Source organism: Polaribacter sp. AHE13PA, from assembly GCF_019278505.1.
Classification (GTDB): Bacteria; Bacteroidota; Bacteroidia; order Flavobacteriales; family Flavobacteriaceae; genus Polaribacter.
Window position 1 is genome coordinate 865070 of sequence record NZ_CP058985.1, and the last position, 230686, is coordinate 1095755.

A 230686-nucleotide genomic window follows, 5' to 3' on the forward strand; every position below is an offset into this window, starting at 1 on the left:
ATGCCTATTGTTGGTGCATCGGTCTACGCGTCATCGGCAATAATAGGAAATGAAACGAATACCAAAGGAGTTATACAAGGTACCATGTTAGGTACTACCACAAATTTTGATGGTGAGTTTTCTTTAAAAGTAGAAGCAGACATTAAATACATTTTGATTTCTTATATCGGCTATGAAACAGAAAAAATAGATATCTCTAAGGTTACTTCAAACCTAACAGTTGTTTTAAAGGAAAGTGCAGAAAGTTTAGATGAAATTATTGTTACGGGATATCAAAAAATTGAAAAACGTAAAATAACATCTGCTTACGCAAAAGTAGAAATGACAGATATTAATCAGGCAGGTGTTTCTAGTGTAGATCAAATGTTGGTTGGTCAATTATCTGGTGTTGCCATTCAACCAATAAGTGGTGCTCCAGGAGCTCCTTCAAAAATATCTATTAGAGGAGCCGCTACTTTAAATGGCTCTTCAGATCCATTATGGGTGTTAGATGGTATTCCGTTAGACGGAAATGATATTCCACAAGATTTTAGAGACAAAGACAATATCGATAATTTACAATCGTATCCAATTGCAGGTTTAAATCCAGAAGATATAGAAAGTATTACTGTTTTAAAAGATGCTTCTGCAACGTCTATTTACGGAGCAAGAGCTGCCAATGGGGTAATTGTTATCACCAGTAAAAATGGTAAAAAGGGTGCAATGCGTATCAATGTAAACGCGAATGTATTTGTAACTCAAAAACCAGATTTTAGTAAGTTGAATTTAATGAACTCTTCTGAAAAAGTAGATTTCGAATTACTATTGGCAAGTAGACCAGATTTAAAATATCAACAAGATAGAGGAGGAGTTGCTAGAATTTTAAATAATTATGGCGAGTATAATAATTTTAGAGATAATGGTTTTGCTAGTATTTCTAGTGCCGCTCAAAATGACATCAATAATTTAAAAAACATCAATACTAATTGGGGAGACGAGCTATATCAAATGGCAGTAAACCAACAATATGGTGTCAGTATTTCTGGAGGAACAGAGAATAATGATTACTATTTTTCTACAGGAATTTTTGATGAAACAGGAGCTACTAAAAGTACCGGTCAGAAACGATTTAATATTACGTTAAAAGATAATTTTAATATAAATGATAAATTAAAAGTAGGTGTGGCGTTGTTTGGTAGTCAAACAATAACATCATCTTATATTACTGGTGCAGATGCGTATACAAATCCGTCTAACTATTCTAGAAATGCCAATCCATATTTAGAAATAAAAGATGCAGATGGAAATTATGTTTATGATCCAGATTTGGTAGAAAGATCAGACTTAAATCTAAATTATAATATTTTAGAAGAACGAGAAAATACCAATTATGAGTTAGTAGCGAGTTCATTAAAAGCCATTTTTGACGCAGGTTATAAAGTAAATGAAGAGATTCATTTTAATACTCAGTTAGGTTTACAATTAGATTTTGATAAGACGGAAAAATATAGTGGTGAAGAAAGTTACTATACTCGTAAATATGAGCAAAGATCTCAATATGCATCATCTACAGGTACTTCGTATTATATGCCTAAAGGCGGAATTATTCAGAATTGGAATGCAGATGTTTTTCAATATAACTGGAAAACGACAGCGAATTACAACACTTCTTTTAACGATGTGCATGAATTAGATGTTATGTTGGGGACAGAATTTAGAAGAAATAAGAGAACCCAAATTCATACCAAAGGTTTTGGCTATAATAGCAATACTTTAACTTCTATTGCTATTACAGATGAACGTTCATTAACAAATTCTTTGTTTGATCCTTATCAAAAAACGTATAGTGAAAATGCGTATGCTTCTTTTTTCGGAACAGCTTCTTACACGTATGATCAAAAATATACCGCTTTTACGAGTTTAAGATATGATGGCTCTAACTTATTTGGAGTAAATCCTAAATATAGATACTTACCTATTTGGTCTTTTGCAGGTTCTTGGAATGTGTATAAAGAAGACTTTATGTATGATTTAGATTTTGTAAGCGATTTAAAACTAAGAGCATCGTACGGAGTACAAGGAAATATAGATAAAACAACATCTCCTTTTGTGGTTGGAGAATATTATACATCTTCTATTTTACCAGGTGTTAGTGAAGAAACTATTAGAGCTTTAAATGCGCCTAATGCAGATTTAAGATGGGAAAAAACAGTCTCCTCTAACATTGGTTTGGATCTTGGATTGTTTAATAATAAAATCTATATATCCGGAGATTATTATGCCAGAAAAAGTACCGATTTAATTGGTTTAAGATCTGTGCCTTTAGAGAGTGGCTATAATTTTATCAATACCAATTGGGCAACTGTAAGTAATAAAGGATTTGAACTTTCTATCAATACCACAAATATTGATACACCTAATTTTAAATGGACAAGTGGATTTAATATTTCTCACAATAAAAGTATTGTTGATAATATAGAAATTAGAGAAGAAGACTTTAAACCTTCCTTAAAAGGATATAGTGTAAATGCCATTTTTGCAATTAAAACAGCAGGTTTAGATAGCAACGGATTGCCTTTGTTTTGGAAAGATGGTAAAAAAGTGTCTGCAGTAGATTTTTATAATTTAGAAGAAGGCACAAATGGAAACCAATTAACAAGAGAAGAACATAGAAACTTATACTCTTATGTAGGCGATGGAACTCCTAAATTTAGCGGAGGATTTAGAAATAGTTTTAAACACAAACAGTTTGATTTACGTGTATTAACTAATTTTAATATTAAGCAAACCGTAAAAGCAGCACCAAGTTACAATCTTGCTTTGGCGCAACCAGGAAATAATTACAATACAGATATTTTAAAAGCAGGTACAGGTAATTATCCTGCGTTAATAGGATTAACATCACCTGGTTTCGATACCGATTTAGTGTACACTTGGTTTAACTCTTCAGATGATGGGCAAACTTATAATGATCTAGATATTTGGGTTAAAGATATTTCTTACATCCGCGTAAGCAGTATTAAACTTAGTTATGCCATACCAACAGAGAAATTAAAAAAGTTAAAAATATCAAGTTTAAATTTCAATCTAGAAGGACGTAATTTATTTGTTTTCGGTACAGATTACAACGGATTCTTTGATCCAGAAACCTATGGAAGTTTGTATGCACAACCGATTCCTAGAATTATTTCAGCAGGATTTAATCTTTCTTTTTAAAAAAGAGTTTATGAAAAAAATAATATACAGCATCTTTATAACCTTAAGTTTTATCTCTTGTGATAAGTACTTAGATATAGAAACAGTAGGACAAGTTATACCTAAATCTGTAGAAGAATATAGAAGTTTTTTAACTTCTGCATATTCAATTACAAAAGAATCTAAAGTATTAACAACGTACAGAACTGATGAATTGGCTTTAAGTGCAGATGCATTGGGTGTAGAACAATATGAGGATCTTTTTATCTGGAATGACGTAAACCCAAGTCCTTTAACAAGTGTTTTTCCGTATGCGAGTTTATACAATACTATTTTTTATACCAATCACATAATAAATAGTGAAGCAACTATTGAAGGAAATCAATCAGATAAAGAGCAATTGTTAGGAGAAGCGTATGCTTTAAGAGCAATGCAATACTTCGAGTTGATCAATTTATATGCGAAACCTTACAATAAATCAACAGCAAATACTGATGCTGGTGTGCCAATTACTTTAGAATATGATGCCGAAAAAGAGTTTTTATTACAAACTGTTGAAGATGTGTATGCCTTAATTTTAAGCGATCTTACCATGGCAGAATCTCTAATTAATATCCAAAAACAAGAGGTCGGTTATAACTATAGATTTTCTATGATCGCTGTAAAAGCTTTTAAATCTAGAGTTTATTTATACCAACAAGATTGGCAGAAAACGATTGATTTGGCAAATGAAGCTTTGGCAATCAATGCAGAAATTCAAAATTTAAATTTAGACACTTCTATAATGCCATCAGAATATAACGCTGTAGAATCTATTTTGGCATTAGAAACAGTTGCTTCTTTTGATCTGGTTAACAATACAACTATTTCTAAGACTTTAATTGATTCTTATAATCAAACAGCAGATGTCCGTTTTTCGCTTTATTTTAAAGAAAATACAGACGGAAGTTTCAGTTCTAATAAAAGTGCAGAAACTAAATTTAAGGTTTCTTATAGAACAGCAGAATTACATTTAACCATTGCAGAATGTTTGGCAGCATTAAATGAAGACCTTTTGGCAAAAGAGAAGTTAATATCATTTGCAGAAAATAGATATACAACCGATGGTTTTACTGCTTATAAAGCAAACGTAAATTCATTAAATAGTAACGACCTAAAAGCAGAAATCTTAGAAGAACGTAGAAGAGAATTTGCAATTGAAGGGCAAAGGTGGAATGATTTAAGAAGAACTACCCAACCTAAATTAACTAAGATTTTTGACGGAGTAATCTACACATTAGAGAATAATGACGACAGATATGTCATTCCTTTTCCTAATGATGCAACTATTAATAACCCTAATTTATAAATAATAAACCGTTGTAACCTGTTGTTATCTTATAGGTTACAATTTCAACAAAAAGATAAAAACAACCCAATTAAATATTTTAAATTATGAAGAAAATTTTTTCTATTCTTAGTGTTTTTTTAGCCTTAGCTATAACTACTGTTTCATGTTCTAGTGATGATGATGCGCCAATTTTATCATCTTTGGCAACCATTACAGATTTTACAATTGCTATTGATGGCGTAAATGCTGATGATATTGTTTACGATTTAGGAACTGATATTATTGTAACTGTCCCTTTCGGAACAAATTTAACAGCAGTTGTACCTACTATTACAGTTTCAGAAAATGCAACGATCTCTCCAAATTCAGATACAGAAATTACTTTTGTAGACGGAGTAGCAAAAACTTTTGTAGTAACTGCAGAAGATGAAGTAACTACTAAAAACTATACTGTAACCGTTAATGTTCGTGGTGAAGTTGGTAGTGGATCTCAATTAGAAACAACAGTTTTTACGGAAGATTATGTTTTTTTTGCAGCAAGCACAACTACTACTTATGAGTATGATGATAATTTTGGATTTGTAAATAAAATCTCTATAGATGAAGGATTCGGAGCTTCTGTTTTTACCTTAGTTTATGATGATAAAAACCAAGTTATTGAAAAAACAAGTGACGCAACAAGTACGGTTTATTCTTATGAAAATGGTCAAATTGTAAAAGGTGAATACAAAGAAGACGATGTGTTAGTTTATACTTATATCTATACCTATAATACATCTGGAAACTTAATTAAAGAAGAAAGAACAAATCATGAAGGTAATGATGCTTTAGTAGATGATATTACTACTTTTGAATATGACGCTAATGGTAATGTTATAAAAACGAACAGAGGAACAGCTCAAACAAATCCTTCTGAAGCAACTTATGACACAAAAAACAATCCTTTTAAAGGAATTTATCCAGCTGCATATGCTGCAATTAATGTTGGTTTTGATGCTGTAAATACAAACAATCCTCTTACTCGTGATACTGCAGATGCTAATGTTTCTTATGTATATAATACAGATGATTATCCTTTAGAATCTTCTTATACTAATAGTGAATTTGGCTTAACGGTACTTAGAACATTTACATATTACGCTAACTAATTAGATCAATTAATTCCCCTTTTTTATTTATTACACAGACACCCTTAATTTTAAGGGTGTTTGTTTTTATAAAACTTATTTTAAAATGAAGAAATCCTTTTTAGTACTCTTTTCTTTTTTGATGTTTGCTTGTAATTCTAATTCTTCAAACGAAGTAATTCTTTCTGATAATGAAGAGATTCCATTAACAAAAGAAGAAGAAATAATTAAAATATATAACGAATCTGTTTTACCTTTATTTAAAGAATATTCAGATACAGAAATACCTACACAGTTTAAGATAGATAAAAACGATTTAGGTATAAATGCAGGAGCAGCTTTTGGTTATGTAGAAGTGAGTCAGGGTTTGGTAAACTTAACCAAAGAAGATATTCAATTATTTGCTTTAACACATGAAGTTGCTCATATTGTAACTATAAAACAAGCAAGGCTTTTTGATTTACAAGGAAGTATCCCTAAAGGTACTGTAACAAATGATTATAAAAAAGCAGAATATTTAGCAGACTTAATAGCTATCCATTTAATTAAAACCAAACAGAATAAAGAGTTTAATTTGTTAACCTCTAATTTTCTTTTTTTGCAAGATTTATTGGGTGCTACTACTTTTACACATCCTTCTGGAAGTGATCGAATTAATTGCATAAATACTTATTTGGAAAACACTTTGGTTACTAGCAATGAGATTGCTTTAAAAAATACGTTTCTAAACATATGGCAAATGGAGTAGTGATACCTTGTTAGAAACCAATTATCAAAACTAATTGAAGGCTCGGTAATGGTTTTATAGTCATTTAAGATTATTGTAATAATTAAGATATTTCTTAAATGTAAATATTATGAACGAAAAATGATGCTTTTAAAATTTTTTTAAAAAATAAGATGTTTATTCTTTAGGATTCTTTAGATCATTTATTTTAAAGCTGTACCATAAGTTTTTTAGGGAATATATTAATCCTTTTACAATGCCGACTGATATACCCAATGATCATTTTCCTTTGAAAAAAAGGAATTTTCATGTATCAGATTTAAAGATCCATTTTCGTAAAAATATGCTTTAAATTCAACCGTATTTTCTGTAGATTCTAAAACATCTAGTTTTACCCATTCTACGGATTTTGTCCAAGTTAATATTTCCTTTTTTTCGAGGTTAGAGGGTCTAGTTGTACTATGGTGACTTTTTTGTAGGTAATCAATATTAGCCATAACAAATGCACTATATCTTGAACGCATTAAAATTTCTGGGGTAGCTACAGTATGTATATTTTGATGCGCTTTTTTACAACAATCAACATATAACTTGGATGGATTACACGGACATTTCATTGTTTATTCTTTGCTAATACAATATTTCCTTTTAAGTAGAAGGATTTAGTGAATTATTTAATGCAAATATAAAGGTATATCATCTTATTAGTATAGCTTAAATTACTATAAATTGATAGGGCAGCAAAACAATATATTTTTTGTAAAAATGAAGTTGTTCGTTTAATTTGATTAACAATTAGACTAACAACTTAATTTTACTAAACAAACCTATTCGTATGTAATAATAAACATTTTAGATACACCCTAAAAGGCACTTCACTATCTTCTTCATCAAAATTACGTTGAGACACTAATTTATTTTCTAATGGCTCATAGATTTCAGATTTCATATTACTACCATTAAATTTAGAGGTCCAGTAAACCAATTTTTGTAGGTTAAGGTTTCTAAATTCTTCGGATACTTTTTTCGAAAAATCACAACCACTAATACTTAATACTTCAAGCTGTGTTAATGACGCTAATTCAACAGGTAAAACAACTTGTTTAAAATTGTTTATTCCTAAAACACGTAGATTTTTCATATGGGCAATCCAGATAGGAATTTTTTCTTCTTTATGATGTGCTCTGATAAAAAGTGTTTCTAAATTTAATTCAGAAATCGATTCAGGGTATATACCTCCATTTTCATTTAAGCCTTCTAACCAAAGATGTTTTAAAGAATTCCAACGCGATATTACTTCAATACTTTCATCACTAATATGATCACATTGTATCAGTTTTACCGCTTCAATAGTTTCAACGTTTAGGTTGTCTATGGTTTTAACAGCCACACTCTGCATTATTAATTTTTTAAGCTGAGGCAATGTTACCGCAGGAAAAGCATCAAAACCTCTGGCTTCAAATACATCTAAAAATTCAAGGTTTGGTGTCTGGGTTAATAAACGTTCTAAAGCTTCAGTAGTTCCGTTATAACTATCTATTTTTAATACTTTTAAATTTTTATGTTGGTGAGCAGTTAATGCATTGTTATGTTCTGGCTTATTTTTTTTAAACGTAATGGTAAGCTCTTTTAAATTTATAAAGTTTTTTAGTAAACTCTCTAACTGACTCACATCACTAGTAAAATGATACGATTCAATTTTCTCTGGATGTCTAAAGGTTTCAAAATTTAAGACATTATTTACATCATTATTTCTATGTCCAAGATTAAATTTAGCAGCACTAATTACCGCATAGAATTCCTGTAAATTAAGAATTGGTGTGGCTTTAACTTCCACATTAAACACATCAAACTCTTCTGTTCCTGCTTTTATGCCTTTAATTTCAGAAATAGTTAAATTGGTTATATGCTTAGGTAAATGGTCAGTGTCTACAACTAAAGCACTAGCATTTTTAATTGTCAAGTTTTCTAACTGCTCTATTTTTGAAAACACATTAGGAAAAATTCTAACAGCTAATTTTATATCTCTAGTATTCGACTCTTGAAACCTGTATAATTCTACATTTTTTAGTTTTGTACATTGCTCAATCCCTTCTAAAAGCCAATCTAGTTTATGCTCTAGTTTGTAATTAAGCGTTGTTAAGTTTTTAAATGCAGCTAACGCTGTTTTATGTGGAATTTCTGGTGCTTCACAATCCACTGTTATCTTCTTTAAATCAGGGAAAAACGACGCGTTATCTAACACAAAATTAAGTAGTTTGGGTGAATCTATTTCTATAGATTCTCGCAGATTTACTTCCGTTATTGGTGTAATATTAGTTTCTTCGCTATATGTAATTTCTGTTACTAATTTAGGTCTAGGTACATCTTCAAAACATCTAGACGCATCGCCAAAAAACAAGGTAGCTGATAAGGAATCTATCTTAGGTGCAATAAGCTCAAAATATTCTAATTTTGGTAAATCCTCAAAACCACTAGGTAAGCTATCTATGCTTTTAGATAAAATCTGAAACTTTTTTAGTTGCTTTAAATGACTAACATCTTTAGGTAATGCTGTTAATTCATGTAAGTAAAACAATTCTATACGTTTTAAGGTTGCCGGAAACACGACCTGAGACAGGTCTTGGACACCTACATAACGTAGTTTGAATACCTTTAATTTCGTAAGATTTGTAAGCCAATTAAAATCGGTTAGATTCATATTAGGAATAATTTTTTCAATCCAATAATCACCTTCTATATGTAATTTTTTTAAGGATGTTAACTGAGACATTGTACTTGGAAACCTTTTTAAACAAGGCGCAATAAGCTTTAGTTTTTTTAATTTTGATAAATTACCAAAATCCTCTGGTAGTTGTTCATAATCACCTTCTAGATCTATTTCTTCTAAAGACGTTAATTTTGATATCTCATTAAGAATACTATCATAGGTATTGCCTTCTCCTTTTAAATGGATTTCTAAACTTTTTACGCCATTAAATCGTCTTAATATATGAGGATGTTCTAGCAAGCGATCTAAGAAGTCTGTTGAAAGATGAAAAGATCTCATTTCTCTATTCTTTCTCGTCATTAGATCAAATAATTTAAGAAGATCTAAGTCTTTAGATAGCAATCCATATTCTAAAAGAGAAATCATTCTATAGTCGTGCCTTCCTGTTTGTGTTATTTTTTTTCGGCTTTTAAAGGCTAGTTGCAAAGCTTCTGGAGCTTGTTTTTTTATGATGTTAGCACACTCTGCTCTATTTTTCTTATCTGTTGTTGCTTTTGCAATCGTAAAAATTTCGTAATAAAAATCTTCTGGAAAGTTTTTAGACTTTTTAATCTCTTCATAATATTCATCCATTTTATAATAGGTGAATTCAGGGATTTCTGTTGGTTTTACCATAGTAATCGTTAATTTTTAAGGTATAAATTTCTTTTGGAAACAGGGTTTTTAGGTTGCGGTTCGCTGTAAATTATTCTTTTTAGCTACACCCTAAAAGGGACTTCACTATCTATATCATCAAAATTACGTTGAGACACCAACTTATTCTCTAATGGCTCATAGATTTCAGACTTCATATTGCTACCATTAAATTTAGACGTCCAATACACCAATTTTTGTAGGTTAAGGGTTCTAAAGTCTTCGGCTACTTTTTCAGAAAAATCACAACCACTAATACTTAATACTTCAAGCTGTGTTAATGTGGCTAATTCAACAGGTAAAACAACTTGTTTAAAATTGTTTAGACCTAAAACACGTAGGTTTTTTATATTGGCAATCCAAGTTGGTATTTTTTCCTCTCTGTTATGTGCGCTGATAAAAAGTGTTTTTAAATTTAACTCAGAAATCGATTCAGGATACGTGTTACCATTTTCATCTAAACCTTCTAACCAAAGGTGTTTTAGAGAACTCCAATGCGATATTGCTTCAATACTTTCATCGTTAATATGATCACAATGTATCAGTTTTACCGCTTCAATAGTTTCAACGTTTAGATTGTCTATGGTTTTAAGCGCGACACTCTGCATTCTTAATTTTTTAAGCTGAGGCAAATTTACAGCTGGAAAAGCATCAAAGCCTTTGGCTTCAAATATCCCTAAGAATTCAAGGTTTGGTGTGTGTGTTAATAACCGCTCTAAGGCTTCGGTAGTTCCGTTATAATCATCAATTCTTAACACTTTTAAATTGGTGTGTTTAAAGGCCGTTAATCCATTATTATGTTCTGAATTGGCCTTCTTAAATGTAATGGTAAGTTCCTTTAAATTTATGAAGTTTTTAAGTAAGCTATCTAACTGATTCACATCACTGGTAAAATCAAACGATTCAATTTTTTCTGGATGTCTAAAGTTTTCAAAATCTAATACATTATTGACATCATCATTTCTATGTCCAAGATTAAATTTAGCCGCACTAATTACTGCATAAAATTCCTGTAAATTAAGAATTGGTGTGGCTTTAATTTCCAGATTAAACAGATCAAAAGGTTCTGTTCCTGCTTTTATTCCTTTAATTTCAGAAATAGTTAAATTGGTAATATGCTTAGGTAAATGGTCAGTGTCTACAACTAAAGCACTCGCATTTTTAATCGTCAGGTTTTCTAACTGTGCTATTTTTGAAAACACATTTGGAAAAATTCTAACAGCTAATTTTATATCTTTAGTATGCCACTCTTGAAATCTGTATAATTCAATATTTTTAAGATTTGTACATTGCTCAATCCCTTCAAAAAGCCAGTCTAGTTTATGTTCTAGTTTGTACTTAAGCGTTGTTAAATTTTTAAATACAGCTAATGATCTTTTGTGTGGGGTTTCAGGCGCTTCACAATCTACAGTTATCGTCCTTAAATTAGGGAAAAATAATGCATTATCTAACACGAAATTAAGTAGTTTGGGCGAATCTATTTCTATAGACTCTCGCAGACTAATTTCCGTCATTGGTGATATATTAGTTTCGCTATATGTAATTTTTGTTTCTAATTTAGGTCTAGGCGTTTCTTCAAAACATCTAGACGCATCTCCAAAAAATAAGGTAGACGATATGGAATCTATCTTAGGCGCATGAAGTTGAAAAAGTTCTAATTTTGGTAAATCTTCAAATCCGCTTGGTAAGTTATCTATGCTTTTAGATAAAACCTCAAACTCTTTTAGTTGCTTTAAATTACTAACATCTTTAGGCAATGCTATTAATTCATCTAAGCCAAAAAATTCTATAATTTTTAAGGATGCTGAAAACTTGACTTGAGATAGATCTTGAACGCCGATAAAACGTAGTTTCAACTCTTTTAATTCAGTAAATTTTGTAATCCAATTAAAATCAGTTAGATTCATATTGGGAGTAGATTTCCCAGTCCAATAAGCGCCTTCAATACGTATTTCTTTTAAGGATGTTAACTGAGACATTGTACTTGGAAACCTTTTTAAACAAGGCGCAACAAGCTTTAGCTTTTTTAAATTTGATAAATTCCCAAAATCCTCTGGTAGTTGCTCAAACTCACCCTCGAGATCTATTTCTTCTAACGACGTTAATTTTGATATCTCTTTAATAATACTATCATACTTATTACCTTGATCTTTTAAATGGATTGTCAATTTTTTAACACCGTTAAATCGGCTTAATATATGAGGATGTTCTAACAAGCGATCTAAAAAATGTACCGAAAACCAAAAAAATCCCAGTTCTCTATTCTTTCTCGTCATTAGATCGTGTAATTTAATAAGTTCTAAGTCTTTAGATAGCAACCCGTATTCTAAAAAGGAAATCATTCTAGCTGCGTTCCTTCCTTTTTGTGTAATTTTTTTTCGGCTTTTAAAGGCTAGTTGCAAAGCTTCTGGGGCTTGTTTTTTTATAATGTTAACACACTCTGCTCTATTTTTTTTATCTGTTGTTGCTTTTGCAATCGTAAAAATTTCATAATAAAAATCTTCTGGAAAGTTTTTACACTTTTTAATATCTTCATAATATTCATCCATTTTATAATAGGTGAATTCAGGGACTTCTGTTGGTTTTGTCATAGTAATCGTTAATTTTTAAAGTATATTTTTTTTTTTGAAAACAGGGATTTGAGTTGCGGTACGTTGTGCTTAAATTTCTTTAGCAGTACAGATCATATTTTTCATATCTGTTATCAAAATCTTCTTTTAAGATTTTATTTTTAGCTAATGCGTGAAATTTAGACGATTTCATATTGTTTCCATTAAATTTTGAATACCTGTAAATTAAATCCTCTAAATTCAAATTCTTAAATTTATCAGACACTTGTACTGTAAAATCACAGCTTCTAATGCTCATTATTTTTAATTGGGTTAATTCGGCTAATTCTTCCGGTAATGGGGAATACTTAAAGTTTTCTGTACCTAAAACTCGTAAGGATTTCATTCTGCCTATCCATTTTGGGATTTGTCTTTTAGTTAAAAATCCATCAATAAAAAAGGTATCTAAATTTAAGTCCGAAATGGTCTCTGGGTAGGTTTCAAGATCTTGACTAATGCTTTCTAACCAAAGAAATTTAAGCGTTTTCCAATGTGATGCCGTAACCATAGCATTGTAACCAAAATTGTCACACGATAAAACTTTAAAAAGTTCTATGTTGGGCACTGTTAAGTTTTCTATAGACTGTATATCATCGCTATAAAATAATTTTAGCGTTTTTAGTTTATTTAAAGTAACCTTAGGAAGATTTACAAGGCCTACACAATCGTAAATTTCTAAAAACTCTAGATGAGGCGTATGTTCTAATAATAATTTAATAACACTAGTGTCACCATTAAAATTTTTAATAGTCAAGTTCTTTAAATTATGGTGTGTATAAGCGGTTAAACCGTTGTTTTGTTTGGCATTATCTTTATTAAAATCAATGGTTAGTGATTGTAAATTACAAAGTGTTTTTAATGCTTTGTCTAAGCCTTTTACATTACTATTAAATATAAAATCTTTAAAGCTTTCAGGGTCTTTAAAATTATCAAAATCCAAAGTCTCATTTTTAACACTGTTTACATCGTCTAACTTAATTTTTTTAGCACGTATTACCGAATAAAATTTTTGCAATGCGGTAATAGGTGTACCTATTACTTTTATATGATTTACCTCAAAATCTTCTACACCTGGCTCAATGACTTTTATATCTGTAATGGTAAGACTGTCTGTCTTTATAGGTAAATAATCTGTATTTAAAACTAGTGCTTTTGCACGGTGTACTTTTAAGGTTTGCAAATGCTCTATCCTAGAAAATGCCTGAGGAAAATTAGTAACATCAGCGTTTGTTATTTCAGCATCAGTCCTATTATATATTCCATAAATAAGAACGTCTTCTAGCTTTTTACATTCGTGAATATCCTCTAAAACCCATTCTAAATGATGCGCTAATCTATACTTAAGGTTTTTAAGTTTTTTAAATGCAGAAAGCGTATGTGCACTTCTTCTTTTTGGTGCATCACAATTAATTTCTATCTCTTTTAAATTAGTAAAAGACAAGGCATTATCTAATACAAAACTAAGAAGCTCTGGATGGGTGAAATCAATTCTTTTTAGCTTAGTTACAGGTGTTTCACCATAAGGTATAAACTCTGTATACAAACCTAGCAAACGTTTAATATTGGGTCCAAAAATAAAAGCAGCAGGAACTTTTTTTAATTTAGATAAATGAATAGCTTCTAAAACCTCTAAGGTTTTAAATTCACTAACAGATGCAGGAAAGTGTTCTAGCTCCCTCATACCACTTAGCCTTAATGTTTTTAGTTTTGGTAAGTGACCAAGTGTTTCGGGTAAAGCGGTTAGATTTTCTAACCTAAAAAGCTCTAATTTTTTTAAACTTGCCGGAAGCTCAACATTAGAGAGATCTTGCACTGTAAAAGAACCTATTCTTAAATGCTTTAAACTTGTAAGTTCTGTAAGCCAAATAAAGTTAACGATGTTAGGGTTAGGATCGTCATCACCATAACGAAAATCTCCTCTAAACTCCAACTTTTTAAGTGCTTTTAACTTGGTTATTCCTACGGGAACCCATACCAAATTAGGTGCTGCTAGTATAAACTCTTTTAAGTTAACTAATCGTTCTAGTTCTTCTGGTATGTATTTATAATCAATGTCAAGCTCAAGTTTCTCTAATGAAGAAAGTTGCGTTATGTTGTTTACAACGCTACTAAAACTTTCTTTCTGTCTAGAGGTGCTAATTGTTAATTCTTTAACACCGTTAAACTGACTTAAAAGACGTGGTGTTTCTATGAAAAGTTCAATAACTTCTTTACTTCTATATTCAAGCGAAAGCGTTAATCGCTTACAAACAAGTGTGTATAGTTTACAAAGGTCTAAGTCTTCTGAAAGTACGCCGTACTCTAATACAGCAATCAGTTTCTTGTTAAAAGATTGAGAATCTTGTATTGTCGTTATTTTTTTTCGACTCTTAAAGGCGAGTTGTAAAGCTTCTGGTGCCTGTTTTTTTATGATATTGGTACACTCAGTTCTAATCTGCTTGTTTTTAGTAGATTTAGCAAGTACAAAAATCTCGTAATAAAAATCTTCTGGGTAATTTTTACAAGCTTTAATTTTTTCAAAAGATGTTTCATCTTCATAAAAATTGAAACCAAGTTCGTGCTTAGCAAGTATCATAAGGTTGTTTTATTTTGGTTTTACAAACCTATTTTAAAAGTAGATGTAATTTATCACTGTATTCTGTGATATTAATAATACACCTTCATTTTAAAAAGTTAAACCTTTACAAAAAAATATCACTAAATACCGTGAGTAAAAAAAGTTGAAGTACTTTTATCTTGCCACTAATTATAACTCCTTTTTTTGATAAGGTTTATAATCAGCATTTATAATTGATTTAAAGAATTAAAAGATATGATTCCAGTAGAAGACGCTAAAAAATATATAGAAAAATATAAAAAACCAGAATTAGATAGGTTTGACTTTCGTCCATTTTCTGAACCTTATAGAGTTTTAGCTAAAATATTAGGAGGTTTTGATAAAGGTGAAAGAAGAAACTATTATAATGTAAGTGATTTTGTTGCTATTTTTGACAATCCAATTACGATAAATCCTTGGAGAACCGAAGAAGGAATGCGTTTAGGAATACAGTTGTATGGTATTGTTCAAACTCCATATTTAGCCGATATGTGGGACTTTATGGATACGTTACCTTATCAAAGAGGATATGACAGAAAAGCTTTTAGATCTGTAAAAACGCAAGATACATTACGTAATAAATTACAGTTTTTTACACAATTTTTACGATTAAGTAGAAGGGGGTTTGGCGGCTTAACATTGCAAGAACAGTTTCAATACAGCACGTATTTTCCAGGTTCAAGTAGTTATTTCTTAGCAACCTTACTGCATAATGGAGATGGGATGTTTGATGAGTTATTAGACGATATTATTCAGTCTGAAGATGAAATTGGTGGTATTAGTATAGATATTATAAAGGCGTTATTACTTTCTGAAAACGAAAAGCATTGGGAAATGGTTGGTAAGTTATTACTCGCAGCCCAACGTCAAGAAGGTTTAAGGCAAACTATTTTAGAATCTTTAGATGAAGCTGGTCTTGGTGCTTTAAAATATATGATTAATATCGTTTTAGAAAACGACCTTACACGTTTTAGTAGTGTTACTAGAGCAGTAAGTACTTGGTTTGGTTTAAATTGGGATACGCCTAAAAAATCGGTAATCAATAGAGTTTTAGAATTGTCACAATCTTTAATTTTAAACTTAAAAGAAGTCGATACACTTCTTAAAAGTAAAGATAATTTAGAGGTTTTAGTCGCTTTATGGTCTATTGCAATTTTAGATGTAGACAAAGCCAATGCCAAAGCGTTAGATCTTGTGTATACATCAGAAGATAGAAATAAAAAGATTTTAGCATTATATTTTATATCTAAAACAGACAGAACAAACGATTCTTTAGTTGCTTATTTTAAAAAAGAAATTGGTAAAGATTATGCTTTAGATCATTGGATGGCAGTAAATTTACCACACAATACTTCATTAGATAATGACACTTTTTCAAAATTATTTGATGTAGCAAAAGCAGCAGAAGAAAAAGGTAAAACTTTCGAAACTAAAATATTCTCTTGGTGGAGTTTTACACCTAACTCTTATTATTTTTATCAGTTTCTTTTAAGTGGATCTACAGAAGAGCAATTAGAATTAATGGCGAACGATTTAGAACTGTTGCCAACAGAATTTAGAGAGAGTTACATTCGTAAAGTTTTCCCTATAGATTACAGTTATTCTTTTTACAATTATCAAAAAGATTCAGAGAAAAAAGAACCTTTAAATTTTGATAAAAATTCTTGGAAAAGAGCTTTAGCAAGAAAAGCAATTTATAACAGAAACGAATTGTTAATGGCTACCGGACTTAATTTGTTTAGTAGAATGCATCTTTATGATGAAGATTTAGAAATTGCAGAAGATTTATTAAGAAGAAAACATAAAGATTTACGCACCTCTTTAATTCAGTTATTGGTAAAATTACCAGCAGATCGTTTAAGAAACAGTGCTACAAATTTGGTAACAGCAAAAAGTATAGATCAACGTTTAGGTGGTTTAGAAATGTTAACGCTTTTACACGACGATAATAGACAGTCTAACTTTGTAGAAGACCAAATACGTATCTATAACGAACGACCTAGAATTTCTAAAAATGAACAGGTTTATTTAGATAAATTTTCTGACAATGCAGAAGAGTTTAATTATAGTAATGGTTTTGGTGCTATAGATTATGATAACTTAACACCGTTATACATACCACAATCTCGTTTCGAAAAAAAGACCAGTTTCTTCGATAAATTAGGCATTACCACTTCCGATTCAGCAGGGTTTAAATTTAAAGAATTTATAGACGCTAATAAGATTGTAAAAGAGGTAAATAAGTTAATAGCAATTGTTACTAAAAACAAACATTTCGAATATCAAGCAGAACTATATAGAGGAGAAATAGCAACCACTTATATAGAAAAAGGGATTCGTAGTATAAAAAAATTAGGTGATGATGCTACTGCAGAAGATCATTTACAGAACCTTCCTTTAGCAAAATTATGGATTGCTTGGTACGAGCAAAGTAAATTGAATGATTTTGAAATGCACGCTGCAATCCGTTATTTAACTCACCATAATAATCCATTTGGAGATTACAAAGAATTAGGCGCTTTTGCAAGACAATATTATCCAGATTTAGGCGGATTAAATTTAGATAAAGAAGATAGTTACAACTCAAAATCTGAAGCTTATAATGAAATTTTACAACGTTTATATAAAGTTTATGTAGAAGAAAAAACAATAGCTAATTTTAAGCTAGATGTTATGGAAGATATGATTGCTAATTTTCCAGACAAGCTTAAGCTAGTACAATATCAAACCTCTAATTACCGCTATAATAAAAAAACGTACAATTGGGCAAACATCATTTTACCACTTGTACCAAGTTTAAGTATTAATAATTTAGAACTTCTTACAGAAGAACAAGTTCAAAAATATTGGAGCTTTTATATGTATTTAGTTGCGCAAGATATTGAACATCCTAATACTACTGCAGATGTAAAAGTAATAACAAAACAATTCAGTAGACCAGGAATTGTACCATTCCCAAGTATTGCAGTAACTTTAAGACTTTATAAAAAAGGATTAATTAACGATGATGATTTATGTTTTCAAGCCTTACATTCTCGTGAATTAATGGTCATTATGGACGGTGGTTTTAATTATAGAATGAATTATAAATGGATAGAAAGAGACAGCGTACCTAAGCACGTATTAGCACCTTTAAAAACCAATTTATTAGAAACAGAATTAGAACGTGGAGATTTAGAAACCACTGCTACAGGTTACATGAGTGGTATTCATCGTGTAGAAGGTGTAGATTATGTATTTAGAATTTTAGAACGTTTAGGTAAAGATAATTTTGAACGTGGTTATAGTTATTATGGAGAGAGTAAAAAAACTATTTTTAGTGCTATGCTTAAAAAATCTCTATTTAAAGATACTGAAAGTTATGCGGATTTTGCTGCACGTGCAGATGCTTCTAAAGTTACTAAAAAACGTTTGATAGAACTTGCCTGTTATGCAACACAATGGACAGGTGTTATTGGCGAATATTTAGGATTAGAAAAATTAGAAGATGCCGTTTGGTGGTTTCAAGCACACGCTTCAGATCGTATGAATAGCGAACAAGAAACCATTATTTCTCGTTATTCTAACATTCCAAAAAGCGATTTTGCACTTGGTGCCATAGATGTAGATTGGTTTAATAGAGTGTATAAAACCATCGGAAAAACCAATTGGAAATTATTACATGACGCAGCCAAATATATTTCTGACGGAAACGGACACCGACAAGTAAAATTATATTCTAGCGTAATGTTAGGCGAAGTAAAAATCACCGAAACATTAAAGAAAATTAAAGACAAACGAGATAAAGATTATGTGCGTGCTTTAGGCTTAATTCCGTTAAGTAAAACCATACCAGAAAAAGATTTACTAAAGCGTTACAACCTATTGCAAGATTTCTTAAAAGAAAGCAAACAATTTGGAGCGCAACGTCAAGAAAGTGAGGCTATTGCTGTAGAAATTGGTTTAGACAATTTATCTCGTAACGCAGGTTATCAAGATCGTGTACGTTTTAGTTGGGCAATGGAAGCAAAGGCTACTCAAAAAATTATGGAGAATTCTAAAATTTCCATAGAAGAAACGGAGGTAGAATTGGTCATTAACAATCTTGGTAAAACAGATATTAAAGTTACAAAAGGAGGGAAGTCATTAAAAAATATTCCTGCCAAATTACGTAAAGACAAACAAGTAATTGCTTTAAAAGAAAGCAAAACATACCTTTCTAGACAATACAGTAGAACTCGTTTATCATTAGAAAATGCAATGGTAAATGAAGATGAATTTACAGCACTAGAAATTCATAATATGATGCAACATCCTATTGTAAAAGTAATGTTGAGTAAATTGGTAATGTATGTTCCAGAAAAAGAAATTTCTGGTTTTTACAATGAAAGTGTTTTAACAGATGCTAGCGGAAAAATGCATCAATTAGAAGAAAACGACCTTTTAGTTATTGCGCACGCCTCTCATTTATACAAAGCTATAGAATGGGATATGTATCAGAAATACTTATTTGCAGAGCGTTTAACACAGCCTTTTAAACAAGTATTTAGAGAGTTGTATTTAGTTACCGATGATGAACGCGAACACAGCAATCGTTCCGAACGTTACCAAGGACATCAAATTCAGCCTAAAAAAACCATAGCACTTTTAAGAAGTCGTGGTTGGACGGTTAGTATGGAAGAAGGTTTGCAAAAAGTATATCACAAAAAAGGTTTTATAGCAACCATGTATGCTATGGCAGATTGGTATTCGCCCTCAGAAGCAGAAGCGCCAACCATAGAAGATATCTGTTTTCATTCTGTAGATACATATCAAAGAATTCCGCTTACCGAGATTCCGTCTGTAATTTTTAGTGAAATTATGCGAGATATAGATCTTGTGGTAAGTGTTGCACATGTTGGTGGTGTAGATCCAGAAGCAAGTCATAGTACTATGCAAATGCGTGCTGCTTTGGCAGAAGAATCGGCAAGATTATTCAAGCTTAAAAACATTACCGTTAAAGAACGTTTTGTGTTTATTAAAGGAACCTTTGGCGAATACAGTATTCATTTAGGAAGTGGTCAAGTAAGTAAAAACGGATTAGCATTGTCTATAATTCCGGTGCATAGTCAGCACAGAGGACGTATGTTTTTACCCTTTGTAGATGACGATCCAAAATCGGCAGAAATTATTTCTAAAATGAAGCTTTTATCCGAAGATAATAAAATTCAAGATCCAACAATTTTAGCACAAATAAATAGCTAATATAAAAATAATAAGGGCGTTACCTCGCTTAGGCGAGGTCGGGCTTTCTGTTGCAAGTCCTCGTGCTAACGCACTGTGGGCTTTCCACGACAATCCCTAACGCAAAAAGCATTTAGCATATTATGGAATTAACGTTACAACTTAAAAGATTAGGCAAAAAGAAAGTAAAAAAAGTACCTTTTACTTTAGAAGAAAATCCTAAAAATTTAGAAGAATTATTAATTGGTTGTGTAAAAAATCAAGTAGAAGCTTTTAATAAAAAACGAACAGAAGTTAATGTAATTGGGTTTTTAAGTCCGGCCGAAATACAAGAAAAAGCAGAAAGTGGTAAAGTAGAATTTGGCGAATTAGCCAATACCGATTTAGCAAACTTGCAAAAAGCAATCGATAATGTTTTACTCGCTTTTAAAGACGGGTTGTTTGTGGTTTTTGTAGATGAAGACGAAATTACAGATTTAAAAGCACCTTTAGACCTAACGTCAGAAAGTGTAATTGCTTTTATAAGAATGACCTTTTTAGTAGGTACGTATTGGTAGTTTTTTTAATCAGCAAGTATGAAAACAGAAAACATACAAACCCAATTAGCTGTACAAATTTCTAACCATAATAAAACCTGGGGAAATTTATTAGCGAATACAAACTTTGGTAACGAAGCTTCTAGTTATTGGACTGTTACATTGCAACCAACTAACATTTCTGTAGATATTACAACTAATTCTTTCACTTTTAAAAAAGCAGAATTTTTATTTGATGTTAATGTAGGTGTTTCTTCGGGTGATGATATTAGGCTTTTTACAAAACAAGTTTCCGGTAAAGGAGTTTATCAATATACAAACAAGAAGATGATTGAACTTACAGTGCTTGAAATTGAGGAATAAAGTTTTAAGAAGCTGTTGAAAATTAATTAGAAAACAAAAAATAAATCTATTAAAAATAATGGAAAAACAATTTAATACTAAAACAGGATTTTGTCATATTTTACCTGATAAGATTATTCTAACAAGAGACGGAATTATTGGAAATGTTGCAAACGTGGCGGTAGGAAAAAGCATAACTCGAGTTTTTATCATTTATGGAGGAATTGCTGCTTTCTTACTTTTTTCAGCATTTGATAGTTTTCAAAAAGGTCAAATTTTGATATCGATATTTTCTTTAATAGTTAGTTTATTTCTTATATATGGAATCTTTAAAAGCATTAATAATTCTGCAACACCAATAATTGAACGAAAAGATATTAAGAGTATCAAATTTAAAAAAGCAATATTCGGAATAACGCGTTCTAGATTTGAAGTCCTTTTTAAAGACGAAAAAGGAAAAATTAAGAAACGTATCATAATGTTACCAGGTTCAATGAAAAATGGCACAAAAGAAACCGAAAAAGCAATAAAAATAATGAAAGAAGAGAATTTATTAAAGCAATAAAAAAATGTGAAACACTAAACTCACATTGCTAATATACTCTTTTATGTAAAAAGTGGTAATATTGAAGGTATCGTATATCTATAAATCTAAACGCTATGTTATAGATTTAGTAACGTTTTCTATTTCTAAGGAAATAATTATAAAAAAAAGGCATTCTTAATATTAAGAATGCCTTTTTTTTATAATTTTATTTAGAAAACGTCCAGAATAGATAAACCGTTAAATTTTGAAATAGCTGAATACAGTGATAAAAAAAATTAGAGACCTCTGTAGTTTTGTAGTAAATAATAAAAACAAAACATTATGAGCGGTTCAGTAAACGGAAATGAAAATTCAAAAGAAGTAGAAAAAATAATTGAACAAACTGAAAATAGTGATAAAAAAATATATCCTATTTTAAAACCAGGAAATTGGGTTGGTTTAAAAGCAGGTGCTTTAAGCAATACTTTAATTCCTTCCGAAAATGGAGCAGAAGTGGTAATTGCATATGGAATGGATACACCAGATAACTTTGTGTTTTTAACTCAAAAACATTTAGAAACTATGGATGGACAGCAAATTACAAGTGAAGCTTTTGAAAACTTAGGAAACTATGAAGCGGAATTAGAATTTGTTGGATCATTAGATAATAAAGCGGTTGCTACTAACGGAAACGACTTTTCTAGTGAAATAATTCTTTCTAAAGCACATATGTTAAAAGCACATGCCATGTTAGATGCAGAAGAGTTATTGGTATCTATTCCAAGAAGAACATGTATGACCATTATTTCTAGAGATGTAGATGAAGAGACAATGAATAAATTTGCGTACTTACATAACTTTACTTGGGAAGATGATAGCTTTGGAAATGCACCTATTACCAATTCTCTTTTTATTGTAAAAGAAGGAACTATTGTAGGACACATTCCATTATAATTCAATTTTAATAATTACAAAAAAGGCATTCTTATTTTTAAGAATGCCTTTTTTTATGGTTCTAATTCTATTTAATTAAACATCATAAATAATTCCTTAAATCTAGAAATGGCTGAATACGGTGATAAAAAACTTTATATGCTTCTCTAATTTTGTAGTAAATAATAAAAACTAAACATTATGAGTGGTACTCTTTACGGAAAAGAAAAATCAGAAAAAGAAATAGAAAAAATAGTTGAAGAGACTAAAAATAGTGATCAGAAAATATACCCTATTTTAAAACCAGGCGATTGGGTTGGTCTTAAAGCTGGGGCATTAAATTCTAACTTAATAAGATCAGAAGCGGGACCAAAAGTAGTTATTGCGTATGGTATAAATACTCCAGATAATTTTGTATTTCTAACACAAAAGCATTTAGAAACTATGGATCAAAAGCAAATTACAAATGAAGCTTTTAGAAACTTAGGGAATTATGAAACAGAATTTACATATTCAGAAGTACTGCAAAATAAGGTTCTAACCTCTAGTGGAAACGATTTTTCTAGTGAACGTATTCTTTCTGAAGCACATATGTTAAAAGCACACACCATGTTAAAAGCCGACGAATTATTTGTTTCTGTACCAAGGCGCTCTTGTATGATGGTAATTTCGAGAAATGTTGAAGAAGAATTACTTGAAGCTTTTTTAGGCTTACACAAAGACGCTTGGGAAGACGATAGTTATGGAAATGCGCCAATAGCAAATATTCTTTTCACCATGAAAGCAGGCCGAATTACGGGACATATCGCCTTAGATAATATAACAATAGAGGAATAAAAATAGCTAAATACTATTTCTTTTATCAATTGAAAATTATAAAATCTATCAGATAAACCACTAAATAAACAAATGGCTGAATACAGTGATGAAAAAACGTATGTGCTTGTTTAATTTTGTAGTAAATGTATAAGATGTAGTATTATAAGTCTAACAAATTACTGCCACTTATATTTCTTTTGTTGGTTGTAAATAGCGAACGATACATATTAAAAATAAACTTTAAAAAATAAAAATTGAAAAATCTAGATTGTAGTATCAACTATAGGGTACAGAACTTAATGGTAGATGTTTTTGAGTCTATAAATGCTTCCGATAAAATAACATTAATGATTAGTGAGCTTTTAGATACAAGAAGCATTTTTGAACTTGTTTTCGAAATTGTTAAAGAATCTGGTTTTTACAGTCAAGATGAAAACTTTAATCTAATAAAAGCTTTAAATATAGATACTGATGAAGCTAATATTAAAGACGCTTTGTACGTGACTTGGGTAACGATGGGCGAAAACTTAAACACAGCAAAAACTCAGGAAGAATTTAATGCTAAGTTTGCTTTGTTTGTACCTATTATTTTAAAACGTATGGAAGCAATTAACCACATTTCTGCATAAATTTTTACATTATTTACGATTCTTAATAATTCCATTTGCCTAATAAATAGCCACGATTTGTATTAAAAAATTTATATTATGACATTAGATCTATCGAACATTCAACGTTATTACAACAATTTAAAAGAAAAAGAAAATTACCCTAAAGCTTATCTCTATGAGCTTTTTGCAGTTGGTAAAACTTCTAGAGATTCAATTATTATTGATGAGGTTTCTAAAACTTTAGAAGCGCACGGTACGCCAGAACTTCTTAGCGCTTTTAACACCCGTAATAAACTGCCTGAAAACGGTGAAAATTCAGCAAATGTTTTAAACGCCTTGCTTAAATACGGACTTAAAGATCCATTGTTTCCTATTGGTAAAATCTACAATGCTTTTCAATTTTCATCACTTTCTATTAGAGAGGAAACGATTGCAGAAACACTAGAAAAGCAACCTGATCTTATTTCGCGTTTAAATGGTATTAGCCACCTAAAAATAGATGATCTGTTTAGTAACGGTTTGCCAAAGGAAATTTGTGATATTACCTCTTTAATGTCTTTAGAAATTAAAGGCAATTACCAAGTATTACCAGTTTCTATAGGGAATTTACAACAGCTAGAAAGTGTTACTTTAAAATTACCAAAACTCGCTTCATTTCCAGAATCGTTTTGGTCTTTAAAAAACATAAAAGAACTAGAATTAAGCGACATAGAAACAGACTTTCAAGAATCGCTTCAGCTAGAAAAACTTATAAAACTAGAAGAATTAGATTTTATTTTAGTCAATTTAAAAGATGCCTCTCAATTACAATTACCAACAAGTTTAAAGGAAATAAGTTTTATTCGTTTAAAACATTTAACTCAACTTCCTGCGCATATTTCTATGCTTAAAAACCTTAAGAAATTCGATTTGTACCTGTGTCCTAATTTGAGTGAAATACCTAACGGATTCAACCAATTAGACAATTTATTTGTACTGAAGTTAGATGCCATTCCTTTAATTAAAACCATTGAAGACCATCAAATATTTACAAAGCGTTGTGAATACATCACTTTAGATGATGGTTTAGAAATTGTAACAGGAAATTCGCTAATTCTAAATACAGAATTATTAATTAATGATGTCGAAATCTTAAATTACGTGTTATCGCATCCGGAACGTTTTACACAATTAGAAAAACTAAAAATTCAATATATCACAGATTTTTCTGATGTAACGCTAGGATTCGGACAATTAACAACACTTAAAGCTATTGATGTTCATCAAGGAAGCCAAATGGAAACCTTGTTTAAAAATATTGAAAACTGCACGCAATTAAGTTATTTAAAATTATACGGTGCCAACATAGAAAGTATTCCTGAAGGTTTAAAAGACTTGCAACACCTAGATTATTTATGCTTTAACAGTTGTAGAAGTTTAGTTTTAGAGGCTAAAAATTTACCCTCTAAAATTAAAGAATTGCATTTATTCGACATTAAGGAATATATTGCTTCAGAAAAATTATTAGAAACAGAACAGGCTTATTTTGGTAATTTAGCGATTGAAGATCCTCTAGTTTTATTTCGAAATTTAATTACAACATCGCTTCATTTTTCTGGTATTAATAAAAGTGAAAACACAGAAGAAGACTTAATACAATATTTGCCAAAACCGGAAGTATTGACCACTCTAAAGGCTTATACTAATACTGGGCATTTTCAAAATATACTTCATTATTGTACCAACTTAATGTATTTACATTTAGATAATAATGAAGCTAGCCTTTTGGCTTTAACACCTAAACCTGCGCCTCAATTAAAATATTTAAAATTAGATTTTTATAAAGCCGAAAACCTAGAGGACATTATTGCCAATATGCCAAATCTAGAAACCTTAGAAATGGCCCATTATGACGTTACACTTAGATTTCCTAAAGTTAAATTGCAACATCTAAAAAAATTAAATGTAAGTTATACGTCTTTTGAAACGCTTGAAACTTTAGAGGCACCTCTTTTAGAATCCTTATATATCGCGTTAAGTTACCAATTTGGAATGGAAGCTTATGCTAAATTAAACCAGTTTAAAGCTTTACAAAAACTAAACCTTATGGGAATTAGTAGCGATGTAAACAGCATTCCTAAAAGTATTACGGAATTAAAGCTTACTGAATTTTTAATAGGTCACAAGTACGACGCTTTACCAGAATACATTCAGCAGATTAAAACTTTAAAAACCTTATCCTTAGGCGGAAATGACTTTGTAGATTTACCAACTTGGATAGCAGATTTACCTCATTTAGAACGCTTAGATATTGATGGTTGCTCATTTGAAAATGCAGTGCCAGAATACTTTACAAAACTAAAGCTGAAAGAACTAAAATATTACCTTTCTGGTTTTCGTGGTTATAACATGAGTCCAGATAAGTATAACAACTTAATAACGCAAGGTTATACCGAATTGAAAAAAGAGTTTAGCAAAGAAGCTATAGCCTAACTTTTGTGGTTATCTGCTATCTAAAACAAAATAGATGACAATAGAAAAATTAACTAATAATCGTTCGCCTTACCACGAAATGTTGTTTGACAGTTTCTTAATCGAAAATATAAAGTCGTACGAAGAACTTATGGAGGTTTACCAAACCTACAAACAAAATCATCCCGACAAGACTATAATCTTAACTCTTGATGATTTAGGTCAAGCCGAATATACTAGTGGTCATGCGTGTGACTATAATTCTTTGCTAGATACTGATGGCTATGATTTAACTGGACTTGATAAAGCCTGTTATGATGAAGATAATGAACATTTGGGTCATCTTTCTACACCATCTGAATATTTCATAATCAGAGAAAACTTTTTAAAACACACAAAAGGGATTGATTTTAAAACGGTTTGTGAAAAAGACTTAAGCAATTCTGAAGACGATGTTTTAGATTTAGAAAACATTAATGAATCTCCATTAGCTTTTTTAGACCAACAAATTATACTGAAAATTCTTCCCGTTGAAAAGCCATACGAAGGACTTACAGGATTTCCGAATGGATATTTTGATGCCGACTTAAGTCCTTTTGAAAATTACGCGCTATCGAAGTACTTATTTGAAACCTATAATTTTGAACTTTTTGGAATTGGCGCTTCCTTTTTAGGATTTATTAAAAATGAATCATTAAAAGACAATAAAGTAAAAGCATTGATAGCTGACTTGGCAAAATTGTATAATACAACAGCATCAGAATTTGAAAAATTAGAAGAGATTATTAAAAATAAAAATCATTTATTTTTAAGATACACCGAATAATTTCAGTCATAAAAAAACTAAAAAGCCCAATTATAAATGTATAATTGGGCTTTTTTTATTTACGATGAATACCTGAAATTTACTCAGAAAATTGTTTAATAATTTCAAACAAGGTTAATTTAGTTCTCTTTATACTACCATCATCGTGACGAAAAAGATGTACTTTAGTATTATCATAGCATCCAAAAAACAATAAATCACCTTCAGAATTAGCACCAATAGCTTTACCTAAAGCTAATTTTTCTAAACTCCACTTGTACCCATCTAAATCTTTAAATGTCGGATTCATAAATTCACTTAATGTTTTAACATATGGTTTTAACGCGTGAATCTTACTGACTTCCATTCCATCTATGTTGGTAAGTTCCATCATTTTTTCAAAATTATATAACTTAAATTCTTCTTCCTCAAATACAACTACCCTTGATTTTTCCGTAATAAACTCCCTGTAATTTTTTCTAAACATTGGTTTTAATTCATCTACAGAGGTTATGATTAAATCTTCATTCATATTTTTAACTTTTTTAAAGTATTAGTTCTTAGTATTTTCTTTTGTTTTAGTATCTACAATTTGTAATAATGTTGGCATTCGGTATTTACCGTGCATTCGTTTTATGGCGTTACAAACCTCATCTTTATCAGTACCAATAACAGTTACATACAATGGCTTTTTACTTTCGCCACGAAACACTTCTTTAAATACAGCTGTTTTAGACACAAACTCAGATTTAGCGATACCAACAACCGGAATTTTAGCTTCTAAAGCTTGGTACAAATAACCACCTAAGCCCAAATGTTTTTCTTCTAAAATAACGTAACCATCAACTATAATTAAGTCTATCTCATCTAAATTAACTTGTTTCAACAAGCTTAAAATACATGGTAATTCTCTTTTGTAAAAAGATCCAGGTTCGTATGGTTCTATACCTTCAATAATATCCGTATAAATTTTTGTTGGTTCGTCGTCTTCCCAATCGTTAAAGCTTACCGCAATTGTTTTAGCTTTTCCGTTGTAATAATAAGTATCAAAAGCGAGTATCATAATTGTTGTGTTTTTTTGTTATTGCATGTATCGTTCTCCTCTAATTTAGGAACGATAAGATCTGCTTCACTAAGTGTGTATTTTATCTTTGGATATGTAAAGTTTAAACTTCTATTTTCTTCACCGCGTTGTTTATAAAATTCTTTTTCTTGCGTTTCATTTGCAAGTTCCATTATTGAATTATCTTCAAAATAAGGAGTATCATTATTGAATTTCACGAAGGTTTTAGAGGTTCTAAAAGTGATGCCCAACCATTTATTGTCTGTTAATTTTAATGCTTCACGGTTTGGGTTCTCTAGTATTATTTTATGAGAATATTTAGCATTCGTTTCCAAAGAAAATAAAACAAGAGAATTATGAGTTAGCGGAATATCAAATTCTTCTTCGGTAGATTTATCTTTAATTCTAAGGATACGAGTGGTTGTATCTGTTAACTTTTCTGGATGCTTATAGCACGAAAACAAACCAATATAAGAGTCCGTTTTTAGATCTAAACTTAAATCTGAATGGTAACCCATTTTTGTGTAATTCTCGTCGTATATCTCAATAAGACCACAATTAAAAGCTGTTTTTGGTTGATTTTCTTGTTCTAAAATCTTATTTATTTGGTTTAAAATATTAAGATGAGGTACAGTAAAATAATGCGACAGAATTGTAAACTTAGTGGTTGTTCTTACTATTGGAATAGCATCCATATACTTAACGATATGATTACCAACGCGTCCTTTTCCTAAAGTTTCAAAGACAATTTCTTTTGATAAAGATTCAAAAAGATTGGTTTCTAAAGGAAGTATCGTTTTATAAAATGGATGGTTATTCATAACGGTTACATTTTCTAATTAATAGATTGGTTTTTTGTAATCTCCAGTATTCATACTAAAATGGACTTTACCATAATCGACACGTTTTACGGTCTTGTTTTCTTCGTAATAAGACGTTCTTAAATTAACAAGATTTTCAGTATCCATAGCTTCTAATTGTACTAATTTATCTTCTTGTTTTATATAGGTTTGGTTATTTTTATAAACTGCTTCTAAGTTAGAACAGCGAATTACATAGCCCATTCTAATGGGAATTAAATCGATGTCTAAAACCGATGGTCTAATTTCGTGCGTGTATAATCTGTTGGTAGACAACGGAATTAAAAACACAGAATTTGGATATAATGTCACCGAAAATTCTTTGACTAAAGTAGCATCTTTTACAGACGATTTTAATTTGAAAAGCAATCTAGATAAGCCGCTAGATTTACCATAAACCCTATCAAATTTATTGGTTTTAGAAGGACTTAATTTATCAAAATTAGTTGTGTTGTAAAACGTACAAAAAGCAATTAAACCTTCTTTTGGCATGTCTTTTGTTTTATCAGAATGCGCTTTTATCTTCGCTTTTACATCTTTTGGATGGTCTTTGTCTTTCTTTTTATTCTCGTAAATTTGAGCTAATACGTGGTTTAATTCGGTTTTTTTTTCAAAATCGAATTGTACGGCTTCGTTAATTGTATTGACAATATGTGTGTCTGTTGCTCTAAAGTTATCTGTTGGTCCGGTTAAATTACTAGAACATCTTAATAGTTTAAAATGAAGTTGCTCTTCGTTTTTAGATGATTTTTTCTTGGTTATTTTACTTAGATAAATTCCTTTTCTTAAAGCTACAGTTTGCTTGGTAGATTCTGTTAAATTTTGAAATTGATGTTCTTTTTCTATTTTTGAAAAGTAATCGTTGTCTTCAAAAAACTGACGATAAAACACACCAGCATTATGGATATTTATAGGAACTTGTCCTTCATCAATAATTTTATATTTATCAGTATGAATGTCATCATAATTAAAAGAAAATTCTTTAATAATTAATACATCTTTAGCATCAGTGTTTAGTAATTTAATATCACCAATAACATATATTCTAGTTCCTTTTTCTGTGTTTTTAATCTCAGAAAAATGATTTACAATACGACCATTAAAATTGGTTTTTAAATAATTTAAAGCTTCAGAAGTATCTGCTGAATTAGTTAAATCAATTAAAATATTTTTAGTTTTTGAGAGTGCATTTTCTATGTTCATTATTTTTCTATTTGATGTTGGTAATAACTCAATGCTTCCGCTCTCACTAAATCGGTATAATTCCTATTCTCAGAAATCGATTTTAATAAATCGATGTATTTTTTACGTTCTTCTTCTTTTAAACCATTAATAAACCGATTCAATAAAAGGGTAGCCATAATGGTTCCGTTTTCTGTATTGAACTTTAATAATTCAGCATTATAAATTTTGTAATTTGGCTTGTCTATATGTTCTATAAAATGGATAAAAGAAAAATCTTCATCTAATTCTGGATCTTGACGTTTTAGAAAATCAAAAAGTGTTTGAATTAATTGTTCTTTTTGCAAATCTGTAAAACCACCTACATCAGTTAATTCATCTCCAATAACATCAAAAAATTCACTTATTTCATAATCTTCCATATCGTCATTGACGTTGAAGTTTTTAATTTTTGTGAAGGCATTATCTAAATTCATCTAATCCGTTTTAACTTTTAATCTAAATATGTTTATTCGTCCTTTTTGTAAAAGCTAAAACTATTCAAATCAATTTCGTAGTTTAAAGCTTTCTCGTCGTTAACAGCCGCTTGTTTAATGCTTACTTTGTTATTTTTATCATTCCATTCAAAATCTGTAATTCGAGCATAAAATTTGATAGGAATAAAGAATAAAGCTTTAGGATTATTCTTCTGTAATTTTGATGGAAATACACCTGCTTCTTTTAAATTTGGATAAACCGCTGTATCGAAAATAAAAACTTTACAATAATCAGCATCATGCATTCTCCCTGACTCCAAGTATATTGCTAAACGACCATCTAAAGATTGAGAAATATGACTTTCTTGCTCTTTATATTTTTCTAGACTTCTGTAATTAATTACAATACCTATTAGTAAAGAAATAAGTATTAGAAGAAGTAAGGCTACTTTTTTATTCATATTTAAAGACTTATTTAACGTAGTGTTTTATCTTAAATAACCTTCTCTTATAAAAGAGAATTCAGTATCAATAAGCATTTGTAAATAGGCTTCAAAACTATCTGCAATCACTTCAAACTCATTTGGGTCGTGAAGAAACCTTACCACTTGACCTATTTTCCCTTTTTCTGAAGGACTGCTCCGTTATCAGTATTTAGAGCACTAAAAATAATATCACCATCTTTAATTTTTTCATTAAAAATTGAATTCGTATTAGCGCTTTTTGGGTTATTAATAAAGAACCAAGAAAGCGTAAGAATGGCTAAAAGACCAATAAAAATATATTTGATTTTTGCTTTCATTTAAAATGATGACTTATTATTTTATTTTAATACAGGTATAAGGTGAGACCAGTTTAAAGCGGTAGCAAAATCTAAAGCTGTTTTACCTGTTTTAGTTTTAGCATTTTTATCTGCACCTAATTCTAATAAAATATCTACCGCAGTTTTGTTTCCTGCAATGGTTTCTGTGTGTAATCTTGTCATTCCATTTTCAGCTACAGCAGCTACCACATCTAAGTTTTCTGTAAAGAAATCTCTAGCAGGTTTTTCCATTACTTTACTCATTGGGTGCTCAATAAGGTTTTCTTCTTTTTCTTCTTGTTGATGAGCGATTAGAATATTATTATAATCCCCAAAGTTTAATCCCCAAGCATTATCATGGTTTTCTCTCGCTTTATCTGTCATATCAGAACGTAGTGCCTGAATGGTATATCCTCCATAAGTTTTACGATCTATAGACAACATCCAATCTGATATTTCTGATATTTTTCTGGTAACGGTATCGCCTTCAGCAACATTTGTCAATTTATTTGGTGCATTTTGTAAAATACCTGTAATAAATTCTCCATCAAAATCAATTTCACTAATCCACATGTGTTCTACCAAAGGTTCTTCTTTTTCTTCAATTTTTTGTTGAAAAGGAATTTTTACTAAAGCTAAATCGTGAGCAGGAACAACTCTTTTAGCTTCCCAATAAATTTCGCGCCAAAAGTAGTTAAAGGTAGACTGCGCTTTAAGATAAGCAGCTTTCATTTTTTCGTTTTGTTCAGTGTAAAATATATTGTTTTCTTGACTCATAATTTCTTTGTTTTTAATTATTTATTTTTTTAAATTTTAATACCAAATCAAAAGATTTGATGACTTTGTAAATAGCAATAATCTTTAGATTAAAAAGAATAGCTTATTTGCTTTATATTGTATTACCAATTTTATTTTTGCCAGTTATAATCTTTAGGTTTTTCTAAAGCATACGTCTTCATTTTAGAATGACTTATTTTATTACTGACCTTAAAGTTTTTTTTATAAAGGTATTGTGTCATTATTGGATAATTATTTTTTTCATTAGCATTGGTAAGTCCCATTTCTGTAAATTCAAAAATGTTAAATGTCCAATAATTGTTATTTTCATAATGATCAAGTTTCATCGTAATCGTTTCAAAGATTCCATCCTTATTAAAATCTCTTTCTTCACGATTTCCATCCATCATATCATCGTAAGAAATTTTTGAAAATCCTTTGTTTTTATTTTGTATCAGATATATTACACGAACATTTAAAGCAGCTATTCCATTACCCATATACGGAATTAAAAGTTTTATGTCTTTTAGATTATCAGCATTAAAATCAGTTATTCTAATTGGTTCAAAAATATTTAACGTACTAAAAAACATATCCTCAGAAAGTTTCTGAATTTGAGTTTTACCTCTAAATATACTTATGGAAGATTCTTGATCTGCATCTCCTGTATAAGATGTTAATTGAATGGTTAAAGCTTCTGTTTCAAAAAAATCATTAATAGTAATTGTATAATCTGCTTGTTGTTTTATTTCTGTTAAATCGTATAATTTCCAATCGTTGAATTCCTCATAAACAGGTTTAGGAAATTCTTCAAAAGGATATTGACAATACCCAGTTAAATAGATTAAATTGAATATAATTAGTAATGATTGTTTCATGTTATTGTAGCTTCTGTATAAAAAACATCTATTAAGTCTTTTAAAAAAATGAATTGTTTTTATCTCTATATGATTTTTTTATACGAACAAAGATGAAACTTTAGTGGTGTTTTTAGGTAACTGTTTTCAGTGATATTAAAATATCAAAAAGTGTTTTGCTATTTTTTGTTTCTGATAGAATTACCATTGCATAATGGATTCTTCTTTCCAAAAAATGAACCTAAATTCTTCATAATGATTTCCATTTCCAATGGTGTGGTTATCTCTAAGACCTTTATCTAATTGTAGTTTATGAAGCATTCCTGATGCAGAACCAATCCATAATGTGTTTTCATCATCAGAAATAGTTATACTAGTAATTGTAGAACCTAAAAAGTATTTCCAAATGCAATTCCCTTTGGTATCAATGGCTTTAATATATCCAAAAGCATCACCTAAAATATAATATTTAGAAGTTGCTACACCACAATAAACTCTCATTCCGTCATCTATAACTGTATAATCTTCGCTTTCTTCATAAGCTGTTATATTGATATTTGTTAAGTTTGTAGCATCTACACCAATAGTTACACCATTATAAAAGTGACAAGAATTTGTAATTAATTGATGGTCATTTTTAGAGAAAAGACAAAAATCTGGATAAGAAGATTGCGGACCAACTTCTCCAATTTCTACGCCATTATTATCTAAAACTCTATGGTCGCTGCATTGGTCGCCAACAACAATGTAATTATTATCATTAGAAATTGTTGCGTTTTCCATGTCCATATCAGATTCCCATTCTTCGTCTTCTAGATCCGGAACTGGGTGAATCATGTTTTCTGCATCTTTAGAAATAATATAAATTCCTTCGGATGTTGTTATTAGAATTTTATGTCCGTCGTTAAAAGGAGTTAATTCTGAAATCCTTAAATCTTTAGCTTTATCTAAATTAAATGCAGCTATAACAGTACCTTCCCAACCTTGTGTTGTTACAATAGTATTGTTTGATGCAATAGCAAAAACATTATTTTGTTTAGATTTTCCTATTGCATTAATAGAGGTTTTAAGTTCTATAATTGTATCGTCTTTAAGAATATATGCTTGTCTTTTTTGATAAGCAGTACCTATTAAAAACACAATTTTCTGCTCATTTATAAAATGTAACTGTTCTACACTTTGTCCTTTATCTTGTATAAATTTGATGAAAGGCGTGTGTGCAGGCGGAAAATCATCTCTAAATTGAGTAATGGTATTATTTTTATTAGCCTCTTTTAAAAGCTGATAAACAGCATCTGCTAAATACTCTCTTTCGTCTTTAGGTTCTTCTCCTTTCCAATTTTCCCATCCGTTCGTTTCACCAAACTGCACCATTTTATTTACGTCAGAAGCATATTTGCTTCCTAATAAATTCCAAGCTTGTTTGATGTTTTTTGTATTCTTGTCTGTGAATTTCATTTGTACTATTTTTTTCTTTTTTGGAGAGAACCTAAAGTTAAAAGAGGTTATTATTTAATTAAAAGCAATAGCTGTTTTGTTATTGATACTAAATTTAGCTGCATCTAAAAGAGTAACACAAACTAATATTTCTATCCAAAAATCACCTTCATCTGCTACAATTTTATTTAATTCGTCAATATTGGTAACATCATTATTTTCATCTAAACCAATACCTAAATGCTTTGTTATACTTTTTAATTCTTTTAAAAGATCGTAAGAAGACCCAATCATTGCGCCAGGTACAGGTGCTTTATCAGTATCGAAAAGAACTTCTGGTAATGCTACAGGAATATAAAAACCTTCAGCGTCTGAATGTGTTAAAAGATGGCTAGACATATAAGAATAATGATCTTCTAAAATGGCATCACCTTCTGGCTCTTCTTCCGGAGAAAAAGGAGTTGGTGTCCAATCCCAATTCTCATTATCTTTATGCTCCCAAACGTGGGCTGCAAAACGTCTTAAATGATGTAAAAAACTATAAGGAAAACCTCCAAATTGTAATGGCTCTATTTCCATTTCATTTGGTTCTTGGTAAGTTTCAACACCATTTTTTATTAATATTGTATTTATATTATCAAAAATGACTTTATAAGCTTCGTAACCTTCTGGTTCATTTTCTTTAAAATCTACTAATATTCCACTAGAAATTGTTAATCCCATAACTATTTTGTTTTTTATATTGTTAGACAAAATTAGAGGGAATGTGCTTTTTGTTTATCACTGAAATTAATGATATTATTAAATCATACATTTCATTATTAAGTAAAAAAAAATAAAGGTTTTATTTTTATAACGATTCTGCGTCAATGCCCATTTTTTCAAACTCATCATAAACACAATCTTTAGCATAACATAAGGTTGCTTTTTTAAGGTTAGGAAATTGTTTGTCATCAACAGCCGTTTCCATATCCCAATCATCTTCACCGCCACCAGAAAAAGGGGAGAGGTTCATATAAATATCGTTTCCTCCATCTTGATAAATGTCTGTAATTTCTGTAGCCAAACGTTTCGGAATTGGTAAATCTTTAAAATATTGCACCACTTCTGCTATGGGTTCATAACCTTCATCATCAATATCTATTTTACGCTCTCTATACCAATCTGCAAATTCATAAATGTCGAATTTAGGTTCTAGTAAGCCTTTCATATACATTAATTCCTCTATAATAGACAGCTTAAAGCCAAAATCTACAAAAGTAATTTCTTCTTCATCTATAGGTTTAATAGTATATTTATCGTCTGGTATACCTTGCCAACGTACATAAGGTTGATAAGCACTTACTTCAATAGCCTTTATAGTTTCTTCTTCATTAACACTAAACCAAGCACAAATAGTATTTAGAACTAAAGCGCCAGAATCATCATCTTTAAAAAGCTGTACACGTTCTTCTTTATTAGTTTTATAATAATTGGTAATCTCTTGATCATTAAAATAAAACGCTCCAGAGAATTTATGCTTAGGACAAAAACTGTAAGTATCAAGTTGTAGTTCTAAAGTTAAAGATTCTATGCATTCACCATTTTTAGAATATGCAAGAAGACCTAAATCATCCCAAGTAAAAATAGTATTGCTTTTTCTTTTAGTTGTTCTGTAATTATCATTTAAACATTCCTTTAAAGTGTTTATAGAAATAGGAAATTGAATAGAAACAGAATTAATTAAAAAACCTGTTAAAGATAAATGTATTGTTGTCATAAGTACGTTTTAAGAATGCCAAAGATAATTACTCGTTTAAAAATGGTACTGCCTGATTTCAGTGATATTTAATTATAAATCTTTTAAATAAAAATATAAATCACCCTTTTCGGGGATAAAAAAATGAAGAGTTACCTATAATTTTGTTGAAAATATATTTTATGGAGGATAAAATTAAAAGTGCTGCTTTTTTAGATTCATTAAAGCGCAACAACGAAAAAATAAGAGACGATCGTGCAAGTGCTATTGCAGAAGACGCACAGTTAATGTATAAACGCGAAACGGAAGATTTAGCGTTATCATTAAAACGATTAAAACGTGAGCAAGAAAACATGTTAGACATGAGTCCGACCGACGCAAATAGTTTGGTTTTAGCGTCAGATTTTGATGCGAAGGATTATGTAGCCAAAGACTTAGAAATGTCTGTAAAGATTAGAAATTTAGAAATTAAATTAGAATTAGCCAAAAAGCGATACACGCATTTATTTGGCGGAATCATAAACGAATTATAATTATGGGAGGAGGAAGATTTAGTAACGACGCTTATAAAAAATTAAGAAAAACAAAAGGCTATAGTAACAAGTCTAGAGAAGAGATATTTACAGCTAGAAGTATAGATACAGAAATGGATCCTGTAAAGGCAATTGTAAGAGAATCTAGAGATTCTGAAGAACATCCAGAAACGGTTTCTATTATTGTAGCATTAGACGTTACCGGAAGTATGGGTTTTGTGCCAGAACATATTGTTAAGGAAGCTTTACCAGATCTTATTGGTTCTTTAATGGAAGCAGGAATTGAAGATCCGCAAGTATTATTTTTAGGGATTGGAGATTTTATTTATGATGCTGCTCCTTTACAAGTTGGTCAGTTCGAGTCTTCTGCAGAATTGTTAGACCGTTGGTTAACGCGCGTTTATTTAGAAAGCGGTGGTGGCGGAAACAACCAAGAAGGGTACAACTTGGCACATTTGTTTGCTGCTCGCCATACTTCGATTGATTGTTGGGAAAAAAGAAAGCAAAAAGGTTTTTTATTCACCATTGGTGATGAACCTGTTTTTCCTACAATTCCAGCAGAAATTATAAAAAGATACACCAGCGCAGAAGAAGCAGAAACAATTACTACGGAAAATATTATTAAGGAAGCTCAAGAAAAATACAATGTATTTCATATGCATTTAGAGCATAATGAATGGTCTAAAAGTGAACATCGAAAAGGAAATTGGAAAGCACTTTTAGGAGATAATTTTTTAGAAATTGCAGATTTTAAAACCGTAGCAAAACGTATTGCAGATGTGGTAATTCAAAATCATAAACCATTTAATGCAACCACAAATACCAATACTTCTTCTGATGATATAGAAGTAGAAAATATGTTATAAATGACAAAATGTAGTATTGTTATAGATTTAGGTTTTGGTGATGCTGGAAAAGGGTTAACTACCGATTATTTAGCATCACAAAACTCTAAAGAAAGTTTAGTAGTTCGGTTTTCTGGAGGACATCAAATAGGGCATACTGTAAGTACAGAAACACTTACGCATACGTTTAGTAATTTTGGTTCTGGTACGTTATTAGGCGTTCCAACGTATTATTCAGAACTTACTACACTTTTTCCGCCTGCTATTTTAGATGAAGGAGAATTCTTACAAAAATACCATCCAAAATTGTATTTTCATCCGCTTGCGATGATTACAACTTTTTATGATATTGCTTTTAATAGATCGGTAGAAAAGCAACAAAATAATGGTTCTTGTGGTTTGGGTTTTGGAACAACTATTGCTAGAAATAAAGAAGAAGTTTATTTGTATGCAAACGATTTACAGTTTCATTGGGTTTTAAAGCAACGTTTAATTAGTATAAAAAACTATTACGAAACAAAGTTAAAAACGGAACCAAAAAGCGTTCAAGAATATTACAAAAACGAATTAAAGGACTATAACGAAGCGTATTTTATAGAAAGTTGTTTTTCTATTCAGAAATTTTATAATTTAAAGGCTCTTTCTGATTTAGCAACCTCTTTTAAAAATTTTATTTTCGAAGGAAGTCAAGGTGTTTTATTAGATACACAACATGGTTTTTATCCGCATACTACGTGGAGTTATACTACTTCTAAAAATGCAATTCAGCTTATTAAAACTCATTTAGGTGAAGAAACAGAAATAGCTATTTTTTACGTTACACGCTGTTATCAAACAAGGCATGGAAACGGACCAATGGCTAACACAGAACCTGTTTCACTTCAAAATAATGAAGATGAAGCAAACGTTACAAACGAGTTTCAAGGTGTATTTAGAACACAAGCTTTAGATACACAATTATTAAATTATGCTTTAAGTGCTGATGCAATTCATCATCAGAATTTAAAACTAAAGAAAAATCTAATGGTAACTTGCATCGATCAATTACCTAGTTTTTCTACTAAAAATCTACTTCAAAATTTAGATGTAAAATTCAATATGGTTTACGAAAGTTACGGACCAAAACGAGAATGTATTACACAAATTTCATCAAAATAATTACTGCATATCTATTGCTAAAAATATTCTGTAGTATTTAAAATCATTAGTTTCAGTGATAAAAAAAATATTGATCCAAAGTATCTTCGCAGTATTAAAATATAAGAGAAAATGAACAATAGTATCAAATATTCAGAAGATTTTAAATTATTAAAATGGGATGATTTTAATTTTGAACCTATCAAAATAGAGACACTTCCAATTCTTGAAGATCCTGAACATTACAAGAATTCTTTTACGTTTAGAGACGCGCTTTTAAAAGCTGTAGAAAAAGCGTCTGGAAAAAATTTATTAAACCTCATATTTATTACACCAGATTATGAAACCATTCATAAATTTTATGGTATTGGGTATTTAGAAGACAAAACGCTTTTTACTGTTGAAATAGAGCATACGCCAATATTTGAAGCATGGTTTACAGTTATTCATGATGAACAACACAAAAGCGCTACAATTTATACCTTTAGTAAGAGTTGTTATAGTTCTCAACCTGCTTCTAATTTAAAGAATATTACTTTTCAAGAAAACACAGGTGCTTTTATTGATGAATTTATTCCGAATCAATTTATAGCCGAAAAATTAGCTAAAGAAAAAACAGATTTTATAAGCCCTTTTATTCAGTTAGAATCTAAAATTAATTTAGAAGAAGTAAAACAATCTTTTAATGCTTTAATTTTAGAAAAAGGATTGACAATACATTCACCAAAAAACAATGAAGACATATATGTTAAGTTTGAAAAAGAAGCGGGTTTTCCTTTTCCAACAATAATTAAAGAGTACTTAACGTTGCATAATGGTATTGATAGATGCGCCATAATGAGTGCCGAAGATATCTATAAAGAGTGGAAACAATGGAAAGATTGTTATGATGATTGGACGCAAGAAGAGTTGTTAGACACATACTCGACAAACAAAGGGAAAGCATTATTAATGTACACTACACCATATTGGATTCCGTTTTTCGATTTACAGAATGGTAATTTTTTAGCCTTCGATTTTGCTCCGAATACAAAAGGTACAGCCGGACAAATTATTCGTTATGGTGCAGATCAAGAAATTGGATATATTGAAGCAGAAGATTTAAATACTTTCTTAAAAAGTTTAATGGGTAACGAAGGAGAAATTGAAGAAAATGAATGGTTTTACATCGAATAAAATCTTCTGAAAAAGAATAAAGTATATTACAATATAATTTGAATAACACTTAGTAAATGTCTGCGATATTTAAAGAGAAAATAGTTCCGAAATTAGAGATGTCATCTTTAGAGGTTTCTGAAATAAAAGCAATCCTTCAAGTTTTTAAGTTGATGGATACTACTGATAACGATGTTTATATAAAGGCAAAAAATAATAGTACTACAGAAGGTGTACATGCAGAATTTACAGAAAAAGTAGCACAACTTATTTACTTTCATCCTACTGTTTTTGCAAACGAAAAAGAAGGATTAGAATTTATTGCATCTTGGTTACCGTTGTTAAAAAACGGATTTTATCCGGATAAAAAAAGTAGTGATAAACTTGTTGAGTTTTTATATTTTAGTCTGAGTTATTTACAAACCGATGCTATTTCTGACGATTTGAAAACGCAAATTTTTAAGGTTTTAAAAATGTTGGTACAAAGTGAATCTAAGGCTTCTCTTTCTGTAGCTCGTTTTTTAGTTCATAGAATTTTTGACATTAGAGATGTATTTAGTTCCGATTTTTTAATTCAGCATTGTATCAAAAATAATATTTTAAATGACACCTATTATGTCGTTAATTCAGACAAAACTATAACTACGTTTCCATTTAAAATAGACAACAACTTTATTCAATATTTTTTTGATAATGATTGGCGAAAATTCATTACAAAATTTCATCAAATACTACCTGTAGGTCGTGTTTATGTTAAAGGAGCATACGATTTAATGTTGCCTTGGTTTAGTACAGAATTAGCTGCGTATTATTACAATAATTTACAAATAATATTTGAAGCGCATAAAGCAATTAAAGAGCGAATTATTTATGGAGAAGCAAATAGTTTAGAATTATTAAACCTAAAAACTACTGAAGGTTTCCACCCGTTAATTGCCGCTTTAGGACCTAAATTATTATGGGATGCAGGCGATGTTTTATTATTCAATAATCGTGATAAAAATATTCCGCAAGAGCAATTAGATGTTTGCTATTTAAGATTTGTAGATTGGTTAAACGCCGATGGCGGAAGCAATTTTTACTCAGAAACTTTTAAAGATTACGGAAAACAAATTTTTACTGAAAATAGGGCAGAAGCACTTCCGTTACAACTTATTCCGTTTTGGTTTGATAAATGTCACCCTAAAACAGGTGTTAAAAATCAGACAGAAACCTTCAATACTATATTTTCAAATTTATTAATTAAAGACAGAAAAGGAAAACTTCCTATAATGCGTTATGATCACAATGATTTTCAAATGACGGGTTCATTTTTAATTCAAAATGTTTATCAGAATAAAGACAACTTAAAAGGTTTTCTTGAAGACTTTAAAAAAGAAGGAATTAAAAATCCTTTAAATCAGTTTTTAATTCGCACTTTTTATGATGCTCGCGAAGAATTATCAACTTTGTATAATGCAGTTCAGCAAGAAATTTTACAATTGTATTTATTAGAAATTGCTTATTCCGCAAGAGATGTTAGCGACGATATCAGAAAAGAAAATTTACCTTTTATTGTAAAAACACTAGCTATTTTATGTGTAGAACCTGGTGATTTTACGCGTGTAAATGAAATTTGGGCGCTAAAAAACATTGATTCTTGCGTTACCGATCTTTGTAACGATTTTGCAAAAGGCCATTACGTTAATGAAGATCGTCCTTTAAACTTACATATTATTCAAGCTTGGTTTAATTATTTAGGTGATTTTTATTACAGTTCTAGACAAGAAGCCGTTTGGATTTCTGATGTTTTAAGTACGCAAGGTATTCGTACAGCAAACTATTTTAATACTATAGAAGAAGATGCGAGTTACTTTTTAGATAGAGCTATTAATAGAATTATCGCTTTTCATAGAAAATGCAAACTCAAAGAAAAAGACAACGGTATGTTAGGCTACATTTCGATGCAAATTGATACGTATTTAACCGATTTTCTAACGACATTAAATAAAAGGAAATTAAATGCAAACACGGTAAAATACCTTACTGATTATAGTAGAAGTGTTATAGCGTGTTTTACATATCAAGAAGAATTATTAGCCGCTATTGATGGTTTTTATCATTTTCACTTTAAAGGAGAACCTCAAACAGAAATGGAAAGTATTGCAGCAGAGTTGCAAACTATTAATGTTGAAATGGAAGTTAAAGAAATTAACCAAAAATATGTTGATGCTGTACTTTATAATCTAGAAAATTATAAGGAAAATGGAAGTTACGATATTAAACTCTTAGAGCCTTTAGATGAAAAAATAGAAGAATTTAAAGTTTGGTTAGCTGATGATAAAACAGGAATTGAAGCTAAACTTATTCAAGCGCTTTATATGACTTTACTTGATACAAATTTAGCACCAAAAGCGGAACAAGAAACCTACGGAACACTTTGTAGAAGTTTATTTGTGCATTTGGTAAAAGGAACTAAAATGGCGCCTTCATACGGAATGGGATTAAAAGCGATGGCAAAATCTGGAGCCTATTCAGAAGATTTAACAACGGCTTTATTAGAACTAGTTGACCATTTAAAAGCTTAGATAATGACACAAGAAATAACACCAAAAATACAAGACCAATTAAATTTATCGGCCTTGATTTTGAAGAAAAATTATAAAAGTGCAGACTTAACAAGTTGGTCTGGTTTCGATTTAGAAAACCAAATGCATGTTAAGCAAGCAAAACGACTTTTAAGTTTATATGGCATAAAATCTGGTTTGCATTTACGTAATAGTTTGCAACGTTACGAAAACGGAGAAATGGTTTCTAATACATTCGAAAAACTTGCAATAGAATTCCGAATGAATACTACAAAAGATTTTGATGCAAAATACAATGCCGAAGAAAACCCAAAAACTAAAGGCATTTATAAAATGGTTTGGAAATATCGTTTTAGTCTAAAAAAGCAAAAATTGATTGGGTATGAAATGGCGTACTATATTTTTCAAATGCGCTTAGGGCACGTATTAGGTTTTATTGATACAAGAGAAATGATTTTACGTTTAGAAGAAGCGAACGACACTATAAAATCTACCTTTTCTAGTTGGAGAGAATTTCACAGAAATGTATGTTTAGGAGATGAATATGTTTTAGGAACAACAGAACAAGATGTTAGTAAATTTCCTGGTATGGAAACACTTTGGGAATGCTACCAACGCTTATATATAGAACATGCCGATTGGTTTAAAACATGGAAAAAATGAGTTTAACAAGACAAGAAGTTATCACACAAATAGCGCGTGCAGAAGAACTTTATAAAGCAAATCTTTATGCTCCTTTGCAACCTATTATGGCCAATATTCAAGAAAATATTGAAATATTAGGAGAGAGTTATCCTGCAGATACTGCCAGATATTATCGTATGTATATGCTTTATATTGGTGTTTTTGAAGAACTAAATATGCCCGTTTTAGAGTCTTATTTACAAGCTTTAATCAATATAAATGAAGTTTTACCTTCAGATTACGAATACGTTTGTAGTTATTATAAACAATGTAAAGATTGGGTGTATGAAACGGCATTAATGGCACATCCGTATAACGAAACTTTACACATCCATTTTGCTTTAAAGCTGCAAGAAGAAAACCGATTTGAAGAAGCAATTGTTACGTTAAAATATATTTTAGAATGTTATCCTGCGTTAACCGAAGCACGACTTTTACTTTGGGAAGTAGAAACTGCTCGTATAGAGCAATTACGTATTTCTACGGAAGTAATAGATTCTTATGAATTATTAAATTTAGCATCAGATACTCATCGTAAAGAAATTTTAAAAGGCTTACAATTTGATGATAATTTAGAGCAAGCAGATCAAAATTTAGCGCGTATTCAAGTGGCCTTATGGGAAAATAAATCTTCCGAAAATAAAAAGCAATGGATTGCAGAATGGAGACATTTAGAATTAACAGATATTACTCGTTTTTTATTAGCAGATTATGCTAAATCTTTTATGATGTATGATATGGTGTCACAAATTTTAGCAGCACCACAAAAACCTATATTTCCAGAAGAAAATTACACCAATTTTCAAGAATATCAAAATTATATGGAAGCCTTAGCAAACTCTGGTTGGCAATTGGCACAACATCAATATTTGTTAATAGGAAATTCATCATACTATTATTCAAAAAACAAAAAAACCATAGAAATTTGTGTAGAACGTGGTTTGGCTATAAACCCCAAAAACCCGTTACTACTAGTTTTAAAAGCGAAGTCTTTTTTCTTTGTAAAAGATTATAACGCTACGGGAGCAGCTTATCATGAGGCCTTTAAAAATGGACTTAGAATGAGTGAATATTTGTTTTATTTACTAGAAGTGAATAGTAGAATAGAAAGTTGGCAAGGTATTTTAGATATTGTAGTACAATTTCACAGAAGAAAAGTACCAACGCTTAAAACCTTATTTTTTCAAGCGCGTGCGCTTATTAAATTAAACAGATTTAATGAAGCTTATAAAGTTATTAATGAAGCACTTTTAGATTTTCCGTTACCACAACATTCGTACGCACCTTGGTTGTATAATTTACGTATGATTATTCATAAAATAAATCATAATTACACCGCCTTTTTTGAAGATATGCAAGAAGAAATTAACTTTTATAAAATTGGTGATGACGATTATTGTAGTACCATGAATATGTGTATTGAAGCACTTATAGAAAAAGGAGATTGTGAAGAAAGTTATAAATACGCGATTTATAATTATGAGCAAGGAAAATTATCGGCAGACTTATATCCTGTATTTCAATGGATCTGTTTTTACACCTTTTTAAAAAAACCAGACGATTTAAAGAAAGTTACGGAAGCCGATTTAGTACAAAACCCAACTACATTTATAGATTACAGAAATAACGGTTTTATCTTTTGGATGTTAAGAAATACTACGGATGGATCTGAATCTTTAAAAAAGGCAGCAGAACTTTCTACGAATAAAGGTGCTTATTTAAAATTAGCATTAGTGTGTTTAACAGAAGGGTTTGATAAGCCATCTGCTATAGCACTTTGTGAAACCATTAAAAAAGAAGCTCCGGAAGCTAGAGATTGGAAACTAGATTTTGAGTATGCTAACTTATTAAAAGAAGATAACCAACATGAAGAAGCTTTATTAGCACATCAAAATTTATTACAACGTTATCCGGAAGAATCGTTTTTTAATTTCCCTAAAGATGAGTATAATGTAATGTTAAGAGTCTTTAAACATTTCTCTAAAGAGTTAAATAATGTAGAGGGATTTACAAAATACAATGCGATGTATCTAAGTAAAGATAATCCGTCTGAAGATGCTTTGTTAGAACAATTAGAAATTGCAACCACAAATTATAAAGAAGATGTATTTTTGCAACATAATTTACTGGAAAACGTTTCTAAATTAAATATTGAATTTAAAAACGGAGAAATTGAAATGTTAAAAGAATTGAAAACAAAAATTAGAAACATTTATTTCGCTTAAAGGTACTATGTTTACAGAACTTAATGAAGCTACTTATAAAACATCATCTTTTAGTAATACTCCTTTTCTTAGGCGTAATTAATCTCACTTTTGCACAGGCGGTAAATAATACGCCTCGTATAGATTCTCTTACTTTAGAATATCAAAAGAACCTTAATTCTAATCCGCAAGTAGCAAAAAAAGCAGCTACAGAATGGCTTAAAGAAAGTAGGAAGTTAAAAATTGATATTCAAGAAGTTAGTGCGCTTTATGCTTTAGGAAACTTAAGTAACATTACTGGAGATTACAAAAACACCATTAAGTATACAAATGAAGCTATTTCTTTACTTCATAAATTAAATATAGAAAAAGGTTTAGCAGCTTGTTATAATATTATGGCATCTGCTTATAAAAACTTAGGAGAATACCCGAAAGCTATTGATAACTTTATGCAATGTTTAAGTTATTCAGAAAAAACAAATAATAAAGCGCAAGAGGCAAATGCTTATCAAAATATTGCAACCCTTTATTTACTTCAAAAAGAATATAAAAAATCTGCAGAAAATTTAGATAGAGCAGCCAATATTTACAGAGAACTAGGTGATGATGATGGTGTTTTAACAACTTTATTTAATTTTGCTAATATTTTAAAAGAAGAGGGGAAGTTTGACCAAGCTCGCAAGCATTATAAAACAATTTTAGACTATAGAGAAAGAGAAGGAAATAAAGCAGTTATTGCTTATGTAAACATTAATCTTTCTCAAATGTTGGTAGAAGAAGAACGTTGTGAAGCTGCTGTAATTGCTTTAAAGAAAACATTAAGGCTTTTAAAAGAGCTAAAATTTCATTCTGATATTGCTATTGTTTTAAACGATTTGGGGTTATGTGAAGCTAAATTAGGTCATAAAAAAGAAGCTATTAATTACTTTAAAGAAGCATTGGCAATTGGAGATGTGCAATCTTTATCCGTTTACAAATCTGATATTTACAAGAATTTAGCACAACTTTATGAAGAAGAAAAAAACTTTGAAAAAGCTTTAGAATTTTATCAAAAAGGAGTTGCTACCGTTGCAGATCAAAATACATTAGATAAAGAAAAATATGTAGCGAAAATTCAAGAAGGGTATGAAACACAATTAAAAGAAGCTAGAATTCAGCTTTTAGAAAAGGAACAAAAAATAAGTGAAGTTGAGTTACAAAAAGTAGAATTAACTGTTAAAAGACAACGTATTGTTAGAAATGCTTTTATAGCTGGTTTTGTACTTGTAGTAATCATTTTAATTATACTTAGATTATCTTACGTTAAACGTTTACGCATTCAGAAAGAATTGAATTTACAACAAGAAGAAAATGCAAAACAAAAAATTACAGATATGATGAAGGATCATAAATTATCTGTAATAGAACGTTATCAAGAAGGGCAAGATGAAGAACGTTCTAGATTAGCACGTGAAATTCATGATGGAATTGGAAGTGATTTGGCGGGTATAAAAATAGCTTTTGAACATTTTACAGAAAATAGTAAAGAGGAGTTACAATCTAAAAGAATTGCAAATGCTATAAATAATGCTTGTGTAGATGTGCGTAGTCTTTCTCATCAATTACATCCGCTTTCTTTTTCTAAAATAGGATTTACTAGCTTTTTAACTGATTTTATTGATCAAATAACAAAGAAATCTAAACTAGATATTCAAACCTATTTCTTCCCGGAAGAAGATATAGATAAATTACCAGCAGCACTTTTAGCAGATGCTTATAGAATTGTACAAGAATTATTAAATAACATTCTAAAACATGCAGAAGCAACAAGTGCAGATGTACAATTAACCAAACATGAAGACCATTTAAATATTGTAATTACAGATAATGGTAAAGGGTTTGTAAAGAATAAAAAACAAGGAATTGGGCTACGTAATATTAAAGAACGTTTACAAAAAATAAATGGATCTTTAGATATAGATAGCAGTTCTAATCATGGAACTTCTATTACAATAGACATTCCAACAACATAAATATTGTGAAAAAAACAAACATTATTATCGCAGACGATCACCTTATGTTTTTAGAAGGCATAAACACCATATTAAGTGATATGGAAGAAATTGGTGAAATACATATAGCAACAGAAGGTAAACAAGTAATTCGATTGTTAAGTCAGTTTGAAGTTGGCTTAATTATTAGTGATATTAGCATGCCAAAAATGGACGGTATTGAGTTACTTACCGAAATAAAGAAAAAGCATAGTAAGGTAAAAATTATTATGTTAAGCATGTTAGATAACCATAGAACGGTACATAAAGTAATACAAAAAGGTGCTGATGGTTTTGTTCCAAAATTTACAAGTAAAGACGAATTGCAAAAAGCGGTACGAACTGTTTTAGGTAACGAACAATATTTTTCTAAATTGATAAAAGAACGTTATATGGAAAGCGTTTTTAAACGTAAAAAATATAAAAATATAGAAATTTCTCCTCGAGAAAAAGAAGTATTAGCGCTTTTATCAGAAGAGTTAACGTCTAAAGAAATTTCTGAAAAATTGTTTATTTCTGTAAATACGGTAGAAACGCATCGAAAAAATATCCTTTTAAAAACAGGCTCTAAAACAACAACCGGAGCTGTAAAATACGCCATAGAATCTGGTTTATTTGATTAATAAAAAAAGAGGCTTTACAATATGTAAAGCCTCTTTTTTTTCTAAAAATTGACGGAAAAATCATTATTTAGTTATAATTCCTTCTTTTTCTACTGTTTCTACAATTTGTCTTAATTCTTTTACATAAGAGCTTTTATCATTTTCTTCTGTTAGTAATTCTCCGCGATAAATAAACTTAGAGTCCAAATCAAAAAAGACAATATAAATTCCTGTTTGTGGATTTTTCCATTTTCCTTTTCCTTCATTTACAATTCTCTTATCCTCTAAATACTGAATCCAAGCTCCTTTAGATAAAGAAGATTTATCCATATAAATTTTGCTATGTTTAGTAATTTTAAAATAAGGATATGGTGTTGCTAATTTAGTTTGTATATTTTTTGTAATCATTGTTTTTAAAATATCAAAATCAGTCACTTTTTTAGATAACACCATTGGTTTTACTTGCCATTTGCTATCATCAATATCTAATGGAATTATCATAAAACCATTTGGATGTTTCGCTGTTTTAACAAGTAAACTAAATTGAAAACCAGTGTTTAACTCATTATAAGATTGATTTAATCGATCCATAAAACGTATTATTACATTTTCTAATTCATTAGGTTTTAGATCTCTCTTAAAATTTAATTCAATGTTTTTTGTAGAAAAAATTATTTCAGGAATTTCATTTTTAAAATCGGCTATAACCGCTTGTCTTGTTTTATATTGTTTTAATGCGTCTTGATATAAATCATCAAAAGTTATTAATTCTGATGTTGGATACATCGGCAAAGTGTCATTTTCTAGGATTTCTTTTACATTGATGTGTGTATAAAACTCAATTTCTGGAATGTCTTTATCATAAATTAAGACACTAAACATATTAGGGTCCATTGTTGCTGCATTAAAAAAACGATTTAGATCACTAAAAACAAGTTTGCCATTATATTCCCTTTGTAAATAGGTTTCTAAATTACTAGAAGCTTTCTTTTTAGAAATTCCGATATAATTAGAACAACCTACAACGATTAGTATTAAAATTATTAAACAAATTATTGACATAATTGTAATTTTCATATACTGTTATTTTATAAAATAAATGTAGACGAATCTATTGGTAAAGCACTCACGGAATTCAGTGAGTTTTTAGTTTCACTTAATGATGGTACAAATTTAAGAATCTCTTCTAATATCTTTGAAATATTACAGAAATGAAAAAAAGGCATCATGAAATTAGAAGAAAAAAAAGCGGCGAAATTAATAGAAGACCAATATTTAGGAGCTTATCAGAAAGAAGTAAATGAGATTGTAGGTAAAGAAATCCCTATTAATATTAATTGGGATACTTTTGAAATATACTTTATTAAATTTGTGCCAAGTATCTGTTTACAACGCCTTACAGATGGTTTAAAAGAAGTTTGTAAAAACGATAAGTTAAGAGAAGTTATTGCAGCAAATATAAACGCAATAGAAATATATTGTGTACCTAATGAAGATGCGGAAACTAAAAAAGAATTAAAATTAGGTGGTGGTGTATTTTCTTTAACAGCATGTTGGGGCGGTCATCAAAGTGGTTATTATACAGACTTAGATATTACCGAATATTTAGAAAGTAATTTATAGATGTGCTAATTATTTTTTTATGTTTTAAATAGGATTTATAAATTGAATAAGAAGGCCTTTTAGATGTAGATCTTAAAGGCCTTTTAGATAATTATACTATAGATTTCTTAATTCATTTTTACATCATTAAAAACAACACCTGATAAAATTCCACTAAAATAAGTACCTTGAGACTGTACGTTATTTTCTGAAAAAGATTGATTGTAATTATGGATGATAGCATCATCAAAAACAAAATTAATTACAGGTTCATCTTGGTTTTGGTGATAAATTTTTAAACTACCAGACCATTCACCTGGTTTACGAGATAACCATTCTAAAAAGAAAGTACAAATATCATTATTCATTGCTCCAGATATATTTACATCTAAACCTCTGTCTTGTTCTTCGTTTGGATAGAAAGTAGAAGATAAATTATAATCACATTGCGATAGCTTAAATAACTTTTCTGTATGTTCGTCTTTTTTAATTCTTAACTCTATACGCTGAATTACATTTAATTCTTTCATATTATAATTGTTTTTTTATTTAATACAAAGTTGAAGGAATTAACTTAAATATTTCTAACTGTTTTCAGTGATATTTATAATCAACAATAAGAAGTGTGAATAGAGTGTTGTGCATATGCTTTTTTACAAAACTTAACTTTTAACTGCTATAAAAGCATCACCTTATTTATTACTAAATCTTCTTACATGTAGTTTTGTTTAATCAAAACAAATAATTGTTAAACATTTTGTATATTTACACAAAAAATAGAGATGTTCGGAATATTTAAAAAGAAAACAGAAGTACAAAAATTACAAAGTAAATATGAAAACCTTATGAAGGAAGCTTATTCTTTGTCTACTTCGGATAGAAAAAAGAGTGATAAAAAGACATGTGAGGCAGAAGAAGTGATGAAACAATTAATAGCTCTTAAGGCATAGATTTTATAAAGATATGAAAGAAGATAAAAAACCAGACAATGTAGTTTTTAATACAGAAACTCAAAAGTATGATGCATCGCTGAAACCATATGCAACTTCTGTTGGTGCTCCGGTAATAACAACTTCTGATAGTATTGCTTGGAAAAATAGAAGTATTAATAAGGTGAATCATAAAATGAAGTCGAAGTATTTAGAGTTAAAAGCTGAATATGAAGATATGATGAAGGAGTATGAGTATAATAAAATGATTTTTGATGCGGAATTTACTTTTGAACCTATTCTTGGAGAAATATATCATTTGTACAAAAGAGATAACGAAGAAACTTTTTTATCAATTGTAGCTCCAAATGAATGTCGTTTTAATTCTTTAGGTAGTTTTTATTTAAGTGCAGATCAAATTTGGAAAAAGGTATAAGATGAAATTAGAAACAAAACAATTTACAGAAAGAGAATTAGATCGTATTATAGAGATGGCTTGGGAAGATAGAACTCCTTTTGAAGCTATTGAATTCCAATTCGGATTACCAGAAAAGCAAGTAATACTTGTAATGAGAGGTAATTTAAAAGAATCAAGTTTTAAACGTTGGCGTAAACGAGTACATAGTGGTGTAAGTCAAAAACACTTAAAAAAACGCAATCCAAGTATTACACGTTTTAAGTGTTCTCGTCAAAAAGCAATTTCGGGTAATAGAATTAGTAAACGTTAATAAGAGGGAGATAACAAGGTTATTACTTTCCATATTTTATAAGGATAAAAATAAAATAATATCTAAAAAAAACTCGTGTTTACATCGAGGTCATTTATTTAAATACCTATTGAAAAAACAACCTATAAATATTGTTTGGTTAAAACGAGATATTCGTTCACAAGATCACGAACCTTTGCATAAAGCGGAGAAATCAGGTGTTCCGTACAAAATAATTTATGTGTTTGAACCTTCAATTATTGAATATCCAGATACCAGTCCAAGACATTTAAAGTTTATTTATAATTCTATTAAAGCTTTAAACAATACCCTTAAACCTTTTAACAGAAATGTAAGTGTTTTTTATGCGGAAGCGATGGAGGTATATCATCATTTGAATGAAGAATTTAATATACAAAATGTTTTTAGTTATCAAGAAAGTGGAATTCAAATAACTTGGCAACGTGATAAAACAGTTAGCTCTTTCTTTAATCAAAATAAAATAGTTTGGCAAGAATTTCAGCGTGACGGTATTTTACGAGGTATTAAAAATAGAGATAATTGGAATAAGCAATGGCATATCACCATGCATACTCCGGTAATTCAAAATAGGTATTCAATTTCTAAAGAAGCAGCGCTGAAACATCCTTTTTTGTTACCTGAAGCATTGGAAAAAGCATGGAAAGAATATCCAAAACAATTTCAACCTGCAGGAGAACGAAATGCTTGGCGTTATTTAAAATCGTTTGCAGCAGAAAGAGGCAAAAATTACCAAAAGCATATTTCAAAACCAACAGAAAGTAGGGTCTCTTGTAGTAGATTATCACCATATCTTGCTTGGGGAAATATTACAATAAAGCAAGCTTTTCAGTTTGTAGGTACGCATCCTAATGGAACAAAAAACGATAAAGCATTTTCTGCAATGTTAACACGTTTGCACTGGCATTGTCATTTTATTCAAAAGTTTGAGGTAGCATGCAGTTATGAAACGGCATGTATAAATAAAGGTTATGAATTATTAGCACATCAAAAGAATGAAACATTTATTAAAGCATGGAAAACAGGAATGACAGGTGTGCCTTTAGTTGATGCTTGTATGCGTGCCGTTGAACAAACAGGATGGATTAATTTTAGAATGCGAGCAATGGTAGTTTCATTTTTAACACTCAATTTAGACCAAGATTGGCGAGATGGAGCCTACCATTTGGCAAGGCAATTTTTAGATTATGACCCAGGGATACATTATCCGCAGTTTCAAATGCAAGCAGGCACTACAGGTATTAATACCGTACGTTTATATAATCCTGTAAAGAATTCTCAAGAACATGACCCTGAGGGAGTCTTTATCAAAAAATGGATTCCAGAATTAACAAATGTTCCAGTAGCATACATTCACGAACCTTGGAAAATGACAATCATGGAGCAAACGTTTTGTGGAGTTATAATTGGTGAAAATTATCCATTACCCATTGTTAATTTGCAAGAAAGTGCGCAATTGGCTCGAGATAAAATATGGGGACATAAAAAGCATCCTGCAGTAGAAAAAGAAAAGAATCGCATTTTAAATATGCACGTAAATAGAAAATAATGATTTACAATAAACAAGATATAGAAGGATTTGACCGTGTTACTAAATTAAAAATCATTAATTCGGTTACAGGTATAAAGCCAGCAAACCTTATAGGTACTATAAATAATAAAGGCCAAAGTAATTTAGCTATTTTTAGTTCTATAGTTCATTTAGGTAGTAGTCCTGCATTGTTAGGTTTTATTACAAGACCACAAACAGCAGAAGTAGGGCATACGTATGCTAATATTAAAGAGAATAAAGTCTATACAATCAATCATATCCATCAAGGTTTTATAAAAAATGCGCATTATACATCAGCAAAGTTTGATACAATCACGTCTGAATTTAAACGCTGTAATCTTACTGAAGAATATATGGAAGATTTTAAGGCGCCATTTGTAAAAGAAAGTAACTTTAAAATAGGAATGCGCTTTGTAGAAGCTATTGATATAAAACATAACGGCACCAAATTAATTATAGGAGAAATAGAACAGTTAATTTTTCCAGATGATGCTATCGTAGATGGTGATATTGATTTAGAAGCTACCGAAAGTATTGGTATTTCTGGCTTAAATAGTTATTATTCCCTAAAAAAGATAGCAAAGCATCCTTATGTAAGAATAGGTGAAGTTCCTGAATTATAAGAATGAAAAAACAACATCTTCCTGAAAAAATATGTATCGTTTGTGAACGACCATTTGCATGGCGTAAAAAATGGGAAAAGAATTGGGAAGCTGTAAAGTATTGTAGTGAACGTTGTAGAAGAAATAAATGAAAACAATCAATTTAATATTTCCGCATCAATTATTTGAAGAATCTCCAATTTTTCAAGTAGATGCACCTGTCTATTTAATAGAAGAATATTTATTTTTTAAGGAGTATTCTTTTCATAAACAGAAAATAGCATTTCATAGAGCTACCATGAAACGGTATGCTGATTTTCTTCAGAAAGAAAAAAATATTGATGTACATTATATTGAAGCAATAACAGATACTTCCGATATTAGAGAATTGATTCCTGCTTTAAAGCAAAAAGGAATTGAACATATTAACTATATAGACCCAACAGATAATTGGCTTCATAAAAGAATAGAGAAAGTGTGCTTAGAACATAATATAACTTCTACAATTTATGATTCTCCTCTGTTTTTAAACTCAAAAGAAGAGTTGCAAGTTTTCTTTAGAAAGGATAAAAAGAAATACCATCAAACAACTTTTTATACCGATCAAAGAAAAAAACGTAATATTCTTTTAGAACCCGATGGAAAACCAACAGGAGGAAAATGGACTTTTGATACCGAAAACCGAAAGAAATATCCAGCTAAAAAAACACCACCGTCAATTCAGTTTCCTAATGTTGATGCATATTTTAAAGAAGCACAGCAGTATGTGAATACTCATTTTTCAAAGAATTTAGGGGATTTAACAAATTACGCTTTATATCCAACTGATTTTAAAACGAGTAAAAATTGGTTACATCAGTTTTTTGAACAGCGCTTTATTGAGTTTGGGGTGTATGAAGATGCTATTGTTGCTGAAAATTCAATATTAAATCATAGCGTGTTAACACCAATGCTTAATGTTAGTTTTATAACGCCTAAATATATAGTTGATGCTTGTTTGTTATTTGCAGAAGAAAATAATATTCCTATTAATTCTACAGAAGGGTTTATAAGGCAAATTATCGGATGGCGAGAATTTATAAGAGGTATTTACGAAGCGAGAGGAAGTGAAGAAAGGACTACCAATTTTTGGAAATTTACGAAGAAGATTCCGAAATCGTTTTACGACGGAACTACAGGTATTCCACCAATTGATCAGACGATTAAAAAAGTATTAAAAACAGGATATTGTAATCATATAGAACGTTTAATGGTATTAGGTAATTTTATGATGTTATGTGAATTTGATCCAGATGAGGTATACAAATGGTTTATGGAATTATTTATAGATGCTTATGATTGGGTAATGGTGACTAATATTTACGGAATGAGTCAGTTTGCAGATGGAGGTTTAATAGCTACGAAGCCTTATATAAGTGGTAGTAATTATCTTATGAAAATGAGTAACTATAAAAAGGGAGAATGGCAAGCAACTTGGGATGGTCTTTTTTGGCGTTTTATGAATACACATCGTGATTTATTTTTGTCGAACCCAAGATTAGGGATGTTAGTGCGTGTGTTTGATAAAATGCCTTTAGAAAAACAAGAATTACATATTAAAAATTCTGAGAGGTATCTTTTAAAACTTTAAAAAAGTCATATAGAGAAAGGAAAAAATATTGCTTATAATAGTAATAGTTATATTGGTATAGGTTTATTTTTTTTATGTTTTTGTTTTTTTAAGGAATGCTAAATAAATATACTCAAAAACTTAATTTTAAAAAAAAAAATATGGAACAATTAGTTATTTTTGATAGTAATACAAATCGTAATGCTGATAATTGGAAAATTATTAATGATGCCGTAATGGGAGGGAAGTCATATGGATTATTTTCTTTAAAAGAAAATGGTAATTGTGTTTTTAGTGGAACTGTGTCTTTAGAAAATAATGGCGGATTTTCTTTGTTGAGGAATCGTTTTGATAAAATAGTACCGAACAAATATTCTAAAGTTATTATCAGAATTAAAGGAGACGGAAAAAGATATCAATTTAGAATAAGAAGTAAAGTAACAGATGATCATGTTTATATTGCTTTTTTTGAAACGTCTAATGAATGGGAAGATATTGAAATATTGTTATCAGATATGTATCCTACCTTTAGAGGTAATAAATTACAAAAACCAAATTATAGTAAAGAGAGTCTAGAAGAATTAGCTTTTTTAATTGGAAATAAAAAGGCTGAAGGTTTTAAGTTAGAAATAGAGGCTGTTATTTTAGAATAATAACAGCCTTATTTTTTATCGTTTTGTTGAGGTTCAATTATATTTTAAACGATACAATACCGCAATCCATTTCAAATATTTGACCAGAAAAAGAAGCTGCATTGTCAGATAATAAGAATTCAGCGGTTGCAGCTACTTCCTTGGGATTTAAAAATCTTTTTAAAGGATGTCTTTCTGTTATTTTTTCAATCATTTTATCATTTCTTAATAATTTAGAAGACAATTCTGTATCTGTTATGGTTGGTGCAATTGCATTAACTCTAATTGTTGGAGCCAATTCAGCACCTAATGATTTTACCAAACCTTCTACCGCAGATTTAGAGGTTGCAATACTTGCGTGAAATGGCATTCCTAACTTAGAGGCAACAGTGCTAAATAATAATATGGATGGATTAATTCCTTTTTTTAATTGTGGTAAATATTTTTGAATCGCTTTTACGGCTCCTAAAACATTAATTTCAAAATCGTCTCTAAAATCACTTAATTTTAATCTAGAGATAGGTTTTAAATTAATACTACCAGGGCAATAAACAAGACTGTCAACATTAGCCAAATCTGGTAATTCGTCAGTAAGTATATCGCAATTAAAATGTGTTAAATTAGGGTGTTCATCTTCGGGTTTTGTTCTACTTATATTTATAACCTTGTTTTTATCCAAAAGTGAATTTACTATTTCGTGGCCAATACCTTTGCTTCCGCCTATTATTAATATATTTTTCATTATTTCTTTTTTTAAATAAATACGTATAAATTATTCTTGTATTACAACAAAAATACATAATTTTGTTTAATACTTTTTATTAAAAGTTAAACAAAATAAAAATATGAAGAAAGAAGATTATAAAATACATATTATTGGTGCGGGTATTAGTGGTTTAATAGCAGCTACTGTACTTGAACAAAATGGGTATTCTCCTACGATCATAGAAGTTACAGATAGTGTTGGAGGAAGGGTGAAAACAGATTTGATAGATGGTTATCAATTAGATCATGGTTTTCAAGTCTTACTTACAGCGTATCCTGCAGCTCAAAAATATCTTGATTTTAAATCTTTAGAATTACAATATTTTTTACCAGGTGCCACTATTTTTAAAAACGGTACGCAAACCACTTTAGGAGATCCTTTTAGAGATATATCGTTACTTTTTTCAACTTTATTTTCTGGTATAGGCAATTTTTCTGATAAAATTAAAATATTAAAACTGAATAAGAAGCTGAAGCAAAAAACGATGTCAGAAATATTTTCTTGCAAAGAGCAATCTACATGGTCATATTTAGAAGAGTTTGGTTTTTCTTTTAGGATGATAAATGATTTCTTTACCCCATTTTTTAGCGGGATTTTTCTTGAAAACAAATTAGAGACATCTAGTAGAATGTTTGAATTTGTCTATAAAATGTTTCAGGAAGGTTATGCTGCTTTACCCAAAAAGGGTATTGGAGAAATTCCTAATCAATTATATAGAAACTTAAAGAGAACTACTTTTAAGTTTGATACTAAAGTAGTTTCAATAAAAGAAAGGAAAATAACTTTGGATAATAATACAATATTAGAAAGTAATTTTATAATATTGGCTACAGAAGCGCATGGTTTAATTCCTAATATGAAACATCAAAAAATGGCATGGAGCTCTTGCGATACATTCTATTTTGAAATCGAAACTCGAACTATTAAAAAACCTTTAATCGGTCTTATTCCTAAAAAAGGCACTTTGATAAATAACATTTTTTATCATACAAGTTTAAAAACAACTAAGCATTCAAATAAAGAATTACTTTCTGTTACTGTGGTTGACAATCAAAATTTATCAAAGAAGGTACTTCTTGAGCGTGTACAAATAGAATTAAAGAAATATTGCAATATTGATGTTGTAAGATTTATAAATCAATATAGTATACCTTTTGCTTTACCAAAATTAAGCAATTTAAAATACGAAATGGCACCATTAGAAACAAGATTAACGCGAGGAGTTTTTTTGGCCGGAGACACATTATTAAACGGTTCGTTAAATGCGGCTATCATTTCCGGAGAAAAAGCTGCACTAGGAGTTATAGAAACGATATCAAACATGCCTTAATATTTATATCTGTGATAATTTTATTAACCACGTTTAATCTTTTAACTACAATATTTAGACTTAAATGTTATCAACTTTATATCTAAATTGAAGTACCCTTGTTTGATAACTTGCTGAATATTAATCTATTATAATCAATCTATCAAGGTTTTTGATGGAGTTCAAAAAAGACTGATTTAAAATATAATAATAATAAAATATAGCAATTACAAAGAAAATTTCTTTTGATTTTATAGTTGATTATTTGGTTTTAACGTTTTCGTTTTTAATAAAATTATGGTCATAAAGCCTAATGGAAGTACAATTAATAGCCAACCAGTTATGCCGCAAATCAATTCAAAAAATAAACGCTTTATGGTATCTAAAAAAGAGACATTAAAAGCTGTTTTAATTTCTTCTACTGTTAATAAAGTATGATTGGTATTCATAATGCTTTCACCAATATGTATAAACGGTAAGAATAACATAAACTGTAATGGAGTTGCTATAAAGTTTACTACAATCATAATTGGTAAATTCAATTTAAATTTAATTGAAACATATGTGAGTATTATAGTTGTTATACCATAAAAAGGAATAATAGTAATAAGAAGACTAATGATAATTGCTTTTAATATCGATTTCCAATGCAACCCTTGTTGAAAAGGTGCTTTAATTTTTTGAAAGATCTTTTTAAAATTTAATTGCATTGTAAAAATTTTAGTATTGTTTTATTATATAGACTTGATTATTTAGATTACTTACACTTTTTAATAAAAAAAAAACCAAGATAAAATACGATACCTTGGTTTTAATTATAATTAATAATACGACCTTCTTAGGAAGTTATTAATAATTTGCTTCAACAGTTACTTCCACAGTTTTAGAAATGTTTGTTGAAGGTTTTCCTTTTTCAAAAGCCACTTCATAATCTGCCAATGTAATATTGAATTTAGAAGTAAGATTAATTTTACCTTCAGCTATTGTAAATTTTACATTTTCAGTTATTGGTTTACTAACACCGTTAATAGTTAAGTTGCCTTTTACTTTGGCAGTATAAGTACCATTTTTACTAAACTTTATAGCTTCAACATTAACTACTTTTCCTATTAATTTTGCTTTAGGATTTGCTTTTGTATTTAAAAATTTTTTACTGTTAAAATGTTTTTGCATTAAAGATTTTTCAAATTCAAAACTTTGCATTGGTACAGAAAATACAATATCACCAGTACTTGGATCTATGGTGCTTACGGCTTTATAATTATTGGCTTCAATATCTTCTGCTGGTGTTGTAGAGAAAAATTTCATGTGGGTATTAGCACTTACTTGTTTTTGAGCAAATGCAGTTAAAGAAATGGCTATTACTGCGACGATTGTTAAAAATGATTTTTTCATGTTATTAGAATTTAATTTTAATTATTATTTGTTTGAATTATTTTGTAGTTACTCTTAATTTATTTTGTGATAACATCACACTTTTCAAGTATCACGTTTTCGTACATATCTAAATCAGCATCAAATGCTGCTCCAGATCGTATTACACCTTTTACGGTGATTTTGTCACCAATTTTAATGTTTAAAGTATGTGAGTTAGTTTCTGCTGTGAATGTGCAGCTTACACCTGCTTTATCTGAGTCAGATTTTAATAGAACAACTTTTTGTTTATTGAAGTCTTCAGAAATTTTAGCAACAATACCTTTAATTTCAAGCACTTTAGAGTTGCCTTCTTCGTCTAAGTATTTATTGTTTGCTTTTTGTGAATCTGTTAGATATTCATTTACAATTTCACTTGCATTATAGCTGAAATCTGTAGTAGTGTTTTGAACATCTCTGTGAGGTTGAAAGAATAGTACTGCAGCTATTATACCTGCAATTACAATTCCTAGACCTAAGGCGATAATTATTTTTTTCTTAATACTCATTTTATATCCTATTTTTTGGGTTACAATAGAATAGACTCTGAGTTTTAATTTACTGACAAAAAAATTTTAAAAATTATTGTTTTTTTATTTTTTCGAGGATTTTAGATTTCCTATCTGCTGAGAGTTGAACTTTGTTATGAGGCTGTTTTTGGTTATATAACTTATCTACAGCTTCGTCTAAAAATTTTGAATGGTCTTCATAAGCTTTGCATGTTTTGCAAATAGATTTGTGCAATTTTAATTTCGTTTTTTCTATTACCGATAATTTAGAAAACGTTTTTTTATCTATTAACTCAACTGTCTTTTTACAAGAGTTGGTTAATTTATTCAATATTTTGGGTATTGTATTCTTCATTTAATTATCTCTTTATCAAGCCCAATTAGTTTCTAAACACTCTTTTAGCAAAAGTTTGGCTCTGTGTATTATCTGCCAATAATTAGACACAGTTACACCCAAATCCTGACAAATTTCATCGGTCTTTTTACCCGTTAAATATTTTGAAGTGATGGCAATATTCCACTTTTTCGGTAAACCACTAATGCAATTTGCAAAAACTCCATTAAAATTTTCATTATCTAATAAATGTTCCTCATTATCCCAAATTGGGTCTACTTTTCTATCTTTCCAACTATTGGTTTCATCAAATAAGTCATCGGATAATTGAAAACCTTCTTTTTCAGAAATTTTAAATTCATGCTTTTTAATTTTAGCATTTTTTCGATAAAAGTCTATAATTTTGTTATTTAAAATAGTAAATAACCATGTTTTAGGTTGGCTATTTCCTTTAAAACTATCTATTTTATGATAAGCAGACATAAAGGTGTCTTGCACTAAATCTTCAGCAATTTCTTTTGCAGAAGTTTTATATAATGCCCAAGAATATAATGTGTCACTATATTCATTAACCCAATTTTCAAAAATAATTTTAGGCTTTTCTGTTTCAACTTCCATTAAAATATTGGTTAGTACTATTTATAAATCAAATATACTATTTTAAATTTATAGGTAAAGGTATCTAATTTTCAGCTAAATAAAATTAGTGTGGTTTACAAAGTAAAATGCTATAAATACATTTACATTTTAAAATTGGTCTAACGGAAAGTAATTTCATTCTGTTAGTTAAGTAATGAAACCATATTTAAGATATATGGCAAACAAAATCCTACTAAAGGAAGCTAAAAGATAACACATCTATTTCCCGATACAAAAGTTCCCAAAAATATGCCCTAAAATATCTTTATCAACATCATATTCACCGGTAATATTACCAAGGTGACGCAAACACTCTCTAATATCGATAGAAAACAAATCAGTAGAAATTTCTAAGTCGATACCTTCTTGCACAGAAGAAATAGCGATTAAAGCATTGTTCAGCGCCTCAAAATGACGCGAATTGGTAACAATCGTTTCATTGTTACTCAAAGCTCCAATATTAACCAAAGAAGTCAATTCATTTTTAAGCTCTTCAATACCTGTTTTATTTTTAGCGGAAAGTAGAATTAAATTATCAATTTCAGACTGTAAAATAGACGAATCAGAACAAGATAATGTATCAACTTTGTTAGCAATCACTAATAAGCGCTTGTTAGGGAAGCGTGTTTTTATAGTTTCTATTTCTTCTAAAAACTCTTCACTAGCATACGCGTATTTATTGGAGTCAATTAAGAAAATAATCAATTGGGCATTCTCTGCTTTCTCGTACGTTTTTTTAATCCCGATACTTTCTACAACATCTTCTGTTTCTCTAATTCCTGCAGTATCAATAAACCTAAAAGCAACACCATCAATAATCATTTCATCTTCAATAGCATCACGTGTTGTACCAGCAATATCAGAAACAATGGCTTTTTCTTCGTTTAAAAGTGTATTTAATAAAGTAGATTTTCCTACGTTTGGTTCCCCAATAATAGCAACCGGAATTCCGTTTTTCATGGCGTTTCCAAAAGAAAAGCTATCAATTAAACGCTTTAGAACAAAAGTGATTTTAGCAACCAATTCTTTAAACTTCGTTCTATCAGCAAATTCTACATCTTCACCAGAAAAATCGAGTTCTAACTCAATTAAAGCAGCAAAATCTAACAACTGAACACGTAAGTCTTTCAATTCATTGGTAATTCCTCCTCGCATTTGTTGAATTGCCATTTGGTGACTAGCAGCGGAGTTAGAAGCAATAACATCGGCAACAGCTTCTGCCTGACTTAAATCTATCTTACCGTTTAAAAAAGCACGCATGGTAAATTCACCATTATCAGCCATTCTACAACCATTCTGTAAAAATAACTGAATAATTTCTTGCTGAATAAAGCTAGAACCATGACAAGAAATTTCAACTACATTCTCTCCTGTATAAGAATTAGGATTCTTAAAAACAGATACTAAAACTTCATCAATAAGGATTTCGTTTTGTACAATATGCCCTAAATGAATGGTATGTGTTTTCTGGTTTTTCAGTGTTTTACCTTTTTTAATCGATCTAAAAAAAGAATCAACAATAGTAATGGCATTTTCGCCAGAAAGTCTAATCACAGAAATTGCACCAACACCAGCAGGAGTTGCCAAAGCAATAATAGTATCGTTTTTAATCATATTGCAAAAATACACAAGATTTTACAGAAAAATAAAAAGCTCAACACAAAATGTGCTAAGCTTTTTAAGTAATTGGGGGAATAAAGTTTATAGGTTTAAGATTGCTCTTTATCAACAATATTCTTGATGTCTAACCTTTGATTTGGTAATATTTCTAATGTTCTCATAGGGAACGGGATACTAATATTTTCTTTATCAAAAGCTTGCTTAATTTTTATAATAGCGTCGCTCTTGGCTTTTAGTTTTTCTAATGCATTTGTAGAATCTATCCAAAATCTACATAAAAAATTAATAGAACTGTCTCCAAATTCAGTGAAGTAAAATTCTACATTTTTACCCAATTCATTCTGACTAAAATTAGAGCCAATCACTTCTTTTGTTAAAGCTTGCACTTTTTCTAAATCCGCACCATATTCTACACCACATTCTATAGAAATTCTCATTTTGGTAGTTAAAGAATAGTTTTTAAAAGGGCTTTCTAAAATAGTTTTATTGGGTATAACTACCATATTATTATCTGCCTCTTTAATAACAAAGTAATTTAAATTAATATCTATTACTTCGCCAGAATAGCCATTGGTCTCTACCCAGTTACCAATATTTAAGTTTTGCCTAAAGGATAAAACAACACCAGAAATGGTATTAGACAATGTACCTTGCAGTGCCAAACCAATTACAATACCAGACACACCAGCAGCAGAAATAATGGCTTTTAGGGTGTCATCAAATTTTAATACGGTCATTGCCAAATATAGACCTACTAAAATAGTTAGGGCAGAGGCAAATCTAGAAACTAAATCTCTAACAGATTTTTGTCTTATTTTTTTTCCTATCGTTTTGTTTACAATAGAATTCATTCCTCTTGAAGCAAAATAGGCTACAAATAGTACAACTACTGCAATAGCAATATTGGGAATATTTTTGATAAAGACATCTTTCCAGATCTCTAGTTTTTCAGTTATTTTATCCATTTTTTAATTAAGTGATGAAATTATTTTGAAGTAATGTAAGCTAATTTTATTATTCTACAAAACTACTGTCCAATACGTCACTCGTGTTTTTAGACCATGCATTCAACATCCAAGAAGATTTTTCTAGCTCTCTAATGTATGCTCCAATTAAATCTGCCGTACCTTCATCTTCGACCTCATTGGCTTTCTTTATTACTTTAGAAAGTTGTGTTAAAATTATATTTTGATCGTTTTTTAAAATGTTTACCATTTCAACATCTGTTAATAGTGGACTAGATTCTTTAACGTTAGAAACTTCTATGTAATCAGACAATTTACTAATTGGGTGGTATTTTAAGGTGACTATTCTTTCTGCAATATCATCAATTTTAAGTTTTGTATCATTATACATGTCTTCAAATTGATTGTGTAATTCAAAAAAGTTTTTACCTAAAACATTCCAATGAAAATTTCTTAATTTCTGATAATAAACTTGGTAATCTGCCAACAGTACATTTAATTCTGATACTACTGGTAATGCTTTGTCTTTGTCAATATTTAAGTAATTCATAATATATGTTTTTAAGTTCCATACAAAATTACAATCAATGCATAGTTTGTCTTTGCTCAAATAGAATACATATTAACTCAAATACTTTTTTATAAAATAACAACTCAAAACATGTAACAAAACAAACTTTTTTAAGTCTAATAAGTACACAACTAAAACTTTATATATAAAAATGAAAGAAGATAAACAGCTATTAGTACTTACCCATTTAAGTCAATTATTAGATTTTGTAACCGGCATTGGAGGCTTTATAGTTCCTTTAATTTTATGGATCACAAAAAAGGATGAAATCTTTGGAATGGATGCACACGGAAAAGCAATTCTTAATTTTAGAATCTCTATGTTTATTTATATCTTAATTTGTATTCCCTTAATTTTTCTTTTCGGATTAGGAATTTTAGGGTTCATTGTAATCGGGATTTTCTATTTAATTTTTCCAATTATAAATGCCATAAAAGTAAGTAATAATGAAGCTCCAAATTATCCTTTGAGCATTACATTTATAAAATAGAAAAAGAAGAAATTTGCTTATTAAAATCGTCCATTTTTAGGACGATTTTTTTTGTTGTAAATATGATTCCTAAGTTGGGCGTTCCCTAAAAAGGTCAGGCTTTACACTATATCTTTTTGTAAAAACAAAAAGGATGCCGTTCCAATCCTTAACGCAAACAAATTATAGACTATAAGAAAAATTGATAGTTATCTTTTTAATAGTTGTTTTTATTTTTATGGTTTTTAAAATCAATAAGTTAGGTGTTATTTGTTTAAGTTTTAATTTAACTTTATTTTTATTAATTTATAGTTGTTTTTTATCACAGTAATTACATTGTGAAAGACAATACTATCGATAAAAAAACCATTTAAATCACAAAATAAGAAGTAATTATTTGAGTAAAAGTTTGAAAATATATAAGATTAAATGTTCTTTATAATGTCTTCATATTCGTAAAAAAAGAGCTCGAATTTAGGCATGGTTTCCATGTAAAATTCAAAACAATCTCTCCAAGAATTTTTATTATAAACGCTAAATTTTCCTTCAAAAGGAACATAAATTCTATGAATTATTTTACCACTTTCTAGCTCAAATTCATCGTTAAAAATAACCTCTGGTAATTCTGTTTCTAGCAACGTTTTTAAAGATAACATTTGGTCGTAATACAGCAGGTTTACCAATTCATCTGGGTGCTCAATGTCTAAACAAACCATAGCTTGTTTTCTTTCGGCAACAAATTTAAAAGAGAAACCTTTAATTTTAGTGTTGTATAATAACCATTTTCTAGGGAAAGATTTCCCAAAACTAGTCCAAAAATCTTTTCGTAAAAGTGCTGATTCTTCTTTAGAGAACATTTGTTATTTTTTATTCGGTGTAAATATGTGGACCTTTTCTGTGCTAAACCCAGTAGAAAACCAGGTTCTATAATATAAAAGATCTGTATTAAAATTAGTAGCAATAAGATTGGCAATTGCTTCTAATTTGGTGTTGTTAAAATCAGAATTCGATTTATCAATGTTTAAAACAATTCCAAAATTATGCTCTTTAGGTACATTATCATCCCATTCGTTTAAGACTCCAACTTTATAGGGTTTGCTTATATGATAATCAATTCCGTTACAATTAACTTCTGCGCTTTCTATTTCATCTTCAGAAATAAAAGTCATTTTTGGTAATGATAAAACCGAACTAAATTGCTTACAAAATTCTTTTAAACTCACATCTATAAAAGCAGAAAAATGTTCAATTTTAGAAATATTATCTATATCCATATCTAGTGTTTATCCGTGTATTTTAGCTGTATTACCACGTTCTTTCATTAATTCTGCTTCAAAAGCTAGTAAAGCATTCCATTTTTCGTTAACAATCTCTTTGTCTTGATATTGACGTGCAAACTGTAAAAAAGTAGTATAATGTCCTGCTTCAGAAATCATTAAGTTATTGTAGAATTTAGACAATTCTTCATCTTCCATGTTTTCAGAAAAGACTTTAAAACGCTCGCAACTTCTTGCTTCAATTAGGGCAGCAACTAACAAACGCTGAATTAAAGCATCGGTTCTGTCTCCAGTCTTTTTAAAGAATTTTTGCAATCGGATAGCATAATCATTCTTTTGCTCACGTCCCAAAACCATTCCGCGTTTTACCATTAATAAATGCACCATTTTAAAGTGTTGCATTTCTTCAATAGCAATATTGCTCATTTCCTTTACCAACTCTGTCTCTTCAGAATAATTAATAATAATAGAAACGGCATTAGAAGCTGCTTTTTGCTCTAAAAATGCATGATCTGTAAGTATTTGCTGTAAATTGTCTTTGGCTATTTCTGCCCAAGAAGTTTCGGTTTCAAATTGTAATCCTAACATACTTTTATATTTTTTTGTAATCTAAAGCTCAAATAAGCTAGAGATTTAATTTTTTAGCATTTACAAAGGTTTTCTATCTACTTTAAAAATAGGGCAAGCATTTGTATTATAATTAGGTAATACGGTTGCTATAATAACCTGTTTTACAAAATAGTGTACCTTCAAAAAAAATTGAACGTCAAAAATAGTGCAATTTTCATTAAAAAGTACCTTACATTTTTTATTTACTTGTGGTGTGCTATGTTTAAAAATATTCGTTTTGTAAATGTATTTCGTTAGAAATCAATAAAAGTTGTCTTCAAACAAAAGAATTATAGAGGAGATAGGTAAAAAGCTGCTTTTAATTTAACTTAATTTGTTATATTTTTTTTCAGTTATTAAACTTACTATAGTCATATCTAACGCTGTAGAGAGTTATTAGATTAATAAATAGGTTTAGGTTGCATTCAACCAGACTTTTTATATGTTTTTAACTAAATGCTATCCAATTAACTACTTAGCTTTAATGCTTTAACTTCAAAATTAATTATTGCATCTATTTTTAAAGGTTTTTAAATCTACATATTCGTTTTTAAAGCCATTAGTTCATATACTTCTATGCTGAATAATAAGTTTAAATTTTTGAGAAAACGTAGCCTTATTTGTAATTTTATAAACTTTATGTAAAAAAGAGATATATAGTTTCATTTATCTGTAGAATAATGTAAAATTTAGATATAATAAAAAACTGCATATTTTATTTTTATGATAGGCAAACATTCTTATTTTTACATTTAATAGAACGATTGATATATGATAGAATTAGCAGGTATAATTATTTTAGGAATATTAGCACAATGGGTAGCATGGAAATTTAAAATCCCAGCAATATTACCTTTAATTTTAATTGGTTTACTAGTAGGACCAATTGCTGCAGAGTTTTTAAGTGAAGATGGAACAAAGTGGATAGAGCCAGTCTGGAATGGGAAAAAAGGTCTTTTTCCTGGAGATAGTTTGTACTACTTTGTGTCTTTAGCTATTAGTATTATCCTTTTTGAAGGTGGCTTAACCTTAAAAAGAAGTGAAATTAAAAATGTAGGACCCGTAATTACAAAACTAATAACAATAGGTTCTACCATTACTTTTTTTGGGGCAGGAATGGTAGCGCATTATGTTTTTGATTTAAGCTGGGAGCTTTCTTTTCTATTTTCGGGTTTAATTATTGTTACAGGACCTACTGTAATCACGCCAATTTTAAGAAACATTCCTCTAAAAAAAGATATTTCTACGGTTTTAAAGTGGGAAGGAATTTTAATAGATCCAATAGGTGCTTTAGTGGCTGTATTGGTTTTTGAGTTTATTAGTGTAGGTGGTGGAAGTGGTTTTACTAAAACTGCCTTATTGGAGTTTGGTAAAATATTACTTTTCGGAACCACTTTTGGGTTTACGTTTGCACATGCTTTAGCGTATGCTATCAATAAAAAAATGATACCGCATTACTTATTAAATGTAGTCTCTTTATCTACCGTTTTACTGGTGTTTATAGAGTCGGAAGTTTTTGCACATGAATCTGGTTTATTGGCAGTTGTGGTGATGGGAATGGTTTTAGGAAACGGAAAATTAAGCAACTTAAAAGAATTGCTTTATTTTAAAGAATCTTTAAGTGTTTTGTTAATTTCCATCCTATTTATTTTATTGGCTGCAAATATTAACATGGAAGATTTGCTGTTGTTATATACCTGGAAAACAGTAACGCTTTTTGCTGCTGTTGTCTTTGTAATAAGGCCTTTAGCTGTTTTTGTAAGTACTAGAAATTCTAAATTAAAATTCAATGAAAAACTATTTATCAGTTGGGTAGGACCTCGTGGAATTGTAGCGGCAGGTATTGCGTCTTTATTTGGGAGTAAGCTATTAAAACAAGGAGTAGAAGGAGCAGAGTATATTACCCCTTTGGTTTTTATGATTGTTTTAGGTACTGTTTTATTTAATGCCACTACAGCAAGGTTGTTTGCCAAAATGGTGGGTGTTTTTCTAAAAAGATCCGATGCTATTTTAATTATTGGAGCCTCTAGTCCTGCAAGGTTAATTGCAAAATATTTAAAAGACAATGACAAAAGGGTTATTTTGATAGACTCTAATAAAAACTTTATTCAAAAATCATTAAAGGCAGGTATAGAAGCTATTGAAATAGATATTTACAACCAAGACTTAACGGATAATATTGAGTTAAATGATGTAGGTTATCTTATTGCTATGACGGGTAGTGAAGCGGTAAACAAATATGCTATAGAAAGTTTTTCTAATAATTTTGGAGAACAAGGTTCGTATCGATTGGCAACTTCCGAAGAAATAAAAAATCCAAATTTAAGTATAGAGCAACAACAAATATTATTCAATCCAAAAGGTGATTATATTAATTTAAGTGAAGCTTTTAGAGAGAATCCTAAAATTTATGAAGTAGAAATTAATACAGAAGAAGAATACAAAACAATGGTTTCTAGGTTGTTTAATGAATTTAAATCGGTGCTTTTATTTATCAGAAAAGATGATAAATTATACCTAATCCCTGAATTTGAAAAAACAGAATTAACCAAAGAGGATTGTACTTTAATTTACTTAGGTAAAAATGTGTAATAATTTAGTGAAAACAATTTGCTTAACTATAAACACTAATTAAATGAAAGCGCACAATTTTTTTCAGAGCTTGTCGAAGGATTTTATTTTAATTCTTAATTCTATAAGTACTAAAGTTTTTGTTTAAGTAGTTGTTTGTAAGTGTTAATATATTAGTATTTTATTGTTTTTTTTAAAATTTAATAAAGATATTTACTTAGCTAAAAATGCTAAACCAATATACTCACGATGTCCTCTTGAGTCTGTCGAAGGGTGCAGTTTAAGACGCTTAAAACCGCCCAGTTTTCACTTATTAGAATACTATTTAATAAAAGACAAAAACTCAAACAAAATAACTAGCTTCAATTTCTTTAGTATCTTTTATTATTTTAGAAGTATATTTTACAACTCTAAAATTTTAAGAGCATTTCTAGTCTTTAGTTTCCTTTCTTTTAATTGATCATCAAAAAACAGGTTGTTATTGTTACATTTATAAGTAATGATAATCGAAGTATTGTTACATGTCTAACTCAAAAGCCTGACGTAGTTTGTCTATAAGAGGGTTTATTTCTTTCATCTTATTATATTTCTCTTGCGGAGTGTAGGCAAACTTCTTTTCTATGGTTTCGTTTAAGCGAACATCAAGACTGATACCATAATTGTTAAGTTTTTTTCTTAAGAAATTTATCAATTCAGATCTTCCTTTCTTAAATTGCTCTTCCATTAACTTATTAGGTACCGAAAAAGATATTTTATAGTTTTTACCTAATTGTGGTGCGTCTGTTCCTACAATAGAAGCCATACTACGCTCTCCTTTTTGAATTAACAGCGCAACATACTCTTTCCATAGAGTCTGTAAAGCTTCTTCTGTAAAAAAGTCTTTTGGATGGTTGTCGAAATTTTCTTCTACAACCGCTTTCTTTTCTACCTTTTTTTCGTGAATACTTTTTAAGGATAACGAAGATGCACGTCTACCAACAGATTTTAATATTGGTTTTATTCTAGGTTTAGGTGGTTCAACCTTTGGAGCTTGTGCAATAACAGGTTTTTCAATTTTTTTCTCAACCAGTTTTGCAGCCTCTTTTACAGCAGGAGAAAGTGCTTGAAAAAATGTAGCGGGAATTATGTAGTTAGCTGGTTTTTTTTTTTCTCCATCAAAAGTGATAGAGGCAATTTGCATAATGGTTAATTCTACCAGCAGTCGCTGATTTTTACTTGCTCTATAATTCAAATCACACTGATTTGCTTTTTCTATAGATTGCATTAAAAACGGAATGCTTGCCTTGGTGGCTTGTTCTAAGTATTTCTTTTTAGCAGCATCACCAACTTCTAACAATTCTAAAGTAGCTTTGTCTTTAGCAACTAGTAAATCTCTAAAATGACTTGCCAATCCGTTTATAAAATGATGTCCTTCAAAACCCTTTGCTAAAATAGTATTAAAAGCATTTAATACTTGTGGTATTTTGTTGGTTAACATTAAATCTGTCATATTAAAATACGTTTCGTAGTCTAATACATTCAGGTTTTCGGTAACAGCTTCACGGGTTAAATTGTTTCCAGAAAAACTAACAACTCTATCAAAAATAGACAAAGCATCACGCATTGCGCCATCCGCTTTTTGAGCGATAATATGCAAAGCATCATCTTCTGCCGTAATATTTTCTTTTTCACAAATTACTTTTAGGTAATTTTTAGCGTCTAAAACACCAATTCTTTTAAAATCGAAAATCTGACAACGAGATAAAATTGTCGGTATAATTTTATGCTTTTCTGTAGTTGCTAAAATAAAAATAGCATGTGCAGGTGGTTCTTCTAACGTCTTTAAAAAAGCATTAAAAGCTGCCTGAGATAACATGTGTACCTCATCTATAATATATACTTTATACTTACCGGTTTGTGGCGGAATACGAACTTGGTCTGTTAAACTTCTAATATCATCAACAGAATTGTTAGAAGCAGCATCCAGCTCAAAAATATTAAAAGCAAAATCTTCATCTGCAGAAACTTCTGCATCTTGTTGATTAATGTTTTTAGCCAATATTCTAGCACAAGAAGTTTTACCAACTCCACGTGGACCTGTAAACAACAAGGCTTGCGCCAAATGATTGTTTTTTATAGCCTTTTCTAACGTGTTTGTAATGGCTTGTTGCCCAACAACATCCGCAAAAACTTGTGGACGATATTTACGCGCAGAAACTATAAAATGCTCCATGTATAATAGATTGTATATTGTTAAAGTCTTTTTAAGTGTTCTTATAAATCAAAAATAAATTTTGATTAAAAAAGGCATTATAAGTTTAAAAAATTAGTAAACTTTCTGCTTCGCTTAACGAGACCGGTTTATTTTGTGACTAAATTATTCAACAAAAATAGGGGTATCAGGTATTTTTTACAAGATATTTTCTTAATAAAAACCTAAAGTTGTAAACAACGTGTAAAATATGTATATTTATAACGACTACTTAGGTAAGTTAAAATTAAATTTGATTCCCAAATAATGGGATTGAATGTTTCTAAGGATATCTTAAAGATATAACCCTTGGGATTTTTTTAATTAAAAGTTCGGAAAATTGTACTAAAGATCAACCAACTGTCTTTTGTGCAATTTTCTTTTTAACCCTAATCCTTAAGTAAAATGAATATTTTAAAGTCTGTTACCTTTTTAAGTTTATCAATATTATTAATTTCTTGTTTCGGTTTTACTGATAAAAAAGAAACTCAAACTGAAACCAAAGCAAGTTATACTGCTAAAGAAAATACCAAAGTCGCGTATTTTGCAAGTGGCTGTTTTTGGTGTGTAGAAGCTATTTTTGAAAGTGTAAGTGGAGTAGAAGAAGCTGTTTCTGGTTATGCTGGCGGACATACGTTAAACCCAACATATAAAAGTATTGGAACTGGTAAAACAGGACATTCAGAAACTGTAGCAGTGTATTACAACCCCGAAAAAGTTTCTTTTGAAACGTTAGTTACCGTGTTTTTTGGTTCTCAAGATCCAACAACAAAAAATGGACAGCATCCAGATTACGGAACTCAATACAGATCTATTGCTTTTTATGAAACTGCAGCAGAAAAGGCAATTATAGAAAAAATGATTGCAAAATTAAATGCAGAAGTGTACAATGGTAAAATAGCAACCGAAGTTACCAAGCTTAAAAAATTCTACAAAGCAGAAGAGTATCACCAAGATTTTGAACGTAGAAATCCGAATCAAGGGTATATAAAAGCGGTTTCTATACCAAGATTAAATAAATTTAAAAAAAGGTTTCCAGCGTTGTTGAAGACAGATAAACATTAAAGAATAGGTTTTATATATTGAAAAAAGCAACTCGTTGAGTTGCTTTTTTTGTTTTTAGTCGTTATACTTTAAATATAATGATTCAAGAACTAAAGTAAATGAGAAGAAAATATTATATAGTTATTTAATTATAATTAATTTCATCTTCAGTTACAATTTAATTTTAGTTCCAAACTTCTTTTAGAAGCTATTAAAACAGGCTTTTGCTATCGCTAAATCGGGATTAACTTATGATAATAATTATAGAAGTGTTTTAGTGAAAAATTAATGAGTTTTTACTTGTTTTCTATCACAGTACTTTGATCGCTGTAGTTTTTTCAATTCAGATTATTAATTAAGATTCAAGTAAAATGAAAAAAAACATATTTTATAAAATTATTGTTATAGAATTAATTTCAACATCAATTGGTCTTTTTCTTTTATTTTGTTTCGCTAAATAAATTTAATATAAACCATAAAAATGTTCTTACAAAAGTCACTATTATAGACATTCTTAAAAACTCTTTTAAACTTAATTTAAATTCATAACCAATATATGTGAGTAATGAAATCCAAAAAAGAACTAATATTCCAACAAAAAAAACAATTCTATCATAAAACAATTCAGAATTATTTTCCTTTCCGGCTATTAAGTAAAAAAATATAAAAACTGATAAAATATTAAGTATGACCCAACAAATTGAAATTGCTAATGAAACTCCGACAGTTATAAAAATTCCCTCTTCAAGAATATTATGTTTAAAAATATATAATTGTAAAAACTTAAAAATAATATTCCTAAAAATATGATTAGTGAGTTTTTTTGTATCGGTTCAATTTCAAATATTTCTTTTATCATAAAGTTAATTCTGAGTATGAGTGAGCAATTGCAGCTAATGGTCTCGGCGATTAGTAGTTGCGTGGTTTAGCACTAAACTTTGCAAGTACACACCAAACTGAAAAACCGTCAGGATTTTCAGAAGTAGGCGAGAACAAGCAATTGCTTATTATAGCCATTGTTGTAGCAAGTTTTTTAATTTTTTAAGTCATCAGAGAAATGTCCCTTATGTTTCCCTTTTGAAAATTTGTCTTTGTTAAATTCATTTGATTTTCCTTTCGGGATAGTCAAACTTTTCCATTCGTTTCCTTTAATCATTTTTCCTATGTAAACAATCTGCCCGATATGATAAGGATAATGAGCAAATTGTCGATTTATAGCTTCCAAAATTGAGTGTTCCTGATTTCTGATATAAACTTTTGTTTCAAAATTATCTTCGTTAACAGAGTCTAACGCATCGAACAGACATTTCCATCCGTCATTCCATTTTTCAAGCAATTCATTTTTAGTTTTTATCACCGATTCAAATTCCAAATCTCTTTTCCGCCATTCTTTTTCTCCGTCAGAGGTCAAAAAATCGTTCCAGCGAGATTTCATATTTCCCCAAAGGTGGTTTACGATTATTGCAATTGAGTTTGAGTCTTCGTTAAACTGCCAAAAAAGGTATTTTTCCTCTAATTGGTCAAATGTTTTTTCTCCGACAGATTTGTAATATTCAAATTGCTTTTTAACACTATTTATATATTCGGTTTTCATTCAGCGTTTCGTTTTTTCAAATTGTCTACGTTGATGTATAAGAATAGTAGCGGATTTTCATTCACTAACTTTCCGGATTAACAAATACCTTTTTTATATTTTCAATACTTTGGTTTTAGCGACTAAATCGCTATTATTTTTATCCATTGTTGGCAATAGTATTTTATAATCAAATGTCAAAGACAATAACAAGAAGGGCAATACCATATTAAAATAACTAATATCAAAACTTGAATCAAATAGAGTTGCCTTAAATCCACTATAATAAATTGATGTAAAGAATGCTATTGATACAGGTAGTAATAGAAAAATAACGATCAAATATATTATTGATTTTATGTTTTTTGCTCGAAAAGAATATATCATTGGCGCTATGATTAAAATAAGACTTAATATGCTAGGTAATTGTCTGTTTTGAAGTTCAAAAGGATTATGTTTATAAAAGTGTTCCAAACTGCTAACTTTGTTAAAACAGATATATGAAAATAATATAACGGTAGCTAAAGATACTGCTATAAAAGTTATCTTTTTTTGTACGGAAAATCTGTAAAAATGCTTGAAAAATAATATTGAAATTGGGATAATAGCAGTAATTCTAGTCATTACCAAGGATGTCAATAAAAATGATTCTAATAGTGGGTTATTTTTTATGTTTCTAAAAATTCTATCTTGCATAACAACAACAACAGCTAAAATTATAATAAAATTAGACATCAAATCACTTTTAACATATATTTCCCAAAGGTATGAAGGTGAACCTATTAAAAGTAATAAACATAATAGCCTTTCCTTATAAGTGTTAAATACTTTCGATATAATATAAATAAATAATAAAAATGCAAAGGATTGTAAAAATCCAATATTACCTAAAAAATAGAATGGAATTCCAATGAAAAGAAGGGTAGGTAAATTTGAAGTTCTTCCATTCAAATGGTCTACTGCAGAATAAGGATACTCTCCATTTAAAAGAGCTTTTACACCAACTTCCATTGCTGACCATCTGTCCACCATAAGCGAATTACCATCTACATTAATGTTTATATAAATTGTAAAAACAAAGAAGAGTATGGAAGTAATATAAAACAAAGGTTTATAATAATTCTTTAAATTTAATCGAATGTGTACAATACTAATTATTGATATCAATAATGTATAAATAAAGGCTACTATGTAGCCATTTAAAACATCTATTCTGCTAGCATATTTAACTACAAAAAGAGTATTTATAAAAATAAAAATTAAATATGTAAATGATAATCTTTGTTTCATATTATTGACAACGTTGTTGTGTATGATTTCGTTGCGTTGGTTTAGCAGTAAAGTTACTAAATAATTACAGACCAAGAAAGTCTGCGAGGATTTTCGTAAGTAGGCGAGAAGCCAGCAATAAATTATATACGGTGTTACAAACAGTTTATATTTGATATTCAATTCCTATATTTATAATTCTTTTGTTTAGAAACTCTTCGTCTTTTTGATTCAAACTATAATTATATCTCAAGTTTAATCCGATATTATTTGAAATATTATATAATCCTCCAATAATTAGTCCAGTTTCAAATTCATTTATATTCCTTGATCTTTCAAAACTCTCAAAATAATTCTCATTTTCAATATTTCCATTTTCTCTTTCTTTAAATATATAAACGAAGTTAAAACCTCCTTCTAAAGACACCTTTTTATTCAATGCTAATCTCACAATTAAAGGGCTTTCAAAAGAATATTCACTAAATATTTTTTTTATATCATAGTCTTGGTCAGTGTATAGGATTCCAATCTTTCTAGAAATTGATATTTCAGTTTGTTTTTTTTGAAAATTAGGTTCTATTTGAACTCTAATTTTGTTATTAAAGTTATAATTAACAAAAATTCCTGCGAAAAAACCAACATTAAATTTACTGTTAATTTCAGTTTTTAAATATTCTTTTGGTTGTTCAATTCTAAAATTAAAAAGATTCATTCCTCCTTTTAAACCAAATTTTATTTTCGATGATTGACTATAAGTTGATAATGATAAAATTAGAAATCCAATAATAAATAGTTTTTCTCTCATTTTTAAATCTTGGATTCAATGTTGTAACGCAACAAACCGTTTTTGTTTATTGATGTTACTAAGCTACAAATTTAAGTTCTAAATCCATCATTTCTTTTGGAGTTTTATATCCTATAATTTTTCTTGGTCTGTTGTTCAATTTTTCTTGAATATTTTGGAGTTTATTTACGTCAATTTCATTGAAGTTTGTTCCTTTTGGAAGATATCTTCTAATGAGTCCATTTGTATTTTCATTTGTTCCTCTTTCCCAGGAAGAATATGGATGTGCAAAGTATATTTTCATACCTGTTTTTTTAGTAATCATTTCGTGTCTCGCCATTTCAATTCCGTTATCATATGTCATTGATTTTTTATAAATAGGATTTAATTTGTTTAATATTCTAGAAAACTCATTAGCTACTTCACCTGCTTTTTTAGACTCTAATTTTACTATTAAAGTAAATCTAGTTTTGCGCTCTACAATAGTTCCAATAGCACTTTTATGATTTTTTCCAATCACTAAATCTCCTTCCCAATGTCCCACTTCATTTCTAAGTTCAATATGTTGTGGTCTGTTGTCAATACTGACTTGGTTAATGATTTTACTTCCACCACCACGTCTTTTTTTAGGAGTTCTACGTCTTGTTTTTTTACGTACTAATAGTTTGATTAACTTTTTATTTAAACGAGCTTGTGGTCTAGTATAAATGTGTCTATAAATAGCTTCGTGTGAAATAGACATTATTAGATTATTAGGATACAACTCTTTTAATCTTCCAGAAATTTGTTCAGGAGTCCAGTTTGATAAAAGTCCTTTGTAAACAAAAAATTTGAGTAAAGAATAAGTGCTTATTTTATCTAAATTTCTCTTGTTTAAATAATCTTCTTTAGCACACCAATGAGCAAGTTCAGCATCATATTTATGTTCTTTTTTTTGCACCCATTTATTCACTTCTCTACCGATAGTTGAACGAGATCTATTGAGTTTAATTGCTATATAAGATTTAGACTTTTCTTCATTTAAAAGAGTCTGAATAATCACTCTTTCTTTCAAAGTTAATCGTCTATGTTTTTTTACTTCCATTTTACAAATCTATAATTTTAGATTTGTTGCGTTAAGTTATTGAATGGAGGAATTTTCGTAATAATTCTTTGTAACGTGTTTATATATGGTTTGTTGCGTGAATTAAGGAACCAATTTAGTAAATAATTACTGACAAAGAAAATCCGCGAGGATTTTCGCAAGTAGGCAGAAAGTTAGCAATAAATTATATATGGTGTTGTAGGTAGTATTTTATCTATATCCAACTTCTTTTTCCTGATGATAAAAGTTCGTTTTAATTCCATTTGTTTTGAGAATAGAACTGATTTTTTCAGATTCATTTCCGCTACAATTAAATCGTAATTTTCCGCCATTAAATTCAATTTTATAGTGAGATGGTGTTCTACTCATATATTCATAATATGTTGCTTTTTCAATTTCAGAGAATAAAAGATTCATTTTTTTATTTCCAATAAGATTCATTGGATATTCAATTCTAAATTCAGCTTTTTTTGAGTCAATTTTCACTCTTTTAACCCACTTTTTATTTTTCAGAATTAGGATTATAAAAAAGATGATAATTGATATTATAGAAAGTATAAATATATTCTCAATATCGAAAAAATATATTGGTAAAATAGAAATCAACAGAGTTAAACTCAAAATTTTACTTATTCCAATTATGTATTCTGGTTCAAATTCCATTTCGTTTGTATTATACTGATATAGGTTGACCTTTTTTTAGGTTAATTTATACCGTTCAAAAGATTTTTTTAGCCGTTTAGAAGGCAAAAAATATTTTGAACTAGTTTTGTTTTCAAATTGTTAGTTCAGTCAAATTTACATTATTTCTTCGATATGATTTGTATTTGATGTTTGGATTTAAATGTACTTCAGCTGGTTTTCTTAATTCTAAGCTAAAATGGGTTCTTAAATTGTTGTAAATATATACTGCTTGTTTTGTTACTTCTTGAGCAATGGCAGTGTTTTTAATGCAATTTCTAAGTCCATATTCATATTTTAAAGTTCTATTAATTCGCTCTGCAATTGCGTTTTCATAAGGATCATATTGTTCTGTCATGCTCATCATTATGCCATTTTCTTCTGCAAATGCTGTGTATTTGGGGTTACAGTATTGAAAACCTCTGTCAGAATGATGTATTAATTTTTTATCAGGGTATTTTCTATTTTTAATAGCCATTTCTAGCGCTTCTGAACAAAGTGATGTCTTCATGTTGTTATCTAATTTATAGCCCATAATTTGCTTAGAATATGCATCTGTAACGATTGCTAGGTAATTGTGTCCATTGTCTGTTTTAATGTATGTTATATCGCTTACCCATAGTTGTTCTGGTCGAGTAGGAACTTGGTCTTTAATTAGGTTTTTATATTTTCTAAATTGATGATTAGAATTTGTTGTTGTTACATAGTTTTTAAGCTTAGGAACAAGTAAATTATGAAGCCTTAACACATCGTACAACTTGTCTCTACCGATTTTAATACCTTGTTTTATAAAGTCTTGTTTAAGTTCATCATATAACTTAATTCCGCCAGTTCTCATACCAACTAATTTTCGATATTCTTGTATCATTGCGATGACTTTTTCATCGTTTAGTCGTTTGTTTTTTTGGGTTTTGAGTCTTTTGTAGAAGGCTTGTTTACTAATCCCAAAACACTCATAGAACCATTTTCTTTTAAACGGTTTTTCTTTTTTAGTTCTATCTCTTTCGCTAATGTTTTGGGCAACGACTTTTTTGACAAATCGACTCCAGTAATGATTTCCATGTCAGCAATAATATCTTGTTGAAATTCCTTTACAAACTCCAATTCTTCAATACGTTCCTTTAGTTTTTTAATCTCATCTAATTTACTCATACCTGTATTTTGTTGGACTAAAGTACTATATTTTTTGATCCAATACCCAATTGTAGTTCTAGGAACATCATATTTTTTGGAAGCAAAGTTTGTGGAAATCTGTCCATTCTGAATTTGGTCAACGACGAATAATTTGAGTTCTAAAGTTGCTTTTTCGTACGTTTTTTTTCGCCAGGGTTGTTTTTGAGCTTTCATAAGTGACTATAATTAAGTGTTTAATTTTTAGTCAACCTATTTCAGGAAAGTACATTTCTCAAATGTGTGGTAACGTGTTTGTGTATGGTTAGTTGCGTGGTTTAGAAACTAAGTTAGCAAACTTTTACGAACCCGTGAATATTCCGCAGGAATTTTCGCAAGTAAGCACTTAAAAAGCAATTAATTATACACGGTGTTACCCAACGTTTTTTATTCAATTATCTTTTCTCTTTATATAATTTTTTACCAAGTCGTTATAACAATCCATTACGGTAAATCTAGTACAACTTATTCCAATGAGTTCAATGTCGTGTTCATCTCTAAGTCGTTCTTCAAATTCCAAATCGGAATCATATTCATCCTGAAAATATTTGAGTTCTCCATTTGTTAAGTCTTCCTCAAATCGCTTTTGAATTTTTTCACAAGAATCAAAATATTGAAAATATTCAGATATTCCTTTATGACATTGAATTCTGTCATAATTAGTTTTTGCTATACGTAGGTTATAAAAGAGAGAGAGGCTAAATGAGATGATTGAAATTATTACAGTAATGGTTAAAGTTTTTTTTGATTTTGCAATTGTTAGATAAATGACAAAACTTAAAGTTCCCAGATAAAATAAAAGCTTTGCGAAATTTAAATAAGGAATTACGCTTAAGGTTTCATCACGATATTCCAAATTTATTATGAGAAGAAGAGCATCTAATAAAAAAAGCGCTAAAGCAATGTGTTTTGTTTTAATCTTCATTGTTAACCAACGTTTTTTATTCCTCGCTTTTCAAGTTCCATTTCTAATTCAATTCTTCTTGATTTGATGCTTCTCCGTGTTTTTTTATATTGAGGACTATTTGCACTTTCTTCCAAATCAATAAGTAAAAATTGAATTTCCTCCTTGGTCAACTCATTAGGTTTTTTAAAATATAAATCTGTACTAAATTCGGCGGGTTCTAATTTTTCATTCTCCAGCTCATTAATCCGCTCAATTGGTTTTTCGGTATCGACTTCAGTCATTTCATATCCAGCTTTGGGTAATTCGTTTTTCCCGATGGTCTCCAAATAATCTTTTAAAATTCGTTTTTCCACATAGATAATTCCTCCGCCAAATTTATGTCGGTCGGACATATCTTTTTTTACTCCCGAAATCCAATATTCGTTTCCGCTTTCCAATTCGAAATAATTTCCACTGATTCCAGTTCCGTCTAGAGTTTGAAATGCTTTTCCGTCAAAGTAAATTGTCTTTCCACTTTTTGAGAACGAAACAAGTCCAATCCAAGCACTTCCATTATCGGAAAAACCGCTTTTCAATTCTAAATATTTGATTTCAGTTCGCATTTTTGTTCAAATGTTGGGTAACGTGATTGTGTATGGTTAGTTGCGTGGTTTAAGCACTAAAGTTAGTAAATAAATCACAGATAGAATATTCCGCAGGAATGTTCGTAAGTAGTCTTAAAACAAGCAATTAATTATACGCGGTGTTAGGCTACGTTATTAATTCCGTTTCTTTTTTTCTTTTCTACCACAATAAATGTAAATCAAATCCTCGACAGCATTATCTCCTAATTCTTTCGCTTTCTTTAAATCTTTACACGCACTTTTTGTTTCTTTTTTGCTCGGTTGCAAATTTCCGTTTCCAGTCAGAAGATTTACTTTGGCAGTTCCACGATTCGCGATAGATTCCACATAATTTGGTTTCAATTCAATTGCTTTTGAATAATCAATTATTGATTGCTCAAAATTCCGCAACATATCATTTGCAGTTCCGCGAATGAAATACAATTCTGGGTCTTTTGGATTTATGGTAAAATATTTATCACAATTCTTAATTACATCTTCAAATTTTCCTTGAGAGTAATTAATTCGCGCGAGCCAATAAAGAGATGCTTCCATCATTCCATTGTTATTGTTCTTTAGGACAACATAATTATAATCCTCTTTTGCTCTTTCTAATTTTCCAGCATGCATTAAAGAAAGTCCTCTGTCAATGAATGAAGCCATATCAGTACTGTCTAGTTTAATTGCTTCTGTAAAGTCAGAAATTGCTAAATCATATTTTTTAATTCGATCGTACGAAAGTCCACGATTTATGAAACAAGTTTTTTGGACACTTTTTTCTTCGACTATTTCTATCAATTCAGTATAATTTGAAATGGCTTCTTGAAAATTTCCCGATTTGAAATTCGAGTTTCCAGAAGTATATAGTTCAGTCGCTTTATTCTGTGAAAAAGCTGTTGTGGAAACTAAAATTCCAATAAGAAGTATTAATGTTTGTTTCATTTTTCTAATGTTGCCTAACGTTGTTGTATAAGCTTTGTTGCGTTGTTTAAGCAAGTAATTTAGTAAATAAAACACGAACGGCGAAATTCCGGAGGAATTTCCCAAGTGAGCTAAAACTAGCAATAAAGTTTATACGGTGTTAGCTTTAGTTTTTTACCTTCCATTCTTTAATTGTTTCTTTCATACTTTCTTTATTCGTTTCAAACTGTTTAGCTCTATGTCCATTTGCACCTGAAGGATGAGGGAATCCATTTAAAATAAAATTCCCATTCAACTTATTTTCAGACTGTATTTTTAAAAGTATTTCACTCACACTTTTTCCTAAAGGAATTATAAGTTTACCTTTAAATTCAGATATTTCGGGAATAAATAATTTTTCAATCTGTTTCCATAATATTTCAGATTTTAGTGGTGAAGGAGCTGAGCCAGTGTAATTTTTTCCATTATTAAATACTGGATATTTAATTATTGAAGTAGAATGTAAAAAGCTATTTTCAATTTCAAACAATTCACTCGTTGATTTGATATTCAACTTTTTGTCTAATTCTAAATCATCTAACATTTTAATTAGATTATTTCTCATACTTCCAGCAAAACTACATTCAGATTTTACCTTTTTCAAAGCTAATGAAAAATCATTATTCTCTTTCAATTCCTTTATTACAGTTTTGAAAGATTTCTCCATTTGTGACCAACCTGGAGTAATTCCAACAATTATTATTGAAGCATTTAAATTTATATAGTCAAAAGGAGCATAGTAAATTTCGATTTTTCCTTCTTTAGAAACTAAATATTTTTCTTTTATTAAGTCTTCTTTTGTATAAGAAACTTTTAAAATTTCATTTCTTATTTCTTTCTCGAATTTCATTATTTTCGTCTAAATTAAAGCTAACTTGTTTATATACTTACTTTAACTCCTCTTATCTTCCTTTATTAGGGAAATATGCTCAATTATTTAAGTTTTTTGTTTGAAATTCTTTCATAGCAAATAAGGGAAGAATTTTTCATGATAAAAGTACAATTTATATGGTGTTTATATAGATTAACTTATTAACAGTAATTTGTTAATTATCAACCTTAAAAAGACTTCATTTTTGTCATTTCGGTTTTAAGAGAAGTCGCATAACAGTATTACCAAAAACCAGAGTAACTCTATGGGACTCCTCTCGAAAAGTGCTCTAATTGTGAGGGTTTGTATCATTAAAACCAAAAAAGATACATGAGAGTATAAACGGTGTAGTGCCCCTTTGTATTTAATCAAAATAGTCCACGAATTAGATGACTTCTATAATTTCGACCTTTTAGAGAAATCACTTATAGGAACATCATTTATAAAATTTAACTAATGAGATTTCACGTAAAGCTATCTTAAGTTTAATAGAGTCATAGAAATATTTATTTCTTTTAACAAAAAAAGCCTCACATTTCTGTGAGGCTTTATAGTAAATATTTTGAGAGAAAAATTTATTTCCCTTCTGCAACAGGAATTGCAATTCCTAAGTTTTTTAAGATTAATTCTGTAATATCAAATTTAGTATCAATGTAAGCAAATTCGTTACCAGTCATGGTTAAAATTTGAGTGTACCCTTCAGCTTTAGCTACAGTAGCAATAGCATTACTTAATTTTTTATATAAAGGTCTCATTAATTCGTCTTGCTTTAATTGCATTAATTGGTTTCCGTTTTGCTGGTATTTTTTAATATCAGCTTCCATTTCTGCTAATTCTTTGTATTCAGCTTGTTTTGCTAATTCTCCAAGCGTTTTTTCATTCTTTCTAAAAGCTTCTATTTTAGCTTTATAAGTTTCTACTTTTATGGTAAAAGAAGAATCTAATTTTGCTCCGTAATTTTGAGATCTTTCTGATACAATTTTTGTTTCGGGCATTAGGTTAATAATATATTCACTATCTACTGTACCGACTTTAGATTGTGCAATAGAAATAGAACTAATTAAAGCAAAGGCAATACATATAATTTTTGATTTCATGTTATTTTGATTTTTTGTGCAACAAAGATATAAAAGCGAATGAATTACAAAAGTTTTTACGGTTTTGATATGTTAATTTTATCAGAAATTTTAGCAATAATAGTGTTTATGTCAGTTTGATAATCAAACCACAAGGTTGTTTTATCTCTTTTAAACCAAGTGCCTTGTCTTTTTGCAAACCTTCGGGTATTTTTCTTAATTTCTGAAATGGCAAATTCTTTGGTAAAATCACCATCAAAATAAGAGAACAATTCTCTATAGCCAACCGTTTGTAATGCGTTTAGACTTTTATGTGGATATAAGTTTTTAGCTTCTTCTAACAAGCCGTTTTCTATCATGATATCTACGCGCATATTAATACGATTATAAATAATTTCTCTGTCTGCGTCTAAACCTATTTTAATGGAAGTAAAATTTCTAGGTGCTTTGGGCTTGTTTTTAAAAGTGGAGTAGGGAATACCAGAACCAATACAAACCTCTAAGGCTCTCATCACCCGTTTAGGGTTTTGTAATTCAATTACATTGTAAGTTTCTGGGTCTAATTCTTTTAATTGTTCTTGCAATACTGCTACACCTTCTTTTTCTAATTTAAGGGTTAAGGTTTCTCTTATTTTAGGATCTACTTCAGGGAAATAATCCAATCCTTTTAAAACGGCATCTACATACAAACCAGAACCACCAACCATAATCTGAATTGGGTTTTCTTTAAAAAGGTCATTTAATTTTACAAGGGCGTCTCTTTCAAAAGAGCCTACATTATAATCTTCAAAAATACTTCTGTTTTGTATAAAATGATGTTCTGCAGCTGCCAATTCATCTGCATCTGGTACTGCTGTACCAATGGTCATTTCTTTATAAAACTGTCTAGAATCGCAAGAAATTATAGCGCTTTTAAAATGATTTGCTAATTGAATGCTTAAGGCTGTTTTACCAATTGCAGTAGGACCAACAATGGTAATTAAAAAATTATTAGAAGTCATTTAGTTTAATTTACTACCACAGTTATAACAAAATTGAGCACCATCTTTATGGTTTTCTTTTGAGCAATTTGGGCAAGCTTGTGTATTTGTATCAACGCTATTATTTGCGCTTTTTGTCATTTCTGCTGTAACAATTCCTGTAGGAATGGCTATAATACCGTATCCTAATATCATAATAATACTTGCAAGAAACTGACCAAAAGGCGTATGTGGAGCAATGTCTCCATAACCTACAGTTGTTAAGGTAACTATTGCCCAATAAACACTTGTGGGGATGCTTGTAAATCCGTTTTCGGGACCTTCTATCATGTACATAATTGTACCTAAAATAACACATAGTATCACTACAAAATATAAGAAGACCGAAATTTTGGTTCTACTCATTTTTAAAGCGATTAATAATCTGTTAGAAGCACCAACATATCTCGCTAGTTTTAATATTCTAAACACTCTTAACAGTCGTAAAGCTCTTAAAGCCGCTAAATGATGAGAGCCCACTAAAAATAATGAAAGGTATTTTGGAATGGTAGAAAGTAGGTCTATAATACCATAGAAACTAAAGATATACTTAAAAGGTTTATTTATGGAGATAATTCTTAATATATATTCAATTGAAAAAAGGATGGTAATAACCCACTCAGCTATGTTTAAAAAAGTGTGATACCTTGTGTCGAAGCTTTCAATACTTTCTAGCATCACTAATAAAATACTAGCAAGAATGGCTATTAATAAGACAACATCAAATAATTTACCAGCTTTTGTGTCGGCTTCATAAATAATTTCATGAATACGGTGTTTCCAAGAAGTGTTTTTATCGTTATTCTTCAAATTTTATATAGATTTCTTTTACAATACTACACTTATTTTAATAATGTAGTATTTTTTCAACTGTTTTCTCTCTGTTTCCAAAGGATTTCAAAAATAATTAAAATAAAACATCTTTTGTTAAAAGCATGACAATCTTTTCGTCCTATATATTTAGAAACTTCTTTGGAGATTTCAAAATTTACAAGCAACATCTATTTAAGGGAGTGGATTTATACCAATTTGGCTGATTATTATAGACATGCAAGTAGCATTTAAGATCCTTAGAATGTCTATTTATATGCACTTGCCTTAAATGAAAATGAATGGATTTTTTTAAGAAGCCAAAAAATTAAAAACTGAATTAATAAGTGCTATATAAGAGTTAGGTCCTTTAACAGAAATTAACATAAAAAATATATAAATTCGCGAAAATTTTAAAAATATGAAGAACAAATTACTACTATTTTTTGTGATAACAGGCTGTTTACATTCTTACGGTCAGCAGTTAAAAGGGATTGTTTTAAATCCGCTAAATGAACCTTTAGAAAACGTTTATATTATCAACCAAGATTCTAATTTACATACACATACAAATGAAGCTGGAAGTTTTATTCTTGAAAAAACAACTGTAAATAATATATTACAGATAAGTATTTTAGGTTTTGGTACAAAGACATTAAAAGTAACTGAACAAGATTTAAAAAACGGAATTACCATAAACCTAGAAACAAAAATTTTTCAATTAGAAGAATTGGTACTGCGTAAAGAAATAAATGCGTTACAAACCTTAACAAATATAGATGTACAAGTAAATCCTGTAAATAATTCTCAAGAAATTTTAAGAAAAGTTCCTGGTTTATTTATAGGTCAGCATGCTGGAGGAGGAAAAGCAGAACAAATATTTTTAAGAGGTTTTGATATAGATCACGGAACAGATATTGCGCTTTCTATAGACGGAATGCCAATAAACATGGTTTCTCATGCACACGGACAAGGATATTCTGATTTACATTTTGTAATACCAGAAACCATACAAAAAATAGATTTTGGAAAAGGACCTTATTATGCAAATCAAGGAGATTTTAATACTGCTGGTTATGTAAATTTTGATACAAAAACAGCTATTGATAAAAGTATGATATCTGTTGGTTATGGAGATTTTAACTCTTTAAGAACCGTTGGTCTGTTTAATTTATTAGAAAACTCTAAAAACAACGATGCGTATGTTGCTGTAGAATATATAGAGTTTGATGGTGCTTATGAATCTCCGCAAAACTTTAATAGATTGAATCTTTTTGCAAAATACAATACGTTTTTAAACGGAAGAGATAAGTTAACACTAACAGCTTCTCACTTTACAAGTTCTTGGGATGCTTCTGGTCAAGTACCCGTTAGAGCTGTAGAAAGCGGCTTGATTAATCGTTTTGGTTCTATTGATGATACAGAAGGTGGTTCTACTTCTAGATCTAATTTAAATGCGCAATTACAAAAGACATTAGATAATGGTGCTATTTTAGAAGCAAACACATTTTATTCTAAATACGATTTTGAACTGTATTCTAACTTTACTTTCTTTTTAGAGGATGCTGTAAACGGAGATCAAATTAAACAATTTGAGGATAGAAGTATCTACGGAATGAATGCCAAGATCATTAGTACTAAAGAGTATGGAAATGTAGAGGCGAAGTTTACAAAAGGGATGGGTTTGCGTTACGATTTAATTTCTGATAACGAATTATCGCATACAAAAAACAGAAGCGAATTGTTAAATAACATTCAATTAGGAGATGTAAAACAAAGCAATTTATATGCGTTTTTTAACTCAGAATTTGAGATTGGAAAATTTAAAATAGCACCTTCTGTTCGTTTAGATTATTTTAAGTTTTTATACAATGATGCTTTAGGTACAACTTATGAAACATTGAGTAAAACAAAAGCAATTGTAAATCCTAAATTGAACTTTTTATACACGCAGAATGATAATTTACAATGGTTTTTAAAATCAGGAATTGGTTTTCATTCTAACGATGCAAGAGTTGTTTTACAAGAAAATGCAGATAAAGTTTTGCCAAGAGCATACGGAGCAGACCTAGGAAATATCTGGAAACCTACTAAAAATTTAGTGGTAAACACGGCAGCTTGGTATTTGTTTTCTGAAGAAGAATTTGTGTATGTTGGTGATGCTGGTATTGTTGAACCATCTGGAGAATCTGAGCGTTTTGGGTTGGATGTAGGAATCCGTTACCAATTAACAGATCATATTTATTTTGATACAGATGCAACAGTTACACATGCAAGAAGTTTAGAAGCAGAAGACGGAGAAGATTACATTCCGTTAGCACCAAGTTTTACAATGGCAGGTGGTTTGTCTTTTACTGATTTAGGGAAGTTTTCTGGTGGATTACGTTACCGTTATTTAGCCGATAGAGCAGCAAATGAGGATAACACTATTACTGCAGAAGGATATGTAGTAAGTGATTTTAATATTAATTATAAAGTGAATCAAGATGTTACTTTTGGTGTTGCTTTAGAAAATATTTTTGATGTTGAGTGGAATGAAACTCAGTTTGCAACAGAAAGCAGGTTACAAAATGAAACAGATGCTGTAGAAGAAATTCATTTTACACCAGGAACACCGTTTTTTGCCAAAGCAACCATAACGTATACGTTTTAATTGAAAGAAATTTATAAAGGTTTTTTCTTGTATTTATAAGAGAAACTAGTACTTCCGCGAAAGCGAAAATTAATAAGTTAATTTTTAGTTTGATGAAATGTCTATTACAGCAATGTGATAGACATTTTTTGTTGTTTATAATAAATACTAATTATGTTGTTTATTTAGTTATTTAACGCCCAGATTAATGCTTTTTCTTTGGTAGCTCTAAAAATGGTATTGTGTTGCTCGTTTGGTTCGTCTGAATATTTCCAAATTAAGTTCTTATCAGATTGTTCTAATTTGTTGTTTAATGTTTTGGTGTGTTTAGAAATATCAACAGCATCAGAACCAGCAAACCATAGTTTTTTTTGGTTATTATAATTGTCTTTAGATAAGTTCTCAAAATTATTCACCAAGTAGCTTTCATTAAACCATAAAGAAGGATCTATTGCTATATAGGTATCAAACATGTTGTTGTCTAAAAGGAAGGTTTCTACCACAAATAATCCTGCTAAAGATTCACCAATAATAGCCTTTTTAGTAGCTGTTCTATATTTTTTATCAATTGCTGTAAATAATTCATTTTTAATAAAATTTCTAAAGTTGTTTGCACCACCAGCATTTGGTATATAACTTAAATCATATTCAATATTTGTGGGGCCACATAAATCTCTTCCACGTTTGGTGTTTTCTATTCCTATTAAAATATAAGGAGGTATTTTGTTTGCTTTAATTAATTTAGCTAATGTATTTGCTACATGCGGAAAATCTTCTTTAATTCCGCCGTCAGGCATATACAAAACAGGTAAGTTATCTAATGTTTGGTTGTAATTTGGTGGCGTCCAAATATTAATGATTCGGTCTTCATTTACAAATTTAGAAGCAATCGTTAAACTATCATGTTTAGGAACTGTATCATTGTAAACAATACCTTTTTTACATCCGATTGTAATCGTTACAAGTAAAAAGTAGAAGATTATATTTCTCATTTATAGGATTTTTTTATGGGTTGAAGGTGTTTTTAGGTGCAAAACGATTCTTTAGCTAATATAGTTTTTTTTTTATAACAAATATTGTAACAGCTATTTATCAGTGTGTTATGATATTAAAAAGTGTCATCATTTCAATAGCACTTACTTCTTAAAAAATAAATTGAGAATTATGCAAGTTTAATTGTTTAAAAAAAACTTAAATATTGCTAAAATCGTTTATTTTATAGGATAATTTTTAATTATTCAATAATAAAGATTTCTTATTTTATTGATATTGTAATTTTATAGATTTTCGTTATTTTTGATTTATTACTAATATTAATTTTTTTTCTTATGAAGTATAACCTATTATTCAGTTTTTTATTCGTTTTTTTATCAAGTATTATGTATTCTCAAAATTCTAATTCAGACATCAAAATAGGAGATGTTTTTGTTGTTGGAGAGGTGAGTAATAATAATTATGAGCATATAGATTTTCCTAGAGCAAACTTTATTATAAAAAAAGGTGGGCTTGCAAATTACAAAAATGTAAAAGGAGAAAAAGTTCAAATTAAATCAATCAAAGAGAAAAAAAATGGAAATCTAGTAGCAACAATTGAGTTAGCTTCTAAAAAGAAATTTTTTAATAGCCATAAATACGTTAAAGTAAATATTAATGAAGCAATTTTACAAAAAGAGCTATTAAGAAATTAATAGTATTCTTTTTTCTTTAGTTTGGGCTTTCTATTTAGGAAGCCTTTTTTTTGTTTAAGATTTAAAAAAAGAAGTCTAGAAGTAGGTAAATACATGCTCTTTATTTAATTCTACTTATTATATTTTTTTAGTGATTAAATTTATTATTGTCAGTTCGAGCTTAGTCGAGAACTATTAGACTATTAAATAGGTATCGACTGAGTTCAACCAGACATATCAGTTATTTTTAAACTAAATTCTATGCAGTTAATTATATTCCTTCTAAAGAATTCATTTAATAGGAGGGATGCTTTAGTTTATACGATATTAGGCTTTCTTTTTTTGATAATATTTTCGCCTCGTTTTTATAACTTTATACCTAAAATCATCAAAGAATAAGCTTGCTAATAAAAACAGTGCAGCTAGAATTAAAGTGTTTAATTTTAAATCTAATTTAGAATAGAAAAACCCACCTATTAATCCGCCTGCAAAAAAGAATAGAATAATGTAAACACGAAGTTTGATATTAGATTTCAGTAATTTTTTTTGTGGTGCCAATTTAGGAAAACATAATAAAGAAAGATCAATTCCTAAGTCTGTAAATAAACCCGTTAAATGTGTCGTTCTTACTACTGCATTAGAAATTTTTGTTACAAACGAGTTTTGTAACCCCATAGCAAAAAGTAACAAACAGGTAATAAGGTTTGCGTATTCTAATTCTATAAAATTACTAACAAGCCCTATAGAAATTAAAACAAGGCATTCAATAACTGTTGGCAATACAAATACATTTAGTTTTTTGTTCTCACTGTATCTTTCTATTAGAAAGCTAGATAAAAAAGAACCAAATAAAAACGAAAAAATATAGAGGAAGTAAATCGTTCCTTTCCAAAAATCAAAATTAGCTACGTCATATATAAACAATGCAAAATGACCTGTAACATTTGTAGTTAATTGTTTGAAAGCTAAAAAACCACTCACATTTACAATACCAGCTACAAAAGAAAGTATGGTTGCAATTCTTAAATTATGTTTTAAAGTTCTGCTTTTACCTTGATGTCTAAACATTTGTTTTCGTTTATTCTGTACTTATAAAAGACCTGTAATATTAATACGTATTCGGATGTATTAAAAATCTATAAAGTTCAGAATTATAAAGTAGTGCGCAAAGTTAGTTTTTTTAGATGATTATACTTTTAAATGCCCTTTAATTTATTGAATAAGGTTATTTAAAAGTAGTAAAATTTATCAAGCTGTATTTCTTTTAGTTTGATAATATTGTTGACTTTCAATAGATTAGATACGGAGTAAAGTTCCGTATGACAAAATTATTTTTAATCAATAAAATTGTAAAAAAAAATGATGATTATAATAAACCTAAGAAGCTACTGCACCTAAAGTATACAGTTGCTCTAAATTAGGAGATGCACTACCACCTGCAGGTTCTAAAGTAATACCAAATGCTTCAGATTCGTTGGCATTTTCTATGGTAAATATTTTATTTGTATCTGCCATAAAAGTGTCTATTGTACCTAAACTTGTAGGCGTTAAAGGACTTAATTTTAAAGACCAAACTTGGTATACCTTTCCTTTTGGAGGTGCTGGTAATCCTTTAGCATCTAAGTAAATACTCTTTGTTTTTTTGTCCCAATATACCTTTGCATAAGATGTTGGAGATACTTTTTGACCCGCTAGAGGCACAGAAACAATGTCTTTATCTCTAAAGATATCAATTAATTTTTCTGCTTCTGCTAAGTTGTTAGAAGCTTTGTCTATTTGTTCTTCTAATTGTTGTTTTTCTGTAGCAACCTGATCTTTAAGTTGCTTGTTCTGTGTAAGTGTCCAGATAAGTACACTTCCTATTAATAAAGAAGCAGCCCAACCACTATATTGTAACCAATTTGTTTTCGGTTTTGTAATAGAGATTACTTTTGTTTCTTCAACTTTTAATTGATTTTTTATTTCTGAAAATGAATATGGAGTATCTTTTTTAGCAGCGGCTGTTAATTTTGCAATTGCTTTTTCTATGGATACAACTTCGGCCAATACTTCTGGATATTCTTTAATTTTAGCATGCACTTCCTCGTTTTCCTTTTCAGAAAGCGAGCCTGCAACATACAGTTCTAAAATTCCAGATGTTATGTATTCTTTTATATTCATTATTTAAACTCCAAGCATGGTGCGTAATTCGCCTATGCAATTTCTATTTCTTGTTTTTATGGTGCCAATTGGCATTTCTAATTCTTCAGAGGCTTCTTTTTGTGTAAACCCTTTAAAATATAATAATTCAATTACTGCTTTACATTTGTCTCCTAATTTGGTAACAAATTCTTTTAAGCCAATTGTATCAGTAGCAGTATCTAAACTATCACTGGTTTCTAATATATCTACGAAAAAATCTGAGTTATGGTTTTGTTTAGACTGTTTAAATTTTTTAGAACGTGTATAATCGATAGCTGCATTTCTTGCTATGTTTAGTATCCACGTAAAAAAACGGCCTTTTTTTGCAGAATAAGAATCTGCTTTATTCCAGGCTTTTATAAAGACATCTTGCGTTATTTCTTGTGCAACATCATCATTTTTAACAATGTTATTTACAACACCAGAAATACTATCACAATACATATTGTATAGTTTTTCATAGGCTTTAACGTCCTTTTTTTGAAATTGTAAAATTAATAGCTCTAAATCCATAAAATGTATCAGCCGCTAATCTATTAAATAAAATTGATATGCAGTCATTTTATGATAGCAATCATAAAAATAATTTGATTGTCTCGATTACTACTCTTAATTTAAAGTATTTTTGAATGTTTATGACAGATATAAAATAAATTAGTTCTTTTCTAAAATTATATAACCACTCTCAGAAATAATAATTTGTTTGTAAAACTCCTTTAAAGTATAATATTCTGCTACAGAAAAGATTTTTTTTGAGATTTGCATTCTTGTTAAAACAGTAATTGTATTTCCTTTTTTTACTGTTTTAAGTATGAATCTACCACCTTTATTAGGTAGTGATATTGCTTTGTCTTTAGGTAAATTTACAATGGTGTAATTTTCTGGAATTGTTAAGCTTAAGTAAAAATTATTCAGTCTAGCATACCCAAAATCTACAGGGTAATTTCTTTCTTTTAATTTAAAAGGATTTTGTTTTATTCTATTAAATAGAAACGGATTTATTCTTATTTTGTTACCTAAGACTTCATCCATTTCTAATCGGATCGTAAATTTTTCTTGTAATTTTTTATCTAAGTTTTCTAAATTGTCTCTTTCATATTCATCAACTTCTAGGTTTGGATATTTAGCTTCAAAATTTTCTAAATAACTATCTTCATTAGTTAACGACATTTTTTTTCTTTGCTCTGTTGCTAAAAGACCGTTTCTTATCATCATTAAAGATCCAGTAAATACGCCTTCTTCATCTAACGTAAGACTAGAGTTTATGTTTAGGGATGATCTGTATTTTGGCTTTAAAGTTACCCAAGAGCTTTCTTCTTTAAAGTTGATTATTCTAGCTTCTCCATTTAATACTCTATACGGAACTTCTCCAAAAGGAATAAATTTGTCTGTTGCGTCTAAAAAATAAGATGTACCATCTATAACAGCTTGAACAATTACATAATTATAGTCATAAATAACTGGAAATATTTTTGTAGGAATTCCGTTTTCTCTTGTAGATAAAACGACTAAATTGGCATCTATATCCGCCGCTTTTAAACTGTTGTATAACGAAATGTTTATTTCACCAACATCACCAGATTTTTGCTGAAAAGCTTCTTTTACTTTTGCATCTTCATTGGTCCAATACTTTTCATTCCAAGTGTAATGATTCTGAATAAAAGTGTAAATTTTTTGCGCCCTATCTAAACTGTTTTCAGTTTCTAAAATAGCTTCAGAAATATTTTTTCTAAAAAAAGTTTTTTTTGAGGTCTGATTATTAAAAAAACGATCTTTTAAGCTTTTATCGGCTTGTTTCCAAGTAGTCGTTAAGTTGTCTACAACACCTCTATAACTAGTAATCGATTTTATATCAAAAGAAATTTTAGAGATGTAATTTTTCTTGCTCAACATATAATCTTCTTCTTTAAAAGCAGGAATATCATTCATCCCATAAGAATATGTTGCACATCCTCCTTCACCTATACCATCAACATAGACACATTTTTTATCCACCGAAGGTTCGTCTTTATCTAATTGTAAATAGCCTGTTTTTTTTATATTATATTGATAATTCCCTAAGATAGATGCATCAAACTCACTTTTAATTTTGGGTATGTCAGATTGAAACTCCCAATCGTTAATGCTTAAATACGGAGATAAAATACTGTAGGTGTATTCTATAACGGAGCCTTCTTTTATATTAGGTAGCGTAAAGTTTTTAACCGTCCAGGTATCTCGTTCTTTAGTAGTAAAGATATCCTTATCATCAAGATATGTGCTGCTCATAGTACCGTTTTCGGTAATATTATAAGTAACTGCACTAATGTCTTTAACTTTCTGTTTTTCGTATAAGTTAATTGTAATATCGGCTAAATTAAAAGAAGCCTTATCTAAAATCTTAATTCGATAGTAGTAATCTGTTCTAGGAATTTCATCATTATCTCTATCTGGATATCTATTTGCGTGTTCGTATAAAACAACAGCGGTCGCCGTAGAGTCTTTATCGTAAATTGTCATTTGTAATTCTTCTAGAGTGGTTTTACCCATTTTAGTAGTTTTACTTTTTTGCGCAATAATTAAAGTGGATGAGAGTAGGAGTAATAGTGTTAAAGATTTCATTTACAGTCTAATAATTTTCTGTACTTTATTTTTGTTGATATAATTTTTGATAATATTTTTTGCTTGAATCTTGTTTTCAATAGGAGTTAAGATCTTTTTTAAAATATCGATCTTACTTTCTTGATTGCTTAAGTTTGTGTAACCACAACCATAAACCTCGTTCTTTTCTATTAAAATTACGGCATTTTCTTCTACTTCTCTCCCTTTTTCAATGATAATAAAATCTTCATTATTAAAATCTTGAGTAATAAATTTCGGATTCTTCTTAAAATTAAATTTAGGAGTTAAAGCGTCTAATTCGATAGCATATTTTAAACGGGTAAAAAGTTCATTTCCTGTTTTATCAAAAGAAATAGATTGTGCTCTTTCCTGAATTTTAACTGCTCTTTTGGTTACTTTTAGAAATAGGTTATTTACTTCCGATTTAATATTCTTGCCTTTTCCAATAAATACAACTCTACCTTCTTTATCATGAATGTAAAAAACTCCTTGTACAGTTGGTATTTCCTCTATTAAACTTCTTAATTTTTGCTTTTGATGTCTTCTGTCAAAATACTTTATAGAACTTTGTATAATACTTTTATTCGTGTCTTTTTCTAATAGTAATTTAAACAATTGCACGGTTGCCAAAGCATCTCCAGAAGCTCTATGTCTGTCTGTAATTGGTATTCCTAAAGATTTGGTAAGTTTCCCTAAGCTGTAAGAAGGTTGGTCTAAAATTAATTTCTGACTTAATTCTACAGTACACAAGGTATTTCTATTAAAGTCGTACCCTAATCTATCAAATTCGGTACTTAAAATTCTGTAATCGAAAGTGGTATTGTGAGCTACTAAAATACAATCTGATGTAATTTCTATAATCCGTTTGGCAACTTCATAGAATTTAGGTGCATTTTTAAGCATTTTATTATTAATGCCCGTAAGTTTTACCACAAATTCTTGAATGGGTTTTTCCGGATTTACTAAGCTAATGAATTGGTCTACTGTTGTGTGGCCGTCAAATTTATATATAGCAATTTCTGTGATGCCTTCTTCATTAAATTTTCCTCCTGTGGTTTCAATATCTAAAATTGCGTACAAAGTCTTTTTCTTTTACGATAAAATTAAGCATTATAATTTCTTTGACCAAATATAGAACTACCAACTCTTACCATATTACTTCCATTTTCTATAGCAAGCATATAATCTCCACTCATTCCCATTGATAAAGTTTTTAGTGATGGGGTTTGAGTTTTAAGTTCGTTAAAAAAGGTGTTTAGTGATGAAAATTCTTCTTCTAACTGTTTCTTATTGTCTGTAAATGTGGCCATTCCCATAAAACCGGTAATTTTTATGTTCTTTAATTCTGCGAATGCTTCTGATGCTAAAATTTCATTTATTTCATCAAAAGACAAACCAAATTTGGTGTCTTCTTTGGCTATTTTTACTTGTAATAAACAGTTGATAACTTTATCATGTTTTTTTGCTTGCTTGTTGATTTCCTTTAAAGTAGAGAATTTATCAACTCCATGAATCAAATCTACAAAATGTGCCATGTACTTTACCTTATTGCTTTGTAAATGACCAATCATATGCCATTGAATGTCTTTTGGTAAAGCATCATATTTATCCACCATTTCCTGAATTTTATTCTCACCAAAAATACGCTGACCAGCAGCATATGCTTCTTGCAAGTCTTCTAAAGGTTTGGTTTTAGAAACAGCAACTAAAGTTACATTTTCTGGAAGTGATTGTTTTATTTCTAATAGATTTTCTTTAATCATGTTTTCTTTTTTTGTTATTCAGACGAAGATTCTAAATATTAGGTATGGATAAAACTTCTCAATCGTTTTAAAAACTCATTTCGAAATGACAGTTGTTGTTATAAACTAACTGTCACTTCGAATGAAATTATTTTTTCAAGAATCTTGTATTGATAATTTTTTCTAATTCTTTAACAAAGCAATAATCTGATTTGCTAATTCAACTCCAATTCTATCTTGTGCTTCTTTGGTTGCAGCGCCAATATGAGGAGTTAAAGAAATTTCTGGATTCATTAATAATTGTACTGCTGGAGTAGGTTCTGTTTCAAAAACATCTAAACCTGCAAATTGTACTTTACCGCTTTCTATAGCTTTTACTAAATCTACTTCGTGTAAAATACCACCTCTAGAGGTATTTATTATACCTACACCGTCTTTCATTTTTTCAAATTCTGATGCCGTAATAATATAATCTTCTTGATCTGGCGTATGTAAAGTAATAAAATCCGACTCTTTTAAAAGTTCTTCTTTATCTACAGTTTCAATAATAAAGGTAGTTTTTTGTCCGTTAAAAAACTCTAAAGTAATTGGTGCACTTGTAACTTCATCATCAGTTGCTAAAACATTCATTCCAACACCAATAGCAATTTTTGCCACTTCTTGACCAATGCGTCCAAAACCGATAATACCAATTGTTTTTCCTCTTAATTCAATTCCCTCAGAGTAGGCTTTTTTCAATTCTTTAAAACGAGAATCTCCTTCTAAAGGCATTTCTCTATTTGAAGAATGTAAAAAACGAGCCATCCCAAAAAGGTGTGCAAAAACTAATTCTGCCACAGATCCAGATGAAGCTTTTGGTGTGTTAATTACATGTAAACCGTTGTCTTCTGCATATTCTACATCTATATTATCTAAGCCAACACCACCACGTCCAATTAATTTTAGACTTGGGCAAGCTTCCATTAATTCTTGTCTTACTTGTGTTGCGCTTCTTACTAAAATTGCATCAACATTGTTTTCATTGATATAATTTTCTAACTGATTTTGTGCTACTTTTATGTCTAGTACTTCAAATCCTCCTTTTTCTAAAGCATCTATTCCGCTTTTAGAAATTCCATCGTTTGCTAATATTTTCATTCTTACTATTGGGGTCATTCTTAATGTTGAAATGTGGCTATCTTAACGTAAGATTCCTTTATTTCAATCGGAATGACGATTTTTATTTTATTTTTGAATTCTTTCTAACTCTTGCATCGCATCAACCAAAACTTGTACGCTATATAAAGGTAAGGCGTTGTACATACTTGCTCTATAACCACCAACACTTCTGTGTCCATTTATTCCGCTAATTCCTGCTTCTTTACACATGGTATCAAATTTCTCCTTTAAAGAATCATCTGTTAAAGTAAAAGTAGCATTCATTGTACTTCTGTCTTCTTTGGCTACAATTCCTTTAAACAACGGGTTTCTATCAATTTCAGAGTATAAAAGGGCTGCTTTTTTATTATTTACTTCTTCAATAAATTCAATTCCGCCTAAATCTTTTAACCATTGTAAGGTTAACATAGAAACATAGATTGCAAATACAGAAGGTGTATTAAACATACTATCTTTATCAATATGAATTTGATAGTTTAACATAGAAGGAATATGTCTTTCTACTTTACCTAAAATTTCTTCTTTAATAATGACTAAAGTTGCACCAGCTGGCCCCATATTTTTCTGAGCACCTGCATAAATAAGATCGAATTTTTCGAAATCTAACTGACGAGAAAAAATGTCTGAACTCATATCACAAACCAAAGGAATATTGGTTTCCGGAAAATCTTTCATCTGCGTACCAGCAACGGTATTGTTACTTGTGCAGTGAAAATAATCTGCATCTTCTGGTATTGTATATCCTTTAGGAATATAGTTGTAACCTTTGTCTTTAGAAGAACCAACTTCTACAACTTCTCCAAAAGCTTTTGCTTCTTTAATTGCTTTATCTGCCCAAGTACCCGTATTTAAATACGCTGCTTTTTTATCTAACAAATTGTAAGCAACCATTAAAAACTCTAAACTTGCACCACCTTGTAAAAACAAAGCTTTGTAACCTTTATTTTCTAATCCTAACAATTCTAAAGCTAAAGAACGTGCTTTTTCTATTACTTCTACAAAAGGTTTACTTCTGTGAGAAATTTCTATTAATGATAAATTATCATCATTAAAATTTAAGATTGCTTCTGAAGCTTTTTGCAATACTTCTTGTGGTAAAATACAAGGACCTGCACTGAAATTATGTTTTTTCATACTCTTAAGTTCAATATTTAATGTTTTAGATTCAAAGTTGTAACACTTTGCGAACTTTGCGAAAAACTGAGCGTCTTCGCGGTTTAATTTAATATCCCTTTGTAAGGGTTATATTGTTGATAAAAATTCTAATGTATTTACACCATCTGCGTAATCTGTTAATTCAGGATGTTGTGTTTGCCCAAAAGCGATTTCATTTTCTATAAAGTCTTTGGCAACAATACATTGAATTTTATCTTTATCTTGATGTAATTTTATTTTTAAATCTGTTTCATTGTCGTAATATTCATAGAAAATAGTAGCAATAGGAGAGGCATAGCTTTCGTCTTCTTTAATCATTAGAAAACCGTTTTCTAATAAATCAAACAAGCTCATTAAATACACCGCTTTGTTATAATCGTAATTATTCGCATATTTTGCGTTTTCAATCATGTCTTTTTTAGCATACATTCCTGTAAAAAAAGCATCAAAATTATAGCCTTTAGGCACATATAATTTAGAAACAGATCTACAACCTAAACCAAAATATTGAAAAACATCATCCGATAATTTAATAAAATCTTCTTCGGTTTCTTTTCCGGTGATTACTGCCACGGAATTTCTACTTTTTCTAATAATATTTGGTTTATTCTTGAAATAATATTCAAAATAACGCGCAGTATTATCGCTTCCGGTAGCGATAACAGCATCAAAATCGGTTAGTTTTTCTTCCGTAAAAGTGATTTTTCCCTTAAAAGTAGGTTCTACATACTCTAAATACTTCGCTAAAAAAGGTAATAAGTGTTTATCACTAGAAGATTGCTTAACCAATACTGAATGCCCAGATATTAATACCGATAAAAAATCATGAAATCCTACCAAAGGTATGTTTCCAGCCATTACAATCGCCACTTTTTTTGATGGTTTAATAGTTGAATCTAAACTTTTGGTAAATGTATTTAAGTTATTTTCTGTTAGTGATTTATGTAGGCTATTTAAGGAGAATAAAACATTATCTTTTGTAAACCAAGAGTTCTTTTCTTGTGCTAGTTTTATTTGATGTAAAAAGCCATCAAAAAAGATTTCATTATGTTCAATATTATCGATTTTTTTTATTTTATCAATAGAAAACTGACCTAAAAAGGCGCCTAATTTTGCGAAAGCAATAATTCTGTTTTGAATACTATCCATTTATTTTGGTTGTCTATTATTTTGGCTTTATTTTTGCAATTGCAAAGGTACAAAAACAGAACAGAAAATTATGGCAATTATAATAACAGATGAATGTATAAATTGTGGGGCATGTGAACCAGAATGTCCTAACACTGCAATTTACGAAGGAGCAGATGATTGGAAATATTCAGACGGAACAGATTTGAAAGGAAATGCAGTTTTACCAAATGGTAAATCGGTAAATGCCGACGATGTTCAAGAACCAGTTTCTGATGAAATCTATTATATCGTTCCAGATAAGTGTACAGAATGTAAAGGTTTTCATGATGAGCCACAATGTGCTGCAGTATGTCCTGTAGATTGTTGTGTACCAGATGACGACGTTGTAGAAACAGAAGAAGAGTTGTTAGCTAAGCAAAGCTTTATGCATAACGACTAATAAAATATTTTTATAATATTATAAAAGCCCCAAATCAATCAGATTTGGGGCTTTTACTTTATAAATACCTTTATAGTAGTTGTTTAGAAAATATCTCTAGAATAGTAAATCTAGATCAAACGAATAAATATTACCTAAATCATCAGAGAAAAAGATAAATTTTGATTTTTTAGAAAAAAAAGGATCTTTACTAGAAGTAACATCACCATTTTTTCCTTTTATTTTTGTTTTTAATCGAATGAGTTCTTTAAAAATATATTTATTTTTCGTTTTTGTAATTTCATTTACAGAAATATAATATCTATTATTTTCTTTGTTTTTTACAGAATGCGCTTCAAATATTTTTCCGGATGTTACATGATTAATAATTGGTCTACTGGGACTTTTTCCTTTCTTAAGAGGCTCATACGGAATGTTTGTCCAATTTCCTTTTTTATCTCTTATTCTTAATACAAATTGAGGTTGATTAATTTTATCAACACTATTTTTAGAAGCAATCATTATTTCTCCATTTTCAAAAACGGTTGCGTTTAAATGATCATCTGCGTTATTGTTTCCTTGTTGAATAATGATTGGTGGAAACCATTTATCTAATTTATTTCCGTCATAATGAATTCGTTCGTAGATGGTTTGTGTATTTTGATTAGACCAAATTACAGATAGTTGGTTTTCTAATTTCGCAATTAAAGAAATGTCATCTTTATTTATATTATCAGCAATCGTAAATGGTGTAGACCAATTTTTTTCGTCTAAAGAATGCCAAACCATTATGGTTTCATTCATATCTGCACAAACCCAAAATTCATTTTAGAATCTTGGGTAATCGTTGCAGTTTCTATAGAATGACAGTTTTTAGGAATAGAAAGCGTCTGTTTCCATTGAATTTTGTATTCCTCTTTTGAATAAGTCATTTTAACAACACTCAAATTACATTCATCCACTAAGACAATATGTACATCATTCTCTTTCTTAAAAACATCAGCTTTACGGGGTAAGTTTGTCAACTGCTTATTAATTACCGTTTGAGGAGACCATCCTGAAATATCTTTTTTTAATAACTTAGGTCCATCTTTATCACCAACAATTAACCATTGTCCATGCTCTGTAGCCCATGATTTAGCAAGTGAAAGAATTACTAGATGCTGGGGTAGATTTTATTTTGACTGATAATTTGGAAGAAATGTTAGAAGCTTTTTCCTTAATAAAAATAAGTATTTAAATATATAGTAACCTTTATAAAAATCATTATAATTTATGAAAAAGTATGTAATCATTTTAGGACCTTTTTTGTTTTTTCTTGTTCTACTAATAAAAAAGAATTTGAGCCTAACAAGACTTCTGTAAAATTGTAGATGAATTTGTGATTAAAAAATAGTTAGATAAAATTATATTTTAAGGCATAAAAGCATACTGTTTTTGTTTAAGTAAATACCCAACGTTCGTTTACGTTGGGTATTTATTTAATAGAGCGTTTTAAAGTAGATTTATACTTAATTATATTGTTCTAAATATTGACGAATTAAAACTTTATTTTTCCAATTAGAAGCGTCATAAGCTTCTTTAGTCATATAAGTAGTTCTTTTTTTATAGGCTTCTTTAATTTCTTCTTTGGTCTTCTTTTTAAAGCTATCAGCATCAAAATCGGTGATATTATTTACAAAGGTTTCTCTGTCTTCACTGACGTTTATTTCTACTTTAATATTAAATTTTACCTTGTTTTTATCTTTGGCATTTTCTATAAATTTTATAGGTCTATCTATGTATGCGTAGTTCGTTTTGGTTTCTTTTATGTAGGAAGTGTATATTTTATCATCTTTATTTTTTTCATAAAAAACAGTTACATGATGTTGGTTTTCAGAAAATTTGATTCCAAATAAAAACTTTAAATTCAAATGTTGTCCACGTTTTCCATCAGCATATTGGTATGCTATTTTTTTGATGAAGAAATCAGTAGGATCAATATACATTTTACCCGAATATTTAGATTTTGATTTGTTAGGAGTAAATGAAACTACATAATACTTTTTAGTGCCTAATATTTCATTTTCTTCTAATTGATGTTCATAATATTTCTGATCAAGAAAATTCTTTTGATTAGAAGCATTAAAAAATACAGTTCTATATTTTATATTTCTAAGTGGATAACTTTGGTTGTAATCACTAAAAGTATTGTCTTTTGATATTGAATCTGTAACTCTAGCTGTTTCCGCCATAGACAATGAGTCTTCTAGTTTAAAAAGTCCAGATTTTACTTTATATGTATTTTTAGAGTTCAAATGTTTTAAAACGACGTTTTGAAGCCTTTCCGTTATGTTTTCTAAGGTTACACCGTTTCCTATATCTATTTTTTTAAACCCTTGAATAGCGGTTACTTCGTAAGAATCTACTTCTTTTTTTCGTTCTTCAGAATAGAATTTTTTATTTAAAATAGTTGCTTTAAACTCCGTACCAAAAGCAGGATTTTTTTCTTGAAGATTATCAGCAAATTGCATTAATTCTTTTTCTGCTAATTTTCTTTTTTTTCTACTTAAAAGTGAACTAGCATTTAACTCGAATTCTAGTTTTTTAAAATCTAAATTTTGATTTTCAATAGCATATACATCTTGTTTTACAGGTGATGAAAGGTAGTTTTCTTTCATGTTTTTAGCTGTTTTTATCAATAAGCTATCTAAAGTAACTTTGGTTAAGTTTAGTTGAAATTCATCGAGTAGATTTACGTCTTCTTGTAAGTTTACTACGTAATGATTATTTATTAGTTGCCTTTTTGTAATGGTTTTTGGTTGATAGCCTAAGCAAGAAATAGTAATAATTTTTACGTTATCTAAGTTTAAAGTATAATTACCTAATTCATCTGAAGTTGAACCAGATTTTTTGTCTGTTAAAAGTGCTGCTTTCTCAATTGGATTTGAAGAATTTAGACTGATGATTTTACCTGAAATTGTTTGAGAGTTCATTACTATAATATTTAAAAATAGTACTGAAAAAGAGAGTAGTTTTTTCGTCATAAAATGTTGATTTTTTTATAAATGTATTGTTATTCTTTATTTATAAATAAAAATCATTTTAAGTTTAACAAAGTATTATATTTGCATTCTTAAAACTTTAAGAGAGTTTATTAATTTTAAGTTAAAAAACTTTCTTTTGAAGCAAAAATTATTTAGATGAAAGCCGGAATTGTAGGATTACCAAACGTAGGAAAATCAACTTTATTTAACTGTTTATCAAATGCAAAAGCGCAAAGTGCAAACTTTCCTTTTTGTACCATAGAACCAAATTTAGGAGTTGTAAACGTGCCAGATACACGTTTAGAGAAATTAGAAGAATTAGTTGTTCCAGAAAGAGTTCAGCCTGCTACTGTAGAGATTGTAGATATTGCTGGTTTGGTAAAAGGAGCAAGTAAAGGAGAAGGTTTAGGAAATCAGTTTTTAGCAAATATTCGTGAAACAGATGCTCTTTTACATGTAATTCGTTGTTTTGATAATGATAATATTATACATGTAGATAATTCTATAGATCCTGTTAGAGACAAAGAAACAATAGATATTGAACTGCAATTAAAAGATTTAGAAGCTGTAGAAAAACGTTTAGAGCGTGTAAAGAGAACAGCTAAAACTGGTAATAAAGAAGCGCAAGCAGAATTAGTAGTTTTACTTAAAATTGAAGAAACTTTATTAAAAGGTGTTTCTGTAAGAACTTTAGATTTTACAGAAAAAGAAATGGAATTTGTACAACCATTACAATTTATCACTTTAAAACCAGTGTTATATGTTTGTAATGTTGATGAAGGTTCTGCCGTTTCTGGAAATGCATATGTAGAAAAAATTAGAGAGGCTGTAAAAGATGAAAATGCAGAAGTTATTGTATTAGCAGTTGGTACAGAAGCAGATATTACAGAATTAGACGATTATGAAGAAAGACAAATGTTTTTAGCAGATATTGGCTTAGAAGAAGCGGGTGTTTCTAGATTGGTTCGTTCTGCATATAAATTATTAAACTTACAGACTTATTTTACTGCAGGTGTAAAGGAAGTTAGAGCTTGGACAATTCCTATTGGTTCTACAGCGCCTCAAGCTGCAGGAGTGATACATACAGATTTTGAAAAAGGGTTTATTAGAGCAGAAACAATTGCTTATGAAGACTTTGCTACTTATGGTTCTGAAGCGAAAGTAAAAGAAGCTGGTAAGATGAAAGTAGAAGGTAAAGAGTACGTTGTTAAAGACGGTGATATTATGCACTTTAGATTCAACGTGTAATAACAAAACGAAATACAGAACTTGGTTCAAAATTTTACATATATAGAAAATCCAATGAAATTTCATTGGATTTTTTTTGTGATAATTTTAAATAGAAACTTTACAATAACTTCTCCTTTTATAAAATCACTTTATTCTATTTCAAATTTTTTATTATTGTTAGATGCGGATAGAATCCACCTGTTTTTTATATCCAGCAATTAGAATCTATAGCTCTATTTTGGGTTTTCAAAGCATAATTAAAGTTTTTAATTCACTAATTATAGGTCTAATTATTGTTGTTTACATATAATTATGATGTAATTAAAACATATAAAGCAACACTTCTTAACAAGGAATCCACTACATTTAAGTATTGCCAATTTTGGCGATATCAACTGTTATTAATAAGATTTAATTATGTGGTTACGTGTTAGTTGTAATTTGGCTTTTGATATAGATATACCCACTCCTTTTATTTTAAGATTACGCCCTCGAAGTGGAGCAGAACAGTGGATTGAGCGTGACGAATTTAAAATAACACCCAATATAAAAATCATTGAATTTACAGACGATTACGGTAATTTGTATCAGCGTTTTGTGGCTCCGGTAGGTAAATTATCTATTTATACGAGTTCAGACGTAAAGACTTCTGAATTTGTAGATGTCAATTTTGATGCACCTTTTATAGAAATAGAGCAACTACCTAATGATGTCCTTTGCTATTTATTACCAAGTAGGTACTGTGAGTCAGATCGTTTTAATGATTTAGCAAATTCTATTACTCTAGATAAACCCGCTGGTTATAAACAAGTATTTGCAATAGAAGAATGGCTGAGAACTAATATAAGTTATATTCCAGGAAGTAGCGATTACCCTATTTCTGCCACAGAAGTGTATCAGAAACGCTCTGGAGTTTGTAGAGATTTAGCCCATTTAGGTATAGCATTATGCAGAAGTTTAAGTATTCCTGCTCGTATGGTCGTTGGTTATTTACACCAATTACAACCTATGGATATGCATGCTTGGTTTGAGGCTTATGTTGGTGGGCGATGGTATACTTTTGATGCTACTCAAATCGGACAAAAAGGAGGGTATGTAACTGTAGGTTATGGTCTTGATGCAGTAGATGTTGCTATTTTTAATCAATTTGGACCTGTTGCTCATTCTTTAGAACAACGTATTAATGTGGTACAAATTAAAAATTAATAAATTTTTATTGTAATATTATTAGGATGTTGTTTCAATTATGTACTCGTATTTACTACTTCAATATTCCTATAAAAATAGCAATATAATACAGCCCCGTCAATATAAAAACCACACCAGCAACAGTACGCATTACTTTTTCTATTTTGGTGATTTTGTTGTAAAACAGACCAACTTTACCGGCTGTAAAAGCTAATAAATATGTAAAAAGAATAACAGGTAAACCTGTGCCAAATGCAAATATTATGGGTAAATACAATCCATCTACAGATGCTATTGTCATTGGAATTAACATTCCAAAAAATAAAGCGCCACTATACGGGCAAAATGCCAATGCAAATACAACACCAATTAAAAAAGAACCTAACAGACCTTTATCTTTAAATTTATCAGATAATTTCTCTTGAAAATTAGATTTTCCTAAAAAATTTAGTTTGATAATATTCAGCATAATCAAACCGATAATGATTAATAAAGGACCTAAATATTTTTCTCCATTCTGATTAAAAAAACGTGCAATATGGAATTTACTTGCTCCAAAGTATAAAATCAATCCAATAACAGTATAACTAAAACTGCGTCCTAAGGAATATAATAATCCGCTTAAAAAAACTTTTCGCTTGCTCGCTATATTTTTAGAAATAAAAGCGGTTGCCGTAATATTGGTAGCCAAAGGACACGGACTAATAGCTGTCATTAATCCGAGTATTAAAGCAGATAAAATTGGGATGTTATAATTATCTATAAGAGATTGTAAAAACTCCATTTATAACATTTTTAGTTGCTTGTCTAATTTTGATTTTAGTTCTTTAGAAAAAGCATCTTGGTCATTTCCGTTCATAAAAGCAAAATCAGTTAAGTTTATTTGTGTTTCTTTTCCGTTTTTTATCACATTTATAATTAATGCAGTTCCGGCAGCTTCAAATTTTTCGGCTACTTTTTCATTTTCTTTTTCATCAACATTAATCACTTGAAAGGTAATTTTATTTTCTTTTAATTCTTTCGAAAAATACGTGTTTAAAGTATATTTAGTATTTTTTTCAATGGCATTACAAGTCATACAACGGTGTGTAGAGTGGAAATCTATAACCTCTATTTTAGAAGTTGATTGATCTAAAGATTGCTCTTTATTTTTCTTTTCTCCGCTGCAAGCGCTTAATATTAAGACGAATGTTAGTACTGATAAAATTTTAATTATTTTCATTTGATATATATTTATAATTTATTCTTTTCTCTAGACTTTTTCATCTGTTGTTTCAAACTCTAGTGTATTATTATGTTTTATTAACTCCTCTTTTATGTCTCTATTTTATTTCTTTAAGTTTTCAGAACAATATGCATACACAAGATTTAACGCAATACCATTAAAAAAAGAGTGGTTAATATCTTTAACACTTAATGAAGCTGAGGTCTGATTATGTATGTGTGACATATAGAATTTTATAGTATTAAATTGAATAGAAATCCTGACAAAATGATTGCAATAGTAACTACACCAAAAAAGATAGCAATTAATTTTAATGACATTACTTTTTTAAGCATTGTAGCTTCAGGAATAGACAAACCTACAGTTGCCATCATAAAAGCAATTGCTGTACCTAATGGAACACCTTTAGCAACAAAAACTTGAATTATTGGTACAATACCAGCAGCATTTGCATACATAGGTACTGCAACGATAACAGCAAGAGGAACTGTCCACCATTGGCCACCACCTAAATAAGTATGAAAAAAGTTTTCTGGTACAAAACCATGCATTGCTGCACCAATAGCAATTCCTATAATTATATAAAGTAGAACACCTTTTACAATATCCCAAGCGGCATTTGTTATTTCTGGTAATCGTTGGTAGAAAGTTTGTTTTTCTTCTTCTTCATATTCAGCATGATTTATTTTATTGTCAAGAATCTTTTTTACCCAATCAGAAAGCAATGGTTCTAGGTTAAATTTACCTAATAACCAGCCACCAATACTCCCTAATAAAATACCTGAAATAACGTAAATTAAGGTAGCTTTTACTCCAAATAATCCTAAAAACATTGCTATAGCCACTTCATTTACCAAAGGTGAAGTAATTAGAAATGCAAAAGTAACTCCTAACGGAATTCCGCCTTGTACAAAACCAATAAATAGCGGAACTGAAGAGCAGGAGCAAAAGGGAGTTATTGCTCCAAAAATAGATGCAAAAAAGTATTCTAAACCATAAAGTTTTTTTCTATGTAGATACTCTTTTAATCGTTCAATAGGAAAATATGCATTTACAATTCCCATTATAAAAACGATAAAAAATAAAAGAATTAGAATTTTAATGGTGTCATACACAAAGAAATTTAAGGCAGTTCCTAAATGCGTATCTGCACCAATATTAAAAATGGAATAAATTAACCAATCTGCAAAATTTTGTATCCAATCAAACATTTTCTAAAGTTTTAATGGTTCCAGAAATAGCACAAGATAATTTTATGGTATTGTAAATAGTACCAAATTTTTCGATGTTCTTTTTTAGTAAATCTACATTTAGTTTTTTATCGTTGCTGTAAATGTTTAAATTGTAGATGATATTATCCATCCTTGGCGGACTTTCTAAACGTGTTGCTTTTACTTCAAGGGTAGCTTTTAAATAGGTAAAATTCATCATACTAGAAAAACGTTCTACATTTTTTAGCATGCATGCAGCAAACGAGCCTAAAAATAATTCAGCCGGATTCGGTAAAGTATCAGCATTTTTTAAAGTTGTACCAAAATTAATATTCGATTTTTTTATATGAATAACAGCATCTTCCTTTGATTGGGAAGAGGCTTTAATTTGATAATTCATAGCTTGAGATTTAAAGATCAGTCAATAAATACTGACTTTTTGTTTAAATAATTTTTTGTTTTATAATGGTTAGTAATATTATTATTAACAGTTCTAGTGCAGTCGAGAACTATTAAACCATATAAAGAGTTTTCGACTGCGAGCAACCAAACATATTACTTATTTAAATTACTACTATATTATTTTAATAGTGCCAATACTTCCTCTTTAGAGGGAATTCTTCCTTTAATGCTAATGACATCATTAATAACTAATGCAGGAGTCGTCATTACATTATATTTCATGATTTCCATAATATCTTCTACTTTTTCTACAGTAGCATTAATGTTGTTTTCTGCAATTACATCACTAACAACGGCTGTCATAGATTTACATTTTGGACAACCAGTTCCTAAAATTTTAATTACTTTACTCATAATAGTTTTATTTGTTTATCGCCTATAAGCGATTTGATTATTAAAAAAATATCACTCAAAAAATTGTTGAAATAACGATTTAGCGACAGTCCAATTTTCTTGATTGATACAATACTTTATTTTGGGTGGTTTTAATTCTCCCTGAATTAAACCTGCATTTTTTAACTCTTTTAAATGTTGAGAAATTGTTGATTGTGCCAAAGGAAAAACTTCTACCAAATCGCCTGTAAAACAACAGGATTGATTTTCTAAATGTTTTAAAATAGCAATACGAGTTGGATGTGCCAAAGCTTTTGCAAATCTTGCTAAGGCTTCCGTATTTTCTTTGTATTCTAAGGGGTCTAAATTTCTTTTCATAATATCTATCGCAAATTTACGATTGGTTTTTAAGGTGAAATGTGACATTTGTCACATATAGCATTTTTTTGAATAAAGTTTTAATTTTTTTGAATATCCTTTTACAATAAAGTACATGAGTCAAATTAGTTATTATAGTTTTAAAAATAATATTTTTGGCACAACTATTGAAAATAGGTTACAAACTACTTATTATGGAAAAACAATTACTATTTATTTTATCATTTTTAATTTTTACTTCTTGCAGTAGTGTTAAAAGTACACAGGAAGCTATTAATAATGGAAATTATGATGGAGCTATAAACATAGCTTTAGAAAACTTAAAGAAAAATAAGACTAAAAAAGGAAATCAGCCGTTTGTTATTATGTTAGAACAGGCTTTTGTAAAAGCAAATTCTAAAGATTTAGCACAAATTAATTTCTTAAAGAAAGACAATAACCCAGAAAGTATTGAAATTATTTACGGACTTTATGCAAATTTAAAAAATAGACAAGAAATCATAAAACCCCTGTTACCTCTAGCTATTTTAGATGAAGATAGAGATGCTGATTTTAAGTTTGTTAATTATGATAATGAAATTATAGCAACAAAAAATCAATTATCAGATCATTTATATCAAAAAGCTAAAGAACTATTTAATAGTAATAATAAGTTAGATTATAGAACTGCTTATACTGAATTAGAGTATTTAGAAAAAATAAATCCGAACTATAAAGATGTTAGAAGTTTAATGGAAATTGCGCATCAAAATGGATTAGATTTTGTGATTGTTTCTATGAAAAATGAATCAGAAAAAATAATTCCTAAAAAATTAGAAGAAGATTTATTAAACTTTGATACGTATGGTTTAAATGATTTTTGGACTGTTTACCACGGAAAAAAAAATAGAGAAATTACCTATGATTTTAGTTTAGAGTTAAATCTTAGAAATATATCAATTTCTCCAGAACAGGTTAAAGAAAAAGAAATTATTAAAGAAAGTCAGGTTAAAGATGGTTTAAAATATCTTTTAGATGAAAACGGAAAAAATGTTTTAGATAATGAAGGCAATAAAGTTCAGGTTGATAAAATGGTAAATATTCGTTGTTACTTATATCAATTTACGCAATTAAAAACAGCAAAAGTTGTTGGACGTGTAAAATATGTAGATTTAACTTCTCATCAATTAATAGAAACGTATCCTATAGAAAGCGAGTTTATTTTTGAACACATTTATGCAAATTATAAAGGTGATAAAAGAGCTTTAAGTAAATCTTATTTAGATTTGGTAGTTTTAAGAGTAGCTCCTTTTCCTAGCAATGAGCAAATGGTGTATGATACCGGAGAAGATTTAAAAGAAAAACTAAAATATATTATTACAAGTAATAAGTTTAGAAATTAAAAAAAGCCTCACAAATTATTGTGAGGCTTTTTTTATGAAAAAGAAAAATTATTTTTTAATATAGTTTTCTGGAATAGCAAAGTCATTTCTAAATCCTTCTACAAATTTAATATTTGTAATTTTTGCAAATCCAATTTTATCGGTTAAACCTTTATCAATACTCCAACCATAAAATTCCCAATTTGCAGCAAAAGGAACTCCATCAACTTCTGTATAATCGATATATTTTATAGCATGCGGATCTGCTTCTGCAGCTTCTGTACTTTTATTAACGGTAACAATATAAGCAACATCTTCTAAAAGATCTGTTTTTTTGTCTTTATACACAACGTACCAATCATCTGGTGCATCACCTGTATTTGCTTCGAAACTTAATTTTGCAGTATCATAGTTCAGAGTAGCTTCTTTAGTTTTAAAAGCATCATTCCAGATAGTTCCATTATCGCTTAATTTATAAGGAAATAAGAAAAAATAACTCCAAGTATAAGCATGAAAACGAACTCCTGGATTTTTTTCTAAACTAGGAGAAACAAAAATATTTTCTTTATTTACATAAATTTCATCACCATTTTTATAAGTAATTTTTGCAATATCAGAAGTAGTTGAAACAGTTACGTTAGCATTAAAAACCTCGTTTCCTCCAAATTCTATAAAAGCATCAAATTGTATTGCTTCTTTTGCTAAAAAAGCCTCTTTTTTATGTGCTACTTCTATTTTTTGAGCAAAAGTTTTTTCTACAACAGGTTCTGGTTTTTCTTCTATTTGTTTTGTTTTAGCTGGATCTTTTTTACAACTTACAACAATTAGTAAACTAGCAAATAATGTAATAAATGTTTTTTTCATGTGGTTTGTTTTAAATGGATGTTAATTAGATGTAATCGGTTTAAAAATGTAAACCTTACATTTTATATTCAGAAATTTGATTCTTTTTTAAAATGTGAATTAAAACTAGGATAAAACAAGAACGTAAAAGGATTATTCTTTTGCTCCGTGACTTTTTGCTGTTTCTATCCAGAGTTCTGCAATTCCTTTTGTGTCTGCTCCCAAGCCTCTAGATAAATGCAATGCAACGCCCATAATTAACACACAAGCTTCATGCACTTGATCTAGCGTTTGCAAACTATCAAATTGTTTTTGTGCTTTTAATAGTAATAAATCGTTGTGTTTCTGTGCAAATTCTATCGAATTATCTCCAACTTCTTTTATTTCAGGAATCATTAAGGCGTCTATCCAATCTTTTCCAATTCGTTCTGCCAAGATCTCAGGAAGTTCATTACCCATTTCTCTCCATAAAGTCAATGTTTTTGTATCGCCAGAGGCGGATAAACCACTGTCTAATAACAATTCAAAAGCAATGTCAGCAATATTTTGCATTACGTTTAAATAGGCGTCTTGTGCTTTTTCAAAAGGAGCTGCACCTTGTCCTTTTAGATAATCTCCAACACTTAATTTTGGTAAGTTTAAAACTTCTGCACAATCTGTTAAACACGGAAATTGTGCTCCTTCAAAAATATAATCTGCTTTTTTAAATTGAATTTGACGACCTAGAGGATATAAGCGACAGGCTAACGGACGACCTTGGTGCACGCTACAACCGTGATTTTCTATATACTGACTGCAAGCATTCTGTCCTTTTTTATCTTGTTTTCCGTTAAAAGTTAATCGAATACCTCCAAAATCGGTATACAAATCTCGAAAATCTCTCGGACTTACTTTTTTCTCTTTACTAAAACTGAATAATTCCCAAGGATTTAGCATAACCGCTTTTCCAAAACAGCAAGTTCCAGCTCGCGAGCAGGTGAGTGGTAATATACTTTCGGTGCTCAGCTTAGTAGTTTGCATTCGTTTTGGTCGTTTTAATAATTAGTTTTCATACCGATTCAATAAACTAAAAAAGAATCATTGAATTGAGCTGTAAAGATATTATTTTTCAACTTTAAATTTAGAAGAAATAGTTATTTAACTTTCTAAAATCTCTAGCTGTTGCATAATTTGAATTTCTGTTACTGGATATGGTTTTCCTTCCCTAATCGTATTATAAACATCATCAAATACTTGCATATAAGAAGATTTTTCAGAAACTATATTTTCTTGTTTCTTTATCCCTTCATCATTAATTGTGGTTAATACACCTTTATTATTAATATCTTCTAAACCAAACAAAGAGTTAGAAGGTTTCATGCCTTTTTGTAATTGTTGTTCTTGTACATCAGCACGTTGTTTAATATAAGAACCTTTAGTTCCGTGTAAAATAAATGCAGGTTGTGCATCGGTAACCAATAAACTTGTAGTTATAAAAACTTGCAGTCCATTTGGATATATTAAATGAAAATGAGCATAATCATCTACTTGAGTATTCGGACGAAATTTACCTAATTGTTTTTTCCATTCTAGCGGAATTCCAAAAATAGAGATTACAGCATCTAACAAATGCGGACCTAAATCATATGCTAAGCCACTTCCAGGAACAGGTGTTTCTTTGGTTGCTTTTGGACCGATATCATATTTATAACGATCATAACGAAGGTGAAACTCTACCAATTGCCCTATTTTACCTGAATCTAATACACTTTTTACTGATAAAAAATCACTATCATAACGCCTGTTTTGATATGCTAAAACAGCACGATTGTGTTTTTTTGCCGCTGTAAATAATTTCTTTGCTTCGGATGATTTAACTGTAAAAGGTTTTTCTAGTAATACATGTTTGTTTGCTTGTAAAGCCTTTAAAGCAAACTCAAAATGAGTAGTATTTGGGGTATTGATAATAACCAATTCTATTTCTGAATCAGCTAAAAGTTCATCAATATTATCATAACTTTTTATTGTAGGATAGGTAAGATGTGCTTTTTTAGAAGATCTTTCTACAACCGCACTTAATTCAAAATTAGGATGTTCATTAATAAATGGAGCATGAAATATTTGTCCTGACATTCCAAAAGAAAAAACTCCTGTTTTTAATACATTTTTATTCATAAACTGATTTTAAAACTTTAGATATTTTTAATATTCCATTAATGCATTAAACTTACTATTTAAGTTATAAATATTTAAATTATCATCAAATGCAACCTGAACAGCCAAAAGTTTTATTTCTAATTCATATATTTTATTGTCAATTTTATTTTTGTCACCAATAGCTTTACTTTTTTCTAAAACTTGTTTTAAAGCAGACTGATAAGTGCTAAAAATCGATATATATTCTTTACTTAAAGACTCTACTTCATCTCTTATAAACTTCGCCTGGTTTAACGCATACGTAGGATACATTAATTTTTTATTTGTTAAATGATTGTTGTAATCTAAGGGTTTAGCACTAATTATTTTATCTACACTTTGCTGTACAATACCTTTGGTATAGTGCTTATTTATAACGTTTGTTAAGGTTAATTTTTTATCCTGCTCAGAAATGGCATTAGGGTTTAAAGTATTAGAGCGTTCTGTAGTGTATTGTGTTAAAAGTAGCACCAAACCTTCTTTTCTAATATCTAAATTGCCAAGGTTTTGTTCAAATTCTGTTTGTGCTTTTGCCAATCCCTCATAATGCACCAAATACACATTTAATGATTTTTTTAAATCTATAACATCATCTATGGAAACATCGTTTCCTTTAAGCGCATTGCCCATCACCAAATCTACAACAGACTTTATAGAACTCACCACAGGTATTGCACTGGTTAATTCTTCTGTTAAAGGAGATTTTATAATGTTATCAATAAAAAGTAGAAATTTAGATTTTTTTACGCCATTAATTTTTCGATTCCCTTTTATGATTTCATTCTCTAAAATTTCTGCAATTTCTTCGGATAAAGAAAAACCTAAATCTGAATTTTCAGGATTGTTTAAGCTAGAGATTTGAGTAAGATAATCACTAGTTGCATCTAGTTGTTTTATGGCGTTTAAACTTGCGTTTGAAGCAAAAACAAATTCTGTCGTATTAATAATTTTTTTTCTTCTTTGCTCTAATTGGTTCTTTAAACCAAAAAGCTCTGCATCAGAAAATTCTTTAATTATTTTGTTGTTAGACTTCATTAATTCTTCAAAATTATTCACTTTTAAAACAATCGTGTCCAATTTTTCTTTTGTTTTCAAAAGCTCAAAATAGTTTTTATAAATTACATTTAAAGAGTCTTTATTGTTTTGTGCGCTTACTATTGATGCCGAAATAATGGTAATAATTGTCAGTAATTTTTTCATAAGATACGTTGTTCTTGGTTTCAAATTTCTTAAAATATTAATTCTGATACAAAGCAATATTCATGCCTTTAATCACAATCGAACGAAATTAACTTTTTTGGGTTTAAATATCAAATTGAAAAATGACTATTTTAATTGTTGTTTACAATTTTATCAAATCTAGAATCCATGCACACACTAATATCTGTGGTTCTAAAATTTCCGTTAAAAAAAAGACTGAAAAAGGTTGCAGGACTTGGTGTATTTTGGGCTTGTTTGTTGGTTTCTATTTTGATTATTTTTAGAGGTAGATTTCTCTTTTTCGCAGTTTCGGTAATTGAGTTTCTGGCATGGAATCCAGCAAAGGGACATCTATTAGAATAATAAACCACAATTCCGTTTTTCTCTGAACAAGTTCCGGATTTTACAGAATCATTAAATTTTGGATTTTCTGCTTCTAAATATATTTTCTTTGCTAAAAGACAGAATCCGCTTCCTATTTTTTCTACTTCTTCAAAACCTTGTTTTAGAAACCATTTTGTATCACTCATAAAATGGAATTTCTTTGCACCAACAACGGTTACCAAACCACTTTTATGTTGTTTTTTAGTATCAGCAATAGCAGTCTGTAAAAGCTTTTTAGCAAGACCTTGTTTTTTATATTTTCCGGAAACCCAAAAGCAATTGATATTTAAATAATTTGGAGCCGTAATAGGTACCCAAGATTCTTCCGCATCAGCATATTCAATAAAAACTTTTGCTCTCTCATTTATTCTTCTAAAAACATAGCCTTTTTCGAATTGATTTTTAAGCCAATCTTTTTTGCATGATAACTTGATAAACATTTTTTATCAGAAATAGCACAACAAATATGCTCATTTTCTATGCTCTCTGAATCTAAAGTTATAAAATCACTCATTTTAAATAGGAATTAAAATGTGAGTAATTTATCAATAGAAAAGAAGAGAACCAATGATAATAATCATAAAAAAGTGGTCGTCTGAAAAGCTGAAATCACTGTCATTCTGAATTTATTTCAGAATCTCAATAAGTTGATAAGCTATAAGAATAAGTAACGAGTTCATTTTGACAAAAATATCTAATTTTTAGTCAAACTCATTAAGTAAAATTAGAAGTTAAAAGGTTAATTCCCTTTAATCCTTTCCCATAATTCCGATAACAGTTTTTTTGCATCTCTTTTGTCTTTAGCTTCTTCAATAAAAGACGGAACTCCATTAGCATCGATTTCAATTTTATATTTAAAAACAAAATTTGTAGCATTTGGTTTCATGCTTAATGCCCCAAAACGTAAATCATTAAAATACAATACTCCATTTACTTTATTGACAGTGTACCAACCTTTAGAAATAGCAATCATACGTTGCGTTTTTGGTTGATTTACTAAATTGCCTAATAACTCATGATTTTTAGAATAACTAGAAAACTCAACAGGATTTTTATCAAAAAAAGAAGAATGACCAATTAAAAAAGCATTTTCTGTTTCTACATTAGCAGTCCATAAAAGGGTGTTTAAAGGTGTTGGTTTTGTTTGTATTTCTTTATACTGAATATCTTGTGCAACTAATTCTTTAGTAAACGTTTGATAAGAAATACCTTTTAGAACAAGGGTAAGTACTAAATAAGAACTACTAGTAATAAGGCCTAAATTATTATAAAAACGCCTTTTTTTAGCTTCTTTTTTCTGACACATCGCCAAAATTAAAAACACCAAAAAAGGTATTGTATATAACGGATCTATTACAAAAACATTTTTAAAAGCTAAACGAATGTCTAAAGGCCAAAAAATTTGTGTTCCCCAAGTAGTTTGTGCGTCTAAAATTGGATGTGTTATAAAAGCCCAAAAGAAAAGCCAAGACCAATCTTTTACATTTTTATATTTTTCATATCGTGTGACAATAAAAGCTAAAATAGGAGCAAAGAGCACCGAGAAAAAGATAGAATGTGTAAAACCTCTATGTATTTCTAAGGCAGTAACTTTATCTGAAAAAAAATTAGCAAAAATATCTAAATCCGGAATTGTACCTGCAATAGCACCATACAACATGGCTTTATTACCAATTTTTCTACCAAGAACAGCTTCTCCAACTGCGGCCCCTAAAACTATTTGTGTTAATGAATCCATTAGATTATTTTTTTACTAATAATTAATAACTCTTTCTAAATTTTTTTTCAACTGAATAATTAATCAAGTTCATAAAGTTTTCATGAACTCCTAAAGTATTTTCTAATTTTAACAGCTGAATAAGGTTTAAAATTTGTTCAGTATTAAACTGTAAATCTGGGATAGAAATATAATTTTGAAAAATATCGCCAATGGTTTTGTAATACAGCGTTTCAAAAGAATTTAAGTTCTTAGGTTTAGCTGTAACATATTCATAAGAATTTACATCAAAAGACTCTAAAACATCGCCTACATACTCTTTGTGTAAAATCTGTGTAGGGTTTACAATATTCAATTCTTTTATTTGTGGATTTAAAAAAGCGTGTAAAATAGCTTTGGAAACAAAATCTACAGGCACAATATTTAAACCACTTTTTTTGTCAATCCAAATTCTGAAAGCTTCTTTAGATTTGGCAGCATACTTTGCTAAAAAGATGGCCCAAGAATAAAAAACATCATATTTTGGAGTTTCGTAAAAAGGTTTATCAATTAAACGACCGCAAATAATACTAGGTCTTAAAATTTGAGAAGTTATATTTTTAAGCTTGCACGTTTCTTTTACAAAACGTTCACTTTCATATTTAGATTGCTCATACGGATTTCTAAAATTGGTAACGGTATAGTTTTCAATAGCATCACATACTTTTTCATTTTGGATACCAAAAGAATACGCTGTACTAATGTATAAAAAACGTGTTACTCGCTCTGGTAATTGCTCCAAAAGCTGTTTGGTTACCAAATAGTTTTGTGAGTGTACGGTTTTCTTAGAATCACTTGTACTAGATAAATTAGTAGAACCAGCACAATGAATTACGGTATCAAAATTATAAGTTTCTAATACTTCTCTGCTAATTGTTGCTAAATCATTTGGAATTATTGTGATTTTTTCTAGACAATTTTCAAGTGTAAAATCATTTAAAAATTCAGGACGGGAAGCATCTTCTAAGACAGATAGTAAGCGTTGTTCTGCTGTTTTTTCATTAGCTCTAATCACTACAAAAAGATGATTTACTGTTTTTTGAACAATGGCTTTGTGTAACCATTCAAAAATAATATGACTTCCAACAATTCCCGTTCCTCCAGTTAATAAGCAATTCATATTTTTTTGATCAAATTTCAATAGATGATTTAATAAAAAAATAGTTGTCTTATTACAGACAACTATTTTCTGCTTGAGTGCAGTCTAAATTTTATTGATTATAAAATTTTTGAATGAGCTCTAACGAACATATTATTTTATCCTTTGTAAAAAGGAAGTTTTACAATTGTTGCAGGAATTGCTTTTTTACGAACCTGAATATGTATTTGTGTACCTACTTTAGATAAAATTCTTGGTACATAACCCATTCCAATTCCTTTTTGTAAACTAGGACTCATAGTACCAGAAGTAACTTCTCCAATAACGTTTCCATTACCATCTACAATATCATAACCATGTCTTGGTATTCCTCTTTCATCAAGCTCAAAAGCAACCAATTTTCTTTCTGGTTTGTGTTCTTTTTCTTTTGCTAAAGCTTCTGCATTTACAAATTCTTTGGTAAATTTTGTAATCCAACCTAATCCTGCTTCAATAGGAGATGTTGTATCGTTAATATCATTTCCGTACAAGCAATAGCCCATTTCTAAACGCAAAGTATCTCTTGCTGCTAAACCAATCGGCTTAATTCCAAAATCTGCTCCAGCTTCAAAAACTTTATTCCAAATTTGTTCAGCTTCTTCATTTTTACAGTAAATTTCAAATCCGCCAGAACCAGTATAACCCGTTGCAGAAATTATTACATTCTCAATTCCGGCAAAATCACTAATTTTAAATTTATAAAAAGGAATGCTTGCTAAATCTACAGAAGTTAAAGATTGCATTGCTTCTATAGCTTTAGGACCTTGAATAGCTAATAATGAATACCCCTCAGATAAGTCTCTTAAATCAGCATTAAACTCCTCATTGTATTTAGAAATCCAGTTCCAGTCTTTTTCAATATTAGATGCATTTACAACTAGTAAATACGTGTTTTTCTTAATTTTATAACAAATTAAATCATCTACTATTCCGTTATCTTCATTAGGGAAACAGCTATATTGTGCATCTCCAATTTCTAATTTAGAAGCATCGTTTGAGGTAACTTTTTGTATTAAAGGCAATGCATTTTCACCTTCTACTAAAAACTCTCCCATGTGGCTTACATCAAAAACACCAACGGCATTTCTAACAGTTAAATGTTCTGCTGTAACTCCTTCGTATTGTACAGGCATGTTGTAACCAGCAAAAGGAACCATTTTAGCACCTAAAGCAACGTGAATATTATTTAATGCAATATTTTTCATGTATAGATTTCTTAAATTTCAGCTAAATTATTGAAAAAAATGGAATTATCTATCACGAATACTTTGTTAATATTTTTACCTAGAAAATAATAAATGTTACTTTTGAAATTCTCAATTATAAAATCATCCTTATGAAAGTTTTTAACTTTTTATTTGTCACTTTTTTGCTATTTACTCTAAATAGTATTGCGCAAACTCCTACAGATTATTTACCAAAAGAATTTCATAAAGAAAGACGTGCAATTTTACGTTCTAAAATGCCAAACAACTCGGTGGCTGTTGTGTTTGCAAACCCTATAAGAAACAGAGCAAATGACGTAGATTATGTATTTCATCAAGATCCTAATTTTTATTATTTAACCGGTTACAGAGAACCAAATGCAGTTTTAGTATTGTTTTCTGAGTTTCAAATAGATGAAAAAGGAAATTCTTATAACGAGGTTTTATATGTACAAAAAAAGGATGCAAGAGCAGAAATGTGGTATGGAAAACGCTTGGGGGCAGAAAAAGCAGCAGAAGAGTTAGGTTTTAATACCACAATGAATGCAGAAGATTTTATAGCGTCACAAATTGATTTTAAGAAATTTAATAAGGTTTTTATTACAGAGTTTAAGGATGATTACAGAAATTCATCTAGAAATAATGCTGAAATTTATGATTTAGTAGTAAGTTTTAAGGAAAAATCAGGTTTTAATGAAATTCAATTTTCATCTAAAAACATAGAGAAAGCATATAATCAGATTGCAAATGTTCCTGATAAAAATATGATTGAACTTTCTAAAAAGATAAATGAAGATCTTACTCGTTTTCCAGAGTTACAAAACGACCAACTGATTACCAATTTTGCAAAAGCGAAAAGTGATAATGAATTAAAAGATTATCAGAAAAAAATCTTCATAAGATTAATCGCTAAAAAGAATAATAACTTCAATTTTTACTTTTTAACCAATACTTTAGCAACCATGAGGGAGGTTAAAACAGTAGAAGAAGTTAAGTTATTAACCAAAGCAGTGCGAATTTCTGCTGTTGGACAAATAGAGGTAATGAAGGCAATGAAACCACACATGTCGGAAACAGAGTTACAAGGAATCCATGAATTTGTGTACAAAAAATATGGTGCAGAATACGAAGGATATCCGTCTATTGTAGGTGCCGGAAACAACGGTTGCATTTTGCATTATATCGAAAATAATAAAACAAAAGTTGGCAACGATTTAGTTTTAATGGATTTAGGAGCGGAATATAGAGGGTACACAGCAGATGTAACGCGCACAATTCCTGCCAACGGAAAATTCACAAAAGCACAAGCAGAAATTTACAATATTGTCTATAAAGCGCAAGAAGCAGGAATTGCCTTGTATAAAATAGGGGAACCAATGAGTGCGCCAAACATGGCAGCGATAAAAGTGATTAATGAAGGCTTGTTTCAACTCGGAATTATAAAATCTATTACGGAAAGACACAACTATTTACCACACGGAGTTTTGCATCATATTGGTTTAGACGTGCACGATCCAGGAAATTATAATAACTTTGAAGAAAATATGGTGGTTACTATGGAGCCCGGAATTTACATTCCTGAAGGTAGTGATTGTGATAAAAAATATTGGGGAATTGGTATTCGAATCGAAGATGATATTTTAGTAACTAAAAAAGGTCCTGTAAATCTATCAGAAGAAGCACCCAGAACCGTTAAAGAAATAGAGATAATGATGGCAAAAAAGTCTGTTTTAGACGATTTTGTATTGCCAAATTTAGATTAATAATTATGAGCACAGAACAACCAAATAATCCGTTACACGGTATAAAATTAGCCACCATGTTAGAAGAACTTTTCTTAGAGTATGGTTGGGAAGAATTAGGATATAGTTTAAATATAAACGCCTTTAAAAACAATCCTACGTACAAATCTTCTTTAAAGTTTTTAAGAACAACACCTTGGGCAAGAGAAAAAGTAGAGCAGTTTTACTTAAAAAATATGATTGATTAATTTTTATTTGAAGCTATTTCCTGCTTTTCGTTATATCTTGTTATAGCTGTCATTGCGAATCGTACTTTTACTGTGTGAAACGGCAATCTTTTGTTAGAAATTTATTAGCTAATTTTAAGTGCTATAAAAAGGATACCACTTCAATCAGGGCTAGAGTTGTTTGCTGACTATTTTTAATTAACATGTTCTATGTCATTCTGAATGAGGTATAAAGAGGAATCTAGAAGTACTATGAGATTTCTCATTAATTTATCTCGAACGATGTCGAAAGGCCAAAAAGCTCATTTCGAAATGATATAGGTGAAAAAAAGAATAAACGATGTAATTTAATATTTCAACAACTCCATCAATTTTTCCGTTCCAACACTTGCAACTTCCTCAATAATCGTTAAATTATTAAAACGCCCCTTAGAAACGGCAGGTTTAGGATCTATAAAGTAAATAGGTGTATTAGGTTTTATAAAATCTACCAAACCAGCTGCAGGATATACTTGCATAGAGGTACCAATAATTACTAAAATATCTGCTTTTTTAGTAATTTCGATCGCTTTATCTAACATGGGTACCATTTCTCCGAACCAAACAATGTGAGGTCTTAATTGACTTTTATTTGGACATAAATCTCCTAAAATTAAGTCTTTTTTCCAGTCTATAACCATATTTTCATCAACAGAACTTCTCACTTTTAAAAGTTCACCATGTAAATGCGTTACCTTTTTACTTCCTGCACGTTCGTGTAAATCATCTACATTTTGGGTAATGATTTCAACATTAAAACTCTGTTCTAAAGCCACTAAATTTTCGTGACCTTTATTCGGTGCAACTTCTAAAAGTTGCTTTCTACGTTCGTTGTAAAAGTTTAAAACCAATTCAGGATTGGCAGCGTAACCCCCTGGCGAAGCAACTTCCATTACATTATGTCCTTCCCATAAACCATCTGCATCTCTAAATGTTTGTATACCGCTTTCTGCGGAAATTCCTGCTCCAGTTAAAACAACTAATCTTTTCATTAGAGTATCTGTTTTTGTATTTTTATAAATTCATAATGTAAGGTAAAAATAATAAAATTAAGTTTGTATTTATGATTGATGATAAACTATTAAATTACTTCGAAACTTATTTAACAGATAAGAGGAAAAATCTTTTTAAAAAGGTTTTAGAAGATAGAACGCGTCATTTTGCGGTTGTTTTAGAAGATATTTTTCAACCTCATAATGCAAGTGCTGTGGTTAGAACCGCAGATATTTTTGGTGTACAAGATGTACATGCCATAGAAAATAAATACACTAATAGAGTGTCTAGACATGTAGCAAAAGGTTCACAAAAATGGATTACCTCTAAAAGATATAAAAAAGACGGTGATAATACCAAAGTTTGTTTAAAGCACCTGCGCGAACAAGGATATCAAATTATAGCAACAACGCCACATAATGATTCTTGTTTATTACAAGATTTTGATATTACTAAAAAAACTGCATTTGTATTTGGAGTAGAAGCAGAGGGCGTTTCTGATTATGTAAAAGAGCAAGCAGATGGCTTTTTAAAAATACCAATGGTAGGTTTTACCGAGAGTTTAAATATTTCTGTCGCCGCAGCAATTATTTTACAAGATGTAACCACAAAATTGAGAAATTCTTCTGTTGATTGGCAATTATCTAAAGAAGAAAAAGACGTTCTATATTTTAATTGGGTTCGCAAAACGATTAAAAATGTAGATAAAATAGAAAAACATTATCATGAAAATTTAAAAGGAGAATAAAAAAAAGTCATTCCTACTTTAACAGGAATGACTTTTTTTATGAAGTATAGATTGTTTTTATCAATTTATAGATAAAAACAAAATATTATTACTTTACTATTATTTTCTCAATTGTAGCGGTAGATTCGCAACGTTTTACTAATAAACTTACTTTTTCTAAGTCTTTAGTCCCTGTAATATAATATTCAGGACAAGGTTCTTGTCTTGGTTTGCTTTTACCAAAATTGACATCACCTGTATATAAAATAGTATTTATTTTTAAGGAATCAATATCAAATTTATGCATCGCATTTTTAGCATCATCAGAAAATAAACGTTCTTTTATTCTGATTGATTTTAGTGTTCTAGCATCCATTCCATAATCAAAAGTAGCTTGTTTCTTTTGCCAGAAAAAATATACAGCAATAGAACCTAATGATAAACCTACTAAATAATAACCTATTCGTTTAATGAGCATTGTGAAATTTTGAAGTGCAAATTTAAGTCTTTTATTCAGTTTTAAACAATATTACTTATTTTCTTATTAAAGAAAAGTGAGATCTAAAAATTGCAGGGTCTCCATCTGTATTTGTGTATTTTAATACATACCAATAATCTGTACTTGGCATCCTATTTCCGTTACTACTTAAACCATTCCATCCTTCTCCACTTGGTTTTATGGTTTTTATGAATATTCCAAACCTATCAAAAATGTCTATGGTTGCTGTTGGGTCATCTTTTAAATCAGTAATATTCCAATAATCACCTTCATCTGGGTTAAAATAAACAGGATTATTTAAGGCAGTAAACTCAAGTTCTATATCATTACAAATATTGTCAAGGTCTCTAATTGTAACAATATAAGAACCACGACTTATATTTCTAAATATATTGTTTGTAGAGAAATCTGTACCATTTAAAGAATATGTATAATTACCTAAACCTTGTTCGATTGTGTTTATTTCTATTTCGTATGAACTAGAGAAATTTTCTGATAAGATATTTACTTCAAATTTAGGAGTAGAACTTTCTATTACCACTTCTGTAGGGCGATAATTACAGTCAGTACTACTATTAGGGTTATTTATATCAATCTTTCGTGTAGCTTCTATTCGGTATGTACCAACTTTATCAGCTTCCCATTCAGCACTAGAATTGTCAAATAAATCTCCATTTAAATACCATTTGATATCATAAGCACTTGAATCTATTCCTGTTTCTATTAAGAAAGGATTATTTGTTTCGTTTGTGTCATAATCAACACAAATAGTTCCTCCTTTTGCCTCTATATTTAATAATGGATATAATGTAACTAAAAAGGTACCATCGGCAAAACATCCTGGGTAACCTATAGAGTATGCGCGTACATAAATAGTATTAGTAATAATTTCTGAACTATTATTTGTAATCGTATATTCTGAAGGGGGTATTAAAGTAGTTCTATTTAAATCGCTATAATATTCTACTATAATTTCAGGGGTGGTAATCGAAGGTAACGTAGCTGAACTACATTGGTTTATATCATTTATAACTCCTAAATCTTCCAAATTTGGTTTGGCAAAGATGTTAACTTCGAAAGAACTAATACTCTGACAAGGTTCATATCTAATAGAATTTTCTCCAATAATATAAATTGTTTGGTTTGAATTAATGATATCCCCATCAGTTAAAGGTTCTGTTTTATCAATATTTTTATAATAATTACCATTGGCTAAAACGGGGAGTTTAAAAAAGTCACAAGCTAATATTACATCATCAAATTCATCTACTACCTTGACTAAAATAGTTACTTCAAAACTTTTTTCATTAGTGCAAGTTTCTAAATCTGGGTGTTCGCTGTAGATAAAAATAGTTTGTGTACCCTCTTCAATAAAATCTCCAGGAAACATTTCTGTCCCAGTTCCGTTTGGTCCTCCAGGTTCAGTAAAATATCTTCCACTAAAACTTAATATTGGTAACTCAAAAGGGTCACATTTTTTAACATCAGGAAAATCGGGTATTATTGGTTTTTTATTAATAATTACATTAAAATCTGTCTCTGCAGTACAAATTGTGTTAGTATTGTATATATAAATTTTTTGTGAGCTATTTATTTCATCACCTTCAGATAATAGAATTTGTCCTGGGGCATCAGGACCACCAGATTTTGTGTAATAACTTCCATTTTCTAATGAAGGTAATTTAGGTAAATCATCTTCACAACTTACAATGTCTTCAATATCATCTACTTTTGGTAATGGGTTAATGGTTACTGAGATCTCATAACCAGTACAATTTGGTGTAGTGGTTATTTCATTTGCATAATAGTAAATCTTTTGTGTTGAAGTAATTGGAGTTCCTGCTGGTATTATTGTTCCATAAGTATTGTCGGTATAATATTTCCCTATACTTATAGTTGGTATGGTATAACTACCGCATTTTATGATATCTGGAAATTCACTACGTTTTATAATGGTAACATATAATCTATTAGATAATAACCCTCCAGAAGTACAGCCAGTAGCTTCATCCTTATTATATATAAATAAACGAATTGTAGATTCTATTAGATCTCCTGGTGAGTATTTTGTACCTGTACCATTATATCCTGTATAATATGCACCACCATTAGGTAATGGGTCTAAAACATACGATTCACAAGTAATAATGTCGTCAATATCATCTACAGGCGGAATTGTATTTAAAACTATCTCAAATTGTTTATTTACACATGCTTCCCCATTAAACTCAGAATAAAAATAGATAGTTGTATCTTCTGTCAAAACTTCACCAGTTGCTAGTAATTCTCCTGTTCCATTTTCTTTTGTATAAAATTTACCTAATGGAGTCTCAGGTATTGTAAAATATTCACAATGATCTTTAGCAATATTATAATTTTCAGCAAAGTATATTTTAAAGCTTGTTTGATTGAAGCAATCTGTAGTCTCATTTTTATTGTAAATATAAATTGTACTTTCTGTTCTGATTATATCACCTGAATTTAATTTAGGACCAATACCACCAGATTTAGTAAAATACTCTCCATGTTCTAGTTTTGGCAACGCATATTCGTTACAAGCATAAGCATCTAGTAATTGGTCTACTAAAGGAGGAGAAGTAATGCTTACATTAAAACTAACAATATCAAAACACTCTTTATCAGTAATAGATAATCTTGCCCAAAGCGTAAATGCATTTGTTGTTATTGGATAATTTGTAGGGTTTGTAATTGGATTTCTGCTATTGTTAGCATCATCTAAAGATTCAAAGTAATTTAGAGTATAATTAGATAGTGGTGCTCCATTTAATATTTGACTTTGTACTTTATCTGGAATATTAAGTGTTGTATCTTCTGTACAAATATCAATATCGTCTGGAGTTGTTGCTTTTAATGATGTAATTTCTATTTTATCGGTTAATTGACAACTAGGGGCTGTTGAAGATGTAATTGTTAATGCATATATACCTATAGTGTTAATCGTAATTTTAGTTCCATTATCAGTTAATGGAGTGCCGTTTTTTGTCCACTCAAAATTAAAACCATCCGTTTTAGAAAAACCAGAATCTATAATAACATCATCTCCTCTGCAAAGTTCTTTATTTCCTCCTAAGTCTAAAGTATTATCAAAACTTCCTGCCTCTATAAAAACAGCAGAGTCAAAACCTGAATTATCATAATCTGCGATAACAAATTTTATTTTGTATTCATCATTTGGCACTACTGATGCTTCAGCTTTTAGTATCTTTGTAAAACCTCTCATATTTATGGTAGAGTTATCACTATTATTATCATAATGAGTGCTAAATAACGTTTCGTTATTGGATTCACATAAACCTTGATATAAAAAGTTTCGTATATTTTTTACAGATACTACATCAGAGCCTGAATCCGACTTAGGTACTTCTGCTATATTAATAGAAACACCAGTATTTTTATTTGTTAGTATAATTGCAAATAAATCTCTACTATCACATTGGAAATCTCCATATTCATTAGAAGCAAATATGTAATTAAAACTAAAGTTTTTGCTAACAGGTGTGAAGTTAAATTCTAGAGAACCAACATCGGTAATGTTTTTATTACCTCCATCATTATCACTAATGTCCTGTAAATCAAGGTCTCCACTTAACGAAATTTCACTACTTAACTTTGTATCCGTAAAAGGTCCTTCTGTATCTTTAGCATTACCTGTTCTTATAATAATACCTTTATTTATAGGGAAATCACCACCATTATTATTAAAAGAGGCAACAGATTTACTTGAAGAAATATCTACGTTAGAGAGATTGATACAAGAGTTGTCTATAAGTTGATTAGCTAGTTGTTCTGTTGTTTTGGTATCATCTACCGTTACCTTTTGAGAAAAGGTAGAAAATGTAAGTAATAACGCAGCAACAAAAAATATAGATTTAAAAAATCTATTTAGGTTACTCGTTTTAAATTTTAAATGTTTCATACTAATAAATATTTATAATAGAAAAATATTGATGTTATGAGGGAAGGTTAATTTTAGGGGGAAGGTTAAATAATTAATAAATTAATATCTCTAAATGGTAAATCAAACCAATCGGCAACTGTTTTATTGGTAAGAATTCCGTGATAGAAATACATTCCGTTTCGTAAACTTTTATCAAAACGAGCGGCATTTTCAAAACCGCCTTCTTCTGCAATATTTAATAAATATGGGGTAAAAATATTACTTATAGATAAAGAAGCTGTTCTTGCATAACGAGCAGGGATATTTGGTACGCAGTAATGTACAACACCGTGTTTTATAAAAGTAGGTGTTTTGTGCGTAGTAACATTAGAGGTTTCAAAGCAACCACCTCTATCTATACTAACATCTATAATAACAGCTCCTTCTTTCATGGTTTCTACCATTTCTTCTGTAGCGCAAATTGGTGATCTATTTTTACCTCTTATGGCTCCAATTGCTACATCTGCACGCATTAATGCTTTTGCAACCGATTTTGGCTGAAGTGTAGAAGTGTAAATTGGTGCGCTTAAAGAATTTTGTAGTTTGCGTAATTTGCTAATAGAATTGTCAAAAACTTTTACTCTTGCACCTAAACCGATAGCTGTTTTTGCAGCGTATTCACCAACCGTTCCGGCACCGAAAATAACAACGCTAGAAGGCGGAACACCACCAATATTACCTAATAATAGACCGTTTCCTTTGTTAATTCCACTCATTAGTTCGGCAGCAATTAATACAGAGGCGGTACCAGCAATTTCACTTAAAGATTTTACAATTGGATAGGTATTATGATCGTCTTTAATATAATCGAAAGCAACGGCAGTGATTCTTTTCTTAGACAAACACTCAAAGTATTTTTTATTTTGAGTTTTTAATTGTAGCGAAGAAATTAGAATTGTTTGCGGATTCATGTATTCGATTTCACTTTCAGTGGGCGGAGCAACCTTTAAAACAATATTGCATTTAAAAGCCTCTTCTACATCATAAGAAATTTTTGCACCTGCTTCAGAATATTCTCTATCTGCATAATTTGCGTTATCTCCAGCACCTGTTTCTATGACAACTCTATGTCCATGAGCACATAATGCGGAAACGGCATCTGGTGTTAAGCAAACACGTTTTTCACCTAAATAGGTTTCTTTTGGCAAACCAATAAATAGTTCTCCTTTTTGCCTTTTAATTTCCAACGTTTCTTCTTGCGGAAGCAATTCTTCTTTACTGAAAGGAGAAAATGAACTCATAGTTAGGTTATTTTAGTTGAATGTTTCGTTGTTCGTTATTTAAAATAGTCAAATAAATTTGAACAGCCTCTAAAGGTAGTAAATTTTCTATATTTTCTGGCCATTCTATTAAGCACCAATCATTATTATCTAAATATTCTTCAATTCCCATGTCTAAGGCTTCTTCCTCGTCTGTAATTCTGTAAAAATCGAAATGAAAAACTTTTTCACTATTTGTAGTCTGATATTCATTAACTAAAGAAAAAGTAGGAGAGGAGATGTTGTCTAAAACACCTAATTGTTTGCAGATCTCTTTTATAAGAGTTGTTTTACCTACGCCCATTTGTCCGTAAAATAATAACGTTCTATTTTCTGCGGATGTAATAATCTCAGCTGCAACTTCAGATAAATCTTCTAAAGAGTAATTTTTTTTCATAAAGACAAAAATATAAAAAGTATTCAGTAATCAGTAATTGTTTACAGTCAATAATCTTTAAACTTTATAAATGAAGGAGGAGAGGCTATGTTTTTAATGCTCAGTTTGTTAAATTAAAAAAGTCTGACAAGTAGTTTAAACCAGTCAGACTATTTTTATAATTACTTGTGTTAGCAAACAAGTTTAGCCCTGATTGAAAGGTTTGTTTGAGCTCGTTATTGCTTTTTTTTGGCAATAAAAGCGAGTAGTGAAAGCAGGAAATAGCTTCTAATAATTTAAATTACATGATTTTTACTGCTATGGTAAACTACTTTTGCTTCGGACTATAAACGGCACATGGAATAATAACTTCCTCTAAAGATATTCCACCATGTTGATAGGTGTTTTTGTAGTATTTAACAAAGTGATTAAAGTTGTTTGGATACGCAAAAAACAGGTCTTCTTTGGCAAAAATAAACGGACTATTCATGGCTACAGTTGGTAAAAAAATGTCTTTTGGATTTCTTACCGCATAGACATCTTTATCTTCGTAAGAAAGACTTCTACCAGTTTTGTAGCGTAAATTGGCACTAATATTTTTATCACCAATTACCTTTGTTGGGTTTTTACAATTGATGGTTCCGTGGTCTGTGGTAATAATTAATTTCTGACCTAATTGTTGTGCTTTTTGTATGATTTCGAACAATGGTGAGTTTTTAAACCAGCTTAACGTAAGGCTTCTGTATGCTTTATCGTCTCCTGCCAACTCCTTAATTACTTCCATTTCTGTTTTAGAATGTGACAACATATCAACAAAATTATACACCACAGCGGTTAAATCGTTTTGTTTGGTTCCGTTATAGTTATCGGCTAATTCTTTTCCGTTTTTTAAGGTGGTGATTTTATAATATTCGTGTGTAATATCTAAACCTAAACGCTTTATTTGTGCCGTTAAGAAATCGTTTTCAAACAGATTCATTCCGCCTTCATCGGTGTCATTTTTCCAGAAATTTGGATGACGTTTTTCCATTTCAGAAGGCATTAATCCAGAAAATATTGCATTTCTAGCGTACTGCGTTGCTGTTGGTAAAATAGAAAAATAAGAATGCTCTTGATCCTTTTTGTAATGATTATTTATTAAAGGTTCTAAAATTCTATATTGATCGTAACGTAAATTATCTATAACTACCCATAAAACTCCTTGGTCTTTACTTAATTCTGGTACCACGTAGTTTTTAAAAAGTGTGTGAGAAAAGGTAGGTTTATCGTGTGCTGTTAGAAAATCTTCATAATTTTTTTTGATGAATTTAAAAAACTGACTATTGGCTTCTTGTTTTTGACTTTCTAAAATACCTAACATTCCAGGGTCGCTAATGTTTTCTAGCTCTAATTCCCAATGCACCAATTTTTTGTATAGATCTATCCATTCTTCATAAGAATTTACCATGGCTAAATCCATAGAAATTTTTCTAAATTCTTGTTGGTAGTTAGAGGTAGTTTTTTCTGATATTAAACGAGAATGGTCTAAGTTCTTTTTTAAACTTAATAAAATCTGACTTGGATTTACAGGTTTTATTAAATAATCTGCAATTTTAGAACCAATTGCTTCTTCCATTATATATTCCTCTTCACTTTTTGTAATCATAACAACAGGCAAATTTGCATGTATTTGTTTAATTTCTGCAAGCGTATCTAGTCCTGTTAATCCAGGCATATTTTCATCTAAAAAAACGATATCAAAATTATGCTCACCTACTAAATCAATAGCATCTGCACCATTGGTAGAAGTAGTTACTTTGTAATTTTTACGTTCCAAAAAAAGAATGTGCGGTTTTAATAACTCTATTTCATCATCTACCCATAAAATTTGTATACTGCTCATATTTTTGTTTATCATTTTAACAATTAAGTATAAAAGTAATTAAAAGTTATACTTTTTAGGTTTTAAAAATGATAAAATATTGCCAATTTTGAGAATACTACTTATAAATGAATTCGTTATTTTTAAAAAGAAATAAGGCTATTAATCATATTTTATTATCAAAGTTTCCTTTTTCTAAATATAATTGCTTTCAGAAAAAACTAAAACTTTAAATTTGCTAGTTCGTGGCATTAATTTGTAATTTGCCATAGATTGATAAAAAGACTCATTTGAAGAATAAAAAACATAATAAATTAAAGATTTTGAACGACCCTATTTATGGGTTTATACAAATACCAAATACTTTAGTTTTTGATTTAATAGAACATCGTTATTTTCAACGTTTAAGAAGAATTACCCAAATGGGTTTTTCTAATTTGGTATATCCAGGTGCAAATCATACGCGTTTTCATCATGCCATTGGTTGTATGCATTTAATGCAAAAAGCAGTAAGAGTTTTACGTTTTAAGCAAGTAAAAATTTCTGAGGAAGAAGAAAATGGTTTGTATATAGCAATTTTATTGCACGATATTGGTCATGGAGCTTTCTCGCATGCATTAGAACATAGTATTGTAAACGGCATTTCTCATGAAGAAATTTCATTAAAATTTATGAGAAAATTGAATGATGAATTTAATGGTAAGTTAGATGTAGCAATCGAAATATTTGAAGGAAAATATCCTAGAAAGTTTTTGTGCAAGCTTATTTCTAGTCAATTAGATATAGATCGATTAGATTATTTAAAGCGTGATAGTTTTTATACAGGTGTTACAGAAGGTAATATTTCTTCGGATCGGTTAATTGCTATGATGAATGTAAAGGATGATGAATTAGTTATTGAAGGGAAAGGAATTTACTCTGTAGAAAACTTTTTAATTGCTAGACGATTAATGTATTGGCAAGTATATTTACATAAAACGGGTTTAGTTGCAGAAAATATGCTGGTTAATGTTTTAAAAAGAGCAAAAGAATTGGCGGATGATGGAGTAGAATTGTTTGCAAGTACTTCTTTACGTTATTTTCTATATAAAAAAATATCGCAAGATAATTTTACAGATGAAACTTTAGAAATGTTTTCTAAATTGGATGATTATGATGTAATGTCTGCCATAAAAGAATGGGCAAATCATAGTGATAAAATTTTATCTTTACTATCTATGATGATTGTTAATAGAAAATTGTTGCGTATAGAAATTCAGCAAAAAGAGTTTGAAACGTCAGAATTGAATAAAAAAATAAATAAAGTTTCAAAAAAATTGACGCTTTCAGAAAATGAAGCAAAATATTTTGTTTTCACCAAAAAAATCGAAAATCAAGCATATCAGCAAGAAAAACCTATTTTTATTCTGAATAAAAAGGGAAAACTAAGAGATATTGCCAAAGCATCGGATCAATTAAATTTACAAGCGCTTACAAATCCGGTAATAAAATACTTTATTTGTTATCCAAAATAGAATGAGATTAGCCAAATCACTATAAATTTTATATTTTTGCGCTTAATGAAATTTACAGCACAACAAATAGCAGATATTTTAGAAGGTGACATCGTAGGTAATTCTGATGTAGAAGTTTCTAAATTATCTAAAATAGAAGAAGGAGAAAAAGGTTCTTTAACCTTTCTCTCTAACCTGAAATATAAATCTTTTTTATATACTACAAATGCATCTGTAGTTATTGTTAACAATACTTTTGTTCCGGAAAAAGAAGTGAATGTAACACTAATAAAAGTAGAAAGTGCTTATGAAGCTTTTTCTAAAATATTAGCATTTTACAATGAAGTTAAAAATAATAAAATGGGTAGAGAAAACCCTCATTTTATTTCTGACTCGGCAAAAATTGGTGTTAATGAGTATATTGGTGCCTTCTCTTATATAGGAGAAAATGTGGTTTTAGGAGAAAATGTAAAGGTTTATCCAAATGCTTATATTGGTGATAATTCAATTATTGGTAATAATTGCGTCATTTTTTCTGGAGTAAAAATTTATTCTGAAACAATTATAGGTAATAATTGCAAAATTCATTCTGGATCTATTATCGGTGGGGATGGATTTGGTTTTGCACCAGATAAAAACGGAGTATATACTGCCATACCTCAAATAGGTAATGTTATTATAAAGGACAATGTAGATATTGGCTCTGCTTGTACAATTGATAGAGCCACTATGGGATCTACAATTATTCATGATGGTGTAAAGTTAGACAATCAAATACAAGTAGCCCATAATGTAGAGATTGGAAAAAATACCGTAATTGCAGCTCAAACAGGTATTGCAGGTTCCACCAAAATTGGTGAAAATTGTATGATTGGGGGGCAAGTAGGTTTTGCAGGTCATATAACAATTGGTAATAATGTAAAAATATTAGCCCAAGCAGGTATCTCTAAAAGTTTAAAAGATAATGAGATGGTAAATGGTTCACCTGCATTTAAAATACAAGATTTTAATAAAAGTTCGGTTTATTTTAGGAATCTACCTAAAATAGCATCGAAAATTAGCAATATAGAAAAAGAGTTGAAGTCTCAAAAACTGATAATAAATGAGTAAAAAGCAAAAGACAATTCAGAAAGAGGTAAGTTTATCTGGCGTAGGTATACACACTGGTAACACTGTAAATATGACCATAAAACCTGCACCTGTTAATCATGGTTTTGCTTTTAGCAGAATAGATTTAGAGGGAGCTCCAATTATTGCGGCAAAAGCAGAGTATGTTGTAAATACACAAAGAGGAACTAACTTAGAACGCAATGGAGTTCAAATTCAGACTTCAGAGCATGTTTTGGCTGCTGCTGTAGGTTTAGATATAGACAACCTTTTAATAGAATTAGATTCTTCAGAACCACCAATTATGGATGGTTCTTCTAAATATTTTGTAGAAGCATTAGAAAGTGCGGGTATACAAGAGCAAGATGCAGATATAGAAGAATATGTAGTAAAAGAAATTATTTCTTTTAAAGATGAAGTTACAGGAAGCGAAATTATTTTAATGCCATCAGATGAATACCAAGTTACAACTATGGTAGATTTTGGAACTAAAATATTAGGTACGCAAAACGCAAATCTAGAAAAGATTTCTGATTTTAAAACAGAAATTGCAGATGCTAGAACGTTTAGTTTTTTACATGAAATAGAAATGCTTTTAGAGCACGACCTTATTAAAGGTGGTGATTTAAACAATGCTATTGTATATGTAGACAAAGAATTGTCTGCAGCAACCATGGAAAAATTAAAAACAGCATTTAAAAAAGATAATATAGCTGTTAAACCAAACGGTATTTTAGATAATCTGACTTTACATTGGGCTAATGAAGCTGCAAGACATAAGTTATTAGATGTTATTGGAGATTTAGCTTTAGTTGGTATTAGAATTAGAGGTAAAGTTATTGCTAATAAACCAGGACACTTAATTAATACTTCATTTGCAAAGAAATTAGCAAAAATTATTAAGCAAGAAAAAAGAAATAACGTTCCTCAATACGATTTGAATTTACCTCCTTTAATGGATATTCATCAGATTATGGATGTGCTACCTCATAGACCTCCATTTTTATTGATTGACAGGATTCTAGAGCTTTCTGATACACACGTTGTTGGTATGAAAAATGTAACCATGAATGAGAACTTTTTCGTAGGACATTTTCCAGGGGCACCTGTAATGCCAGGAGTTTTACAAGTTGAGGCAATGGCACAATGTGGTGGTGTTTTGGTTTTACATACGGTACCAGATCCAGAAAATTATCTAACTTATTTTATGAAGATGGATAATGTAAAATTTAAACAAAAAGTTTTACCTGGAGATACTTTAACATTTAAATGTGAGTTAATTACCCCAATAAGAAGAGGTATTTGCCACATGCAAGCGTATGCTTATGCGAACGGAAAAATAGTTGCAGAAGCAGAATTAATGGCTCAAATTGCTAGAAAAAAATAAACTATGAATCAACCTTTAGCGTATGTACATCCGCAAGCAAAAATAGCAAGAAACGTAGTAATAGAACCTTTTACTACCATTCATAATAATGTAACCATTGGTTCTGGAACTTGGATTGGTTCTAACGTAACTATTATGGAAGGTGCTAAGATTGGTGAAAATTGTAGAATTTTTCCAGGAGCAGTAATTTCAGCAATTCCACAAGATTTAAAATTTAATGATGAGGAAACTACTGTAGAAATTGGTAACAATGTAACTATTAGAGAATGTGTTACCATAAACAGAGGTACTTCAGATAGAATGAAAACCAAAATTGGTGACAATTGTTTAATTATGGCGTATTGTCATATAGCACATGATACCTTTGTTGGTGATAATTGTATTTTTTCTAATAATACAACCTTAGCAGGTCATGTTACTATTGGAGACAATGTTGTTTTAGCAGGTATGGTTGCAGTGCATCAATTTGCATCAATAGGAAACCACGCTTTTGTAACAGGTGGTTCTTTGGTAAGAAAAGATGTTCCTCCGTTTGTAAAAGCAGCAAGAGAACCTCTTGCTTATGTAGGTATTAATTCTGTAGGATTAAGAAGAAGAGGCTTTTCAACAGAAAAGATAAGAGAAATTCAGGATATTTATAGAATACTTTTTCAAAGAAATTATAACAATTCACAAGCAATTGATATTATAGAAGCAGAAATGGAAGCAACTCCAGAACGCGATGAGATTATTCAATTTATAAAAGAATCTCATAGAGGAATTATGAAAGGTTACTCTAAAGCGAACTAACTTTTTATAGTAAAGTATCGTTTATAAAGCTTAAAAATAAAATTAACAACTATTGCTTATAGTAAATAACTAAAGCAAACATCAATAAAATATGGCAACAACATCAGATATTAGAAACGGATTGTGTATTAGATACAACAACGATATATATAAAATTATAGAATTTTTACATGTTAAACCTGGTAAAGGGCCTGCATTTGTAAGAACAAAATTAAAAAGTGTTAGTAACGGTAAAGTAGTAGATAATACTTTTCCTGCAGGAAGAAAAATTGACGATGTACGTGTAGAAACTCATAAATTTCAGTTTTTATATCACGATGGTGAATTTTATCACTTTATGAATGAAGCAGATTATACGCAAATTCGTTTGTTAGAAGCTGCTTTAGACAATCCTGGATTAATGAAAGAAGGAGAGATTGTTACAATTATCATCAATTCTGAAGATAATATGCCTCTTTCTGTTGAAATGCCTGCAAGTGTTATTTTAGAAGTTACCCATGCAGAACCTGGTGTTAAAGGAAACACAGCTACAAATGCAACAAAACCTGCTACAGTAGAAACAGGAGCATCTGTAAATGTACCTTTATTTATAAATGAAGGAGATAAAATTAAGGTAGAAACTACAAAAGGAACGTATCAAGAACGTATTAAAGAGTAAGAATTAGTGAGCAGTATTCAGTAGCAGTTTGCAGTGCTTACTCAATACTGAAACTGTGACTGATTATTGCGACTGAAAACTGAAACATGAAATTCCAAAAACCACAAACGCTTCAGCAAATAGCAACACTAATAGATACTACATTTATTGGTGATGAAAATTTCGAGATTTTAGGAATCAACGAAATTCATGTTGTAGAAAAAGGAGATATTGTTTTTGTAGATCATCCTAAGTACTACGACAAGGCATTAAATTCTGCTGCAACCACAATATTAATCAACAAAAAAGTTGATTGCCCAGTTGGAAAGGCATTATTAATTTCCGAGGATCCTTTTCGTGATTTTAATAAAATCACAAAATATTTTAATCCTTTTATTGCATCTAAAGTAAGTATTGCTGCAACCGCTATTATTGGAGAAGATACAGTAATACAGCCTAATGTTTTTATTGGAAACAATGTTACAATTGGTAAAAACTGTGTAGTTCATCCAAACGTAACTATTTACGATAATACATTTATTGGTAATAATGTTACTATACATGCGAATACGGTTTTAGGAGCAGATGCATTTTATTATAAAAATAGACCAGAAGGATTTGATAAATTGATTTCTGGTGGTAGGGTAGTTTTAGAAGATAATGTAGATTTAGGTGCATCTTGTACTATAGATAAAGGTGTAACAGGAGATACGACTATTGGAAAAGGTACAAAAATTGACAATCAAGTTCATGTAGGTCATGATACGAAAATTGGAAAAAAATGTTTAATAGCTTCACAAACAGGTATTGCTGGTTGTGTAATTATTGAAGATGAAGTAACAATTTGGGGACAAGTTGGTACAAATAGCGGAATTACCATAGGTAAAGGTGCTATAATTCTTGGTCAAACAGGAGTTACAAAATCTGTTGCGGGAGGAAAAAGTTATTTCGGAACTCCAGTTTCAGAATCAAGAGAAAAATTAAAAGAAATGGCAGAAATAAAACGTTTTTTAAAAGATAGAAAGTAACCTTGATTGTTTTTTTTGAGAATTAAAACTCATAAAAACATTAAGACTGTCTTGTTCTAAAAAATAAAGGAGCTTAAAACATATAATTATTACTTTTTTATTGATAATAATTTGTTTGAATCCTTTTTTAGAAACTATCAATAAACTATTTTTGTGTAACAAAATAAAATATCAAACCAATGAGTGTTTTAGTAAATAAGAATTCAAAAATTATTGTTCAAGGTTTTACAGGTAGTGAAGGTACTTTTCATGCTGGTCAAATGATTGATTATGGAACGAATGTAGTTGGAGGGGTAACTCCAGGTAAAGGAGGTCAAGAGCATTTAGGAAAGCCTGTTTTTAATACAGTAAAAGAATCTGTAGATGAAGTAGGAGCCGATACTTCAATTATTTTTGTACCACCAGCATTTGCTGCTGATGCAATTATGGAAGCTGCAGACGCAGGAATTAAAGTAATTATCTGTATTACAGAAGGGATTCCTACTGCAGATATGGTAAAAGTAAAAGCTTATATTGATGGTAGAGACTGTAGATTAGTAGGCCCAAACTGTCCAGGAGTAATTACGCCAGACGAAGCTAAAGTTGGTATTATGCCAGGTTTTATCTTTAAAAAAGGTAAAGTAGGTATTGTTTCTAAATCAGGAACTTTAACGTATGAAGCAGCAGATCAGGTTGTAAAACAAGGATACGGAATTACAACTGCAATTGGTATTGGTGGAGATCCAATTATTGGAACTACAACAAAAGAAGCTGTTGAGTTATTAATGAATGATATAGAAACAGAAGCAATTGTAATGATTGGTGAAATTGGTGGTAATTTAGAAGCAGAAGCTGCAAAATGGATTAAAGCTGATGGAAACAGAAAGCCAGTTGTTGGTTTTATAGCAGGTCAAACTGCACCAGCAGGAAGAACAATGGGGCACGCAGGTGCAATTGTTGGTGGAGCTGATGATACAGCACAAGCAAAAATGAAAATTTTAGCAGAAAACGGAATTCATGTTGTGAGTTCTCCAGCTAAAATTGGTGAAATGATTGCAAAAGTTTTAAAATAAAAACTAATTTTATCTGTAATATACAGGTATAATAATTATAAACTCGTAAGACATTTTTGTTTTACGAGTTTTTTTATTTTTAGTATCTTTGCAATCTTAAAAATAAAGACTTAATATGAAATTATTAGAAAATAAATCTGCTATCATTACTGGTGCAACAAGAGGTATTGGACGTGGAATTGCTATTGAATTTGCAAAGCAAGGAGCAAATGTAGCATTTACATATAGTTCTTCTGTAGACGCAGCGAATGCTTTAGAAGAAGAATTAAAAGCTTTTGGAGTTTCTGCAAAAGGATACCAATCTAATGCTGCAGATTTTGATGCTGCTCAAGAATTAGCTAAGGAGGTTTTAAAAGAATTTGGAGCTATAGATATTTTAGTAAATAACGCAGGTATTACAAAAGATAACTTGTTAATGCGTATTTCTGAAGACGATTTTGATAAAGTAATTGAAGTAAATTTAAAATCTGTTTTTAATTTAACCAAAGCTGTAATTCGTCCGATGATGAAACAAAGAGCAGGTTCTATTATCAATATGAGTTCTGTAGTTGGTATTAAAGGAAATGCTGGTCAAACTAATTATGCTGCTTCAAAAGCTGGTATTGTTGGTTTTTCTAAATCGGTTGCTTTAGAGTTAGGGTCTAGAAATATTAGAAGTAACGTAGTTGCTCCTGGTTTTATAGAAACAGAAATGACAGAAAAATTAGATGAAGCTACTGTGCAAAGCTGGAGAGATGGTATTCCTTTAAAAAGAGGAGGACAGCCAATAGACATTGCAAATGCATGTGTGTTTTTAGCTTCTGATATGAGTGCTTATATTACAGGGCAGACTTTATCTGTAGATGGAGGAATGAACTAAAGTTAAACACTTTATAAATTATAAAAAAGCTTCAATATTATCTTGAAGCTTTTTTTATGTCATTAAATATGGATGTTTAGTTCTATTTTTATGATTATATTATTGCAATGTTTTTAAATAATTAACAACATCTAGCATTGAAGTATAAATGTTATTGGCTAATGTAAATCTCGGATCATTTTTGTCTTCAGGAATAACAAAGGTGTGCATACTAGCAGCTTTTGCGGCAATTAATCCCGTAACACTATCTTCTAACACCAAGCAATTTCTAGTAGGTACTTTTAACAATTTTGCTGCTTTCAGATAAATAGCCGGATGTGGTTTTCCGTATTCTTCATCGTCTGCACTACAAACTACCTTAAAATAATGAGTAATATTCAGTTTGTTAAAAACCGCGTCAATGATAGGTTTGCTAGAAGAGGTAGCAAGGGCAATATTAAAGTTGTTTTTAGTTAAAAAATCTAACAACTCGAATAAGCCTTTTTTTGCTTTTCCTTTTTCAGTAATTAATTCAACTACAGCTGTAATAATTTCTTTTTCTAATATTTTAGGATTTATAGATAATTGATGTAATTGACACCAAGTGAGAGCAACATCATCTATCCTTTTACCCATGGTGTTTTTTATACAATCTTCTACAGTAATGGTTACATTGTAAGTGGATAAAATTTTTATTTGTGCTTGTCGCCAAAAAGGTTCGGAGTCTATGATAACTCCATCCATGTCAAAAATAAAAGTGTTTAATGTCATTAAATGTTGATTAAGTAATTTTTCTGAAACATTTTATTGTAAATATCTTTGCTAAACATATACAATTGTGCTGGTTTTTTAGAAACGCCAACTTGTTTTTCGTCTAAAGGAACCAAGTATTTTTTATTGATTAATTTTCTTCTAAAATTCCGATTATCTATTTCTATTGCCAATATAGATTGATACAAGTCTTGTACGTCATTTATGGTAAATTTATCTGGTAATAACTCAAATATAATTGGTTCTTGTAGACATTTTGTTTTTAAATCTTCATAGGCTTCTAAAATGATTTGTTTGTGATCAAATCCTAATTCAGGTAAGTCATTTATTGAAAACCATTGTGCTTTATATTTGTTATTTTCGATAGCAACATCTTCTGTTTTTAATAAAAAATAATAAGCAATTGTAATGGTTCTTAAGTTGAATTCCTCATTTTGAATCCATAATAAGTCTTTTTCATTCGTCAATCTATTTGGATCACCAAAAGCTCTAAATTGTTTTTTATATAAATTGGTAAGTCCAGTTAATTCTTTTAATACCCTAGAAGCAGAGTCGTCTAAAGTTTCATCTTCATAGACATGATATCCTGTTAATACATAATCATCAACAAGTACTTTATTTTCAGATTTTGATTCTAAATATCGTTTTATTAATAAAACATTTAAAGATTTGGTATCTGTATCATATCCAAAAACGACACAATCTACCGATATATTTGATATTTTCTTGTTGCTCATATTATTAATTATAACGTAAAGTTACTCTTTTTTTTTAATTACTTTAAATAAACGTATTTATTACGTATAATATTTTTTCAAATTTTGAAAACGATTCAGAACTTCTTAGTATAGCGTTTTTACTGATTAAATGACTATTTAGGGTATCAATTTAACATATATTAAAGCTAATATAGAATATTTATTTTTCTTTTTTATTGTTTTTGTAAAAGTTTTTTATTTACATTTGCTTATCAAACGTCATTATGACGTTTTATTTTAAGGATATCATATTAAGATTTATAACTATTTAAAAGATAAGTAATGAGACAATTATCAAAAGAAATGAAACCACTAAATTATTATGTTAAAAAGGGAAGTGTTTCTATCGTACTTTTAAATATATTTTTATTGATATCTGTACAGCATACAACTGCTCAAAACGATTTAGTTAATGATGAATATCAGGCTTTTAGTGTTGGAGCACATGTTAAAAATATGCATTTATGGCACGGGAGTGTTGTACATCCCGGAGCAATGATTGCTACTAGTTTAGAATACAATTCAAAAAATGAGAAATTTACTTTTGGTCTTTGGGGAGGCGCAAGTTTTTCTACGATAGATGTAAATAATATTACAACAGGAAAAACTGAAAGTGCTTTTTATAAAGAAGTTTCTATTTATACCAAATATCGTTTTTCTGATCGTTTTTTTATTGAGGCAGTATCACATAACAATTACACAGGTGTAGAAGAAAGAGGTGATAAACTACAATTTTGGAGTTATGATAAAACGCAAGGGTATAACTTTGTAGATGTTAATTTTGGATACAATATATCTCCAAATACTTTATTATATTTAGCAACTATAATTAATGGAGGTTCAGGAGATTATGAAGTTCAAATGGACGGTTCTCTAAAGAATTCATGGACGCATTATTTTGAAGTAAATAGTAAAGTTTGGGAAAAAGGAGATGCTAGCTTATCTTTATTTGCAGGTGGTGCTTGGTCTTTTACTACCTATAAAACTTTTTATACAGAAAGTGCTGCTAATATTATAAATGTAGGAGCAACATTTAGTAAAGATGTTAAAATAGGCAACTATAATTTACCAATTGGAATTACTGCAATGTGGAATCCAGAACAAGAAAAAACGGTACTTCAATTAGATCTAACTTTATTTTAAGACACATATAATTACTAAATATTTACTACAGCATGTATAACAATATCACTAAAATTAAAAAGAACTAACTTTAAATAAACATCATATGGAAACTCCTAATCAATATCAGCAGTTCGAAGACTTAGAAATAGAGCAATTACCAATTGCTAAAAATAAACTACATAATTGGACGCATTTTGCAGGTTTGTACGCTGCAGAACATGTTGCCGCCACAGAATTTGTAATTGGAGCAACGTTTGTTGCTTTAGGTGCAACTACAAAAGATATTATTTTAGGATTATTGATTGGTAATATATTAGCTGTTTTAAGTTGGACGTTAATTACATCTCCAATTGCTGTAGATACTAGATTGAGTTTGTACACATATCTTAATAAAATAGCAGGAGATTCTATGACAAAACTCTATAATTGGGCAAATGTTGTTATTTTTACAGTCATTTCTGCGGCAATGATAACCGTATCTTCTACAGCAGTTCGGTTTGCTTTTGATATTCCGGCACAACTAGATTGGTACCCAACAAATCTTTGGTTTGTTTTAATAGTTTTACTCGTTGGTATTGTTGTGGTTGCAATTGCTATATATGGTTTTACAGCGGTTTCTAAATTCTCTGCAATTTGTGCGCCTTGGTTATTTGTGATGTTTATTAGTGGTGCATTTATACTTTTGCCAGCACTTTCTTTAGATGTTTTAGGTGAAACATTGCCAAGTGGATGGACGGAACTTATAAATTTAGGAGATCAATCCATTTGGACAGGTCTTAATAGTGATGGAGAACCAGGAATTGGATTACTTGAAGTTATTGGTTTTGCTTGGGCAGCGAATTCAATTACCCACTTTGGTCTTATTGATATGGCTTTATTTCGTTTTGCTAAAAAGAAATCTTACGGATTAACAACAAGTACAGGAATGATGTTCGGACATTTTGTTGCTTGGATCTCGGCAGGAATAATGGGTGCTGGTGCAGCTGTTATTATTGGTAAATCTATCGTAGAATTAGATCCAGGAGATGTAGCTTATTACGCTTTAGGTTGGTCTGGTTTTGTAATTGTTATTGTTGCTGGTTGGACAACCGCTGTAGCCAATCTTTATAGAGCAGGTTTAGCTGCACAAGCTATTTTTACTAAAAATTCAAGAAAAAAGACAACTATAATTGTTGGTTTAGTTACTATGGTAGTCGCTTGTTTTCCGTTTGTGTTTTCACAAATGCTTCCGTTACTAACGTATGCAGGTTTATTAGTTGTACCAGTTGGTAGTATTGTTTTTGCAGAGCATCAAATTTTCCCTAAAATTGGGTATACACGTTATTGGTCTCATTATCGTAATTTAACTTTTAGTACTCCTGCTATTGCTTCTTGGGCATTAGGATTGTTATTTGGTTTTGGTTTAAACATTTTAAATGTAATGTCTTTTTACTATTTATTTATACCAACATGGATTTTTACAATACTTATTTATACTTTTTTAGCGGGACGTTATGGAGCTAAAGATAAATATCCAGAAGAAGAAGAAAAAGAGAGAGTAAGAAATACGCACATAGATGAATTTCAAGAAATAAAGGCACAAAAAGAAGTTGTACTTATAATAGATACATCATTATTTACAAAGGTATTAAAAGGGATTTCACTACTAGCATTGGCAATAACAGTTGTGTTGGCTTGTATTGTGTTATTTGGTAGTGAAACAGAAAAAGTATATATAGAAAATAGAGAACTATTTTATACGTACGCATTTGTGTGTACTGTAGTATATTTTGTAACATCAATTTGGGCACTTAAAAGAGGTAATTCTTTAAATAAATAATAAAATCATGGAAAATATAATTAAATTAAATCAAAAGAATTTAGCAGAAATTAGTACTAAAATAACTTCTCCTACTTATAATAGAAGCGAAATTAAAACAGGTATTGTACATGTTGGTATTGGTGGGTTTCATAGATCACATGAAGCGTTTTATACAGACTTATTATTAAACGATGATACTCAGAAAGATTGGGGTATCTGTGGTGTTGCATTGTTAGATTTTGATACTAAAATTTACAATATACTAAAAGAGCAAGACGGTTTATATACGTTAATTATAAAAGAATTAGACGGTTCGTTAACAAAACAAATTATCGGTTCTATGGTAGAAGTTTTATATGCGCCAGAGAGTCCAATAAAAGTCATTGAAAAAATGGCGAGTTCAGATGTAAAAATCATCAGTTTAACCATTACAGAAGGAGGTTATAACTATAATGAAGCAACAGGAGAATTCAATTTTGAGAATCCTTTAATTCAGCACGATTTAGAAACTCCAAGTGCACCTAAAACTATTTTTGGATATTTAACACAAGCGTTAAAACTGCGTAAAGAAAATGGTTTAAAAGGTGTTACTATTCAGTCTTGTGATAATATACAAGGAAACGGACATATGACAGAAAAAATGTTGTTAAGCTATGTAAAAGTAGCAGAACCAACCTTAGTTTCTTGGATTGATGAAAACGTATCGTTTCCGAATGCAATGGTAGATAGAATTACACCAGCAACATCTGCATTAGATATCGAAAAATTAAAAGAAACTTCTGGTATTGATGATGGTTGGCCAGTAGTTTGTGAACCTTTTAAACAATGGGTAATTGAAGATAATTTTGCAGCAGGAAGACCTGCTTGGGAAACTGTTGGTGCTCAGTTTGTAAAAGATGTGGTGCCGTATGAAAAAATGAAGTTAAGTTTACTAAATGCAGGTCATTCTGTATTAGGAATTTTAGGTGCATTATATGGTTATTCTACTATTGATGAAGCTGCAAATGATGCTGATATCAGTTCTTTCTTAAGAATTTATATGGGGAATGAAGTTACACCAACTTTAGGAGACTTAGAAGGAGTGAATTTAAAAAATTATAAATTTTCATTAATCCAAAGATTTGGAAATACTTATATAAAAGATCAAATTGAAAGAATCTGTTCTGAGAGTTCTGCTAAAATTCCAATTTTTATTTTACCTACAGTTTATAATCAGTTAGAAAATAATAGAATTATAAATCATGCTGCTTTTATCATTGCTGCTTTTGCAATTTATAGTGTTGGCGTAAATGAAAATGGGTCTCAACTAATGATTAAAGATGCTATGGAAGCAGTTTTAACTGAGAAAGCAATTTTATCAAGAAATAATCCAGCAGCCTTTTTAGAAATAGAATCTATTTTTGGTCAACTTAAAAACTCTAAAACCTTTTTAGATGCTTATACAGATGCTTATCAGAATATTGTTAAAAACGGAATAGAGAAGTCTGTGAAAGATATTAATAGTACTATTTTAAATGAAATTTAGATGGCAAATATTACATGTTTTGGCGAAGTGCTTTGGGATGTGTTTCCAACGCATAAAAAAATAGGAGGAGCTCCTTTAAACGTTGCAGTAAGATTACAATCTTTAGAAAATAATGTATATATAATAACTAAGGTTGGTGAAGATGATAATGGTCAAAAAATTAAGGACTTTATTAAGGAGAATAACGTTAATAAAGCAGCGTTACAAATAGATGAAGAACTAAAAACAGGAAAAGTAAAAGTTTTATTAGATGACAAAGGTTGTGCTTCGTATGATATTATGTTTCCAAGAGCTTGGGATCAAATAGAATTAACAGAAAGTGCAAAGAAAATAGTAAAAGTTTCAGATGCTTTTGTGTATGGTAGTTTGGTAGCTAGAGATGAAGTGTCAAGAAATACATTATATGAACTTTTAAAAATAGCAAAATATAAAATTTTTGATGTAAACCTTAGAGCACCTTATTATAACATCGCGCGTTTGAGTTATTTAATGAATGAGGCTAGTTTTATTAAATTTAATGATGATGAAATTATTGAAATTTCAAAGGGATTAAATTTTAATTCAACTTCTTTAGAAGAGAACATTCAATTTATTGCAAAAACTACAAACACAAAATCTATTTGTGTTACAAAAGGAGGTTCAGGAGCAATACTTTATTATAATGATGTATTCTATTATAATGAAGGTTATAAAGTAAAAGTTGTAGACACTGTTGGGGCAGGAGATTCTTTTTTAGCTTCTTTAATTAATAAACTATTAAAAGATGTTGCTCCACAAGAAGCATTAGATTTTGCTTGTGCTGTAGGTGCAATAGTGGCAAGTAGTGAAGGTGCAAATCCAGAAATTAAAGAAAGTGATATTCTAAGTTTTATGGAACAAAAAACTGTGTAAAATATAATTACACATTAATATATATTAAAAAGTTTCGTAATTTATTACGAAACTTTTTTTGTTTAAGAATACAAGATTAAAAATACCCCAAGTAGAATTCCGAATAAAGGAACCAATTTTTTACGCTTATTTTTTTCCTTAAATAACAATCCACCAACTACAACGGCAATTATAATCTGACTTCTTTTTATAGCCGATAATAACATAATTAAAGCATCAGGGTCTTGTAGTGCTTTAAAATAAAAGTAATCTGCTGTTTGTAATAAAACTCCAACAGCTGGTATAGACCATCTAAACTTAAAAGCTTTTCTTTTATCAGCATAAGGAAACCATGTAATTGATAAAATAATTAACAATATTAGAATGGTATAAAAGCAAAACCAAAATTGTAATGTTTGAGGGTTTAAAGTTAAAGTCTGAATTAAAAATTTATCATACAAGCCACTAGAAGCACCTAAAAAGGTAGCTGCGATAATGGCAAAAATCCATTTATTTCTTTTAAAATTGATACCCTCCTTTTTACCAATTTTAGAATATAATAGAACTGAAAGAATAATCAGGAAAAAACCAACCCATTGTAATGAATTTGGTTTTTCATTATAAATAAAAATAGCACCTATAAATGTAAAAAAGGGACCTGCAGAGCGAATTGGAGTTACTATGGTAATTGGTAAATGCTTTAATGCTTGATATGCCAAAACCCAAGAAGCTGCCATTATCATCGATTTTATAAAAATAAATCCGTGCGTACTCCAAGGAATACTTGTAATGTAGAAACCTATTTTTTTCATATAATCGGGATTCCAAATAGATCCTAAATAGAAGGGTAGTATCAATAGAAAACCAGCAGAAATTGTTCCAAACAAAACAGGAAATACTTCATTGCCTTGTACAGCATGTTTTTTACATAAATTATGTAATCCTAAAAATAAAGCCGCTAAAAGTCCTAAATACATCCACATAATGCGCGCGAAGATAATAGAATGAAAAAAATAGAAGAGTTTTAATAGTTACTATTTTTTTTAAAAGTCAGGTTTTTAGTTTATTTTATTGATAGGTAGTGTTTTAGGTGTTTTTAAAATAAGAGTGTTTTAAGTTTATTCTCTTAATTACCTCTTTTATCATCATTTTAAGAAAAATATAACTATCTTTTGTAAGTATTTCAACGATGCTTTTAATAAAAGTAAATGCCCTTTTTACTATTGCCTGTACTTGTTATTTATCAATGATTATAAGATTTTAGTAGAAATTGGATAGAAAACTTATTTTTGAAATTATTTATTTAAAAATATGATAATAAATTTTTACGATTTATGTAATAAATCAAATAAAATAAAATTATTGTTACAATAATCACAGTATAATTTAAAAATGCTTACTTTTTTCATAAAAGTAATTTATATTTACTAAAAAATTATAAGATTTGAAAGAAACTAAAACACTACCGCTATTTTCAACTTACGAACTAGATTCTAGATTTTATGATGAACTACTTAAGGATAATAATGAAGTTAGGGAGGTGTATAAAACCTTATATAATTTATTTGGTTCTTACTCAGTATCAGAATTTGATCGTTTAAATAAACAAGCAAAAGATTCTTTTTTTAATCTAGGAATTACGTTTCAAGTTTATGGAGATAAGGAGGTAAAAGAAAAAATTTTCCCTTTTGATTTATTTCCAAGAATTATTAATAATAAAGAATGGACTACAATAGAGAAAGGTGTTTTACAAAGAAGTAAAGCTTTAAACCTTTTTCTTTGGGATGTGTATCATGATCAAAAAATTATAAAACAAGGTATTGTACCTGAAGATTTAATTAAGTCTTCTGTTAATTTTTTACCAGAAATGATAGGATTAGATCCTCCTGGAGGCATTTACAACCATATTTCGGGTACAGATTTAATAAAACATGCTGATGGCAAGTATTATGTTCTAGAAGATAATATTAGATGTCCTTCTGGTGTTAGTTATGTTATTGGCAACAGAAATGCTGTAAAGCATGCATTGTTTGGTGTTTTTAATCAATATAATGCACACACGGTTGTAGATTATGGTTCTAAGTTATTAGATACTATGGAATCTGTAAAACCAAATGGGGTAGATGCTCCTGTTTGTGTTATTATTACACCTGGGGTTTATAATTCTGCTTATTACGAACATTCATTTCTAGCAAAACAAATGGGAGTTGTTTTAGTGGAAGGAAGAGATTTATTTGTAGAAAATGGTTTTGTGTATATGAGAACCATTTATGGACCAGAAAAAGTAGATGTTATATACAGAAGAGTAGATGATTTATTTATAGATCCTTTAGTCTTTAAAAAAGATTCTATGTTAGGGGTTCCTGGTTTATTTTCTGTGTATCAAAAAGGAAATGTTACTTTGGTAAATGCTCCTGGTACAGGTGTAGCAGATGACAAAGCTGTGTATACTTATATGCCAGAAATTATTAAATATTATTTAGATGAAGAACCTATTCTAAATAACGTACATACCTATCATTGTAGTAGAAAAGATGAGTTAAAATATGTTATAGAAAACATAGATAAATTGGTTGTAAAGCCAGTGGATGAATCTGGAGGATATGGTATTTCTATTGGAAGTAAACTAACAAAAGAAGAAATAGAAACTGTTAAGAAAACAATTTTGGCAGCACCTAGAAAATACATTGCTCAACCTATAATGTCATTATCTACTCACCCAACGTATATAGATGAAAATGAGTCTTTCGAATCTAGACATGTAGATTTAAGAACGTTTACTCTATTAGGTAAAGATACCGATTTTGTATTAAAAGGAGGTTTGTCTAGAGTTGCACTTAAAAAAGGAAATTTAATAGTAAATTCATCTCAAGGTGGAGGGTCAAAAGACACTTGGGTTTTAAAAAAATAAAAAAATATGTTAGCAAGAGTAGCCAATAACCTTTTTTGGATGGGAAGATATATTGAACGTTCAGAGCACTTAGCAAGGTTTTTAAACGTAAATTATTTTTCATCTTTAGACGCACCAGATGAATTATCACAATCTAGACAATTTGTATTAAGATCTGTAATGTACATGTCTGCTAATGAAATTATAGACGCAGATATTACATTAGAAGAAGAAGCTGTTTTATTTAATGTTGGTTTAAATTTAGAGCAACCCTATTCAATTGTAAATACCTTTATTAATGCGCATGAAAATGCAAGAAGCTCTAGAGATTTAATTTCAACAGAATTATTTGAATGTATCAATAGAATTAACCATAGTTATAAAGGATATCCGATAGATAAATTTGTAAAAAGTGGCTTATACGAGTTTACTTCAATGGTAACCCAATCTGCTTCTGAGGTAAGAAGTAAAATTAAAAGTACGCTTTTGCATGATGAAGTATATGCTATAATTATGTTAGGTGTATATTTAGAAAGAGCAATACAAGTATCAAGAATTATTAATTCTAAATTAAGTGATGTTGCGGCAGCTAAAGAAATTTATGGAGATGTTATTGATGGTAGCTACCAGTGGTCTACGCTTTTAAAATGTGTATCTACACATGATATGATGCGTAGTTTTTATAAAAAAACGCCTTCTAGAAAAACTACATTAGAGTTTATTATTTTAAACGGAAAATGTCCAAGATCTATTAAAAATTGTTTGTATCAAATATACAAATACATCTGTATTATTTCTAAAAACAGACAAATCACAGATGATTCGGCAGCTTTTTTGATAGGTAAAATGAAAGCTGATTTTGAGTATAAACTGATAACAGATATTGAAGATAATATAGAAGAGTTTATTGCCGATTTAATTGAGCATTTAGTTTTAATTGCTGATAAGTTGGAAGATAATTATTTCAATATTTCTGATTGTACAATAAAACCAGATGTTAAAGTTACTACTGAAGTTAAAAAGCAAACTCAAAAGCAATAAAATTTAACGTAAAAATAATTGTCTTATTAAACGATTATTTTAAAAAACAATAAACCTCAAAGTTTTTAAAACTTTGAGGTTTATTGTTTCACCTTATTTTCTTTAAAAGTTTAAGACTGACTTTGGCTTTGATAATTTTTGGCAGGTCTTAAATCTACGGCCACATCCATTTTACTTTTACCTGTACTGTAAATAACTCCTTTTAATGGTGGTACATCATAATAATCTCTACCATGAGCAACAACAATATGTTGATTTTTTGGGATTTGGTTGTTGGTTGGGTCAAAATCTATCCAACCTAGGGTTGGGATAAATACAGAAAACCATGCATGAGAAGCATCTGTACCAATCAGCTTTTCTTTTCCTTCTGGTGGTAGTGTTTCTATATAACCGCTTACATATCTTGCAGGCAATCCCATGGACCTAACACAAGCAATGGCTATTTGAGCAAAATCTTGACAAACACCTTTTTTCTCTTTCATTACTACTTTTAATGGCGTTGCAATGTTTGTAAATCCAGAAACGAAGTCGAAATCTGTAAAAATACGTTGCATTAATTCGTAAGAAGCTTCATATAAAGATCTTTCTGGTTTAAAGGAAACCAATGCGTATTCTTTAATAACAGCACTCATATCAGAAATTAAAGGAGAACCTAAAACAAATTGTCTAGCTTCAATAATGTCTGGATGGGTTTCTTTTAATAATTTAATTGCTTCTTCTATGGTAACTTTTTTTCCTTCAGTTAAATTTTGTCCTTCTATTTGTAAATCATAATCTCTAGAAACTTTACTACGTGCAATAACAACCAATTCTTCATGACTTTGCTGAATAGAAAAACGAGTAACTGTATTGCCAAAAAAATCGAGTCTTTCTGAAATATCAGTAGGTTCTGGGCTAATTTCTAAAGCGTATTCTAATACATTCTGCCCTTTAAAACTTTTAGGTTTTAAGGTGGTTATATTATGACAAAAGGAAGCACCATTTTCATAACTATATTTTGTTTTGTGCCAAAGGTCAAAAATCATATTAATTAGAAATTTTTCTATCTACCAACTGTTTTTGTTGCTGAGAGTGGTTAAAGTAAGTATCTGAAACAGATAAAGATGTTAAGTGTAATAAATCACTCAAATCAGACAGTAAATTGTCTAACTTTTTACGCATATTAGATGTTTCATCAATTTCTAGAATTTCTTCTAGTGATAAACTTTCAATTTTATGAATTACCGTATTGATATTTTTTTGACAAATAGTCATTTCTACAGATGTATTTGTATTCGGTAACTTATCAATATCTTTCTTAATCCTTTTTACTTGGTACATTAAAGATCTAGAGTATTCTTTATCTAAAACTAATAACTTTAAGACATTTTCTATACTTAGATAAGACTTGTAACTGTATCTATAGATGTTTAAACTTTCGTGACTATTTAAAAGTGATTCTAAAACTTCATACTCTAATTCCTCATTATAATTTACAATAATTAAAGACCTAAATTTCTCTATAGTCATAGATGCTTGTTCTATTTGCAAACCAATAAAGTAGAGTAGAAGTCCTTGTCTTACTAATATACTTTCTTCTGATAAAGCCATAAAAGCAATCAATCTTGTAATTATTTTATCAAAGAACTTAGATAAAGTAGAAATAGTGTAAACCTTTTCTTCTTTAAGTTTTGTAAGTTGTTTCTGAATTCCATCAAAAACACGCCACATATCTTTAGACCATAGATTTCTAAGAGAATAATAAGAATTGTTAAAACTCTGCATAGATTGAGCAAAACCTCCAATTCTTTGATTATCAAGAGTAAGCGACTTTAATTCTTTAAGAGGATTCTTTAAAGCTTCTTCTTCATTTTCTCCTGTAAAACCAGGAAACGTAGAAGTAATGTTTGTAATAGACTGAAATAATATTTTTAAACTTTCAGATTCAGATTTTCTTTCATCATTATATTGTACATGTGTCATTTGGTTTAAAACCATGCGCAAATACCTTGCTGTAAATAAAGTTCTCCCTAAATATCTACCAGACCAATATAGGTTTTCGGCGGTATTACTTGGTACGTCATTAATACTTTCTGCCTGATTAGAAACGCTCTTATTCCAAGAATAGTTTTGTAAGTAATTTTGTTTTTTATCACTAACAATCCAAAAGTCTTTACTAGTTCCTCCTCGCTGATTAGATACAAAAAGCTCTTCACGTTCTGTGGCAACTCTGACTAAGCCACCAGGCATAACGCTATAACTATCTTGTTTTGCAATAGAAAAAGTTCTACACACAATTTTACGAGGTTCTAATTTATCATCAACAAAATTAGGAGCTGTAGAAAAAGATATTTTTTCTTGTGCTACAAATCTATTTGGGTTTTCTAAAATTTCAGCTTTTAGTTCCTTTAATTCTTCTTTACTTAAAAATTCACAGAAATAGATATGTTCTCTATGCGATCTGTCTATTCTTTTTACTACATATGATGGTAAATCTTCTAGAACATGTTTTCTTTCTTTTTCTTGTCCGCACCACCAAGAAGCAATTTGAGGTAGAATTAACTTTTCTTTTAAGAAAAATTTGCAAATATTCTCCATAAACGGAATTAAAGCAGGGTTTTCTAAAACACCACTTCCAATAGGGTTTACGATGGCAACATTTTGTAAGCGAACAACTTCTAATAAACCTGCAACTCCTAAATAAGAATCTTCTCTTAATTCTAAAGGATCCATAAAGCTGTCATCTACACGTCGTAAAATAACATCTACTTGTTTTAAACCTTTTAAAGATTTTAACCAAACTTTGCCATGTCTTACTACTAAATCATTTCCTTTTACCAAAGGATGACCTAAAAATGAAGACAAATAAGAATGTTCGAAATATGTTTCATTATGTGGACCAGGTGTTAAAATAACCACCATTGGATTCTCTTTATTAGCCGGAGCTACACTTAATAACAATTTATTAAAATCATTAAAAAAGGTAGATGGCTGCCTAACGTTTATATGCTTATATATTTCAGGAATAATTTTAGTTGTAGAAAATCTATTTTCTAAAGCATATCCCATACCAGAAGGTGCTTGTGTTCTGTCATTTACAACCCACATACGTCCGTCCGGACCTCTAGCCAAATCTACTGCATGTACCAGTAATTGTTTTGCTGTTTTATATTCAATTTGATCACAAGAACGTAAAAAACCACGATGTGCGTAAATTACTTCTGGCGGAATAATTCCGTTTTTAAGCAATTCACGTTTTCCGTATAAATCTTTTAAAATAAGGTTTAATATTTCAGATCTTTGTTGAATTCCCTTTTCAATTTCGCTCCATTCTTTTTGATGAATTATAAACGGAACTACGTTTAAATTCCAAGGTCTATTTAATCCTTTAGGATCGTTATATACATTATAGGTAACACCATTTTCTGCCAATAACCAATCTATATCAACTTGTTTAGAAGCTAATTTTTTAGGTCCAATTTTTTGTAAATTGTCTAATAAAACTTTCCAATCTGATGTGTCTTCCATTTTAGAGATTAATAGTTCATCATATTTACTTTTATTTAAAAAATAATCGTGTAAGATTGTTTTTTCAATTTGATTTTCTTCTATCGTCATATTTCATGCTACCTATAATAAATTTCCCTACTTTTTTCTTAAATCTAAGGTATAAGGAAATTCAAAATTAACAGGTAGTTCTTTAAACTTAAATCGCTTAGAACTACTGTTGGTTTCTACACTTCTACTAGTGCTTTCTGTATTTGGGTTGATACTTTCCACAGGGTCAATTTCACCTTGTGTATGTCCAAATTCCCAGAAACGATTAATTCGTCTCGATTCTGCTTCATAACTATTTACTGGATATTCATCATAAGATCTTCCTCCTGGATGTGCAACAAAATAAGTACAACCTCCAATAGAACGTTTGTTCCAAGTATCTACAATATCAAAAACAAGTGGAGTATCTACAGGGATTGTTGGGTGTAAAGCAGAAAACGGATCCCATGCTTTATAACGAACACCAGCTACATATTCTCCATGAACACTTGTCTTATTTAATTGTACTTTAACGCCGTTACAACTTAATACAAAACGGTCTTCATTAAAATTAGAAACTTTTACTTGTAATCTTTCTAATGAAGAATCTACATATCTTGCAGTTCCGCCACCAGTCATTTCTTCTCCTAAAACATTCCAAGGTTCTATACCTGCTCTTAATTCTAAATGAATATTATTAATGTCTACCATCCCATGAAGCGGAAATCTAAATTCGAAAAATGGATCGAACCAATCTTCTTTAAATTCGTAACCCGCTTTATTTAATTGGTCTACAATATCCTTAATATCTTCTCTTACGTAATGCTCTATTAAGAATTTATCGTGTAATTCTGTTCCCCAACGTACTAAATTATGTTCGTAAGGTTTTTTCCAGAACCAAGCAACTAAAGTTCTAACAAGTAACATTTGTACTAAACTCATTTTAGGGTGTGGAGGCATATCAAATCCACGTAATTCTAAAATACCTAATCTTCCTGTAGAAGAATCTGGAGAGTATAATTTATCGATACAAAATTCTGCTCTGTGTGTATTTCCCGTTAAATCGGTTAATAAATGTCTAAACAATCTATCTGTTAACCAAAAAGGCACTTCGCCATCTTTTGGAATTTGATTAAAGGCAATTTCTAACTCGTATAAGTTGTCCAAACGAGCTTCATCTACTCTTGGAGCCTGACTCGTTGGTCCAACAAATGAGCCAGAAAATAAATACGTTAAACCTGGGTGATGTTGCCAGAAAGTTAATAAACTTCTTAGTAAGCTTGGTTTACGTAATAAAGGACTATCTGCAGGAGTTGTACCACCTAAAGTTACATGATTTCCACCACCAGTTCCGGTATGTTTACCATCTAACATAAACTTCTCTGTACCTAATCTTGCTTTTTTAGCTTCATCATAAAAAGTAAATGTGTTTTTACACAAGTCTTTCCAATTGGTAACAGGATGTACATTTACTTCAATAACCGCAGGATCTGGTGTTATTTTTAGAGATTCTAATCTGTTATCATGAGGAGGTTCATAACCTTCCATTATAACAGGTACGTTTAACTCTCTTGCCGTAAGTTCTATAGAAGCTATTAAATCTAAAAACATTTCTGCCGTTTCTAAAGGTGGTAGAAATAAATATAATTTTTGGTCTCTAATTTCGGCACAAAGTGCGGTACGTACAAAATAGTTAGGTTGGTTTAATTCTAATCCGAAGTCTAAAAATTCTTGATGTCTTTTTTTAACAATATTTTTAAAACTTGGTAAACGTTTCTTTTTAGAAAATAAGTCTGGTTCATGAATAGGAAAAATCTCGTGTTCTGGTTTTTCCATTAATGAATCTAAAGGTAGTCTTAATCCCATAGGAGAGTTTCCTGGAGTTAAAAAGATGTGTTGTCTTCTAAAAGTCCAAGCACTACTAAACCATTTGTCTTCCGTTTTATTTAAAGGAAGTAAATAGCCAACAGGTGTAGATGCGCCTTTTTCATAAATTTCATGTAATTTTTTACGTGCTAAAGAGCCGTCTTTGTCTTTTGCAGGATCTATGTCTATCGGTAAATTACCTTGTTCCCATAAATGATAAAAAGGATCTTCGAAACTTGGTAAAATATGTTCTGAAGAAACACGTAAATATTTAGTAAGCGTTTCTAAAAATAATTTATCAGAATTTTCTGGAACAATAGGATTATCAGCATAGCTGGATAAATACTTTTTGTTGAACCAAATCGGTCTACCATCTTTACGCCAACAAATTTCTATTTGCCATCTGGGTAAAGGTTCTCCAGGATACCATTTTCCTTGTGCATGATGCAAAACAGCTCCATTACCAAATTTGTCATACAAACCTTTGGTTAAATCTCCTGCTAATTTTCTTTTATTAGGTCCATCTGCAGTTGTATTCCATTCTGGAGACTCTAAATCATCAATAGATATAAAAGTTGGTTCGCCTCCCATTGTTAAACGAACATCGCCTTTTTCTAATTGCTTTTCTACTTTATTCCCAAGCTTGTATACTTCTTTCCATTGTTCTTCTGTATACGGTTTTGTAACTCTTGGAGATTCTAAAATTCTTGTTACTTTGTTTTCAAAAAAGAATTCTGTTTCACATTTATCAGACATTCCAGAAACAGGGGCAGCACTTTCAAAAGAAGGAGTACACGCTAACGGAATATGACCTTCACTTGCTAGAAGACCAGAAGTGGCATCAAAACCAATCCAACCAGCACCCGGTAAGTATACTTCTGCCCAAGCATGTAAATCTGTAAAATCTTCTTCAGGACCAGAAGGACCGTCTAATGATTTTTCGTCTGATTTTAATTGTACTAAATACCCAGAAACAAAACGTGCTCCAAAACCTAAGTGACGTAAAGTTTGTACAAATAACCATGCATAATCTCTACAGGAACCATTTTTTTGATTCAAAGTTTCTTCACAAGTTTGAACACCTGGGTCCATTCTTATGTTATAATTTAAAAACTCATAAATTTTTTGATTGATATCAATTAAAAAATAAATAGTTTTTCTTGGCGTATAATCTATCGTTTTTATAAACTCTTCTAATAACTTTCCTTTATCAGTAATTTCTAAATAAGGTTGTAATTCTTTCTTTACAGTTTCTGTATACACAAAAGGATATTCTTCTGCATACTCTTCAATAAAGAAATCAAAAGGGTTTATAGTTTTTAAATCGGCAATAATTTCAACATCAATAGACATTTCATCTGTTTTCTCAGGAAAAACCAAACGAGCCACATAATTTCCAAAAGGATCTTGTTGCCAATTAAAGAATTGTTCTTCTGGCGTAATTTTAATAGAATAAGATTCTATAGGTGTTCTCGAGTGTGGTGCTGGTCTTAGCCTAAAAATATGAGGAGATAAAGATACTTTTCTATCATATTTATAAGTTGTCTTGTGAGATATTACGATTTTTAATGCCATGTATACATATATGTTTTGAGTGCAAATTACTTAGTTAATTTTACTTAACCTTTCAAAATAAAGCGAAAAAAAACGCCGGCAAATTTAAGTATTTATTATTCTAAATAACTTAAAATCCATAATAAAAAAGAGATTCAAAAAGCATTACAGCTTCATAATAAATCTATTTTTAATATCGTTTTAGAATACTTTTATTTTTTATAAATTTAGTAATAAAAGTACAGAATATCTTCATTAATACATATATATTAATACTATTTATTGGTGTTGTAATAATTTTTATACGATAAAAGTGTTAAAATGATAATTTGTCGATTTAAAAGTAATATCTACAGACTGCTTTAAAATTTGTAAACTTTATAATTTTTAAATAAAGAAATGAATTAAAAGATTCTTTTTTTGATTCCTCAAAATAATTTAAGATAAGTTGTAATAATCTGTGAATATGATAACTATCATATAATAAAAACAAGATGTATGCTAAATTTGATAAAATTTAAACATAAAAATTATGAATATTTCACATATAGAGCATTTAGGTATTGCCGTTGAAAATTTAGAAGTTTCAATAAAATATTACGAAGAAGTTTTAGGTTTAAAATGTTATTCTATAGAAGAGGTTGTCGATCAGAAAGTGAAGACAGCCTTTTTTTTGGTGGGTAACACAAAAATAGAATTATTAGAGAGTACTTCTCCGGATGGTCCAATAGGTAAATTTATAGAGAAAAAGGGACAAGGTATTCACCACATCGCTTTTGCAGTTCCCAATGCAACAGAAGCTTTAAAAACTGCTGAAGAACGAGGGGTTAGACTTGTAGATAAGGTTTCTAGAAAAGGTGCTGAAGGGTTAAATATTGGCTTCTTACATCCAAAATCAACATTAGGAGTACTTACAGAACTTTGTTCTAAAGAACAATTTTAAAAGAAAATACTTATATAAAAATGGCAAATCAAGATAAAATTAACGAACTCATTGAAAAAAGAGCGGAAGCGAAAATGGGGGGAGGAGAAAAACGTATCGATTCTCAGCATGCTAAAGGTAAATTAACTGCACGCGAGCGTATAGATATTCTTTTAGATGATGATAGTTTTGAAGAGTTTGATATGTTTGTAACACACAGAACAAAATCTTTTGGATTGGATAAACAAATTTATCTTTCTGATGGTGTTGTTACAGGTCATGGTACTATAGACGGAAGAATTGTGTATGTGTTTGCACAAGATTTTACCGTTTTCGGAGGTTCTTTATCTGAAACTTATGCATTAAAAATATGTAAAGTGATGGATATGGCAATGAAAATTGGAGTTCCCGTAATTGGATTAAATGATTCAGGTGGAGCACGTATTCAAGAAGGGGTAAGGTCTTTAGCTGGATATGCAGAAATTTTTCAAAGAAATATTATGGCTTCTGGTGTAATTCCTCAAATTTCCTCAATTTTAGGTCCTTGTGCTGGTGGTGCTGTGTATTCTCCGGCATTAACAGATTTTACAATTATGACGGATCAAACAAGTTATATGTTTGTTACAGGTCCTAAAGTGGTAAAAACCGTTACAGGTGAAGTTGTAACTGCAGAAGAATTAGGTGGCGCTAAAATTCATTCTACTAGATCTGGCGTTTCTCATTTCTTGGCAGAAAATGATGAAGAAAACTTATTATTAGTTCGTAAATTATTAAGTTACTTGCCATCAAATAATTTAGAAGAAGCACCAATACTTCCTTGTAGTGACCCAATTGACAGGTTAGAAGATGCTTTAAATGATATTATTCCAGAAAATCCAAATCAACCTTATGACATTGTAGATGTAATATCAATACTTGCAGATAATGGCGAGTTTACAGAAGTTCATAGAAATTATGCAAGAAATATTTGTGTTGGTTTTGCTAGATTTAATGGACGTCCAGTTGGTATTGTTGCCAATCAACCAAAATATTATGCAGGTGTTTTAGATATTGATGCTTCTAGAAAAGCTGCTCGATTTGTTCGTTTTTGTGATGCTTTTAATATAGCCATTGTAACCTTAGTTGATGTACCAGGTTTCTTGCCAGGAACAGGTCAAGAATATGGCGGAATTATTTTACACGGAGCAAAATTACTATTTGCCTATGGTGAAGCAACTGTGCCAAAAGTAACGATTACTTTACGTAAATCTTATGGAGGTGCACATGATGTTATGAGTTGTAAGCAACTACGTGGAGATGTAAATTATGCATGGCCAACGGCAGAAATTGCAGTAATGGGAGCAAAAGGAGCTGTTGAAGTTTTAGAAGGATCTAATATTAGAAAAATAGAAGATGCAGATGAAAAACAAGAGTACATTCAGAAAAAAGAGGATGAGTACACTGCAAGGTTCGCAAATCCATACATGGCAGCAAAATACGGTTTTATAGACGATGTAATTGAGCCAAGAAATACTCGTTTTAGAATTATTAGAGCTTTAGAATTACTTCAGAATAAAAAAGATGTAAATCCCCCAAAGAAACACTCAAACATTCCATTATAATGACAAATATACTATTATACACAGATCCAATAAGCGAAGGTTATGTTATTCTAATTACCGGGTTATTCATTGTTTTTAGCGCATTAGTTATACTCGCACTTTTCTTTAATTACGGATTACCAGTATTGCTTTATACCTATAAAATAATTACAAAAGGGAAGGATAAGAAAATTAGTGAAATTAAAGTAAAAGGAGATAGCAATTTTACTGGTGAAATTTCTGCGGTTATTGGAGCTGCCGTACACATGTACAAAAATGAACAACATGATCATGAAAGTGCCATTTTAACAATTAAACAAGTTAAAAAAACATATTCACCTTGGAGTTCTAAAATTTACGGAATTCAAAATAGATTATAACAAATGAAAAGCTATAAATTTAAAGTAAACGAAAACGGCTACACCGTTAATATAAAATCTCATGAAGATAATATTATTCAACTAGAAGTTAATGGTACATCCTATGAGGTGAAAATGCAAGAGGAGGTTAAAAAAACAAAGACTCCTACATTAATTAGATCTGCGTCTAAACAACCAGCTGCACCTTTACAAGTAAATCCAAAATCTGCAAAAACAAGAATTGTTGCTCCTATTCCTGGAGTCGTTTTATCTATTGATGTAAAAGTTGGAGATACGCTTAAGGTAGGGGATAGAATGCTTGTTTTAGAAGCAATGAAAATGGAAAATAGTATTGTCTGTGAAAAAGCAGGTGTTATTTCCGCTATAAAAATAAGTGTAGGACAACAAGTTTTGCATGATGAATTAATGATAGAACTAGAATAAAACACTAAATATGAAAAAAGTAATTTTAATATTCTGTGTTTTATCTTTATTGATCTTTATAAGACCAGTTTTAGGATTAAGCGCAGATGCTAGCCCAGATTCCATAACCGATACTACGGTTGCTACAACACAAGTAGATAAAGCTCATCAAAAAGATGTGGGTGTTTTTGAAGGAGGTTTTGAAGGAATTAAAAAGTTTTACAGTTATACCGGTTTTGCAAATACAACTTCTGGAAACTTAATAATGATTATTATCGGAATTGGATTTATTTACCTAGGTATTAAATTTGATTACGAACCCTTACTATTGATACCAATTGGTACCGGTGTTATATTAGGAAATATACCTTTTGTAGCCGGAAATCAAACAGGTATTTATGAGACAGGATCTGTATTAAACTATCTCTATTTTGGAGTGGTAAAAGGTATTTATCCGCCACTAATTTTTTTAGGAATTGGAGCAATGACAGATTTTTCATCTTTAATTGCAAATCCCAAATTAATGCTTTTAGGAGCAGCAGCTCAAATTGGTGTGTTTGCAACTTTTATGGGAGCGCTTTATCTAGGATTCAGCCTTCCAGAAGCAGGTGCCATCGGTATTATTGGTGGAGCCGATGGACCAACTGCAATTTTCTTATCATCAAAATTAGCAAACGGAGTTAATATTTTGGCAGATGGTACAACGGTTAAAAACTTAATTGGACCTATTGCTATTGCTGCTTATTCTTACATGGCATTGGTTCCTGTAATTCAGCCTCCATTAATGAGATTGTTAATCTCTAAAGAGGATAGAAAAATAAAAATGAAACCACCAAGAGCCGTTACTCAAAAGGAAAAAATGATTTTCCCTGTAGTTGCTTTATTATTAACTCTTTTTATCTCTCCTAGTGCATTACCATTATTAGGGATGTTATTCTTCGGAAATTTATTAAAAGAGTCAGGAAGAACAGAAAGATTAGCAGATACGGCAAGAACCAAATTAATTGATATTGTAACTATTTTATTAGGTGTTACAGTAGGAGCTTCTACGCAAGCAGATATTTTTATCACTAAAGATTCATTATTGATATTTGGTTTAGGAGCAATCTCATTTGTGATTGCAACTTGTGGAGGTTTATTATTCGCAAGATTTATGAATAGATTCTTAAAAGGAGATAATAAAATTAATCCGCTTATTGGTGCTGCAGGAGTTTCAGCTGTTCCAGATAGTGCACGTGTTGTGCATCACGAAGGTTTAAAATCAGATCCAAGTAACTATTTATTAATGCATGCAATGGCGCCAAATGTTGCAGGTGTAATAGGTTCTGCAATTGCTGCAGGTATTATTTTAAGTTTCTTAGGATAAAGGATAATTAGAAGTTCATTTTAGTGTGTGAATGAACAAAACAACAATTTTTAAAATTTGATAATATGAAAATACCAAATAAAATGACAGCCGATGAAGCTGTTAAATTAATCAAATCTAACGATAGAGTTTTAATCCAAGGAGGTTCTGCAACACCACAAGCTTTAATAAAATCGATGGTTGCAAGAGCGTCAGAATTAAGAAATGTTGAACTTGTTCATTTACATACCGAGGGAGCTTGTGGATATACTGCACCAGAATTAAGAGAAAGTTTTCATACCAATGCTTTTTTTATTGGTGGAAACGTTCGTAAAATGGTAGGAAACACGGTAGATTATATTCCTGTTTTTTTAAGTGAAATACCAAGTTTATTTCGTGAAGGATATATGAAATTGGACGTGGTTCTGGTAAATGTATCGCCACCGGATAAACATGGTTTTTGTTCTTTAGGTGTTTCTGTTGATATTGTTATTTCTGGTATAGAACAAGGTAAAATAATTATTGCTCAAATTAACCCGCGCATGCCTCGTACATTTGGAGATGCTCAAATTCATTTAAAACATTTTGATGCCTGTGTTGAAGTAGAAGAAGAAATCTACGAAATGAATTTTGTAGAACCATCTGAAATAGAGAAATCTATAGGTAAAAATATTGCAGAAATTATTGATGATGGTGCAACGCTTCAAATGGGGATTGGTGGTATTCCAAATGCCGTTTTAACATTTTTAAACAACCATAAAAATTTAGGGATACATACAGAGATGTTTTCTGAAGGTGTCATAGATTTAGTGAGAAACGGAGTTGTAAACGGTTCTAAAAAGAAAACAAACCCTTATAAAATTGTTTCTGGTTTTGCTATGGGAACAAGACGTTTATATGACTTTATAGATGATAATCCAGAAATTGAAATGAATGACATTGCATACGTAAATGATACTTCTATCATTCGTAAAAACCCAAAAGTAACAGCAATAAATTCTGCTATTGAAGTAGATTTAACAGGGCAAATTTGTGCAGATTCTATTGGTCAGAGAATGTTTTCTGGAGTTGGTGGTCAAATGGACTTTATGCGTGGAGCTGCTTTATCAAAAGGCGGGAAACCAATATGTGCAATTACATCAACAACCTCTAAAGGTGTTTCTAAGATTACTCCAGCGTTAAAAGTAGGAGCAGGAGTTGTTACTACTCGTGCGCATGCTAGGTTTATAGCTACAGAATATGGGATAGCAGAACTATTTGGTAAAAATTTAAAACAACGAGCTCAAGCATTAAGAGATATTGCGCACCCAAATCATAGAGAGGAATTGGACAAAGCTATTTTTGAAAGATTTGGAAGTAGTTTAATGATAAAATAAACTTACGGAGGGTAGGGCTTAAATTTTGTAACTTTAAGAACTGTAACCTTTTGTATTAAATAAATTCACATATAATGAGCGATAAAAATAAAATACTTTTTTCAGATTTCTCTTCAGTTTCTACTGAACAGTGGATGGAAAGAGTGACCGCAGATTTAAAAGGTGCTGATTTTGATAGAAAACTAGTGTGGAAAAACCTAACTGGTATCAATTTTCAGCCTTGTTATAATATAGAAAATTCAATTACACAGCTAAAAAATACAGGGGAAAACTCACAATCATTAGTAAACTATAGAAGTGTTGCTGCTTGTTGTGGTAAATCTGGAAATGATTTGGCCTTAAAAGCAATTGAAGAAGGAATAAATGGTATTATTTTTCAAATGATAACCAATGTATCTGTAGAAGAACTTTTAAATGGAATAGACTTAAATACTATCTCGGTTTCGTTTAAATTATTTAATAATGCTATTCCTTTTACCAAAGATTTAGTTGCTTTTGCAAAAGGCAAAAATTTAAAGGGATATATTGATACAAATTTAATTTCTGGCTATGTAACAACAGGTAGTTTTAATGAAAGCCTTGTAGATGTAACTGCAGAACTGATAAAGTTAACAAAACATTTTCCTAACTTTAAAGCAATCACTATTTCTGGAACGGAGTATTTAGATAGTGGAGCAAACCAAGTGCAAGAAATAGGATATACTTTAAGTTCTCTTGTTTTTTTAACGGAAAAATTGAAAGAAAAAGAGATTGCAGTGCAACAAATTTTCGACAACCTAAATTTTAATTTAGCAATTGGATTAGAGTATTTTGTTGAAATTGGAAAATTTAGAGCCTTCAATAATTTATTAGCTGAGGTTGCAGCCAAATATCAACTTGCTGATTTCTCGAATACAATAACCGCTAAAACTTCTATTTGGAGTAAGTCAATTACAGATGCAGAAACCAACTTATTACGTTGTACTACAGAAGCTATGGCTGCTATTTTAGGAAATGTAGACGGAGTTTTAATTGATCCTTATGATAAAGAATTTAAAAGTTCTTCTGATTTTTCAAGCAGAATAGCAGGTAATATTACCACTATTTTAAAAGAAGAATCTTATTTTGGTAAAGTATCAAACCCTGTTGATGGATCTTATTATATTGAAGAGGTTAGTTCTAAAATAGCAGAAAAAGCATTAGAGTTGTTTAAAGCAATTGAAGCTGATGGTGGTTTTTATATCAATTTTGAAAAAGAAATAATTCAACAACAAATTGCTGAAATTCGTCTTCAAAAATTAAAATTAATTAGCCAACGTAGAACTCCAATGGTTGGAATTAATAAGTATCCTAACTTAATGGAGAAAATATCTGCTAATCTACTTTCTAAAGGAATTAGTGAGAATCCTAAGGTGTTAACTCCAAGAAGAGCTTCTTTAGAAATTGAGGCAATGCGAAGGGTTACAGAAGAATTAGTGGATGAAACAAATGTGCGCCCAATTGTACAATTAGCGAGTTATGGAAATTTAACAATGCGTAAAGCGAGAGCTGCTTTTGCTTATGATTTTATAGGTGTAAGTGGTTTTGATGTGCATCAAGAAGAAAGTTTTGCAAACGCTTTGGTTGCAGCTACTGAAAGTGCTAAATCAACTTCAAATGTAGTTGTTATTTGTAGTTCTGATGAAGATTATGATGAAACTGCTGTAGAATTTGTAAAAGCATTTAGAGCCATAGATACAGATAAAGTATTGTTACTAGCAGGTGCACCAAAAAACATTGATGAATTAACGGCTGTTGGTTTAGATGGTGTTGTAAATATGAGAACTGATGTTCTTGTCTCACTTTCTAGTATTCAGAAAAAAGTTCAAAAAACCTTTAAATCTTTAGAAGTATGAAACCAGATTTTTCAGATATAAAAATAAACTCAGCAGTCAAACAAACTGTTGCAACTTCAGAGAATCAAGATGTTTGGAATACTCCTGAAGGAATCCCTGTAAAAAAACAATTTACAAAAGAAGATATTGCAGAAGCAGAACATTTAGGTTTTGCAGCTGGTGTACCACCTTTTTTAAGAGGTCCTTATAGTGCTATGTATGCCATGCGTCCTTGGACGATTCGTCAATACGCAGGTTTTTCTACCGCAGAAGAATCAAATGCTTTTTACAGAAGAAATTTAGCGGCAGGTCAAAAAGGACTTTCAGTTGCTTTTGATTTAGCTACGCACCGTGGTTACGATTCAGATCATCCACGTGTAACGGGTGATGTTGGTAAAGCAGGTGTTGCTATAGATTCAATTTTAGATATGGAAATTTTGTTTGATCAAATTCCGTTAGATAAAATGTCAGTTTCTATGACAATGAATGGTGCTGTGTTACCTATTATGGCTTTTTATATAGCTGCTGCAAAAAAACAAGGCGTTGCTTTAGATCAACTTTCAGGAACGATTCAGAATGATATTTTAAAGGAGTTTATGGTGCGTAATACATACATTTATCCACCATTACCTTCTATGAAAATTATTGGCGATATTTTTGATTACACCACTAAAAATATGCCCAAGTTTAACTCAATTTCAATTTCTGGTTATCACATGCAAGAAGCGGGTGCAACCGCAGATATTGAATTAGCGTATACTTTAGCAGATGGAATGGAATACATTAGAACTGGATTAAAATCTGGTTTAAAAATTGATGAATTCGCGCCTCGTTTATCTTTCTTCTGGGCAGTAGGAATGAATCATTTTATGGAAATTGCAAAAATGCGTGCTGCACGTATGCTTTGGGCAAAAATAATAAAATCATTCAATCCAAGAAACCCAAAATCGATGGCATTGCGTACGCATAGTCAAACTTCTGGTTGGAGTTTAAGTGAGCAAGATCCTTTTAACAATGTAGCTCGTACTTGTGTAGAAGCAATGGCTGCAACGTTAGGAGGTACACAATCTTTACATACCAATGCATTGGATGAAGCAATTGCTTTACCAACAGATTTTTCTGCAAGAATAGCACGTAATACACAGATTTTTATTCAAGATGAAACGCAGATGACTAAATCTGTAGATCCTTGGGCGGGTTCTTATTATGTAGAATATTTAACGCAAGAAATTGCGAAGAAAGCGTGGAAATTAATTGAAGAAGTTGAAGAATTAGGAGGAATGGCAAAAGCTATTGAAACTGGAGTTCCTAAATTACGTATAGAAGAAGCTTCTGCTCGTAAGCAAGCACGTTTAGATTCTGGTCAAGATATTTTAGTAGGAGTAAATAAATTTAAAACGACAGAAAAATCAAATATTGAAATTTTAGAAGTTGATAATACGGTTGTAAGAGATTCTCAAATTGCTCGTTTAAATAAAATGAAAGCTGAACGTAATTCTGAAGTGGTTGCTGTCAATTTAAAAGCATTAGAGGATTGTGCAGGAACAGGAAAAGGTAATTTATTAGCTTTGGCTGTAGAAGCTGCAGAAAATTTTGCTACATTGGGTGAAATCTCTGATGCTTTAGAGGTTCATTTTGGAAGACATAAAGCGGATACTAAATTGATAAGTGGTGTGTACGGAAAAGAAGTAAAAAGTGATGATACGTTTGCAAGAGCGCAAAAGTTAACGGATAAGTTTGCAGAAATAGAAGGTCGTAGACCAAGGGTTATGATTGCGAAAATGGGGCAAGACGGACATGATAGAGGGGCAAAAGTAGTTGCTTCTAGTTTTGCTGATTTAGGTTTTGATGTAGATATGGGGTCTTTATTTCAAACTCCAGAAGAAGTAGCAAAACAAGCTATTGAAAACGATGTGCATTTTGTAGGTGCATCTAGTTTGGCTGCTGGACATAAAACGTTAATTCCTCAATTAATAGAAGAATTAGAAAAATTAGGTAGACCAGATATTATGGTATTTGCAGGTGGCGTAATACCTGCACAGGATTATGATTTTTTATTAGAAAGAAAAGTGGTCGCTATTTTTGGTCCTGGAACTGTAATTTCTGAATCTGCAATTACGATAATGGAAAAATACTTAGAGCAAGAATAAGCTCTATATTAATTTATTTTAAAAAGCCCGAACATATACTTGTTTGGGCTTTTTTTGTTGTTATCATCCACATAAATACGATTTTAGATTGTTATGTGTTTGCAATTATCAGTATTATAAGGGTAAAAAAACATAAGAACTTGTCACTTCGACTTGAAGAGAAGTCTCATAATACTGATAACACAAAAATGAGCACCTTTATGTGATTTCTCCCTTTGGTCGAAAAGACAAAACTGTATGGAAAGTTGAATGTTAGATAAAATATTTACATAAAAAACAATAAAACAAACAGTGTGCGGTAAATGTCAATAAGCTTTCCAAATAGTTTTAGCTGTGGCGCAAACTTTATTATTTCCTTTAATTTTGATAGTATGCGCAAAAGTATTTTTCATTTTAAGCTCTTTGGTTAAAGATAAGACGGTATCTCCATATTGAGCTTCCGCTATAAAATGACCTTCAATTTCATGCAAAAAATAATTATCAACAATATCTTTTGGAATCGATTCAATTAACCATTGTAAGTATCTAATATTATTCACGTGTTTATTAGAATCAATATCGTATCGGTTTACTCTAAATTGTTTTGTATGTTGAGGTGAGTCTATAGCAATTATTTTTTTCTTGATATTTCTATTGATAGAATGTTCATTAAAGTACGACCATTTTTCTTTAATTTCATTAAAAATAGGAATCGGCTTTCTTTTATTTATGTCAAAGAAAACCCATAAACCTTTTGCACTACCTATAATGTTATTCTTTTGATCGTAAATAATATTTTCTCTATATCCTTTGATAAAAGAGTAGTGGGATAGCCAAGTTCTAATGGTTATTTTTTCTTTATAATTGGGGTAACGATTCATTTGTAAAATACCAGAAACTAATACCCAACCTACATTTTTTTGTAATAGATCAAATATACTGTGTCCTATAGAATGAGCATGATCTGCAGCTGTTTCTTCTAACAAAGCCAATATTATTGTAGGTGTTGCAAGCCCAAACTTATTCATTTCAAAATACCTTAATTCAAATTGTTTATCAAAATAATTATTAAATATCATTTCATACAATTTTTAAAGTTCATGAATTATTAACTCAATTGAAAGGAATTTTTAAATTCTTCTATAATTTGTTGTGCTGCTTTTACAGGTGAAATTTTAGAAGTAACAATATCGTTTTCTAATGATGAAAGCTCTCTTTTTATATTAGCAGAACCATAAAATAAATGTTTCAATTCTTCATTGATATTATTATACATCCATTTTATTTGTTGATGGTTTCTGTTTTTTAGGAAATAACCATTCTCATCAACTAATTTTTTAAATTTTAAAACTTCATTCCAAACATTATCTATACCAATATTTTTTATGGCTGAAGCGGTACTAGCCACAGGAGTCCAACCAGACTCAGAAGCTGGAAAAATATGAAGGGCATTTTGGTATTGTCTTTTAGCTAATTTACTCATGGTGATATTATCGCCATCGGCTTTATTAATAACCACCATATCGGCCATTTCCATAATCCCTTTTTTAATTCCCTGCAACTCATCTCCAGCACCAGCAAGCATTAAAAGTAAAAAGAAATCTGTCATGCCGTGTACAGCTGTTTCAGACTGACCAACACCAACGGTTTCAATTAGAATAACATCGTAACCTGCGGCTTCACAAAGCAGCATGGTTTCTCCTGTTTTGTTAGAAACACCTCCTAAAGTATCGCCAGAGGCGGAAGGTCTAATATACGCTTCTTGTAAAACAGACAATTCATCCATTCTAGTTTTATCACCTAAAATACTTCCACGAGAACGTTGACTACTTGGGTCTATTGATAATATAGCTACTTTATGCCCCAGTTTTACCAAATGCAACCCGAAGACTTCAATAAAAGTACTTTTACCAACACCAGGCACACCTGTAATACCAATACGTATAGATTTACCTGAATTTGGTAATATTTCTTGAACGATTTCTTTAGCTAAACTTTTATCGCTTTCTAAATTACTTTCTATAATAGTGATTGCTCTAGAAAGAATTACTCTATCACCTTTTAAAACACCATCTATATAAGCTTGTGCAGGTAATCTTTTTTTTGGTTTGTAGTTTTTCATTTTAGAGTTAGAAAGCTAGGTTTATGGTGAGATTTCTGTGTCTAACAAAGATACTAAAAATGAAAAAAACACCACTTATTAAAGGGTGTTTTTAAATGATATTTCTAGTTATAATTTTTAATTACAAAAAGATAATTATTAAATAGGTTTAACAGATTTCTATATCTTTTTTACACAGTATTATTCTTTTACTTTAATAGCTTTCAGCTTAATAAAACCGAAAAAGTCTAAAACTTTAATAATTACATAAGTCATATCTATTTCATGCCATTTAACTCCAAAATTAGGGCTACTAGCATGTTTGTGGTGATTGTTGTGGTAACCTTCTCCCATCATTAAAAAATCGAAATGAAAAAGATTCTTGCTGGTGTTCTTCATTTTGAAGTTTACATATCCATAAATATGACCAAACCAGTTGATAATAACTCCATGAATAGGTGCCATTAAAAAGGCTATTGGTAATAATAACCATTGCCACCAAGCGGTTACGAAAAAGACAAAGAATAGAATGTAAAAGGTAATCCAAAGTAAACGAGAAAAACGAGAGCCAGCAAAAGAATCAAACGATTTCCATTGCGGTACATTTTTAGTAAAACGGTCATCAATAGCAATGCGTTGCTCGTTAATATCTTGATAAATAGTTTTCGTTTTCCACATCATTGCAAACATATTTGCATCGTAAGAAGGAGAGTGTGGATCTTTTTCGGTATCTGTATACGCATGATGCATTCGGTGCATAATTCCGTATCCGTAAGCACTTAAATAACTAGACCCTTGAAAAACCCAAGTTAAAATAAAGGTGATTTTCTCCATGGTTTTAGACATGGTAAATACTTGATGTGCTGCATAACGATGTAAAAAGAAAGATTGAAAAAACAAACCTCCATACCAAAGCACTATAATAAAAATAACTACTGCCATATTTAAAAATTTTGACAAAGATAGTTTGCTGTTTTAGGTGAAACAATGAACCTAAATCAATAAAAAAGATCGCTACGTTTTAAGAACCAAGAAACAAGACCTATCTTTTTGATAAAAAGGACACCTTAAAACTGTTATAAAATGTATTGATATTATTAAATACGTTTTCTAATTCGGCTTAAAGCTTGTGCAGTAACACCAATATAAGAACTGACATATTTTAAAGGGATTTCTTTTAAAATTTCTGGACGATCTTTAAATAATTTAAGATAACGCTCTTCTGCAGTAAGGTTTAGAAGGTTTTGTTCTCTACTAGATTTGATTAAAAATAAACGTTCTGCGGTTAATCGACCAATTAAATTACCAATTTGAGTTTTTTTATAAATTTCTTGTAAATCGGTGTACGAAACACTTAAAATGGTAGTTTCTGTAAGTGCTTGCAATTCGTAGGCAGAAGGTTTTCGAGTTAAAAAAGAATCGTACGCACTAATAAACTGATCTTTAAAACTAAAACCAAAGGTGATTTCTTTTTCAGGATTTTCTTTAGGAATATACAAACGTACCACGCCAGATTCTATAAAAGATATGTAGTTTTCAATTTCGTTTAATTTTAAGAAAACGGCTTTCTTTTTAATAACACGAGGTTGCAATTTAGACGTAAAAAAGTCCCAATCTTCTTGAGATATGTTGGCTATTTGCTGTAAGTATTCTTTTATCTGTTTCAAATGTATAATTAAACTAAAATAGAGTTGCAAATATACGGATTCTGAAAGCCTATTTTAGGCTTATTTTTGAGTATCCTAATCATTTTATTTTCAATTAAAATATTTTAAATTCACGGACCATAATTTATTTAATTAACAAGAACGATATTGCTACCTTTGCAAAAAATATATTTAATGTCAAAAACCTTTTCATCTTTAGGAATTCATAAAGAACTAGAAGCACGTTTAGCAAAATTAGAAATTACAGTTCCTACTGCAGTTCAAGAAAAAACCATTCCGTTTATCTTACATAAAAAGAAAGATATGGTGGTTTTGGCAAAAACAGGAACAGGAAAAACAGCTGCTTTTGGTTTGCCTTTATTGCAAAAAATTAAAGCTGATGAAACACATATTCAAGTTTTAATTTTAGCACCTACAAGAGAATTAGGTCATCAGATATATGACAATTTACTTTCTTTTTCTTCCGATGAACAAAAGGAAAAAATAGTCTCTATTTGCGGAGGAATCCCAATAAAACCACAAATTGAAGCAATCAAAAAGAACCCAAGTATTGTAATTGCAACTCCGGGTAGATTGGTAGATTTAATGAAACGTGAAGCGATTGATATTAAAAAAATCAACTATTTTGTTTTAGATGAAGCAGATGAAATGGTAAGCGCTTTAAAGGAAGAAGTAGATGCTATTATAAAAGAAATTCCGAATGTTAGAAGAACGTTGTTGTTTACAGCAACGATGCCCGGAACCATCAAGCAATTGATACAAAACTATATGTCTAAACACGTAGAACATATAGAAACTGATATGGATTCTGTTGGGCATAAAGGAATCGATCATCAATATGTGGTGGTAGAACCAATTGAAAAATTGAATGTTTTAATGCATTTTTTATCGACTAAAGAAGGAGAACGCGGAATTATTTTCTGTAAAACAAAAGCAGCCGTTAATAAATTAGCTAAAAACTTAGCTATAAATAAATTTTCATCTGGTGCTTTACATGGTAGTTTAACCCAAGGGATTCGTGATCGTGTAATGGGACAATTTAGAGAAGGGAATATCGATATTTTAGTAGCTACAGATTTAGCAGCTCGTGGTATTGACGTTAAAGAAATATCTTACGTAGTAAATTACCATTTACCAGACAGGTATGATACGTATGTACACAGAAGCGGACGTACAGCTAGGGCAGGAGCAACCGGACTTTCTTTAAGTGTGATACAACCTGAAGAATTAGAAGAAATTCCTGAATTTGAAGAAGATTTAGGTTTGACTTTTAAAGAATATAAAAAAGCAGATGCACAAAGTATAGAAGACAATAATACAATTCTGTGGGCTAAAAAAGTGTTTAAAACAAAACCAAATCGTGCTATTTCAGAAGATTTAAAAGCAGAGATTAAAACAATTTTTCATCATTTAACCAAAGAAGAATTGGTAGATAAAGTTTTGGCTAATTATTTAGCGCAAACAGCAAGTGCAAAAACAAAAACAGCAGTAACTAAAAAGAAGAAAAAGAAATAAGCATGGCAAATATTATAAAAACTCAACAAGATATATTATCAAAATTGCAGATTGAAGAGTTAAATCAAATGCAAAAAGAAGCTATTGCTACCATTCATAAAAATGATAATGTAATTTTACTTTCGCCAACAGGAACAGGAAAAACATTGGCTTTTTCTTTACCTTTATTAGAATTTTTAGATCCAAATTTAGAAGAAGTACAAGCTTTAATTTTAGTACCTTCTAGAGAATTAGCAATTCAAATAGAACAAGTAATTCGTTCTATGGGGTCTGGTTTTAAGGTAAATGCGGTGTATGGAGGTAGACCGATGTCTAAAGATAAGATAGAATTAAAGCATATTCCTGCAATTTTAATAGGAACACCAGGTCGAATTTCAGACCACTTTGCAAACGATCGTTTTTCTAAAGAGCATATAAAAACTTTAATTTTAGATGAATTTGACAAATCTTTAGAGGTTGGTTTTGAGTATGAGATGCGTAATATTATCAATCAACTATCTTTAAATAAACGTATATTAACTTCTGCAACACAAGGAGTTGAAATTCCTGATTTTGTAGGTTTAAGTAAACCAAATACAGTTAATTATTTAAAAGCGGTAACCTCTAAATTACAAGTAAAAACAGTAGTTTCTCCTGCTAAGAATAAACTAAACACCTTATTACATTTACTAAATCATTTAGGAAATAAGCAAGGTATCATTTTTTGTAATTTAAAGGATTCAATAAATAATGTAAGTACATTTTTAGAGAGCAAGAATATAAAACACGGTTGTTTTAGTGGTGGAATGGAACAAAAAGATAGAGAACGTTCTTTGATTAAATTTAGAAACGGAACCAATCAATTATTAATAGCTACAGATTTAGCAGCAAGAGGAATTGATGTGCCAGAAATGAGTTTCATCATTCATTATGAATTGCCACAAGCCGTAGAAGAATTTACACATAGAAACGGACGTACTGCAAGAGTTTCTGCAGAAGGAACTGCCTTTGTTCTAAAATGGAAAGACGAACGTTTACCAGATTTTATTAAGCATGCTGATTTACAAGACATTTCTAAACAAGCAGTAAGAAGTCCTGTTTTTTGGGAAACTTTATTTATTTCAGGTGGTAGAAAAGACAAGATTTCGAAAGGAGATATTGCAGGTTTGTTTATAAAACAAGGAAAATTAAGTAAAGATCAACTAGGTGCAATAGAGTTGAAACAAGATTGTGCTTTTGTGGCAGTTCCATCTACATTAACAGAAGAATTGATTGAGAAATTAAATAATTCTCGTTTAAAAAAGAAAAAAGTACGTATTTACGAAGTATAAGAATATGAGTAATAAAGAATTAAATACAGAAGTAAATTCGTGCATCAATACCCTTCAAAAATTATTGGAGGACACGAATCAACTTTTTGAATTACCAGAGGAGCAAAGAGTCGCACTTTTTAAAGTTGCTGGCGAATTGTCTCGTCCAAATCGTGATGAATTTCAGCGCAGACGTAAAGACGCTAAAAAAGCTGCAAAACGTAAAATGATTGAAAGCGATAAACACGCTAGAAAATCTACAGGAATACGTTCTGCAAGAGAAGCAGCATTATTTGTTGCACCAAAATTATTAGGAGCAGCAGAATTAAATGAAGATACACCAGAATTAGAATCGCCTAGAAACTGTTATGTATGTAAAAAGGTTTTTACCAAGTTGCATCATTTTTACGATACGATGTGTACAGAATGTGGCGATTTAAATTACGCAAAACGTTTTCAAACAACAGATTTAAAAGGTCAAGTAGCAGTAATTACAGGTTCTCGTTTAAAAATCGGATACCACATTACCTTAATGTGTTTACGTTCTGGAGCGACGGTTGTGGCAACTACGCGTTTTCCTGCAGATTCTGCAATTCGTTTTTCTAAAGAAGAAGATTATAAAGATTGGAGTCATCGACTACACATTCATGGCTTAGATTTAAGACACATACCAAGTGTAGAAATTTTCTGTAATTATATAGAACAAAAATACGATCGATTAGATATTTTAATCAACAATGCTGCACAAACTGTAAGACGTCCGTCTGGTTTTTATTTCCATTTAATGGAAAATGAAAAGAAACCAATTGACCAATTACCAAAATTGGCACAGACTTTATTACAAGATCACGAAAGTTGTTTAGAAGAATTGGCGGATTTAAGTGTCTCTACTGCTAAAACGGATAAAAATAATGTTTTGCCAGTTACTTGGCACGGACCAGAACCAGGAATTGGTTTAAGAAATTCAGCAGAATTATCTCAAATTCCGTATAGTTTTGACAATTCATTACAAACTGCAGAAGTTTTTCCGGAAGGCGAATTAGATGCAGATTTACAACAAGTAGATTTAAGAAAAACCAATAGTTGGCGTTTAAAATTAGGTGAAATAGAAACTACAGAAATGGTAGAAGTACAGTTGGTAAATGCTGTTGCTCCGTTTGTGTTATGTAATCGTTTGTCTAATTTAATGATGAAAGAAAATACGGGTAAAAAGCATATTATCAATGTAACTGCGATGGAAGGGAAGTTCCATCGATTTAAAAAGGTAGACAGACATCCACATACAAATATGGCCAAAGCAGCCTTAAATATGTTAACACATACGTCTGCTTCAACCTTTGCAAAGAAAGGTATTTATATGAATGCAGTTGATACTGGTTGGGTTACAGATGAAGATCCTGCAGAATTGTCTAAGCATAAAGTAGAAACGCACGATTTTCAGCCACCATTAGATATTGTAGATGGTGCCGCAAGAGTGATGGATCCATTAATTGATGGTATTAATACTGGTAAACATTGGTCTGGTAAATTCTTAAAAGATTATTTTCCGATAGATTGGTAGTTTTTATATTATAAAATAACAAGTAGAATAAAATTTAAAAAGGAGTACATATGGTCTAAAATCATAAGTATTCCTTTTTTTTATTATTGATTATAGATGTTTTTTTTGTAAATATCAAACTAAAATAGTAACTTAGGAGAGTTACTTTTCTGTAACATTATTTATAAACCACTTAAAACTTATAATTATGTTAGCATTTAGAACCGAGATTAGAAACTCACCAAGAGAACAAACTTTAAAAATTTATTTAAGCGATACGTCATTTGTTGTAGGATTAAAGAATCTCCTAGAAAACATAAAAGGGGTTCGTATTGTAGAAGTACAAGAAAGTTTTAGTAGAAATAGGGTAGCAGAAAATGTAACGATTTACAGAAAAGAAAAGCACTCTATAAACGCTTTAAAGGAAAAAGTAGATACTTTTTTAGGTATTTATTTTGAGAAGATAATAGTGTAATACTACTTTTTAAAGACTGTATTTAAAGGTATATCATTCTTCGGAATAAAAAAATTAATAAAAAAACAGAAAAGAAAACAATTATAAGGTTGTATATCAGAAAAATGGAACCATCTTTGCAATACAATTAGTATTATAAATTTAACAACATTATTATGAGTAAAGGTACAGTAAAGTTTTTCAACGACACAAAAGGTTTTGGTTTTATCACTGAAGAAGGAGTAAGCAAAGATCATTTTGTACACGTTTCTGGTTTAATTGATGAAATTAGAGAAGGTGACGAAGTTGAATTCGATTTACAAGAAGGAAACAAAGGTTTAAACGCGGTTAACGTAAAAGTTATCTAAGAAATATACTTAAAGTTTTATAAAAGCCCATCAATTAATTGATGGGCTTTTTTTGTGTCATTATTTTTGAATTGACCTTTAATAAAATATACGATAGTTATTAAGGATTAAAAAAAAAGGCTCGTAATTAGCGAGCCTTTTTTAAATTATTTGGTTTTGTATTTATTAGAATAGCGTTTCCAAAGTTTTGTTTGGTGTGTTTCTAGGCTAATTTTTCTACCTTGTATAAAAGCATCCGTTAAAATGTTTCCTCTCATGTCTAAAGCATCACCTTCAGAAACAAATAAGGTTGCATCTTTACCAACTTCTAAGGTTCCAACCATATCATCAATACCTAAAATCTTTGCAGAATTAGAAGTTAATAATTGCAATGCTACTTCTTTATCTAATCCGAAAGCAGCAAATGTGCCTGCGTAAAACGGAAGGTTTCTAGTATTCATTCTTTCCATTTGACCTTCCATACCAAGGGCAACAACTACACCTTTATCTGTTAAGTTTTTTGCAATTGTGTACGTATAATCATAAGCATCGTCCTCATTTTCTGGATTTCTGTGTGGTCTTTCTAAAACAACTGCTATGTTATTTTTAACTAATAAATCTGCTACTTTATCAGCTTCATCACCATGAACAATTACAATGTTTTTGATGCCCAATTCTTTAGTAATTGTGATAGCATCTGTAATTTCTTTTTGGCCGTTTACATGAATAAATAATTTCTTACTTCCCTCAAATAAACCTTTTGTAGCTTCATAAGGTAAATGCATTTTATTTTTATCACTTGCTAAATAGGTTTTAGCATTTGCAAAATAAGATTGAATATCATTTATTTTTTTAGGATACTCTTTATCTGGTCTTAAAGCAGGATCTTCTCCTAGCCACCATCTTCCGCTTGTAAAACTAGTTGGCCAGTTTATGTGAATTGCATCGTCTGTTTTTATACTAGCATCTTCCCAATTCCAAGCATCTAATTGCACCACAGAAGATGTACCTGAAATTGTACCACCTCTAGGTGTAATTTGGGCCATTAAAACACCATTTGGGCGCATAGATTCTACCACTTTACTTTCTGCATTATAGGCAACCAAACTTCTAATATGTGGGTTGTTTGCTCCAATCTCATCTTCATCATCACTTGCTTTTACAGCATCTATTTCTACCAAACCTATAGAGGCATTTGTCGCAATAAAACCAGGATACACATGTTTACCCTTGGCATTAATGACGGTTCCTCTTCTGGCTATTTTTGCATTTGCATTTCCAACAAATACAATTTTTCCATTGCTAAACATTACTAAAGCATTTTCTATAATTTTTCCATTTCCTAAATGTGCTGTTGCACCTTCTATAGAATAATCTGTAGTTTGTTTGTCTGCGGGCGTTTGTTGCGCAATGCTATTTCCTACTAAGAAGAAAAATAGCAAACTATATTATTTTTTTCATCATTATTTAGTTTTATATTTCTTCTAATGTATCGCAGTGAAAATTTCTATCTTTTCTTTTTGCTGGAATTTGGGTTTTTGCTCCTCCCATTTTTTCCTGCAACATCATATTGATTAATTTGCTCTTTTCTTGCTTAATAGCTTCACGTTTTTTGATGTCTTCATTTCTATCAAAAAACACTTTTCCTTCAATAATTGTTTTTTCAACTTTAGCATAAATAGACATTGGGTGATGGCTCCATAAAACAACATCTGCATCTTTACCTACTTTAATACTACCAACACGATCATCAATATGTAATAATTTTGCAGGGTTAATGGTAACCATATTCCAAGCTTCTAATTCTGTCATTCCACCATACTTTACTGTTTTTGCTGCTTCTTGATTTAGTCTTCTAGACATTTCTCTGTCATCAGAATTAATAGCAACAGTAAGACCTTCATTGTGCATAATTGCTGCATTGTATGGTATTGCGTCGTTTACTTCGTATTTATATGCCCACCAATCTGAAAATGTTGAAGCACCAATATTGCGATCTTTCATTTTATCAGCAACTTTATAACCTTCTAAAATATGTGTAAATGTATTTATTTTGAAGCCCATTTTATCGGCAACATTCATTAACATATTAATTTCAGATTGTACATAAGAGTGACAAGAAATATGACGTTCTCCGTGTAAAATCTCAACCAAAGTTTCCATTTCTGTATCTATTCTATACGGTTTTCCACTTTTCTTTAAAGCATCATATTCATGAGCTCTTGTAAAATAATCTGTAAAAACTTGTTCTACACCCATTCTTGTTTGCGGAAAACGTGTTCCATTTGTATGACGAGATTGTTTTACATTTTCACCTAAAGCAAATTTTATAAATTTAGGAGAATTTTTATAAATCATCTCATCTGCATTTTCTCCCCATTTTAGTTTGATAATTGCAGAACGACCACCAATAGGGTTTGCAGAACCGTGTAAAATTTGAGAAGTAGTAGTTCCTCCAGAAATGTTTCTGTAAATGTTTATGTCATTAGGATCAATTACGTCTTCCATTGTAACTTCTGCAGATGAGTTTTGAGCACCTTCGTTTACAGCAGAAGCTGCAATATGAGAATGTTCATCTACAATACCAGCTGTTAAATGCTTGCCTGTTCCGTCAATTTCTGTAGCTCCTCTAGCACTTAAATTAGAACCAATCTTTTCTATTTTTCCGTCTTTTAAAAGGACATCTGTTTTTTCTAAAATGCCTTCTTTTTCACTGGTCCAAACAGTTACATTTTTAACTAAGATTGTCTCTGTTTTAGGTTGAATATAATTACCGAATCCTATATTAGGATAACTTACTGGAACTACTGTAATTGCTTTTTCTTCTTCGTTTTTTTCTTTTTTTGAAACTTCCTCTTTTTGAACCTTTTTACTGGTAGACCAATAGGTTTTATTTCCTTCGGTATCAAAAGCATCACCTTGCATTATGTTAGAAGCATTAACAATTTTACCTAGCATTCTTGTAAAATGTTCGTCATCGTTTAATGTGATAGAAACCCAATCATCACTGTATGAAAATTTAGACTTAATTTTTTTATCATCAATTTTAATAGTTCCTGTTTGCTTAGCTCCTTTACCTGTAATTGATAAATTGTAGTTTTTGTTATTTACAGATAACATATAATCACCTGTAATATCTTTAATATTCATGTTGTTAACTACATTTTTAGCTCCCTGAACCCAGTTTTCATAAATGGTAGTTTTAGTATCAAAAACATCGCCAGACGTAATAATAAAGTTTGCATAACTCCCTGTATTTAAGTTTCCAATTGTGGTGTTACCAATTATAGTTGCAGGAATTGTAGTTAATGCAGCTAAAGCTTTTTCTTTATCAAAACCGTATTTTATAGCTTTCTGTAGGTTTTTATGAAACGTATTTACAGATTTTAAAGTGTGTGTTGTCAATGCAAAATTGATTCCGTTTTTAGAAAGTACACTTAAATTAGAAGGCGCTTGATTCCATATACGCATGTCTCTTAAAGAAATATGTTGTGCTAATAAAGGATCTGAAACGTCATAAGCATCACTAAAATTAATAGGAATTATAAAGTTGGCATTTGTTGCTTTTATGTCATGAATTCTTTCAAATTCGTCTCCGCTACCCACAATTGTGTATTGCACACCAAATTCATCACCAACCTTATCTGCTCTTAATGCATCTAAAACAGTAGCAGTTTCAAATATTTGAAGTAAACCTTTATTATCGTTAAATGCCTCTAAAGATAAATCTTTATTTTTCATATTACCTTTTGCATACCAATCTGCATCATTAAAAACTTGGCGTAATAAAGCCATTGCACCCATTCTAGAACTAGGGTAAGCTTGTGTAGATTTAGCACTTTTATTAAATGATAAATACTGTGCAGATTTAGTGTTTAAAATTCGGTAAGCATCAGAAGTATTCGGGTTTAAGGCTATTAATAATCCGTTTCCTTGTACAATTCCGTCATTAGAATGTGTGTTTACAACTCCAAAACCAGCATCAATTAAACTCTTTGCTTTTTTGTCATCAAACTTAAAATTACTAATTGGGTTTGTTTCTGGTCTAATATGATCGTTCCAATAATACCCTTCACGAGTTGGCTCGTATTGTGTTGTTCTATTTCTAGATCTGGGTTGTCTTTCTGGTTTAGAAATTCCAAAATCAGAATAAATATCAATAAATGAAGGGTAGATCGTTTTTCCTTCTAAATCGATTGTTTTTGTCCCATTCGGAATTTTAACAGATTTACCAATGCTAACAACTTTACCGTCTTTAATTAGTAAAGTTCCTTTTTTTACAATCTTTTTATGCGTTACATAAATAGTAGCATTTGTAAATGCAAAACGGCTGTTTTCAGTAGTTTTTACTCCGCTATCTGTAGGGAAATATTCTTGCGAATGCATCGAATAAGCCACAAATAAGGAGAAAAATAAGAGTAATTTTCTCATATAAGTTTGGTTTTTTAATGAATTAAGTTTCTAAAATAATTAGAAGCTTTTTAGAAAATGTTAAAACCAATTATTTTAACATAATTTTAGGAAGATTAAGAAGGATTTGCTTCATTAAAATAAGAAATAAATAAATCTACCACATAATTATAAGATTGCACACCTTTATCTTGTTTATTGGCTTTTAAATAGGCATTGTAACCTTTTTTAACAATTGGCTCAAATGGGTTTTTGTATTGCTGCCAAAATGTATAACTCTCACTAAAATCTTTTAGAATTCCTCTATGAACAGTTTTCCAAAGTTCTTGGGATAAATTTTGGTCACGTTTTCTTAATTCAGAAATACAATAGCCCAAAGCCATTCTATAACTCGCGTATTTAAAATGAAGATCGTCATTATAATTAGCTGCTAAAAAACCAACAAAATTAGCTTCGTTTTCTGCAGCAAAACCAATTTGATGTGCCATTTCGTGACATGTTGTAGTTGGATAACTTGTTTTTGGAAGTTTGTCGTTTACCTGAGCTTCACCTGTTAATGGATTCAGATATCCAGCGGTTCCATTATAAGTTTGCAACAAACTCATTAAAGAACTTTTTACAGATTTATGTTGATATTCTAACTGTGGAAAATCTTTAGATAAATTATCATAACCAGAAATTGCCATTGTATACATCTCTTTTTGAGAATAAGGATTTTCTACCTTTAAAGTATCATTTTTTGTAATTTTATAATGATATTCATTTAGTTTTTTAATTACATGTGTTGTTACTTTTTCAAGTTGCTCTGTGGTATATTTTGTTTGTTGATACTGTAAGTTTTTAGCCAAAGGTTCTCTGTAATAATTCAAGCCCCAAAAAAGATAAAAACAAAAATAAATTACTGATAAAATTGCTGTAAAATGAAGTAGTTTCGGAATTAAATTTTTAAACCTCGTTTTTATCAATCTAACTATAAAACGAATTAAAATAAAGAGTCCGAGAGCCAACAATACATCACCTACAGAAAAAGGAATCCAACCTAAAATAATTCTAAAAAATGATGAAATAGGAGGGTAGATTCCGTTTGAATAATATTTTTCTATAAACGCAGCGTTTTTTGCAGCCAATTGAATTAATAAAATCTGAACTGGAAGTAAAACTGTAAATATTAAATGTTTTTTTTGAATCTTCAAGGATATTTTTTTGTGTAAATATGCGTTTATATATATTCAAATAAGAGGGTGTTCTAGTTTAAAAAAGCCCAATTTAATTGTAAAAATAAGATTTCATTTTGGAAGTTGACTGGTTATTAACAAGATAATAACAATTTTGTTTACAATAAATGTTTACAAATTAAAGCAAAGTTTAACAGACCAATTTCAACCTAAAAAAAGTACATTTGTAGCCATGGAAAAAACGACTCCTGTTACGGGTAAAAAGATAGATAAATCAAGGTTAGTACAACTTGAGAAAGGGAAGATTCCGCCGCAGGCAGTGGAATTAGAAGAAGCTGTGTTAGGTGCAATGATGATTGATAAAAAAGGTATTGACGATGTTATAGACATCTTAAGTGCCGATGCTTTTTACGATCAGAAGCACCAAGATATTTACGCAACTATTTACGAATTATTTCAAAATTCTGAACCAATTGACCTTTTAACTGTATCTAACTTGTTAAAAAAGAATGGAAAATTAGAATTTGTTGGTGGAGATTTCTTTTTAATTCGTTTAACTCAAAAAGTGGCATCTTCTGCACACATAGAGTTCCATGCAAGAATTATTCTTCAAAAATTTATTCAGCGTAGATTAATTTCAATTTCTAGTGAAATTATAGAAAATGCGTATGATGAAAGTACCGATGTATTTGACTTATTAGATGATGCAGAGGCAAAACTGTTTGAAGTTACCCAAGGAAATTTAAAAAAGAGTTCTGAAGATGCAGGATCTTTAGTAAAACAAGCCTTAGCTAAGATTCAAGAAATTGGTAATCAAGAAGGAATGTCTGGTTTGGCAACTGGTTTTACCAAATTAGATGCATTAACTTCTGGTTGGCAACCATCCGATTTAGTTATTATAGCTGCACGTCCTGGTATGGGGAAAACAGCATTTGTAATTTCGATGGCGAAAAACATGGCGATTGATTTTGGTCATGGTGTTGCTGTGTTCTCATTAGAGATGTCTTCTGTGCAGTTAATTACGCGTATGATTTCTTCTGAAACAGGCTTAACATCAGAAAAATTAAGAAAAGGAAACTTAGAACCACACGAATGGGAACAGTTAAACGTAAAAGTAAAACGTTTGTCTGATGCACCTATTTTTATTGATGATACACCGTCTCTTTCTGTATTTGATTTACGAGCAAAAGCACGAAGATTGGTGTCGCAACACGGAGTTAGAATTATTGTAATTGATTATTTACAATTAATGACTGCTGGTGGAAAATCTAATGGAAATCGTGAACAAGAAATCTCTATGATTTCTAGAAACTTAAAAGCTTTAGCAAAAGAATTAGAAGTGCCAGTAATTGCACTTTCTCAGTTATCTCGTGCGGTAGAAACGCGTGGAGGATCTAAAAGACCTTTACTTTCTGATTTACGTGAATCTGGAGCAATTGAGCAAGATGCCGATATTGTATCGTTTATTTTCCGTCCGGAATACTACGGAATGACAGAATGGGATGATGATGATCATTCACCATGTGAAGGACAAGGAGAATTTATTGTAGCAAAACACAGAAATGGTGGTTTAGAAAATATCCGATTAAAATTTACGGGGCATTTAGCAAAATTCTCAGATTTAGAAGAAGGATTTAGTAGTGAATTCCAATCATCTATGAATGCAGATTTCCCTGAAGATCCTTTTGCAGGTCAAGGTGGAGTAGACCCTAAAGATGCTTTTGGAGGAGATGATGATGATATGCCGTTTTAATTTCATATTTTTATGAAATGAATGATTTAGAAAATAAAGTTAAAAAATGGATTCTTAAAAATGGTTACCCTTTCGAAATGAAGGTGGCTAACTTTTTTAAAAAAGCAGATTTTAAAGTTTCACAATCTGTTCTTTATAGAGATGAAGATTCTAGTAAATTAAGAGAGCTAGATATAATTTCATATTCTAATACTGTAATTAATAATGTATGGTTTAATTTTACTTTTGTTGTTGAATGTAAAAAATCAACAGATAAACCATGGGTTGTATTTAAAAATGATAATTTACACAATCCTCAATTAGAAAGATATAAACCATTTACAACTAGAAATGCTGAGATATTATTAAATAAAACTAAAGTTTTAAAAGAAAACAAGTTTGAATTGTTATTCCCAAACTTATTTGGAGCAGGTTTCAATTTAGTAACTTCATTAGGTCAAACTAAAGATTTAGCTTACTCTTCAACTACTTCTTTGCTTAAAGCTTGTAAATATCTTACAGAAAAATTTAATGAAAGTAAATCTAGATCTTGTAATATTTATATTCCTTTGATAATTATTGAGGGAATATTATATGAATCTTTTCTAGATAAAAAGGATGACTTAGAGTTAAAAGAAGTTGATTATTCTTCAATTTTAAACACAAAAGTTTTTAGTGAAGGAGATTCTAATATTATTACGATTGTTTCTTCTAAAAATTTAGAAAATTTTATAGATCGTGTAAAAGAAGATACTTTATTATTTTTTAAAACTTACAAAAAAGAAATTGAAGAAGTTTCCCTATCGCACCCTACAAGTACAAAGGTGAAATCTATATCAATTTAAATGAAAAAACTTTTAACAATCTTAACTTTTCTCTTAATATCAAACTCAATTTGGGCATCATTTATTTATATCCCTATGAGCCATGATAACCAAGTAAACCACTTAAAATCTTACGGAATTGTCTATTTTTCTTTAGAAGCAGGTTTAAAATCTAAATGGTTATTAAATTATGATGGAGGTGCTTTTTTAATTGAAAACAATAAAATTGCAGAAAATGAATGTAAAATACGTGGTGTTTCTTATCAAATAATTTCGGATGCAAAAGCACAATTAATATTACAAGAAATTTCATCACCATCTTCTAATCAAGATGCAGTAACTTTAGAAAAAGCACCAAAAATAGCAGTCTATTCCCCAGAAGATAAAATGCCTTGGGACGATGCTGTTACCATGGTTTTAACGTATGCTGAGATTCCGTTTGATGTGATTTATGATAAAGAAGTTTTAGAAGATAAACTACTATTATATGAGTGGTTGCATTTACATCACGAAGATTTTACGGGGCAATATGGTAAGTTTTACGGTTCTTTTAGAACTGCCCCTTGGTATTTAGAAGCTAAGAAAAATTCAGAAAAAAAAGCTTTAGAATTAGGATTTTCTAAGGTTTCTGAAGAGAAATTAGCTGTTGCAAAAAAAATAAGAGATTATGTAATTGGTGGTGGCTTTATGTTTGCCATGTGTTCTGCAACCGATAGTTTTGATATTGCTTTATCTGCAGAAGGAGTAGATATTGCCGAAGCAATGTTTGATGGAGATGCTTCTGACTTAAACTATCAATCGAAAATAAATTATAATAAAACCTTTGCTTTTAAAGACTTTCAATTGGTTAAAAACCCAAGAACGTACGAGTTTTCTAATATAGATACGACTGATAAGCGAATAATTCCTAAAACTTCAGATTATTTTTCTTTAGGTGAGTTTTCTGCAAAATGGGATCCAGTGCCAACGATGTTAACACAAAATCATACTGTTTTAGTAAAAGGGTTTATGGGGCAAACTACGGCGTTTAATAGAAATACGATTAAATCTAATGTATTGGTTTTAGGTGAAAATAAAACCAATAGAGAAGCTCGTTATATTCATGGAACTAAAGGAAAAGGAATGTTTACTTTTTATGGAGGTCATGATCCAGAAGATTATTCACACAGAGTAAACGATCCAAAAACGGAATTAGATTTACACCCAACTTCACCAGGTTATCGCTTAATTTTAAATAATGTGTTGTTTCCTGCTGCAAAGAAAAAGAAACAAAAAACATAGATTTTTATCATTTTAAAATTCTTCTTTTCATAAAATATCATTTTAATTGATCATAAAGCTGTTTTTGCTTACAATTAATCTTGTAAGTTGCTATTAAAAAAATTACTTTTGTCCAAATTAAAATAACAAAATGCCAACAACACAACAATTACAAGATTTTACGCAACAAGTTCGTAGAGATATATTACGCATGGTTCATAAAGTTAACTCTGGTCACCCAGGTGGTTCTTTAGGATGTGCAGAATTTATTACTTGCTTATATCAAGAAGTAATGGACTATTCTACAGATTTTACAATGGACGGAAAGAATGAAGATTTATTCTTCCTTTCAAACGGACATATTTCTCCAGTATTTTATAGTGTTTTGGCGCATAGTGGATTTTTCCCAGTAGAAGAATTATCAACTTTTAGATTGTTAAATTCTCGTTTACAAGGTCACCCAACTACGCATGAAGGTTTACCTGGTGTAAGAATTGCTTCTGGATCTTTAGGTCAAGGAATGTCTAATGCTTTAGGTGCTGCACAAGCAAAAAAGTTAAATGGAGACGATAAAATAGTATATAGTTTACATGGTGATGGTGAATTGCAAGAAGGACAGAACTGGGAAGCAATTATGTACGCATCAGCAAAAAAAGTAGACAACATTATTTGTACAATCGATTTAAACAAAAAACAAATTGACGGGACTACAGATGAAGTTTTAGCAATGGGAAGCATTAGGGCTAAATTTGAAGCTTTTGATTGGGACGTTATTGATGTTGAGAAAGGGAATGATATTGAGGCAATTTTAGCTGGTTTAGCTGAAGCGAAAGCATTAACAGGAAAAGGAAAACCAGTTTGTATTTTATTACATACAGAAATGGGGAATGGTGTAGATTTTATGATGCATACACATGCTTGGCATGGTAAAGCACCAAGTGATGAGCAGTTAGAAAATGCATTAGCTCAAAATCCTGCAACTTTAGGAGATTACTAAAAAATTAGCGTCTTTAGATTCTAAAATTAATATATTAAAAAAGCTTTTCGATCTAATTGAAAAGCTTTTTTTATGCTTTTATTTTGATTTCGAATGTAAGAATAGAAGTATATTTACAACTAATGAATCATATTTATGGATCTTTTACTGTAAATCATTTAATATTTCAAAAAATTATATGAAAATAGGAATTGTTTGTTACCCAACATTTGGGGGAAGTGGAGTAGTAGCTACGGAATTAGGAATGGCTTTGGCAGATAAAGGACATGAAGTCCATTTTATTACTTATAACCAGCCTGTTCGTTTAGATTTTCTATCTCATAACCTACATTTTCATCAAGTTGTAATAGAAGAATACCCTCTTTTTGAATACCAACCGTATGAATTAGCGCTGTCTAGTAAAATGGTAGAAGTAGTTAAAAAGCATGATTTAGAGGTTTTACATGTACATTATGCAATACCACATGCGTATGCAGCATATATGGCAAAACAAATGTTGAAAGAAAAAGGGTTAGATGTTAGAGTTGTAACTACGTTGCACGGAACAGATATTACTTTGGTAGGGAGTCATCCTACTTATAAAACGGCTGTAGAATTTAGTATTAATAATTCTGATGTGGTTACTGCTGTTTCTAACAATTTAAAAGAAACCACAAATACGTTATTCAATATTACAAAAGATATTAAAGTAATTTATAATTTTATTGATGTTGAGAAATATAATAATGCACATAAAGAAGAGTGTAAAAGAATAGCATTAGCAAAACCAAATGAAAGAATTTTTACACACGTAAGTAATTTTAGACCTGTAAAGAGAGTAGAAGATGTTGTTAGAATTTTTAGTGAAGTAAGAAAAGAAATTCCTTCTAAACTATTAATGATTGGTGAAGGACCAGAAAGAGCAAATGCAGAAAAAGTTGTAAAAGACTTAAAACTAACAGAAGATGTATTCTTTTTAGGAAACAGTACAGAAGTTGCTAAAATATTATGTTATACAGATGTTTTTCTTTTGCCTTCTCAAACAGAAAGTTTTGGTTTAGCTGCTTTAGAAGCAATGGCAGCAGAGACTGCTGTAATATCTACCAATACAGGTGGCTTACCAGAAGTAAATATTCATGGAGAAACAGGTTATTTAAGCAATTTGGGTGATATAGCAGATATGGCAAAAAATGCGATCTCAATTGTAAAAGATGATATTACTTTAGAAAGGTTTAAGAAAAATGCTAAAAATCATACGAAGCAATTTTCTTTAGAAAATATATTACCAGTTTATGAAGAAATTTATAAATCTTGTTATAAGAGTAATGTTATATAAACATAAAAAAACTCAAACATTTGTTTGAGCTTTTTTATGTTTAAGATTTAGAAAGTCTTATTTTCCAAAAAGGCCACCTAACATACCACCAATTCCTCCAGAGTTTTTATTATCACCACCTAAAAACATTCCAGCAACATCATCTACAACACTTCCATCTCCATCTGCATCTAATATTTTTTCCAAGAAGCTTTGTTCGTTAGCTGCATCATTACCACCTAACATTCCGCCCAATAAACCTCCTAATCCAGAAGAATCTGTGACGTTGTTTTCTTTAGATTTTTTTGCTAAAACGCCCATTAATAATGGTGCAGCTACTTTTAAAATGTTTGCAACAGAACCAGCATCTAAACCAGATTTCTGACCAATGACTTGCTCAACACCTTGTTGCTTACTTCCTAAAATATGTCCTAATATTCCAGCACCATCTTGTTTAACACTTTCGTCTACACCGCCATCAAATAAACCACCAAGATTGTCTAAAATACTACCATCATGTTTACCTGATAGAGCACCCATTAATCCAGCAGCACCTTCTGGTGTAGCGGAGTTTCTCTCCATAGCTTTCATTAACACTGGTAAAGCCAGTGTTAAAACACTACTTGTTTTACTTGTGTCATTTCCTGTTGACCCAGAAACTCCTGAGATTATTTGTTTTCCTAAATCACTATTTAATATGTCTAAAATACCTGCCATTTTATGTTTTTAATAATTAATATGAATCTTTTCTAAAAATTATGACACAATATACAAATAAAGTCACATATACTTTAATTTTTTTTTTACCTTTCAAAATCTTAATTTTTTAAACTATTTAATGAAAAAACTAGCATTACACTGGAAGATTTTAATTGGTATGGTTCTTGGAATTCTTTTCGGTTTCATCATGAACTCTGTTGAAGGAGGTAAAGGTTTTGTTACAGATTGGATAAAGCCATTTGGTACCATTTTTATAAACTTATTAAAACTAATTGCAGTACCCCTAATTTTGGCCTCTTTAATTAAAGGAATTTCTGATTTAAAAGATATTTCTAAAATTAAAAAAATGGGAATTAGAACTATGGTTATCTACATGTTAACCACATTGGTTGCTATTATAATTGGCTTAGGCATTGTAAATGTGGTAAAACCAGGAGCAGGTATGTCTGCAGACACTATAGAGAAGATAAAGGTTAAATATGAAACATCTTCTGATGTTGTAGATAAATTAACAAAAGCGAGTGCACAAAGTAATACAGGACCACTACAGTCTTTAGTAGATATTTTTCCGAGTAATATTTTTACATCATTAAGTGATGCAAGTATGCTTCAAATTATCTTTTTTGCACTATTTGTTGGCGTTTCTCTATTATTAATTCCAGAGAAAAAAGCAAAACCATTAATGAACTTCTTTGATTCCTTAAATGAAGTTGTCATGAAAATGGTAGATTTAATTATGCTTTTTGCTCCGTATGCAGTATTTGCGCTATTAGCAAATGTTATTATTGCTTTTGATGATACAGAAATCCTTTTAAAACTTTTAGTCTATGCACTTTGTGTAGTTGGAGGTTTATTATTGATGATAGGATTCTATCTAATTTTAGTGAGTGTTTATACAAAAAAATCGCCTCTTTGGTTTTTAAAACAAATAAGTCCGGCGCAATTATTAGCATTTTCAACAAGTTCTAGCGCTGCAACCTTACCAGTAACTATGGAAAGGGTAGAAGAACATTTAGGTGTAGATCCAGAAGTAGCTGGTTTTGTTTTACCAGTAGGAGCCACCATTAATATGGATGGTACAAGTTTGTACCAAGCCATTGCAGCAGTTTTTATTATGCAAGTAATTTGGCCAGAAGGACTTACATTTTCTAATCAGCTTGTTATTGTAGCCACGGCTTTATTAGCTTCCATTGGTTCTGCAGCTGTACCTAGTGCAGGTATGGTTATGTTGGTTATTGTTTTAGAATCTATAGGTTTTCCAGCGGAATTATTACCAATTGGATTGGCGCTTATTTTTGCTGTAGACAGGCCTTTAGATATGATGAGAACCACTGTAAATGTAACAGGAGATGCTACTGTAGCTATGATAATTGCTAAGTCGTTAGATAAATTACATGATGATCCTAAACCGAAAGATTGGGATGATAATTATGAAGATGTAAAGTAGTTTTATATAACTTTTCTAATTCTTTAATACGATGATGTCCTTAAAAATATCAAAACCGATAGTTTCCGTAGCTTGGTTACAAGAGCATTTAGATCATAAAAATCTGATTATTTTAGATTGTACGATTCCAAAAGTTACAGAAAAGTCTAATGCCGTTAATTCTGATGAAAAGTTACAGATTAAAGGCGCTATTTTTTTTGATATTAAAAATACTTTTTCAGATGTAAACGGAAAATTTCCGAACACCATTTTATCTCCAAAAGAATTTGAATATAAAGTACAAGAATTAGGTATTAATAATAATAGTCTTATTGTTTGTTATGACGATTTAGGAGTATATTCTTCACCAAGAGTTTGGTGGATGTTTCAATTAATGGGATTTACAAACGTTGCTGTTTTAGATGGAGGTTTACCTAAATGGATAGAACATAAATATCCTATTGAAAAACAACAAAATAATTCACGTTCAAAAGGTAATATTAAGACTAATTATCAATCAGGAAAAATAAAATTTACAAACGATATTTTGAGTGCAATTAATAATAAAACTATTTTAATTGCAGATGCACGCTCTAAAGGTCGTTTTAATAGTACTGAATCAGAACCAAGAAAAGATGTAAAAGGAGGTCATATTCCTAATTCTGTAAGTTTGCCTTTTAGTGAGATTATAGAAAATGGGACTTTTAAGTCTGAAGAAGCATTAAAGGTTATTTTTAATGAAATAAATCCAAAAAAGAAACCTTTTATTTTTTCTTGCGGAACAGGAATCACTGCATCTGTGTTGGCTTTGGGTGCAGAAATATCAGGATCTAAAAACTATGCTGTTTATGATGGTTCTTGGACAGAGTGGGGAAGTACGGAGAATTTACCTATAGAAATTTAAAATAAACATTATGAACATCAATTGGACAAAAGAAGAATTTCAAACTTATGTATTGTTGTACGCGGCACAAAGTAATTATATAGAAACCGAATCTGAAAGTGCCTATATTTTATCGAAAGTAAATGAAACTTTATTTAATCGGATTCATACAGAGATTGTACATGATAATGATTATCAATCTATGGAAAAAATTAAAACGTATTTAGCTGAAAATAAATATACAGATATTGAAAAAGAAAATCTTTTAAAAGATATAAAAAATGTCTTTTTTGCAGATGGTTCTGTAGATGTTTTAGAACGAAATGTATTTCTCTTATTGAAAAAAATTATAGCGTAAAATTAAAAAAGCTTCACAAATTGTGAAGCTTTTTTAATTTTATATAAAGACTTAAATTCTATTTAGCAGGTAGAATTTTACCTACACATTCTCCAAAACCAATACGTACTTTATCATTTTTACAATGTGCACGCATAATTACAGTATCGTTATCATTTATAAATTTACGCTCTGTACCATCGTTTAACTTAATTGGGTTTTGTCCTCGCCAAGTTAACTCTAACATAGAACCGTAACTATCTTTTGTTGGACCAGAAATAGTACCAGATCCCATTAAATCTCCAGCTTCTACAGGACAACCATTCACAGTATGATGTGCCAATTGCTGTGCCATAGTCCAATACATGTATTTAAAATTAGAATTAGAAACGATGGTTTCTTTTCCATTTTCTGGTTGTATACCAACTTGTAAATGAATATCGTAACTTCCTTTTCCTTTTTGTTTTAAATACGGTAATGGCTCATGTACTTGTTTAGGGCTTCCTACTCTAAAAGGCTCTAAAGCATCTAATGTTACAATCCAAGGAGATATGGTAGATGCAAAACTTTTTCCTAAAAATGGGCCTAATGGTACATATTCCCAAGCTTGAATGTCTCTTGCAGACCAATCGTTAAATTGCACCAATCCAAATATATATTCTTCCGTTTCTTCAATCGGAATTCTATCACCTAAAACGTTTGCATCTGTGGTTATAAATGCCATTTCTAGCTCAAAATCTAATAATTGAGAAGGACCAAAACCAGGAGTATTACTTCCTTCTTCAGGTTTTGTTTGTCCGTAAGGTCTTCTAATTTTTGTTCCTGATGGCACTATCGAAGAACTTCTACCGTGGTAACCAATAGGTATGTGTAACCAATTTGGTAGCAATGCATTTTCTGGGTCTCTAAACAAAGAACCTACATTGGTAGCGTGTTCTTTACTCGCATAAAAATCTGTATAATCACCTACAGCAACAGGTATTAACATTTCTACTTCGTCCATTCTAAAGATTATTTTATCTTTATGATTGGCATTATCTCTTAAAGTTCCATTGGTAACATCAAAAACTTCAGCAATTCTGTTTCTAACTAAACGCCAAGTTTTACGACCATCCGCAATAAAGTCATTTAAATTATCTTGTAGAAAAATATCATCAGTTAATGGTATCCCTTCAAAATAACCTAATTGATGAAAAGCACCTAAATCTATAGCAAAATTTCCAATTCTACTACCAATAGTAATAATATCATCTCTTGTTATGAAAACACCAAAGGGAATGTTTTGAATAGGGAAGTCTGAATCTTTGTCTACTTTTAACCAAGATTTTCTATTAGGATTATTTGCTGTTATGATCATTCTTTTGAAATTTATTTTTCATCAAACCTACATAATTTTTTTTATTTTAAAATAAAAAAACAATTAAAAACGCATTTTTAACAGTACATTTTTAATAAATATACAATTATAATAAATAATGATAAAATATAGTTAAAACATGTTTTTTACAAATTTGATTTTATTATTTTTGATGCTTCTTTAAAAACAACAACAACAATGCAAATAGACAATCAAATTTTTGACCTTATACAGGAAGAAAAAGAAAGACAGTTAAATGGATTAGAATTAATCGCTTCAGAAAACTTTGTAAGTGATGATGTTATGAGAGCCCAAGGTTCTATTTTAACTAATAAATACGCTGAAGGATATCCTGGTAAAAGATATTATGGAGGTTGTGAAGTAGTTGATGTTATTGAGCAGATTGCTATAGACAGAGCAAAGGAATTATTTGGTGCAGAATATGTAAATGTTCAACCACACTCAGGTTCTCAAGCAAATACAGCTGTTTATGCTGCTTGTTTAAAGCCAGGTGATACCGTTTTAGGATTTGATTTATCTCATGGGGGGCATTTAACTCATGGTTCTCCGGTAAACTTTTCTGGAAAATTATACAATCCTGTTTTTTACGGAGTTGTTAAAGAAACTGGAATTATAGATTACGATCATTTAGCTGCACAAGCTAAAGAGCACAAGCCAAAATTAATTATTGCTGGTGCTTCTGCGTATTCTAGAGATATCGATTTTAAGAAATTTAGAGAAGTTGCGGATAGTGTTGGAGCTATTTTAATGGCAGACATTTCTCACCCTGCTGGTTTAATTGCTAAAGGAATTTTAAATGATCCAATTCCTCATTGTCATATTGTTACTACAACTACCCACAAAACGTTACGTGGACCAAGAGGTGGTATGATTATGATTGGTAAAGATTTTGACAATCCTTTTGGAGAAACTTTAAAAAATGGAAATCCTAAAAAGATGTCTACTTTAATTAATTCTTCTGTTTTCCCTGGAAACCAAGGTGGACCTTTAGAGCACGTTATTGCTGCTAAAGCAGTTGCTTTTGGAGAAGCTTTAACAGATGAGTTTTTAGAATATCAATTACAAGTAAAAGCAAATGCTGCAGAAATGGCTAAAGAATTTGTTGCAAAAGGATATGATATTATCTCTGGAGGAACAGACAACCACTGTATGCTAATAGATTTACGTAATAAAAACATTTCTGGTAAAGATGCAGAAATTGCATTAGGAAAAGCAGATATTACAGTAAACAAAAACATGGTTCCTTTTGATGATAAAAGCCCATTTGTAACTTCAGGGATCCGTATTGGAACTGCTGCAATTACTACTCGTGGTTTAGAAGAAGAGGATATGAAAGCTGTTGTTAATTTTATTGATGAAGCTATTATAAACGCTGCAAATGAAGATGCTTTACACAAAATTGGTGAGCGTGTTGCGCACATGATGAGTGCAAGAAGATTATTTGTTATGTAAAAGACAATGCCTTTACATAAGGTATATAATAATCATATTAGTTCGAGTGATTTTGTTTTTAATAATATAGTGTCGACAACTTATTTGAATACATATAAAAAAAGCATCAAGTTAATTCTTGATGCTTTTTTAGTTTTAAATATATTATAAAGTTGTTTTACCAACTTTTTACTTCTTTTTCTATGGCTTCACGAGTTTCACCATATTTTTCTTGGATTTCTCCAACTAGTTTATCAAAAGAACCTTCTGCTTCCGTACTCTCATCATTGGTAATACGACCGTATTTTTCTTTAAATTCTCCTTTTATTTGTTTCCAATTTCCTTTTGTTGTATCCGAGTTCATATTCATTTCATTTATGTACTACAATAGTACTGGTTAATAATAGTGTAAATTTAGAAAGATTTATAATTGCTTATGAATGCTATCTATTAAAATTTTGACTCATTAGATAATAGTTATTCTTTTTCTGAACTTTTAATTTTTCCAGCAATTTCATCTGCATCATCAGTAGCACTCTGTATTTGGTTTTTTAATTCATCTTTCTCTTTTTTCTTATCAATTTCTGCTACGATACTTTCTTTTTTGTTATCTGAATCTTTTTCATTCTTTTCATCTGTTTTTACGGTTCCTTTTAAAGGATGTAAACCTCTTTCGTGTTTTATAACTGACATATTTTTTAGTTTTTTAGGTTAATACTCACTTCAAAAGTAAAAAATAAGTAAATTTCAGCTTAACTACATTCGGTTAAATAATAACGCATTAGCTATTCATCAACTTCATTAGCACGTTTAATAATGTTCTCTGGGATAGCCTTTTTAGCTTTAGCACCCATTTTTTTTAACTTTTCTACAGAAGTAATTAAGTTTCCTCTACCTTCAAAAAGCTTATTCATTGCATTTGAGTATTCATTTTTACTGTCGTCAATTCGTTTACCAATTCCAACTAAATCACCTAATAAACCATTAAACTTGTCATATAAAGCACCAGCTTGTCTTGCAATTTCTAAAGCATTTCTTTGTTGTTTTTCATTATTCCACATAGAATCTATGGTTCTTAAAGTTGCTAAAAGAGTAGTAGGAGTAACAATCACAATATTTTTTTCAAATGCTTTATTGTATAAGTGATTATCAGAATTTATGGCAACAGCAAAAGCAGGCTCTATGGGAATGAAAAGTAAGACAAAATCTGGAGATTCAATTTTATAAATATCTTCATATTTTTTTTCTGATAATTGATGTACATGTCTTTGAAGTGATGCCACATGCTCTTTTAAAAACTGTGCTTTTAAGGTTTCATCTTCTTCATTTATAAACTGCTCATAAGCCGTTAAAGAAACCTTAGAATCTACAATCATTTTTTTATTATCTGGTAAATGAATCACCACATCGGGTAGAATTCTCTTACCATCTTCATTGGTGAAGCTTTGCTGTACATAATACTCTCTATCTTTCTCTAATCCAGATTTTTCTAAAACTCTTTCTAATACTAATTCCCCCCAATTACCTTGCATTTTATTATCCCCTTTTAAGGCCTTGGTAAGATTTAATGTTTCTTTACTCATTTGTTGGTTTAGCTCTTTTAAACCTAAAATTTGCTGACGTAAAGCAGCATGATAATCGATACTTTCCTTATGTGTTTTATCTACTTTATCTTCAAAAACTTTAATTTTTTCTTGCAGTGGATTTAAGATAATTTTTAAGTTTTCTTGATTTTGTTGGGTAAATTTGGTTGACTTTTCTTCTAAAATTTTATTGGCTAATACTTCAAAATTATTGGTAAATTTTTCTTGTAATTTTTCGACTTCATTTTTATTATGCGCTAGTTTTTCCTCAACATTTTTGAATTCTGTTTCTAAACGTGTTTTATCTGAAATTAAAGTTTCTTTTTCTTTTTGAACGTATCTAAGTTCACCTTGCAAATCATCGATTGTAATTTCTGTATTTTTAAGTGTTTCATTTAGTTTAGAAATTTCAAATTCTAATACAGATTTTTCCTTTTCAGAAACTCCTTTTGCTTTTTCAAATTTTAATTTGGTTAATAGTTTACCTATTAAGAATCCTACAAGGCTAGATATCAGTGCAATTAAGAAGTAAATTATCATTTCGTTCATCATATCAAATTAAGTTCATAAATTTATCATTTTAAACGCTAACAAAAAACTTCTAAATAAGCATTTTTTTAATGCTATCTTTATATATGAAAACAATTGCAAGGTTTATATTATTTACCATATTAGGATGGAAACTAGAAAACGATTTTCCTAAAGAACCTAAGAAATACGTTGTTATTGCTGCACCCCATACCAGTTGGTTAGATTTTCCAATAGCAATTTTATCTAGAATGTCTTCGGGTACTATGGTTCATTTTATAGGGAAAGCATCACTTTTTAAAGGTCCGTTTGGTTTTATATTTAAAGCTTTAGGAGGCACACCTGTAAACAGAAGTAAGAGTACAAATATGGTAGATGCCGTTATTGATGTGTTTAACAATAAGGAAGAATTCAGGTTAGGAATTTCGCCTGAAGGAACAAGAAAAAAAGTAGATAAATGGAAAACAGGGTTCTACTATATTGCAAAAGGAGCGAATGTTCCTATTGTTATGGCAACCTTAGACTTTAAAAATAAGAAGATAAAAATATCTAAACCTTATTATGCCACAGCAAGTATAGATGCTGATTTTGAGGTGTTTCACTCGTTTTTTAAAGACGTAAAAGGGAAAAACCCTGAATTATTTTAATTATTTGGTTGGTTTTATAAAAAAGATTATATTTGTGTGTTACATATAATTATTGATAGAGATTAGGGGCTTTATTTTTTAAGAAATATGTTACGCAAATAGTATCATGCTATGATATGGAGTCTTCAGGATACTGAAGACTCTTTTTTTTTATGCAAATTTCACAGAAATTTTTTCTGCAATACCTATAATTACTTCTGTTGCTTTCATCATAGATTCTACAGGTACATACTCATATCTACCATGAAAATTATGTCCGCCAGCAAAAATATTAGGACAAGGCAAACCTTTAAATGATAATTGAGAACCATCTGTCCCACCACGAATCGCTTTAATTAAAGGTGTAATTCCTAAATCTGTCATTACTTCTTCTGCAATATCTACAATATGCATTACTGGAGTAATTTTTTCTTTCATATTAAAGTATTGATCTTTAATCTTTACTTCAATTAAGTCTTGATTGTATCTTGTATTAAAATCTAACGCAATTTTGTGCATTAAACTTTTTCTTTTTTCAAATAAATCTAAATCATGATCTCTTACAATGTATTCTAAAACAGTTTTTTCTACATTTCCATTGATATCATGTAAATGAAAAAAACCTTCATAACCTTCTGTTCTTTGCGGAATCTCGTTTGTTGGAAGTGCTGTAATAAATTCATTAGCAATTAGCATAGAGTTTATCATTTTACCTTTTGCATATCCTGGATGTACAATTTTACCAGTAATGGTTATTATTGCCCCGGCAGCATTAAAATTCTCATATTCTAATTCTCCAATCTGACTTCCATCCATGGTGTATGCCCATTCTGCACCAAATTTATCAACATCAAACATGTGTGCGCCTTTACCAACTTCTTCATCTGGAGTAAAGCAAATTCTAATTTTACCATGTTTAATTTCTGGATGCTGAATTAGGTATTCCATCGCGGTTACAATTTCTGTAACTCCGGCTTTATCATCAGCACCTAAAAGGGTAGTACCATCCGTTGTAATAATCGTTTGACCTTTATATTGTAATAAATCATCAAAATAATCTGGCGATAAAACGATGTTTTCCTCTACATTTAAAATAATATTATTGCCTTGATAGTTTTCTACAATTTGAGGTTTTACATTTTTACCTGAAAAATCTGGACTTGTATCTATATGTGCAACAAAACCAATAGTTGGCACTTCGTAATCTAAATTACTTGGTAGAGTTGCCATGATGTAGCAATTGGCATCTAAATCTACCTCTTTCATACCAATTTGTTTTAGCTCATCCACTAATGCATTGGCTAAATCCCATTGTTTTTCGGTACTCGGAAAAGCAGGATTGTTAGGATCTGACTCTGTGTCTATAGTTACGTATTTTATAAATCTATCGGTAATATGTTGTTTTTCAATCATTTTATTGAATAATTTTAATTTTTTTCATCAATGTAAGTGCGTCGCATAATCTTTTGTTAACTAAAGAATCGCCATAAACTTCCGCCTTTGCAAGTATAAAATTCTGGTCGTTTATTTTTATAAATAAGTGGCAAACTTGGTATTCAAACTTTCTTTTTTTTCCTTTTGAAACGGTGTAATAAGAAGGTTTTTCTAAAAAAGTAGTCTCTTCAGATTTTATTTTGATGAGATTTTTTGATAGATCTTCTTGCGCTCGTTCTAGTTTAAAAGACGTATCAAAATTAATGTTTTTATTGATAAATGTAACATCTAAAAGCAAAGTTTCTGTTAATTGTTTTGTAGTGTCTGCTGTGTAAATAGAAGATTGTAAATCGTCATAATACAAATTCGTTTTCCATGTATTTGGTATCTCTAAAGAAAACAAATTTTTAACGTCTTTTACTTCTTCTAAATTGTTAAAAGTAGTGGCGTTACAATTAAAGTACTTGCTAATTTCTGTTTGATTTGAACAGGAAACAAAGAGAAGTGAAGTAATTAGTATTAAAAGGATATTTTTCATAAAAATATTTAGAAATATTAAAATGTATATTTTAGAAACACTTTATTTTAAAATTGGTTTTAAAACAGTCCAAACATTTTTAGCCAATATTTGATGTCCTTCTTTTGTAGGATGAATACCATCTTTTTGATTTAAATCTGAAATACCTCCTACATTTTCTAACAAGAAAGGAACTAAATATAAATCGTTTTTTGTTGCCAAATCAGGAAACATATTTTTAAATTCATTAGTATATTCTTGTCCCATATTTGGTGGAATTTGCATTCCGGCTAACACAATAATTGTTTCTGGATATTTCTTTTTTACAGCATCTATAATATCTTGCAAATTTTCTTTAGACTGCTTTAATGGCACACCTCTTAAACCATCATTTGCACCTAATTCTAATATAAAAACGGTTGGTTTTTGATTCAGTACCCAATCAATTCTATTTTTTCCACCAGATGTAGTTTCTCCACTCACGCCAGAATTTACAATGCTATAATTCAATTGTAAAGAATCTATTTTCTGTTGAATAATTCCTGGAAAAGCATCGTTAACATCATCTAAACCATAGCCTGCAGTTAAACTATCACCAAAAAAAACAATTGTTTTTACATTGTTATTTTCGGTCTGATTGATTTCAGTATCAGGAGTCGTTGTTTCTGCATTTGTTGTTTTTTTAGAAGCATCTTGTTTGCAAGAGAATATGAATATCAGTAAAAAAATGCAACAAAATTTTAAGAAAACCTTTTGAGATAAATTGTTGATATGTATGAGCAATTGATTATTTTTCAACATCGGAATATTTTAGTAAAAAATTAAATAAAAGTAATGTCAAATATATTAAAGATTAATGATTTAGAGAAAACTTATACCAGTGGTTCTAAAAAATTAACAGTAATTAGCAATATCTCTTTTGAAGTAGAAAAAGGAAGTATTTTTTCTATTGTAGGGCCTTCTGGAAGTGGAAAAACGACTTTATTGGGGTTGTGTGCAGGTTTAGATTACCCAACTGCTGGAACTATTGAGTTGTGCGGCACTTCTTTACAAGATTTAAATGAAGATGAACGTGCTGCATTGCGTAACAAAGAAGTCGGTTTTATTTTTCAGAATTTTCAATTATTACCTACATTAACAGCTTTAGAAAACGTAATTGTTCCTTTAGAGTTACAAGGCGAAAAAAATGCAGCTAAATTTGGAATAGCATTGTTAGAAAAAGTAGGTTTAGCAGATCGTTTACATCATTATCCATCTCAATTATCTGGAGGAGAGCAGCAGAGAGTTGCATTGGCAAGAGCTTTTGCTAACAGACCTTCTATTTTATTTGCAGATGAACCAACGGGTAATTTAGATGAAGAAACTGGCGAAAAGGTCATTCAATTACTGTTTGAATTGAACAAAGAAGCGGGCACGACTTTAATCATTATTACACACGATTTAGATTTAGCTAACAGAACACAACAGATTTTACGATTAAAAGGTGGTAAGATTATTTCTAACGAAAAAACAAACACTATTAATGCGTAAAATGACTTCAAAAGTAAATTTTAAGTGGCTATTAAAAATGGCTTGGAGAGACGGAAAAGCAAGCCTTTCTAGGTTGATGCTTTTTATGGCATCTATTATTTTAGGTATTGCAGCTGTAGTTTCCATTCAGTTATTTAGTGACAATTTAAAGCAAAACATAAAGCTACAGTCGAAATCCTTAATGGGAGCCGATTTTATTATTGATAGTAAACAAATACCTTCTAAAAAAGTACAAGCTATTATAGATTCTTTAGGCGCAGATGCATCTGAAGTCAATTTTGTGTCTATGGCTGCTTTTCCTAAAAATAATGGGACAAAATTAGTAAAGGTTAGAGCTATGGAAGGTGATTTTCCGTTTTACGGAGATTTATCTACGGAACCTGAAAATGCTGGTAAAAAATATCAAGAATTGGGAGGTGCTTTGGTAGATGCTACCTTGCTTTTACAATATAATATAAACCCTGGAGATTCTATTAAATTAGGTAAAAATACGTTTGAAATTATTGGTGCTTTAAAATCAATTCCGGGTAGTACAGCAATTTCTTCTTCTGTGGCACCAACGGTTTTAATTCCGTTTCGTTTTGTTGAAGAAACAGGGTTGTTACAATTAGGAAGTAGAAAAGAATATCAGTACTTTTTTGAAGCTCCTACAATGGATTTAGTCACTTTAGAAAACAAAACAGATCCTATTCTTAAGGCAGAAAATGCTGATTTAGATACGCATACAAGTACCAGTGAGCGATTGGGTAGAAGGTATGATAATGTAAGTCGATTTTTAAATTTAGTTGCTTTTATTGCACTTTTATTGGGGTGTATTGGTATTGCGAGCTCTGTACATATTTATATTAAGGAAAAACTAAAAAATGTAGCTGTTTTAAAATGTTTAGGAGCTTCTAGAAAACAAACTTTTTTAATTTATTTAATCCAAATTATTGGCATTGGGTTAATTGGCGGTTTAATTGGTGCTGTTATTGGAGTTAGTTTACAATATGCTTTTCCGTATCTCTTACAAGATTTTTTACCTTTTGATGTTGCCATTTCAATTTCTGCTCAACCTATAATAATGGGCGTTTCTTTAGGTGTTTTAATGTCCGTTTTATTTGCATTATTACCCTTGTTAGGTACTTGGTACGTATCTCCTTTAGAAGTTTTAAGAGGTTCTGAAGATAATTTACAAAAACCTAAAAAAGCACGAATTGCAGTAGTATTGGCAATTTTACTTTTCATTTATTTGTTTTCTTTTTGGATGCTAAAAGATGCCGTAAACGGATTGATTTTTACCGCAGGTATTTTTATCACTTTTGCAATTATGGCAGGTGTTGCTAATCTTTTCATCAAATTGATTAAAAAATTCTTCCCAAGTTCTTGGGGATATACAAAACGTCAAAGTTTATTGAATTTATTTAGACCCAATAATCAAACGATGGTACTTGTTTTAGCGGTTGGATTGGGGACTTTTCTAATAAGTACGTTATACTTTACGAAGGATATTTTACTAGCAAAAACATCCATAGAAAATAAAAAGAATGATGCGAATATTATTCTAATGGATGTTCAACAAAAGCAAGAAACGGCTATTTTAGAAACTTTTACTAGCAAAGGATTGGAAGTAATTGATAACATACCAATTATTACCATGCGTATGCAAAGTATTCATGGTAAAACGGTAAATGAGATTCGGAAAGATTCTACTATTAAAATGAAAAAATGGATCTTAAACAGAGAATTTAGAGTTACCTACAGAGAAGAATTAGCAGAAACCGAAGAAATTATAGAAGGTGAGTGGACAGGAAAAATGACTCAAGGAGTACCAATAAATATTTCTATTTCCGATAATTTTGCTGAAGATGCCAATTTAAAAATTGGAGATCCAATTGTTTTCAACATTCAAGGTGTGTTGATGGAAACCATCGTGGGAAGCATCAGAAAAGTAGATTGGAGTAGTATGAAAGTCAATTTTATGATTTTGTTTCCAAAGGGAGTTTTAGAAAATGCACCTCAATTTAATGTAATGACTACCCATGTACCAAATAAAGAAGGTTCTGCGGAATTACAGAGAGCGTTGGTGCAAGAATTCCCAAATGTTACTATTTTAGATTTACGTCAGGTTTTTACCATTGTAGAAGATATTTTAGATAAAATCTCTTGGATCATTAATTTTATGGCGTTTTTTAGCATTTTAACAGGTTTTATTGTGTTGATTGGTTCCGTTAGAAATAGTAAATACCAACGAATTAAAGAAAGTGTATTGTTAAGAACATTAGGTGCAAAAAGCAAACAAATTTTACAAATTACGGCCTTAGAATATGTCTACCTAGGAGTTTTGGGTAGTTTAACGGGTATTTTATTGTCTTTAATTGGTAGTCAATTATTAGCCACCTTTATATTTAAAGAACCGTTTATACCATCTGCAATTCCGTTTTTAGTTTTTCTCCCAGGAATTACATTTTTAGTAGTTGTAATTGGTTTGAGTAATTTAAAATCGGTTTTAAAAAGTCCGCCATTGGAAGTGTTGAGGAAAGAAGTTTAATCGAACATAGATAAAACCTAGTTTATTAGTTTTAAAAATATAAAAATAACTGATGAAAGTACACCATGCTACCTATTATAAACAGACTAAAAACTTTGTACTGTACAGCCTGCTGTTAGCCTGTTTTTTTACTCCAATATCAATTGTTAGTCAGGGAATTACGGAGGGTGCTACCAATGCTACAGAAGTAATAGACACTTCTGTCAAAAATCCTTTAGACCAAAAGACGGTTGAGCAACTAAAAATTACTTATCCAAGGTTTAAAGCACCAGTTTATAATAACGGAAAAGAAAGTTATTCAATTAAAGAGGTACCGAGTCCAAGAGGCAAAGGAATTATTGGATATGTATCCGATCCATATGATTATATTGATGCTTCTTCAGAAATTCAAATAAATCGATTATTATTTGAGTTAGAACAAAAATCATCTGTAGAAGTTGCAGTAGTTGTGGTTCCGAGTATTGGTAAAGAAATACCTAAACAATTTGCTGTAGATCTTTTCGAATTATGGGGTATTGGTAAAGCAGATACAGACAACGGATTGCTAATTTTAACGGTAATGGACCAGCGGAGAACAGAGTTTGAGGTTGGTTATGGTCTAGAACCAATTTTAACGGATGCTGTTTGTTATCGCATTGGCGTAAATGAAATTGTGCCTAATTTTAAGAATGGAAATTATGGTGAAGGGTTGGTAAATTCGGTGGTTAGAATACGTGAGTTTTTAGACAATCCACAAGTTATTCAGGAAGTCTACGGTACTAGTATTGTACATCAAAAAGATGAAGGTTATCAGTGGTATCATTATTTGTTAATTGGTTATGCTTTTGTTTGTATATTATTTTTTGTGTGGTATTACGGTGTAATATTTCAAACACAAGTATCTAAAGACGATTTTTATGACAAGTATAATCGATTGGACGAATTTAAATTAGGTTGTCTTATATATTTATTTCCAATTCCAATACTTTTCATTTCTAAATTGGTAAAAAAACGCTTGCAAGAATATCGTACAGCTCCTCGTTATAGTAAAGTGAATGGAGAATTATTACATCTAAAAAACGAATGGACAGAAAATGAATTTTTAGAAGCTGCTCAAATTTTAGAAGAAAACCTCAAATCTACTCGTTACGATGTTTGGGTAACGGAAGACCAAAGTGATATTTTAATTTTAGAATACGAAGGAATTAATAGCAGGAAGTATAGTGATTGCACAAAATGTGGTTATAAAACGTACGGAAAAAAATCTTCTAAACTTCTAAAAGCTGCAACTTATGCATCTGCAGGAGAGCGCGTTGATTTTTATGAATGTAGGAATTGTAATTATCAAGATGAAAAGAAGGTAGTTCTTGCTAAAAAAGTAAGACAGACTTCCTCGTCTTCTGGTTCTTCGTCATCTTTTTCTTCGTCATCAAGTTTTGGAGGTGGTAGTTCTGGTGGTGGTGGAGCGGGTGTTAGTTGGTAATCATTTACATCATAAAAAGGGTTCGAATATTTCGATTTTTATTATCTTGCACGGTTTTAATTAGATACTTTAATTCAATCAAAATTAGTTTAAATTAAAATTTATGAGGTCCTTTTTATTATTTATATTTCTAAGTACAACACTCTGTTTATCTGCTCAGAAAATATACAACGGAAAAGTTATTGATATCAATAACTCACCACTAGAAGACGTAAATGTTATTATCGAAGGTACATCAACAGGAACTATTACAGATAACAGTGGTAATTTTTCTGTTTCTAGCAATAATGAAAATGCAATTTTAGTTTTTTCTGCATTAGGGTTTAAAACTCAGAAACAACAAGGAGGACGAAACTTAACGATTGTTTTACAAGAATCATCAGAGATTCTTTCGGAAGTTGTACTGGTAGGAACAAGAAATCCAAGACAAACGAAATTAGAAACTCCTGTAGCGGTAGATATTGTAGATGTGTCTAAAATTAAATTAACAAGTGCACAAACTACGGCGAATGATTTGCTAGCGAATTTAGTACCTTCATTTAATTCTAATCGACAATCTTCTTCGGACGGAACAGAACATGTAGATCCTGCTTCTTTAAGAGGTTTAGGTCCAGATCAAGTTTTGGTACTTATCAACGGAAAAAGAAGACACACGACCTCGTTATTAAATAATCAAAACACGGTTGGAAACGGATCTGTTGGTACAGATTTATCTTCGATACCTTCAGCTGCTATCGATAGAATTGAAGTACTTAGAGATGGTGCTGCTGCTCAATACGGATCTGATGCTATTGCAGGGGTTATCAATATTATTTTAAAGAAAAATACAGGTTTAGAGGTGGGTACTACTTATGGTTTAACTTCGGAAGGCGATGGAGAAACTTTTAATTTAAATGTAAATTATGGTACCAAAATAGGCAATAAAGGTGGTTTTATAAACCTTACGGCAGAATTTAACGATAGAGGTAAAACAAGTAGAAGTCAAAATCATAATTTGGTTATTTATGACCAGTCTGATTTAGGCAATTTCTTTGCGTATGATTTTTCTAATGATGGTGCCAGAGAACGTGATAACGAATTGATTAATGCTGCTGGTTTAACTCGTGATGATTTTAATTTTCAAATTGGAGATGCGGCTATAACCAATACCCAGGTTTTTATAAACCTTGAACTTCCCACAAGTGAAAATGGCACTTTTTACGCTGCAGGTGGTGGAAACTATAGAACGGGTAATGGTTTTGGTTTTAGAAGATTACCTTCAGAAGGTCATGTTTTAGAGTTATATCCAAACGGGTTTCAACCCATGTTAGAATCTACAGTTGTCGATCTTTCTTTAATTGCAGGTTATAAAACAAAACTTGGTGAATGGGATTTTGATTTGAGTAATACCAATGGTTACAATCAATTTGATTATGGCATTTCTAATACTGTAAATGATGCATTGGGCATTAATAGTCCGACTTCTTTTGATGCAGGTGGACATACTTTTTTACAAAATACCGTAAACTTAGACTTTTCTAAATTTGATGATACTATCATGAGCGGACTTGGTTTGGCTTTTGGTGCTGAATACAGATACGAGAATTATACGATTTATGCAGGTGAAGAAGGTTCGTATATTGGCAATGGAGCAAATTCATTTCCAGGTTTTGCACCGAATAATGAAGTAGATGAGCAAAGATCTTCTGTAGGAATATATGCAGATGTTGAGCTTAATTTTACTGACAAATTCTTAGTTGATGTAGCTGGTAGATTCGAAAATTATAATGATTTTGGGAACACCATTAACGGAAAAATAGCAGCAAGATATAAATTAACAGATGCTGTTGTTTTAAGAGGTGCATTTGGAACCGGATTTAGAGCGCCATCTTTACAACAACAATATTTTAATAATATCGCTACCGATTTGGTTGATGGAAACCTTATTAATGGAGGTACGTTTAGAAACGATAGTGAAATTGCTCAGACTTTAGGTATTCCTGAATTAAAAGAAGAAACTTCTACAAGTATAAGTCTTGGTTTAACAGCTAAGGTTACCAATAATTTTCAAATTACTTTAGATGCTTATAAAGTTGATATTGACGATAGAATTATTTATACAGGTAGTTTAGGTAATGATGTTTATGGTGATGAAATATCAGAATTACAAGATATTCTTAAGCCACTAGGTGTTTCTTCTGCACGTTTTTTTACAAATGCTATTAATACATCCACTGCAGGTGTAGATTTGGTAATGAATTATAAAGTCCCTTTAAGTGAAGGTGCATTAAACTTTTCTTTATTGTACAACCATAATGAAACGGAAGTAGACGATACACTTAATAATGTTCCGGACATTTTTGTAGGTCAAGAAGATGTGTATTTTGGTGCTCAAGAAAAAAGTTTAATTGAATCTAATAATCCTCAAGACAAAGCAATATTTACGGTCGATTTAACAAAAAATAAGTTTGGCGTAATGTTAAGAAACACGTATTGGGGAGAAATAACTAGAAATGGTTTTCCTTTTGGAGGCGCTCAATTACATTCAGGAAAAGTGACTACAGACTTAACAGGCTCTTGCAATATCAATGATAATCTTTCTTTAACAGTTGGAGCAAATAACTTATTTGATGTATTGCCAGATGAACAAATTTATGACAACAGTTATTTTGGTGTATTTAAATATGCATCGGTTCAAATGGGAACAACTGGAGCATTTTATTTTGCAAGATTAAACTACAAAATATAATTAGATATTTCTGAAAAGGAATAACCAAGGTTCATGAAAAGTAAACACAAAATAGGGTGGAAGACAGCAGCAGCTTTGGTTATTTCCAATATGATTGGTACTGGAGTTTTTACCAGTTTAGGGTATCAATTAACTGATATTCAAAATACATGGAGTATCGTGCTAATTTGGTTGTTAGGTGGTTTATTTGCTTTAATTGGTGCATTAACTTATGCCGAATTAGGTACAAATTTTGATGATTCTGGTGGAGATTACGTATTTCTATCTAAATTAATTCATCCAATTGTTGGGTATATTTACGCTTGGGTTTCCTTAACTGTTGGTTTTTCGGCTCCGATTGCTATTTCTGTAATGGCGATGAAAAGCTATTTAAATCCTATAAATCCAACTATATTTAACGATTGGTTCGGTATTTTGGTGATTTTAATATTGACTGCAATTCACTCTATAAGCGTTGGGCAAAGCGGAAAATTTCAAAACATTTCTACAGGTGTTAAAATTGGTTTTGTACTAATTTTAATCATACTCGGTTTTAGTTTTGTACCTACGCAAGATGTAACCGCTATAGATCTTAGTAATTCTTGGCAAGACGAAATATTATTACCTGGTTTTGCTGTTTCACTATTATATGTAACATATGCATATACAGGTTGGAATTCTGCCGCATACATCGTGGATGAAATTGATGATGCAAGAAGAAATTTACCAAAAGCTTTACTATTCGGAACTGCATTAGTCACCATAATTTACGTACTGCTGCAAGTTGTATTTTTAAAACATGCTTCTGTAGATCAACTTTCGGGTAAGGTGGAAGTCGCTTTTATTTCTTTTAAAAACATCTTTGGCACAGAAGGAGGAAACTGGGTGAGTTACTTAATTGCCATACAACTTATTGCAACCGTAAGCGGTTATCTTTGGATTGGGTCTAGAATAACATTTGCAATGGCTAAAGATCATTCTTTTTGGAGGAAAATAGCCGTTAAAAACAAAAACGGAATACCAGTAAGAGCTTTGTGGTTACAAGCAGGAATAAGTATTGTATTAACGCTTACAGGTACTTTTGAGCAAGTTCTTTTATATGCTAGTTTCTTATTACAATTAATGGGAACCTTAACCGTTGCTTCTATATTTTGGTTAAAAGGAAGAAAAGGAGCTTTTAAGAGTCCGTTAAAACCATTTCTACAAATTGTTTTTGTGGTTTTTAGTATATGGATATTAGGGTATATGCTAATGGAAAAACCGAAAGAAAGTGCCATCGGGTTGTTGTTTGTATTAACTGGTATTGTAACGTACTTCTTTTCTGACAGAACAAATAAACAGTAATTCTTATTGTAAAAGAGTTCATTAAAACTCAAGTATTTTTTATCAATTATATTAAAATAATGTTTATAAACATCATATAATATAGAGTTTACATAACTTTATTTAAGGTTTTAGTTTAATGTTTAAAAATATTATATATTCATCAGATTTAAGAATTCTAACTTTGGAAAAGTTGGAAAATAGGGGTAAAATATGATGTATTTAACGTGTGTTTGTAAGTCTTAGTATTTAAATATTAACACCAACACTTTTATCTTTTTCAAGCACAGAAAAACCCCAATCTGCTATAGATTGTACAACCGGAATTAAAGTTTTACCAAAATCGGTTAATGAATATGATACTTTTAAAGGAGCTTTAGAGGTAAAAACGGTTCTATTAATAATACCATCCTCCTCCAAAGCTTTTAATTGTAGACTTAAGGTTCTTTCTGTAACTGTTGGCATTTCCTTTCTTAATTCATTGTAGCGAAGTGCAGTGTTTCGTAAATGAAATAAAATAACCGTTTTCCATTTACCACCAATCATTCCCATAGTTAAACTTGCGCAACAAGGATATTCTTTTCCTTTATATGTGTACATAAGGCTGTAATTTTTTTTTGAACCAACAAAGATATAATACTATACTAAGGTATACAACTATACTTTTTATAGTAAATTTAACATTTGATTTAAGTAATTGTATTTTAGTTATTTAAGCGTGTTTTATAAGAGGGTTTGGGTACTATCCTTTTTGACCGTTCTTGTGAGATACAAATGCTCTGTATACTTTTGTCACTGTAAAAATGATAGTAAAATAAAAAAATATAATATGAACTTACAAGAAACATTAAACTGGAGATACACCACTAAGGAATTTGATCCAACCAAGAAAATATCTGATGCGGATATGGTGCAAGTTAAAAATTTACTAAGAATGAGTCCTTCAAGTGTAAACCTTCAACCTTGGCATTTTATTATTGCAGAAACTACCGAAGGAAAAGCACGTATGGCAAAGGGGGCAAAAGGTTTTTTTCATTTTAACGAACCAAAAGTGGTAAACGCTTCTGCAGTTGTATTATTCTGTTCAAAAACAAGTGAAGGTGCAGATGATGCTTATTTTAAACACCTTTTAGAGTTACAAGATAAAGATGGAAGATTCCCAAATGAAGACGTCAAAAATGGTATGTATGGAGCAATGAATGCTTTTGCAAACATTCATAAATATGACTTAAAAGACTATCAACATTGGATGGAAAAACAAGTATACTTAAACATTGGAAGCTTTTTATTAGGAGTTGCAAGTTTAGAAATAGATGCAACAGCAATGGAGGGTATTGATGTAAAAGCATTGGATGAAGAATTCGGATTAAGAGAAAAAGGTTTCACTTCTTTAGTAGCTGTTTCTTTGGGCTATAGAACTGAATCTGATTTTAATTCAACAGAAAAAACACCAAAATCTAGATTGGCTGAAAGTGAGATTTTTACGGTAATATAAACTTTTAGGATATTATAGAATAAATGAACCTACAAGTATTTTTTTTGGAGCTTCTTAAAATTCGTTATAAAAAATATATACAGTTACAGAAACATTATTTGCATAGGAAATAACGGTAATTTTAAGTCGAATAAACAGTATAAGTATCTGCTTTTTACTAATAAAATCTTTTGATCATAAATTAAAATTAAGCGTATTATAAAACTAATTAAATAAATTACAAGTTATTTAGTTGGTTTTTTTATCCAATACATCCTTCACATTTCCCTTGTATAAGCACCTGGGAAAAAGCTATTTGTCTGTTCTCTATTTTAGGGATAACAACTTTTACTTGTAAGCAATCTACTTTACCGCAACTTAGACATTGAAAATGCGGATGCACATCTTTGTGCTCTGTAGCTGAACATCCGGTACATTTAGCATACCACTTAAGTCCATCTTTACCAAGAAAAGAATGCAAAACACCATCATCTTCTAGCTTATCTAAAATACGATATATCGTTGTTTTGTTAAATTCAGTATCTAATTGATTTATTAGCATTTTTGCAGAAATAGCTACAGAACTGTTTTTAAACTCATTAAGTAATACTTCTACAGCCTTTGTTTTTCTAATAATTCCCATATAACAAATATAGTGCAACTTAGTTGTAATAACAAATTTATTATTTACATTTGCAACTCAGTTGTATTAATAAAATAGTAATGATTATCTCAAAACAAAAATCCGATAGCATTGGTGCTATAGCAAGTTCTCTTTGTCTTATACATTGTGCTGCTACTCCCTTATTGTTTATAGTGCAAGCAGGCGCATCAGCTTGTTGCAGTACGACACCTGTTTGGTGGAAATTTATAGATTATTTCTTTTTAGTAATCTCCTTTTTTGCCATTTATAGATCTACGGAAACTACTACAAATACCTGGATGAAACCTGCCTTGTGGTTTAGTTGGTTGCTACTGTTTATTGTGATTATCAATGAAAAAATAGCATTGCTTTCTATACCAGAAAGCGCAATTTATATACCAGCAATTGCACTAATTATTTTACATACCTATAATAGAAAATATTGCCAGTGTAAAACCGATAAATGTTGTACAAATGAAAAATAAAAAACAAATAGAAATTGTAGGTGACAATCATTTCTCATCAAGTATAAGAACACCTTTACGTGCAGATGCTTTTGATAAAAGTGATGAAGAAAAAATAGAAAACATCCAATATCATTTTAAAAAGATTATGGAAGAAATGGGCTTAGATTTAACTGATGATAGTTTGTCTGGCACTCCATATCGTGTTGCTAAAATGTATGTAAAAGAGTTGTTTTATGGCTTAAACCCTATAAACAAACCTAAACTATCCACTTTTGAAAACAAATATGGGTATAATAAAATGTTAGTAGAACAAAATATTACGATAGATTCTGCTTGCGAACATCACTTTTTGCCAATAATAGGGTATGCAAATGTGGCATATGTTCCTAAAGACAAAGTAATCGGTTTGTCTAAGATAAATCGGTTGGTAGATTATTATGCACGCCGTCCGCAAGTACAAGAAAGACTTGTACTTCAAATTTTGAACGATTTACAAACTATTTTAGGTACTAAAGATGTAATTGTTTCGGTGACAGCAAAACACCTTTGTGTTTCTTCTAGAGGTATCAAAGATCAAAGCAGTTTTACAACCACTATAGAATATGGAGGTTGTTTTACTGAAACAGAAAAACGTAACGATTTCTTAAAGATCATCGCTCAAGAAAAAATATAATTTAGCTTTTAATTAATTACGAATTAATAATTATTTAAAGCAAGAATGTAATATGGAATATAATCGAAGAAAATTTATATCTTTTATTGGTAAAGCAGGAGTAGGTTTAGCGATTGCTCCTCAGTTTTTAGTAAGTTGTGGCAATACAACAACTCCAGCAAAAGGAATTGATGTTATGTCTGATGACCAATTTAAAACTTTAAAAAATTTGGTTTTAGAAGGATTATTGCCTTCGGATAAAGACGATTTATTATTAGCGAATGGATTAGAGTATCATTCCATCATTAAATGGGGAGAAAACATTAATAATGCCGATACTTTTGGATTCAATAATGATTTTATCTGTTTTATTCCTTTAGATGATAACAATCCTAAAGATGGCTTGTTATGGGTAAACCATGAATATATAAATCCATTTTTCGTTTCTGACTATAATGAATCCAAAGAAAATAAAGTACCAAAAACAAAAGAGCAAGTAGATAAAGAAATGTACAATGTTGGTGGCAGTATTGTACGAATAAAAGAGGAAAATGGCATTTGGAAAGTTGTTGAAAATGATCCTCATAACAGACGTATTACAGCCAATACACCTATGACATTAAATTGGGATACTCCAATTAAAGAAGCGACTACCGTATTTGGAACAAATAGTAATTGTTCTGGCGGAATTACACCATGGAAAACATTTATTACCTGCGAAGAAAACTATGATGCCTGCTTTGGAGAAACAGAATATGATGAAAATAACAATCCTTCTCATCGAGCAAGTGAATACGGATGGGAAACGTTTTATAACTATCCACCAGAGCATTATGGTTGGGTAGTTGAAGTAAATCCAAAAGACGGAACTGCACAAAAACATATCGCCTTAGGGCGTTTTGCACACGAATGTTGTACACTTTACGAACTAGAAGATAAACGTGTTGTTGCATATACTGGTGATGATCATAACGATGAACATCTGTATAAATTTATCTCTTCTAAACCAGGTTCTTTAAAAGAAGGAATACTTTATGTGGCGGATACCATCAACGGAAAATGGTTGGCTATGGATTGGGAGAATCAACCGATTTTAAAAAGTAAATTCAAAGACCAAACAGAAGTTTTAATTAGAGCTAGAGAAGCTGCAAAACTAATTGGAGCTACTGCATTAAACAGACCTGAAGACATAGAAATAGATCCTATTACCGGAAACATTTTTGTCTCCTTAACAAATAACAAACCAAAAGGTGATTACCACGGATCAATTTTAAAAATTGAAGAAACAAATGGTGCTTTTGATTCGCTAACCTTTAAAGCAGAAACGTACAAAGCAGGAGGAGAGGAATCAGGATTTTCTTGTCCGGATAACTTAGCATTCGATTTAGCAGGGAATCTTTGGATGACATCAGACATGTCTGGTAGTGCAATGAATAGAGCCGATAAACCGTATTTACCTTTTAAAAACAACAGTTTATTTGTAATTCCGAGATACGGAAAAGACGCTGGTAAAGTAATTAGAGTTGCCACAGCACCAAGAGATGCGGAACTAACAGGACCTTGGTTTTCTCCTGATGGTAAAACCTTGTTTTTAAGTGTTCAACATCCTGGTGAACAAACAAAAGATTTAAGTAGCCCTACAAGTACGTGGCCTTTTGATAAAGATAATATTCCTAAACCTGCAGTGGTAGCAATTACAGGAAATTTAATAGAAAAAATGAATAAATTAAATTTACTAGAAGTATAAATCAGCGTAAGCGTTTTTACAATATGGAAGCAATTATTACCATTGTCGGCTTTTTAGGATCAGGGAAAACTACTTTATTAAACTATTTAATAGATCGTTTTACTGAAAAAGAATGGAATCCTTTTGTGATCTTAAATGATTATGAAAATGCCAATATGGATGTACAGCAGTTTCTAGATAAAGTAGATAACAAACATATAAAAGCGCTTACCGGAAGTTGTATTTGTTGCAGTGGCATACATGAACTTAGAAATTATGTAAACGGAATTCCTATTAGAAAAAACGGAATTACTTTAATTGAAGCCAACGGAACATCAGATGCATGTGCACTTATGGAGTTTTTAGGAGTAGGTGTAAACAATCGGTTTTTACCACCTATACAAATCTCTGTGGTAGATGTACTAAATTGGCAAAAAAGAGGAGAACATAATGATTTAGAAGCGAATCAAATACAGGTATCCTCTTTAATTGTGTTGACACATCTTGATGGGGCTTCAGAACATAGGAAGGAATTGGTGGTTAAAGACTTAAAAAAACACAACCCTTTTGCTAAAATTATCACTTTAGATGCACTAGACGTTGAGTTGTTACCCATTCTTTTACCTTCTAAAAATGTGGTTGATAAATTAGCGCATCAAAAAGCACATTGGTCTTCTTGTTCTATAGATTTACCTGTTTTACCTTCTAAAGAGTGCATAGATTTTATTTGTAATCAGTTGCCTAAGAGTATACTTAGAGTTAAAGGTTGTGTACAAATAGCTAAAGAAACAAATTACACTTATTTTGAAAGAACTCCAGACGGAAAAATATTTGTAAGACCTTTTAAAGGCGTGCCAATAACAGGAACTAAATTACTAACTATTGGTGCTGGTAGTGAACCTGCTGTTTTAGAACAAGCGATTGCAAATAGCCTAAATACCTTCAATTAATTACGATAACCTTCATAAATAATCCCAATTCAAAATATAAAATAATAATGATAAAAGGAATTAAAAAATTACCAGTAACTGTTTTAAGTGGATTTTTAGGAGCTGGTAAAACCACATTATTAAATCATATTTTGCATAACAAAGAAGGGTTAAAAGTAGCTGTTATTGTAAATGATATGAGTGAGGTGAATATAGACGCTCAGTTTCTAGAAAATGAAAACACACTTTCTAGAACCGAAGAAAAGTTAGTCGAAATGTCTAACGGATGTATTTGCTGTACGTTACGAGAAGATTTAATGATTGAGGTTGAAAAACTAGCTGCTCAAAATAAATTTGATTATTTACTTATAGAAAGCACCGGAATTAGTGAACCGATTCCTGTTGCTCAAACTTTTACATTTGAAAGTGAAGATGGTAAAATAGATTTAAGCAAGTTTAGCTATATAGATACGATGGTTACGGTGGTAGATGCTTTTAATTTCTTAAAAGATTTTTCTAGTGCAGATTATTTAGCCACAAGAGAGTTGACGAATATAGAAGGAGACGATAGAACTATTGTAAACCTGTTAACAGACCAAATTGAATTTGCAAACGTAATTATTTTGAATAAAATAGATTTAGTTACTGAAGAACAAATAGCAACGCTGCATGCAATTATTCAAAAATTAAATCCTGAAGCAAGTATTATTACCACACAAAACTCTAAAGTTGTAATAGAAAGCGTTTTAAACACGGGGTTATTTGATTATGAAAAAGCAGAAGCTTCTGCAGGTTGGTTAAAAGAATTAGAAAATGAGCACGTGCCAGAAACGGAAGAATACGGAATTAACTCTCTCGTTTATAGGAGTAAAAAACCATTTCATCCAGCGCGATTTTTAAACTATTTAAATACAGATTTTCCTCAGAATATTATAAGAAGTAAAGGGCTTTTTTGGTTAGCCTCTAGGTCTGACCAAGCTTTACTTTGGAGTTCCGCAGGAGGATCTTGTAAAGCAGACTCTGCAGGTGTTTGGTGGGCATCAATGTCTTTTGGAGAACGCATTAGTTCTGCTGTTTTTGTAGAAAATAAAGACGATATAGAAAAAGGTTGGGACGCCATATATGGAGACCGTAAAATAGAATTAGTTTTTATTGGTCAATATTTAGAGAAAGAAGCCATAATCGCTCAATTAAACACTTGTTTATTAACTGATAAAGAAATAGAAACATGGAAAACTAAATCATTTCCGCAAGAAGATCAATGGCCAATAACACAATAAAAACATCACTAAAATAAATCACATGATTAAAACAGAAAAACTGACAAAGAAATATGGAGATTTCGTTGCTTTAAATGAATTATCCTTACAGGTAAAATCAGGCGAAATATATTGTCTTTTAGGTGCTAATGGAGCGGGAAAATCTACCACTATAAATTTATTGTTAGGTTTTCTAAAAGCAACTTCTGGTACAGCATTGATTAATGGAAAAGATGTAGAAAAGAACAATTTAGAAACCAAAAAAGACATCGCTTATATTCCCGAGAACTTAATGTTGTACCCAACATTGAACGCTGTAGAAAATCTTGATTACTTTTCTGGTATTGGTGGTCAGAATTTTAAAAAAGAACAGTTAGAATCTCTTTTAACACAAGCAGGTTTACAATCGGATGCTTTTTACAAACGCACCAATGCTTTTTCTAAGGGAATGCGACAAAAAGTAGGGATTGCTATTGCACTTGCTAAACAGGCAAAAGTACTTTTGTTAGATGAACCAACCTCTGGTTTAGATCCTAAAGCAAGTAACGAATTTGGTTTATTACTACAAGAACTTAAAAAGAAAAATGTAGCTATTTTAATGGCTACACACGATCTTTTTAGAGCAAAAGAAATTGCTACAAATATAGGGATTATGAAAAACGGACAATTGTTAGAACAATTTGTTTCTAAAGACATTTCTTTATCAGAATTAGAGAAAGTATATCTTAAAACCATGATTGTAAATACGCCGTAAAAATGATTAAAAAAACAATTATAAAAGAAATCCAAGAGCTCTTTAGAGATGGTCGTGTTAAACTTTCTGGAATTATTGTATTGTTATTATTGCTTGTTTCGGTTTGGATAAGCAGAAATCAATATAAAAAATCAATTGAAGAAGTAGCATCAGCAAAAACAGAAGAACGTGCTGTTTGGGAAAATCAGGGAGAGAAAAATCCGCATTCTGCGGCACATTATGGTAATTATGTATTTAAACCTAAACATCCACTTTCGTTATTAGATCAAGGTGTTAATAAATACACAGGTACTTCTATTTTTTTAGAAGCACACAAACGTAATGAAGCACAATTTAGTAGTGTTGCAGACCAAACAGGTTTGGCGCGTTTTGGAGTGCTTTCACCAGATTTTATTTTACTATTTATCTTACCGCTTTTAATTATTTTAATAGGATATAATAGTGTTACCAAAGAAAGAGAAATGGAAACTATGGCTTTATTAAAGAGTCAGGGTATGGTATATTGGAAAATGATTTTAGGAAAGTGGGTCTCTATTTTTCTGCCTATTTTTATTCTTACAACCTTATTATTTCTGCTTTCGGGTATGGTACTCTCATTTATAGAAGGCTATACATCGTTTAGTTGGCTTTCTTTAGGTTTATTGCTATTGATCTATTTATTTTATTATACTGTATTTATCAATATTGTACTTTTTATTTCTATTCAAGTTAAAAAATCGAGTGTGTCGCTTGTTGTCGCATTGGGTGTTTGGATTATCTCTTGCTTAGTAGCGCCAAAAGTTGCTAGTAATTTTGCGGAATCAAAATATCCATATCCAACTCATCAAGAATTTGCGACTACTATTTCTGATGCTAAAAAAGAAGGGTTAGACGGACATAACCCTTGGAGTGAAGCTTCTAAACAATTAGAAAAAGACGTGTTATTAGAATATGGTGTGGATAGTTTAAACCAACTTCCTTTTAATTTTATTGCGTATCGTATGCAAAAAGGAGAGGAGTATCAAGCTAGTATATATAAAAAGCATTATGCTGTTTTAAAGGCACAGTTTCAAAAGCAAGTAGCTACGTACAATACACTTTCTGTTATTTCACCGTTTCTTTCTGCTCGATTTTTATCTATGGGAATTGCTCGTACGGATTATCAATCTCATTGGGATTTTGCTGATGCTTCTGAAAGTTATAGAATTGAAACACAAAAGTTTTTAAATGATAATTACGCGAATAACACAAGTTATATGGAGCGTGGTTATTTAGCAAAATCAGATACTTGGAAAAACCTTCCGAAGTTTGAGTACGAGCATGTAAACTTAAGTACTGTTTTAAAACAACAGAAAATTAGTATGCTTATTTTATTGGCTTGGGTATTGTTTACCACCTCTTTATTATTCGTTTTTAACCGTAAAAAAAATTAACTATCGCATGCTGTACTATAATTTTAAATATGAATTAAAAATACTTCTGCGCAGTCGTTGGATACAGTTGATTAGTATTCTTTTATTGGGTTTATTTGTTTTTGCTGCTTTTAATGGCGAAAATAAAGTAGAAAAAAGGAAAGTAAATATTTCGAAAGCAAGAACTGAAGTGCAAGCTTCAGATAAAAACATGCTAGCTGTTTTAGATTCTTTAGAAAACGGAATGAATGTGCATGTGTCTCGTTATAAAATTCCGACGAGCCCAATTTCTATTGGAAATTACTACCCTAGAGTTGCTGCAATGGATCCTAATGATATGGGCTTTTTAGCTGTAGGACAAAGTGATATTTTTACGCATTATGTATTACCAACCGTATTTGGAGATGATTTTGCACTGAATTTCACCGAAATGACCAGTCCAATTCAGTTGCTTTTTGGAAGTTTCGATTTAATGTTTGTCATCGTTTATTTACTTCCGTTGCTTATTATAGCATTTTCTTACAATGTTTTATCCGAAGAAAAAGAAAGAGGTACTTTACGTTTGTTGGCATCACAACCGATCTCTATTAGAAAATGGGTATTGCAAAAATTAGCCATGCGCTTGTTTTGTTTGTTTGTCATTATTATTGTGGTATCCGCCATTGTATTTGGTTTTTTCGCTAATGTACCTTTTATAAGTTTCCTTTCGTTTTTAGCCCTGGTATTTTGTTATATGCTATTTTGGTTTAGTTTGGCTTTTGCTATTAATATTAGTAGCTCTAAATCTGCAAAAAACGCTTTGTCTCTTTTAGGATTATGGATTGTTTTTGTATTGCTAATGCCTTCTATTATCAGTCAGACCGGAGATATTTTTTATCCAATTCCGCCAAGAACAGAAATGATTAGTGAAATACGCGAACACAAAGCAGCAGCTACTAAAAAGCAAGATCAAATATTAGATAACTTTTTAAGAGATCACCCCGAATATGCTGTAAATGATCCATCTCAAGCGCGTTCGTTTTGGCACGGATATATTGCTTCTCAGCAATTAATTAAAGAAGAATTGGAACCACTTTTCTCTGATTATGAAGATAAATTAAAAAAACAACAATCTTGGGTATCTAAATTTCAATGGATATCTCCAGCAATTATTACGCAAAGTGCCTTAGGTACTATGGCAGGTACTACAAAAGAAGATTATAACAATTACCAAAATCAAGTGTATCAATTTGCTGCAGATTGGCGTAATTATTTTGTTCCTTTATTGTACAACAACAAAACGTTTAATAAAACGATGTATAAGGAATTACCAACATTTACGTATGCGCCTAAAAAAGATCATTCTTTACTTTATGCCATTGTTGGTTTGTTACTAATTTCTGTGGTTGTTATTGCCATTACCATGTTTAGTTATACCATCAATTTAAAAAGAAAAGGAATGGTATTGATGCAATAATGATGTCAATTAAAAATATAAAGTAAAAGTGTCATAAACACATTAAAATGCTAAAAACAAGTAGTCTTACTTTTCAATATAATAAAAATGATCGTATTTTTAGTTTTCCTGATATCGCTTTAGATAAACAAGAAAACTTACTCGTTATAGGAAAATCGGGTATTGGTAAGACTACTTTTTTACATTTATTGGCAGGATTATTAGAACCTGTAAATGGGACTGTTGTAGTTAATGATATCGATATTAATGCATTGTCTAACCACAAATTAGATGCTTTTAGAGGGGAGAATATCGGACTTGTATTTCAGAAAAAATATGCAATTCAGAATTTAAATGTATTTCAAAACCTACAAGCGAGGCTTTTATTTAGTAAAAAACCGATTAATCATAAGGAAATAGAAGTTTTATTAGCGCAATTAGGTTTATCTGAATTTAAAAAAAGTAGCATAAAAACACTTAGTGAAGGCCAATTACAACGTTTAGGTATTGCTTTAGCAGTGATTCATAAACCTAAAATTATTTTGGCAGATGAACCAACTTCTAGTTTAGACGATGAAAATTGTGAAATTGTGATGAATTTACTCCTGAAACAAGCAAAGCAAACTGGAGCGAATTTAATTGTAATTACACATGATCAGAGAGTAAAACCGTTCTTTAATAAAACCGTTTTATTATGAAAATCTGGAGTATAAGTCTACATAATATAAAATCGAAACCTTTATATACTTTTTTAAGTGTCTTTATTTTGTCGTTAAGTATTGCCCTTTTAATAGGGATTCAACAATTAAAAAACGCTTTTAAAAACCAAATTGAACACAATGTAGGTAATATCGATTTAGTAATAGGAGCAAAGGGAAGTCCGTTACAACTGGTGTTAGCTTCGGTATTGCATTTAGACAATCCTACTGGAAATATTTCTTATGAAGAAGCCAAAAAAATGGGGAAGCACCCAATGATACAATCTGCCATACCTATTTCTTATGGCGATAATTACAAAGGATATAGAATTGTAGGAACCACCAAAGACTATTTTGGTATTTACAAGGCGGAATTAGAAAAAGGAAGATATGTATCAGCCTCTATGGAAGTTGTTTTAGGAGCTACTGTTGCAGCACAATTACATTTAAATATTGGTGATACTTTTTTAAGTTCTCACGGTTTGGTAGAAAATAGTTTAGATGTGCATCAAGATGCAATAACTGTAGTAGGAATATTAAAGCCTACACAAAAAGTTATTGATCGCTTACTGATTACTAATTTAGAAAGCATTTGGGATGTACATCATCATGAAGAAGAAGAACATGAAGAACATGCAGCAGGGCATCATGATGAACACGATGTGCACCACGAAGAAGAGAAAGAAATCACTTCTTTATTAGTTCGTTTTAAAAGTAAAAGAGCACTTCTAAGCATGCCTAGAAAAATAAATAAGGATACCAATATGCAAGCTGCATTGCCTGCTTATGAGCTGCATAAACTACAGGAATATACAAGCATTGGTTTTAAAACCATTTCTGGAATCGCTTATTTAATTTTAGTAATTTCTTGTCTCACAATTTTTACGAGTTTGTATAAAATGGTAAAAGAACGTGCTTTTGATTTGGCTATTTTACGTACCTACGGAGCTAGTAGTTTTCAATTGATACAAATGGTTTTATATGAAGGTCTAGCTATTGTAATTACAGCCTTTTTATTGGGTTTTCTGTTTGTTAAAACAGTCTTCTTTTTTACACTAATTAGCATGCAAACTAATTATCAGCAAGATGTACTGCAAGCACTGCCTTTTAAAGATTTATTACAAATAGCAAGCCTCATTTTTGCAATGATAATTGTATCGGTTGTATTGGCTATTTATCCTATTATAAAAATGAATATTTCAACAATTTTAAGTAATGAAAAATAAACATTTACTTCTTGTTTTGCTTTTCTGTAGCTTTTATGGTTACAGTCAACAAGAAATTACCTGGCAAGATTTAGCAGCAGTAACGTATACAGATAAATTTTTTACAGAATATAATGAAACTTTTATGTATCCTACTTTTTTACCGTCTGTAAAGGCGCTAGATGGAAAACAAATTACAATTAAAGGCTATTTTTTAAATATTGCGCCAGAAGAAAATATTTACATATTATCTAAAGGCCCTATGTCTTCTTGCTTTTTTTGTGGAGAAGGTGGTCCAGAAACTGCAGTAGAACTTTATTTTAAAAATAAACCAAATTTTAAAACAGATAAAATTGTAACCGTAACAGGTGTTTTTAAGTTAAATAGAGACGATGTGGAGCATTTTAATTATATTTTAACAGAATGTACAGGTAAATTAATAGAATAAAAAAAGGATACTATTTTTTTAATTATTAGCTTTCGGCCTCATATGAAAACCATGAAATTATTACATTTTATTTGCGGTCTACTGCTTGTAGTTTCTTGCAAAAAAGCAGATCAGCAACTCACAAAAATAACGGCTAAAAACATTGCTATAGACAGTACATTTGTACCATCTACAAAAATAACAAACCTCATAGCACCTTATAAAGAACAACTTACCGGTGATATGCAAGAAACCTTAACCTATACACCTATAAAGTTAACCAAACAAAATGTTGGCAGACAAAGTACTTTAGGCAACCTATTGGCAGATATGTGTGTAGCAGTGGCAAACCCACTTTTTAAAGAGAAAACTAATAATTCTATCGATTTTTCGATGTTTAATAGTGGCGGAATCCGTGCGAGCATTCCGGCAGGAAACATTACCAAAGAACACGCATTTAAATTAATGCCATTCGATAATGAATTGGTTGTTGCTACCCTTACAGGTGATAAAATAAAAGAATTAGTTACCTATTTTATAAAAAACAGCGCCGCACATCCTTTGTCTAAAAATATAGAATTGACCATTATAGGAGACACGTATACATTACTAATTAATGGCAAGCCATTGGATCAAATGAAGACCTATACTGTATTAACTTCAGATTATTTACAAGATGGAGGTGATAAAATGAATTTTTTTAAAAATCCTGTAGCATTAACTGTATTAGATTACAAAATGAGAGATGCTATTATAGATTACTTTAAAAAAGTAGATACATTACAAACTACCATTGATAACCGTGTAAAACTGAACTAATGAAAAGAAGAGATTTTATAAAACGTACAGGAGCCTTTTCTACAATGGCCTTAGTTGGTGGTATTACATTACCGTCTTTTATTGCAAAAAAACAAAGACATATTACTATTTTACACACCAATGACACGCACAGTCATATAGAACCTTTTAAAGCCAACCACAACAGATTTCCGAATGGAGGAGGAGTGGCAAGACGCGCTACCTTGATAGAACAAATACGACAAGAAAATGAAAACACTTTGTTATTAGATGCTGGTGATATTTTTCAAGGAACGCCTTATTTTAATTATTTTGGAGGAGAATTGGAGTTTAAGTTGATGAGTATCTTAAAATATGATGTTGCTACAATTGGTAATCATGATTTTGACAATTCTATAGAAGGATTGTACAAACAATTACCAAACGCTAAGTTCGATTTTGTTTCTGCTAATTATAATTTTAAAAATACAGTGTTAGATACGCATGTGAAACCTTATAAAATACTGCATAAAGACGGACTTAAAATAGGTGTTTTTGGTTTGGGGATTGAGTTAGAAGGTTTGGTAGGTAAGAAGATGTACAAAGAAACCGGTTATTTAAATCCGATTGAAATTACACAAGATATTACACGTCAATTAAAGCAAGAAGAACAATGTGATTTGATTATTTGTTTATCGCATTTAGGATATTACTATAAAAACAATCCAGATAAAGTTTCAGATTTAACACTAGCGAAGGCTACTAAAGACATTGATTTAATTATTGGTGGCCATACCCATACTTTTTTACCAAAACCAACCATTGTAAAAAATGCAGACGGAAAAAACACCTTGGTCAACCAAGTAGGAGCTTATGGTGTAAACTTAGGACGTATTGATTTTTATTTTGATGAAGATGCAAATAAAACTGCAAAAGGAACTACTATTTTGGTGTAATTAACATTGCAAACCCGAAACGCTTTATTTTCAGATTGTTACTCTTATAAAGGTTTGCTAGCCTAACAAAGCAACAAGTTCTGAACATTAAATTAAAGCATAAAACTGAAAAAAAAACAAAATATTTTTAGGTCATTTATGAAAACTTTGTATATTCGCACACCTTAAGAAAACAAGGTAGTTCTTTACAACAAAATCTGATGTTATTTGGTTTACTTTTACAACAGATTTGTAAGAAAAAAATAAGTAAAAAGGGGAGATACTCAAGCGGCCAACGAGGACGGACTGTAACTCCGTTGACTACGTCTTCGCAGGTTCGAATCCTGCTCTCCCCACAATTACTTTCCTCTTTAAAATGAATTAAATTCCTTCTTAATTTCCAGTATTAAACCGTTTACATTACTTCATATTTTTAACATTTTAACCATCAATATTCAATTCTCCTGTATTAGATTTTTTTTTATCTAAAACCAGTTGAATACTTGTTTTTATAACTCTAAAAATTAAACAAGACGTTTTTAAATGTTTTAAAAATAGACTAAGTATTTTAAAGGCTTGTGAAATTGGTGAAAGAATTATATCAAAAATGAAAAAAATTATTGATGTATTTGTTATAGGAATGACTGCGTAATTTATAGCCTTCAATATTGAACTCGTTTTTTATTTAAATTAAGTTAGTTTATTACTATCTGTAGAATCGCTTATTTGAAAATTATTTAACCATTATACCGAATATTCAATTCTAGTGCCAACTAGAAAAAAGGATTTAATGCTCAATTAATAGGATATCGGATTTCACAAACCTAGAGATGTTATTTCTTATCTTTTTTATTGTTGGATTGAATCTATAATCATTTAAAATAATTTTTATTAAAATGAGAAGTAGAAGGTTTTGGAATTAAATTAAATCCAAAATCTGATGGTAGGGAAGGAGTAGATTTTTTAATTGGAGAAAACTAATTAGATTTCCAATACATAACGAAATATAAAAATCAAAAATTTTCATAGAAAATAATGTTAGTATAATGCCAAGTTTATCAAATTGGGAGATTAAAACTTCTACTAATAATATCCCAAAATTAGCAAAATATGCTTTAGAAAAGATGATTGATAATTTAAAAGATTAGATTATTATGTTAAATAGATTAACACGTTTTTACTCAGATGAAGCGTTCGCAATTGGCCTAATATAAATTTGGCAAAACAATAGGTGAATGAGCGTAATATTTTAGAGAGTTAGTTGTAAATATAATTGATAATTAAAAGGTTAAATAGTTCGAATGTTTAATATAATAGCGTATTTTAAAAATATTATTGAATAAGACAAAATACGAGATTCTACGAAATTATAATTAAGACTTGTTGAAGAATGTTTAAACACCCCAATAACAATGTTTATTGTTAGTTCAAGAATTTCTGGGATATTTAACATAATAGAGAATTATAGCTATCAAATAAACCTACAAGTAATTAGCCGTAATTTCTTTACACATAATATCTATCGATATAAGTCTAAAGACATTATATCTGATATTATGTGTAAATAGCCTGAAATAGGGCTATACAGAAATCACTGCATAAATGTACTATAATTTATATTATGTTAAATAGGTTTTTAAAGAACATACAATCCTCTCTTTAAACTGGTAAATTATATAAATACAGCTATTAAGTGCAAAACAGCAGTATTTATATAATTTGATAAAACTAAGAACTAAAAGATTACATATTCTGTGTGTAGAAATTATAGTCCTTTAAAACAACATCTAAGAACTCTTTATCTGTTTTGTGAATAGATTTTATTCCGGTAACTTCTAAAACTTTAGAACGAAGTTTTATTAAGGTTTTAAAATCGTTATATTTCTTTGCTGAATTAAACGTGTTTTTAATAATACGAACATCATTGTCAGACAGTTTAATAACATTCGGATACGTTGGTACATAAGCATTTGAAATATTTTCTAAGATGGTTTCAGAAAACTGTACATCATCCTTTAGGTAAACAACAACCGTATTAGCAATGATATCACCAAAACGTTGTTGATTATCTGTGAATAATATCAATAAAAAACCAATCATTTTTCCAAAGAAAAAAAGCAACATTAATAAAGCTACTTCATCATCTAATCCTAATGAAGCCACATAAACAAATAGTAATGTAAAAAGGTTAAAATCTACCACTCTTAAAAACCAACGGATGATGAAATCTGTTGTAGAAGGTTTAAAACCATCAATATTAATTACCTTTAAATGGAATAATTTTTTACCAACTGTTTGTCCGTTTAAGAGTATTTCTGAATACAAAGAATAAAAGGTAACTGGCAGAAAAATGAGTACATCTATGGCACGTAAAGACCAAGAATCTCCTTCCAATGCGGTTTGAAACATTCTAAAATCTAAAATTTCAATGGCAAAATAGAGATATGCAAATTTTATAACATTATCTACTCCAAATGCAAATAGCCTTTGGCCAACATTTGCAAGGGTAAAATTGATGTTTACATTTTGTGCTGTTTTTATTTGGAGTCTTTTCATGCAATGGTTAAATTCGCTCTGTATGAGAGAGGTCGCTTTTATAAAGCAAAATAAAGAAAAATGGCTCGAATTTGAACAAGGTTTTTCAAATAAAGAGAAAAAAAGTCCAGATGACATTGCAAACCTGCATATAAAAATCATGAACGATTTGGTATATGCGCAAACCTATTATCCTAAAAGTAAAGTTACTCAGTATTTAAATAAGTTGGCAAAGTCTAGTTTTGACAAGGTTTATCACTCAAAAAGACGCAACAAAAATGTTTTATTGTATTTCTTTTTTGATAAAGTACCACTACTCGCCTACCAATACAGAAAATATATTTATCTCTCTTTTATTGTCTTTTTTGCTTGTTTTTTCATCGGTTTGTTATCAACATTAAACGATACTTCATTTGCAAGACAGATTTTAGGAAACAATTATATAGATCAAACGCTAGAAAACATAGAAAGTGGCGATGCCATGGCAATTTATAAAGGAGGTAGCAATTGGGGGACTTTTATTGGTATTTACGATAATAACCAACGAGTTGGATTAAAAATGTTCTTATCTGGGTTATTTATAGGTATTGGTACTGGTTTTTACGTAGTATATAATGCTATAATGGTGGCTGTTTTTCAAGCATTCTTTTATCAAAATAATAGTCTGTTCGACAGTTTAAAAGGAATTTGGATTCATGGTACCTACGAGATTTTTAGTATGATCATAGAAGCAGCAGCAGGATATATTATTGGCGCTAGTATTTTGTTTCCAGGAGCATACAAACGTTTCGAATCCTTTAAAATAGGTATGAAAGCAGCGTTTTATATTTTTATAAGCACCATTCCGTTTACCTTAGCAGCTGCTTTTTTAGAAGGTTATATTACCCGATATTCTAATATTATGCCTACCGTTTTGTGTTTTGCAATCATTGGTTTTAGCTTAGCTACTATTAGTTATTACTACTTAATTTTACCTTTTAAGGTAGCTAATAAACATCAATTACGTTAATGCAAAAAAAGGTATTTCTTTTCGTCTTAATTTTTACTTCCATTAGTTTTGGACAGGTTGATAATGACAGTCTTATTTTATTTGAAAAAGACACTGTTCATTATGAAAAATCTATTGAGTATGCCCAAAAAAGAGCGTTTACAGAAAATATAAAAGAAAAGTATAACGACAAAGAGTTTCAATATACAGAAGAAGAAATTGAAGAGACAGAGCCAGAAAAACCTTCTGCGGGAGAATCTGCATTTGTTGAAGCCTTTTTATTTTTTATCAGTACTATTTTTCCTTTTTTATTAGGAGGAATTATCATATTTATTATTTTAAAAACCTTGTTAGGTACAGAAACCAATTTTTGGAATTTTAAAAAATATAAAAAGATAGTGGCCAAAAAACTGATTTATGAAGATGAAGATATTCATGAAACAGATATTGACGGATTGTTACAAAATGCTATTCAAAATAAAGAATATCGATTGGCTATTCGTTATTATTATTTATCGGTTTTAAAAACACTATCAGACAAGAAACTGATAGATTATCATAAAGATAAAACAAATTCAGAATACCTTTTTGAAATTGAAAATACCGCTACAAGAACTGATTTTTCATATTTATCGTATGTCTATTCTTATGTATGGTATGGAGATTTTCCGATAGACGAAACCAATTTTAAATTGGCAGAAAGCAAGTATCAATCTTTTAAAAACACTTTAAAATAATGATACTACAACATTTAAAAAAATACGCTCCTCTCCTGCTCTTGTTTCTACTAATTGGTTGTAATAAAACAGATTGGAACGAGAATTTTAAAGAGAAAGAGAAAAGTCCGTTTGGCAATTATATTATTTACAATGAAGCTGAAACGCTGTTTAAGAATCAAAAAGTAACCTTGTTAAAGGAAAATATTTATGACTATTTAGCCTTTGATTCAGCGTACGACAGCACAAAAACATATAATTATGTTGCGATAAAACATAGTGGTTATAAATTGACAAATACAGGTGTTACAGAGCTTTTAGACTTTGTAGCTAAAGGAAATAACGTGTTTTTAGCATTTAATAGTTTTAAAGACAGTTTAAAATCCTCTTTAAAATTTACTACGAATAATTTAGATAAAGACGTATATGATGTAAAGGGTTTAAAAAAGTTAAAAGGAACTTTTGAATTGAACAACAAAGCTTTTTCTAAAACATCTTTTTCTTTTGATAGAAACATTAGAAGAAACTACTTTTTACAATACAATGAGAATACTACAAGTGTTTTAGGAACCTTTGCGGTTGATGGAGAAAAAGTGCCTAATTTTATTAAAATCCATTATGGAGAAGGAGCTTTTTACTTACACACACAGCCCATTGCTTTTACCAATTACTATTTGTTAAATAATAAAGAGGAGTATGCAGCCAATGTATTTTCGTATTTACCAAATGCAGACGTTATTTGGGATCCGCAGATAAAATCTAGTAAATATGAAGATAAAAAAGAGGATGATAATAATGTGTTTAAATTCTTTTTAGAGCACCCAACGTTAACATGGTTTTTATTTGTTTCTTTAATAGGGTTATTGCTGTTTATGCTTTTCAACGCAAGAAGAAAACAACGTCCGATTCCTATTATAAACCCCTTACAAAATTCGACAGTAGAATTTACTCAAACTATTGCCAATTTGTATTTAAAAGAACAAGATCATAAGAATTTAGTTGATAAAAAAATAGCCTACTTTTTAGAAAAGGTTCGTTCTAAATACCTTTTAGATACCAGCAATTTAAATACTGATTTTATAGAAAAACTAGCTTCTAAATCTGGTAATGATTTGCAAAGAACAAAGTATTTAGTAAATACAATTATTACTTTAAATAAGAAGACGGAATGTCTTGAAGAAGAATTAATTGTATTGCATAAAATGATAGAAAATTTCTTAAATAAATAAGATATGGAAACACCGAATAACGAAGAAGTACAACAAGGTATCTCTTTTGAAAATAGAATTGATTTATCTGAATTACAAGAGAGTGTTTTTAAGATAAAAAAAGAACTACAAAAAGTAATTGTAGGTCAAAAAGACATGATGGATTTATTGATCGTTGCACTGCTTGCAGATGGTCATGTTTTAATAGAAGGTGTACCTGGAGTTGCCAAAACCATTACAGCTAAATTACTAGCAAGAACTATAGATGTTGGCTTTAGTAGAATTCAGTTTACGCCAGATTTAATGCCTTCAGATATTTTAGGAACTTCGGTTTTTAATGTAAAAAAATCTGAATTTGAGTTTAAAAAAGGTCCTATTTTTTCGAGCATGATTTTAATTGATGAAATAAACAGAGCGCCTGCAAAAACACAAGCTGCTTTGTTTGAAGTCATGGAAGAAAAGCAAATTACTATAGACGGACAAACATTTAAGTTACAAGAGCCTTTTGTAGTTTTAGCAACGCAAAACCCTATAGAACAAGAAGGAACGTATAGATTACCTGAAGCACAATTAGATCGCTTTTTATTCAAGATTAATGTCGATTATCCTAATGCAGATGAGGAGTTACAAATTCTCTTAAAAGAGCAAGCTTTAGAGAATACGACAAAAGCAAGTAAAATTGAAACGGTTATTTCTGGAGCTAAAATAAATGAATTTAGAAATTTAGTCAACCAGATTAAAATTGAAGAGAATCTATTAAAATACATTGCCAATATTGTGGTGAATACTAGAACGAATTCCTTTTTATATTTAGGAGCTTCACCAAGAGCAAGTATTGCAATTTTAGGTGCATCAAAAGCGTTTGCTGCTATTGAAGGACGTGATTTTGTGACGCCAGAAGATATTAAAAGAGCCACAATACCAGTATTGCAACACAGGGTTATTGTTACACCGGAAAGAGAAATGGAAGGTTTAACAAGTAAACAAATTATAGAGCAAATTATTGAAGCGGTGGAAATTCCTAGGTAGTGCTTGTTGATCTGTAATCAATTATCAGTAAAACAAGAAGGAAGTCTTCGATAAAGCTCAGACTGAAATTGATAAAAATACGCGTCATTACGAGGAACTAAGTAATCTGTTTGTTATTTAGTTCTTTGTTAAGTAGAGATTGCTTCGTACCTCGCAATGACAAAAAAAACGAATACAAATAAACAATTACATAAAATATTGAAACATTTTTACAACACTTTATTCTTAAACAATCGATTTTTCTATATTTTAGGAAGTATCTCAGCTCTTTTTGTGGTTGGTTTTTTCATTCCTTTCTTTTTTGAAGTTTCTAAAATGTTGCTTTTTGTTTTAGTGGTGTTACTATTGGTTGATGTTTTTATTTTATACAATACCGAAAATGCAATTAAGGTGAATCGCTATTTACCAGAGCGATTATCTAATGGAGATGTAAATAAAATATCGATGCAACTGCAAAGTTTATATGGTTTTAAAGCACATCTTTCTATTATAGAAGAAATTCCATTTCAATTTCAAAAAAGAGATTTTATATTCAATATTATCCTATCAAAAAAAGAAGAAAAAACAATTCATTACGATTTAATTCCAACAGAACGAGGTGTTTATTTATTTGGAAATATAAACGTGTACGCCAGTTCTCCGTTACAATTAGCAACTAAAAAACACGTTTTAGGAGAAGGAAAAGAAGTAAAATGCTATCCATCTTTTTTAAAGTTGAGAGAATTCGATTTTAAAGCATTTAACAATGATGCTGTTTCTTACGGAACAAAAAAAGTAAGAAGAATTGGGCATTCTTTAGAATTTGAACAAATTAAAGAATATGTTTCTGGTGATGATATTCGGTCTTTAAACTGGAAAGCCACTGCAAAGAGAAATCAGTTGATGATCAATCAGTATGTAGAAGAAAAATCGCAACCTGTTTATGCTATTATCGATAAAGGTCGTGCCATGCAAATGCATTTCAATAATTTAAGTCTGTTAGATTATGCAATCAATTCTACATTAGCAATTAGCAATGTTATTTTAAGAAAACAAGACAAAGCAGGTATGTTATCGTTTTCAACAAAGTTGGAAGATTGGGTGGTTGCAGAAAAAAGAAACTCTCAAATGAGTTTAATTTCGGAAGCATTACATAATATCAAAACAGATTTCTCAGAATCGGATTTTAGTACGTTATACGCCGTTGTTAAAAGAAAAATTACACAAAGAAGTTTACTGATTCTTTATACAAATTTTGAAACTATGGACGGTTTAAAGAGACAACTCCCCTATTTACGGGCATTGGCTAAAAATCATTTGGTATTGGTGGTCTTTTTTGAAAATATAGCATTAGAAGCTTTAACCACAACACAAAGTGAAGATGTTTTAGGGGTGTATGATAGTATTATTGCAGAAAAATTTATGTACGAAAAGAAAAGTATTGTAAAAGAACTCAAAAAATACGGAATTCAAGCTGTTTTAACAAAACCAGAAAACTTAACAGGAGATACCATTAACAAGTATTTAGAGTTAAAATCTAGGGGGTTATTTTAGGTTAGATATCATAAAGAAAAACGTTAAAGTAGGACAGATATAGATTAAGTAAATTGAGTAATTATCGCTTCTAAAATTCATCACTTTTATGAGTCTTATTATAGTTACAGTTTGTATTATGGAAAACAATTATGCATAATTAATAAGGACTAACACTTAAAACATGTGTAAAAATAATTAGATTAATGCTGTTGGTAAAGAATAAATAATATATTTGTAAGCTTATTAAAAAAACTAAACTTTTTAGAGTGAATTGGTATATAAAAGTAATAAAACAGTATTCAGACTTTAAAGGAAGAGCAAGACGTCAGGAATATTGGATGTTTATTTTAATAAATTCAATTATTTCTATCGGTTTCATGTTTATGGACAAAATTTTTGGTACAAATTACGGAGAATTTGGTGAAGATGGATATCTTGAAACG

208 protein-coding genes and 1 tRNA gene (2 of these 209 cut by a window edge) are annotated in these 230686 nt (G+C 30.2%); 107 read left to right on the plus strand and 102 right to left on the minus strand.

The genetic code is table 11. From position 1 onward, the window contains the following. The 4 genes from H0I28_RS03700 to H0I28_RS03715 form a co-directional block, all read left to right on the plus strand. A protein-coding gene (locus tag H0I28_RS03700) for a SusC/RagA family TonB-linked outer membrane protein (RefSeq protein WP_218760547.1) crosses the window boundary here: on the plus strand, positions 1–3195 show its 3' portion. Its footprint begins 99 nt before the window's first position; only the last 3195 of its 3294 coding nucleotides appear in the window; the start codon falls outside the window, past its left edge; its stop codon occupies positions 3193–3195. A 10-nt stretch (positions 3196–3205) separates the two neighbouring features. Beyond that, a complete protein-coding gene (locus H0I28_RS03705; RefSeq protein ID WP_218760549.1) occupies positions 3206–4522 on the plus strand; it encodes a RagB/SusD family nutrient uptake outer membrane protein in 1317 nt (438 codons plus the stop codon). A gap of 86 nt (positions 4523–4608) precedes the next feature. Then, positions 4609–5652: a DUF5018 domain-containing protein gene (locus H0I28_RS03710; RefSeq protein WP_218760550.1), complete on the plus strand. Its 1044-nt coding sequence runs from the start codon at positions 4609–4611 to the stop codon at positions 5650–5652. An 85-nt stretch (positions 5653–5737) separates the two neighbouring features. After that, a complete protein-coding gene (locus H0I28_RS03715) occupies positions 5738–6379 on the plus strand; it encodes a hypothetical protein (protein ID WP_218760551.1) in 642 nt (213 codons plus the stop codon). 230 nt (positions 6380–6609) lie between these two features. Here the strand turns inward: H0I28_RS03715 and H0I28_RS03720 are convergent, their stop codons facing one another. From H0I28_RS03720 to H0I28_RS03735, 4 genes are all read right to left on the minus strand, one after another. Further along, positions 6610–6975: a YchJ family protein gene (locus H0I28_RS03720; RefSeq protein WP_218760552.1), complete on the minus strand. Its 366-nt coding sequence runs from the start codon at positions 6973–6975 to the stop codon at positions 6610–6612. Between the two features lie 200 nt (positions 6976–7175). Beyond that, a complete protein-coding gene (locus H0I28_RS03725) occupies positions 7176–9743 on the minus strand; it encodes a hypothetical protein (RefSeq protein ID WP_218760553.1) in 2568 nt (855 codons plus the stop codon). An 83-nt stretch (positions 9744–9826) separates the two neighbouring features. Continuing rightward, a complete protein-coding gene (locus tag H0I28_RS03730; RefSeq protein ID WP_218760554.1) occupies positions 9827–12352 on the minus strand; it encodes a hypothetical protein in 2526 nt (841 codons plus the stop codon). Positions 12353–12431: 79 nt separating this feature from the next. Further along, entirely contained in the window at positions 12432–14945 is a 2514-nt protein-coding gene (locus tag H0I28_RS03735; protein WP_218760555.1) for a hypothetical protein, read from the minus strand. Between the two features lie 237 nt (positions 14946–15182). Here H0I28_RS03735 and H0I28_RS03740 point away from each other — a divergent pair, with 237 nt between their 5' ends. From H0I28_RS03740 to H0I28_RS03780, 9 genes are all read left to right on the plus strand, one after another. Continuing rightward, positions 15183–20189 (plus strand): DUF4132 domain-containing protein, encoded by a 5007-nt coding sequence (locus tag H0I28_RS03740; RefSeq protein WP_218760556.1) that lies wholly within the window; start codon positions 15183–15185, stop codon positions 20187–20189. A gap of 122 nt (positions 20190–20311) precedes the next feature. Beyond that, positions 20312–20725, plus strand: coding sequence for a hypothetical protein (locus H0I28_RS03745; RefSeq protein ID WP_218752931.1), 414 nt, complete (start codon positions 20312–20314; stop codon positions 20723–20725). 18 nt (positions 20726–20743) lie between these two features. Then, on the plus strand, positions 20744–21067 hold the full coding sequence (locus H0I28_RS03750; RefSeq protein WP_218760557.1) for a hypothetical protein: 324 nt from the start codon (positions 20744–20746) through the stop codon (positions 21065–21067). 58 nt (positions 21068–21125) lie between these two features. Beyond that, positions 21126–21611: a phosphoribosylaminoimidazolesuccinocarboxamide synthase gene (locus tag H0I28_RS03755; RefSeq protein WP_218760558.1), complete on the plus strand. Its 486-nt coding sequence runs from the start codon at positions 21126–21128 to the stop codon at positions 21609–21611. A 303-nt stretch (positions 21612–21914) separates the two neighbouring features. After that, positions 21915–22526, plus strand: a complete 612-nt coding sequence (locus tag H0I28_RS03760; protein ID WP_218733500.1) for a DUF1444 family protein — start codon at positions 21915–21917, stop codon at positions 22524–22526. 180 nt (positions 22527–22706) lie between these two features. Beyond that, on the plus strand, positions 22707–23342 hold the full coding sequence (locus H0I28_RS03765) for a DUF1444 family protein (RefSeq protein WP_218760559.1): 636 nt from the start codon (positions 22707–22709) through the stop codon (positions 23340–23342). A gap of 236 nt (positions 23343–23578) precedes the next feature. Next, positions 23579–23953: a hypothetical protein gene (locus tag H0I28_RS03770; RefSeq protein WP_254712830.1), complete on the plus strand. Its 375-nt coding sequence runs from the start codon at positions 23579–23581 to the stop codon at positions 23951–23953. A 78-nt stretch (positions 23954–24031) separates the two neighbouring features. Next, positions 24032–26407: a hypothetical protein gene (locus tag H0I28_RS03775; protein ID WP_218760560.1), complete on the plus strand. Its 2376-nt coding sequence runs from the start codon at positions 24032–24034 to the stop codon at positions 26405–26407. Between the two features lie 34 nt (positions 26408–26441). Further along, positions 26442–27212 carry a hypothetical protein gene (locus H0I28_RS03780; RefSeq protein WP_218760561.1) on the plus strand — a complete coding sequence of 257 codons (771 nt, stop codon included), beginning with the start codon at positions 26442–26444 and terminating at the stop codon, positions 27210–27212. 79 nt (positions 27213–27291) lie between these two features. Here H0I28_RS03780 and H0I28_RS03785 read toward each other — a convergent pair whose 3' ends face one another. The 12 genes from H0I28_RS03785 to H0I28_RS03840 form a co-directional block, all read right to left on the minus strand. Continuing rightward, positions 27292–27723 (minus strand): hypothetical protein, encoded by a 432-nt coding sequence (locus H0I28_RS03785; protein WP_218760562.1) that lies wholly within the window; start codon positions 27721–27723, stop codon positions 27292–27294. Between the two features lie 21 nt (positions 27724–27744). After that, positions 27745–28254, minus strand: coding sequence for an endonuclease V (locus H0I28_RS03790; RefSeq protein WP_218760563.1), 510 nt, complete (start codon positions 28252–28254; stop codon positions 27745–27747). Continuing rightward, complete coding sequence (locus tag H0I28_RS03795) at positions 28251–29075, minus strand: alpha-ketoglutarate-dependent dioxygenase AlkB (protein WP_218760564.1); 825 nt, start codon at positions 29073–29075, stop codon at positions 28251–28253. The genes H0I28_RS03790 and H0I28_RS03795 overlap by 4 nt, the downstream gene beginning before the upstream one ends. Positions 29076–29093: 18 nt before the next feature. Further along, on the minus strand, positions 29094–30317 hold the full coding sequence (locus tag H0I28_RS03800) for a hypothetical protein (RefSeq protein WP_218760565.1): 1224 nt from the start codon (positions 30315–30317) through the stop codon (positions 29094–29096). Continuing rightward, the gene (locus tag H0I28_RS03805; RefSeq protein ID WP_218760566.1) at positions 30317–30772 is read right to left on the minus strand and encodes a hypothetical protein; all 456 of its coding nucleotides are present in this window, start codon (positions 30770–30772) and stop codon (positions 30317–30319) included. Before H0I28_RS03805 ends, H0I28_RS03800 begins: the two co-directional genes overlap by 1 nt. 32 nt (positions 30773–30804) lie before the next feature. Then, positions 30805–31233, minus strand: coding sequence for a hypothetical protein (locus H0I28_RS03810; RefSeq protein ID WP_218760567.1), 429 nt, complete (start codon positions 31231–31233; stop codon positions 30805–30807). A 152-nt stretch (positions 31234–31385) separates the two neighbouring features. Next, entirely contained in the window at positions 31386–31574 is a 189-nt protein-coding gene (locus tag H0I28_RS03815) for a hypothetical protein (protein WP_218760568.1), read from the minus strand. Positions 31575–31595: 21 nt separating this feature from the next. Beyond that, positions 31596–32351 carry a DUF2314 domain-containing protein gene (locus H0I28_RS03820; protein ID WP_218760576.1) on the minus strand — a complete coding sequence of 252 codons (756 nt, stop codon included), beginning with the start codon at positions 32349–32351 and terminating at the stop codon, positions 31596–31598. 131 nt (positions 32352–32482) lie between these two features. Then, entirely contained in the window at positions 32483–33229 is a 747-nt protein-coding gene (locus H0I28_RS03825) for a hypothetical protein (RefSeq protein WP_218760578.1), read from the minus strand. Positions 33230–33409: 180 nt separating this feature from the next. Beyond that, a complete protein-coding gene (locus H0I28_RS03830; RefSeq protein ID WP_218760579.1) occupies positions 33410–34666 on the minus strand; it encodes a hypothetical protein in 1257 nt (418 codons plus the stop codon). A gap of 54 nt (positions 34667–34720) precedes the next feature. Beyond that, positions 34721–35368 carry a hypothetical protein gene (locus H0I28_RS03835; protein WP_218760581.1) on the minus strand — a complete coding sequence of 216 codons (648 nt, stop codon included), beginning with the start codon at positions 35366–35368 and terminating at the stop codon, positions 34721–34723. A 127-nt stretch (positions 35369–35495) separates the two neighbouring features. After that, complete coding sequence (locus tag H0I28_RS03840; protein ID WP_218760583.1) at positions 35496–36404, minus strand: hypothetical protein; 909 nt, start codon at positions 36402–36404, stop codon at positions 35496–35498. A 161-nt stretch (positions 36405–36565) separates the two neighbouring features. Here H0I28_RS03840 and H0I28_RS03845 point away from each other — a divergent pair, with 161 nt between their 5' ends. From H0I28_RS03845 to H0I28_RS03885, 9 genes are all read left to right on the plus strand, one after another. Further along, positions 36566–36916 carry a hypothetical protein gene (locus tag H0I28_RS03845; RefSeq protein ID WP_165730891.1) on the plus strand — a complete coding sequence of 117 codons (351 nt, stop codon included), beginning with the start codon at positions 36566–36568 and terminating at the stop codon, positions 36914–36916. A gap of 2 nt (positions 36917–36918) precedes the next feature. After that, positions 36919–37782 carry a hypothetical protein gene (locus H0I28_RS03850; RefSeq protein WP_218760584.1) on the plus strand — a complete coding sequence of 288 codons (864 nt, stop codon included), beginning with the start codon at positions 36919–36921 and terminating at the stop codon, positions 37780–37782. Beyond that, complete coding sequence (locus H0I28_RS03855; RefSeq protein WP_218760586.1) at positions 37783–38919, plus strand: adenylosuccinate synthetase; 1137 nt, start codon at positions 37783–37785, stop codon at positions 38917–38919. A gap of 111 nt (positions 38920–39030) precedes the next feature. Beyond that, complete coding sequence (locus H0I28_RS03860) at positions 39031–40074, plus strand: SMI1/KNR4 family protein (RefSeq protein WP_218760588.1); 1044 nt, start codon at positions 39031–39033, stop codon at positions 40072–40074. 56 nt (positions 40075–40130) lie between these two features. Then, positions 40131–42620 (plus strand): hypothetical protein, encoded by a 2490-nt coding sequence (locus tag H0I28_RS03865; RefSeq protein ID WP_218760590.1) that lies wholly within the window; start codon positions 40131–40133, stop codon positions 42618–42620. Positions 42621–42623: 3 nt separating this feature from the next. Beyond that, positions 42624–43283: a DUF1266 domain-containing protein gene (locus tag H0I28_RS03870; RefSeq protein ID WP_218760591.1), complete on the plus strand. Its 660-nt coding sequence runs from the start codon at positions 42624–42626 to the stop codon at positions 43281–43283. Continuing rightward, entirely contained in the window at positions 43280–45529 is a 2250-nt protein-coding gene (locus H0I28_RS03875) for a hypothetical protein (RefSeq protein ID WP_218760593.1), read from the plus strand. The genes H0I28_RS03870 and H0I28_RS03875 overlap by 4 nt, the downstream gene beginning before the upstream one ends. A gap of 23 nt (positions 45530–45552) precedes the next feature. Then, positions 45553–47520 (plus strand): tetratricopeptide repeat protein, encoded by a 1968-nt coding sequence (locus H0I28_RS03880; protein WP_218760595.1) that lies wholly within the window; start codon positions 45553–45555, stop codon positions 47518–47520. A 5-nt stretch (positions 47521–47525) separates the two neighbouring features. Next, the gene (locus tag H0I28_RS03885) at positions 47526–48161 is read left to right on the plus strand and encodes a response regulator transcription factor (protein WP_218733545.1); all 636 of its coding nucleotides are present in this window, start codon (positions 47526–47528) and stop codon (positions 48159–48161) included. A 63-nt stretch (positions 48162–48224) separates the two neighbouring features. On the opposite strand, the gene H0I28_RS03890 is transcribed toward H0I28_RS03885, so the two are convergent. Continuing rightward, the gene (locus H0I28_RS03890) at positions 48225–49217 is read right to left on the minus strand and encodes a hypothetical protein (protein ID WP_218760597.1); all 993 of its coding nucleotides are present in this window, start codon (positions 49215–49217) and stop codon (positions 48225–48227) included. Between the two features lie 150 nt (positions 49218–49367). Between H0I28_RS03890 and H0I28_RS03895 the strand changes: the two genes are divergently transcribed. After that, on the plus strand, positions 49368–49763 hold the full coding sequence (locus H0I28_RS03895) for a hypothetical protein (protein ID WP_218760599.1): 396 nt from the start codon (positions 49368–49370) through the stop codon (positions 49761–49763). A 107-nt stretch (positions 49764–49870) separates the two neighbouring features. On the opposite strand, the gene H0I28_RS03900 is transcribed toward H0I28_RS03895, so the two are convergent. Next, positions 49871–50272, minus strand: a complete 402-nt coding sequence (locus H0I28_RS03900; RefSeq protein WP_218733550.1) for a hypothetical protein — start codon at positions 50270–50272, stop codon at positions 49871–49873. A gap of 252 nt (positions 50273–50524) precedes the next feature. Between H0I28_RS03900 and H0I28_RS03905 the strand changes: the two genes are divergently transcribed. The 8 genes from H0I28_RS03905 (at position 50525) to H0I28_RS03940 (ending at position 55833) form a co-directional block, all read left to right on the plus strand. Further along, complete coding sequence (locus H0I28_RS03905; RefSeq protein ID WP_218733552.1) at positions 50525–50692, plus strand: Lacal_2735 family protein; 168 nt, start codon at positions 50525–50527, stop codon at positions 50690–50692. 13 nt (positions 50693–50705) lie between these two features. Further along, positions 50706–51107 carry a DUF2452 domain-containing protein gene (locus H0I28_RS03910; RefSeq protein ID WP_218760601.1) on the plus strand — a complete coding sequence of 134 codons (402 nt, stop codon included), beginning with the start codon at positions 50706–50708 and terminating at the stop codon, positions 51105–51107. 1 nt (position 51108) lies between these two features. Next, the gene (locus H0I28_RS03915; protein ID WP_218760603.1) at positions 51109–51399 is read left to right on the plus strand and encodes a TIGR03643 family protein; all 291 of its coding nucleotides are present in this window, start codon (positions 51109–51111) and stop codon (positions 51397–51399) included. Positions 51400–51508: 109 nt separating this feature from the next. After that, on the plus strand, positions 51509–52966 hold the full coding sequence (locus H0I28_RS03920; RefSeq protein ID WP_218760605.1) for a cryptochrome/deoxyribodipyrimidine photo-lyase family protein: 1458 nt from the start codon (positions 51509–51511) through the stop codon (positions 52964–52966). Continuing rightward, entirely contained in the window at positions 52966–53592 is a 627-nt protein-coding gene (locus tag H0I28_RS03925; RefSeq protein ID WP_218760606.1) for a flavin reductase family protein, read from the plus strand. The genes H0I28_RS03920 and H0I28_RS03925 overlap by 1 nt, the downstream gene beginning before the upstream one ends. A gap of 2 nt (positions 53593–53594) precedes the next feature. Continuing rightward, entirely contained in the window at positions 53595–53723 is a 129-nt protein-coding gene (locus H0I28_RS03930) for a DUF2256 domain-containing protein (RefSeq protein ID WP_218760607.1), read from the plus strand. After that, positions 53720–55201 carry a cryptochrome/photolyase family protein gene (locus tag H0I28_RS03935; protein ID WP_218760608.1) on the plus strand — a complete coding sequence of 494 codons (1482 nt, stop codon included), beginning with the start codon at positions 53720–53722 and terminating at the stop codon, positions 55199–55201. Before H0I28_RS03930 ends, H0I28_RS03935 begins: the two co-directional genes overlap by 4 nt. Before the next feature lie 140 nt (positions 55202–55341). After that, positions 55342–55833: a CIA30 family protein gene (locus H0I28_RS03940; protein WP_218760609.1), complete on the plus strand. Its 492-nt coding sequence runs from the start codon at positions 55342–55344 to the stop codon at positions 55831–55833. A gap of 37 nt (positions 55834–55870) precedes the next feature. Here the strand turns inward: H0I28_RS03940 and H0I28_RS03945 are convergent, their stop codons facing one another. Beyond that, positions 55871–56554, minus strand: coding sequence for an SDR family NAD(P)-dependent oxidoreductase (locus H0I28_RS03945; protein WP_218760610.1), 684 nt, complete (start codon positions 56552–56554; stop codon positions 55871–55873). A 103-nt stretch (positions 56555–56657) separates the two neighbouring features. On the opposite strand from H0I28_RS03945, the gene H0I28_RS03950 reads away from it, so the two are divergent. Then, positions 56658–57908 (plus strand): FAD-dependent oxidoreductase, encoded by a 1251-nt coding sequence (locus H0I28_RS03950; protein ID WP_218760611.1) that lies wholly within the window; start codon positions 56658–56660, stop codon positions 57906–57908. A gap of 230 nt (positions 57909–58138) precedes the next feature. Here the strand turns inward: H0I28_RS03950 and H0I28_RS03955 are convergent, their stop codons facing one another. The 8 genes from H0I28_RS03955 to H0I28_RS03990 all read right to left on the minus strand — a co-directional run bounded on the left by H0I28_RS03955 (position 58139) and on the right by H0I28_RS03990 (position 63917). After that, positions 58139–58597 (minus strand): DUF2062 domain-containing protein, encoded by a 459-nt coding sequence (locus tag H0I28_RS03955; RefSeq protein WP_218760612.1) that lies wholly within the window; start codon positions 58595–58597, stop codon positions 58139–58141. Positions 58598–58736: 139 nt separating this feature from the next. Then, entirely contained in the window at positions 58737–59282 is a 546-nt protein-coding gene (locus tag H0I28_RS03960; protein WP_218733573.1) for a YceI family protein, read from the minus strand. 59 nt (positions 59283–59341) lie between these two features. Further along, positions 59342–59809 carry an OB-fold putative lipoprotein gene (locus H0I28_RS03965; protein WP_218760613.1) on the minus strand — a complete coding sequence of 156 codons (468 nt, stop codon included), beginning with the start codon at positions 59807–59809 and terminating at the stop codon, positions 59342–59344. A gap of 73 nt (positions 59810–59882) precedes the next feature. Next, positions 59883–60164 carry a hypothetical protein gene (locus tag H0I28_RS03970; RefSeq protein WP_218760614.1) on the minus strand — a complete coding sequence of 94 codons (282 nt, stop codon included), beginning with the start codon at positions 60162–60164 and terminating at the stop codon, positions 59883–59885. Positions 60165–60179: 15 nt separating this feature from the next. Beyond that, positions 60180–60761: a sigma-70 family RNA polymerase sigma factor gene (locus H0I28_RS03975; RefSeq protein WP_218760615.1), complete on the minus strand. Its 582-nt coding sequence runs from the start codon at positions 60759–60761 to the stop codon at positions 60180–60182. A 240-nt stretch (positions 60762–61001) separates the two neighbouring features. Further along, the gene (gene mnmE / locus H0I28_RS03980) at positions 61002–62396 is read right to left on the minus strand and encodes a tRNA uridine-5-carboxymethylaminomethyl(34) synthesis GTPase MnmE (protein WP_218760617.1); all 1395 of its coding nucleotides are present in this window, start codon (positions 62394–62396) and stop codon (positions 61002–61004) included. Positions 62397–62491: 95 nt separating this feature from the next. Beyond that, complete coding sequence (locus H0I28_RS03985; RefSeq protein WP_218733582.1) at positions 62492–63367, minus strand: mechanosensitive ion channel family protein; 876 nt, start codon at positions 63365–63367, stop codon at positions 62492–62494. 49 nt (positions 63368–63416) lie between these two features. Further along, entirely contained in the window at positions 63417–63917 is a 501-nt protein-coding gene (locus H0I28_RS03990; protein ID WP_218733584.1) for a Dps family protein, read from the minus strand. 172 nt (positions 63918–64089) lie between these two features. On the opposite strand from H0I28_RS03990, the gene H0I28_RS03995 reads away from it, so the two are divergent. Continuing rightward, positions 64090–64428: a DUF4870 domain-containing protein gene (locus tag H0I28_RS03995; RefSeq protein ID WP_218752986.1), complete on the plus strand. Its 339-nt coding sequence runs from the start codon at positions 64090–64092 to the stop codon at positions 64426–64428. 404 nt (positions 64429–64832) lie between these two features. Here H0I28_RS03995 and H0I28_RS04000 read toward each other — a convergent pair whose 3' ends face one another. The 3 genes from H0I28_RS04000 to H0I28_RS04010 are packed head-to-tail and all read right to left on the minus strand — an operon-like array spanning position 64833 to position 66272. After that, positions 64833–65264: a DUF4268 domain-containing protein gene (locus tag H0I28_RS04000; protein WP_218733588.1), complete on the minus strand. Its 432-nt coding sequence runs from the start codon at positions 65262–65264 to the stop codon at positions 64833–64835. A gap of 3 nt (positions 65265–65267) precedes the next feature. Then, a complete protein-coding gene (locus tag H0I28_RS04005) occupies positions 65268–65681 on the minus strand; it encodes a hypothetical protein (RefSeq protein WP_218760619.1) in 414 nt (137 codons plus the stop codon). A gap of 9 nt (positions 65682–65690) precedes the next feature. Beyond that, entirely contained in the window at positions 65691–66272 is a 582-nt protein-coding gene (locus H0I28_RS04010; protein WP_165731051.1) for a tRNA-(ms[2]io[6]A)-hydroxylase, read from the minus strand. 792 nt (positions 66273–67064) lie between these two features. Between H0I28_RS04010 and H0I28_RS04015 the strand changes: the two genes are divergently transcribed. Then, positions 67065–68885 carry a sodium:proton antiporter gene (locus H0I28_RS04015; protein ID WP_218760620.1) on the plus strand — a complete coding sequence of 607 codons (1821 nt, stop codon included), beginning with the start codon at positions 67065–67067 and terminating at the stop codon, positions 68883–68885. 496 nt (positions 68886–69381) lie between these two features. On the opposite strand, the gene dnaX is transcribed toward H0I28_RS04015, so the two are convergent. Next, positions 69382–71076 carry a DNA polymerase III subunit gamma/tau gene (dnaX, locus tag H0I28_RS04020; protein WP_218752989.1) on the minus strand — a complete coding sequence of 565 codons (1695 nt, stop codon included), beginning with the start codon at positions 71074–71076 and terminating at the stop codon, positions 69382–69384. Between the two features lie 423 nt (positions 71077–71499). Here dnaX and msrA point away from each other — a divergent pair, with 423 nt between their 5' ends. Continuing rightward, positions 71500–72159, plus strand: a complete 660-nt coding sequence (msrA, locus tag H0I28_RS04025) for a peptide-methionine (S)-S-oxide reductase MsrA (RefSeq protein WP_218760621.1) — start codon at positions 71500–71502, stop codon at positions 72157–72159. A 1012-nt stretch (positions 72160–73171) separates the two neighbouring features. On the opposite strand, the gene H0I28_RS04030 is transcribed toward msrA, so the two are convergent. The 14 genes from H0I28_RS04030 to H0I28_RS04095 all read right to left on the minus strand — a co-directional run bounded on the left by H0I28_RS04030 (position 73172) and on the right by H0I28_RS04095 (position 84944). After that, complete coding sequence (locus tag H0I28_RS04030) at positions 73172–73732, minus strand: DUF1572 family protein (RefSeq protein ID WP_218733598.1); 561 nt, start codon at positions 73730–73732, stop codon at positions 73172–73174. Positions 73733–73825: 93 nt separating this feature from the next. Further along, a complete protein-coding gene (locus tag H0I28_RS04035; protein ID WP_218760622.1) occupies positions 73826–75001 on the minus strand; it encodes a hypothetical protein in 1176 nt (391 codons plus the stop codon). A 145-nt stretch (positions 75002–75146) separates the two neighbouring features. Continuing rightward, the gene (locus tag H0I28_RS04040) at positions 75147–75785 is read right to left on the minus strand and encodes a porin family protein (RefSeq protein ID WP_218760623.1); all 639 of its coding nucleotides are present in this window, start codon (positions 75783–75785) and stop codon (positions 75147–75149) included. Between the two features lie 58 nt (positions 75786–75843). Beyond that, on the minus strand, positions 75844–76848 hold the full coding sequence (locus H0I28_RS04045; RefSeq protein WP_218759116.1) for an IS30 family transposase: 1005 nt from the start codon (positions 76846–76848) through the stop codon (positions 75844–75846). Positions 76849–77058: 210 nt separating this feature from the next. Continuing rightward, the gene (locus H0I28_RS04050; protein ID WP_218760624.1) at positions 77059–77334 is read right to left on the minus strand and encodes a hypothetical protein; all 276 of its coding nucleotides are present in this window, start codon (positions 77332–77334) and stop codon (positions 77059–77061) included. A 289-nt stretch (positions 77335–77623) separates the two neighbouring features. Beyond that, the gene (locus H0I28_RS04055) at positions 77624–78472 is read right to left on the minus strand and encodes an IS3 family transposase (protein WP_254712736.1); all 849 of its coding nucleotides are present in this window, start codon (positions 78470–78472) and stop codon (positions 77624–77626) included. After that, positions 78418–78876, minus strand: a complete 459-nt coding sequence (locus H0I28_RS04060; protein WP_218761396.1) for a helix-turn-helix domain-containing protein — start codon at positions 78874–78876, stop codon at positions 78418–78420. Before H0I28_RS04060 ends, H0I28_RS04055 begins: the two co-directional genes overlap by 55 nt. Before the next feature lie 214 nt (positions 78877–79090). Then, complete coding sequence (locus H0I28_RS04065) at positions 79091–79624, minus strand: hypothetical protein (protein ID WP_179317992.1); 534 nt, start codon at positions 79622–79624, stop codon at positions 79091–79093. A 2-nt stretch (positions 79625–79626) separates the two neighbouring features. After that, on the minus strand, positions 79627–80181 hold the full coding sequence (locus tag H0I28_RS04070) for a hypothetical protein (RefSeq protein ID WP_218760625.1): 555 nt from the start codon (positions 80179–80181) through the stop codon (positions 79627–79629). Positions 80182–80364: 183 nt separating this feature from the next. Further along, positions 80365–81150, minus strand: a complete 786-nt coding sequence (locus H0I28_RS04075; RefSeq protein ID WP_218760626.1) for a tetratricopeptide repeat protein — start codon at positions 81148–81150, stop codon at positions 80365–80367. A 145-nt stretch (positions 81151–81295) separates the two neighbouring features. After that, complete coding sequence (locus H0I28_RS04080; protein WP_218760627.1) at positions 81296–82018, minus strand: uracil-DNA glycosylase family protein; 723 nt, start codon at positions 82016–82018, stop codon at positions 81296–81298. Positions 82019–82614: 596 nt separating this feature from the next. Further along, on the minus strand, positions 82615–83136 hold the full coding sequence (locus tag H0I28_RS04085) for an OmpH family outer membrane protein (protein ID WP_218760628.1): 522 nt from the start codon (positions 83134–83136) through the stop codon (positions 82615–82617). A 56-nt stretch (positions 83137–83192) separates the two neighbouring features. Next, a complete protein-coding gene (gene miaA / locus H0I28_RS04090) occupies positions 83193–84116 on the minus strand; it encodes a tRNA (adenosine(37)-N6)-dimethylallyltransferase MiaA (RefSeq protein ID WP_218760629.1) in 924 nt (307 codons plus the stop codon). Then, on the minus strand, positions 84117–84944 hold the full coding sequence (locus H0I28_RS04095; RefSeq protein WP_218753004.1) for an ion transporter: 828 nt from the start codon (positions 84942–84944) through the stop codon (positions 84117–84119). 421 nt (positions 84945–85365) lie between these two features. Here H0I28_RS04095 and H0I28_RS04100 point away from each other — a divergent pair, with 421 nt between their 5' ends. Continuing rightward, positions 85366–87597: a TonB-dependent receptor gene (locus H0I28_RS04100; RefSeq protein ID WP_218760630.1), complete on the plus strand. Its 2232-nt coding sequence runs from the start codon at positions 85366–85368 to the stop codon at positions 87595–87597. 164 nt (positions 87598–87761) lie between these two features. Here the strand turns inward: H0I28_RS04100 and H0I28_RS04105 are convergent, their stop codons facing one another. After that, a complete protein-coding gene (locus H0I28_RS04105) occupies positions 87762–88568 on the minus strand; it encodes an alpha/beta hydrolase (protein WP_218760631.1) in 807 nt (268 codons plus the stop codon). Positions 88569–88904: 336 nt separating this feature from the next. Between H0I28_RS04105 and H0I28_RS04110 the strand changes: the two genes are divergently transcribed. Beyond that, complete coding sequence (locus tag H0I28_RS04110) at positions 88905–89264, plus strand: dihydroorotase (protein WP_218760632.1); 360 nt, start codon at positions 88905–88907, stop codon at positions 89262–89264. 306 nt (positions 89265–89570) lie between these two features. Here H0I28_RS04110 and H0I28_RS04115 read toward each other — a convergent pair whose 3' ends face one another. The 9 genes from H0I28_RS04115 to H0I28_RS04155 all read right to left on the minus strand — a co-directional run bounded on the left by H0I28_RS04115 (position 89571) and on the right by H0I28_RS04155 (position 99229). Next, positions 89571–90311 (minus strand): YoaK family protein, encoded by a 741-nt coding sequence (locus tag H0I28_RS04115; RefSeq protein ID WP_218760633.1) that lies wholly within the window; start codon positions 90309–90311, stop codon positions 89571–89573. A gap of 309 nt (positions 90312–90620) precedes the next feature. Next, positions 90621–91403 carry an anti-sigma factor gene (locus tag H0I28_RS04120; RefSeq protein WP_218760634.1) on the minus strand — a complete coding sequence of 261 codons (783 nt, stop codon included), beginning with the start codon at positions 91401–91403 and terminating at the stop codon, positions 90621–90623. A 3-nt stretch (positions 91404–91406) separates the two neighbouring features. After that, on the minus strand, positions 91407–91937 hold the full coding sequence (locus H0I28_RS04125; protein WP_218733627.1) for an RNA polymerase sigma factor: 531 nt from the start codon (positions 91935–91937) through the stop codon (positions 91407–91409). Between the two features lie 141 nt (positions 91938–92078). Continuing rightward, entirely contained in the window at positions 92079–94025 is a 1947-nt protein-coding gene (locus tag H0I28_RS04130; RefSeq protein WP_218760635.1) for a DUF3857 domain-containing protein, read from the minus strand. Further along, positions 94026–95105, minus strand: coding sequence for an exonuclease domain-containing protein (locus H0I28_RS04135; RefSeq protein WP_218753012.1), 1080 nt, complete (start codon positions 95103–95105; stop codon positions 94026–94028). It abuts the gene before it with no gap. 23 nt (positions 95106–95128) lie between these two features. Continuing rightward, complete coding sequence (locus tag H0I28_RS04140; RefSeq protein WP_218760636.1) at positions 95129–95788, minus strand: YggS family pyridoxal phosphate-dependent enzyme; 660 nt, start codon at positions 95786–95788, stop codon at positions 95129–95131. A gap of 162 nt (positions 95789–95950) precedes the next feature. Then, positions 95951–96904: a D-2-hydroxyacid dehydrogenase gene (locus H0I28_RS04145; protein WP_218761577.1), complete on the minus strand. Its 954-nt coding sequence runs from the start codon at positions 96902–96904 to the stop codon at positions 95951–95953. 87 nt (positions 96905–96991) lie between these two features. Then, the gene (gene serC / locus H0I28_RS04150; protein WP_218733637.1) at positions 96992–98059 is read right to left on the minus strand and encodes a 3-phosphoserine/phosphohydroxythreonine transaminase; all 1068 of its coding nucleotides are present in this window, start codon (positions 98057–98059) and stop codon (positions 96992–96994) included. A 108-nt stretch (positions 98060–98167) separates the two neighbouring features. Next, positions 98168–99229: an acyl-CoA reductase gene (locus H0I28_RS04155; protein ID WP_218760637.1), complete on the minus strand. Its 1062-nt coding sequence runs from the start codon at positions 99227–99229 to the stop codon at positions 98168–98170. Between the two features lie 70 nt (positions 99230–99299). Between H0I28_RS04155 and H0I28_RS04160 the strand changes: the two genes are divergently transcribed. Next, complete coding sequence (locus tag H0I28_RS04160) at positions 99300–99650, plus strand: 4Fe-4S dicluster domain-containing protein (protein WP_068448123.1); 351 nt, start codon at positions 99300–99302, stop codon at positions 99648–99650. A 96-nt stretch (positions 99651–99746) separates the two neighbouring features. Here the strand turns inward: H0I28_RS04160 and H0I28_RS04165 are convergent, their stop codons facing one another. The 3 genes from H0I28_RS04165 to H0I28_RS04175 form a co-directional block, all read right to left on the minus strand. Then, a complete protein-coding gene (locus tag H0I28_RS04165) occupies positions 99747–100433 on the minus strand; it encodes a hypothetical protein (RefSeq protein ID WP_218760638.1) in 687 nt (228 codons plus the stop codon). Further along, positions 100430–100654 (minus strand): hypothetical protein, encoded by a 225-nt coding sequence (locus H0I28_RS04170; protein WP_218760639.1) that lies wholly within the window; start codon positions 100652–100654, stop codon positions 100430–100432. Before H0I28_RS04170 ends, H0I28_RS04165 begins: the two co-directional genes overlap by 4 nt. A gap of 486 nt (positions 100655–101140) precedes the next feature. After that, positions 101141–102604 (minus strand): carboxypeptidase-like regulatory domain-containing protein, encoded by a 1464-nt coding sequence (locus H0I28_RS04175; RefSeq protein ID WP_218760640.1) that lies wholly within the window; start codon positions 102602–102604, stop codon positions 101141–101143. Between the two features lie 207 nt (positions 102605–102811). Between H0I28_RS04175 and ychF the strand changes: the two genes are divergently transcribed. Together ychF and H0I28_RS04185 are read left to right on the plus strand one after the other, a co-directional pair. Next, positions 102812–103903, plus strand: a complete 1092-nt coding sequence (ychF, locus tag H0I28_RS04180) for a redox-regulated ATPase YchF (RefSeq protein ID WP_218733657.1) — start codon at positions 102812–102814, stop codon at positions 103901–103903. A 399-nt stretch (positions 103904–104302) separates the two neighbouring features. After that, positions 104303–105091 (plus strand): transglutaminase family protein, encoded by a 789-nt coding sequence (locus H0I28_RS04185; protein ID WP_218760641.1) that lies wholly within the window; start codon positions 104303–104305, stop codon positions 105089–105091. Positions 105092–105146: 55 nt separating this feature from the next. Here the strand turns inward: H0I28_RS04185 and H0I28_RS04190 are convergent, their stop codons facing one another. From H0I28_RS04190 to H0I28_RS04215, 6 genes are all read right to left on the minus strand, one after another. After that, a complete protein-coding gene (locus tag H0I28_RS04190) occupies positions 105147–105857 on the minus strand; it encodes an aromatic aminobenezylarsenical efflux permease ArsG family transporter (protein WP_218760642.1) in 711 nt (236 codons plus the stop codon). Continuing rightward, a complete protein-coding gene (locus H0I28_RS04195) occupies positions 105858–106295 on the minus strand; it encodes a nitrophenyl compound nitroreductase subunit ArsF family protein (protein ID WP_218760643.1) in 438 nt (145 codons plus the stop codon). It lies immediately after the preceding gene. Positions 106296–106531: 236 nt separating this feature from the next. Further along, entirely contained in the window at positions 106532–107509 is a 978-nt protein-coding gene (locus H0I28_RS04200) for a permease (protein WP_218760644.1), read from the minus strand. Beyond that, complete coding sequence (locus H0I28_RS04205; protein ID WP_218753026.1) at positions 107502–107909, minus strand: OsmC family protein; 408 nt, start codon at positions 107907–107909, stop codon at positions 107502–107504. The genes H0I28_RS04200 and H0I28_RS04205 overlap by 8 nt, the downstream gene beginning before the upstream one ends. A 179-nt stretch (positions 107910–108088) precedes the next feature. Next, on the minus strand, positions 108089–108325 hold the full coding sequence (locus H0I28_RS04210; RefSeq protein ID WP_218760645.1) for a thioredoxin family protein: 237 nt from the start codon (positions 108323–108325) through the stop codon (positions 108089–108091). Between the two features lie 51 nt (positions 108326–108376). Continuing rightward, entirely contained in the window at positions 108377–108682 is a 306-nt protein-coding gene (locus H0I28_RS04215) for a helix-turn-helix transcriptional regulator (protein WP_218760646.1), read from the minus strand. Positions 108683–108876: 194 nt separating this feature from the next. Between H0I28_RS04215 and H0I28_RS04220 the strand changes: the two genes are divergently transcribed. Then, positions 108877–110064, plus strand: a complete 1188-nt coding sequence (locus H0I28_RS04220) for a hypothetical protein (protein WP_218760647.1) — start codon at positions 108877–108879, stop codon at positions 110062–110064. Between the two features lie 48 nt (positions 110065–110112). On the opposite strand, the gene H0I28_RS04225 is transcribed toward H0I28_RS04220, so the two are convergent. From H0I28_RS04225 to gcvT, 8 genes are all read right to left on the minus strand, one after another. Continuing rightward, on the minus strand, positions 110113–110907 hold the full coding sequence (locus H0I28_RS04225) for a hypothetical protein (RefSeq protein ID WP_218760648.1): 795 nt from the start codon (positions 110905–110907) through the stop codon (positions 110113–110115). 132 nt (positions 110908–111039) lie between these two features. Continuing rightward, positions 111040–111906, minus strand: coding sequence for a YkgJ family cysteine cluster protein (locus tag H0I28_RS04230; protein WP_218760649.1), 867 nt, complete (start codon positions 111904–111906; stop codon positions 111040–111042). A gap of 117 nt (positions 111907–112023) precedes the next feature. Then, positions 112024–113040 (minus strand): Gfo/Idh/MocA family oxidoreductase, encoded by a 1017-nt coding sequence (locus H0I28_RS04235; RefSeq protein ID WP_218760650.1) that lies wholly within the window; start codon positions 113038–113040, stop codon positions 112024–112026. 27 nt (positions 113041–113067) lie between these two features. Beyond that, positions 113068–114261, minus strand: coding sequence for a hypothetical protein (locus H0I28_RS04240; protein WP_218760651.1), 1194 nt, complete (start codon positions 114259–114261; stop codon positions 113068–113070). A gap of 131 nt (positions 114262–114392) precedes the next feature. After that, positions 114393–115085, minus strand: a complete 693-nt coding sequence (locus tag H0I28_RS04245; RefSeq protein WP_254712832.1) for a GNAT family N-acetyltransferase — start codon at positions 115083–115085, stop codon at positions 114393–114395. Positions 115086–115384: 299 nt separating this feature from the next. Beyond that, positions 115385–116383, minus strand: coding sequence for a metal-dependent hydrolase (locus H0I28_RS04250; RefSeq protein ID WP_218760652.1), 999 nt, complete (start codon positions 116381–116383; stop codon positions 115385–115387). Between the two features lie 22 nt (positions 116384–116405). Then, a complete protein-coding gene (locus H0I28_RS04255; protein ID WP_218760653.1) occupies positions 116406–117521 on the minus strand; it encodes an SDR family oxidoreductase in 1116 nt (371 codons plus the stop codon). A gap of 137 nt (positions 117522–117658) precedes the next feature. Next, positions 117659–118744 (minus strand): glycine cleavage system aminomethyltransferase GcvT, encoded by a 1086-nt coding sequence (gcvT, locus tag H0I28_RS04260; protein ID WP_218760654.1) that lies wholly within the window; start codon positions 118742–118744, stop codon positions 117659–117661. 131 nt (positions 118745–118875) lie between these two features. On the opposite strand from gcvT, the gene H0I28_RS04265 reads away from it, so the two are divergent. Together H0I28_RS04265 and H0I28_RS04270 are read left to right on the plus strand one after the other, a co-directional pair. Beyond that, entirely contained in the window at positions 118876–120507 is a 1632-nt protein-coding gene (locus H0I28_RS04265) for an aminopeptidase P family protein (RefSeq protein WP_218760655.1), read from the plus strand. A 5-nt stretch (positions 120508–120512) separates the two neighbouring features. Continuing rightward, entirely contained in the window at positions 120513–120734 is a 222-nt protein-coding gene (locus tag H0I28_RS04270; protein WP_218733689.1) for a VF530 family DNA-binding protein, read from the plus strand. 326 nt (positions 120735–121060) lie between these two features. On the opposite strand, the gene H0I28_RS04275 is transcribed toward H0I28_RS04270, so the two are convergent. Next, positions 121061–121744, minus strand: a complete 684-nt coding sequence (locus H0I28_RS04275) for an NAD-dependent deacylase (RefSeq protein WP_218760656.1) — start codon at positions 121742–121744, stop codon at positions 121061–121063. Positions 121745–121815: 71 nt separating this feature from the next. Between H0I28_RS04275 and H0I28_RS04280 the strand changes: the two genes are divergently transcribed. Further along, positions 121816–122493 (plus strand): RNA methyltransferase, encoded by a 678-nt coding sequence (locus H0I28_RS04280; protein ID WP_218760657.1) that lies wholly within the window; start codon positions 121816–121818, stop codon positions 122491–122493. Positions 122494–122581: 88 nt separating this feature from the next. Here H0I28_RS04280 and H0I28_RS04285 read toward each other — a convergent pair whose 3' ends face one another. From H0I28_RS04285 to H0I28_RS04305, 5 genes are all read right to left on the minus strand, one after another. Beyond that, positions 122582–122950 carry a DUF4258 domain-containing protein gene (locus H0I28_RS04285; RefSeq protein ID WP_218760658.1) on the minus strand — a complete coding sequence of 123 codons (369 nt, stop codon included), beginning with the start codon at positions 122948–122950 and terminating at the stop codon, positions 122582–122584. 55 nt (positions 122951–123005) lie between these two features. After that, positions 123006–126908, minus strand: a complete 3903-nt coding sequence (locus tag H0I28_RS04290) for a choice-of-anchor L domain-containing protein (RefSeq protein ID WP_218760659.1) — start codon at positions 126906–126908, stop codon at positions 123006–123008. A 65-nt stretch (positions 126909–126973) separates the two neighbouring features. Continuing rightward, a complete protein-coding gene (locus H0I28_RS04295; RefSeq protein ID WP_218760660.1) occupies positions 126974–128170 on the minus strand; it encodes an alanine dehydrogenase in 1197 nt (398 codons plus the stop codon). A 7-nt stretch (positions 128171–128177) separates the two neighbouring features. After that, positions 128178–128585: a tRNA (adenosine(37)-N6)-threonylcarbamoyltransferase complex ATPase subunit type 1 TsaE gene (gene tsaE / locus H0I28_RS04300; RefSeq protein ID WP_218753043.1), complete on the minus strand. Its 408-nt coding sequence runs from the start codon at positions 128583–128585 to the stop codon at positions 128178–128180. Positions 128586–128892: 307 nt separating this feature from the next. Then, positions 128893–130446: a bifunctional response regulator/alkaline phosphatase family protein gene (locus H0I28_RS04305; protein ID WP_218753044.1), complete on the minus strand. Its 1554-nt coding sequence runs from the start codon at positions 130444–130446 to the stop codon at positions 128893–128895. Positions 130447–130715: 269 nt separating this feature from the next. Between H0I28_RS04305 and H0I28_RS04310 the strand changes: the two genes are divergently transcribed. The 8 genes from H0I28_RS04310 (at position 130716) to fabG (ending at position 138777) form a co-directional block, all read left to right on the plus strand. Beyond that, positions 130716–131939, plus strand: coding sequence for an HD domain-containing protein (locus H0I28_RS04310; protein ID WP_218760661.1), 1224 nt, complete (start codon positions 130716–130718; stop codon positions 131937–131939). A 45-nt stretch (positions 131940–131984) separates the two neighbouring features. Then, positions 131985–133028: a UDP-3-O-(3-hydroxymyristoyl)glucosamine N-acyltransferase gene (gene lpxD / locus H0I28_RS04315; protein ID WP_218760662.1), complete on the plus strand. Its 1044-nt coding sequence runs from the start codon at positions 131985–131987 to the stop codon at positions 133026–133028. Further along, positions 133021–134412, plus strand: a complete 1392-nt coding sequence (locus H0I28_RS04320; protein WP_218733706.1) for a bifunctional UDP-3-O-[3-hydroxymyristoyl] N-acetylglucosamine deacetylase/3-hydroxyacyl-ACP dehydratase — start codon at positions 133021–133023, stop codon at positions 134410–134412. Before lpxD ends, H0I28_RS04320 begins: the two co-directional genes overlap by 8 nt. 3 nt (positions 134413–134415) lie before the next feature. Further along, positions 134416–135201, plus strand: a complete 786-nt coding sequence (lpxA, locus tag H0I28_RS04325; RefSeq protein WP_218733708.1) for an acyl-ACP--UDP-N-acetylglucosamine O-acyltransferase — start codon at positions 134416–134418, stop codon at positions 135199–135201. A gap of 91 nt (positions 135202–135292) precedes the next feature. Next, complete coding sequence (gene efp, locus H0I28_RS04330) at positions 135293–135859, plus strand: elongation factor P (RefSeq protein ID WP_218730348.1); 567 nt, start codon at positions 135293–135295, stop codon at positions 135857–135859. Positions 135860–135945: 86 nt separating this feature from the next. Further along, entirely contained in the window at positions 135946–136866 is a 921-nt protein-coding gene (locus H0I28_RS04335; protein ID WP_218730349.1) for a UDP-3-O-(3-hydroxymyristoyl)glucosamine N-acyltransferase, read from the plus strand. 179 nt (positions 136867–137045) lie between these two features. Next, positions 137046–137918 carry a succinate--CoA ligase subunit alpha gene (gene sucD, locus H0I28_RS04340; protein WP_218760663.1) on the plus strand — a complete coding sequence of 291 codons (873 nt, stop codon included), beginning with the start codon at positions 137046–137048 and terminating at the stop codon, positions 137916–137918. A 115-nt stretch (positions 137919–138033) separates the two neighbouring features. Beyond that, positions 138034–138777 (plus strand): 3-oxoacyl-[acyl-carrier-protein] reductase, encoded by a 744-nt coding sequence (gene fabG, locus H0I28_RS04345; protein WP_165731136.1) that lies wholly within the window; start codon positions 138034–138036, stop codon positions 138775–138777. Between the two features lie 99 nt (positions 138778–138876). Here fabG and hxpB read toward each other — a convergent pair whose 3' ends face one another. Together hxpB and H0I28_RS04355 are read right to left on the minus strand one after the other, a co-directional pair. Beyond that, positions 138877–139527: a hexitol phosphatase HxpB gene (hxpB, locus tag H0I28_RS04350; RefSeq protein WP_218760664.1), complete on the minus strand. Its 651-nt coding sequence runs from the start codon at positions 139525–139527 to the stop codon at positions 138877–138879. Then, entirely contained in the window at positions 139527–140264 is a 738-nt protein-coding gene (locus tag H0I28_RS04355) for an NUDIX domain-containing protein (protein WP_218730352.1), read from the minus strand. The genes hxpB and H0I28_RS04355 overlap by 1 nt, the downstream gene beginning before the upstream one ends. Before the next feature lie 303 nt (positions 140265–140567). On the opposite strand from H0I28_RS04355, the gene H0I28_RS04360 reads away from it, so the two are divergent. The 4 genes from H0I28_RS04360 to H0I28_RS04375 all read left to right on the plus strand — a co-directional run bounded on the left by H0I28_RS04360 (position 140568) and on the right by H0I28_RS04375 (position 145627). Beyond that, positions 140568–141428 carry a hypothetical protein gene (locus tag H0I28_RS04360; protein WP_218760666.1) on the plus strand — a complete coding sequence of 287 codons (861 nt, stop codon included), beginning with the start codon at positions 140568–140570 and terminating at the stop codon, positions 141426–141428. Between the two features lie 85 nt (positions 141429–141513). Continuing rightward, entirely contained in the window at positions 141514–143229 is a 1716-nt protein-coding gene (locus H0I28_RS04365) for a cytosine permease (RefSeq protein ID WP_218753053.1), read from the plus strand. Positions 143230–143236: 7 nt separating this feature from the next. After that, the gene (locus H0I28_RS04370; RefSeq protein WP_218760668.1) at positions 143237–144736 is read left to right on the plus strand and encodes a mannitol dehydrogenase family protein; all 1500 of its coding nucleotides are present in this window, start codon (positions 143237–143239) and stop codon (positions 144734–144736) included. Then, on the plus strand, positions 144737–145627 hold the full coding sequence (locus H0I28_RS04375; protein WP_218760669.1) for a carbohydrate kinase: 891 nt from the start codon (positions 144737–144739) through the stop codon (positions 145625–145627). A gap of 62 nt (positions 145628–145689) precedes the next feature. Here H0I28_RS04375 and H0I28_RS04380 read toward each other — a convergent pair whose 3' ends face one another. Next, positions 145690–146589, minus strand: a complete 900-nt coding sequence (locus H0I28_RS04380) for an EamA family transporter (RefSeq protein WP_218760670.1) — start codon at positions 146587–146589, stop codon at positions 145690–145692. Between the two features lie 461 nt (positions 146590–147050). Between H0I28_RS04380 and H0I28_RS04385 the strand changes: the two genes are divergently transcribed. After that, a complete protein-coding gene (locus H0I28_RS04385; protein ID WP_218730357.1) occupies positions 147051–148517 on the plus strand; it encodes a circularly permuted type 2 ATP-grasp protein in 1467 nt (488 codons plus the stop codon). Positions 148518–148523: 6 nt separating this feature from the next. Then, positions 148524–149537 (plus strand): alpha-E domain-containing protein, encoded by a 1014-nt coding sequence (locus H0I28_RS04390; RefSeq protein WP_218730358.1) that lies wholly within the window; start codon positions 148524–148526, stop codon positions 149535–149537. A gap of 110 nt (positions 149538–149647) precedes the next feature. Here H0I28_RS04390 and H0I28_RS04395 read toward each other — a convergent pair whose 3' ends face one another. Genes H0I28_RS04395 through H0I28_RS04405 form a run of 3 tightly spaced genes read right to left on the minus strand, consistent with a single transcriptional unit; the run spans position 149648 to position 156494 of the window. Further along, positions 149648–150562 carry a transglutaminase family protein gene (locus H0I28_RS04395; RefSeq protein ID WP_218760671.1) on the minus strand — a complete coding sequence of 305 codons (915 nt, stop codon included), beginning with the start codon at positions 150560–150562 and terminating at the stop codon, positions 149648–149650. Between the two features lies 1 nt (position 150563). Continuing rightward, positions 150564–153134, minus strand: a complete 2571-nt coding sequence (locus H0I28_RS04400) for a circularly permuted type 2 ATP-grasp protein (protein ID WP_218760672.1) — start codon at positions 153132–153134, stop codon at positions 150564–150566. A gap of 27 nt (positions 153135–153161) precedes the next feature. Then, positions 153162–156494 carry a DUF2126 domain-containing protein gene (locus H0I28_RS04405; RefSeq protein ID WP_218753064.1) on the minus strand — a complete coding sequence of 1111 codons (3333 nt, stop codon included), beginning with the start codon at positions 156492–156494 and terminating at the stop codon, positions 153162–153164. Between the two features lie 511 nt (positions 156495–157005). Here H0I28_RS04405 and mce point away from each other — a divergent pair. The 8 genes from mce (at position 157006) to scpA (ending at position 166481) form a co-directional block, all read left to right on the plus strand. Continuing rightward, complete coding sequence (gene mce, locus H0I28_RS04410) at positions 157006–157416, plus strand: methylmalonyl-CoA epimerase (RefSeq protein WP_218760673.1); 411 nt, start codon at positions 157006–157008, stop codon at positions 157414–157416. Between the two features lie 20 nt (positions 157417–157436). Continuing rightward, the gene (locus H0I28_RS04415) at positions 157437–158996 is read left to right on the plus strand and encodes an acyl-CoA carboxylase subunit beta (protein WP_218760674.1); all 1560 of its coding nucleotides are present in this window, start codon (positions 157437–157439) and stop codon (positions 158994–158996) included. After that, positions 158996–159355, plus strand: a complete 360-nt coding sequence (locus H0I28_RS04420; RefSeq protein ID WP_218730363.1) for an OadG family protein — start codon at positions 158996–158998, stop codon at positions 159353–159355. Before H0I28_RS04415 ends, H0I28_RS04420 begins: the two co-directional genes overlap by 1 nt. Before the next feature lie 3 nt (positions 159356–159358). Next, on the plus strand, positions 159359–159778 hold the full coding sequence (locus tag H0I28_RS04425) for a biotin/lipoyl-containing protein (protein WP_218753066.1): 420 nt from the start codon (positions 159359–159361) through the stop codon (positions 159776–159778). Between the two features lie 10 nt (positions 159779–159788). Further along, complete coding sequence (locus tag H0I28_RS04430) at positions 159789–161123, plus strand: sodium ion-translocating decarboxylase subunit beta (RefSeq protein WP_218760675.1); 1335 nt, start codon at positions 159789–159791, stop codon at positions 161121–161123. Between the two features lie 65 nt (positions 161124–161188). Further along, positions 161189–162478, plus strand: coding sequence for an acetyl-CoA hydrolase/transferase family protein (locus H0I28_RS04435; protein ID WP_218760676.1), 1290 nt, complete (start codon positions 161189–161191; stop codon positions 162476–162478). Between the two features lie 74 nt (positions 162479–162552). After that, positions 162553–164352 (plus strand): methylmalonyl-CoA mutase family protein, encoded by a 1800-nt coding sequence (locus H0I28_RS04440; protein ID WP_218760677.1) that lies wholly within the window; start codon positions 162553–162555, stop codon positions 164350–164352. Continuing rightward, complete coding sequence (gene scpA, locus H0I28_RS04445; protein ID WP_218760678.1) at positions 164349–166481, plus strand: methylmalonyl-CoA mutase; 2133 nt, start codon at positions 164349–164351, stop codon at positions 166479–166481. The genes H0I28_RS04440 and scpA overlap by 4 nt, the downstream gene beginning before the upstream one ends. A 305-nt stretch (positions 166482–166786) precedes the next feature. On the opposite strand, the gene H0I28_RS04450 is transcribed toward scpA, so the two are convergent. The 4 genes from H0I28_RS04450 to H0I28_RS04465 all read right to left on the minus strand — a co-directional run bounded on the left by H0I28_RS04450 (position 166787) and on the right by H0I28_RS04465 (position 170228). Continuing rightward, positions 166787–167539, minus strand: a complete 753-nt coding sequence (locus H0I28_RS04450; RefSeq protein WP_218760680.1) for an acyl-[acyl-carrier-protein] thioesterase — start codon at positions 167537–167539, stop codon at positions 166787–166789. 29 nt (positions 167540–167568) lie between these two features. Next, entirely contained in the window at positions 167569–168582 is a 1014-nt protein-coding gene (gene meaB, locus H0I28_RS04455) for a methylmalonyl Co-A mutase-associated GTPase MeaB (RefSeq protein ID WP_218760681.1), read from the minus strand. A gap of 180 nt (positions 168583–168762) precedes the next feature. Then, positions 168763–169503: an acyl-CoA desaturase gene (locus tag H0I28_RS04460; RefSeq protein WP_218753074.1), complete on the minus strand. Its 741-nt coding sequence runs from the start codon at positions 169501–169503 to the stop codon at positions 168763–168765. A 155-nt stretch (positions 169504–169658) separates the two neighbouring features. Beyond that, positions 169659–170228, minus strand: coding sequence for a Crp/Fnr family transcriptional regulator (locus H0I28_RS04465; protein WP_218760683.1), 570 nt, complete (start codon positions 170226–170228; stop codon positions 169659–169661). Positions 170229–170402: 174 nt separating this feature from the next. Here H0I28_RS04465 and H0I28_RS04470 point away from each other — a divergent pair, with 174 nt between their 5' ends. The 5 genes from H0I28_RS04470 (at position 170403) to H0I28_RS04490 (ending at position 175394) form a co-directional block, all read left to right on the plus strand. Continuing rightward, positions 170403–171743, plus strand: coding sequence for a DEAD/DEAH box helicase (locus H0I28_RS04470; protein WP_218760685.1), 1341 nt, complete (start codon positions 170403–170405; stop codon positions 171741–171743). A 2-nt stretch (positions 171744–171745) separates the two neighbouring features. Beyond that, positions 171746–173053: a DEAD/DEAH box helicase gene (locus tag H0I28_RS04475; RefSeq protein ID WP_218760687.1), complete on the plus strand. Its 1308-nt coding sequence runs from the start codon at positions 171746–171748 to the stop codon at positions 173051–173053. 4 nt (positions 173054–173057) lie between these two features. Beyond that, positions 173058–174593, plus strand: a complete 1536-nt coding sequence (locus tag H0I28_RS04480) for an SDR family NAD(P)-dependent oxidoreductase (RefSeq protein WP_218760688.1) — start codon at positions 173058–173060, stop codon at positions 174591–174593. A gap of 187 nt (positions 174594–174780) precedes the next feature. After that, positions 174781–175047, plus strand: coding sequence for a hypothetical protein (locus H0I28_RS04485; protein WP_218730376.1), 267 nt, complete (start codon positions 174781–174783; stop codon positions 175045–175047). 155 nt (positions 175048–175202) lie between these two features. Further along, positions 175203–175394, plus strand: coding sequence for a cold-shock protein (locus tag H0I28_RS04490; protein WP_068448022.1), 192 nt, complete (start codon positions 175203–175205; stop codon positions 175392–175394). Positions 175395–175540: 146 nt separating this feature from the next. Here the strand turns inward: H0I28_RS04490 and H0I28_RS04495 are convergent, their stop codons facing one another. From H0I28_RS04495 to H0I28_RS04505, 3 genes are all read right to left on the minus strand, one after another. Then, complete coding sequence (locus H0I28_RS04495; protein ID WP_218760689.1) at positions 175541–176815, minus strand: amidohydrolase family protein; 1275 nt, start codon at positions 176813–176815, stop codon at positions 175541–175543. A 31-nt stretch (positions 176816–176846) separates the two neighbouring features. Then, on the minus strand, positions 176847–179804 hold the full coding sequence (locus H0I28_RS04500; protein ID WP_218760690.1) for an amidohydrolase family protein: 2958 nt from the start codon (positions 179802–179804) through the stop codon (positions 176847–176849). Positions 179805–179899: 95 nt separating this feature from the next. Then, a complete protein-coding gene (locus H0I28_RS04505) occupies positions 179900–180976 on the minus strand; it encodes a DUF3810 domain-containing protein (protein ID WP_218760691.1) in 1077 nt (358 codons plus the stop codon). A gap of 214 nt (positions 180977–181190) precedes the next feature. Here H0I28_RS04505 and dnaB point away from each other — a divergent pair, with 214 nt between their 5' ends. From dnaB to bshA, 5 genes are all read left to right on the plus strand, one after another. Continuing rightward, positions 181191–182711: a replicative DNA helicase gene (gene dnaB / locus H0I28_RS04510; protein WP_218761579.1), complete on the plus strand. Its 1521-nt coding sequence runs from the start codon at positions 181191–181193 to the stop codon at positions 182709–182711. Positions 182712–182728: 17 nt separating this feature from the next. Then, positions 182729–183535, plus strand: coding sequence for a hypothetical protein (locus tag H0I28_RS04515; RefSeq protein ID WP_218760692.1), 807 nt, complete (start codon positions 182729–182731; stop codon positions 183533–183535). A gap of 75 nt (positions 183536–183610) precedes the next feature. Further along, complete coding sequence (locus H0I28_RS04520; protein WP_218761581.1) at positions 183611–184795, plus strand: asparagine synthetase B; 1185 nt, start codon at positions 183611–183613, stop codon at positions 184793–184795. Between the two features lie 130 nt (positions 184796–184925). Continuing rightward, entirely contained in the window at positions 184926–185771 is an 846-nt protein-coding gene (locus H0I28_RS04525) for a transketolase (protein ID WP_218730380.1), read from the plus strand. Between the two features lie 178 nt (positions 185772–185949). Next, positions 185950–187086 (plus strand): N-acetyl-alpha-D-glucosaminyl L-malate synthase BshA, encoded by a 1137-nt coding sequence (gene bshA / locus H0I28_RS04530; RefSeq protein ID WP_218760693.1) that lies wholly within the window; start codon positions 185950–185952, stop codon positions 187084–187086. A gap of 57 nt (positions 187087–187143) precedes the next feature. Here the strand turns inward: bshA and H0I28_RS04535 are convergent, their stop codons facing one another. Beyond that, entirely contained in the window at positions 187144–187782 is a 639-nt protein-coding gene (locus H0I28_RS04535; protein ID WP_218760694.1) for a DUF937 domain-containing protein, read from the minus strand. Positions 187783–187903: 121 nt separating this feature from the next. Here H0I28_RS04535 and H0I28_RS04540 point away from each other — a divergent pair, with 121 nt between their 5' ends. The 3 genes from H0I28_RS04540 to H0I28_RS04550 are packed head-to-tail and all read left to right on the plus strand — an operon-like array spanning position 187904 to position 190452. Next, positions 187904–189232, plus strand: coding sequence for a dicarboxylate/amino acid:cation symporter (locus H0I28_RS04540; protein ID WP_218753086.1), 1329 nt, complete (start codon positions 187904–187906; stop codon positions 189230–189232). Between the two features lie 31 nt (positions 189233–189263). Continuing rightward, positions 189264–190115, plus strand: coding sequence for a sulfurtransferase (locus H0I28_RS04545; protein ID WP_218760695.1), 852 nt, complete (start codon positions 189264–189266; stop codon positions 190113–190115). A gap of 10 nt (positions 190116–190125) precedes the next feature. Further along, positions 190126–190452 carry a hypothetical protein gene (locus H0I28_RS04550; RefSeq protein ID WP_218753088.1) on the plus strand — a complete coding sequence of 109 codons (327 nt, stop codon included), beginning with the start codon at positions 190126–190128 and terminating at the stop codon, positions 190450–190452. A 58-nt stretch (positions 190453–190510) separates the two neighbouring features. On the opposite strand, the gene fahA is transcribed toward H0I28_RS04550, so the two are convergent. Further along, entirely contained in the window at positions 190511–191788 is a 1278-nt protein-coding gene (gene fahA, locus H0I28_RS04555; RefSeq protein ID WP_218760696.1) for a fumarylacetoacetase, read from the minus strand. A gap of 198 nt (positions 191789–191986) precedes the next feature. Between fahA and glyA the strand changes: the two genes are divergently transcribed. Beyond that, positions 191987–193261, plus strand: a complete 1275-nt coding sequence (gene glyA, locus H0I28_RS04560) for a serine hydroxymethyltransferase (protein WP_218730387.1) — start codon at positions 191987–191989, stop codon at positions 193259–193261. A gap of 157 nt (positions 193262–193418) precedes the next feature. Here glyA and H0I28_RS04565 read toward each other — a convergent pair whose 3' ends face one another. From H0I28_RS04565 to rmuC, 3 genes are all read right to left on the minus strand, one after another. After that, entirely contained in the window at positions 193419–193604 is a 186-nt protein-coding gene (locus tag H0I28_RS04565; protein ID WP_165731176.1) for a CsbD family protein, read from the minus strand. Between the two features lie 113 nt (positions 193605–193717). Next, positions 193718–193933 (minus strand): hypothetical protein, encoded by a 216-nt coding sequence (locus tag H0I28_RS04570; RefSeq protein WP_218730388.1) that lies wholly within the window; start codon positions 193931–193933, stop codon positions 193718–193720. A 92-nt stretch (positions 193934–194025) separates the two neighbouring features. Then, on the minus strand, positions 194026–195372 hold the full coding sequence (gene rmuC, locus H0I28_RS04575; protein ID WP_218761583.1) for a DNA recombination protein RmuC: 1347 nt from the start codon (positions 195370–195372) through the stop codon (positions 194026–194028). A gap of 86 nt (positions 195373–195458) precedes the next feature. On the opposite strand from rmuC, the gene H0I28_RS04580 reads away from it, so the two are divergent. Next, complete coding sequence (locus H0I28_RS04580; protein ID WP_218760697.1) at positions 195459–195998, plus strand: 1-acyl-sn-glycerol-3-phosphate acyltransferase; 540 nt, start codon at positions 195459–195461, stop codon at positions 195996–195998. A gap of 150 nt (positions 195999–196148) precedes the next feature. On the opposite strand, the gene pepT is transcribed toward H0I28_RS04580, so the two are convergent. From pepT to H0I28_RS04595, 3 genes are read right to left on the minus strand one after another with little or no spacing between them, the layout of a single operon-like run. Then, positions 196149–197390 carry a peptidase T gene (gene pepT, locus H0I28_RS04585; RefSeq protein WP_218760698.1) on the minus strand — a complete coding sequence of 414 codons (1242 nt, stop codon included), beginning with the start codon at positions 197388–197390 and terminating at the stop codon, positions 196149–196151. A gap of 1 nt (position 197391) precedes the next feature. Further along, positions 197392–197949 carry a hypothetical protein gene (locus H0I28_RS04590; protein WP_218760700.1) on the minus strand — a complete coding sequence of 186 codons (558 nt, stop codon included), beginning with the start codon at positions 197947–197949 and terminating at the stop codon, positions 197392–197394. A gap of 42 nt (positions 197950–197991) precedes the next feature. Then, positions 197992–198729 carry an arylesterase gene (locus H0I28_RS04595; protein ID WP_218760702.1) on the minus strand — a complete coding sequence of 246 codons (738 nt, stop codon included), beginning with the start codon at positions 198727–198729 and terminating at the stop codon, positions 197992–197994. A gap of 33 nt (positions 198730–198762) precedes the next feature. Here H0I28_RS04595 and H0I28_RS04600 point away from each other — a divergent pair, with 33 nt between their 5' ends. The 5 genes from H0I28_RS04600 (at position 198763) to H0I28_RS04620 (ending at position 207501) form a co-directional block, all read left to right on the plus strand. Continuing rightward, on the plus strand, positions 198763–199458 hold the full coding sequence (locus H0I28_RS04600; protein WP_218760703.1) for an ABC transporter ATP-binding protein: 696 nt from the start codon (positions 198763–198765) through the stop codon (positions 199456–199458). A 37-nt stretch (positions 199459–199495) separates the two neighbouring features. Beyond that, on the plus strand, positions 199496–201988 hold the full coding sequence (locus H0I28_RS04605; RefSeq protein ID WP_218761584.1) for an ABC transporter permease: 2493 nt from the start codon (positions 199496–199498) through the stop codon (positions 201986–201988). Between the two features lie 52 nt (positions 201989–202040). After that, a complete protein-coding gene (locus H0I28_RS04610; protein WP_218760704.1) occupies positions 202041–203450 on the plus strand; it encodes a YgcG family protein in 1410 nt (469 codons plus the stop codon). A gap of 103 nt (positions 203451–203553) precedes the next feature. After that, a complete protein-coding gene (locus H0I28_RS04615) occupies positions 203554–206178 on the plus strand; it encodes a TonB-dependent receptor (protein ID WP_218760705.1) in 2625 nt (874 codons plus the stop codon). Positions 206179–206211: 33 nt separating this feature from the next. Continuing rightward, complete coding sequence (locus tag H0I28_RS04620) at positions 206212–207501, plus strand: APC family permease (protein WP_218760706.1); 1290 nt, start codon at positions 206212–206214, stop codon at positions 207499–207501. Between the two features lie 228 nt (positions 207502–207729). Here the strand turns inward: H0I28_RS04620 and H0I28_RS04625 are convergent, their stop codons facing one another. Further along, entirely contained in the window at positions 207730–208080 is a 351-nt protein-coding gene (locus tag H0I28_RS04625) for a helix-turn-helix domain-containing protein (RefSeq protein ID WP_218753109.1), read from the minus strand. 229 nt (positions 208081–208309) lie between these two features. Here H0I28_RS04625 and nfsB point away from each other — a divergent pair, with 229 nt between their 5' ends. Beyond that, entirely contained in the window at positions 208310–208975 is a 666-nt protein-coding gene (gene nfsB, locus H0I28_RS04630; protein WP_218760708.1) for an oxygen-insensitive NAD(P)H nitroreductase, read from the plus strand. A 241-nt stretch (positions 208976–209216) separates the two neighbouring features. Here nfsB and H0I28_RS04635 read toward each other — a convergent pair whose 3' ends face one another. After that, entirely contained in the window at positions 209217–209597 is a 381-nt protein-coding gene (locus tag H0I28_RS04635; protein WP_218760709.1) for a Fur family transcriptional regulator, read from the minus strand. An 80-nt stretch (positions 209598–209677) separates the two neighbouring features. On the opposite strand from H0I28_RS04635, the gene H0I28_RS04640 reads away from it, so the two are divergent. The 14 genes from H0I28_RS04640 (at position 209678) to H0I28_RS04705 (ending at position 222608) form a co-directional block, all read left to right on the plus strand. Beyond that, positions 209678–210082, plus strand: a complete 405-nt coding sequence (locus H0I28_RS04640; protein WP_218730400.1) for a MerC domain-containing protein — start codon at positions 209678–209680, stop codon at positions 210080–210082. Beyond that, positions 210072–210737, plus strand: coding sequence for a GTP cyclohydrolase I FolE (gene folE / locus H0I28_RS04645; RefSeq protein ID WP_218760710.1), 666 nt, complete (start codon positions 210072–210074; stop codon positions 210735–210737). The genes H0I28_RS04640 and folE overlap by 11 nt, the downstream gene beginning before the upstream one ends. A gap of 52 nt (positions 210738–210789) precedes the next feature. Further along, positions 210790–212463: a PhoX family phosphatase gene (locus H0I28_RS04650; RefSeq protein ID WP_218760711.1), complete on the plus strand. Its 1674-nt coding sequence runs from the start codon at positions 210790–210792 to the stop codon at positions 212461–212463. A 23-nt stretch (positions 212464–212486) separates the two neighbouring features. Next, positions 212487–213392 (plus strand): GTP-binding protein, encoded by a 906-nt coding sequence (locus H0I28_RS04655; protein WP_218760712.1) that lies wholly within the window; start codon positions 212487–212489, stop codon positions 213390–213392. A gap of 47 nt (positions 213393–213439) precedes the next feature. After that, positions 213440–214651, plus strand: a complete 1212-nt coding sequence (locus tag H0I28_RS04660) for a GTP-binding protein (protein WP_302850268.1) — start codon at positions 213440–213442, stop codon at positions 214649–214651. Between the two features lie 22 nt (positions 214652–214673). Continuing rightward, complete coding sequence (locus H0I28_RS04665) at positions 214674–215384, plus strand: ABC transporter ATP-binding protein (RefSeq protein WP_218760713.1); 711 nt, start codon at positions 214674–214676, stop codon at positions 215382–215384. Positions 215385–215386: 2 nt separating this feature from the next. Continuing rightward, positions 215387–216796 (plus strand): DUF3526 domain-containing protein, encoded by a 1410-nt coding sequence (locus tag H0I28_RS04670; protein ID WP_218760714.1) that lies wholly within the window; start codon positions 215387–215389, stop codon positions 216794–216796. Positions 216797–216803: 7 nt separating this feature from the next. Next, positions 216804–218231 (plus strand): DUF3526 domain-containing protein, encoded by a 1428-nt coding sequence (locus tag H0I28_RS04675; protein ID WP_218730406.1) that lies wholly within the window; start codon positions 216804–216806, stop codon positions 218229–218231. A 47-nt stretch (positions 218232–218278) separates the two neighbouring features. After that, positions 218279–218908: an ABC transporter ATP-binding protein gene (locus H0I28_RS04680; protein ID WP_218760715.1), complete on the plus strand. Its 630-nt coding sequence runs from the start codon at positions 218279–218281 to the stop codon at positions 218906–218908. Next, complete coding sequence (locus tag H0I28_RS04685; RefSeq protein WP_218760716.1) at positions 218905–220134, plus strand: ABC transporter permease; 1230 nt, start codon at positions 218905–218907, stop codon at positions 220132–220134. Before H0I28_RS04680 ends, H0I28_RS04685 begins: the two co-directional genes overlap by 4 nt. Further along, positions 220124–220561: a hypothetical protein gene (locus tag H0I28_RS04690; RefSeq protein ID WP_218760717.1), complete on the plus strand. Its 438-nt coding sequence runs from the start codon at positions 220124–220126 to the stop codon at positions 220559–220561. Before H0I28_RS04685 ends, H0I28_RS04690 begins: the two co-directional genes overlap by 11 nt. Positions 220562–220612: 51 nt before the next feature. Continuing rightward, the gene (locus H0I28_RS04695) at positions 220613–221359 is read left to right on the plus strand and encodes a 5'-nucleotidase C-terminal domain-containing protein (protein WP_218760718.1); all 747 of its coding nucleotides are present in this window, start codon (positions 220613–220615) and stop codon (positions 221357–221359) included. Continuing rightward, on the plus strand, positions 221359–222273 hold the full coding sequence (locus H0I28_RS04700; RefSeq protein ID WP_218760720.1) for a bifunctional UDP-sugar hydrolase/5'-nucleotidase: 915 nt from the start codon (positions 221359–221361) through the stop codon (positions 222271–222273). Before H0I28_RS04695 ends, H0I28_RS04700 begins: the two co-directional genes overlap by 1 nt. Before the next feature lie 253 nt (positions 222274–222526). Beyond that, positions 222527–222608: transfer RNA gene (locus H0I28_RS04705), tRNA-Tyr, on the plus strand. A 1387-nt stretch (positions 222609–223995) separates the two neighbouring features. Here the strand turns inward: H0I28_RS04705 and H0I28_RS04710 are convergent. After that, positions 223996–224808, minus strand: coding sequence for an RDD family protein (locus H0I28_RS04710; protein WP_218730412.1), 813 nt, complete (start codon positions 224806–224808; stop codon positions 223996–223998). A gap of 22 nt (positions 224809–224830) precedes the next feature. On the opposite strand from H0I28_RS04710, the gene H0I28_RS04715 reads away from it, so the two are divergent. The 6 genes from H0I28_RS04715 to H0I28_RS04740 all read left to right on the plus strand — a co-directional run. Further along, positions 224831–225796 carry a stage II sporulation protein M gene (locus H0I28_RS04715; protein WP_218730413.1) on the plus strand — a complete coding sequence of 322 codons (966 nt, stop codon included), beginning with the start codon at positions 224831–224833 and terminating at the stop codon, positions 225794–225796. Further along, a complete protein-coding gene (locus H0I28_RS04720) occupies positions 225796–226512 on the plus strand; it encodes a DUF4129 domain-containing protein (RefSeq protein ID WP_218760722.1) in 717 nt (238 codons plus the stop codon). The genes H0I28_RS04715 and H0I28_RS04720 overlap by 1 nt, the downstream gene beginning before the upstream one ends. Further along, complete coding sequence (locus H0I28_RS04725) at positions 226512–227720, plus strand: DUF4350 domain-containing protein (protein WP_218760724.1); 1209 nt, start codon at positions 226512–226514, stop codon at positions 227718–227720. Before H0I28_RS04720 ends, H0I28_RS04725 begins: the two co-directional genes overlap by 1 nt. A 3-nt stretch (positions 227721–227723) precedes the next feature. Beyond that, positions 227724–228728 carry a MoxR family ATPase gene (locus tag H0I28_RS04730; RefSeq protein WP_218760725.1) on the plus strand — a complete coding sequence of 335 codons (1005 nt, stop codon included), beginning with the start codon at positions 227724–227726 and terminating at the stop codon, positions 228726–228728. Between the two features lie 198 nt (positions 228729–228926). Beyond that, positions 228927–230261, plus strand: coding sequence for a DUF58 domain-containing protein (locus H0I28_RS04735; protein ID WP_254712834.1), 1335 nt, complete (start codon positions 228927–228929; stop codon positions 230259–230261). Positions 230262–230509: 248 nt separating this feature from the next. After that, on the plus strand, positions 230510–230686 hold the 5' portion of the coding sequence (locus H0I28_RS04740) for a DUF805 domain-containing protein (RefSeq protein ID WP_218730418.1). It continues 207 nt past the right edge of the window; the window shows 177 of its 384 coding nt (coding positions 1–177); the start codon lies at positions 230510–230512; its stop codon lies off the right edge, out of view.

Coding starts and splice junctions, on each gene's coding strand:
- H0I28_RS04080 (WP_218760627.1), bottom strand. CDS start 82,018: ATGAAATTCGAGAAAGAAATAAGAAATGAAATTTTAAAAGTTTCTTAT.
- H0I28_RS04375 (WP_218760669.1), top strand. CDS start 144,737: ATGGCAAATATTACATGTTTTGGCGAAGTGCTTTGGGATGTGTTTCCA.
- fahA (WP_218760696.1), bottom strand. CDS start 191,788: ATGATCATAACAGCAAATAATCCTAATAGAAAATCTTGGTTAAAAGTA.
- H0I28_RS04590 (WP_218760700.1), bottom strand. CDS start 197,949: ATGAAAAATATCCTTTTAATACTAATTACTTCACTTCTCTTTGTTTCC.
- H0I28_RS04030 (WP_218733598.1), bottom strand. CDS start 73,732: ATGAAAACCGAATATATAAATAGTGTTAAAAAGCAATTTGAATATTAC.
- H0I28_RS04165 (WP_218760638.1), bottom strand. CDS start 100,433: ATGAATGAAACCATAATGGTTTGGCATTCTTTAGACGAAAAAAATTGG.
- H0I28_RS04675 (WP_218730406.1), top strand. CDS start 216,804: ATGCTGTACTATAATTTTAAATATGAATTAAAAATACTTCTGCGCAGT.
- H0I28_RS04335 (WP_218730349.1), top strand. CDS start 135,946: ATGAAATTCCAAAAACCACAAACGCTTCAGCAAATAGCAACACTAATA.
- H0I28_RS04690 (WP_218760717.1), top strand. CDS start 220,124: ATGAAAAATAAACATTTACTTCTTGTTTTGCTTTTCTGTAGCTTTTAT.
- H0I28_RS04670 (WP_218760714.1), top strand. CDS start 215,387: ATGATTAAAAAAACAATTATAAAAGAAATCCAAGAGCTCTTTAGAGAT.
- H0I28_RS03855 (WP_218760586.1), top strand. CDS start 37,783: ATGACAAAATGTAGTATTGTTATAGATTTAGGTTTTGGTGATGCTGGA.
- H0I28_RS04520 (WP_218761581.1), top strand. CDS start 183,611: ATGAGCCATGATAACCAAGTAAACCACTTAAAATCTTACGGAATTGTC.
- H0I28_RS03970 (WP_218760614.1), bottom strand. CDS start 60,164: ATGAAGAATACAATACCCAAAATATTGAATAAATTAACCAACTCTTGT.
- H0I28_RS04280 (WP_218760657.1), top strand. CDS start 121,816: ATGATTGATGATAAACTATTAAATTACTTCGAAACTTATTTAACAGAT.
- H0I28_RS04635 (WP_218760709.1), bottom strand. CDS start 209,597: ATGGGAATTATTAGAAAAACAAAGGCTGTAGAAGTATTACTTAATGAG.
- H0I28_RS04100 (WP_218760630.1), top strand. CDS start 85,366: ATGAAGAACAAATTACTACTATTTTTTGTGATAACAGGCTGTTTACAT.
- H0I28_RS03895 (WP_218760599.1), top strand. CDS start 49,368: ATGAAATTAGAAGAAAAAAAAGCGGCGAAATTAATAGAAGACCAATAT.
- H0I28_RS04045 (WP_218759116.1), bottom strand. CDS start 76,848: ATGGAAGTAAAAAAACATAGACGATTAACTTTGAAAGAAAGAGTGATT.
- H0I28_RS04130 (WP_218760635.1), bottom strand. CDS start 94,025: ATGAAATCTTTAACACTATTACTCCTACTCTCATCCACTTTAATTATT.
- H0I28_RS04210 (WP_218760645.1), bottom strand. CDS start 108,325: ATGAGTAAAGTAATTAAAATTTTAGGAACTGGTTGTCCAAAATGTAAA.
- H0I28_RS04565 (WP_165731176.1), bottom strand. CDS start 193,604: ATGAACTCGGATACAACAAAAGGAAATTGGAAACAAATAAAAGGAGAA.
- H0I28_RS03785 (WP_218760562.1), bottom strand. CDS start 27,723: ATGAATGAAGATTTAATCATAACCTCTGTAGATGAATTAAAACCAATG.
- H0I28_RS03730 (WP_218760554.1), bottom strand. CDS start 12,352: ATGACAAAACCAACAGAAGTCCCTGAATTCACCTATTATAAAATGGAT.
- H0I28_RS03735 (WP_218760555.1), bottom strand. CDS start 14,945: ATGATACTTGCTAAGCACGAACTTGGTTTCAATTTTTATGAAGATGAA.
- scpA (WP_218760678.1), top strand. CDS start 164,349: ATGAAACCAGATTTTTCAGATATAAAAATAAACTCAGCAGTCAAACAA.
- H0I28_RS04015 (WP_218760620.1), top strand. CDS start 67,065: ATGATAGAATTAGCAGGTATAATTATTTTAGGAATATTAGCACAATGG.
- pepT (WP_218760698.1), bottom strand. CDS start 197,390: ATGATTGAAAAACAACATATTACCGATAGATTTATAAAATACGTAACT.
- H0I28_RS04235 (WP_218760650.1), bottom strand. CDS start 113,040: ATGAATAAAAATGTATTAAAAACAGGAGTTTTTTCTTTTGGAATGTCA.
- H0I28_RS03795 (WP_218760564.1), bottom strand. CDS start 29,075: ATGAATAACCATCCATTTTATAAAACGATACTTCCTTTAGAAACCAAT.
- mnmE (WP_218760617.1), bottom strand. CDS start 62,396: ATGATTAAAAACGATACTATTATTGCTTTGGCAACTCCTGCTGGTGTT.
- H0I28_RS03750 (WP_218760557.1), top strand. CDS start 20,744: ATGAAAACAGAAAACATACAAACCCAATTAGCTGTACAAATTTCTAAC.
- H0I28_RS04525 (WP_218730380.1), top strand. CDS start 184,926: ATGCCAACAACACAACAATTACAAGATTTTACGCAACAAGTTCGTAGA.
- H0I28_RS03710 (WP_218760550.1), top strand. CDS start 4,609: ATGAAGAAAATTTTTTCTATTCTTAGTGTTTTTTTAGCCTTAGCTATA.
- H0I28_RS04120 (WP_218760634.1), bottom strand. CDS start 91,403: ATGAATATAAAAGAATACATAACATCTGGAATTTTAGAACTGTATGTT.
- rmuC (WP_218761583.1), bottom strand. CDS start 195,372: ATGAACGAAATGATAATTTACTTCTTAATTGCACTGATATCTAGCCTT.
- H0I28_RS04400 (WP_218760672.1), bottom strand. CDS start 153,134: ATGACGATAGAAGAAAATCAAATTGAAAAAACAATCTTACACGATTAT.
- H0I28_RS04270 (WP_218733689.1), top strand. CDS start 120,513: ATGAGCACAGAACAACCAAATAATCCGTTACACGGTATAAAATTAGCC.
- H0I28_RS03860 (WP_218760588.1), top strand. CDS start 39,031: ATGAACAATAGTATCAAATATTCAGAAGATTTTAAATTATTAAAATGG.
- H0I28_RS04205 (WP_218753026.1), bottom strand. CDS start 107,909: ATGAATTATCAAATTAAAGCCTCTTCCCAATCAAAGGAAGATGCTGTT.
- H0I28_RS04175 (WP_218760640.1), bottom strand. CDS start 102,604: ATGAACTCTCAAACAATTTCAGGTAAAATCATCAGTCTAAATTCTTCA.
- H0I28_RS04085 (WP_218760628.1), bottom strand. CDS start 83,136: ATGAAATCAAAAATTATATGTATTGCCTTTGCTTTAATTAGTTCTATT.
- H0I28_RS03835 (WP_218760581.1), bottom strand. CDS start 35,368: ATGGGATTAACAATTTCTAGTGGAATATTAGTAGATTTTAAAGAAAAT.
- H0I28_RS04545 (WP_218760695.1), top strand. CDS start 189,264: ATGATGTCCTTAAAAATATCAAAACCGATAGTTTCCGTAGCTTGGTTA.
- H0I28_RS04550 (WP_218753088.1), top strand. CDS start 190,126: ATGAACATCAATTGGACAAAAGAAGAATTTCAAACTTATGTATTGTTG.
- H0I28_RS04395 (WP_218760671.1), bottom strand. CDS start 150,562: ATGATTTTTGACCTTTGGCACAAAACAAAATATAGTTATGAAAATGGT.
- H0I28_RS03780 (WP_218760561.1), top strand. CDS start 26,442: ATGACAATAGAAAAATTAACTAATAATCGTTCGCCTTACCACGAAATG.
- H0I28_RS04435 (WP_218760676.1), top strand. CDS start 161,189: ATGAAAATACCAAATAAAATGACAGCCGATGAAGCTGTTAAATTAATC.
- H0I28_RS04580 (WP_218760697.1), top strand. CDS start 195,459: ATGAAAACAATTGCAAGGTTTATATTATTTACCATATTAGGATGGAAA.
- H0I28_RS03715 (WP_218760551.1), top strand. CDS start 5,738: ATGAAGAAATCCTTTTTAGTACTCTTTTCTTTTTTGATGTTTGCTTGT.
- H0I28_RS04145 (WP_218761577.1), bottom strand. CDS start 96,904: ATGAAAATATTAGCAAACGATGGAATTTCTAAAAGCGGAATAGATGCT.
- H0I28_RS04720 (WP_218760722.1), top strand. CDS start 225,796: ATGCAAAAAAAGGTATTTCTTTTCGTCTTAATTTTTACTTCCATTAGT.
- H0I28_RS04470 (WP_218760685.1), top strand. CDS start 170,403: ATGTCAAAAACCTTTTCATCTTTAGGAATTCATAAAGAACTAGAAGCA.
- tsaE (WP_218753043.1), bottom strand. CDS start 128,585: ATGAAAAAAAATTACTCTTTAGAAGATTTATCTGAAGTTGCAGCTGAG.
- H0I28_RS03765 (WP_218760559.1), top strand. CDS start 22,707: ATGAGTGGTACTCTTTACGGAAAAGAAAAATCAGAAAAAGAAATAGAA.
- H0I28_RS04605 (WP_218761584.1), top strand. CDS start 199,496: ATGGCTTGGAGAGACGGAAAAGCAAGCCTTTCTAGGTTGATGCTTTTT.
- H0I28_RS04415 (WP_218760674.1), top strand. CDS start 157,437: ATGGCAAATCAAGATAAAATTAACGAACTCATTGAAAAAAGAGCGGAA.
- bshA (WP_218760693.1), top strand. CDS start 185,950: ATGAAAATAGGAATTGTTTGTTACCCAACATTTGGGGGAAGTGGAGTA.
- H0I28_RS03930 (WP_218760607.1), top strand. CDS start 53,595: ATGAAAAAACAACATCTTCCTGAAAAAATATGTATCGTTTGTGAACGA.
- H0I28_RS04200 (WP_218760644.1), bottom strand. CDS start 107,509: ATGTTTGATTGGATACAAAATTTTGCAGATTGGTTAATTTATTCCATT.
- H0I28_RS04190 (WP_218760642.1), bottom strand. CDS start 105,857: ATGGAGTTTTTACAATCTCTTATAGATAATTATAACATCCCAATTTTA.
- H0I28_RS04480 (WP_218760688.1), top strand. CDS start 173,058: ATGAGTAATAAAGAATTAAATACAGAAGTAAATTCGTGCATCAATACC.
- dnaX (WP_218752989.1), bottom strand. CDS start 71,076: ATGGAGCATTTTATAGTTTCTGCGCGTAAATATCGTCCACAAGTTTTT.
- efp (WP_218730348.1), top strand. CDS start 135,293: ATGGCAACAACATCAGATATTAGAAACGGATTGTGTATTAGATACAAC.
- H0I28_RS04685 (WP_218760716.1), top strand. CDS start 218,905: ATGAAAATCTGGAGTATAAGTCTACATAATATAAAATCGAAACCTTTA.
- H0I28_RS04680 (WP_218760715.1), top strand. CDS start 218,279: ATGCTAAAAACAAGTAGTCTTACTTTTCAATATAATAAAAATGATCGT.
- lpxD (WP_218760662.1), top strand. CDS start 131,985: ATGAAATTTACAGCACAACAAATAGCAGATATTTTAGAAGGTGACATC.
- H0I28_RS04195 (WP_218760643.1), bottom strand. CDS start 106,295: ATGAAAATAATTAAAATTTTATCAGTACTAACATTCGTCTTAATATTA.
- H0I28_RS03925 (WP_218760606.1), top strand. CDS start 52,966: ATGATTTACAATAAACAAGATATAGAAGGATTTGACCGTGTTACTAAA.
- H0I28_RS04695 (WP_218760718.1), top strand. CDS start 220,613: ATGAAATTATTACATTTTATTTGCGGTCTACTGCTTGTAGTTTCTTGC.
- fabG (WP_165731136.1), top strand. CDS start 138,034: ATGAAATTATTAGAAAATAAATCTGCTATCATTACTGGTGCAACAAGA.
- nfsB (WP_218760708.1), top strand. CDS start 208,310: ATGAACTTACAAGAAACATTAAACTGGAGATACACCACTAAGGAATTT.
- H0I28_RS04075 (WP_218760626.1), bottom strand. CDS start 81,150: ATGAAACAAACATTAATACTTCTTATTGGAATTTTAGTTTCCACAACA.
- H0I28_RS04230 (WP_218760649.1), bottom strand. CDS start 111,906: ATGCAAACTACTAAGCTGAGCACCGAAAGTATATTACCACTCACCTGC.
- H0I28_RS04430 (WP_218760675.1), top strand. CDS start 159,789: ATGAAAAAAGTAATTTTAATATTCTGTGTTTTATCTTTATTGATCTTT.
- H0I28_RS04640 (WP_218730400.1), top strand. CDS start 209,678: ATGATTATCTCAAAACAAAAATCCGATAGCATTGGTGCTATAGCAAGT.
- H0I28_RS04615 (WP_218760705.1), top strand. CDS start 203,554: ATGAGGTCCTTTTTATTATTTATATTTCTAAGTACAACACTCTGTTTA.
- H0I28_RS04500 (WP_218760690.1), bottom strand. CDS start 179,804: ATGAGAAAATTACTCTTATTTTTCTCCTTATTTGTGGCTTATTCGATG.
- H0I28_RS04540 (WP_218753086.1), top strand. CDS start 187,904: ATGAAAAAACTAGCATTACACTGGAAGATTTTAATTGGTATGGTTCTT.
- H0I28_RS04485 (WP_218730376.1), top strand. CDS start 174,781: ATGTTAGCATTTAGAACCGAGATTAGAAACTCACCAAGAGAACAAACT.
- H0I28_RS04285 (WP_218760658.1), bottom strand. CDS start 122,950: ATGCTCATTAAACGAATAGGTTATTATTTAGTAGGTTTATCATTAGGT.
- H0I28_RS04240 (WP_218760651.1), bottom strand. CDS start 114,261: ATGAAAAAATTACTGACAATTATTACCATTATTTCGGCATCAATAGTA.
- H0I28_RS03915 (WP_218760603.1), top strand. CDS start 51,109: ATGAAATTAGAAACAAAACAATTTACAGAAAGAGAATTAGATCGTATT.
- H0I28_RS04115 (WP_218760633.1), bottom strand. CDS start 90,311: ATGTTTAGACATCAAGGTAAAAGCAGAACTTTAAAACATAATTTAAGA.
- dnaB (WP_218761579.1), top strand. CDS start 181,191: ATGGAAAAAACGACTCCTGTTACGGGTAAAAAGATAGATAAATCAAGG.
- H0I28_RS04110 (WP_218760632.1), top strand. CDS start 88,905: ATGAAGTATAACCTATTATTCAGTTTTTTATTCGTTTTTTTATCAAGT.
- glyA (WP_218730387.1), top strand. CDS start 191,987: ATGCAAATAGACAATCAAATTTTTGACCTTATACAGGAAGAAAAAGAA.
- H0I28_RS03705 (WP_218760549.1), top strand. CDS start 3,206: ATGAAAAAAATAATATACAGCATCTTTATAACCTTAAGTTTTATCTCT.
- H0I28_RS04710 (WP_218730412.1), bottom strand. CDS start 224,808: ATGAAAAGACTCCAAATAAAAACAGCACAAAATGTAAACATCAATTTT.
- H0I28_RS04245 (WP_254712832.1), bottom strand. CDS start 115,085: ATGTTTATCAAGTTATCATGCAAAAAAGATTGGCTTAAAAATCAATTC.
- H0I28_RS04220 (WP_218760647.1), top strand. CDS start 108,877: ATGGAAAAACAATTACTATTTATTTTATCATTTTTAATTTTTACTTCT.
- H0I28_RS04005 (WP_218760619.1), bottom strand. CDS start 65,681: ATGGATATAGATAATATTTCTAAAATTGAACATTTTTCTGCTTTTATA.
- H0I28_RS03810 (WP_218760567.1), bottom strand. CDS start 31,233: ATGAATAAAAAAGTAGCCTTACTTCTTCTAATACTTATTTCTTTACTA.
- H0I28_RS04700 (WP_218760720.1), top strand. CDS start 221,359: ATGAAAAGAAGAGATTTTATAAAACGTACAGGAGCCTTTTCTACAATG.
- H0I28_RS04140 (WP_218760636.1), bottom strand. CDS start 95,788: ATGATTAAAGAAAATCTATTAGAAATAAAACAATCACTTCCAGAAAAT.
- H0I28_RS04620 (WP_218760706.1), top strand. CDS start 206,212: ATGAAAAGTAAACACAAAATAGGGTGGAAGACAGCAGCAGCTTTGGTT.
- H0I28_RS03755 (WP_218760558.1), top strand. CDS start 21,126: ATGGAAAAACAATTTAATACTAAAACAGGATTTTGTCATATTTTACCT.
- H0I28_RS03900 (WP_218733550.1), bottom strand. CDS start 50,272: ATGAAAGAATTAAATGTAATTCAGCGTATAGAGTTAAGAATTAAAAAA.
- H0I28_RS03875 (WP_218760593.1), top strand. CDS start 43,280: ATGAGTTTAACAAGACAAGAAGTTATCACACAAATAGCGCGTGCAGAA.
- H0I28_RS04380 (WP_218760670.1), bottom strand. CDS start 146,589: ATGTGGATGTATTTAGGACTTTTAGCGGCTTTATTTTTAGGATTACAT.
- H0I28_RS04490 (WP_068448022.1), top strand. CDS start 175,203: ATGAGTAAAGGTACAGTAAAGTTTTTCAACGACACAAAAGGTTTTGGT.
- H0I28_RS03745 (WP_218752931.1), top strand. CDS start 20,312: ATGGAATTAACGTTACAACTTAAAAGATTAGGCAAAAAGAAAGTAAAA.
- serC (WP_218733637.1), bottom strand. CDS start 98,059: ATGAAAAAACATAATTTCAGTGCAGGTCCTTGTATTTTACCACAAGAA.
- H0I28_RS04010 (WP_165731051.1), bottom strand. CDS start 66,272: ATGTTAGGATTACAATTTGAAACCGAAACTTCTTGGGCAGAAATAGCC.
- H0I28_RS03820 (WP_218760576.1), bottom strand. CDS start 32,351: ATGAGTCAAGAAAACAATATATTTTACACTGAACAAAACGAAAAAATG.
- miaA (WP_218760629.1), bottom strand. CDS start 84,116: ATGACTTCTAATAATTTTTTAATTACCATTGTTGGTCCTACTGCAATT.
- H0I28_RS03845 (WP_165730891.1), top strand. CDS start 36,566: ATGGAGGATAAAATTAAAAGTGCTGCTTTTTTAGATTCATTAAAGCGC.
- H0I28_RS03890 (WP_218760597.1), bottom strand. CDS start 49,217: ATGAAAATTACAATTATGTCAATAATTTGTTTAATAATTTTAATACTA.
- H0I28_RS04295 (WP_218760660.1), bottom strand. CDS start 128,170: ATGAGTTCATTTTCTCCTTTCAGTAAAGAAGAATTGCTTCCGCAAGAA.
- H0I28_RS03720 (WP_218760552.1), bottom strand. CDS start 6,975: ATGAAATGTCCGTGTAATCCATCCAAGTTATATGTTGATTGTTGTAAA.
- H0I28_RS03910 (WP_218760601.1), top strand. CDS start 50,706: ATGAAAGAAGATAAAAAACCAGACAATGTAGTTTTTAATACAGAAACT.
- H0I28_RS04060 (WP_218761396.1), bottom strand. CDS start 78,876: ATGAAAGCTCAAAAACAACCCTGGCGAAAAAAAACGTACGAAAAAGCA.
- H0I28_RS03775 (WP_218760560.1), top strand. CDS start 24,032: ATGACATTAGATCTATCGAACATTCAACGTTATTACAACAATTTAAAA.
- H0I28_RS03830 (WP_218760579.1), bottom strand. CDS start 34,666: ATGAAATTCACAGACAAGAATACAAAAAACATCAAACAAGCTTGGAAT.
- H0I28_RS04535 (WP_218760694.1), bottom strand. CDS start 187,782: ATGGCAGGTATTTTAGACATATTAAATAGTGATTTAGGAAAACAAATA.
- H0I28_RS03760 (WP_218733500.1), top strand. CDS start 21,915: ATGAGCGGTTCAGTAAACGGAAATGAAAATTCAAAAGAAGTAGAAAAA.
- H0I28_RS04405 (WP_218753064.1), bottom strand. CDS start 156,494: ATGGCATTAAAAATCGTAATATCTCACAAGACAACTTATAAATATGAT.
- H0I28_RS04475 (WP_218760687.1), top strand. CDS start 171,746: ATGGCAAATATTATAAAAACTCAACAAGATATATTATCAAAATTGCAG.
- H0I28_RS03965 (WP_218760613.1), bottom strand. CDS start 59,809: ATGAGTATTAAGAAAAAAATAATTATCGCCTTAGGTCTAGGAATTGTA.
- H0I28_RS04655 (WP_218760712.1), top strand. CDS start 212,487: ATGGAAGCAATTATTACCATTGTCGGCTTTTTAGGATCAGGGAAAACT.
- H0I28_RS04305 (WP_218753044.1), bottom strand. CDS start 130,446: ATGAGCAGTATACAAATTTTATGGGTAGATGATGAAATAGAGTTATTA.
- H0I28_RS04320 (WP_218733706.1), top strand. CDS start 133,021: ATGAGTAAAAAGCAAAAGACAATTCAGAAAGAGGTAAGTTTATCTGGC.
- H0I28_RS04390 (WP_218730358.1), top strand. CDS start 148,524: ATGTTAGCAAGAGTAGCCAATAACCTTTTTTGGATGGGAAGATATATT.
- H0I28_RS04215 (WP_218760646.1), bottom strand. CDS start 108,682: ATGAAAAGAAATTTAGACCCCTTAGAATACAAAGAAAATACGGAAGCC.
- meaB (WP_218760681.1), bottom strand. CDS start 168,582: ATGAAAAACTACAAACCAAAAAAAAGATTACCTGCACAAGCTTATATA.
- H0I28_RS03825 (WP_218760578.1), bottom strand. CDS start 33,229: ATGAAACAATCATTACTAATTATATTCAATTTAATCTATTTAACTGGG.
- H0I28_RS03865 (WP_218760590.1), top strand. CDS start 40,131: ATGTCTGCGATATTTAAAGAGAAAATAGTTCCGAAATTAGAGATGTCA.
- H0I28_RS04370 (WP_218760668.1), top strand. CDS start 143,237: ATGGAAAATATAATTAAATTAAATCAAAAGAATTTAGCAGAAATTAGT.
- H0I28_RS03870 (WP_218760591.1), top strand. CDS start 42,624: ATGACACAAGAAATAACACCAAAAATACAAGACCAATTAAATTTATCG.
- H0I28_RS04570 (WP_218730388.1), bottom strand. CDS start 193,933: ATGTCAGTTATAAAACACGAAAGAGGTTTACATCCTTTAAAAGGAACC.
- H0I28_RS03995 (WP_218752986.1), top strand. CDS start 64,090: ATGAAAGAAGATAAACAGCTATTAGTACTTACCCATTTAAGTCAATTA.
- lpxA (WP_218733708.1), top strand. CDS start 134,416: ATGAATCAACCTTTAGCGTATGTACATCCGCAAGCAAAAATAGCAAGA.
- H0I28_RS04035 (WP_218760622.1), bottom strand. CDS start 75,001: ATGAAACAAAGATTATCATTTACATATTTAATTTTTATTTTTATAAAT.
- H0I28_RS04650 (WP_218760711.1), top strand. CDS start 210,790: ATGGAATATAATCGAAGAAAATTTATATCTTTTATTGGTAAAGCAGGA.
- H0I28_RS03800 (WP_218760565.1), bottom strand. CDS start 30,317: ATGAACATAGAAAATGCACTCTCAAAAACTAAAAATATTTTAATTGAT.
- H0I28_RS03880 (WP_218760595.1), top strand. CDS start 45,553: ATGAAGCTACTTATAAAACATCATCTTTTAGTAATACTCCTTTTCTTA.
- H0I28_RS04290 (WP_218760659.1), bottom strand. CDS start 126,908: ATGAAACATTTAAAATTTAAAACGAGTAACCTAAATAGATTTTTTAAA.
- H0I28_RS03990 (WP_218733584.1), bottom strand. CDS start 63,917: ATGAATTACTTAAATATTGACAAAGACAAAGCATTACCAGTAGTATCA.
- H0I28_RS04420 (WP_218730363.1), top strand. CDS start 158,996: ATGACAAATATACTATTATACACAGATCCAATAAGCGAAGGTTATGTT.
- H0I28_RS03725 (WP_218760553.1), bottom strand. CDS start 9,743: ATGGTAAAACCAACAGAAATCCCTGAATTCACCTATTATAAAATGGAT.
- H0I28_RS04450 (WP_218760680.1), bottom strand. CDS start 167,539: ATGATATTTAATAATTATTTTGATAAACAATTTGAATTAAGGTATTTT.
- sucD (WP_218760663.1), top strand. CDS start 137,046: ATGAGTGTTTTAGTAAATAAGAATTCAAAAATTATTGTTCAAGGTTTT.
- H0I28_RS04715 (WP_218730413.1), top strand. CDS start 224,831: ATGAGAGAGGTCGCTTTTATAAAGCAAAATAAAGAAAAATGGCTCGAA.
- H0I28_RS04275 (WP_218760656.1), bottom strand. CDS start 121,744: ATGAAAAGATTAGTTGTTTTAACTGGAGCAGGAATTTCCGCAGAAAGC.
- H0I28_RS04250 (WP_218760652.1), bottom strand. CDS start 116,383: ATGGATTCATTAACACAAATAGTTTTAGGGGCCGCAGTTGGAGAAGCT.
- H0I28_RS03940 (WP_218760609.1), top strand. CDS start 55,342: ATGGAACAATTAGTTATTTTTGATAGTAATACAAATCGTAATGCTGAT.
- H0I28_RS04040 (WP_218760623.1), bottom strand. CDS start 75,785: ATGAGAGAAAAACTATTTATTATTGGATTTCTAATTTTATCATTATCA.
- H0I28_RS03975 (WP_218760615.1), bottom strand. CDS start 60,761: ATGGAAGTTGAAACAGAAAAGCCTAAAATTATTTTTGAAAATTGGGTT.
- H0I28_RS03850 (WP_218760584.1), top strand. CDS start 36,919: ATGGGAGGAGGAAGATTTAGTAACGACGCTTATAAAAAATTAAGAAAA.
- H0I28_RS04125 (WP_218733627.1), bottom strand. CDS start 91,937: ATGGATTTAGAGCTATTAATTTTACAATTTCAAAAAAAGGACGTTAAA.
- H0I28_RS03935 (WP_218760608.1), top strand. CDS start 53,720: ATGAAAACAATCAATTTAATATTTCCGCATCAATTATTTGAAGAATCT.
- H0I28_RS03840 (WP_218760583.1), bottom strand. CDS start 36,404: ATGACAACAATACATTTATCTTTAACAGGTTTTTTAATTAATTCTGTT.
- ychF (WP_218733657.1), top strand. CDS start 102,812: ATGAAAGCCGGAATTGTAGGATTACCAAACGTAGGAAAATCAACTTTA.
- H0I28_RS04365 (WP_218753053.1), top strand. CDS start 141,514: ATGGAAACTCCTAATCAATATCAGCAGTTCGAAGACTTAGAAATAGAG.
- H0I28_RS04730 (WP_218760725.1), top strand. CDS start 227,724: ATGGAAACACCGAATAACGAAGAAGTACAACAAGGTATCTCTTTTGAA.
- H0I28_RS03960 (WP_218733573.1), bottom strand. CDS start 59,282: ATGAAAAAATCATTTTTAACAATCGTCGCAGTAATAGCCATTTCTTTA.
- H0I28_RS04595 (WP_218760702.1), bottom strand. CDS start 198,729: ATGTTGAAAAATAATCAATTGCTCATACATATCAACAATTTATCTCAA.
- H0I28_RS04610 (WP_218760704.1), top strand. CDS start 202,041: ATGAAAGTACACCATGCTACCTATTATAAACAGACTAAAAACTTTGTA.
- H0I28_RS04725 (WP_218760724.1), top strand. CDS start 226,512: ATGATACTACAACATTTAAAAAAATACGCTCCTCTCCTGCTCTTGTTT.
- H0I28_RS04160 (WP_068448123.1), top strand. CDS start 99,300: ATGGCAATTATAATAACAGATGAATGTATAAATTGTGGGGCATGTGAA.
- mce (WP_218760673.1), top strand. CDS start 157,006: ATGAATATTTCACATATAGAGCATTTAGGTATTGCCGTTGAAAATTTA.
- H0I28_RS03790 (WP_218760563.1), bottom strand. CDS start 28,254: ATGATACTCGCTTTTGATACTTATTATTACAACGGAAAAGCTAAAACA.
- H0I28_RS04660 (WP_302850268.1), top strand. CDS start 213,440: ATGATAAAAGGAATTAAAAAATTACCAGTAACTGTTTTAAGTGGATTT.
- H0I28_RS04665 (WP_218760713.1), top strand. CDS start 214,674: ATGATTAAAACAGAAAAACTGACAAAGAAATATGGAGATTTCGTTGCT.
- H0I28_RS04515 (WP_218760692.1), top strand. CDS start 182,729: ATGAATGATTTAGAAAATAAAGTTAAAAAATGGATTCTTAAAAATGGT.
- H0I28_RS04600 (WP_218760703.1), top strand. CDS start 198,763: ATGTCAAATATATTAAAGATTAATGATTTAGAGAAAACTTATACCAGT.
- H0I28_RS03945 (WP_218760610.1), bottom strand. CDS start 56,554: ATGAAAAATATATTAATAATAGGCGGAAGCAAAGGTATTGGCCACGAA.
- H0I28_RS03815 (WP_218760568.1), bottom strand. CDS start 31,574: ATGAAAGCAAAAATCAAATATATTTTTATTGGTCTTTTAGCCATTCTT.
- H0I28_RS04255 (WP_218760653.1), bottom strand. CDS start 117,521: ATGAATTGCTTATTAACTGGAGGAACGGGAATTGTTGGAAGTCATATT.
- hxpB (WP_218760664.1), bottom strand. CDS start 139,527: ATGACATTAAACACTTTTATTTTTGACATGGATGGAGTTATCATAGAC.
- H0I28_RS04225 (WP_218760648.1), bottom strand. CDS start 110,907: ATGAAAAAAACATTTATTACATTATTTGCTAGTTTACTAATTGTTGTA.
- H0I28_RS04440 (WP_218760677.1), top strand. CDS start 162,553: ATGAGCGATAAAAATAAAATACTTTTTTCAGATTTCTCTTCAGTTTCT.
- folE (WP_218760710.1), top strand. CDS start 210,072: ATGAAAAATAAAAAACAAATAGAAATTGTAGGTGACAATCATTTCTCA.
- H0I28_RS04155 (WP_218760637.1), bottom strand. CDS start 99,229: ATGGATAGTATTCAAAACAGAATTATTGCTTTCGCAAAATTAGGCGCC.
- H0I28_RS04265 (WP_218760655.1), top strand. CDS start 118,876: ATGAAAGTTTTTAACTTTTTATTTGTCACTTTTTTGCTATTTACTCTA.
- H0I28_RS04460 (WP_218753074.1), bottom strand. CDS start 169,503: ATGGCAGTAGTTATTTTTATTATAGTGCTTTGGTATGGAGGTTTGTTT.
- H0I28_RS03955 (WP_218760612.1), bottom strand. CDS start 58,597: ATGCAATTAAATTTTAAAAAGATCTTTCAAAAAATTAAAGCACCTTTT.
- H0I28_RS03905 (WP_218733552.1), top strand. CDS start 50,525: ATGTTCGGAATATTTAAAAAGAAAACAGAAGTACAAAAATTACAAAGT.
- H0I28_RS04105 (WP_218760631.1), bottom strand. CDS start 88,568: ATGAGAAATATAATCTTCTACTTTTTACTTGTAACGATTACAATCGGA.
- H0I28_RS03985 (WP_218733582.1), bottom strand. CDS start 63,367: ATGGATAAAATAACTGAAAAACTAGAGATCTGGAAAGATGTCTTTATC.
- H0I28_RS04355 (WP_218730352.1), bottom strand. CDS start 140,264: ATGAGCAACAAGAAAATATCAAATATATCGGTAGATTGTGTCGTTTTT.
- msrA (WP_218760621.1), top strand. CDS start 71,500: ATGAATATTTTAAAGTCTGTTACCTTTTTAAGTTTATCAATATTATTA.
- H0I28_RS04360 (WP_218760666.1), top strand. CDS start 140,568: ATGAGACAATTATCAAAAGAAATGAAACCACTAAATTATTATGTTAAA.
- H0I28_RS04625 (WP_218753109.1), bottom strand. CDS start 208,080: ATGTACACATATAAAGGAAAAGAATATCCTTGTTGCGCAAGTTTAACT.
- H0I28_RS04185 (WP_218760641.1), top strand. CDS start 104,303: ATGTGGTTACGTGTTAGTTGTAATTTGGCTTTTGATATAGATATACCC.
- H0I28_RS03805 (WP_218760566.1), bottom strand. CDS start 30,772: ATGAATTTAGATAATGCCTTCACAAAAATTAAAAACTTCAACGTCAAT.
- H0I28_RS03740 (WP_218760556.1), top strand. CDS start 15,183: ATGATTCCAGTAGAAGACGCTAAAAAATATATAGAAAAATATAAAAAA.
- gcvT (WP_218760654.1), bottom strand. CDS start 118,744: ATGAAAAATATTGCATTAAATAATATTCACGTTGCTTTAGGTGCTAAA.
- H0I28_RS03950 (WP_218760611.1), top strand. CDS start 56,658: ATGAAGAAAGAAGATTATAAAATACATATTATTGGTGCGGGTATTAGT.
- H0I28_RS04065 (WP_179317992.1), bottom strand. CDS start 79,624: ATGAAGATTAAAACAAAACACATTGCTTTAGCGCTTTTTTTATTAGAT.
- H0I28_RS04425 (WP_218753066.1), top strand. CDS start 159,359: ATGAAAAGCTATAAATTTAAAGTAAACGAAAACGGCTACACCGTTAAT.
- H0I28_RS04000 (WP_218733588.1), bottom strand. CDS start 65,264: ATGTTCTCTAAAGAAGAATCAGCACTTTTACGAAAAGATTTTTGGACT.